The 230,686-nt window shown below is 36.2% G+C and carries 183 protein-coding genes, 2 tRNA genes, 4 pseudogenes and 2 riboswitches (2 of these 191 running past the window's edge); of the genes and pseudogenes, 116 read left to right on the top strand and 73 right to left on the bottom strand.

Translation table 11 applies throughout. The features are described from left to right. Both dsbC and recJ read left to right on the top strand, forming a co-directional pair. A protein-coding gene (gene dsbC / locus GQR59_RS13720) for a bifunctional protein-disulfide isomerase/oxidoreductase DsbC (protein WP_160063616.1) crosses the window boundary here: on the top strand, positions 1 to 210 show its 3' end. The gene continues 543 nt to the left of window position 1, outside the view; 210 of the gene's 753 nt are visible here — the last part of the coding sequence; its start codon lies off the left edge, out of view; the stop codon is at positions 208 to 210. 68 nt (positions 211 to 278) lie between these two features. Continuing rightward, positions 279 to 2,006: a single-stranded-DNA-specific exonuclease RecJ gene (gene recJ / locus GQR59_RS13715; RefSeq protein ID WP_160063614.1), complete on the top strand. Its 1,728-nt coding sequence runs from the start codon at positions 279 to 281 to the stop codon at positions 2,004 to 2,006. A 155-nt stretch (positions 2,007 to 2,161) separates the two neighbouring features. On the opposite strand, the gene GQR59_RS13710 is transcribed toward recJ, so the two are convergent. From GQR59_RS13710 to GQR59_RS13700, 3 genes are all read right to left on the bottom strand, one after another. After that, a complete protein-coding gene (locus tag GQR59_RS13710; protein WP_160063613.1) occupies positions 2,162 to 2,353 on the bottom strand; it encodes a DUF3185 family protein in 192 nt (63 codons plus the stop codon). 148 nt (positions 2,354 to 2,501) lie between these two features. Beyond that, positions 2,502 to 2,966 (bottom strand): tRNA (uridine(34)/cytosine(34)/5-carboxymethylaminomethyluridine(34)-2'-O)-methyltransferase TrmL, encoded by a 465-nt coding sequence (gene trmL, locus GQR59_RS13705; protein ID WP_160063610.1) that lies wholly within the window; start codon positions 2,964 to 2,966, stop codon positions 2,502 to 2,504. Between the two features lie 455 nt (positions 2,967 to 3,421). Beyond that, positions 3,422 to 4,129, bottom strand: coding sequence for a response regulator (locus GQR59_RS13700; RefSeq protein WP_160063608.1), 708 nt, complete (start codon positions 4,127 to 4,129; stop codon positions 3,422 to 3,424). A 521-nt stretch (positions 4,130 to 4,650) separates the two neighbouring features. Here GQR59_RS13700 and GQR59_RS13695 point away from each other — a divergent pair. Together GQR59_RS13695 and cysE are read left to right on the top strand one after the other, a co-directional pair. Continuing rightward, a complete protein-coding gene (locus GQR59_RS13695) occupies positions 4,651 to 5,559 on the top strand; it encodes a cation diffusion facilitator family transporter (RefSeq protein ID WP_160063606.1) in 909 nt (302 codons plus the stop codon). A gap of 131 nt (positions 5,560 to 5,690) precedes the next feature. Then, positions 5,691 to 6,470, top strand: a complete 780-nt coding sequence (gene cysE, locus GQR59_RS13690; protein ID WP_160063604.1) for a serine O-acetyltransferase — start codon at positions 5,691 to 5,693, stop codon at positions 6,468 to 6,470. Positions 6,471 to 6,563: 93 nt separating this feature from the next. Here the strand turns inward: cysE and GQR59_RS13685 are convergent, their stop codons facing one another. Further along, positions 6,564 to 6,785: a DUF1653 domain-containing protein gene (locus GQR59_RS13685; protein WP_160063602.1), complete on the bottom strand. Its 222-nt coding sequence runs from the start codon at positions 6,783 to 6,785 to the stop codon at positions 6,564 to 6,566. Positions 6,786 to 6,959: 174 nt separating this feature from the next. On the opposite strand from GQR59_RS13685, the gene GQR59_RS13680 reads away from it, so the two are divergent. Continuing rightward, positions 6,960 to 7,193 carry a cell division protein ZapB gene (locus tag GQR59_RS13680; protein ID WP_160063600.1) on the top strand — a complete coding sequence of 78 codons (234 nt, stop codon included), beginning with the start codon at positions 6,960 to 6,962 and terminating at the stop codon, positions 7,191 to 7,193. Positions 7,194 to 7,477: 284 nt separating this feature from the next. Here the strand turns inward: GQR59_RS13680 and rraA are convergent, their stop codons facing one another. The 3 genes from rraA to pyrB form a co-directional block, all read right to left on the bottom strand. After that, on the bottom strand, positions 7,478 to 7,993 hold the full coding sequence (rraA, locus tag GQR59_RS13675; protein WP_160063598.1) for a ribonuclease E activity regulator RraA: 516 nt from the start codon (positions 7,991 to 7,993) through the stop codon (positions 7,478 to 7,480). Positions 7,994 to 8,100: 107 nt separating this feature from the next. After that, positions 8,101 to 8,556: an aspartate carbamoyltransferase regulatory subunit gene (gene pyrI, locus GQR59_RS13670; RefSeq protein ID WP_025563454.1), complete on the bottom strand. Its 456-nt coding sequence runs from the start codon at positions 8,554 to 8,556 to the stop codon at positions 8,101 to 8,103. A gap of 9 nt (positions 8,557 to 8,565) precedes the next feature. Beyond that, positions 8,566 to 9,501 carry an aspartate carbamoyltransferase gene (gene pyrB / locus GQR59_RS13665; protein WP_160063596.1) on the bottom strand — a complete coding sequence of 312 codons (936 nt, stop codon included), beginning with the start codon at positions 9,499 to 9,501 and terminating at the stop codon, positions 8,566 to 8,568. Positions 9,502 to 9,689: 188 nt separating this feature from the next. On the opposite strand from pyrB, the gene dacB reads away from it, so the two are divergent. Beyond that, positions 9,690 to 11,123 carry a D-alanyl-D-alanine carboxypeptidase/D-alanyl-D-alanine endopeptidase gene (gene dacB / locus GQR59_RS13660; RefSeq protein ID WP_236546767.1) on the top strand — a complete coding sequence of 478 codons (1,434 nt, stop codon included), beginning with the start codon at positions 9,690 to 9,692 and terminating at the stop codon, positions 11,121 to 11,123. Between the two features lie 77 nt (positions 11,124 to 11,200). Here dacB and GQR59_RS13655 read toward each other — a convergent pair whose 3' ends face one another. From GQR59_RS13655 to srmB, 3 genes are all read right to left on the bottom strand, one after another. Next, the gene (locus tag GQR59_RS13655) at positions 11,201 to 11,512 is read right to left on the bottom strand and encodes a hypothetical protein (protein WP_160063592.1); all 312 of its coding nucleotides are present in this window, start codon (positions 11,510 to 11,512) and stop codon (positions 11,201 to 11,203) included. Between the two features lie 220 nt (positions 11,513 to 11,732). Beyond that, entirely contained in the window at positions 11,733 to 13,289 is a 1,557-nt protein-coding gene (locus GQR59_RS13650; RefSeq protein WP_160063590.1) for a hypothetical protein, read from the bottom strand. Between the two features lie 172 nt (positions 13,290 to 13,461). Continuing rightward, positions 13,462 to 14,823, bottom strand: coding sequence for an ATP-dependent RNA helicase SrmB (gene srmB, locus GQR59_RS13645; RefSeq protein ID WP_160063588.1), 1,362 nt, complete (start codon positions 14,821 to 14,823; stop codon positions 13,462 to 13,464). 600 nt (positions 14,824 to 15,423) lie between these two features. Between srmB and cobT the strand changes: the two genes are divergently transcribed. The 9 genes from cobT to chrA all read left to right on the top strand — a co-directional run bounded on the left by cobT (position 15,424) and on the right by chrA (position 28,968). Next, the gene (gene cobT / locus GQR59_RS13640; RefSeq protein WP_236546766.1) at positions 15,424 to 16,476 is read left to right on the top strand and encodes a nicotinate-nucleotide--dimethylbenzimidazole phosphoribosyltransferase; all 1,053 of its coding nucleotides are present in this window, start codon (positions 15,424 to 15,426) and stop codon (positions 16,474 to 16,476) included. Positions 16,477 to 16,600: 124 nt separating this feature from the next. Beyond that, positions 16,601 to 17,431 carry an adenosylcobinamide-GDP ribazoletransferase gene (locus GQR59_RS13635; protein WP_160063586.1) on the top strand — a complete coding sequence of 277 codons (831 nt, stop codon included), beginning with the start codon at positions 16,601 to 16,603 and terminating at the stop codon, positions 17,429 to 17,431. Between the two features lie 55 nt (positions 17,432 to 17,486). Continuing rightward, on the top strand, positions 17,487 to 18,236 hold the full coding sequence (locus tag GQR59_RS13630; protein ID WP_160063584.1) for a histidine phosphatase family protein: 750 nt from the start codon (positions 17,487 to 17,489) through the stop codon (positions 18,234 to 18,236). Positions 18,237 to 18,814: 578 nt separating this feature from the next. Continuing rightward, complete coding sequence (gene nhaD, locus GQR59_RS13625; protein WP_160063582.1) at positions 18,815 to 20,260, top strand: sodium:proton antiporter NhaD; 1,446 nt, start codon at positions 18,815 to 18,817, stop codon at positions 20,258 to 20,260. Positions 20,261 to 21,235: 975 nt separating this feature from the next. Beyond that, entirely contained in the window at positions 21,236 to 21,649 is a 414-nt protein-coding gene (locus GQR59_RS13620) for a pilin (protein ID WP_160063580.1), read from the top strand. 6 nt (positions 21,650 to 21,655) lie between these two features. Further along, positions 21,656 to 23,341 (top strand): type IV-A pilus assembly ATPase PilB, encoded by a 1,686-nt coding sequence (gene pilB / locus GQR59_RS13615; RefSeq protein ID WP_160063578.1) that lies wholly within the window; start codon positions 21,656 to 21,658, stop codon positions 23,339 to 23,341. Positions 23,342 to 23,626: 285 nt separating this feature from the next. Beyond that, positions 23,627 to 24,853 carry a type II secretion system F family protein gene (locus tag GQR59_RS13610; protein WP_160063576.1) on the top strand — a complete coding sequence of 409 codons (1,227 nt, stop codon included), beginning with the start codon at positions 23,627 to 23,629 and terminating at the stop codon, positions 24,851 to 24,853. Between the two features lie 357 nt (positions 24,854 to 25,210). Then, positions 25,211 to 26,356, top strand: a complete 1,146-nt coding sequence (locus GQR59_RS13605; protein ID WP_160063574.1) for a hypothetical protein — start codon at positions 25,211 to 25,213, stop codon at positions 26,354 to 26,356. Between the two features lie 1,421 nt (positions 26,357 to 27,777). Further along, positions 27,778 to 28,968 carry a chromate efflux transporter gene (chrA, locus tag GQR59_RS13600; protein ID WP_160063572.1) on the top strand — a complete coding sequence of 397 codons (1,191 nt, stop codon included), beginning with the start codon at positions 27,778 to 27,780 and terminating at the stop codon, positions 28,966 to 28,968. A gap of 1,041 nt (positions 28,969 to 30,009) precedes the next feature. On the opposite strand, the gene GQR59_RS13595 is transcribed toward chrA, so the two are convergent. After that, the gene (locus GQR59_RS13595; protein ID WP_025565324.1) at positions 30,010 to 31,602 is read right to left on the bottom strand and encodes an ABC-F family ATPase; all 1,593 of its coding nucleotides are present in this window, start codon (positions 31,600 to 31,602) and stop codon (positions 30,010 to 30,012) included. A gap of 211 nt (positions 31,603 to 31,813) precedes the next feature. Here GQR59_RS13595 and GQR59_RS13590 point away from each other — a divergent pair, with 211 nt between their 5' ends. The 3 genes and pseudogenes from GQR59_RS13590 to GQR59_RS13580 all read left to right on the top strand — a co-directional run. Beyond that, positions 31,814 to 33,100, top strand: coding sequence for a DEAD/DEAH box helicase (locus GQR59_RS13590; protein WP_160063570.1), 1,287 nt, complete (start codon positions 31,814 to 31,816; stop codon positions 33,098 to 33,100). Between the two features lie 1,850 nt (positions 33,101 to 34,950). Continuing rightward, positions 34,951 to 35,208, top strand: coding sequence for a hypothetical protein (locus tag GQR59_RS13585; protein WP_160063568.1), 258 nt, complete (start codon positions 34,951 to 34,953; stop codon positions 35,206 to 35,208). 80 nt (positions 35,209 to 35,288) lie between these two features. Next, a pseudogene (locus GQR59_RS13580) lies at positions 35,289 to 35,768 on the top strand (DNA-3-methyladenine glycosylase I); the annotation flags it as partial. 42 nt (positions 35,769 to 35,810) lie between these two features. On the opposite strand, the gene GQR59_RS13575 reads toward GQR59_RS13580, so the two are convergent. Further along, entirely contained in the window at positions 35,811 to 36,725 is a 915-nt protein-coding gene (locus GQR59_RS13575; RefSeq protein ID WP_160063566.1) for a LysR family transcriptional regulator, read from the bottom strand. Positions 36,726 to 36,868: 143 nt separating this feature from the next. Here GQR59_RS13575 and GQR59_RS13570 point away from each other — a divergent pair, with 143 nt between their 5' ends. Together GQR59_RS13570 and GQR59_RS13565 are read left to right on the top strand one after the other, a co-directional pair. Continuing rightward, a complete protein-coding gene (locus GQR59_RS13570) occupies positions 36,869 to 37,597 on the top strand; it encodes an SDR family oxidoreductase (protein WP_160063564.1) in 729 nt (242 codons plus the stop codon). Positions 37,598 to 37,797: 200 nt separating this feature from the next. Then, a complete protein-coding gene (locus GQR59_RS13565; RefSeq protein WP_160063562.1) occupies positions 37,798 to 38,289 on the top strand; it encodes an NYN domain-containing protein in 492 nt (163 codons plus the stop codon). Between the two features lie 80 nt (positions 38,290 to 38,369). Here the strand turns inward: GQR59_RS13565 and GQR59_RS13560 are convergent, their stop codons facing one another. The 3 genes from GQR59_RS13560 to GQR59_RS13550 all read right to left on the bottom strand — a co-directional run bounded on the left by GQR59_RS13560 (position 38,370) and on the right by GQR59_RS13550 (position 41,321). Then, positions 38,370 to 39,410, bottom strand: a complete 1,041-nt coding sequence (locus GQR59_RS13560; RefSeq protein ID WP_160063560.1) for a TRAP transporter substrate-binding protein — start codon at positions 39,408 to 39,410, stop codon at positions 38,370 to 38,372. Positions 39,411 to 39,495: 85 nt separating this feature from the next. Next, on the bottom strand, positions 39,496 to 40,815 hold the full coding sequence (locus GQR59_RS13555) for a TRAP transporter large permease (protein ID WP_160063558.1): 1,320 nt from the start codon (positions 40,813 to 40,815) through the stop codon (positions 39,496 to 39,498). After that, positions 40,812 to 41,321, bottom strand: coding sequence for a TRAP transporter small permease subunit (locus tag GQR59_RS13550; protein ID WP_160063556.1), 510 nt, complete (start codon positions 41,319 to 41,321; stop codon positions 40,812 to 40,814). Before GQR59_RS13550 ends, GQR59_RS13555 begins: the two co-directional genes overlap by 4 nt. Positions 41,322 to 41,506: 185 nt before the next feature. Here GQR59_RS13550 and GQR59_RS13545 point away from each other — a divergent pair, with 185 nt between their 5' ends. From GQR59_RS13545 to GQR59_RS13490, 12 genes are all read left to right on the top strand, one after another. Then, positions 41,507 to 42,466: a helix-turn-helix domain-containing protein gene (locus GQR59_RS13545; RefSeq protein ID WP_201288111.1), complete on the top strand. Its 960-nt coding sequence runs from the start codon at positions 41,507 to 41,509 to the stop codon at positions 42,464 to 42,466. Between the two features lie 733 nt (positions 42,467 to 43,199). Further along, positions 43,200 to 43,769: a DNA-3-methyladenine glycosylase I gene (locus GQR59_RS13540; protein WP_160063554.1), complete on the top strand. Its 570-nt coding sequence runs from the start codon at positions 43,200 to 43,202 to the stop codon at positions 43,767 to 43,769. Between the two features lie 118 nt (positions 43,770 to 43,887). Continuing rightward, positions 43,888 to 44,364 carry an NYN domain-containing protein gene (locus tag GQR59_RS13535; protein ID WP_160063552.1) on the top strand — a complete coding sequence of 159 codons (477 nt, stop codon included), beginning with the start codon at positions 43,888 to 43,890 and terminating at the stop codon, positions 44,362 to 44,364. 395 nt (positions 44,365 to 44,759) lie between these two features. Next, positions 44,760 to 45,107 (top strand): NirD/YgiW/YdeI family stress tolerance protein, encoded by a 348-nt coding sequence (locus tag GQR59_RS13530; protein WP_160063550.1) that lies wholly within the window; start codon positions 44,760 to 44,762, stop codon positions 45,105 to 45,107. Between the two features lie 816 nt (positions 45,108 to 45,923). After that, positions 45,924 to 47,132, top strand: coding sequence for an urea ABC transporter substrate-binding protein (locus GQR59_RS13525; protein ID WP_160063548.1), 1,209 nt, complete (start codon positions 45,924 to 45,926; stop codon positions 47,130 to 47,132). A 233-nt stretch (positions 47,133 to 47,365) separates the two neighbouring features. Continuing rightward, the gene (locus GQR59_RS13520) at positions 47,366 to 48,235 is read left to right on the top strand and encodes a branched-chain amino acid ABC transporter permease (protein WP_025563239.1); all 870 of its coding nucleotides are present in this window, start codon (positions 47,366 to 47,368) and stop codon (positions 48,233 to 48,235) included. Positions 48,236 to 48,243: 8 nt separating this feature from the next. Next, positions 48,244 to 50,058 carry an ABC transporter permease subunit gene (locus tag GQR59_RS13515; RefSeq protein ID WP_160063546.1) on the top strand — a complete coding sequence of 605 codons (1,815 nt, stop codon included), beginning with the start codon at positions 48,244 to 48,246 and terminating at the stop codon, positions 50,056 to 50,058. Next, on the top strand, positions 50,051 to 50,749 hold the full coding sequence (locus GQR59_RS13510) for an ABC transporter ATP-binding protein (protein WP_025563241.1): 699 nt from the start codon (positions 50,051 to 50,053) through the stop codon (positions 50,747 to 50,749). Before GQR59_RS13515 ends, GQR59_RS13510 begins: the two co-directional genes overlap by 8 nt. A 2-nt stretch (positions 50,750 to 50,751) precedes the next feature. Then, positions 50,752 to 50,913 (top strand): hypothetical protein, encoded by a 162-nt coding sequence (locus GQR59_RS13505; protein ID WP_160063544.1) that lies wholly within the window; start codon positions 50,752 to 50,754, stop codon positions 50,911 to 50,913. Next, positions 50,900 to 52,264, top strand: a complete 1,365-nt coding sequence (locus GQR59_RS13500) for an amidase (RefSeq protein ID WP_160063542.1) — start codon at positions 50,900 to 50,902, stop codon at positions 52,262 to 52,264. Before GQR59_RS13505 ends, GQR59_RS13500 begins: the two co-directional genes overlap by 14 nt. 201 nt (positions 52,265 to 52,465) lie before the next feature. Beyond that, a complete protein-coding gene (locus GQR59_RS13495; RefSeq protein ID WP_160063540.1) occupies positions 52,466 to 53,617 on the top strand; it encodes a transporter substrate-binding domain-containing protein in 1,152 nt (383 codons plus the stop codon). Positions 53,618 to 53,642: 25 nt separating this feature from the next. Further along, on the top strand, positions 53,643 to 54,248 hold the full coding sequence (locus GQR59_RS13490) for an ANTAR domain-containing response regulator (RefSeq protein ID WP_160063538.1): 606 nt from the start codon (positions 53,643 to 53,645) through the stop codon (positions 54,246 to 54,248). A gap of 129 nt (positions 54,249 to 54,377) precedes the next feature. Here GQR59_RS13490 and hemB read toward each other — a convergent pair whose 3' ends face one another. The 8 genes from hemB to ubiE form a co-directional block, all read right to left on the bottom strand. Next, positions 54,378 to 55,388 (bottom strand): porphobilinogen synthase, encoded by a 1,011-nt coding sequence (hemB, locus tag GQR59_RS13485; RefSeq protein WP_160063536.1) that lies wholly within the window; start codon positions 55,386 to 55,388, stop codon positions 54,378 to 54,380. Positions 55,389 to 55,508: 120 nt separating this feature from the next. Beyond that, entirely contained in the window at positions 55,509 to 56,294 is a 786-nt protein-coding gene (locus GQR59_RS13480) for a TatD family hydrolase (RefSeq protein WP_160063534.1), read from the bottom strand. Beyond that, positions 56,294 to 57,091, bottom strand: a complete 798-nt coding sequence (tatC, locus tag GQR59_RS13475; RefSeq protein WP_160063532.1) for a twin-arginine translocase subunit TatC — start codon at positions 57,089 to 57,091, stop codon at positions 56,294 to 56,296. Before tatC ends, GQR59_RS13480 begins: the two co-directional genes overlap by 1 nt. Before the next feature lie 3 nt (positions 57,092 to 57,094). Next, on the bottom strand, positions 57,095 to 57,556 hold the full coding sequence (tatB, locus tag GQR59_RS13470; RefSeq protein WP_160063530.1) for a Sec-independent protein translocase protein TatB: 462 nt from the start codon (positions 57,554 to 57,556) through the stop codon (positions 57,095 to 57,097). Positions 57,557 to 57,699: 143 nt separating this feature from the next. Next, positions 57,700 to 57,927: a twin-arginine translocase TatA/TatE family subunit gene (tatA, locus tag GQR59_RS13465; RefSeq protein WP_160063528.1), complete on the bottom strand. Its 228-nt coding sequence runs from the start codon at positions 57,925 to 57,927 to the stop codon at positions 57,700 to 57,702. 133 nt (positions 57,928 to 58,060) lie between these two features. Then, positions 58,061 to 59,701, bottom strand: a complete 1,641-nt coding sequence (gene ubiB, locus GQR59_RS13460; protein ID WP_201288110.1) for a ubiquinone biosynthesis regulatory protein kinase UbiB — start codon at positions 59,699 to 59,701, stop codon at positions 58,061 to 58,063. Further along, complete coding sequence (locus GQR59_RS13455) at positions 59,702 to 60,358, bottom strand: ubiquinone biosynthesis accessory factor UbiJ (RefSeq protein ID WP_160063526.1); 657 nt, start codon at positions 60,356 to 60,358, stop codon at positions 59,702 to 59,704. A gap of 47 nt (positions 60,359 to 60,405) precedes the next feature. Next, entirely contained in the window at positions 60,406 to 61,161 is a 756-nt protein-coding gene (ubiE, locus tag GQR59_RS13450) for a bifunctional demethylmenaquinone methyltransferase/2-methoxy-6-polyprenyl-1,4-benzoquinol methylase UbiE (protein WP_160063524.1), read from the bottom strand. 677 nt (positions 61,162 to 61,838) lie between these two features. Here ubiE and pgi point away from each other — a divergent pair. Together pgi and GQR59_RS13440 are read left to right on the top strand one after the other, a co-directional pair. Beyond that, positions 61,839 to 63,491 carry a glucose-6-phosphate isomerase gene (gene pgi, locus GQR59_RS13445; protein WP_160063522.1) on the top strand — a complete coding sequence of 551 codons (1,653 nt, stop codon included), beginning with the start codon at positions 61,839 to 61,841 and terminating at the stop codon, positions 63,489 to 63,491. 192 nt (positions 63,492 to 63,683) lie between these two features. Next, positions 63,684 to 64,688 (top strand): NAD-dependent epimerase, encoded by a 1,005-nt coding sequence (locus GQR59_RS13440; protein WP_160063520.1) that lies wholly within the window; start codon positions 63,684 to 63,686, stop codon positions 64,686 to 64,688. Between the two features lie 138 nt (positions 64,689 to 64,826). On the opposite strand, the gene GQR59_RS13435 is transcribed toward GQR59_RS13440, so the two are convergent. Continuing rightward, the gene (locus GQR59_RS13435; protein WP_160063518.1) at positions 64,827 to 65,876 is read right to left on the bottom strand and encodes a glycosyltransferase family 9 protein; all 1,050 of its coding nucleotides are present in this window, start codon (positions 65,874 to 65,876) and stop codon (positions 64,827 to 64,829) included. A 103-nt stretch (positions 65,877 to 65,979) separates the two neighbouring features. Between GQR59_RS13435 and GQR59_RS13430 the strand changes: the two genes are divergently transcribed. Further along, positions 65,980 to 66,684, top strand: a complete 705-nt coding sequence (locus tag GQR59_RS13430) for a 3-deoxy-D-manno-octulosonic acid kinase (protein ID WP_160063516.1) — start codon at positions 65,980 to 65,982, stop codon at positions 66,682 to 66,684. A 162-nt stretch (positions 66,685 to 66,846) separates the two neighbouring features. On the opposite strand, the gene waaA is transcribed toward GQR59_RS13430, so the two are convergent. Beyond that, positions 66,847 to 68,106 (bottom strand): lipid IV(A) 3-deoxy-D-manno-octulosonic acid transferase, encoded by a 1,260-nt coding sequence (waaA, locus tag GQR59_RS13425; RefSeq protein WP_160063514.1) that lies wholly within the window; start codon positions 68,104 to 68,106, stop codon positions 66,847 to 66,849. An 89-nt stretch (positions 68,107 to 68,195) separates the two neighbouring features. Here waaA and GQR59_RS13420 point away from each other — a divergent pair, with 89 nt between their 5' ends. Both GQR59_RS13420 and GQR59_RS13415 read left to right on the top strand, forming a co-directional pair. Beyond that, on the top strand, positions 68,196 to 69,236 hold the full coding sequence (locus tag GQR59_RS13420) for a CDP-glycerol glycerophosphotransferase family protein (RefSeq protein ID WP_160063512.1): 1,041 nt from the start codon (positions 68,196 to 68,198) through the stop codon (positions 69,234 to 69,236). Positions 69,237 to 69,385: 149 nt separating this feature from the next. Beyond that, the gene (locus GQR59_RS13415) at positions 69,386 to 70,153 is read left to right on the top strand and encodes a glycosyltransferase family 2 protein (protein ID WP_160063510.1); all 768 of its coding nucleotides are present in this window, start codon (positions 69,386 to 69,388) and stop codon (positions 70,151 to 70,153) included. Between the two features lie 162 nt (positions 70,154 to 70,315). On the opposite strand, the gene GQR59_RS13410 is transcribed toward GQR59_RS13415, so the two are convergent. From GQR59_RS13410 to GQR59_RS13390, 5 genes and pseudogenes are all read right to left on the bottom strand, one after another. Next, complete coding sequence (locus GQR59_RS13410; RefSeq protein ID WP_236546765.1) at positions 70,316 to 71,179, bottom strand: capsular polysaccharide synthesis protein; 864 nt, start codon at positions 71,177 to 71,179, stop codon at positions 70,316 to 70,318. Between the two features lie 146 nt (positions 71,180 to 71,325). Next, positions 71,326 to 72,402 carry a glycosyltransferase family 4 protein gene (locus GQR59_RS13405; RefSeq protein ID WP_160063506.1) on the bottom strand — a complete coding sequence of 359 codons (1,077 nt, stop codon included), beginning with the start codon at positions 72,400 to 72,402 and terminating at the stop codon, positions 71,326 to 71,328. A gap of 337 nt (positions 72,403 to 72,739) precedes the next feature. Continuing rightward, positions 72,740 to 73,489 (bottom strand): glycosyltransferase family 25 protein, encoded by a 750-nt coding sequence (locus tag GQR59_RS13400; RefSeq protein WP_160063504.1) that lies wholly within the window; start codon positions 73,487 to 73,489, stop codon positions 72,740 to 72,742. A 22-nt stretch (positions 73,490 to 73,511) separates the two neighbouring features. Continuing rightward, a pseudogene (locus GQR59_RS13395) lies at positions 73,512 to 73,926 on the bottom strand (transposase); the annotation flags it as partial. 511 nt (positions 73,927 to 74,437) lie between these two features. After that, on the bottom strand, positions 74,438 to 75,361 hold the full coding sequence (locus tag GQR59_RS13390; protein WP_160063502.1) for a hypothetical protein: 924 nt from the start codon (positions 75,359 to 75,361) through the stop codon (positions 74,438 to 74,440). A 252-nt stretch (positions 75,362 to 75,613) separates the two neighbouring features. Here GQR59_RS13390 and glpE point away from each other — a divergent pair, with 252 nt between their 5' ends. The 4 genes from glpE (at position 75,614) to GQR59_RS13370 (ending at position 79,521) form a co-directional block, all read left to right on the top strand. Next, positions 75,614 to 75,925, top strand: a complete 312-nt coding sequence (gene glpE / locus GQR59_RS13385; protein WP_160063500.1) for a thiosulfate sulfurtransferase GlpE — start codon at positions 75,614 to 75,616, stop codon at positions 75,923 to 75,925. A 99-nt stretch (positions 75,926 to 76,024) separates the two neighbouring features. Continuing rightward, positions 76,025 to 76,375 carry a DUF6572 domain-containing protein gene (locus GQR59_RS13380; RefSeq protein WP_160063498.1) on the top strand — a complete coding sequence of 117 codons (351 nt, stop codon included), beginning with the start codon at positions 76,025 to 76,027 and terminating at the stop codon, positions 76,373 to 76,375. Positions 76,376 to 76,683: 308 nt separating this feature from the next. Next, a complete protein-coding gene (gene tkt, locus GQR59_RS13375; RefSeq protein ID WP_160063496.1) occupies positions 76,684 to 78,672 on the top strand; it encodes a transketolase in 1,989 nt (662 codons plus the stop codon). Positions 78,673 to 78,810: 138 nt separating this feature from the next. Further along, on the top strand, positions 78,811 to 79,521 hold the full coding sequence (locus GQR59_RS13370; RefSeq protein WP_160063494.1) for an ion transporter: 711 nt from the start codon (positions 78,811 to 78,813) through the stop codon (positions 79,519 to 79,521). Positions 79,522 to 79,676: 155 nt separating this feature from the next. On the opposite strand, the gene ilvD is transcribed toward GQR59_RS13370, so the two are convergent. From ilvD to GQR59_RS13350, 4 genes are all read right to left on the bottom strand, one after another. Continuing rightward, on the bottom strand, positions 79,677 to 81,515 hold the full coding sequence (ilvD, locus tag GQR59_RS13365; RefSeq protein WP_160063492.1) for a dihydroxy-acid dehydratase: 1,839 nt from the start codon (positions 81,513 to 81,515) through the stop codon (positions 79,677 to 79,679). 101 nt (positions 81,516 to 81,616) lie between these two features. Next, positions 81,617 to 81,874: an acetolactate synthase 2 small subunit gene (gene ilvM / locus GQR59_RS13360; RefSeq protein WP_160063490.1), complete on the bottom strand. Its 258-nt coding sequence runs from the start codon at positions 81,872 to 81,874 to the stop codon at positions 81,617 to 81,619. After that, positions 81,871 to 83,517, bottom strand: a complete 1,647-nt coding sequence (ilvG, locus tag GQR59_RS13355) for an acetolactate synthase 2 catalytic subunit (protein ID WP_160063488.1) — start codon at positions 83,515 to 83,517, stop codon at positions 81,871 to 81,873. The genes ilvM and ilvG overlap by 4 nt, the downstream gene beginning before the upstream one ends. Positions 83,518 to 84,931: 1,414 nt before the next feature. After that, complete coding sequence (locus GQR59_RS13350; RefSeq protein WP_160063486.1) at positions 84,932 to 85,402, bottom strand: hypothetical protein; 471 nt, start codon at positions 85,400 to 85,402, stop codon at positions 84,932 to 84,934. A 468-nt stretch (positions 85,403 to 85,870) separates the two neighbouring features. Here GQR59_RS13350 and GQR59_RS13345 point away from each other — a divergent pair, with 468 nt between their 5' ends. After that, positions 85,871 to 87,385, top strand: a complete 1,515-nt coding sequence (locus GQR59_RS13345; protein ID WP_160063484.1) for a YifB family Mg chelatase-like AAA ATPase — start codon at positions 85,871 to 85,873, stop codon at positions 87,383 to 87,385. A 97-nt stretch (positions 87,386 to 87,482) separates the two neighbouring features. On the opposite strand, the gene GQR59_RS13340 is transcribed toward GQR59_RS13345, so the two are convergent. The 4 genes from GQR59_RS13340 to pepA all read right to left on the bottom strand — a co-directional run bounded on the left by GQR59_RS13340 (position 87,483) and on the right by pepA (position 93,960). Continuing rightward, positions 87,483 to 88,376 carry a transporter substrate-binding domain-containing protein gene (locus GQR59_RS13340; protein WP_160063482.1) on the bottom strand — a complete coding sequence of 298 codons (894 nt, stop codon included), beginning with the start codon at positions 88,374 to 88,376 and terminating at the stop codon, positions 87,483 to 87,485. Positions 88,377 to 89,066: 690 nt separating this feature from the next. Further along, entirely contained in the window at positions 89,067 to 91,925 is a 2,859-nt protein-coding gene (locus GQR59_RS13335) for a valine--tRNA ligase (RefSeq protein ID WP_160065191.1), read from the bottom strand. Then, positions 91,925 to 92,413 (bottom strand): DNA polymerase III subunit chi, encoded by a 489-nt coding sequence (locus tag GQR59_RS13330; RefSeq protein ID WP_160063480.1) that lies wholly within the window; start codon positions 92,411 to 92,413, stop codon positions 91,925 to 91,927. Before GQR59_RS13330 ends, GQR59_RS13335 begins: the two co-directional genes overlap by 1 nt. A 32-nt stretch (positions 92,414 to 92,445) precedes the next feature. Next, complete coding sequence (gene pepA, locus GQR59_RS13325; protein WP_160063478.1) at positions 92,446 to 93,960, bottom strand: leucyl aminopeptidase; 1,515 nt, start codon at positions 93,958 to 93,960, stop codon at positions 92,446 to 92,448. A gap of 185 nt (positions 93,961 to 94,145) precedes the next feature. Here pepA and lptF point away from each other — a divergent pair, with 185 nt between their 5' ends. Both lptF and lptG read left to right on the top strand, forming a co-directional pair. Then, complete coding sequence (lptF, locus tag GQR59_RS13320) at positions 94,146 to 95,261, top strand: LPS export ABC transporter permease LptF (RefSeq protein WP_160063476.1); 1,116 nt, start codon at positions 94,146 to 94,148, stop codon at positions 95,259 to 95,261. Next, entirely contained in the window at positions 95,262 to 96,326 is a 1,065-nt protein-coding gene (gene lptG / locus GQR59_RS13315; RefSeq protein WP_160063474.1) for an LPS export ABC transporter permease LptG, read from the top strand. Between the two features lie 227 nt (positions 96,327 to 96,553). Here the strand turns inward: lptG and GQR59_RS13310 are convergent, their stop codons facing one another. Further along, positions 96,554 to 97,108, bottom strand: coding sequence for an RDD family protein (locus GQR59_RS13310; RefSeq protein WP_160063472.1), 555 nt, complete (start codon positions 97,106 to 97,108; stop codon positions 96,554 to 96,556). 182 nt (positions 97,109 to 97,290) lie between these two features. Between GQR59_RS13310 and GQR59_RS13305 the strand changes: the two genes are divergently transcribed. Together GQR59_RS13305 and GQR59_RS13300 are read left to right on the top strand one after the other, a co-directional pair. Then, positions 97,291 to 97,375, top strand: a tRNA-Leu gene (locus GQR59_RS13305). Between the two features lie 109 nt (positions 97,376 to 97,484). Next, positions 97,485 to 98,198, top strand: a complete 714-nt coding sequence (locus GQR59_RS13300; RefSeq protein WP_236546764.1) for a tyrosine-type recombinase/integrase — start codon at positions 97,485 to 97,487, stop codon at positions 98,196 to 98,198. A 12-nt stretch (positions 98,199 to 98,210) separates the two neighbouring features. Here GQR59_RS13300 and GQR59_RS13295 read toward each other — a convergent pair whose 3' ends face one another. After that, entirely contained in the window at positions 98,211 to 98,741 is a 531-nt protein-coding gene (locus GQR59_RS13295; RefSeq protein ID WP_160063470.1) for a hypothetical protein, read from the bottom strand. A 664-nt stretch (positions 98,742 to 99,405) separates the two neighbouring features. Here GQR59_RS13295 and GQR59_RS13290 point away from each other — a divergent pair. Both GQR59_RS13290 and GQR59_RS13285 read left to right on the top strand, forming a co-directional pair. Beyond that, a complete protein-coding gene (locus GQR59_RS13290) occupies positions 99,406 to 100,992 on the top strand; it encodes a YHYH protein (RefSeq protein ID WP_236546763.1) in 1,587 nt (528 codons plus the stop codon). 104 nt (positions 100,993 to 101,096) lie between these two features. Continuing rightward, complete coding sequence (locus tag GQR59_RS13285; RefSeq protein WP_160063468.1) at positions 101,097 to 101,612, top strand: hypothetical protein; 516 nt, start codon at positions 101,097 to 101,099, stop codon at positions 101,610 to 101,612. Positions 101,613 to 102,105: 493 nt separating this feature from the next. Here GQR59_RS13285 and GQR59_RS13280 read toward each other — a convergent pair whose 3' ends face one another. Continuing rightward, complete coding sequence (locus GQR59_RS13280; RefSeq protein WP_160063466.1) at positions 102,106 to 102,606, bottom strand: OmpA family protein; 501 nt, start codon at positions 102,604 to 102,606, stop codon at positions 102,106 to 102,108. Positions 102,607 to 102,728: 122 nt separating this feature from the next. Here GQR59_RS13280 and GQR59_RS13275 point away from each other — a divergent pair, with 122 nt between their 5' ends. Beyond that, complete coding sequence (locus GQR59_RS13275) at positions 102,729 to 104,216, top strand: peptidoglycan-binding domain-containing protein (protein WP_160063464.1); 1,488 nt, start codon at positions 102,729 to 102,731, stop codon at positions 104,214 to 104,216. Between the two features lie 637 nt (positions 104,217 to 104,853). Here GQR59_RS13275 and GQR59_RS13270 read toward each other — a convergent pair. After that, positions 104,854 to 106,350 (bottom strand): GGDEF domain-containing protein, encoded by a 1,497-nt coding sequence (locus GQR59_RS13270; RefSeq protein WP_160063462.1) that lies wholly within the window; start codon positions 106,348 to 106,350, stop codon positions 104,854 to 104,856. Between the two features lie 1,027 nt (positions 106,351 to 107,377). Between GQR59_RS13270 and GQR59_RS13265 the strand changes: the two genes are divergently transcribed. The 9 genes from GQR59_RS13265 (at position 107,378) to GQR59_RS13225 (ending at position 117,910) form a co-directional block, all read left to right on the top strand. Further along, entirely contained in the window at positions 107,378 to 108,061 is a 684-nt protein-coding gene (locus tag GQR59_RS13265) for a PEP-CTERM sorting domain-containing protein (RefSeq protein ID WP_160063460.1), read from the top strand. Positions 108,062 to 108,731: 670 nt separating this feature from the next. After that, positions 108,732 to 109,766, top strand: a complete 1,035-nt coding sequence (gene metN, locus GQR59_RS13260; RefSeq protein ID WP_160063458.1) for a methionine ABC transporter ATP-binding protein MetN — start codon at positions 108,732 to 108,734, stop codon at positions 109,764 to 109,766. Further along, positions 109,756 to 110,442, top strand: coding sequence for a methionine ABC transporter permease (locus GQR59_RS13255; RefSeq protein WP_160063456.1), 687 nt, complete (start codon positions 109,756 to 109,758; stop codon positions 110,440 to 110,442). The genes metN and GQR59_RS13255 overlap by 11 nt, the downstream gene beginning before the upstream one ends. A gap of 137 nt (positions 110,443 to 110,579) precedes the next feature. Next, positions 110,580 to 111,398, top strand: coding sequence for a MetQ/NlpA family lipoprotein (locus GQR59_RS13250; RefSeq protein ID WP_160063454.1), 819 nt, complete (start codon positions 110,580 to 110,582; stop codon positions 111,396 to 111,398). Between the two features lie 473 nt (positions 111,399 to 111,871). After that, positions 111,872 to 113,083, top strand: coding sequence for a hypothetical protein (locus tag GQR59_RS13245; RefSeq protein ID WP_160063452.1), 1,212 nt, complete (start codon positions 111,872 to 111,874; stop codon positions 113,081 to 113,083). Between the two features lie 130 nt (positions 113,084 to 113,213). Then, positions 113,214 to 113,684 carry a nuclear transport factor 2 family protein gene (locus GQR59_RS13240; protein WP_160063450.1) on the top strand — a complete coding sequence of 157 codons (471 nt, stop codon included), beginning with the start codon at positions 113,214 to 113,216 and terminating at the stop codon, positions 113,682 to 113,684. A gap of 472 nt (positions 113,685 to 114,156) precedes the next feature. Then, the gene (locus GQR59_RS13235; protein ID WP_160063448.1) at positions 114,157 to 114,993 is read left to right on the top strand and encodes a mechanosensitive ion channel family protein; all 837 of its coding nucleotides are present in this window, start codon (positions 114,157 to 114,159) and stop codon (positions 114,991 to 114,993) included. Between the two features lie 340 nt (positions 114,994 to 115,333). After that, positions 115,334 to 116,155, top strand: coding sequence for an AraC family transcriptional regulator (locus GQR59_RS13230; RefSeq protein WP_160063446.1), 822 nt, complete (start codon positions 115,334 to 115,336; stop codon positions 116,153 to 116,155). 579 nt (positions 116,156 to 116,734) lie between these two features. After that, positions 116,735 to 117,910, top strand: a complete 1,176-nt coding sequence (locus GQR59_RS13225) for a hypothetical protein (protein WP_160063444.1) — start codon at positions 116,735 to 116,737, stop codon at positions 117,908 to 117,910. Positions 117,911 to 118,285: 375 nt separating this feature from the next. Here the strand turns inward: GQR59_RS13225 and GQR59_RS13220 are convergent, their stop codons facing one another. From GQR59_RS13220 to GQR59_RS13200, 5 genes are all read right to left on the bottom strand, one after another. Beyond that, the gene (locus GQR59_RS13220) at positions 118,286 to 119,236 is read right to left on the bottom strand and encodes a 5'-nucleotidase (RefSeq protein ID WP_160063442.1); all 951 of its coding nucleotides are present in this window, start codon (positions 119,234 to 119,236) and stop codon (positions 118,286 to 118,288) included. Positions 119,237 to 119,616: 380 nt separating this feature from the next. Beyond that, positions 119,617 to 120,936, bottom strand: a complete 1,320-nt coding sequence (locus GQR59_RS13215; protein WP_160063440.1) for a hypothetical protein — start codon at positions 120,934 to 120,936, stop codon at positions 119,617 to 119,619. 297 nt (positions 120,937 to 121,233) lie between these two features. Then, the gene (locus GQR59_RS13210; protein WP_160063438.1) at positions 121,234 to 121,815 is read right to left on the bottom strand and encodes a sigma-70 family RNA polymerase sigma factor; all 582 of its coding nucleotides are present in this window, start codon (positions 121,813 to 121,815) and stop codon (positions 121,234 to 121,236) included. Positions 121,816 to 121,847: 32 nt separating this feature from the next. Further along, positions 121,848 to 124,265: a serine/threonine-protein kinase gene (locus tag GQR59_RS13205; RefSeq protein ID WP_160063436.1), complete on the bottom strand. Its 2,418-nt coding sequence runs from the start codon at positions 124,263 to 124,265 to the stop codon at positions 121,848 to 121,850. Positions 124,266 to 124,786: 521 nt separating this feature from the next. Next, complete coding sequence (locus GQR59_RS13200; protein WP_160063434.1) at positions 124,787 to 125,251, bottom strand: HAD family hydrolase; 465 nt, start codon at positions 125,249 to 125,251, stop codon at positions 124,787 to 124,789. 619 nt (positions 125,252 to 125,870) lie between these two features. After that, positions 125,871 to 126,019: riboswitch (cobalamin riboswitch) on the top strand. A gap of 192 nt (positions 126,020 to 126,211) precedes the next feature. On the opposite strand from GQR59_RS13200, the gene GQR59_RS13195 reads away from it, so the two are divergent. The 27 genes from GQR59_RS13195 (at position 126,212) to GQR59_RS13065 (ending at position 156,262) form a co-directional block, all read left to right on the top strand. Continuing rightward, positions 126,212 to 127,000 (top strand): DUF4198 domain-containing protein, encoded by a 789-nt coding sequence (locus tag GQR59_RS13195; RefSeq protein ID WP_201288109.1) that lies wholly within the window; start codon positions 126,212 to 126,214, stop codon positions 126,998 to 127,000. Positions 127,001 to 127,178: 178 nt separating this feature from the next. After that, a complete protein-coding gene (gene cbiM, locus GQR59_RS13190; RefSeq protein ID WP_160063432.1) occupies positions 127,179 to 127,787 on the top strand; it encodes a cobalt transporter CbiM in 609 nt (202 codons plus the stop codon). After that, positions 127,787 to 128,479 carry a cobalt ABC transporter permease gene (locus tag GQR59_RS13185; protein WP_160063430.1) on the top strand — a complete coding sequence of 231 codons (693 nt, stop codon included), beginning with the start codon at positions 127,787 to 127,789 and terminating at the stop codon, positions 128,477 to 128,479. The genes cbiM and GQR59_RS13185 overlap by 1 nt, the downstream gene beginning before the upstream one ends. Then, entirely contained in the window at positions 128,479 to 129,273 is a 795-nt protein-coding gene (gene cbiQ / locus GQR59_RS13180; RefSeq protein WP_160063428.1) for a cobalt ECF transporter T component CbiQ, read from the top strand. The genes GQR59_RS13185 and cbiQ overlap by 1 nt, the downstream gene beginning before the upstream one ends. Then, complete coding sequence (locus tag GQR59_RS13175; RefSeq protein ID WP_201288108.1) at positions 129,257 to 129,967, top strand: energy-coupling factor ABC transporter ATP-binding protein; 711 nt, start codon at positions 129,257 to 129,259, stop codon at positions 129,965 to 129,967. The genes cbiQ and GQR59_RS13175 overlap by 17 nt, the downstream gene beginning before the upstream one ends. Positions 129,968 to 129,989: 22 nt before the next feature. Beyond that, positions 129,990 to 131,843 carry an AAA family ATPase gene (locus tag GQR59_RS13170; RefSeq protein WP_201288107.1) on the top strand — a complete coding sequence of 618 codons (1,854 nt, stop codon included), beginning with the start codon at positions 129,990 to 129,992 and terminating at the stop codon, positions 131,841 to 131,843. Between the two features lie 101 nt (positions 131,844 to 131,944). Further along, entirely contained in the window at positions 131,945 to 133,426 is a 1,482-nt protein-coding gene (locus GQR59_RS13165) for a cobyrinate a,c-diamide synthase (protein ID WP_160063426.1), read from the top strand. Positions 133,427 to 133,435: 9 nt separating this feature from the next. Then, positions 133,436 to 134,620 (top strand): cobalt-precorrin-5B (C(1))-methyltransferase, encoded by a 1,185-nt coding sequence (locus tag GQR59_RS13160; RefSeq protein WP_160063424.1) that lies wholly within the window; start codon positions 133,436 to 133,438, stop codon positions 134,618 to 134,620. Continuing rightward, positions 134,617 to 135,420, top strand: a complete 804-nt coding sequence (locus GQR59_RS13155) for a precorrin-6A/cobalt-precorrin-6A reductase (protein ID WP_160063422.1) — start codon at positions 134,617 to 134,619, stop codon at positions 135,418 to 135,420. The genes GQR59_RS13160 and GQR59_RS13155 overlap by 4 nt, the downstream gene beginning before the upstream one ends. Then, positions 135,410 to 136,051 (top strand): precorrin-8X methylmutase, encoded by a 642-nt coding sequence (locus GQR59_RS13150; RefSeq protein WP_160063420.1) that lies wholly within the window; start codon positions 135,410 to 135,412, stop codon positions 136,049 to 136,051. Before GQR59_RS13155 ends, GQR59_RS13150 begins: the two co-directional genes overlap by 11 nt. Next, complete coding sequence (gene cbiE, locus GQR59_RS13145) at positions 136,051 to 137,472, top strand: precorrin-6y C5,15-methyltransferase (decarboxylating) subunit CbiE (RefSeq protein WP_160063418.1); 1,422 nt, start codon at positions 136,051 to 136,053, stop codon at positions 137,470 to 137,472. Before GQR59_RS13150 ends, cbiE begins: the two co-directional genes overlap by 1 nt. 3 nt (positions 137,473 to 137,475) lie before the next feature. Further along, positions 137,476 to 138,225: a precorrin-2 C(20)-methyltransferase gene (gene cobI, locus GQR59_RS13140; protein WP_160063416.1), complete on the top strand. Its 750-nt coding sequence runs from the start codon at positions 137,476 to 137,478 to the stop codon at positions 138,223 to 138,225. Then, positions 138,222 to 139,001 (top strand): cobalt-precorrin 5A hydrolase, encoded by a 780-nt coding sequence (locus GQR59_RS13135; RefSeq protein WP_160063414.1) that lies wholly within the window; start codon positions 138,222 to 138,224, stop codon positions 138,999 to 139,001. Before cobI ends, GQR59_RS13135 begins: the two co-directional genes overlap by 4 nt. Positions 139,002 to 139,128: 127 nt before the next feature. Next, the gene (gene cobJ / locus GQR59_RS13130; RefSeq protein WP_025565687.1) at positions 139,129 to 139,914 is read left to right on the top strand and encodes a precorrin-3B C(17)-methyltransferase; all 786 of its coding nucleotides are present in this window, start codon (positions 139,129 to 139,131) and stop codon (positions 139,912 to 139,914) included. A 50-nt stretch (positions 139,915 to 139,964) separates the two neighbouring features. Continuing rightward, on the top strand, positions 139,965 to 140,771 hold the full coding sequence (cobM, locus tag GQR59_RS13125; protein ID WP_160063412.1) for a precorrin-4 C(11)-methyltransferase: 807 nt from the start codon (positions 139,965 to 139,967) through the stop codon (positions 140,769 to 140,771). Beyond that, positions 140,755 to 141,852 (top strand): cobalamin biosynthesis protein CobW, encoded by a 1,098-nt coding sequence (gene cobW / locus GQR59_RS13120; protein ID WP_160063410.1) that lies wholly within the window; start codon positions 140,755 to 140,757, stop codon positions 141,850 to 141,852. Before cobM ends, cobW begins: the two co-directional genes overlap by 17 nt. Positions 141,853 to 141,858: 6 nt before the next feature. Further along, positions 141,859 to 145,689 carry a cobaltochelatase subunit CobN gene (gene cobN / locus GQR59_RS13115; RefSeq protein WP_160063408.1) on the top strand — a complete coding sequence of 1,277 codons (3,831 nt, stop codon included), beginning with the start codon at positions 141,859 to 141,861 and terminating at the stop codon, positions 145,687 to 145,689. A 59-nt stretch (positions 145,690 to 145,748) separates the two neighbouring features. Next, on the top strand, positions 145,749 to 146,402 hold the full coding sequence (gene bluB, locus GQR59_RS13110) for a 5,6-dimethylbenzimidazole synthase (protein ID WP_160063406.1): 654 nt from the start codon (positions 145,749 to 145,751) through the stop codon (positions 146,400 to 146,402). 202 nt (positions 146,403 to 146,604) lie between these two features. Then, positions 146,605 to 147,837, top strand: coding sequence for a sirohydrochlorin chelatase (locus GQR59_RS13105; RefSeq protein ID WP_160063404.1), 1,233 nt, complete (start codon positions 146,605 to 146,607; stop codon positions 147,835 to 147,837). A 219-nt stretch (positions 147,838 to 148,056) separates the two neighbouring features. Further along, positions 148,057 to 148,695: a histidine phosphatase family protein gene (locus GQR59_RS13100; protein WP_160063402.1), complete on the top strand. Its 639-nt coding sequence runs from the start codon at positions 148,057 to 148,059 to the stop codon at positions 148,693 to 148,695. Then, on the top strand, positions 148,692 to 149,615 hold the full coding sequence (locus GQR59_RS13095; protein ID WP_236546762.1) for a cobalamin biosynthesis protein CobD/CbiB: 924 nt from the start codon (positions 148,692 to 148,694) through the stop codon (positions 149,613 to 149,615). Before GQR59_RS13100 ends, GQR59_RS13095 begins: the two co-directional genes overlap by 4 nt. A 73-nt stretch (positions 149,616 to 149,688) precedes the next feature. Next, positions 149,689 to 150,765 (top strand): threonine-phosphate decarboxylase, encoded by a 1,077-nt coding sequence (locus GQR59_RS13090; RefSeq protein WP_160063400.1) that lies wholly within the window; start codon positions 149,689 to 149,691, stop codon positions 150,763 to 150,765. A 212-nt stretch (positions 150,766 to 150,977) separates the two neighbouring features. Then, positions 150,978 to 151,427 carry a DUF302 domain-containing protein gene (locus tag GQR59_RS13085; RefSeq protein WP_160063398.1) on the top strand — a complete coding sequence of 150 codons (450 nt, stop codon included), beginning with the start codon at positions 150,978 to 150,980 and terminating at the stop codon, positions 151,425 to 151,427. Between the two features lie 265 nt (positions 151,428 to 151,692). Beyond that, a complete protein-coding gene (locus GQR59_RS13080) occupies positions 151,693 to 152,454 on the top strand; it encodes a transporter substrate-binding domain-containing protein (RefSeq protein ID WP_160063396.1) in 762 nt (253 codons plus the stop codon). A 366-nt stretch (positions 152,455 to 152,820) separates the two neighbouring features. Continuing rightward, positions 152,821 to 153,000, top strand: a riboswitch (FMN riboswitch). A 294-nt stretch (positions 153,001 to 153,294) separates the two neighbouring features. Further along, a complete protein-coding gene (locus GQR59_RS13075) occupies positions 153,295 to 154,218 on the top strand; it encodes a DMT family transporter (RefSeq protein WP_160063394.1) in 924 nt (307 codons plus the stop codon). 463 nt (positions 154,219 to 154,681) lie between these two features. Continuing rightward, a complete protein-coding gene (locus tag GQR59_RS13070) occupies positions 154,682 to 155,641 on the top strand; it encodes a YHYH protein (RefSeq protein ID WP_160063392.1) in 960 nt (319 codons plus the stop codon). A gap of 96 nt (positions 155,642 to 155,737) precedes the next feature. Next, positions 155,738 to 156,262: a hypothetical protein gene (locus tag GQR59_RS13065; protein ID WP_160063390.1), complete on the top strand. Its 525-nt coding sequence runs from the start codon at positions 155,738 to 155,740 to the stop codon at positions 156,260 to 156,262. 244 nt (positions 156,263 to 156,506) lie between these two features. Here GQR59_RS13065 and GQR59_RS13060 read toward each other — a convergent pair whose 3' ends face one another. Then, positions 156,507 to 159,893, bottom strand: coding sequence for an EAL domain-containing protein (locus GQR59_RS13060; RefSeq protein WP_160063388.1), 3,387 nt, complete (start codon positions 159,891 to 159,893; stop codon positions 156,507 to 156,509). 457 nt (positions 159,894 to 160,350) lie between these two features. Here GQR59_RS13060 and GQR59_RS13055 point away from each other — a divergent pair, with 457 nt between their 5' ends. From GQR59_RS13055 to GQR59_RS13045, 3 genes are all read left to right on the top strand, one after another. Then, on the top strand, positions 160,351 to 160,734 hold the full coding sequence (locus tag GQR59_RS13055) for a VOC family protein (RefSeq protein WP_160063386.1): 384 nt from the start codon (positions 160,351 to 160,353) through the stop codon (positions 160,732 to 160,734). Between the two features lie 394 nt (positions 160,735 to 161,128). After that, a complete protein-coding gene (locus GQR59_RS13050) occupies positions 161,129 to 161,752 on the top strand; it encodes a YitT family protein (protein WP_160063384.1) in 624 nt (207 codons plus the stop codon). Positions 161,753 to 161,886: 134 nt separating this feature from the next. Beyond that, a complete protein-coding gene (locus tag GQR59_RS13045) occupies positions 161,887 to 162,771 on the top strand; it encodes an alpha/beta hydrolase (RefSeq protein ID WP_236546761.1) in 885 nt (294 codons plus the stop codon). 162 nt (positions 162,772 to 162,933) lie between these two features. Here the strand turns inward: GQR59_RS13045 and GQR59_RS13040 are convergent, their stop codons facing one another. The 3 genes from GQR59_RS13040 to dgcN form a co-directional block, all read right to left on the bottom strand. Then, positions 162,934 to 163,791 carry a D-amino-acid transaminase gene (locus GQR59_RS13040; protein ID WP_160065177.1) on the bottom strand — a complete coding sequence of 286 codons (858 nt, stop codon included), beginning with the start codon at positions 163,789 to 163,791 and terminating at the stop codon, positions 162,934 to 162,936. A 98-nt stretch (positions 163,792 to 163,889) separates the two neighbouring features. Further along, complete coding sequence (gene dgcA, locus GQR59_RS13035; RefSeq protein WP_160063382.1) at positions 163,890 to 164,867, bottom strand: N-acetyl-D-Glu racemase DgcA; 978 nt, start codon at positions 164,865 to 164,867, stop codon at positions 163,890 to 163,892. Positions 164,868 to 164,877: 10 nt separating this feature from the next. Next, on the bottom strand, positions 164,878 to 165,882 hold the full coding sequence (dgcN, locus tag GQR59_RS13030; RefSeq protein WP_160063380.1) for an N-acetyltransferase DgcN: 1,005 nt from the start codon (positions 165,880 to 165,882) through the stop codon (positions 164,878 to 164,880). Positions 165,883 to 166,934: 1,052 nt separating this feature from the next. Between dgcN and GQR59_RS13025 the strand changes: the two genes are divergently transcribed. Further along, the gene (locus GQR59_RS13025; protein ID WP_160063378.1) at positions 166,935 to 167,621 is read left to right on the top strand and encodes a DUF1826 domain-containing protein; all 687 of its coding nucleotides are present in this window, start codon (positions 166,935 to 166,937) and stop codon (positions 167,619 to 167,621) included. A 348-nt stretch (positions 167,622 to 167,969) separates the two neighbouring features. On the opposite strand, the gene GQR59_RS13020 is transcribed toward GQR59_RS13025, so the two are convergent. Continuing rightward, the gene (locus GQR59_RS13020) at positions 167,970 to 169,091 is read right to left on the bottom strand and encodes a hypothetical protein (protein ID WP_160063376.1); all 1,122 of its coding nucleotides are present in this window, start codon (positions 169,089 to 169,091) and stop codon (positions 167,970 to 167,972) included. Between the two features lie 578 nt (positions 169,092 to 169,669). Here GQR59_RS13020 and htpG point away from each other — a divergent pair. From htpG to GQR59_RS13000, 4 genes are all read left to right on the top strand, one after another. Beyond that, the gene (htpG, locus tag GQR59_RS13015; protein WP_025565901.1) at positions 169,670 to 171,574 is read left to right on the top strand and encodes a molecular chaperone HtpG; all 1,905 of its coding nucleotides are present in this window, start codon (positions 169,670 to 169,672) and stop codon (positions 171,572 to 171,574) included. 132 nt (positions 171,575 to 171,706) lie between these two features. Continuing rightward, positions 171,707 to 172,351: an adenylate kinase gene (adk, locus tag GQR59_RS13010; protein ID WP_160063374.1), complete on the top strand. Its 645-nt coding sequence runs from the start codon at positions 171,707 to 171,709 to the stop codon at positions 172,349 to 172,351. 335 nt (positions 172,352 to 172,686) lie between these two features. Further along, positions 172,687 to 173,268 (top strand): C40 family peptidase, encoded by a 582-nt coding sequence (locus GQR59_RS13005; RefSeq protein WP_201288105.1) that lies wholly within the window; start codon positions 172,687 to 172,689, stop codon positions 173,266 to 173,268. A 111-nt stretch (positions 173,269 to 173,379) separates the two neighbouring features. Continuing rightward, positions 173,380 to 174,267 carry a LysR family transcriptional regulator gene (locus GQR59_RS13000; RefSeq protein WP_160063372.1) on the top strand — a complete coding sequence of 296 codons (888 nt, stop codon included), beginning with the start codon at positions 173,380 to 173,382 and terminating at the stop codon, positions 174,265 to 174,267. Between the two features lie 45 nt (positions 174,268 to 174,312). On the opposite strand, the gene GQR59_RS12995 is transcribed toward GQR59_RS13000, so the two are convergent. After that, positions 174,313 to 175,203, bottom strand: a complete 891-nt coding sequence (locus GQR59_RS12995) for a DMT family transporter (protein ID WP_160063370.1) — start codon at positions 175,201 to 175,203, stop codon at positions 174,313 to 174,315. Positions 175,204 to 175,577: 374 nt separating this feature from the next. On the opposite strand from GQR59_RS12995, the gene GQR59_RS12990 reads away from it, so the two are divergent. After that, positions 175,578 to 175,790: a hypothetical protein gene (locus GQR59_RS12990; protein ID WP_160063368.1), complete on the top strand. Its 213-nt coding sequence runs from the start codon at positions 175,578 to 175,580 to the stop codon at positions 175,788 to 175,790. Here GQR59_RS12990 and GQR59_RS12985 read toward each other — a convergent pair. Together GQR59_RS12985 and GQR59_RS12980 are read right to left on the bottom strand one after the other, a co-directional pair. After that, positions 175,774 to 176,403, bottom strand: a complete 630-nt coding sequence (locus tag GQR59_RS12985; RefSeq protein WP_160063366.1) for a flavin reductase family protein — start codon at positions 176,401 to 176,403, stop codon at positions 175,774 to 175,776. The two genes, GQR59_RS12990 and GQR59_RS12985, sit on opposite strands and share 17 nt — an antisense overlap. Positions 176,404 to 176,825: 422 nt before the next feature. Beyond that, positions 176,826 to 177,953 (bottom strand): ribosomal protein uL16 3-hydroxylase, encoded by a 1,128-nt coding sequence (locus GQR59_RS12980; RefSeq protein ID WP_160063364.1) that lies wholly within the window; start codon positions 177,951 to 177,953, stop codon positions 176,826 to 176,828. A gap of 262 nt (positions 177,954 to 178,215) precedes the next feature. On the opposite strand from GQR59_RS12980, the gene GQR59_RS12975 reads away from it, so the two are divergent. Beyond that, entirely contained in the window at positions 178,216 to 179,136 is a 921-nt protein-coding gene (locus tag GQR59_RS12975) for a DMT family transporter (RefSeq protein ID WP_160063362.1), read from the top strand. Positions 179,137 to 179,297: 161 nt separating this feature from the next. Here GQR59_RS12975 and purB read toward each other — a convergent pair whose 3' ends face one another. The 3 genes from purB to mnmA all read right to left on the bottom strand — a co-directional run bounded on the left by purB (position 179,298) and on the right by mnmA (position 182,650). Beyond that, positions 179,298 to 180,668: an adenylosuccinate lyase gene (gene purB, locus GQR59_RS12970; RefSeq protein ID WP_160063360.1), complete on the bottom strand. Its 1,371-nt coding sequence runs from the start codon at positions 180,666 to 180,668 to the stop codon at positions 179,298 to 179,300. A gap of 107 nt (positions 180,669 to 180,775) precedes the next feature. Further along, complete coding sequence (hflD, locus tag GQR59_RS12965; RefSeq protein WP_160063358.1) at positions 180,776 to 181,405, bottom strand: high frequency lysogenization protein HflD; 630 nt, start codon at positions 181,403 to 181,405, stop codon at positions 180,776 to 180,778. A 141-nt stretch (positions 181,406 to 181,546) separates the two neighbouring features. After that, positions 181,547 to 182,650, bottom strand: a complete 1,104-nt coding sequence (gene mnmA, locus GQR59_RS12960) for a tRNA 2-thiouridine(34) synthase MnmA (RefSeq protein WP_160063356.1) — start codon at positions 182,648 to 182,650, stop codon at positions 181,547 to 181,549. Between the two features lie 328 nt (positions 182,651 to 182,978). On the opposite strand from mnmA, the gene GQR59_RS12955 reads away from it, so the two are divergent. Then, on the top strand, positions 182,979 to 184,892 hold the full coding sequence (locus GQR59_RS12955) for a methyl-accepting chemotaxis protein (protein WP_160063354.1): 1,914 nt from the start codon (positions 182,979 to 182,981) through the stop codon (positions 184,890 to 184,892). 231 nt (positions 184,893 to 185,123) lie between these two features. Here GQR59_RS12955 and GQR59_RS12950 read toward each other — a convergent pair whose 3' ends face one another. From GQR59_RS12950 to GQR59_RS12940, 3 genes are all read right to left on the bottom strand, one after another. After that, positions 185,124 to 187,241, bottom strand: coding sequence for a methyl-accepting chemotaxis protein (locus GQR59_RS12950; RefSeq protein ID WP_160063352.1), 2,118 nt, complete (start codon positions 187,239 to 187,241; stop codon positions 185,124 to 185,126). Between the two features lie 571 nt (positions 187,242 to 187,812). Next, entirely contained in the window at positions 187,813 to 188,109 is a 297-nt protein-coding gene (locus tag GQR59_RS12945) for a hypothetical protein (protein WP_160063350.1), read from the bottom strand. Between the two features lie 423 nt (positions 188,110 to 188,532). Next, positions 188,533 to 189,444 (bottom strand): LysR family transcriptional regulator, encoded by a 912-nt coding sequence (locus GQR59_RS12940; protein ID WP_160065173.1) that lies wholly within the window; start codon positions 189,442 to 189,444, stop codon positions 188,533 to 188,535. 239 nt (positions 189,445 to 189,683) lie between these two features. Here GQR59_RS12940 and GQR59_RS12935 point away from each other — a divergent pair, with 239 nt between their 5' ends. Then, positions 189,684 to 190,340 (top strand): NAD(P)H-dependent oxidoreductase, encoded by a 657-nt coding sequence (locus tag GQR59_RS12935; protein ID WP_160065171.1) that lies wholly within the window; start codon positions 189,684 to 189,686, stop codon positions 190,338 to 190,340. Between the two features lie 301 nt (positions 190,341 to 190,641). Here the strand turns inward: GQR59_RS12935 and GQR59_RS12930 are convergent, their stop codons facing one another. Beyond that, positions 190,642 to 190,950, bottom strand: coding sequence for an antibiotic biosynthesis monooxygenase family protein (locus GQR59_RS12930; protein ID WP_037049074.1), 309 nt, complete (start codon positions 190,948 to 190,950; stop codon positions 190,642 to 190,644). A 312-nt stretch (positions 190,951 to 191,262) separates the two neighbouring features. On the opposite strand from GQR59_RS12930, the gene GQR59_RS12925 reads away from it, so the two are divergent. The 3 genes from GQR59_RS12925 (at position 191,263) to GQR59_RS12915 (ending at position 196,546) form a co-directional block, all read left to right on the top strand. Then, positions 191,263 to 192,339 (top strand): efflux RND transporter periplasmic adaptor subunit, encoded by a 1,077-nt coding sequence (locus GQR59_RS12925; RefSeq protein ID WP_160063348.1) that lies wholly within the window; start codon positions 191,263 to 191,265, stop codon positions 192,337 to 192,339. Continuing rightward, positions 192,339 to 195,455 (top strand): multidrug efflux RND transporter permease subunit, encoded by a 3,117-nt coding sequence (locus GQR59_RS12920; protein WP_160063346.1) that lies wholly within the window; start codon positions 192,339 to 192,341, stop codon positions 195,453 to 195,455. Before GQR59_RS12925 ends, GQR59_RS12920 begins: the two co-directional genes overlap by 1 nt. A gap of 617 nt (positions 195,456 to 196,072) precedes the next feature. Further along, complete coding sequence (locus GQR59_RS12915) at positions 196,073 to 196,546, top strand: FKBP-type peptidyl-prolyl cis-trans isomerase (RefSeq protein ID WP_160063344.1); 474 nt, start codon at positions 196,073 to 196,075, stop codon at positions 196,544 to 196,546. Between the two features lie 208 nt (positions 196,547 to 196,754). Here GQR59_RS12915 and GQR59_RS12910 read toward each other — a convergent pair whose 3' ends face one another. The 3 genes from GQR59_RS12910 to GQR59_RS12900 form a co-directional block, all read right to left on the bottom strand. Further along, entirely contained in the window at positions 196,755 to 198,122 is a 1,368-nt protein-coding gene (locus GQR59_RS12910; protein ID WP_160063342.1) for an L-serine ammonia-lyase, read from the bottom strand. 171 nt (positions 198,123 to 198,293) lie between these two features. Continuing rightward, positions 198,294 to 198,950: a DUF1007 family protein gene (locus GQR59_RS12905; protein ID WP_160063340.1), complete on the bottom strand. Its 657-nt coding sequence runs from the start codon at positions 198,948 to 198,950 to the stop codon at positions 198,294 to 198,296. A gap of 155 nt (positions 198,951 to 199,105) precedes the next feature. Further along, entirely contained in the window at positions 199,106 to 199,489 is a 384-nt protein-coding gene (locus GQR59_RS12900) for a DUF2750 domain-containing protein (protein ID WP_160063338.1), read from the bottom strand. 491 nt (positions 199,490 to 199,980) lie between these two features. Between GQR59_RS12900 and GQR59_RS12895 the strand changes: the two genes are divergently transcribed. From GQR59_RS12895 to GQR59_RS12885, 3 genes are all read left to right on the top strand, one after another. Next, on the top strand, positions 199,981 to 201,627 hold the full coding sequence (locus GQR59_RS12895; protein ID WP_160063336.1) for a diguanylate cyclase: 1,647 nt from the start codon (positions 199,981 to 199,983) through the stop codon (positions 201,625 to 201,627). Positions 201,628 to 201,883: 256 nt separating this feature from the next. Further along, the gene (locus tag GQR59_RS12890; RefSeq protein ID WP_160063334.1) at positions 201,884 to 202,306 is read left to right on the top strand and encodes a hypothetical protein; all 423 of its coding nucleotides are present in this window, start codon (positions 201,884 to 201,886) and stop codon (positions 202,304 to 202,306) included. 736 nt (positions 202,307 to 203,042) lie between these two features. Continuing rightward, positions 203,043 to 204,371, top strand: a complete 1,329-nt coding sequence (locus GQR59_RS12885) for a DUF2254 domain-containing protein (protein ID WP_160063332.1) — start codon at positions 203,043 to 203,045, stop codon at positions 204,369 to 204,371. A 183-nt stretch (positions 204,372 to 204,554) separates the two neighbouring features. On the opposite strand, the gene GQR59_RS12880 is transcribed toward GQR59_RS12885, so the two are convergent. Beyond that, positions 204,555 to 205,496 (bottom strand): mechanosensitive ion channel family protein, encoded by a 942-nt coding sequence (locus GQR59_RS12880; protein WP_160063330.1) that lies wholly within the window; start codon positions 205,494 to 205,496, stop codon positions 204,555 to 204,557. Between the two features lie 618 nt (positions 205,497 to 206,114). On the opposite strand from GQR59_RS12880, the gene GQR59_RS12875 reads away from it, so the two are divergent. From GQR59_RS12875 to cyoE, 8 genes are all read left to right on the top strand, one after another. Next, complete coding sequence (locus tag GQR59_RS12875; protein ID WP_160063328.1) at positions 206,115 to 207,134, top strand: mechanosensitive ion channel family protein; 1,020 nt, start codon at positions 206,115 to 206,117, stop codon at positions 207,132 to 207,134. Positions 207,135 to 207,380: 246 nt separating this feature from the next. Continuing rightward, positions 207,381 to 208,634, top strand: a complete 1,254-nt coding sequence (locus tag GQR59_RS12870) for a sensor domain-containing diguanylate cyclase (RefSeq protein WP_160063326.1) — start codon at positions 207,381 to 207,383, stop codon at positions 208,632 to 208,634. A gap of 586 nt (positions 208,635 to 209,220) precedes the next feature. Then, entirely contained in the window at positions 209,221 to 209,625 is a 405-nt protein-coding gene (locus GQR59_RS12865; RefSeq protein ID WP_160063324.1) for a hypothetical protein, read from the top strand. Between the two features lie 625 nt (positions 209,626 to 210,250). Then, on the top strand, positions 210,251 to 211,183 hold the full coding sequence (gene cyoA / locus GQR59_RS12860; protein WP_160063322.1) for a ubiquinol oxidase subunit II: 933 nt from the start codon (positions 210,251 to 210,253) through the stop codon (positions 211,181 to 211,183). A gap of 2 nt (positions 211,184 to 211,185) precedes the next feature. Continuing rightward, on the top strand, positions 211,186 to 213,189 hold the full coding sequence (gene cyoB / locus GQR59_RS12855) for a cytochrome o ubiquinol oxidase subunit I (RefSeq protein ID WP_160063320.1): 2,004 nt from the start codon (positions 211,186 to 211,188) through the stop codon (positions 213,187 to 213,189). After that, complete coding sequence (gene cyoC, locus GQR59_RS12850) at positions 213,186 to 213,821, top strand: cytochrome o ubiquinol oxidase subunit III (RefSeq protein WP_160063318.1); 636 nt, start codon at positions 213,186 to 213,188, stop codon at positions 213,819 to 213,821. The genes cyoB and cyoC overlap by 4 nt, the downstream gene beginning before the upstream one ends. Continuing rightward, a complete protein-coding gene (gene cyoD / locus GQR59_RS12845) occupies positions 213,821 to 214,150 on the top strand; it encodes a cytochrome o ubiquinol oxidase subunit IV (protein ID WP_160063316.1) in 330 nt (109 codons plus the stop codon). The genes cyoC and cyoD overlap by 1 nt, the downstream gene beginning before the upstream one ends. A gap of 42 nt (positions 214,151 to 214,192) precedes the next feature. Further along, positions 214,193 to 215,077, top strand: coding sequence for a heme o synthase (gene cyoE / locus GQR59_RS12840; RefSeq protein ID WP_160063300.1), 885 nt, complete (start codon positions 214,193 to 214,195; stop codon positions 215,075 to 215,077). A gap of 695 nt (positions 215,078 to 215,772) precedes the next feature. On the opposite strand, the gene GQR59_RS12835 is transcribed toward cyoE, so the two are convergent. From GQR59_RS12835 to rpsU, 6 genes are all read right to left on the bottom strand, one after another. After that, positions 215,773 to 217,143 (bottom strand): MFS transporter, encoded by a 1,371-nt coding sequence (locus GQR59_RS12835; RefSeq protein ID WP_160063298.1) that lies wholly within the window; start codon positions 217,141 to 217,143, stop codon positions 215,773 to 215,775. Between the two features lie 466 nt (positions 217,144 to 217,609). Continuing rightward, positions 217,610 to 217,686: transfer RNA gene (locus GQR59_RS12830), tRNA-Ile, on the bottom strand. Positions 217,687 to 217,865: 179 nt separating this feature from the next. Next, positions 217,866 to 219,710, bottom strand: a complete 1,845-nt coding sequence (gene rpoD, locus GQR59_RS12825) for an RNA polymerase sigma factor RpoD (RefSeq protein ID WP_160063296.1) — start codon at positions 219,708 to 219,710, stop codon at positions 217,866 to 217,868. A 102-nt stretch (positions 219,711 to 219,812) separates the two neighbouring features. Beyond that, a complete protein-coding gene (dnaG, locus tag GQR59_RS12820) occupies positions 219,813 to 221,555 on the bottom strand; it encodes a DNA primase (RefSeq protein WP_160063294.1) in 1,743 nt (580 codons plus the stop codon). A gap of 267 nt (positions 221,556 to 221,822) precedes the next feature. After that, a complete protein-coding gene (locus GQR59_RS12815; RefSeq protein WP_160063292.1) occupies positions 221,823 to 222,266 on the bottom strand; it encodes a GatB/YqeY domain-containing protein in 444 nt (147 codons plus the stop codon). Between the two features lie 18 nt (positions 222,267 to 222,284). After that, positions 222,285 to 222,500 carry a 30S ribosomal protein S21 gene (gene rpsU / locus GQR59_RS12810; RefSeq protein ID WP_025563760.1) on the bottom strand — a complete coding sequence of 72 codons (216 nt, stop codon included), beginning with the start codon at positions 222,498 to 222,500 and terminating at the stop codon, positions 222,285 to 222,287. A 293-nt stretch (positions 222,501 to 222,793) separates the two neighbouring features. Between rpsU and tsaD the strand changes: the two genes are divergently transcribed. Continuing rightward, the gene (gene tsaD, locus GQR59_RS12805; RefSeq protein WP_160063290.1) at positions 222,794 to 223,819 is read left to right on the top strand and encodes a tRNA (adenosine(37)-N6)-threonylcarbamoyltransferase complex transferase subunit TsaD; all 1,026 of its coding nucleotides are present in this window, start codon (positions 222,794 to 222,796) and stop codon (positions 223,817 to 223,819) included. Between the two features lie 220 nt (positions 223,820 to 224,039). Here tsaD and queG read toward each other — a convergent pair whose 3' ends face one another. Continuing rightward, positions 224,040 to 225,230 (bottom strand): tRNA epoxyqueuosine(34) reductase QueG, encoded by a 1,191-nt coding sequence (gene queG, locus GQR59_RS12800; protein ID WP_160063288.1) that lies wholly within the window; start codon positions 225,228 to 225,230, stop codon positions 224,040 to 224,042. A 400-nt stretch (positions 225,231 to 225,630) separates the two neighbouring features. Here queG and tsaE point away from each other — a divergent pair, with 400 nt between their 5' ends. The 4 genes and pseudogenes from tsaE to mutL all read left to right on the top strand — a co-directional run. Beyond that, complete coding sequence (tsaE, locus tag GQR59_RS12795; RefSeq protein ID WP_160063286.1) at positions 225,631 to 226,089, top strand: tRNA (adenosine(37)-N6)-threonylcarbamoyltransferase complex ATPase subunit type 1 TsaE; 459 nt, start codon at positions 225,631 to 225,633, stop codon at positions 226,087 to 226,089. Positions 226,090 to 226,163: 74 nt separating this feature from the next. Next, a pseudogene (locus GQR59_RS19030) lies at positions 226,164 to 227,432 on the top strand (N-acetylmuramoyl-L-alanine amidase); the annotation flags it as partial. 1,371 nt (positions 227,433 to 228,803) lie between these two features. Beyond that, positions 228,804 to 228,944: pseudogene (locus tag GQR59_RS18715) on the top strand (LysM peptidoglycan-binding domain-containing protein); the annotation flags it as partial. An 18-nt stretch (positions 228,945 to 228,962) separates the two neighbouring features. Beyond that, positions 228,963 to 230,686 carry the 5' portion of a DNA mismatch repair endonuclease MutL gene (gene mutL / locus GQR59_RS12785; RefSeq protein WP_160063282.1) on the top strand. 229 nt of this gene lie beyond the right edge of the window, so only the first 1,724 of its 1,953 coding nucleotides appear in the window; the start codon lies at positions 228,963 to 228,965; the stop codon falls past the right edge of the window.

Raw genomic sequence — 230,686 nt, 5'->3', positions numbered from 1 at the left:
GCGGATGATCAAAAAGCAGCAATGGATGAAGCAAAAAAACGTCGTAGTATTAAACCAGTTACCTGTGACAATAATGTTATTGACCAATATAACTTAGGTGTTGCTTTAGGTATTACGGGAACACCAACGTTGTTCTTAGAAGACGGTAGAATGATGCCTGGTTACTTACCTGCTGATAATTTACTGCAAGCAATAGAACAAAAAAAATAGAGTAATACTTCAGCTATTGCTCCATTCATAATAAACTGCATTGATAATCCCTTATCGTGCAGTTTTTTATGTCTTCAGAAATAACAACACAAGTACAACAACGCCTTCAACATGATAGTAGTTTATTGTCATTATCTTGCTCTCCATTATTAACTCAACTCTATGCTAGTCGAGGCATTAAAGCTGATAGCGAATTAGATAACAGTACCAAAACATTGATTCATGCGAATCAATTAAAGGGAATGAGTGATGCTTGTGAATTGTTGTATCAAGCTTACCTAACTCGCCAAAAAATAATTATTATTGGTGATTTTGATGCAGATGGTGCAACGAGCACTGCATTAAGTGTCCTGTCTTTAAAAGCACTAGGCTTTCAAAATATAGATTATTTAATCCCGAATAGATTTGATTACGGTTACGGATTAAGTCCTGAAATTGTTGATCTTGCTGCACAACAAGGCGCAAATTTATTAATGACAGTGGATAATGGTATTTCCAGTATTAGCGGTGTTGCACATGCTAAAAAGTTGGGTATTTCAGTGTTGGTTACTGATCACCATTTACCAGGTGACGAAACCCCTATTGCCGATGCTATTGTTAATCCGAATCAAATTGGATGTGACTTCCCAAGTAAAAACTTAGCGGGTGTAGGCGTTGCATTTTATGTGATGTTATCTTTAAAATCGTTAATGCAAGAAAAGGGTTGTTTTACACACTTCCCTGCACCTAATTTAGCTGATTTTTTAGATATTGTTGCTTTGGGTACGGTAGCTGATGTCGTTAAATTAGATTCAAATAATCGAACACTAGTACATCAAGGACTCGCTCGTATTAGAGCGGGATTTTGTCGTCCTGGAATTAGTGCGTTGATTCAAGTTGCTAAACGTAATCAACAACAACTAGTGGCAACTGATTTAGGGTTTTCATTAGGACCAAGGTTAAACGCAGCAGGGCGTTTAGATGAAATGAGCCATGGTGTTGAATTACTATTATGCGAAGATCATCTGCGAGCAAATACATTAGCAACAGAGCTTGATGCGCTTAATTTATCTCGCAGAGAAATAGAACAAAGCATGCAGCAAGAGGCCATGGTGAGCTTACAAAAACTTTCTATAGACCAAGATAATTTACCATTGGCGTTATGTTTATTTGAAGCTGATTGGCATCAAGGTGTGATTGGTTTAGTCGCATCACGAATTAAAGAGAAATATTACCGCCCAACCTTTGCCTTTGCACGTGCGAATGATGGACAAATTAAAGGATCTGCTCGCTCGATCCCTGGTGTGCATATTCGTGATATGTTGGATCTAGTGGATAAAAAAATTCCTGGTGTCATTTTGAAGTTTGGTGGTCATGCAATGGCTGCAGGGTTAAGCCTGTTAGAAAAAGATTTTAATTTATTTAATGACACCTTAAACGCTATTTTAAAAGAACAGGTTGAAGAACATTTATTACAAAATGTTATTTTATCGGATGGACAATTAGCAGCAGACCAGTTTGATTTAAGTATTGCACAAGAATTACGTGATGCAGGGCCATGGGGACAAGGCTTTCCTGCACCTATTTTTGACGGTGTGTTTGAATTAAAACAACAGCGAATTGTGGGTCTGAAACATTTAAAAATGGTATTACAACAAGGTGATAAATTAATTGATGCCATTGCTTTTAACATTGATCCAGAAGCATGGCCGAACTTATCTGTTAAGGAAGTTTTTTGTGTTTATAGTTTAGATGTTAATGAGTTTAGAGGACAAAGAACCGTGCAGTTATTAGTGCAAATGTTAGAACCAAGATAAAAATAGTAAAGGAGAGCTATCGATAGCTCTCCTTTTTATTGTGGTATTTTTATGGCTGCATTTTTTATGGCAACATTTTTTATGACTACATTTTTTATGACGCATTGCTTTATTGCCGTTTAACGACATTTCAATTTTGGATTAGCTATGAGAGGTTAGGCTTTTGATTTTAGCTTTAACACTCCAACAAAAACGTTAATCGCACCCACTACCATGCCAACCCATGCTCGAAGTGGAGGAATAACGCTACTCGCTTCAATCTCTTGCGAACGGTAGACGTCATAACCCCATAAAAATAATATAATACCGAAAACGATCAGTACTAAACCCATCACTTTGTTATTCATTTAAACTCCAATCATTTTTAAATACAGGTTCAACACTTAAGTGTATAAACCGTTAATAGTATTATGATAACAATAAAATGAATTCTATTAATTAATCTTGTCGGTATAAGCGCATCCATATTAATAAATGAGAGTTATACCCGTTTATTTATACTGCACCCGGGAAATCTAGCTGACGCCAAGCTTCATAAACAAATACAGAAACAGCATTGGATAAGTTCATCGAGCGACTTTCGGCTCTCATAGGGATACGTAATTTTTGTTCTAATGGTAATGCATCTAATATTATTGCTGGTAAACCACGTGTTTCAGGACCAAATAGTAATACATCGCCATCTTGAAAGTTTGCATTATGGTGATAGGTGGTTGTTTTAGTTGTACAAGCTAGCAAACGCTTACCTTCAACGACTTTTAGAAAGCTATCAAAGTCTTTATGTATGAAAACATTGGTCATTTCACGATAATCTAACCCAGCACGTCTTACTTTTTTTTCATCTAAATCAAAACCAAGTGGTTCAATCAAATGCAATACACAGCCGGTATTCGCACATAGGCGGATGATATTACCCGTGTTAGGTGGGATTTCTGGTTCGTACAATGCAACTTCAATCATTTATAAACTCTACTTTTGTGGTTGATGTAATATCGCTAAAATCGACAAGGCGTTATTTTATACCAATCACAATAAATAGCTGAGCTATTTTGTCGATTAGAGCCATTCACCTATCAATGATAAATACCATCAGTTAATCATTCTTTAGGTGCTATATAGAGTTGTTTTTTAATAGCGATATCCGTTACCAATCAAGATGCATTATTAAGTCGTTAGCTTGAACTCCAAATCAAGACTCACCATGATGACAATAATCTGCCCTTATCGAAGGTTGCAACGCAGAGTTGGTTTTGAAGCTAACGAACTAGAAGACAAGCGATGAAATAAACACCTCCGTTGTTAGAAAGTGTCGATTTAACCCGTTAGATCTTCCTCTTTCTGTCTAGCATTTGTTCACTTCATCATTTGCTGAATTTATACTTTGAATGGTAAAGGGGTTATATAGCTCAGGTAAGTCAACCACTTTGCATTATTGGCTCTTGTTCATCTAACCAAATATATCCTCTACCTCGAATATTTTTAACTCGTAATTGGCCATCTAAACGAATTGGAATTTTACGTTTCAAATTACTTAAATGCATATCAATACTACGATCTGATGGTTGTAATTTTTTGCCTAAAATCTGTTCACTAAGATCTGATCTTGTTAATAGTTTCCCTGGGTACGTTAGAAATTTTTCTAATAATAATAACTCTGTAGAGGTTAATTCAATAGTAAAGCCTTGGCAGGTGATTTGTTGTTGAGTCGGGAACAATTCAATATCCATATGACTTACTTTATTGTCAGTATTACCTGTTTTATATTCTGTATAACGTAATACTGCTTGAATATGTTTGAGTAGTTCTTGCTCACTGAAAGGTTTTGATATGTAATCATCAGCGCCCATTTCTAAAGCAAGTTGTATATCTTTTTCATTACTTTTATTGGTCAGCATTAACACTGGCGTGTCATTTTTTTGCCGTAATAGCCTTAATACTTCAAACCCATTCATACGAGGCATTATTATATCTAATAGGATCAGATTATAATTTTTACTTAGTATTTTAGATAACCCCTGCTCACCATCGTAAGCAACTTCTATATTAAATCCCGCTGACGTTAGAAAATCAGCCAATAAGGATACTAATTCTTTATCATCATCAATTAAAAGTAGATTTTTCATCGTGTAAGCCTTTGTGAAATTGGCTGTTAAAAATGGCAATTTTTACTTAACATTTTATTTAAATTTATTTTATTTCAATGTTAAATCTTTTATTTCTATGCCTATATCGTCTTATTCAACTTAAATGTAGCCTTTATTTGTCAATTATACCCTATAAAGAGGTATTTTTCGTTATCGTATGTACTTATGTTTTAGATATTGTGAGTAATTGATTGATTGGTCGGATAAATATTCTGTATATATACTTGCTTGTATTAAATCGATTGAAAACTTGAATCTACGAAATAAAGAGAATAGGTTTTTACGATTAAATACTTTGAGCTTTGAAGTCTAAACTTTCGATAAATAAGTAAATAAGTAAATAAGTAGATAAGTAGATAAGTAGATAAGCAAGTGATGGACTAATTCATCCATATTTAAATAATATTTTTCAAATAAAAATTGACTGATATTTACTGGTTTTGTATCTGAAATGATAACGGGTATAATGATCGTCCAACAATTTTCAGAGCTATATCATTGTGAATCAATCAGCGCATCCCGAAGAATATGCTTATTTAGTTAAACGAGCTGGCCAAGCTGCCATTATTGCAGCCTCTTTATTAATTATTGTTAAATTAATTGCTTGGATCATGACTGGTTCATCAAGTATTCTCGCCGCTTTGACTGACTCATTAATGGATGTCACTACCTCTATTATTAATCTATTTGCAATAAAAATTGCCTTACAACCCGCAGACAAAGAACATCGCTTTGGGCATGGTAAAGCGGAAAGTTTAGCTGGATTGGCACAAGCTGCCTTTATTTCTGGCTCATCTGTTTTTCTAATGATCAATGGCATCTCTGCCGTGGTAAATAACAATCAAATTCACGCCAGTAGTTTAGGTGTTTCTGTTATGCTGCTTTCGTTAGTTGTCACTATCGCATTAGTTTTATTTCAACGTTATGTGGTGATTAAAACGAATAGTATGGCCATTAAAGCCGATGCTTTACATTATCGAACAGACATTATTCTTAATGGCGCAGTGTTGTTAGCTATTGTGTTAGCTGGGTATGGTTGGAACTGGGCTGATGGTGTATTTGCAATTGCAGTGAGTCTTTATATTTTACACGGAGCTTGGGAGATTGGAACTCAATCAATTGACGCTTTAATGGACAAACAGTTACCACAAGAAGAGCAAGAATTAATCCTTAAACTTGCTTATAAAGTTGAAGGTGTACGTGGTGTCCATGACTTAAGAACTCGTTATTCAAGTTATATTAAATTTATACAATTACACTTAGAGCTAGATGATGAGCAAAGTTTATTTGATGCACATGAAAAAGCGGATGAATTAGAGTTTGCTCTTGAGGCGGCATTTCCTGGAGCCGATATATTGATTCATTTAGATCCTATTTCAGTCGTACCTAAAAAAATTAAAAACAAATAACAGTATCTGAAACAAATAATCGCACCTAAAAATAAACAATCGCACCTAAAAATAAATCGGCTAACGAGATAGAAGTCTAGCGTTTAATAAAATGCCGATAGAATATAGATTTAATAGTTAAGGATAAAAGAATGGAATGTAAGGTAAAAGATCTCTGGGATAAAATTAGAGAAGAGGCTTGGGCTAGTTCTGCAGGTGAACCAATTTTAGCCAGTTTTTTCCATTCAACTATTTTAAATCATAAAGATTTATCATCAGCATTAAGTTATCAATTAGCTAATCGTTTAGATAGCCGCACTATGCCTGGTATTTTAGTTCGTGAAGTGATTGATGAAGCATTTGCAGACGATCCAAGTATCATAGAAAGTGCAATGGCAGATATTTTAGCCGTGCAAGACAGAGATCCTGCCGTTGAAGAATATTCTATTCCACTTTTATATTTGAAAGGTTTTCACGCCATTCAAATTCACCGTGTCGCACATTGGTTATGGAACAAAAATCGTTTAGCGCTAGCATTGTATTTACAAAACCGTAGCTCAGTTATTTTTGGCGTCGATGTTCATCCTGCTGCCACTATCGGCAAAGGTATAATGTTTGACCATGCAACGGGTGTTGTTGTCGGTGAAACTGCGGTGATTGAAGATAATGTCTCAATATTACAAGGCGTTACTTTAGGCGGAACGGGTAAAGATAGCGGCGATCGTCACCCAAAGATTCGTCAAGGTGTGATGATTGGAGCAGGTGCAAAAGTATTGGGTAATATTGAAATTGGTGTTGGAGCAAAAATAGGGGCTGGCAGTGTTGTTTTAGAAACGGTTCCTGCACATACTACCGTTGCAGGTGTTCCCGCTAAGATTGTTGGCAGGCCATCATGCGATATGCCATCTTTATCGATGGAACAGAACATTTGAAATTTTATGATCTAAAACGCTTTTTAGCCCTTTAGATCACAACCCCCTAGAGTAGTTAATATGCTAGGGGGAGATAATTTAAAAAATTATTTTTTATTCTAAGTCAACATAAGCAAAACGAGGTTGGCTTTTTCCTTCAATTTCTACCTGTTCCAAAAACATAGCAAGCGGTCTTACCCATAAAAGTCCTTCACCGTATAAAGGACGATAAATCACCATTTTTTCTTCTGTTTCACTATGAATGGCAATATCTTCGACTTGATAAAAGCTACCTTTGTAATGTTGGTACTTACCTATTTGTAGTTGTGTAGACATATTTTTCCTTTTAAATTATTTTAATTAATCGGAATCAGACTAACATAATGCGACTTTAAAGACGATTTACATCTTTTTTTCATAAAAATTAAAACAAAGGTTGAATAAGCATCGTGGAATGCTTATTCTCATTGCATTCCAGTTAACCATTTACTTTGTATTAAGGGTCTTCAAATGACATTTGAGCTATTAGAAAAATTAGAAAACAAAATTAACCAAGCTGTAGAGACTATTGCACTGTTGCAAATGGAAATTGAAGAGCTTAAAGAAGATAAAGCTAATTTATCAGGTAAAACTGAACAGTTACAATCTGATAACGATCGTTTAAACGAAGAGCATCAGCAATGGCAAGATCGTTTAAGTGCATTGGTCGGTAAAATCGAACAAGCTGAAGAAAACGCAGAGTAATTATTTGCGATTAGCATTTATTGTTTAGCGTTACGCTTATTTATAGCTAATTGAAAAACTGGTGTTTATTGGGGTAATAAGTAAATATTTAGTTGAGTGGTAAGGTTGAGTGACCAGTAAACTTAATTAAATAATGAAGCACTGAATAATAAATCGCTAGTTAACAAAAAGCCCAATTTAATTGGGCTTTTTAGTTTCTGTCATTTGCCAAACTAAAGTTTACTAAACTCGAGTTACAGCTAAATTTCAAGTTTAGATAAATTGGCGTTTACTAAAGGCTTGCTTTAAAAAACCTCTTCTTCTTCAGCATCTTCCTCATCAAGCACTAGCGGCTCAGGGGAAATAATAATGCCAGTACTATCAGCGTATAAAAAATCTTCAGGTAAGAAGGTAACACCTGCAAAATTAACTGCTGCGTTTATTTCACCTACTTCATCATCATCAGCACCGACAGGAATTGCTGTAATTGCTTGAATGCCAATATCGAGTTCTTCTAGCGCGTCTACTTCACGTACACAGCCATTAACTACAATACCTTCCCAGCAATTTTCTACTGCTAAGTCTGCGATATGTGCATTAATTAAAGCACGACGTAATGAACCACCGCCATCAATCAACAATACTTTACCTGCACCATTCTCTTCTAATGCTTTATAAATCAATCCTACCGACTCAAAACATTTAACAGTAACTACTTCCCCTGCAAAGGAGTTTCGCCCACCAAAGTTAGTTAATAGTGGTTCTACTACGTCAATTGTATCTGCGTAGATATCACATAAAACAGAAGTATTGTATTGCATATAAATGCTCACTTTTTAATGATGAAGTTAAATTTAGTATAAACGTAACAGACTCTAATTCAATCTTATTCTCTGATATTTGTTGAAACTAAGCTTAATTTTTAAACTTAGTCTAATTCGTCAAAAGTACCACGTTCAAAAGATTTCTCACAGTAATGACATTTTAATTTTAATGTGTTTTTCTGGTGGACATAAAAACGGGTTTGAACAGGTTCATTATGACTAATACAATTACTGTTAGGACAAGCCAATACACCAATAAATGAACTTGGTAATTGCACTTGAAACTTATTTACCACTTTGAAATCTTTAATTTGATTAATCGTTGCATTCGGCGCAAATAAAGCTAATTGGTTTGCTTGTTGATCATTAAAAAAAGTATTTTCAATTTTAATAAGATCTTTGCTTTCACCATTATGAGTGGCAAGGTTTAATCCGATGGTGATCTTTTCTTTCGTTTGAGTAAATTTAAAGAACTTTAATATTTTTACCCCTTGTTGTGCCGGGATATGGTCAATCACTGAACCTTGTTCAATCGCTTCTACTTGTAATTTCTTTTGCATGATAAAACCTTAAGCGTTTGCTTGAAAATGATTAGTTAATAACAAAGCGAGTAATGCTTGGCGAGCAAAAACACCATTTTGTGCTTGTTGGAAATAATAAGCATAAGGTGTTTCATCAACATCTATATTGATTTCATCAATACGTGGTAATGGGTGTAATACTTTTAAATTATCTCTTACATTATCAAGCATATCGGCATTTAGTAAAAAAGCTGATTTCATGTGCTGATATTCCGTTTCGTCAAAACGTTCTTTTTGAACTCTGGTCATATAAAGAATATCAAGGTCATCAACGACATCTTCAATACTGCTATGCAAAGAGAAGTTAATATTACGTTCTTTTAGTTCTTCAAGAATGTAATCAGGCATCGCTAATGCTTCAGGCGAAATAAAATAGAAATTACAATTAAATAAAGACAATGCTTGTGCTAAAGAGTGGACTGTACGTCCATATTTAAGGTCGCCTACAAAGGCAATATTTAAGTTATCTAATGTTGCTTGTGTTTCATAAATAGTAAACAAATCCAGTAATGTTTGGGTTGGATGTTGGTTTGAACCATCGCCACCATTGATCACTGGAATCGACGTAAATTCAGACGCTAAACGCGCTGCACCTTCTTGTGGGTGACGCATGAAAAATGCATCAGCATAAGAGGCGATAATTTTAACTGAGTCAGCTAACGTTTCACCTTTTTGCGCTAATGAGGTGTTGCCGCCGCTATCAAAACCAATAACACTGCCACCTAAACGTTGTACTGCAGTTTCAAAAGATAAACGAGTACGCGTTGATGCTTCAAAAAAACAGCTTGCAATGACTTTGTTTTTTAATAATTCAGGTTGCGGTGTTTGTTTTAAAGAGTGGGCTGTTTGTAAGATGAGTTCTAGATCAGAACGAGATAAATCAGCAATGGAGATAATGTTTTTTTGGTATAACGGATTATTCATTTTTTCACACTCATATTGTCAGGGCAGTTAAAAGTGAAGCAGATAATGGCAAAAATTATATCACTAACAATTGTTTTTGTTGTTATTAATGTATTAAATTTTCATCGCATGGAACCAACAGAAAGGTTATTCTCAAAATTGATTTCTTAGTTGAGTGATTTGTGATGTTAAAAACGTGTTTGTTTATTATGAGTAGTGTGGTTTGTTGTAATGCGATTGCGGAACAATGGCAGGATTTACAATCGTTATTGCCTAAAGGTACGCAGGTTTCTTATTTAGTGGTTGATGCTAAAACACAAAAAAAAGTAGCCGGTTTTCAAGAAGAAACATTAAGAACACCAGCCAGTGTTCAAAAGCTATTAACGGCGACGACGGCCAAATTATCATTAGGTAGTGACTTTACATATCAAACAGTCATTGAGGGCGATCAAAAGAAGCTAAAAGAGGGGATTTATAAAGGAGATTTGAGTTTACGTTTTATGGGTGACCCAACATTGACTCGTCAGCATATTAGAAAGCTGTTGCAAGATATAAAGCGTTTAGGGGTTAACAAAATAGAAGGGGACTTCTTACTGGATAACAGTTTCTTTAACGGCTATCAATGGAGTAACGGTCAAGCATGGAATGATTTAGGGGTTTGTTATACTTCTCCTTCTAATGCGATCATAGTTAACCGAAACTGTGTGCAAGGTAACTTAAGTTTAGACAGTGAAGATGCCGAAAAGGCAACGTTATTTATTCCTGCTTATGAGCCGGTCAATATTACAAGTGATGTTTCTGTTGTGACTAAAAAACAACGAGCAGAGCTGTTTTGTGATTTAGAAATTACACGTGATAGCCACAATAAATATCATTTATGGGGTTGTATGGTACCCCGTAAGCGTGCATTCCCTTTAGCGTTTGCAGTGAATGATCCTAATACTTACGCTCAAAAAATAATAGAAGCTGAACTAAAACAGGTTGGTATTAATTTAATTGGTTCTGTCGCGATAAAGGATAAAAATAAAGCGAATGAAGATATAAAGCCAATTGCACCCTCTATTCTAGCTTCTCACCAATCAGATACGCTTGATACTTTATTAAAAAGAATGATGAAGCGCTCAGATAACTTAATTGCAGACAGTTTATTTAAAACAATTGGCGCGCATTATTACCAACAGCCAGGTAACTTCCGTAATGGCGCTAAAGCAACGAAAGCCATATTAAAAAGCAATGGCGTTAATTTAGAAAATGCTTACATCGCTGATGGCTCGGGGTTATCTCGTCATAACTTAATGAGTACTGAGTTATTTATGTCGGTGATGCAGTTTGTTTATAAACAAGATAAAAAATTAGAGCTAATCGACACTTTTTCCGTTTCAGGAATTGATGGCACATTAAAATATCATCGAGGCGTCAATGCCCCAGAATTAAAGGGAAAAGTGGTTGCCAAAACAGGCTCACTGAAAGGTGTTGCAAACTTAGCGGGTATTGTTAAAAGTGAGGGTGGCGATAAACTATTTGTATTAATGGTGAATGGTTACAACCCTAGAAACAGTTCAAGTAATGCAAAGCTGCCTCGAGATAAAAAAGCGTCTATCTATTTATTTGAAAAAGCCTTTTTCAATAGAATTTATAAATAATCTAACTTTTATTATAAACCAATATTATCAATAACTGACCCTTTGCAGGTTTCAACCCGTTCTTTTGACCCAGTGGATCATGCTTCAGCTTGCAGGGGTTTATGTGTCGCTTTTTGATTATGAATTAAAGAACCTATAATCAAAGGTTTTGACTTGGCGGCGCATGCTTCAGCCTGTAGGCTTTTATGTGTTATTTTTTGATTATGAATTAAAGAACCAATAATCAAAGCTTTTGACCTCGGGCCGCATGCTTCAGCCTGCAGGGTTTTGTGTGTTGTTTTTTTGTTTTCAATTAAAGAATCAATAATCAGAGCCTTTGACCTCGGGGCGCATGCTTCAGCTTGCAGGGTCTTGTGTGTTGCTTTTTGATTGTGAATTAAAAGAATCAATAATCAGAGCCTTTGACCTCGGGGCGCATGCTTCAGCTTGCAGGGTCTTGTGTGTTGCTTTTTGATTGTGAATTAAAGAACCAATAATCAAAGTTTTCGACCTCGGGGCGCATGCTTCAGCTTGCAGGGGTTGGTGTGTTGCTTTTATGTGTTGATCGTTATTCGCATTTTAAAAAGGCTTTATCAATGTTGATAAAGCCTTTTGCTAAGAATCGAGCCGTTATTTAATTGAAAACCAAGTGGTTGGTCTGCCTTCGCTAAATAGTACAACGCCGCTTGAGTCTGTTGGGCGGTCAATACTTTTTGCAGCGCTGATTTTAAGTGGGTAACTTAAACCGTCAAAATCTAGCTGTAGCCAATTATTATCTTTAGCGACAAACAAATCCTGCCAAGAGAAGTGCTGAGTTTGAGCGACTAAAATAGGCGCTTGTATACGAGAGACACGGCTTGAGAATATTAATCCTTTATCTTTCGATTCAAATACCAGCATTTCACAGCCATTACTAGAGCACCAATCTAAAAGAACAATCGCTTCATCTTTACCATCACCATTTAAATCGAATCTAACTGAGTTGAAACGTGTATTTTTAGGATCGGTTCTATGTATTTTAAAGTAGTTACGCACAGCTTTTTGTACTTCTAAATCAATGCTGTTTGCTGGGTTAATAAATTGAGCAGTAAACTGACGTTTAATTTGAATCTCATCACCTTCCAACGAACTGTGTTTTGCATTCATTTTATCAAACGTTAATGTTTCATCTAGCTTAGTTAGCACATTATCTTTATTAACATCATTACTAGAAAGACTTAATCCATTACGTTTAAATATAATTTCCTGCTGTATTTTTTTACCGTCTTGCTTGGTAAACATCGCGACAACAGTGTTGGGAGTATTACTTTTCCAAAAGCCTGTTTTAACTATTTTTGTTGCTTGGTTACCTTGTTGGTATTCCAAGGTATGGTTGGCATTTAACGATAGGTTAATGTCTTGATCTGAACTTTGTTTAGATTGACTTAAATATTCACCTGTAAATGGCTGCTCACTGGTTAATTGTCCTAACTCGCCACAGCCACTGAATTTGCCATGAATGCTTTCTACAACGGTAAGGTATCCCCAATATTCTTTATTGTCAGATACATAACAGCTTCCCGGTTGCATCGTTAAAGATAATCTCTGCTCATCTGATTTAATTGCACTGATCACTTGTTGTTTTGTTGATTCAACTGTTGAGTTAGTCACTGTATATGATTGGTTGCTGGCTTTTGTGGCAAAAAATAATTTATTGTCATGGATGTTGATGCGCCAATAAGGATCATTACCTTTTGCTTTAAAGCTAAACGTATCGGTTGCTTTTGCACATTGTAATGACGTTTTGGTAGAGGCCATGTGATTGATACGATCAAGCTCTACCATAACTGAGCTTTTAGACTTTTTGCTTTTAGGGAAAACAATTTGCCCTGCAAACTCGATATAAACAGGTTCACCATTATCTTCATCAATTTTGTTATAAACATCATTTAATGCTGTTTCTGTTATCACTTGGTACTGTTGTGGATCATCACAGGATTGAAAGTAAGGTTTATTATTTTTATAGCTAAGTTGACCTCTAAAGTTCCCATCTAATATATTTGAAAAGTCTTTATGAATAATTTCAGGTGTAGGCGTTATGACAGTTTCTTTTACTTGAGTGGTAGAGGTTGAAGAGGTCGTTGAACTACATGCAGATAAAACAAGAATAAGTGGTGTTATCAGTAAAAAAGAGGAAGAAAAACGCATAATTGACCTTAGGCAGCTTCTGCTGATAAAAATAAATATGCTTAGTATAGCAGTGTGTTAGCGCTTGTGTGTAGTCCTCAAAAGTACTATTTGCGGTTACCAAGCAATCAACTTCTCACTTTAAATAGAAGTTAACTGCTTGAATGATAGCCAAAGAACTGAAATAGCCTTTTTATTCTGCTTTATCGGTATCAGGTTTATTTTTACCTGCCCAGCTAGGCTTTCCTTTTGCTTTGATAGTACGATGGCGTTGTTTACCCATCTCTAATTTTTTCTTTTGACGTTTTTCTTTTTGCAGGCGTTTCACTTCTTCTTCGCGTGCTTTACCTTTTTTGGTCATCGGTTTTTTAGTTTTACGCAAACTCACTTTTGCTTCTTTATTCTGTGGGCGTAAATCTTTGATCACTCGACGTTTTAATATTTGGTCTGTATAACGTTCAACCTTTGCCAAAATATCAATGTCATGTGCTTCGATAATAGAGATCGCAGTACCTTTTTTACCACCACGAGCAGTACGACCAATACGGTGAACATAAACATCTGCGCTACGTGGCATATCATAGTTAACAACATGCGTTATATCTGGGACATCGATACCGCGCGCGGCAACATCGGTAGCGATTAAAATATTGGTGGTGCCTTCTTTAAATTGACGTAGTGATAAATTACGTTTTTCTTGATCCATTTCTCCACGTAGGTAGTTACAACGGATATTTAGTTCGGCTAATTGAGCGACTAGTTGCGCAAGACGATCACGTGTTTTAACAAACACAATCATCTTATTTACTTGTTCTTCGTGTTCTGGTTCTTGTTCTAAAATCGCAGCAAGTAACTGTAACTTATGCTCAGGATTATCAGCTAGGTGGATATATTGTAAGATTTTACCACTTTCTCTGCGAGTGACTTCTGCATCTAACTTAACAGGATTCTTTAATACATCACGAGCAAATTCACGTAACCCTTTACCTTCTAGTGTTGCCGAAAATAAAGCGGTCATTTTACGCCAGCGAGCTTCACCAGCAATACGGTCCATCTCTGCAACAAAACCCATATCTAGCATGCGATCTGCTTCATCAAGTACTAAACATTCAACTTCACGACAGTCAAACGCTTCGGCGTCAATGTATTCCATTAAACGACCTGGAGTTGCAATGACGATATCTACTGAACCCATAATAATATCTTCTTGAGCTTCGTAAGAAATACCGCCGATGATATTACCTACTACTAGTTTTGTACCTTCAACTAATTGCTCTGCAACTTCGCTTATTTGCACTGCTAATTCGCGTGTTGGCGTTAATACTAAAATACGAGCAGAACCACCTTTACGGCGAGGGTAATCAATTAAACGTTGTACTGCAGGTAATAAAAATGCCAGTGTTTTACCTGTGCCTGTAGGCGCGCTTGCCATGATGTCTCGTTCATCCATTGCTGGTGGGATGACCATTTTTTGAATACTAGTTGGGCGTGTGTGACCCATCTTAGCAACGGCGTTTAATAAATGCTGATCCAGCTCAAGCGACTCAAATGACATGAAATTTTCCAATACAATAAAACAAAAAGCACATTATAGAGCAAAGATTGCCTTTAGGGTGAATTGTCTATCAATTAACGCATTTAATATTGAAACTAAAAGTCGCTTTGTAAAACCTAAAGCTTAAAAAACTCACCGTAATGCTAAATCATCTCATTTTTATTTTTAAATTCTTTTTTTAATTCGAGACGATGTTTGATAAAGGTTATAAATAACGGGGCGTGGAAAGAGTATTATTTACCCATAGAAGCACGAAAATAATGATGTGGTATCGCGTTGCTTATCTGTAACTAAGTATTTATGTAAAGGTTAAAGCTATTTATATGAAAGATGAAGGTTATTTATATAAAGGTTAAGGTTATTTATATAAAAATTAACGTTGTTTTTCAAAATGCGTATCATAAACGTGTATTCTATCTTTGCTTTGGCTAAATAGCTTAACTTCATTGATTAGCTACATTGGTTAGCTACATTGATTTAACCGCATTTTCTTTAAAAGTGAGTTAGACCATTAATGTTACCTATTTTATTGATACTTATTAATACTTACTAAGCATATAGCTAGCTTATAAATTTTTTGAATTATACAAAGGATATTCCGTGTTTAATATTACTGCTCCACTAGATAAAGTAACCTCACAATTTGTAAATACACTTCAAGACAAAATTGATCTTAAAACTAAACCTCAAGGTAGTTTAGGGTTATTGGAATCGATTGCATTTAAAGTGGGTTTATTACAACAAACATTAGAGCCAGTTTTTATTGAACCAAGCGTTATTATCTTTGCGGCTGATCATGGTGTCGCAGACCAAGGAGTAAGCTTATTTCCACAAGTCGTGACAGAGCAGATGGTCTTAAACTTTTTACAGGGTGGCGCCGCTATTAACTGTTTTTCAAAGCAGCATGGTATTAATTTAAAAATAGTTAATGCTGGTGTGAAAGCTAACTTTGACAACATTCAAAATGAACACTTTGTTAATTCTCCAATTGCATTAGGTACCGAAAATTTTGCTCAACAACCCGCGATGACTAAAGAGCAATGTTTAGCGGCTATTAATAAAGGTGCCGATATTGTAAAGCAACAGCATCTACTTGGTTGTAACGTTATAGGCTTCGGGGAAATGGGCATTGCCAATACCACTTCAGCAGCAGCGATTATGGCGGCAATATTAAATTTAACAGGACAAGTGTGTGCAGGAAAGGGAACAGGGATTGATCAACAAACGGTTTCATTAAAAGCGCAAGTAATTGACGATGCCATTGAAAAATACCAATTAGCAGAGGCAGATGCTTCAACTATATTACAAACCGTAGGGGGCTTTGAAATTGCGATGATGGTAGGCGCAATGTTAAAAGCCGCTGAATTGTCGATGTTGGTATTGGTAGATGGCTTTATTGCTTCTAGCGCTGCATTGGTTGCGAGCGAAATGCACGATGACTTTTTACAATACACGCAATTTTGTCACCAATCAGACGAACAAGCACATCAATTGTTATTAACCTCAATGAGTGCAACACCTATACTTAAATTGGGTATGCGCTTAGGCGAAGGTTCTGGCGTTGCGGTTGCTTATCCATTATTAGTGTCCGCATTAACTTTCTTAAATGAAATGGCTTCTTTTGCTGATGCGGGTGTTTCTGATAGTCAGTAGTTAGTTGCGTACCAGCAATATAATAAGTGATAGCAAAATTTGTAATAACCATAACCATAACCATAACCATAAACATAACCATAACCATAAACATGACAAGCATAGATAATAGAAAGAGAGTTGGATGCCAGAAAAGTTAAATAAACCGCTATATAAAAAACTCTATAAGCAATGGGTTCTATGTTGTTATGCGTTATCATTTTTTTCACGTTGCCCTGTGCCCCAATCTATTAATTTTAAAGCCTATCCATTTCATTTAGGAAATACTTACTTTCCATTTGTCGGTGCTTTGTACGCGCTTATTTGTTTTGCTGTTTATTGTGTAAGCATAAGTGTGTTTGACCATACGATTAGTATCATTTTTATGTTGCTAGCTGGGTTATTATTAACCGGCGCTTTTCATGAAGATGGTTTAGCGGACTGTTGTGATGGTTTTGGTGGTGGTTATAACAAAAAGCAATGCTTAAGCATTATGAAAGATAGTCAAATAGGCACCTATGGTGTGCTTGGTTTAATCATATTGTTTACGCTTAAAGTGACGACGCTCATTCAACTTAGCCAGCTTAATCAATTTTCTGAATTTGGTTTAGTTCATTTCTTTGGCGTTCTTTTTAGTGCTGCGGTCGTTAGTCGCTTTAGTGCTTTATGTTTGATCCAATATAGTGAATATGCAAGAGTCGATGAAACAAGCAAATCGACACAATCATCGCATCAATTACCTTTACCGTATTTATTAGGTGCTTTGTTGTTTAGTTTATTGTCATTACTTTGGATGCCAGTCATCTCCATATTGGTTATTGTTATCGTCACAACGATAAGTACCTTGTTATGTAGATCTTATTTCCATAAAAAAATTGAAGGGTATACCGGAGATTGCTTAGGTTTTTTACAACAACTAAATGAATTACTCATTTTATTAACTTGCTTAGCGTTGTTTGGAGCTAGCTTAGCTTAAATCTTAGCTTAAAGGTTTGAGGCTTTTTCTAATTGCAGTGGAAACGGAAATCAAAATGGATAATAAACCATTAACAACACATAAAATTTACTTAGTACGTCATGGTGATGTGAATGTCGCCGCTGATATTTGTTATGGTCAATTAGATTGCGCTGTTACTGAATCTTTTGATCATGATTTATTAAAATTAACAGATTACGTTAAAACTAACGTGATGAATAAATTAAAAGTTAAAGTTAATGAAACGCCATTAATTATTAGTAGCCCATTAACGCGTTGTTTAGCCTTGGCTGAAGGTTTGAAGTTAAATTTAGAGTTAGAACCTCAAACTGATAAAGAAGTGAAGGTAAGTGAGTACTCACAAAGGACGTATTCCAATCCAATGAATTTACAAATAAATGAAGGTTTTAAAGAAATTAACTTCGGTGATTGGGAAGGTTTAACGTGGCAAGATATTGGACAACAAGCAATACAAGACTGGAGTGATGATTTACTCGATTACACTTTTAAAAATGGGGAAAGTGCACGTGAGTTCGACCGTCGGGTGATTCAAGCTTGGGATAAATTACAGTCTAAGTTAAACGAAGTGAGTCAAGTTAATCAGTTAAGCCAAGGGTCGCATTCTAAATCCGTTATTATGATCTGTCATGCAGGTGTTATCCGTTCTATATTATCTGCCTTTTTACATATTCCATTACAACATTCTTTATCTTTGAAAATTGATAAAATGAGTGTTTCCTGTATTGACCTTGTTCCTGAGCAAGCTGAATTATCTCGCTGTGTAGGGATAAACCATTTACTGTAAACGGTTTACTGGAAATGAGTGTGATGAACTTGTATTCACTAACCTTTATTGTCTAATCTTGTTTATTAACCTCAACTCTGGTTAATGAAAGTGGAATTATATTTAAAATCAGAAGGTACTATTTTTTACTATGCAGTGCCGTTAGTTTTGCGTAGTTCAAGGCGAATTATTGAAGCAATAACGGGTTATTGAGAAATAATTTAACGCAGAAATCCGCGGAAATAGCGGTGTTGCATCGCTTTGCTTATCCAGAGCTGAGGTTTATTAGACTGTTTAACGATCTTATTTATTAGGGGGGATAAGTCTTGTCTATTAGTGTTGCCTATTAATACTGTCAATTAACGCTATCTGTTACTTCTCTCTATTACTTCTCTTTATTACTGTTATCGGTTACTTACAACAATTAACTTCACCCTTAAATGAACTACCACAAGCATGGCATTTTATGTCTTATTGCTTCAGCCTTCAAAGTTTTCACATTTAGCGCTTTTTTAACGGTACGTTGAAAGTGTCCATTTATGCTAGAATCGGGCGGATTTTTTTTGCTTCAATTTATTAGTTACTTTAAGGAAGATGTAATGTTTAAGCAGTCTAAAGTATTAAGTGTCATGCTGACCCTTTTTACACTTTTATTCTCTACTAGCGTATTGGCTAGTTCAGGGGAAACAATCGATTTAACCTCACATGGAATTGGTTACGCCGCTATTTTATTTTTCGCTTTTGCTTACTGTTTAGTGATGTTAGAAGATGTTATTCATCTTCGTAAATCAAAACCAGTATTAGTTGCAGCTGGTATTATTTGGGGAATGATCGGTTACTACTATTCTCAGCATGGTATGAGCCATGATGCAGAAGCTGCTTTCCGCCATAATTTATTAGAGTATGCAGAGCTATTCTTCTTCTTATTGGTAGCGATGACTTACATCAATGCCATGGAAGAGCGTCAATTGTTTGATGCATTACGCGCTTGGATGGTGAATAAAGGTTTCACCTTACGGTTGATTTTTTGGTTAACCGGCATATTAGCTTTCTTCATCTCTCCGATTGCCGACAACCTAACCACTGCCTTATTAATGTGTGCCATTGTCATGAAAGTAGGTGGGGAAAATAAAAAATTCATCGCCCTTGCTTGTATCAATATAGTGGTGGCTGCTAATGCTGGTGGTGCATTCAGCCCATTTGGCGACATCACAACATTAATGGTTTGGCAAAAAGGCATGGTTGAATTCACCACATTCTTCGCATTGTTAGTGCCTTCCGCGGTTAACTACTTAGTGCCTGCTATCATCATGAGCTTCTTTATCTCTAAAGATGTAGCAAAAGGTGATGGAGAAGTCGTCGCAATGAGACGCGGGGCAAAACGCATTGTTATCTTATTCTTAATTACTATCTTCTTTGCCGTTGCAGGTCATTCATTCTTAGGTATGCCGCCAGTGTTAGGCATGATGACAGGGCTAGGTATTCTACAATTCTTTGCATTCTTCTTACGTAAAACACAAAAGAATCACTATCAGTTTGCGATGGCGCATACAGTTGATAAAAAAGAGCATGAACGTCTACGTGGTTTAGGCGATGGTGCACCTTTTGATATCTTTAATAAAGTCGCAAAAGCTGAATGGGATACACTACTGTTTTTCTACGGCGTTGTATTGTGTGTCGGTGGTTTAGGCTTTATTGGTTATTTAGGCATGATTTCAGAAGCAATGTATAGCAACTGGGATGCCACTTACGCCAATATTACAGTCGGTGTGTTATCGGCGATTGTTGATAATATTCCGGTTATGTTTGCGGTGCTGAGCATGGAACCTGACATGGATACCGGGCAATGGTTGTTAGTCACCTTAACGGCTGGCGTCGGTGGTAGCATGTTGTCAATTGGTAGTGCCGCTGGTGTGGCATTAATGGGCCAAGCTCGTGGCATTTATACTTTTGGTGCTCATTTGAAATGGACTCCTGTGATTGCACTCGGTTATATCGCCAGTATTTATACACATCTTTGGTTTAATGCGGCGTATTTTAGCTAAGCATTTAGCTAAACAATTAGATAAATATCTAGCTAAATAAAATGCTGTTTGGTATGACAGCTTTATACAATAACCTGATGCAATAGGCTTATACAATGACCTTATACAATGACCTTATACAATACCTTATAGAGGAACCTCCACTTTGAAATGTTTAATTAAATATTCAAAGTGGAGGTACTGAAAAAATAGAATCTAAAAAATCTGTTTAGCATTTATAACGGTGATAGCTTTTAATAGAGGTTAATAGAGAGATCCTAAATAGAGAATCTAAATAGAGAGCCTAAAATATAGCCATTGAAGTATAGATTTTAAAATATAAAGCCTAAAATACAGCGTAGAGGAATTGTAGAAAAGAATTGAATCGTTAGATTTTTGTTGTTCATTACTTATACAGTGATTTTACGGCTATGTGACTATTTAATCTCGTTATATTGTTAACATAACATTTTTATTTTCATTGTGTTTTGATTTGTTTTTTTTGTTAATGTTAATTGTCAAAAATAGATTGCTTAGGTTACTATGCGCATTAAAGCTAAATATTTTTATGCTCTTATATGCAATTAGAGGTAATTAGGCTTTACTTCATGATTGGTTATTTGGTATAAATCATACGCTATATAATAAGGTAAAGGGATGACTTTACTGAGTTAACATGAAAGTCTAACGCTTTTATACAGGTTTAAAAGTATTTGAACGATAGTGAGTTATAGGTTAGTTTTTTTGGTTAAATATTGTTTTTTATAAAATTAAAGTTTGTTTTTCTAGATAAAAAAAACTACCTTTAACAGAGTAATAAATAATATTACTGGAATTAAACTTTCAAAATCAATTTATATAATAATAATTTTTGTGAGTATTTCCAAAAGATACGAATAGGGATTGTTTGTAAATATAAGTTAAAAACCAATTATTGTTTGTCATTACTGAGCTTACTAATAAGTGAAAATGTCAAACAAAGCTAAGGAAATAAATATGAAAAAGATTCAACAGGGTTTTACATTAATTGAACTATTAATCGTCATCGCGATTATTGGTATTCTTGCAGCGGTAGCATTGCCTGCTTATCAAAGTTATACAGCTAAAGCTAAATTTACTGAAGTTGTACAAGCTGTAACTGGCGCTAAAACTCAAGTTGAGTTATGTGCTATGGAGTTAGGTGATGTTGAATTTTGTGGTGATGGAAATGACGGCTCTACTTTCAAATTAGAAGCCATTACTGCATACGGTTTTGTACAAAGTGTGGCAACTGCTTCAGAAGGCGTCATTACTGCAACTGCTGTTTCAGGTGAAGGTTTGGGTAGTGCTACATATAAAGGTACACCGACACTAGAAAGTACAGGGCAGGTTACATGGAAATTTGAATGTAGTAATGATGATTTGTGTTAACTCTTAATGATACTTAATAATCTTAGCGGTTTGGCTTCTAGCCTTGCCGCTCATGGTTTACTTGATGAAAGCCAATTAAAAAAAATAATCTCATCAGCAACTTCAGAACAAAAAGCTTTAACTTCCTATCTGGTTGAAAATAATTTCATTGATAGTGTTGCCTTAGCTGAGTTCTGTGAAGCTGAATATGGTATTCCTCTATTAGATAATGAATCCTTAGATCTAACCGATATCCCTGAAAAATTCATTAACCAAAAACTAATAGAGAAACATCATGCCTTGCCTGTTTATGTCCAGCATAAAACCCTTTATATCGCTATGTCTGATCCCACCAATGTTGCCGCCTTAGAAGATTTTGGTTTTAGCTTTGGGATGCATACTGAAGCATTACTCATTGAAGAAACTCGACTTAATAAAGCAATAGACTTTATTTTAGAGGATGATGTTAGTGCACTTGGTGATATGGGCAATATCGATGATATTGAAGTTGATGAATCGGATTCTCGTTTAGATGAGTCACAAAATGCAGACGATGATACGCCGATTGTAAAATATATTAACAGCGTGTTGATTGATGCCGTCAAAAAAGGCGCCTCAGATTTACATTTTGAACCTTATGAAAAAAAATTCCGCATTCGCTTTCGTATTGACGGAATCTTAAAAGAAGTTGCCTCTCCTCCTGTTAATTTAGCCAACCGTTTTTCTGCACGTTTAAAGGTGATGTCTAAGTTAGACATTGCAGAACGTCGTTTACCGCAAGATGGTCGTATCAAGCTTAAAGTGTCTAATAAACGTAATATTGATTTACGTGTGAGTACGCTCCCGACCATGTGGGGCGAAAAAATTGTAATGCGTATTTTAGACAGCTCAGCCGCCGCATTAAATATAGATAAATTAGGTTATACGGACGAACAAAAAGAAAAGTATCTCGCTGCACTCGCTAAGCCTCAAGGAATGATTTTAATTACCGGTCCAACAGGCAGTGGTAAAACCGTGTCGTTGTATACTGGATTAAATATTTTAAATACCGTAGAGCGCAATATTTCTACAGCGGAAGACCCAGTTGAGATCAACTTAACCGGTGTTAACCAAGTACAAATCAATAATAAAGCCGGTTTAACCTTTGCTTCAGCGTTACGTTCATTCCTACGTCAAGATCCTGATATTGTAATGGTAGGCGAAATTCGTGACTTAGAAACCGCTGAAATTGGCATTAAAGCCGCACAAACAGGCCACTTAGTCTTATCAACCTTGCATACCAATTCTGCGGCAGAAACGCTAACGCGCTTATTAAATATGGGCGTGCCAGCTTTCAATATTGCATCCTCTGTGTCATTAATTATTGCACAGAGACTGGGAAGACGTTTATGTGAAGAGTGCAAAGCACCTTTGCACATTCCTGATTCAGAATTAGAAGCTATTGGCTTTACCAATGAGCAGTTATCTGAGAAAAGTAATTTATGTCAGCCTGTAGGCTGTGATAAGTGTACTGATGGTTATAAAGGACGTGTCGGTATTTATGAAGTGATGGAAATGTCTGATCAGCTCGGACGGATTATTTTAGATAATGGTAATGCCATGCAAATTTCAGATGCTGCAATAAATGAAGGTATGTATACCTTAAGGCAATCTGCGATTAAACAAGCGTTAAATGGCGTTACTAGCTTGCAAGAAGTGACACGAATTACTTAATATTCTTTATCAGCATTGTTTTTTTTATGTTTTAATTATGTTTTAAATTTAAGCTATATTAAATCTTAACTATCAGTCTTAGCTGTAAACTTTAACTATAGATTTTTAACTTAGACCTTTAACTTATAGGCCTTTAATCATAGACTTCTAAGCATAGACCTTGCTATAACACTTAACTAAAGATAACTTAATAAACAGAGCTTATCTAAATAATACTTGTATTCAGTATTCAGTATTCAGTATTCATAGTAGAAAGCCCATCTAACACTATCTAAAGAGAATTTCATGGCCATTAAACAATCTTCACCTGAATTACATACTTTTACTTGGCATGGTATTAACCGTAAAGGAGGTAAAGTCTCTGGAGAGTTACAAGGTGAAACGGTTAATGAGATAAAAGCAGAATTACGTAAACAAGGTGTGAGTGTTACGCGTACTAAAAAGAAACCAAAGTCGTTATTTTCATTTGGTGACAAAGTACAACCAATGGATATTGCCGTTGTTTCTCGTCAAATAGCGACCATGTTAAGTGCGGGTGTTGCCTTAGTACAAAGCCTTGAATTGATTGCTAAAAGCAATGAAAAACCCTCTCTTCGAAAATTAATGACCTCGATTGCTAATGAAGTTTCAACGGGAACACCGCTTTCTCAAACCCTACGTTCTTACCCAAGGCAATTTGATACCTTATATTGCGATTTAGTGGAGGCGGGTGAGCAATCAGGTGCCTTAGATACTATTTATGATCGCATCGCGACTTATAAAGAAAAATCAGAAGCGTTAAAGTCAAAAATTAAAAAAGCAATGTTTTACCCTGCTGCGGTTGTTACGGTGGCATTCTTTGTAACCTTGTTATTACTGTTATTTGTTATCCCGCAATTCCAAGATATATTCACAGGGTTTGGTGCTGAATTACCTGCATTTACCTTATTTGTTTTAGGTATTTCAGACATCGTTCAATCCTATTGGTATATGATCATTGGTGGAGCAATACTCGCCGTGTTTTTATTTAAAAGAGCACATCGTGGTAGTGAAAAAGTAAGAAATAATACCGATAAATTTATCCTCAAAATTCCTGTCATTAGCACTATTCTAGACAAAGCGGCTGTGGCTCGTTTTGCACGTACACTTTCTACCACCTCCTCTGCAGGTATTCCATTAGTTGATGCTTTAGTTTCTGCTGCTGGCGCATCGGGTAACTATGTTTATAGAAGTGCGGTGAACAATATGCGCACAGAAGTGATTAGTGGGATGCAAATTAATGTTGCCATGAAAACAACGGGTGCATTCCCTGATATGGTGTCACAAATGGTGATGATTGGTGAAGAGTCTGGTGATTTAGATGGTATGTTAAGTAAAGTCGCCGACATTTATGAAAGCCAAGTAGATGATGCCGTTGATGCATTAACCAGCTTATTAGAGCCGATGATCATGGTGGTATTAGGGATTGTTGTCGGTGGTTTAATTATTGCCATGTATTTACCTATATTCGAATTAGGTAGCGTTATTGGTTAATATGTACGATTTATATAAAGTAGCTTTTTATAAATAAGATAGGCCTTATGGTAGTCGGTTTATAAATAAAAGTTGGGAAGCGATAGTATGATTATGTTATCGCTTTTTTGTTGCTTAAGCTAAAAGTGAAAGATAAGACACTGCATACTTTTTTGTCATGGATTGGTTATTATACCAAAAGAATTAATAAGGTGATCATTCTTGCTGGTTAAAATCACCCCTAACTGCGTTGTGAGTTTTGAAGTGAGAACAACTATCTCCTACAACTCACGCCTTATTAGTGTTAATTTTTCCTGCGCAATCTCTGATCACTTATTTAATTCCATTGGTATTAATTATATATAAGGGGGCTAAGTTATGTTGGACGCTATTTATATTCCTGAGCATGAGTCTATTCCTACTCTTGATATTAAATCAAAATTACAGAAATCCCCCTCAATCATAAAGTCTGATGTTAAGGGCAATATATCCCCTAAGTTAAATACTACGACTAAAGAGCATCAGCAAATAACCTTCTCCATTTTTGAGTTTAAACATTTTACAGCCCAACAAATTGCATTGTATCGCCACTCATTATTTTGCCCTGAATGTTTACAAGTTGCTTATTTCAGAAGGGCTTCTAAAGATGGTAAGCAAGCTTGCTTTGGTTCTCGTCATCATCTTCCTAATTGCTCTGAATTAAGTAAAGTCACTAAGAAAGCTTCACTTGATTTGAGTAGTGATTTAAAGAATGATTTAAATGAAGATATTTCGGTAGCGATCGAGCCTAATGATGAATCACTTATTAATGGCCGCATTAAGCAATCAATAAAAGTTAAAGACAATAAAGCGGTTGAAGAGAGCCTTAAACAAAGTATTAAACAAAATGTTATTGAAATAGCTAATCCAATAGAGGATTCAGATAAAGGTTTTACTATTGATTTTGCAGCTGCTAATAAAAAAGTAGACGTTAAAAAGACTCATATTATAGAGAGTGATAAAAATACTGTTAACACAGATAAAGCAAAAAGTAACAAAGAGGTAATAGAGACTAAAGTCACGATTACCGCGAGTGAAGGCTCAAATAAGTCGATTAAACAAACTTTACCAAAGTTACTAAAGAGTTTATTAAATAACAGTTCTTTAGCCTCTTCTGATGTTTGGGTTCACACCAGTGAAAAACATAAATGGCGGGCGAAGAATTTATTTGTCAATTTTTCTGATGCTGAAGTTTTAGAAAACTTGTCCCCTAGAATGTATTGGGGAACCATTAGCAATGCCGATAAAGAGTTATTGTGGTTGAATGTGGCGGATGCTAAAAACGTCGCTATTCCTATCAAGCTTTTTCAACAGGCGTTTTTAGAGAAGTATTCAATTAACAAAAACACTGACTTAGTTGGTGCGAATATTATTTTATTCGCTAAGTGTTTAAGTAATAAAGAGCAATCGCGAAAGTTCTTACAATTATGGAGCAATGATCTACAGTATCTGCATCTCTCCTTACCTCCTCTCCTCTATAAGTAGTCTCTGATAACTAATAACTAATGAAAACGACCATGTTTTTATCTTTGTACTTTTAATTGGTCAAAAAATAGAAAACCATCATGTTTTGACCTTGGGGCGCTGGCTTCAGCCTGCAGGATTTGTGTGTTGTTTTTTATCTTTAGCTAGAAAGTCAATAATAAGAATATTTTGACCTCGGGGCGCTGGCTTTAGCCTGCAGGGTTTGTGTGTTTTGCTTTTATTTTGAACTAAAGAGTCAATAGCAAAAGACTGTTAACCTCGGGGCGCTGGCTTCAGCCTGCAGGATTTGTGTGTTTTGCTTTTATTTTGAACTAAAGAGTCAATAGCAAAAGACTGTTAACCTCGGGGCGCTGGCTTCAGCCTGCAGGATTTGTGTGTTGTTTTTAGTTTTAGCTAGAGAGCCAATAATAAGGAGGTTTTGACCTTGGGGCGCTGGCTTCAGCCTACAGGATTTGTGTGTTGTTTTTTAGTTTTAGCTAGAAAGCCAATAATAAGAAGGTTTTGACCTTAACACCAAAACCCCTGTAAGCTGAAAACAGGACTCGAAGAGCTTCTCCGCTCATAACACTAGGCTTCGCCTAATTCGCCATGCGCCCTCAAACCAAATAAAATCAAACCAAAAACAAACCAAAACAAAAAACAAAAAAATAATTAAACATTAATAATACTCGATCTTTTGACCTTGGGGCGCTGGCTTCAGCCTGCAGGATTTTGTGTGTTCTTTTTTAGTTTTAGCTAGAGAGCCAATAATAAGAAGGTTTTTGACCTTAACACCAAAACCCCTGCAAGCTGAAAACAAGACTCACAGAGCTCCTCCACTCATAATACTAGGCTTCGCCTAATTCGCCATGCGCCCCAAACCAAATAAAATCAAACCAAAACAAAAAACAAAAAACAAAAAAATAATTAAACATTAATAATACTCGATCTTTTGACCTCGGGCCGCTGGCTTTAGCCTGCAGAATTTGTGTGTCTTTCTTTTATTTTGAACTAGAGAGTCAATAATAAGAAGGTTACTGACCTTGGGGCGCTGGCTTCAGCCTGCAGAGTTTTATGTGCTGCTCTTCATTTTGGATTTACGAGTCAATAACATAAAAATTAACCTCGACACAAAAAAGATCTGCAAGCTAAAAACAGGACTCGCAGAGCTCCTCCGCTCATAACACTAGGCTTCGCCTAATTCGCCATGCGCCCCAAACCAAATAAAATATAAACCTTCTCGCTTTTTGTATCCTACGGACATTTGACACTTTGGGTTGTCATCGTACTGTCATAATTCTTCTGTAATTTTATCTATTTTATTCCGCTATTAATGTAGCTTTATATTTTGAGTCGTTTCTATTAATTAATGTGACTGGTATTAATATAGTTGAAGAAACGTTGTTGCTTAATCATTATTTTTGTTTAGGTTGAAATGTTCTATGTGGGAAATCTTCAAAACCTTCTTTATATTAGGCTGCATTAGTTTTGGCGGTCCAGCTGCACATATTGGTTACTTTAGAGAAACCTTTGTACAGCGTTTAGCGTGGTTAAGTGAACGACAATATGCTGAATACGTTGCATTAAGTCAATTTTTACCAGGACCGGGATCTAGTCAAGTAGGTTTTGCTATTGGTTATCATAGATTAGGGTTAAAAGGGGCTTTTAGCGCATTCTTAGGCTTTACCATACCGTCTATCGCTATCATGTTATTACTGGTGGTGAGTGCTGGTGAATTGGCGGGTAATGATATTTTTCAATCGGTAATACATGGACTTAAACTATTAGCTGTCGTGGTCGTTTTTGATGCTATTTTGGTAATGTATAAAAGTTTCTGCAAAGATACTCCTCGTATTCTTTTATGTTTAATAACAGCCTGTACATTACTTATTTCCCCAGGTGTTATCGAACAAATTTTAGTGCTGATTTTTGCTGCTATTATTGGTGTGTTTTTCTTAAAAGAAAATAAAGACGATACGACGAAAAAGAAAAAGCATTGTCTAATTTGTAATGTTTGTACGTTGATTAACTACCAGCCATTAATCTTATTTTTGTTGTTATTGTTTGTATTGCCTTTGTTGATGTTTTTCTATCCCGCAATGCCAGCTAGTATTTCTGTATTTTCTGATTTTTTTCAAGCAGGTAGTTTAGTGTTTGGAGGAGGGCATGTTGTATTACCGCTTTTACAGAATATTGTGGAAGGACAAGTTACCCCCGATCAGTTTTTAACGGGTTATGCGATTGCTCAAGCCGTGCCCGGTCCTATGTTTACTTTAGCAACTTATATTGGTTATTTTATTTTACCTAGCGAACCTATTGTAGGTGCATTGATCGCTACCGTTGCAGTATTTTTACCAGGTTTTTTGTTGTTATTAAGCTGCTTAAAGAATTGGCAAAGGCTTTCAAAAATACCAAGTTTGGCCGCTGCGATGAACGGTGTTAATGCTGCTGTGGTCGGGTTATTAATAAGTGCTCTTTACCAACCGGTGTTTGTTAGTGCTGTTTTTAATAGTATTGATATGGCGATAGTTTTAATCGGTGTTTACCTATTAAAACGTCAAAAATTACCGATTATGTGGCTTGTGATTTTATTTGCAGTTATTGGTGTTTTATTAAAGTTGATATGGGTATAGATCGCAAGTTAGTTTGAAATACTAAACCTCTTAATCTATATCATCGAACGATGAGGTTTTTGACCTTTGACCTTTGACCTTTGACTTTTGGACCTTGTGACGCTGGCTTCAGCCTGCAGGGTTTTGTGTGTTGTTTTTATTTTTAGCTAGAGAGTCAATAATTAGAAGGTTACTGACACAGGGGCGCTGGCTTTAGCCTGCAGGGTTTTGTGTGTTATTTTTATTCTAGATTAGATCATTAATAGCATATAAAATTTAACCTTAACACCAAAACACCAAAACCCCTGCAAGCTAAAAACAGGACTCGCAGAGCTCCTCCGCTCATAACACTAGGCTTCGCCCAATTCGCCATGCGCCCCCAAATCAAAATCAAAACAATTAAACATTAATAATGCTCGATCTTTTGACCTTGGGGCGCTGGCTTTAGCCTGCAGAATTTGTGTGTTGCTTTTATTTTAGATTAAAAACCAATAGCAAAAGGTTGATGAACCTTGGGGCGCTGGCTTCAGCCTGTAGGATTTTTGTGTAGTTCTTTGCTTTGGATTAGAAAATTAATAACATAACATAAAATTTAACCTTAACACCAAAACCCCTGCAAGCTGAAAACAGGACTCGCAGAGCTCCTCCGCTCATAACACTAGGCTTCGCCTAATTCGCCATGCGCCCAAAACCAAAACCAAAACCAAAACCAAAACAATTAAACATTCATAATGCTCGATCTTTTGACCTTGGGGCGCTGGCTTTAGCCTGCGGGATTTTGTGTATTGCTTTTATTTTTAGCTAGAAAGTCAATAATTAGAAGGTTACTGACCTTGGGGCGCTGGCTTTAGCCTGCAGGGTTTTGTGTGTTGGTTTTTATTCTAGATTAGATCATCAATAGCAAAAGGCGATGACATGTTGGGATGTTAGCTTTAGACCGAAGGGTTTTGTGTATTATTCTTTTGAAGGTAAGTGTTAAAAATAAAACATCGCTCTAATTTTTTAATTCATAGAGCGATGTTTTGGTCGGTTATTGAACCATTCGTTTATTCAGCGATTAGCTTATTCAGCAACGCCTTGAGATTTTAGGTACTCTTCATAAGTACCGTGGAAATCAACTACTTTATCTTTTTTGATTTCGATGATGCGTGTTGCTAGTGAAGATACAAATTCACGGTCATGACTGACGAATAATAACGTGCCTTCGTAGTTTTCTAAGGCTAAGTTTAATGACTCAATCGATTCCATATCCAAGTGATTAGTTGGTTCATCCATTAATAAAATGTTTGGTTTATTCATCATCAACTTACCAAATAACATACGTCCTTGCTCACCACCAGAGATGATTTTTACAGACTTAGTAATGTCATTTGCACCAAATAATAAACGCCCTAACGTACCACGAACGGCTTGTTCGTCATCACCTTCGTGCATCCATTGGCCCATCCAATCCATTAGGTTTTGATCTTTTTCAAAATCAGATGAATGATCCTGTGCGTAATACCCTAAATGTGCATTTTCAGACCATTTGTATTGACCAGAAGATAATTCAATTTCACCCATTAATGTACGTAATAATGTTGTTTTACCTACGCCATTTTGACCGATGATAGCGACACGTTCGCCCACTTCAACCATCAGGTTTAAGTCTTTGAATAATGTATTTTCAAAGCTTTTTGTCATATCAATTGTTTCTAGCGCGTTACGGAACAGTTTCTTCTCTTGCTTGAATACAATGTAAGGATTAACACGGCTAGATGCTTTAACTTCTGCTAGTTCAATCTTATCCATTTGTTTCGCACGTGATGTTGCTTGCTTAGCTTTTGATGCGTTTGCAGAGAAACGGCTTACAAAGTCTTGTAACTCAGATAGTTGTGCTTTTTTCTTCGCATTTTCAGATAATAAACGTTCACGAGTTTGTGTTGCCGCCGTCATGTATTCGTCGTAGTTACCAGGGAAAAGACGCAGTTCGCCATAATCGATATCTGCCATGTGCGAACAGACTGAATTTAAGAAATGACGGTCATGCGAAATGATGACCATAGTACATTGGCGTGCTTTTAATTCAGTTTCTAACCAACGAATAGTATCGATGTCCAAGTTATTGGTTGGCTCATCGAGTAACATGATATCTGGATTAGAGAAAAGTACTTGTGCTAGCAATACACGTAGTTTCCAACCTGGTGCAATGTCTGACATTGGGCCGTAATGTTGATCAAGTGGAATACCAACGCTCAGTAATATTTCCCCTGCACGTGAATCGGCAGTGTAACCATCCATTTCAGCGAATTGATTTTCCAAATCGCCAACGTGCATTCCTTCAGCTTCAGTCATTTCAGGTAATGAGTAAATACGATTACGCTCGTTCATGACTTCCCACATCTCTTTGTGGCCCATCAATACTGTATCGAGTACTGTGTGTTCTTCAAAAGCAAACTGGTCTTGGTGTAGTTTAGCAATACGTTCGTTAGGATCTCTGGTCACATTACCTGCACTAGGCTCCAGATCACCCGTTAAGATTTTCATGAAAGTTGACTTACCACAACCATTTGCACCGATTAAACCGTAACGGTTCCCAGTACCAAATTTAACAGAGATGTTTTCAAAAAGTGGTTTCGCACCAAATTGCATGGTGATGTTATTTGTACTTAACACGGCTTATTCCTAAATTGTTTGAGTATTGCTTTTTTAAAGATGGGTATTATACAGATACCGTGAGGTTAATCACCTTTGAATTGTATGAAATTCATGCATCATTTTTATCAAGCAAAGTTGTGTCGCAATAAAACTAACACATAGCTTGATCGCGAAGCTTAAGGTAAGCTACGCGTCTAATGGCAAGTGCCGTACTTTAATGAGATTTTATATGAGTTTTGATTCCCTAGGTTTACCCGCATCGTTAGTAGAAGCAGTGAAAAATGCTGGCTACGAAACGCCTTCCCCAATCCAAGAGCAAGCTATTCCTGCTGTATTAGCAGGTAAAGATGTCATGGCTGCTGCACAAACTGGCACCGGGAAAACTGCTGGGTTTACATTGCCATTATTAGCAATGCTAGAAAAAGGTGAACGCGCTAAGCCGAATCAAGTTCGTGCACTGATACTAACGCCAACACGTGAGCTAGCGGCTCAAGTTCAAGCAAGCGTACAAAAATATGGCCAAAACATGTCATTACGCAGCATGGTTGTATACGGCGGAGTGAAAATTAACCCGCAAATGCAAATGTTACGTGGCGGAATAGATATTTTGGTGGCAACGCCGGGTCGTTTATTAGACTTATATCAGCAAAATGCAGTGCGTTTTCAACAGTTAGAAGTGTTAATTTTAGATGAAGCTGACCGTATGTTAGATATGGGCTTCATTCACGATATTAAAAAGATCCTTAAAGCCTTACCGCCTAAACGCCAAAACTTATTATTCTCTGCTACTTTCTCTGATGAAATTCGTTCATTAGCAAAAGGCTTAGTTAATAATCCTGTTGAGATTTCAGTAAGCCCGCGTAATACAACGGTTGAGAAAATCGAGCAGGCGCTATATGAAGTCGATAAGACTAAAAAGACCGCTTTATTGAGCCAGTTAATTCTTGATAATAAATGGCGTCAAGTTTTAGTGTTTGTAAAAACTAAACACGGTGCAAATCGTCTGGTTAAAAACTTAGATGCACGTGGTATTCGTAGTGCAGCTATCCATGGTAATAAAAGCCAAGGTGCACGTACTAAAGCATTAGCGCAGTTTAAAGACAGCCAAATCCAAGTATTAGTGGCAACTGATATTGCTGCACGTGGTATTGATATCGACCAACTGCCTAACGTAGTTAACTTTGACTTGCCTAATGTAAGTGAAGACTACGTTCATCGTATCGGCCGTACTGGTCGTGCTGGTAATGAAGGTTTAGCGGTATCATTAGTTTGCCAAGAAGAATTCAAATTATTAAAAGATATTGAACGTCTTATTAAAAAGGTTATTCCACGCAAAATATTTGCAGGTTTCGAACCTGGTGAACCATTACAACCTTCTGTATTAGGTACACACGAGAAACAAGTTAAAAAACCAAAATCACCAAAAGTACCTCATAAAGACGGTGTTCGTTCTGGCGCAAGAACCGGAAGTGCTAAGAAACAAAACGGCCCAAGAAATAATTTTGTAGGCGGTTAGAAGGTTGGATTTTTAGTTACGCAAAAATTTAGCGTAATTTAAGCCCTTATTATTTTTTCAGTAGATGGTTGCTGGACTGATAATAGGGGCTTTTTTGTATCTGTTGTTTGAGTTTTTTAGCTTGGCTCATTTCCATTGTCTCTGTGGGAATGTATATTTTATTGTCTTGATTGAGCTTTAGCTCGTCTGCGCTCGTCGGATCATTTTGATTGTTAGTTGCAGTGTTTTCGCCCTGTCGGCGAGTTCATTTTCTTTATACGAACAAAGAAAACAGAACCAAAAGAAAATCGCCCCAATTCGTTTTTTGATCTGAATTAATAACAGCCTTCTAAACGCACCGCTCATACTCGACATCCATGTCTCGAAATGAGCTAGCAACGGCTTCCTGCCTTAGCTTGCTGAAGTCTGTAATTGATTCAGAAAAACTCTACGGGGAAGTTATCGCAGCCACATTGAGTATCGTTTTTTATTAACTTATTGATATTGTTGATTTCAATGAGTGGCTGTCCAATACATTTAACATTCGCTCAGGTGCAAGAACGGGAAGTGTTAAGAAACAAAACGGCCCAAGAAATAATTTTGTAGGCGGTTAGGCTACAGGTTGTTTTGGTTACGCAAAATGGTACGTATAAAGTGATGCGTAGCTAAGACATTAAAAGCTTAATAGAAGCCCTTATTATTTTTTCAGTAGATGGTTGCTGGACTGATAATAGGGGCTTTTTTGTATCTGTTGTTTGAGTTTTTTAGCTTGGCTCATTTCCATTGTCTCTGTGGGAATGTATATTTTATTGTCTTGATTGAGCTTTAGCTCGTCTGCACTCGTCGGATCATTTTGATTGTTAGTTGCAGTATTTTCGCCCTGTCGGCGAGTTCATTTTCTTTATACGAACAAAGAAAACAGAACCAAAAGAAAATCGCCCCAATTCGTTTTTTGATCTGAATAAATAACAGCCTTCTAAACGCACCGCTCATACTCGACATCCATGTCTCGAAATGAGCTAGCAACGGCTTCCTGCCTTAGCTTGCTGAAGTCTGTAATTGATTCAGAAAAACTCTACGGGGAAGTTATCGCAGCCACATTGAGTATCGTTTTTTATTAACTTATTGATATTGTTGATTTCAATGAGTGGCTGTCCAATACATTTAACAACCTTCTGTATTAGGTACACACGAGAAACAAGTTAAAAAACCAAAATCACCAAAAGTACCCCATAAAGATGGTGTTCGCTCAGGTGCAAGAACGGGAAGTGCTAAGAAACAAAACGGGCCAAGAAATAATTTTGTAGGCAGTTAGAAGGTTGGATTTTTAGTTACGCAAAAATTTAGCGTAATTTAAGCCCTTATTATTTTTCAGTAGATGATTACTGGAGTGATAATAAGGGTTTTTTTTGTATTTGCTGTTTGAGTTTCGGCTCGTTCCCATTGCCCTTGTAGGAATACATATTATTTGGTTCGGTTGAATTTTTGATTCATTATTCTAGCGAGTTTTTGAGTGTTAGCTCGTCTGCGCTCGTCGGGTCATTTTGATTATAGTATGCAGTATTTTCGCCCTGTCGGCGACTCTACTTTTTCTTGTCAGAAGAAACTTTTTACCCACAACAGGCAAAAAGACTGACACCGAATCACTTTCTGATCCAACCAATGTAGAACTTTCTTTAAAAAGTATGGGATATCCAATAGTTGAAGTTAGCTCTATCAATTAGTTACGATAAAGCTTAGGTCAATGTGGCTACATCAATTCCCACCGTTGAGTTTTCCCAAGCAATGGATTCATTTTAGTAAAACCAAACAGGATGTTTGGGTTAGTTGAGGCTAGTGCATGGATGCACGTCCGAAACGATACGTTTAAAATGAAGGAATTGATTGGGATTAAAAAGCGATTCGGTGTGCCTTTTTCTTTGGTTACTTTCATTTGGGCAAGCAAAAGAAAGTCACTCGCCGATAGGGCGAAACCCAAAGCTAATAAACATCAAAATGAGTCGACGAGCGAAGACGAGCTAAAACTCCCAAATAAAAAAAACAAACAAACTGCGACTAGCCAAACCTCAACCTTTTCATTACTGTATAAAAACAAATCCAACACATTCAAAGGCCATCATTGCAAATGAACCAAACAACAAAATGCCAGTGGGCTTTAAAAACCAAATTGGAAGAAGCCTACCACGATGCCGAATGAGGCGTTCCTGTTCATGATGATGCAAAACTCTTTGAAGCATTGTCTTTAGAACTGTGTCAGTCAGGGTTAAGCTGGCACACTATATTGAATAAACGTGAAGGTTATCGCGCTGCATTTAATCAGTTTGATTTAAAAACAGTGGCGGCATTTGATGAGGCTAAAATTGAAGAATTAGTTTTAGATGCAGGCATTGTTCGACACCGAGCAAAAATCTCAGCGATTATTAATAACGCTCAATGTATTTTGAATGTGCAAAAGGAATTCGGCAGTTTTTCTGATTACATCTGGCAGTTTACTGATAACAAAACTCTCGTCGGTCATTGGCAATCAAGAGAAGAAGTACCTGCGTCAACGGAATTATCAACGCGGATCAGTAAAGAGTTGAAGAAAAAAGGGTTTAAGTTTTTAGGTCCAACCACTGTCTATGCATTTATGCAATCTGTCGGGTTGTTAAACGACCATACAACGGATTGCTTTCACTTTAATGCCTAAGAGAGTGTGAAAGGCTCGATAAAACGTTAAAGAATCCAAGCGTTAAGATAAAGTCTTTTGTAAATGCTCAAACAAGGCTTCCCAAATGGTGGTGGAAGCGCGACTTCTGTAGTTTCTCCCTAGGCAAACAAGGTTGATTGGTAATGTATCTGGATGTTGCCAATCCGTTAAAATAGGCACTAATGACCCATTCTGTATATTGTCTTTGATTAATATCGCATCAATCATTATTACACCTAACCCAAGTCGAGCCATTTCAACTAACGCGTGTCCGTTATCCGTTGCAATATTGTTTTGCGCTCGGACTTTGATGATATCGCCATTGTCTTGTTTGAATGACCAATGATCTAGTGTAATGCTTTGATTCTTAAAAATAATGCATTGATGTTCGGTTAAATCATCAGGAGTGACAGGTGTGCCATGTTTTTTTAAATAGTCAGTGCTGGCGAACCAACCTAAACGTTTATCGCAGATTTTTCTCGCCATTAAAGAGGAATCAGGTAAGTGACCAATGCGAATAGCAATATCAATTTCTTGCGCTAATAAATCAACAGGATCATCATTAAAATAAAGCTCTAGTGAAATGGCTGGATATTCCTCACGTAATAAATGCATCAAAGGCAGGAGATATTTTTCTCCAATGAGCACGGTACAACTTATTTTAACCGTCCCTGATAGTGTAGATTCATGTTTTTCAATCACTCGCTGAGAGGACTCTACAACTTTACTTAATGATGCTGAGGCGGCTAATAAATCTCGCCCTGCATCGGTTAAACTTAGTTTGCGTGTACTTCTTTGAATAAGGCGTTGACCCACTTGTTCTTCAAGTTGTTGTATTTTTTTGCTGACTGAAGATCGAGGTAAATTGTATTTGGTTGCTACTGCTTGAAAGCTACCTAAACGCGCTACGTTATAAAATAAATACAAATGAGAAAGGTGATTGTGTAGTTTGTTCATCGCGTTTTCTTATTATTGATTGTTTCTAAAATGGAAACTTATAGTTAACCAATTGGTAGCTAATAAGGAACTATAAAAGAGGTTAAGCTTTGTGGCTATATAAAAGTACATAAAAGTAATCATAAAATAGTGGGAACAATAATATGCAAATTAAAACGATTTTAATTACAGGTGCGACCTCAGGTATTGGCTTAGCGTTGGCAAAACATAATGTCACATTAGGAAATAACGTGATTATTACGGGTAGAAACCAACAAAAGTTAGATGCAGTTGTTGCTGACCTTGGTGTTAAAGCGTATTTGGCTGACAGTGCCGATCTCGCTCAATTAGCAGCACTTGGGAAATCATTAAAAGATGACGGTATTACGTTGGATGGCGTTGTCTTAAACGCGGGTATTTTTCACCCAAGTCCATTTATGAATGCTACACCAGAGCATTTTGATGAAATGATCGCTGTTAATACTAAAGGGCCGTTCTTTACCTTGCAAGCATTACAACCTTGTTTAGCAAACCCTTCAAGCGTGGTGTTTGTTTCTTCTATTGTGGTACAAAAAGGTTTCCCTGGTGCTGCAGTTTATTCTGCAAGTAAAGCGGCATTTGAAGCCGTTATTCACGTATTAAACGTAGAGTTGGCTGATTTGGGTATTCGTGTTAATTCAGTTCGTCCGGGTATTACAGCAACAGAAATTCATTCAAAAGCAGGCATGAGTACAGAGCAGCAAACTGCCGTGTTTGAAAGTTTGAAAGCAACACCATTAGGGCGAGAGTTAAGAGCTGAAGATCATGTTGGTTCAATTCAATATCTGCTTGAAGATGCTTCAAAACCATTACGTAATGTGACGATTGAAGTTGATGGTGGGTATCTACTGTAATGGTAAGTATCTTGCCTTTATTGGCGAACAATAAATCTATTTTGTAAATCAAATAGTCAGTTTCTTTGATAAAGGAAATCCACTTAAAAATCAGGTATTTCATTCTGAATAATATGCGATGACAGGCACCTTAAAACATTGTATTAATCATATGAATTAATGTGATTGATATAATGTATTTTTAACTGCCAAGGCTACACATGAATAAAAAAATTGCAGTTTTTGCTGACGTTCAAAATATCTATTACACCACGCGTCAGGCTTATGGGAAACAGTTTAACTACCGTAAGTTATGGCAAAAAATAGCAGCTCAAGGTGATATTGTTTGTGCTTGTGCTTGTGCTTATGCTTACGCGATTGATCGTGGCGATAATCAACAACAGAAGTTTCAAGAAGTCTTAAAATACGTGGGATTTGATGTAAAACTAAAACCGTTTATTCAACGTAGTGATGGCACAGCAAAGGGCGATTGGGATGTGGGTATTACTATTGATGTGATGGAAGTTGCACCTTCAGTCGATACGATCATTTTACTAACGGGAGACGGTGATTTTGCGATTTTGTTGGATAAAGTAAAAGACGTTTATCAAGTTACTACAGAAGCTTACGGAGTACCTAAACTAACGGCTAAAGCCTTGATTGATAGTTGTACTGTGTTTAATCCTATCGATGGTGATTTATTATTGGGTTGAGTTTTCTTAAATGATCCAATCCAATTGTTATTATTAAAAAGAACAGCAGCAAGTTTTGCTGCTGTTCTTTAAACTGATATTTAGCTGTAACGGTAAGGTCGACCTGCTTTTTCCATATCCGCATTGTATTGCTTAAAGATCTCAACAATTTTTGCTTTTGTTGGAGATTCTTTTGCAATTTCATCCCAGAAAACACGAGCATCCGCTTCAACTTGTGCCCATTCTTCATCTGGAATCGTGGTTAATTTCATATCTGGACCGTTAACGCGTAATTGCGCTTCACCACCCCAGTACCACCATTGACGGTAGTAATGCGACGTTTCCATACATAATGCTAATAATTCTTTCAAATGTTCTGGAAGTTCGTTGTAGCGATCCATATTGGCAAAGAAGTGACCAATCCAAGCTCCAGAAATGTTATTGGTTAGGAAGTAATCTGTTACTTTAGACCAACCTACAGTGTAATCTTCGGTAATACCTGACCATGCAATACCATCTAGCTCACCAGTTTGAAGAGCTACTTCCACGTCTTCCCATGGAATAGAAACCGGCACGACACCATATTTAGCCATAAAACGACCTGCAGTAGGGAAGGTAAATACTCTTAATCCTTTCAAGTCTGCCAAGCTGTTAATTGGTTTTTTGGTTGCAAAATGACATGGATCCCATGCACCAGCAGAAATATGTTTGATGCCAAATTTTGCGTATTCTTCTTTCCAGATTTTATCTAAACCGTATTGGTTGAATAAAACAGGTACATCCAATGAATAACGGCTACCAAAAGGAAAGTAACCACCAAATGTTGTCACTTCTGTTGGAGAGGCCATAGAGTCATCATCAGACTGAACGGCATCAATGATCCCTTTTTGTAGCGCACGGAATAATTCGCCAGTTGGTACTAATTGATCTGCAAAATAAAGTTCAATTTGCATCTCTTCACCGGCAATACGGTTAAATGCTTCGATAGCAGGTTTAACAACATGCTCAGCAAGTGCTGGGCCTGCATAAGTTTGCATACGCCATTTTATCTTAGGGGAAGCTGCAAATGTTTTTGCTGGTGCCAACACGGTACCAGCTGTTAGTGCAGCTGCACCTGTTAAAAATTTACGTCTTGAGGTCATAAAATTTCTCCTGTTGATTCATAAATGACGAACTTTAGCCCGCCCAAAGTAAATATTGACTTAACTAAAAGTACTAATGGTGCTGTTATCCGTAAACATAATTTGGTAACCACAAAGCGAGCTGTGGGAAAGCCATGATAAGAATAAGTGCGAAAATCATAATGCCGACAAAAGGACCGATTGAGCTATAAATGTCACGTAGTGAAATCTCTGGTGGAGCCATTGCTCGCATTAAAAACAAGTTATAACCGAATGGTGGTGTCATGTACGCAATCTGACAGGTGATGGTATAGAGTATGCCGTACCAAATTAAGTCAAAGCCAAGGGCATGTACCAGTGGTACAAACAGCGGCGCAACAATAACCAGCATCGCTGTATCATCAAGGAAGGTTCCCATGATCAGAAAAGATAGCTGCATTAAAATAAGGATGGTCCATGGACTTAAACCTAACTGCTCAGTAAACAGATCTGCGATTGCTTTGACCGCTCCAAGGCCGTCGAAGATAGCACCAAAACCTAGCGCGGCGAGTATGATCCACATGAACATACAAGAGATACCCAATGTATTACGTATAGAATTTTCAAATACGACTTTGGTCATACGTTTTTTAAAAACGGCGGCCATAAAGGCTGCAATAGCACCAATTGCAGAGCTTTCTACTAAACTGGTCCAGCCGTTTACAAAAGGGACCATCATGACTGCAAAAATGCCAATAGGGAGCAATCCAGCTCTAAGTAAACCTAATTTTTCTGCTCTAGGGATATCGCGTTCTTCTTTGCTCAGTACAGGGCCCCAAGAAGGATTAATACGACAGCAAATGACAATGTAGAGTATAAATAGTGCAGCCATAATTAGGCCGGGAATAATTCCAGCTAGCCACAGCTGACCGACGGGTTGGCGTGCAATCATTGCGTATAAAACGAGTACAACAGAAGGAGGTACTAAAATGCCAAGAGAGGAACCCGCTTGGATAACACCCGTCACCATCTTTTTGTTATAACCACGTTTTAGTAATTCTGGTAATGCAATCGTCGCGCCGATAGCCATACCTGCTACAGAAAGCCCATTCATTGCTGAAACCAATACCATAAGACCTATCGTACCGATAGCAAGCCCACCTGGCATAGGTCCCATCCATATATGGAACATTTTATACAGGTCATCGGCTATTTTAGATTCAGAGAGAACATAACCCATAAAGATAAACATCGGTAAAGTAAGCATCGGATACCAATTCATTACTTTCATTGCAGCGGTAAAAGGAATTTCTGCACCACCTGTTCCCCACAACATAATTGCGGCAATTGATGCTACCGCGCCTATTGCTGCAAATACACGTTGGCCAGTTGCCATTAATAATGCCATTGAGGCAAACATCGCGATTGCGATCAGTTCATAACTCATTTAATTTCTACTCCGCGAATAATGGCTATATCTTTAAAAAATTCTGAAATGGACTGTAAGATCATCATGCCAAACCCTGTACACATAACGGCTTTAATTGGCCATATAAGTGGGCGCCAAGCTGTATTGGTGCGCTGTCCATATTTAAGTGAATAAAGCATGCTTTCCAAACCACCATAAAGCAGTACACACAGGAAAAAAATCAGAAAGAAGGCAGTAAATAAATCCATCCAAGCACGTTTTTTTATCGACCACTCTCCATAAAAAAGATCCATGCGAACATTCGCCTTTAGTTGGATCGCGTAAGCACCACCGAGGATGTAATAACCCGCCATAACAAACTGCGCAGACTCCAATGTCCAAAGAGATGGAAAGAAAAAAGTCTTAGAAATAGAAGACCATAAAAGTATGCCAACCATTACAAAGATGCCGTACATCGCAATGCGGCCAATAACATAATTAAATTTATCAACATATTTAATATAAAAAAGAATAAAACCAGGCATCTGGTGTCCTTATGCGAATTGGTTCAGTTTTTGCTGAATTAAAATCAGCAGCTATTTAATAAGCAGTAGCTATTTTCGTACCTAACCAGTATCAAAAATCGGCAAAGATGAAAATAGTATATTTAACAATAAGATAAGAAGCATAAGCACTATATTGGTTCATGTGATGAAACAAGGAGATGAAAATGGATGGATTAGCATTAAAAAGTAACGCACTAATGCTGAGCACAATTCACTCTAATGATGCAAATCATCAGGCTGCTAACCTAAAAAATTGGGATCAGGAGTTTGATCAAATTAGTCAGGGGCATTTTCTTGGGGTTATTAATGAACTGCACTTTCCTCATATTCATATATTTCGTGAAGATACCAGCCATAGCTTACGACAACAATGCAGGATAGAAAACGGCGGACTTTGGTTGGGATTTAGTAGTAATAATAAAAGTTGTCGCATTAATAATGAGCAAACCAGTTCGAATCAATTTTTGTGTCGACCAGGTGCTAAAGATTTTGAATTATTAACACCCGATGATTTCTCTATTTATGGTTTGGTGCTGAAGCGTAGTTTTTTTAGTGATCTTACAGATCAAACAAAGGAAGAACTTTATGACGACGGTAGCGATGGCCTTTGGTTGGATAAAGTATCGCCATATGAGTTACACAAATTCAGACAATATCTTTCTTTATTGTTACAGCCAAAAGGTAATAACTGGAGCACTAAGACCCATGAGTCTATTATTCAAGATGCGGTTCTGGAATTACTCAGTAAAGCACAACAAACACCTTTAGCCCACGTTACATCGCTTCAACGCCAACGTATCATGGTGAGAATTCAAGAATATCTGACAGAATCACGGCTTAAATCTCCTATCACTATGAATGAAATATGCTCTGCGGTACATGTTAGTCGTCGTACACTTCAATATACTTTTGCTCAATGTTATGGAATCTCTCCCAAGCAATATATCCAAATAACCCGACTTAACCAGACAAGACGCATATTACAAAGTAACGAAGAGTTTCAAACGATTTCTGAGGTTGCATTTAACTATGGATTTTTTCATCTAGGTCTGTTCTGCCAGAATTATAAACGCCTGTTTGGTGAGACTCCACGACAGACTCTACTTAACCTGAATTCTGGTTAATGAGCGCTTTATTGAAAATGATTGTATAAAAGATATTTAAACAGCCAGTGCTGACAGCCAGTGCTGAAATTTTTGTGATTATCGAGGCGAGTTAGGGAATTCAATTAGTTACGATAAAGTTTAGGTCAATGTGGCTACATTCATTCCCACCGTTGAGCTTTCCTAAACGATGGATTCATTTTAGTAACAACAAACAGGATGTTTGGGTTAGTTGAGGCTAGTACATGGAGCGATTTATACGATAGCATAGTTATAGAGCGGGCTAAGCTCTGCGTACCCTTTGCACTCTAAACGGTACGTTTAAAATGAAGGATTTAAAAGCGAGTCGTGCTAGCTTTCTTTGCCTGTTGTGGATGAAAAGTCTCTACTGGTCTAGAGAAAGTAAAGTCGCCGACAGGGCGAAACCACTGCAATTATACCAATGGAATTAAATAAGTGTTCAGAGATTGCGCAGGAAAAATTAACACTAATAAGGCGTGAGTTGTAGGAGATAGTTGTTCTCACTTCAAAACTGACAACGCAGTTAGGGGGGATTTTAACCAGCAAGAATGATCACCTTATTAATTCTTTTGGTATTAATAATCAAAATGATCCGACGAGCGCAGACGAGTTTAAAACTAATAATAACCTTTCAAGTAAAAAACAAACCAACTCAAAACTAACCAAATCTTTACCTTTTCATTACTGTATAAAAACAAATCCAACCCAACACATTCAAAGGCCATCATTGCAAATGAACCAAACAAAAAAATGCCAGTGGGCTTTAAAAACCAAATTGGAAGAAAATTACCATGATACCGAATGGGGCGTTCCTATTTATGATGATATAAAACTATTTGAAGCACTTTCTTTAGAACTATGTCAGTCGGGATTAAGTTGGCATACCATATTAAATAAACGTGAAGGTTATCGAGCTGCTTTTAATCAGTTTGATCTCAACACCGTGTCGGCATTTGATGATGCCAAGGTTGAAGCACTACTTTTGGATACTGGAATTGTTCGACACCGAGCCAAAATATCGGCGATTATTAATAATGCGCAATGTATCTTAAATGTACAGCAAGAGCACGGCAGTTTTTCTGACTATATCTGGCAATTTACTGACAACAAAACCCTCGTTGGTCATTGGAAATCAAGTGAAGAAGTACCTGCATCAACGGATTTATCTACCTTGATCAGTAAAGAGTTGAAGAAAAAAGGCTTTAAATTTTTAGGGCCAACAACCACTTACGCCTTTATGCAATCTGTTGGTTTAATTAATGACCATACAACGGACTGTTTTCGTTTTAAGATTTGTGAATAAATTTAAAATAGACGTTTTGTTAACAAGATGAAAAGTCAGTGTAGGAAAATGATACTCTATTTATACTTACCAGAGTTTAAACATTATTTCCCAACGTGGTACAAGGTGACTATTCCCCATGAAAAAAATTGCTATTTTTGCTGATATTCAAAACATCTATTACACCACTCGCCAAGCCTATGGAAAACAGTTTAATTATCGTAAGTTGTGGCAACAAATATCAGCTCAGGGTGAGATCGTTTGTGCCTATGCTTATGCGATTGATCGCGGTGATAACCAACAACAGAAATTCCAAGAAGTTTTAAAATACGTGGGATTTGATGTAAAACTTAAACCTTTTATTCAACGTAGCGATGGCACAGCAAAGGGCGATTGGGATGTTGGAATTACCATTGATGTGATGGAAGTTGCACCTTCTGTTGATACTATTATTTTACTAACAGGAGACGGTGATTTTGCTATTTTGTTGGATAAAGTGAAAGACGTTTATCAAGTGACGACAGAAGCTTATGGTGTACCTAAATTAACAGCAAAAGCATTAATAGATGCTTGTAGTGTATTTCACCCTATTGAAAGTGAGCTGTTATTGAATTGATATGTAGGCTGATACTATTACCTTTTTATGGACGACTAAGTTTTAATCTTTTATAAGCGACTAAATTAGTCTTGAACGATCATTAATATCGCTAGTCATAAATAGTGAGCGCTTTAATTATTATGGCACTTTATGTTCAAACTATTGTTTTATTATACCAATGGAATTAAATAAGTGATCAGAGATTGCGCAGGAAAAATTAACACTAATAAGGCGTGAGCTGTAGGAGATAGTTGTTCTCACTTCAAAACTCACAACGCAGTTAGGGGGAATTTTAACCAGCAAGAATGATCACCTTATTAATTCTTTTGGTATCAGTATTAGCTTAGTGGTTTATTAGTTAATAAAGTAAATAATTAAAGTCGACTTTCACTTTTTTAAAGAAGAGGGTATTTATGTTTAAAGGTTTAATCGTCGTTCTATTCACTAGTTTATTTTCTCTTAGCGCTTTTGCAGCATTCGTTGGTCCAGGCGCTACCTCAATACAAACGTTAACTGTTAAAGAAGCTATTGAACTCGCTGATGATAGTAAAGTTGCGCTACAAGGTAAGTTAATCAAACAAACGTCTTCAGAACATTATTTATTCAGAGATCAAACCGGTGAAGTGATGGTTGAAATAGAAGGTAAAGATTTCCGTCAGATTACCGTGACACCTGAAGATAAAATTCGTATTACCGGTGAAGTGGATAGTGATTGGTCTGAAACTAAGATTGATGTTGAGCATTTAGAGCTTCTAAAATAACGTTTAATAAGCTTAAAAGAAACATGCCGCTTTATTAAAGCGGCATGTTTAGTTATTCAAGGCACATTATTATATTTTTATTTTGGATTCGCTGTTATATCAATGATCGTTCAAAGTGCTTTGTTATCGTTAGCTTAGTCTCCAAATCAAGCGGCGACATGATAACAACATGCTCACAATGGCGAGCCCTTATCGAAGGTGGCAACGCAGAGTGGGTTTTCAGCTAACGACTGTTAGGACAAGCCGCGAAGTAAATATCTTCGTTATTAGAAAGTGTCGATTTAACCCGTTAGATCTTGCCCTTTCAGCATAGTCTCTGTTCTCTTCATCATTTGCTGAATGTTGCACCTTGAATGGTAACGGACATAGACTAAATCTGTAATCTACATATCGGACTCAAAAGTTAAGTTTAAAACATAAATTAACAGTAAGTGGCTCTTTTGTTTGTCAAACTTAGGATAATAAGCTGAGGGAGTGAGCAAAGCCGAACAATTATTTGCAATGATAGATATTAGCTCGCTTGTGTCATTTTAAAAATAAAAGGTTGCCTGAAAAAATTAGAAAAACTGTTTCATTTTATTATTAATCACCACGTCAATTAACAGAAATATGCTTAAAGATGAATATAAAGTGTTTTATTATGTTGATTAAAATATTTAAATAAGATAGGGTAATTACTCTTAATTTTTATTTTTATGTGAATTAAGCAAAGAATCAGCGGCGCAGCTGAATAAATACAAAGTTTTAAACTTTGATTTATTCAGCTGCGTTTTTTTTTGCCTTAAATTTATAATTTAGCTAAGGAAGGACTAAGTAATGAAAAATTATATTATCAAAAGTATGTTTGTATGTGGTGCAGTTTTTGGGGCTAGTTCTACATTTGCAGATGTTAATGTCGGTGCTATTTATGACGTAACAGGTAGTTTTAGTATATTTGGAGTAATGCAAAGCAACGCGGTGAAATTAGCGATTGATGATATTAATGCTAAGGGTGGTTTGCTTGGAGAGAAGCTTAATTTAATTACTTATGATACACAATCAGAGCTGAGTAAATATACACAATATGCGAATACCACTGTGCTTCGAGATAGACCTGCAGTTGTGTTTGGCGGTATGACAAGTTCATCTAGAGAAGCCATACGCCCCATTTTTAGAAAAGCTAATATTCCATATTTTTATAGTACTTTGTATGAAGGTGGTGCTTGTGACAAGCAAACATTTGTAACGGCTCCTTCAGCTTCTCAACAAATTAAACCATTGGTTGAATGGGCAATAAAAAAATATGGCCCGAAAATGTTTATCATGGCTCCTGATTACAATTATGGGACTATTTCTGCTCTTTGGTATCACGAATACGCAAAACAATTTAATGGTGAGGTTGTTGGAGAAGATTTTCTTGCACTTACCGTTACTGATTATACCCCTACTATTCAAAAAATTCAGCGAGCTAAACCTGATTTCGTTGTTGCTATTCCAGTCGGTCCAAATCAAGTGGGCTTTTTAGAGCAATTTACTTCAGCTGGTCTGAAAGACAGTATCCCCGTTGTATCGTCAAATTATAGTACAGCTAATGAACAAGTTTTACTCACGCCGAATGCAGGTAAAGGTATTGTCTCAAGTCATGTCTATTTTTCGAGTTTAGATAATCCTGAAAATAAAGCCTTTTTAAAGAAATGGGCTGAAGTTTACGGAAAGGGACAAACTATTTCACCTGAAGCCGTTACCGCTTGGAATGCCGTTCACCTTTGGGCTAACTCTGTTGAAAAAGCAGGGTCATTTAAATCAAAATCTGTATACACAGCGTTAGAAAGTGGTGAAATTAATTTTAAAGGTCCAAATGGCGATGTAAGTATGGAGCCTGGTTCTCATCATGTTAAGCAAAATACATACATAGCAATGGGAGATGACAACTATGGTTTTGAAGTTTTAGAAACTTTTAAAGCCGTTGCTCCGAGTTATGAAAATCAAAAATGTGACCTTATTGCGAATCCAAAATTAGTTAAACACTTTACACCAAAGGCTTAAATATTAACTGATCATGAAAATACGAATAAGCTTACAGCCATAGATTTTAAGTGAAATTATCATTTATACATAGTCAATTTATTTAATGGTACAAGGTATTAATTTTGATTTTAAAAGAGTTGAAAATATATCTTAGCAGCTACCTTTAAAGGAGTTAGGCACTAGTAGGCTTATTCTATTTTCTTTAATTATTAATGATCTTTTTAAGCAAATAATTATAAATAAGGAAATTTATGGAACTCGATTATTTGGCGACCATATTATTATCGTCATTATCAAGCGCATCTATTTTGTTAATCGCTGCGATGGGATTGGCTGTTGTTTTTGGGCTAATGGGGGTTATTAATCTTGCTCATAGTGAGTTCTTAATGATTGGTGCTTATGCCGCATTGACTGTTACTAAAGCAGGCGTCCCTTATATTTTATCTATCCCTATCGCCGTTATGATTACTATGTCTATTGGTGCCATCGTCGAGATGCTTATAGTACGTCGTTTATACGGTAGATTATTTGACACCATGCTAGCTACTTGGGGGCTTAGTATGTTTTTCATGCAGCTTGTTGTGGTGATTTTTGGTACGAGTACTGTAAGTGTTGCGACTATCCCTCAATTTAATGTGAGTATTGGTGAATACAGTTTAGATGGATATCGACTCCTGATGATCTTAGTTGCTGCTCTTATGTTTTTGTTTGTTTATCTGTTGATGACAAAAACAGTGTATGGCATGAAAGCACGTGCTTCTATTCAGCAACCTGAGATGGCACAAGCGATAGGTATTGATTCTAATCGCGTTAATACGCTTACTTTTTCTATTGGATGCGGACTTGCTGGTTTTGCTGGGGCAATTTTATTACCGCTGGTTCCTGCTACTCCAACAATGGGACTTGCTTTCGCAGTAAAATCATTTCTAGCTGTTGTTGTTGCCGGGCCTGTTGCGCTAACTGGAACCGTACTAACTACTTTAGGTTTAGGTGGCGGCTCTTCAATTACAGCCAGTTTCCTATCTTCAGTTATTGGTGAAGTTTTCTTTTTTCTTATCACTGCATTACTACTTTGGCTATATCCATGTGGAATATCAGCTAAATGGCGTAGAAAACTTTAGGAAATACTATGACTTTATCAGAAAAAATTTATCAATCAGCAGGTTTAACCTTACCTGCTATTGCTACGCTTGCCGCACTTTTCGCTGCTTTTTTAATTGATCCTTACCTCGCTTTTGTTTCTACGTCTTGGCTTATATTTGGTCTATTAGGAATGAGTCTTGATATTGTATGGGGAAGAGGAGGACTACTAAGTTTAGGTCAAACTGCATTTTATGGCATGGGGGGATATTTTGGCAGTATTGCTGCTATTAATTTCTCAGAGCTTACAGGGAATTCAATTATTTGGGCTTTGCCTATTGGTAGTCTTTTTGGTGCGTTATCAGCAATGTTGCTAGGTTATGTGATCTTTTATGCTCGTATGGGGGAGTTACAAAGTACTATTTTATCTTATACATTTACTTTATTGCTTTGGTCGGTAATACAAACTTTTAAAATCGATATCGGAAGTGCTTCTGTTCTCGGAGATAGTGGTTTATCTAATATTCCTGGCATTGTTATTGGCTTTGGAGCTGAAGCTGAATCATTGGGCCCAAATCAAGCGTTAATGACGGTTATCATTATTGTTGCAATACTCTATTTTTTAACTCGTCAATTAATGCATAGTCACTTTGGACGTATTATTGATTGTATTCGAATTGATAGCAGTAAAACCGAATTGCTTGGTTATGATGTTCGAAAATATCAACTACTTAATTTTATCTACGCAGGTGCAATAGCTGGACTTGCAGGTACTCTTTATGCGCTTTGGTCAAATTTTTTAAGTCCTTCTGTCTTCTCTATTCAAGAAGCTTTTCTTCCGCCTATTTATGTTTTAATTGGTGGTTTAGGGACGCTTGCTGGCCCTTTTGTTGGCGCATTAATGATAGGTATTATGTCCTTTGTGTTAGGGGGAGCTGCTGGTGGGCAAACGACCTTAATTTTAGGTGTTACGCTGATACTGCTTGTTCTATTTCTTAAAAATGGGATTTTAGGATCATTAGATTCCTTATGGCGAAAATTTTTACCTGACCCTAATGCTGCAGCTAGAAATACAAATTCGGTTAAAATTGATGTTGAAGTATTAAAACAGATTCTTATTGACGCTGAAAAACAAGCTGGCCCAGCAAAAAACTTCTCTACCATTCAACTGTTTAAAAAATTCGGTGGTGTCATACCTGTTAATAAAGTTGATCGTAACTTTATACCAGGCAAGCCATATTCATTGATTGGCGCGAATGGCGCAGGAAAAAGTTCTTTTTTAAAAACCTGTGTTGGAATATATCAGCCTGAAAGTGGCGTTGTTAATTTAGGCGACGACAACATTACTTCTTCACCTATTTTTGAACGTGTTAAAAAGGGAATGGGAGTTAAAAATCAAAAACCTCAAGTGTTTGGTGACCTTTCTGTCATAGATAATCTTTGGATTGCAGCCTACTCACGTACTCATGATCAACAGATAGCTTTAGATATTAGCCATAAAGTGCTTTGTATGTTGGGATTTGAAGAGCAGTTAGGTGTAAATGCATCAGCTCTTTCTCACGGTCAACAACAATGGCTCGATATTGGTATGGTGTTATGTTTAGCACCGCGCATCATTTTGTTAGATGAACCCGCTGCTGGTATGACGAAAGAAGAAACTCGTGAACTATCACTCCTTATTCGTACTCTTGCCTTACATACAACAGTAGTAGTCGTTGAGCATGATATGGATTTTGTAAGTACTTTGGAAGGGCATGTCACTATGTTACATCAAGGAGAAGTCTTTGCCGAAGGGAATATCGAGGAGTTACGTAAAGATGAACGCGTGCTTGATGTTTATTTAGGGAGACGCAAACATGTTTAAGATACTTAATGCGACTGGAGGATATGGTAAAACAACGATTATTCGTGATATTTCTTTAGAAGTTAAAGCTGGAGAAATTGTTGCTTTATTAGGAAGAAATGGTGTCGGTAAGTCTACTGTAATGCGTTATGCCGCTGGGTTGATACCTGCTATGGCGGGGCATGCTGAAATCGAAGGAATACCGATGCCTAATTCTCCTGCAAAGCGAGCAAAAATGGGGTTAGGGTATGTGCCTCAAGGGCGATTCGTATTTCCTCGAATGACTGTGATTGAAAATATTGCCGTCGCTGCTGCATCAAATGGTTATAACCCCAAAAATACCGTGGAAGAACTTATGGAAGATTTCCCTATTTTAGTTCCTAAAGCAAATGAACTTGCAGGTGGACTTTCTGGTGGTCAACAACAAGTTTTAGCACTTGCTCGGGCACTTGCTACTCGACCTAAAATTTTATTATTGGATGAGCCGACAGAAGGGGTACAACCTTCGATTATTGATGAAATGTCAGGTGTTTTAAAGCGTATCAATAAAGAAAATAACATCGCTATTCTTGTTGCAGAACAAGATTTAGATTTTTGTTTATCTATCGCTACACGGGCCTATGTAATGGACAAAGGAGAGGTTCATATGGAAATTGATCGAGACAGTTTACGTGCAAATAAAACTTTACAAAAAGAATTGTTAGGAGTTTAAAAATGAGTGATAAAGAAGTAAACGTGCCATTAACCGTTGAACAAAAACAAGAAGTTGTTGATATTCTAGAGCGAATTAGAGCTGGGTTAAATATTCCTCTCGACTCACAATTTGAAGAGCCTGCTCATATTTTTAACCCAGGAGTTTTCAATGCTAAAAAATAATAAAAACTTAACAGAGCAATGTGCGGATCTCGCTACTGGAAAGGAAACGTCGGTCTCATTAACCATGAAGGCACTTGATAAAGCTGAGGAATACTCCTATTTAAATGCATTTGTCGTTCTTGATAGAGAAAAGTCATTAGATCAAGCAGTGGCTTCAGACAAACGCCGAGCAAATGGAAATTGTCTTAGCCCAATTGATGGTGTTCCAATTGCAGTTAAAGATAATTATCTGACTAAAGACTATCCTACTACAGCATGTTCAGGCGCTTTGCCATTAGAACCAAGTGGGCAAGATGCGACTATCATTGCTAACTTGCGTGCAGCTGGTGTTGTTATCTTTGGTAAAACCAATATGGATGAATGGGCATTTAGTCCTACTAATGTTAATTCTAATATTGGCCCTGTGCTAAATCCCCATAATACAAATCATGTCACTGGTGGGAGTAGCGGTGGATCTGCTGCTGCTATTGCTTCTGGTATTGTTTCTGCAGGATTAGGAAGTGATACAGGTGGCTCTATTAGAATGCCTGCAGCTGCTTGTGGTATTTATGGTTTTAAACCTAGTTATGGGCGAGCATCCCGCCATGGTGTTTTACCATTAAGTTGGTCACTCGATGCTCCTGGCCCCTTAGCGAGTTCTTTAAAAGATATTGAGTTGTTATTACCCTATTTTTTAGGTGAAGATTCAAAAGATTTATCTACTGTTTCTTCGGCTAAATTTAAAGTAGTAGAGCATAACGAAGCAATCAATGTTATTCACTTAACTGGCGAAGGGTTAGAACGAAGTGATGAAATTGATACTGCTGTAAAGACAGCGCTTGAAGCTTCCTCTGTAGTAGTGAAAGAAGCTGGATTATCTCATGTTGATAATTACTATGAAGCTTGGGAAGCGATTATCTTTAGTGAAGCGGCATCTTATCATCAACCTTTATTGAAAAAAAATCCGGGAGGATTTTCACCAGGGCTGAGGGCTAAGTTAGAAGCAGGCTCGCAACTCTCTGCATTAGATGTATTACAAGCGCAAAGATTGCGTAGTCAATTAATGCATACCTTTGCAAATGAGTTAGGAGACTGGGATATTATTGTAACACCTACTTTACCGGTTACTGCACCCACTTTAAATGAGGAAGAACAAGAGTTTGGTGGAAAAAAAGTGCATGCTCATAAAAGTATGTTGTGGTTTTGTGTATTAGGTAATATGACTGGTTATCCTTGTGTGACAATTCCTATTGGCCTCTCTAAATCAGGGTTACCAATTGGGATGATGTTAATGGGTAAACCAAATGAAGATGAAAAACTGTTAGCGATTGCTATAAAACTTGAAAGTGCTTTAAAGAAAAATTCAGTATAAATTAAAGAAGCACTCAATCATTGCTATTGGTTTAGTATAAAGAACGTAAACAAGTTCGATAATGCCTTTAAAGAAAAGTATTTCCTAACCTTTTTAAAGGCATTTTCTTATAAATCAACAGCAATCATTATTGTTGATTTAATATACTGAAACCTAAACAGTTAATTACTATCTACAAATAATTAAAATAGAGCTACTTTTATGCAAGATACAGTAAAAAATACTGAGTATGAAAAAAGAACTATAAAAATTGGTGTTCTTTTCTCTCAGTCGGGACCTATGGCTATTTCTGAATCTTCTCACTTACGTGGAGTATTATTGGCGTGTGAAGAAGTTAATAATAATGGTGGGATCGCAGGTCAGAAATTAGAACCTATTATTTTAGATCCTGCAGGAGACGATTTACTGTATGCTAAAATGGCAACAGAATTGTTACTAAAACATCGAGTTAATATTATTTTTGGCTGCTGTTTATCTTCTAGTCGAAAAGCAGTACTTCCGATTATAGAGCGTTTTAATGGGATCCTCTTTTATCCTTCTGTTTATGAAGGGTTCGAGTATTCGCCTAATGTTATTTATGGAGGAGGAGTACCTAACCAATTAGTATTGCCGCTATTAAAATATATTTTTAATAACTACGGTAAAAATATTGCACTAATAGGTCTCGATTATTTATACCCAAGAGAAATTAACCGTGTGGTTACTGAGTTCTTAAATGCCAGTGGCGGTAAAGTAGTTGCTGAAAAATATTTAAACTTCTCTGCTGATGCTGCGGACCTTAGATTAAATTTGAATGATATTCTAAAAAATAAACCAGATGTTATTTTTTCTACGGTTGTTGGCTTAGATAGTATTAATTTATATAGTGTTTATGCAGAATTAGAGTTTGATGGTGTAAAACCTCCTCTTGCTTCTTTAACTGCAGTTGAATCTAGTATTCAAGCTTTAGAGCTAGATAAAAGGGAAGGACATATATCAGTCGCATCTTACTTTTCTTCATTAGAAACAGATGCTAATAAAGCTTTTATTAAAAAGTTTAAAGCGCGTTTTGGAGAAAAGACAAGTCCTTGTGTGTTTAGTGAAGTGGCTTACTCTCTTGTTAATGTTTTTGCTAATGCTTTATTATCTGCAAAGTATGACGACACTGAAAGTATTCTAGCCGCGCTTTCAGAAGCGTCAATTGAATCCCCTGGTGGCGATCTTTTTTTAGATTTAGATACGAACCACCTTACTTTAAGGCCTTATGTGGCAAAGTCGAATAGAGAAGGAAGTTATGATATTTTATGGGAATCACCATCAGTGATTAAAGCGGATCCTTATTTAATCGCTTATGACCGTTCTATTGAAGTTTAAATTATCATTGAGGTATAGGTAACTAATGAGTAGCTCTTCAGCTAAAGATTATCAATTAATTCGTCGTTTAAGACAAATGCGTGTTCTTGTGATACACCCAGATGATTCAGATAGAAAGATATTAATTGATCATATTAAGCGAATAGGTTGCAATATTGATTATGTTTGGCCAGCTCCAAAAGTGCTTGAACAAGATATAGATGTTGTTATTTTTTTAATTGATAATAAAAATAACAAAAACTCTATTTCTTGGATGGCCAATGATGAAAGTGTTGCACGCATTGGTGTTATTGCTTATGAAACACCTGAAATATTAGTTGAGCTGGATTATTTTCATGTGCATGGCGTTATTTCGAAACCTATTCGTATTTTTGGTTTATTAGCAGTATTAACGACAGCGATAAGTTTTTCTAAACATGAAAAAAGATTAAAAAAACGCATTAACTCCTTAGATGAAACGTTAAAAGGAAGGAGGAAGGTTGAACAAGCGGTAGCAATATTATCTGAATTGAAAAATATAACAGAGCAAGAGTCTTATAAATTTTTGAGAGAGCAATCAATGATAAAAAAATGTTCAATAGCCGATATTGCAGACTCAATAATCGATGACCATTCAACGTTGAATTTGTAATTATTTTTGATGTAAGTTTAAGTTTGCCTTGTTTAAGAAGAGCGATTTTAAAGCATTAATAAATAACAGAAGACATATCTTAAATATGGCTCCCATTATTTATTAATGTGAATTAATTTTATAAATTAACTACTTACTTTCTTCTTTCAGCCATTGAGCAACTTGCTTTGCAAAGTAGGTTAAAATGCCGTTTGCTCCTGCGCGTTTAAAGCATAATAAAGACTCTAAAACACATTCTCTTTCTTTTAACCAACCGTTATCAATGGCCGCTTTATGCATCGCGTACTCGCCACTCACTTGGTAAGCAAATGTTGGCACTTTCAATTCGCTTTTAACACGGCGTACAATATCTAAATACGGCATACCTGGTTTAACCATCACCATATCTGCACCTTCTTGTATATCTAATGCAACTTCATGAATCGCTTCATCGCTATTCGCGGGATCCATCTGATAAGTTGATTTGTTAGCACCTTTTAAGTTACCTGCACTGCCTACTGCATCACGGAAAGGGCCATAGTAGCTAGAAGCATACTTCGCGCTGTAAGCCATGATTTGTGTGTTAATAAAGCCTGCGTTTTCTAGTGCTTCACGGATAGCACCTATGCGACCATCCATCATGTCTGAAGGTGCAACAATATCGGCACCTGCTTGAGCATGAGAAAGCGCTTGTTTAACTAGAATTTCGGTAGTAATGTCATTAAGTACATAACCTTCACTATCAATAATACCGTCTTGACCATGTGTCGTGAAAGGGTCTAATGCAACATCAGTGATCACGCCTAATTCAGGACAGGTTTCTTTAATACACATGACTGCGCGCTGAGCTAAGCCATTTTCGTTATAAGCTTCTTCTGCCATTTCAGTTTTTATTTCACTTGGTGTCACTGGAAAGATAGCTACTGCAGGAATGCCTAAAGCTGCTAACTCTTTGACTTCAATTTCTAATAAATCTAATGATAAACGTTCAATTCCAGGCATCGAAGGGATCGCTTCACGGCGGTTAGTCCCTTCTACAACAAACATTGGATAAATTAGATCATTAACCGTTAATTGATTTTCTTGTACTAAACGGCGTGAGAAATCGTGTTTGCGTAAACGGCGTAAACGACGAGCAGGAAAAGATTGAGAAACGGCCATAATGCCTCCTATGTTGTTTTATTTTTAGTCTTTAATACTTAATTTAGTTAATGCTTTGGCTATATTAAACATAGAGCAGAGCAAGAATACAGAGCAGAGCTGAATATAAAGCAACAAACTTTATTGAGTTAAATTAAAAAAAGACTGTGTTGTTTTTTCGGTATTACTTAAAAATGTTGAAAGTGATTGCTGACGAGCATGTGCAATGGTTTGCGCAATATAAGGCAAATACTTCGGCTCATTGCGACTTGATTTTGGCTTAGGACGCATTGAACGAGGTAATAAGTAAGGGCTGTCTGTTTCAATCATTAAACGGTTATTGGGGATCATTTTTACTAATTCTAGTAAATGTGTTCCTCGGCGTTCATCGCATATCCAGCCCGTAATACCAATATGTAAATCTAAAGCTAAACAACGCTCTAATTCTTCTTGAGTGCCTGTAAAACAATGTAAGACCGCACTAGGTAGTTGTTTAATATAAGGCGTTAATAATTCAATAAAACGCTGGTTAGCATCGCGTTCATGCATAAAGACAGGTAACTGATATTCGACCGCTAATTCTAGTTGTTGTATAAATGCTTTTTCTTGTTCGGCAGGTGTTGAGAAGTTTCGATTGAAATCCAGACCACATTCACCGACCGCTTTTACTTCAGGTTGCATTAATAATTCACGTAATTGCACTACTGATTCAGCTGTCATTGAGCTTGCATCATGCGGGTGAATACCCGCTGTACTGTAGATGAAACTAGGATTTTCTTTGGCTAAAGCTAACGCTTGCTGACTTTCAACAATATTAGTGCCCGTCACCATTAACTTGGTGAGACCTGCTTGTTTGGCATTTTCAATGACGGATGCTAAGTCTTTATCAAAACGCTTATTGGTTAAGTTAACGCCAATATCAATCATTAGTTCTTTGGCTCTTTGTGGATGGTGTTTTCTTCTGGATCTAGCTCATCATCTGACGCTGGCTTTTTCACATAAAAGCGGGAAAATAATAAACCTAATTCAAATAAAATAAGCATTGGTACAGCTAATAAGGTTTGAGATATCACATCTGGAGGCGTTAATAACATACCAAAAATAAATGCGCCCACTACAATGTAAGGTCGTTTTGCTTTTAAAGATTCAGGTGTTGTTGCGCCCGTCCAACAGAGTAATAAAGTGGCAACGGGTATTTCAAACGCTAAACCAAAGGCAAAAAACAACTTCAATACAAAGTCTAAATAACTACTGATATCAGTCGCGATGGTAACGCCTTCAGGTGCTGTGCTGGTAAAAAATGAAAATACTAAGGGAAACACAACGTAATAAGAAAATACCATACCTAAATAAAACAGCAGAGCGCTGCTAATAACTAACGGAGCAACGAGTTTTTGTTCGTGTTTATATAAACCTGGCGCGATAAAAGCCCATACTTGATATAAGATCGCAGGTATTGCAATAAAAATAGAGAGTACGATGGTCAATTTAATTGGCGTGAAGAAGGGGGTTGCGACACCTGTGGCAATCATACTTGAGCCTTCAGGCAGCTGACTGGTTAACGGAATGGCAATATAGTGGTAAATATCATTTGAAAAATAAACCAAGCTAAGGAAAATAGCTAACACCACGACAACCACCTTAAGAATACGATCACGTAATTCTAAAAGGTGAGTAATTAATGGCAAACTATGTTGTGCCTGATCTGATGCTTGCTCACTCATTAATTATTTTTCCTGCTGAGGTATTGTTTTTGAAGGTGTTGGCTCTGAAAGCATTGCTTCTGAAATGATCGGTTCTGACTTTTCACTTTCTGTTAAGACTTGTGTGTCAGTTTCGGCTGCTTTTGCTTCTTTTTGAGATTTAGCTTGAGCATTCATTAAATCATCAACGTTGTTTTTATAAGGACGTGTTAATTGCTCAACATTCTCTTTCATTTCATCGATTGACGCTTTTAAATCAGGATCTATTTTATCTAAGCCTTGTTTGCTAGCTTTGATCATATTCTCATTCATTTCATGTAATTCAAGCTCTTGAGATATTTCATTTTTTACCGAGTTCGCCATACTTTTAGCAGTATTAACCCACTTTAAAACCGTACGAATAGCGATAGGCAAACGCTGAGGCCCTAGTACGACTAATCCTATTACGGAAATCAACATGATTTCCCAAAAGCCAATATCAAACATTAATTAATACACCTTGTTGCGGGTCATTGTTATAACCGCCTTTTTTAAGAATATATTTCTCATTAGAAGTTTATAAGCGCCTATAACTCATCATTATTTAAAGATAACTGTAAACATTACAGGCTACTTTTAAAATCAATGGTTTAGTCTTGTTTGCTTTTTTCAGCTTCAGCTTTTTGCTCTTCTTTGAAGGTAGCATCTGATTTTTTATCTAATTCAGGAGAAGACGTATCTTCTTCTTTAATTGCTTTTTTAAATCCTTTAATTGCACCGCCTAAATCACCACCAATGCCGCGTAGTTTTTTAGTGCCAAATAAAACAATAACAATCACTGCAATAATTACTAATTGCCAAATTCCGATACCGCCCATAATATATTTCCTATATGTAAAATAATGTTGTAAGTCATTGTGTGTATTGATTTAAGCATGCTTTGTAAAGAAAGCCTGCTTATGTGAATAATTGATTAATGTTAGTCGCATTTTTTATCAGCCACTAAAGATATTAAGATTTGTTACTAAACCGCCAAGCAATTATCCATGATATTACTGCTGGTATAGTTAAATACAAGTTAAAACTATCATCAGACTGTAGATAGAATAAAGCAGTAATAATACTCAGCGTAACCGCTAAAGAGGTTATCACTTGGTTTTTACTGTTTTTTTGCTGTTGATCATTAAAACGCTGCATTAACAATTGTTGCTGTTGTTGTACTTGTTTAGTTTGCGCTAGGTTGTGATAAACCAATTCTGGGATATCTGGTAATTTTTCTAACCAAAAGGGTGCTTTCACTTTTAGTTTGTTGAACAGTGATTGAGGGCTAACTTGCTCTCGCATCCAGTTTTCTAAAAATGGTTTTGCGGTGTCCCATAAATCTAACTGTGGGTATAATTGGCGCCCTAAACCTTCAATATAGAGTAAGGTTTTTTGTAATAAAACTAATTGAGGTTGCACTTGCATATTAAAGCGACGAGCCGTATTAAATAAATTTATTAATACGTGAGCAAATGAAATTTCTGATAATGGTTTTTCAAAAATAGGTTCACAAACCGCGCGTATAGCAAATTCAAATTCTTCTGCTGGCGTATCTGCTGGTACCCAACCTGAATCAATATGTAATTGTGCAACTTGTTTGTAATCACGGTTGAAAAAGGCCAAGAAATTTTCTGCTAAATAGCGTTTATCTTCGTTGGTTAATGTTCCTACAATACCACAGTCAATACCTATCCAAAGTGGATCTTCAGGGTGTTCGTAAGATACAAATACGTTACCTGGATGCATATCTGCATGAAAGAAACTATCACGAAATACTTGTGTGAAAAAGGCTTCTACACCGCGTTCTGCGAGTAATTTTAAATTGGTGTTTTGTGCTTTTAATGCCTCAATATCCGATACTGGAATACCATATATGCGTTCCATGACTAATGCATCTTTAGTGCAATAATCTGAATATATTTCAGGGACATATAATACTTTAGAGTTTAAAAAGTTGCGGCGTAATTGAATAGCATTAGCACCTTCACGCATCAAATCTAATTCATCGATAATAGTCTTTTCGTACTCTCTGATCACTTCAACAGGACGTAGACGTTTAGCGTCTTTTAAAAAACGCTGCATTAATGAAGCCATCCATTTCATTAATTGAATATCAGCGGCAATGGTTTTAGCAATACCAGGTCTTGTTACTTTAATGACGACTTCTCTGCCATCTTCTTTAAGTGTTGCGGTATGAACTTGTGCAATCGATGCTGAAGCAAGCGCAACCTCATCGAAGTTATCAAAAATCTCATTAATTGGTCGTTGAAATGACTTTTCTATTTGTTTAATCGCTAAATCACCAGAAAAGGCCGGTACATTATCTTGTAAGTGCGCTAATTGGTCTGCATAAATAGGATCTAATAAATCACGACGAGTAGATAGCATTTGCCCTAGTTTTATGTAGATAGGTCCTAAGGATTGCAAACTTAAGCGCAGGCGTTCAGGTAATCCCATTTCTTTATGTTGATTGCGTAACCAAAATAAACAAAGTCGTAAAACCCAATAACTTTTAGGTATTTGTGCTTTAGGGACTAACTCAATTAAACCATATTCAATAAACGTTTTATTTATCTGATATAGGCGCGCTAATTCTGTTATTTTTATCATTTATTTTCCAGCTAGTGAGTTAGTACCGAGTCGTTTATTCGACTTTGCTTCTAACTGTTCTAGCTTGTTGTTAAGGCTTAGTAATAATGTATCAGCTTGTGTTTCTAGTGTTTTCACTTGCTCGCAAAAATAAGCAACTTCTAAACCGCTAGGGGCTAGTTTAATCTCTTCTGTTACATATAAAGCTGTTTGTCTTTCAACTTTATTAAATTGACCCAAAGTACCTTGATGGATCTTTTTAGCGTGATAGCAAAGTTTATGTGCAATGACATCACCTACTTTATCAGATAGATGTTCTTCCCAATCGATATCCATATCCGTCAATAATTTTGCAAACTGCTGTACTAATTGAATATCGCCATCAACTTCTAGTTGCCCTGTTTTAATTAAATGCGTTAGTTGATGGTTATCTTGCAACTTATTTAAGGCACTAAAACTGACTCGAATATTACAATCAGCTTGGCCTTCAAATTTATTTAATACATCTACTTGTCGCTCTGAAATAACAAAATACAACGGGAAATTAAGTTCTTTTAAGCTTGCAGAGATGATAGTGCCATTAAGTTGTTTACGTTTTATGACAGCGCTACTATCTAATTGATGTAATTGATTTACACCTGTTTCTAATAAACCGCACAGTAAGTTAGTTAATGGCATGTTGACTCTCGTTATAGAAGTGACTAGTTAATATTTGCAATATCGGATTAGTATTTATAACCACGATGTAGAGCGACAATACCTGCACTTAAATTAAAGTACTCTGTTCCTTCAAAACCGACATTATTCATCATTTCTTTAAGCGTATCTTGGTCTGGATGCATACGAATACTTTCAGCTAGATATTGATAACTTTCACTGTCGTTCGCAATTAATTTACCTAATTTAGGCAGAATATTGAACGAGTAAAAATCATAGAATTTTTCAACTGGCGAGTAAACTGGTTTTGAGAATTCTAATACCAGTAAACGACCGCCAGGCTTCAGCACTCGGTAAATAGAAGCTAAGGCTTTATCTTTGTCCGTCACGTTACGTAAACCAAATGCAATCGTGATTAAATCAAAGTGATTGTCTGGGAACGGTAACTCTTCAGCATTAGCTTGAACGTAACTTACGTTTCCTTCAATACCCATATCACGTAATTTAGTACGGCCAACTTTCAGCATCGAATCATTAATGTCTGCTAAAACCACTTGGCCTTTTGCACCCACAATACGTGAAAACTTTGCGGTTAAATCGCCTGTTCCACCCGCTAAGTCTAAGACTTTTTGGCCTTGGCGAACACCTGAACAGTCGACGGTAAAGCGTTTCCAAATGCGGTGGATACCCATAGATAACACATCATTCATGATGTCATATTTAGCGGCAACGGAATGGAATACGTCGGCCACTAATTCAACTTTTTTATCTTCTTCAACGGTTTTGAAACCAAAGTGAGTCTTATTGTCTGGGGTTTCTTGCATGGTTATCTCTTTACCTTCCGGATAAAAATTATTGCTTGATTAGATATCATTGCATGATAGCAATTTTTCAACAATATTTGGATCTTTATTGTTTGTCTAATTTTGTGCTTTAAATCATTGATTTTATTTTTAATGTTACGCTTTATTACAAAGCTTTACTAAATTATTGGATATTATACTCGTTATCAATCAAGAGGCATTATGTAGCCGTTAACTCGGACATCAAGACAAAGCATAACATGATCACAATGGCTAACTGCTCTTTATCGAATGTTACAACGTGGTATTGGTTTTCGAGTTGGCGACGCTTAGGTTAAGTGGTGAAGCAATCACCTTCATTGTTATACATTGTTATATATTGTTATAAAATCTCGATTTAACCCGTTAGATCTTTACCTTTATGCCTAGAATCTGTGACCTCTCGACTGGCTGATTTTTACATCTTGAATGGTGACGGGTATATATTTGTTTAATAAATTAAAGCAGAGCACATTGATTATATCGTTAATTATTAACTGAGTTATTTAAGTCTCTTCATATAAAAGGTACATTAGTTGTTCTATCACATTGTTTTACCTTTTTTATCAATATTTAATGATCAGTGTGACTGTTGTTATAAATGAAAATACGTTATAACCATTCATAAAGCTTTAATATCATAAACTTGGGAACTTCTTATGTTGAAAAATATCCAACCGACACAAACTGCTGCTTGGTCAACGCTACAAAGCCTATTTGATGACCATGCTGATATGCAAATATCTGAATTATTTGCCGAAGATTCACAGCGTTTCGAGACCTTTTCTCGCCAATTTAACGAAGATTTTTTATTAGATTTCTCTAAGAACTTAATTACCGAAGAAATATTAGCTAGCTTGATTGATCTTGCTAAAGAAGTCGATTTAAGCGAAGCAATTAAAGCGCAATTTTCTGGTGAAAAAATTAATATTACAGAAGGGCGAGCGGTATTACATACTGCATTACGTAACCGCAGTAATACACCCGTGATAGTTGATGGCGAAGATGTGATGCCTAAAATCAACGAAGTATTGGCTCAAATGAAAACGTTTTGTGCAAAAGTACATTCCGGTGAATGGTTAGGTTACACAGGTAAGCGTATTACAGATGTAGTAAATATTGGTATTGGCGGTTCTGATTTAGGCCCATTCATGGTCACTGAAGCGTTGCGCCCTTATAAGGTAGAAGGGATTGAAACGCATTTTGTGTCTAATGTTGATGGTACTCATATTGTTGAAACGTTAACTAAAGTAGACCCTGAAACAACCTTATTTTTAATTGCCTCTAAAACATTCACAACACAAGAAACCATGACCAATGCGCACAGTGCACGAGATTGGTTTTTAAATTTTGCACAGGATGAAGCATTTGTTGCTAAACATTTTGCTGCGCTTTCGACTAATGCAGATGCAGTGACTGAGTTTGGTATTGATACGGCTAATATGTTTCAATTCTGGGATTGGGTCGGTGGACGTTACTCTATTTGGTCTGCGATCGGATTATCTATTGCATTAACCGTTGGTTTTGAAAACTATGAAGAGCTACTTGCTGGTGCACATGAGATGGATCAGCACTTTGCAACGACTGAATTTGAAAATAATATTCCGGTCTTATTAGCGGTTATCGGTATTTGGTATAACAATTTTTATGGTGCCGAGTCAGAAGCTATTTTACCTTATGATCAGTATATGCATCGTTTCCCTGCTTATTTTCAACAAGGCAATATGGAATCTAACGGTAAATGTACAGACCGTAATGGTGACCCTGTCGATTACCAAACGGGGCCAATTATTTGGGGTGAGCCAGGGACTAATGGGCAACATGCCTTCTATCAATTGATTCATCAAGGTACAAAACTAATCCCTTGTGACTTTATTGCACCCGCGGTTAGTCATAACCCAGCGGGCGATCACCATGCTAAATTGCTATCTAACTTTTTTGCTCAAACTGAAGCATTAGCTTTTGGTAAAACCAAGATGCAAGTCGAGTCTGAGTTTAAGGCGGCTGGTAAATCAGCAGAAGAAGTGGCTGATTTAGTACCTTACAAAGTATTTGAAGGTAACAAACCCACTAACTCAATTTTAGTTAAAAAAATCACGCCTAAAACATTAGGGCAACTGATCGCAATGTACGAACAAAAGATCTTTACGCAAGGCGTTATCTGGAACATCTTCACTTTTGATCAGTGGGGGGTTGAATTAGGTAAGCAATTAGCCGGACAAATATTACCTGAGCTAAGTAATAAAGATTGTGTAGAAAGCCACGACTGTTCAACGAACGGCTTGATCAATGCTTGGAAAGCGTGGAAGTAAGTTTTTTTAAGTAGCGTTTTAGATTTAAATTTTTATCATTATGTTTAACGGTTAACACATATTATTTAATATGTGTTAACCGTTTTTTTGTCTTTGTATTTTACTCATTGTAGATAAGTCATTACTATAGCGGCTTTATATGATTGAGTTTATGTCGTTAATACAATCATGTGTACATTTTTGGAGTTCAATATGAAATACCTTGTAACGGGTGCTGTTGGTTTTATCGGGAGCGTTGTCGTTGAACGTTTAACTGCCGCTGGTCATCAAGTGATTGGTATTGATAATATCAACGACTACTATGATGTTGCGTTAAAAGAAGCTCGTTTAAAGCGTATTAAAAATCCATTATTTCAATTTATTAAATTAGATTTGGCAGATCGTGAAGGCATTAAAAGTCTATTTGCAGATCAGCAGTTTGACCGCGTTATTCATCTTGGCGCACAAGCAGGTGTACGTTACTCGATTGAAAATCCATTGGCTTATGCTGATAGCAACTTAGTGGGTCATGTGAATATTTTGGAAGGGTGTCGTCAAAATAAAGTAGGTCACCTGATCTATGCTTCATCAAGCTCTGTGTATGGTTTAAACGCAAAAGTACCATTCTCAACCAATGATTCAGTAGATCATCCTATCTCTTTGTATGCTGCCACTAAGAAATCAAATGAATTGATGGCACATACGTACTCTCATCTTTACGATATTCCAACAACAGGCTTACGATTCTTTACCGTTTATGGTCCTTGGGGACGTCCAGATATGGCACCGTTCATCTTTACTAAAAAGATCTTAGAAGGTGAAACGATCGATATCAATAATAATGGTGATATGTGGCGTGACTTTACCTATATTGATGACATTGTAGAAGGTGTTATTCGAATTGCAGACGTTGAGCCTGTTAAAAATCCTGATTGGACAGTTGAAACGGGTAGCCCTGCAACGAGTTCTGCACCTTACGCTGTTTACAATATAGGGCACGGCTCACCAATCAGCTTAATGGATTTTGTACAAGCAATTGAAAGCGAGCTAGGCATAGAAGCGAAGAAAAACTTCCGTGGAATGCAAGCTGGCGATGTATATCAAACCTATGCCGATACTACTGACTTATTTAAAGTGATAGGTTACACACCTGCAGTCACAGTGAAGCAAGGTGTTGCTGAGTTTGTTAAATGGTATAAAGACTTTTACGCTAAGTAGTTTCTATGGTGATTTGGTTATTAATGATAAATCGAATCTAATGAATATAATTTTTATTAAGGCTAACTTTTGTTAGCCTTTTTACTTTCTGGCTTGTCTTTTTTAACACGTAAGCCTGCTACTAAAAATCTAAAATTATTAATGATCAGAGCCTGTTATGGCAGTAAATTGTTCAATGACCTGTTCAGTGGAGATGTCTTGCATAATATGCTCACCTTTTGCGCGTGCACTCCAAGGTAGTTCAGATAACGATTTTTTATGTTGCTCTTGTACATGCTGTTCATAAACACTAATCACATATTCAGCACTTAAATAGGGGCCTGTTCGTAATGGATTACTGTGTCCATACAAACCAATAACAGGCGTGTTTTGTGTTGTTGCGATATGAGCAGGGCCTGAATCAGGCGCTAGCACTAGCGAAGCTTGTCTTAACGTCGCTGTGAGTTGCTTTAACGAAGTTTGACCAATTAAATTGATCGCTTTGTGCTGCATTAATGTTTGTATATTTTCACCTAACAGTACTTCACGAGGCGCAGGGGAGCCACATAATACCACTTCAAAACCTTGTGTGATGGCATGATCTGCGACTGCAGCATAACGCTCTGTTAACCAGTTTCGTTCATCTTTACTTGCAGCAGGGCTGATAATAAATAATGGTTTATTATGTGGGCTTATTGTTTGAGCGAATTTAACGTCTGAAGATGAAAGTGGGATATCCCAAGTTGGTGATGTTTTTTCAATACCTAAGTAATAGGCGAATTCAAAGAAGCTATCTAAAACATGTTGTGAAGCAGTATCTGAAATTTTTTGGTTAGTGAATAACCATTGTGCTTCTTTCGCACGTTTAAAATTAAAGCCCACTTTATATTTAGCTTTAATACCTAGCGTTAGCGCACTTGCTCTCAACGCGAGTTGCATATGTAATAATGCATCAAAGCGGCGTCCTGATAGCTGCTTCCAAATAGCTTTCATGCCGGAGTAACCCGTTTTTTTATCAAAAATAATCACTTCAACATCAGGTAAATCATGCAATAACTGCGCTTCTATTTTTCCCATGATCCAGGTTATCTTGGTGCTTGGCCATTGCTTTTGAATTGCTTGTACCATAGCAACAGCATGGCATACATCGCCAATAGCTGATAAACGTAGAAGACATATCGATTTAGGTGCTGTTGAAAATAATGGCATAGTAGTATGATATTCCAAGTGATTTTATTCAGTATACAATATTAACGTTATTTTAGGTTTCAATATTTTTGGAGTCGCGAGTATTTATTAAAAGGTTAACAAGATGTTCAAAATTATTCAAAGCCAAGGTGCATATACTATTTACAATGAAAAGTTGATTGATGATGTATCTGAATGTTTTGATCCACAATATTGGCAGAATAAAGCGAAGGTTATCGGTAGCGCGCAAGGGCGTGGGACGACTTGGTTTGTTGAGCTTGATAGCATACAAGCCGCATTACGTCACTATTGTCGAGGTGGATTATTTGGAAAAATAATATCTGATAGCTATTTTTTTACTGGCTATCAAAAAGCGCGAAGTATCGCAGAGTTTCATTTATTAAATCATTTGCAAGGGCAAGGCGTTAATGTACCAACACCCATTGCCGCTAATGTTAAACGTTGTGGTTTATTGTATAAAGCTAATATTTTATCTGAAAAAATTCCTGCCGCGTCAGATCTAGTGGATCTGCTACAGCAAAGAGAATTAACGAAACATGAATATTTAAATATTGGTAAAGAAATTAAAAAACTGCATCAAGCACAGGTCAATCATACTGATCTGAATATTCATAATATTTTATTAGATAAAGATGGTCGGGTTTGGATTATTGATTTCGATAAATGTTATCAACAAGTTGGAGATAGTTGGAAGGAGAATAACCTACAACGTTTATTACGTTCTTTTCGTAAAGAGCTTAAAAAGAGATCTATTCATTGGTGTGAAGCTGATTGGCAATCTCTCGTAGTCAGTTATCAACAAGTGTGAAGTTTAAGAAACTTTCACACTTAACAATATTTAAGATTTTTTCATGTTTGGAAAGCGTTAATCTTGAGTAACTTAACATTACTAATTAACTTCAATATTTAACTATCAATATTCAACTATAAATATTTATGAGATCTTTACTTATTGTGTTTCATTAATTTTTTACAGTAAGTTTAAGGTTTTTTGTAGTGCACCTTTGCTCGTATTGACTATTTGTAAAGCGGCATCTCCAGCACTTTTTCGCAACGCTTTATCATCTATTAGCTGTTTGACAGCCTTAACGATTGCTTCACTATCATTACAGATAGTGCAGGCATTAACGGCTAATAATTGCTCTGTGATTAACTTAAAGTTGTAATAACTTGGGCCGGTTAAACAAGGTTTTGCTAGTGCAGCGGGTTCTAATAAGTTATGTCCGCCGACTTTCTCTCCAATTAAGCTTCCACCCATAAAACAGACATCAGCAGCTCCAATGAAGGTTAGCATTTCGCCCATTGTGTCACCAATAAAGACTTGTGTAGCAGTATCAATAGCTTGTTTAGTAGTAGTTCTGCGTTGTATTTTTAAGCCCTGCTGTTCACTTAGTTGTGCAACTTGATCAAAACGCTCTGGGTGCCTCGGTACAATGATTAATAATAGGTCATCTCTCTTTTCGAGGAGCTTTTTATGGGCACTTAATATAATGTCGTCTTCACCTTGATGGGTACTTGCGACAATCCATACTGGACGGTTTATACCTATGCTTTCTCTTAATTTATTTCCTGATTCAATAACAGCAGGCGATATATCAATATCAAACTTCAGAGATCCAGTCACTTGTACTTTTCGGGTTGCAATGCCAAGGGCAATGAAACGATCAGCATCTGCCTGTGTTTGGCATAATATTTGACTAATAGGGTTAGAAAGTAAGTTGAAGACGGCTTGAAATTTCTTGTAGCGAAGAAAGGAACGCTCTGACAATCTTGCATTAAGAATGGTGACTTCAATATGCTGCTGTGCTGCCATAGTTAATGTATTTGGCCATAGCTCTGTTTCCATAATAAATAATTTTTGTGGTTTTACGATGGTTATAAAACGATGAACCGTCCAAGAAAAATCAACAGGCATATAACGGTGTTGAACAAAGTCACCTATTTTTGTTGCTTGTTCTGCACCCGTGCTGGTGGTGGTAGTCACAACAATGGTATGTGTTGGGTAACGTTGGTGATAAGCCTTTATCAAAGGAGTCGCAGCAATCGTTTCGCCTACTGAAACAGTATGAAACCACACTACATGATCACTAGAATCAGTTAATCTTGGTGTAAACCCAAAATGTTCAAGCCAACGTTTCCCAAACTTAGGCTTATTAGGTTTTGATTTATAGAGAGAATAAAGAAAAAAAGGGGACACTAAAGTAAGTAGTAATGTATATAATATTCGCATGTGGTATCAGTTAGTTTGCTATCTAAGTATTTATATAGTTTACACTAATTTTATTTTTAGATAGAAATATACTTTTAAAAGGCTAGTTTATGCAAAATTCAAATATATCTGTTAAATATAAATTTTTGTTTTATGTCGAGCAAAATTATTCATTTGATATCTTGCGTCCCCTACAAGTAGAGGCTTTAAAGAAAGGACACGAAGTATGTTGGCTATTGATCGGGGAAGATGTTAATCCTTCTTTTCTTCATGCTGACGAAGTTCAAATTAAGACGCTTGATTTAGCTATTAAGTATCACCCTGATGCGGTTTTTGTTCCTGGCGATAGGGTACCTCGTTTTATTCCTGGACTTAAAGTTGAAGTATTCCATGGATTAAATGAGAGTAAACGAGGCAACGTTTATCCTGAAAGGGGGTTATTCGATTTGTATTGCACTGAAGGCCCTGAAAGAACTTCTTCATTGATTAAAGAGTCAATAAAAAAACGGTACTTTGATGTTGTTGAAACAGGTTGGATCAAATTAGACAGCCTTTTTAATTATCAATCATCAAAACGGTATGAATGCCCTCAAATACTGTTTTCATCTACTTTTAGCCCATCACTTTCATGCGCAGAAGTAGCATATGAAGAGATTCAACGACTAAGTAAAGATTCTAAATGGCAGTGGTTAGTAACGCTACATCCTAAAATGTCAGCTACCACGGTTAAAAAATATAAAGCATTAGAAAATGATAATCTAATCTTTATGGATAATAATAGAGTAATTGAATGCATGCACCGAGCAGATGTTATGGTTTGTGATAATTCTTCAATTTTTCAAGAGTTCTTATTGTTGAATAAACCTGTCGTAACAATAAATAATCGACAACCTTTAGCTTCTTTTATTAATATAAATGATCCTAAAAACTTAGAGTCAGCTATTTTAGATGCATTAAATGCTTCACCTGAACTATTACAATCCATTAGAGAGTATGGTCCTTCAGTTACTCCTTTTTTAGATGGGCTGTCATCTCTAAGGGTATTGAATGCTGTGGATCATATGTTAAAAAATAATTGGGTGGATAATAAACCGATGAATATTTTAAGAAATATTAAAATTCGTAAGCAGTTAAAGTATTGGAAGTTTTAAATAGAGCCTTAGGCGTTATTGAGCTTTAACACCTTAAAATATCGTAATTAAATTTAACTTATTTGGTGTTTATATATTGAATTATGCAACTCTGTTTTGTATGTATTATAAATATATCAGCTAAAAATGTTAGTTAAAAAGGAAAAACAATGAAGAAGCATACATTATCAGTAATTTTAATTACTAAAAATGAAGGAGATCGTGTAGAGCGTTGTTTAAAATCAGTATCAGAACTCGCTGATGAGATTATCGTTTTAGATAGTGGTTCAACCGACTCCACTGTTTCAATATGTGAAAGCTATACAAATCATGTGTTCGTGACTGATTGGCCTGGATTTGGAAAACAAAAGCAGCGCGCCTTAGATAAAGCAACATGTGAATGGGTCTTATCTATTGATGCAGATGAAGCGCTTGATACAAAAATGCAAAATGCACTTAAGAAATTATTATCACAAAGTGCGATAGAACAAGATGCATTCAAACTTCCCTGGGGAGTGACCATATATGGGAAAACATTAAAATATGGGCGTAGCGCTAGAGCTGTTTTACGTTTGTTTAAACGGGATGGCGCCTACTTTACACTAGATGAAGTACATGAAACTATTGTTCCATCAGGAAAAAAATACGGCGTATTAAATGGTTTGTTATTACATTATACACATAGAGACTATAAGCATGGTTTAGATAAAGCATGTGACTATGCTTGGTTAGGATCTCAAAAGTATTTTCGTAAAAATAAAAAGTCCAATGGCTTATTTGTCGCTCTGTTGAGAGCTACTTGGACTTTCTTTTTAATCTATGTAATACGTCGTGGATTTTTAGATGGTAGCATTGGTTTTATTATGGCGATGACTTATGCTCAAGTAAATTTTAATAAATATGTTGGATTGTGGCTTTTGGAGAATAATAAAACTTAAACTTTTGAACCTCTGTTATTAATAGAGGTTCATTACAACTATTGCTGACTTCTATTATTTTAAATGTTATGGAAATCGCTCAAAATTATAATAGACTCTCAATTTTTTAAAGAATAATACTCTTGTATATAATTTAAAAAATATTTTTCAGTTGATCTATTTCTAGTGATTTCTATCTGCTTGGGCTATCAATATTTTTTTACGTGTCTTATAGTTTTCTTTCTTTATATATTTTTCTCTATAAGTTTGCTTTGATACAACGCTGTTCATAAATGTATTTATATCATCATCTAGTTCTGCATAATCATAAGGGTATATTTCATTTGACCATAAACAAGCTATTTTTTTATTCTTAATTACTTCATTAAATAAATAGAAAACCCAAAAATATGGAGCGTACCCTCTTGATTCAAGATGATTTAATAGTAAATGCCCGCTACATTCTCTCCCTATTAGATTGTCTAGCTTGGTAAGTTTATATGTAGATTTTAACCCAATAACATCAAGAATATATTTTCTATTTCTTGTTAAGTAGTTAAGAGATTCTCTAAGTAAAAATCCTGCGATTTCATTATGTTTTTTACAAACTAAAAACCACGATACTAGTTGTCTATCAGATGCGGCTTTTTCCTTAAAAGAAAAAAACTCATTATCATTGATATTAAGCCAGTCAGATAATGGTTTTAAGCAAAATGTAGTTGCATCTACCCAAACTCCACCATAATTATAAAGCAGATATAATCTTAATAAATCGGATTTTCCTGCAGCTCCCAATTTAACCGAACAATGATTAAAAAAAGAATCCCAATTAGGTTTTACATAATGCGCGATATTACTACTATCAAGAAAAACAACATCATAATCAGGGTTTTCTCTTAACCAACTTGAATAAGATAATTGTACAACATCAGGTGCATCATATAACCCTGAATCCCAAAAAATCCAAATTGTTTTTGAAGATACCCCATCACAATTATGCTTGAAAAATTCATTAACCAAACTTGAATCTGGTTCTACTTTATTCAATTTAGGCCGTATCAATATTCGTCTAATTGACTTTAATAAATTATTCATAAAAATTAACCTAATTAAAATATTATATTATTACAGCACACTAATTTAAGAGATAGTATTTTGCTGTTTTGTTAAAACGGTAGTTATAATCATTAAAGTTAAACCAAAAGCTTTTCAAAGAAAGCTAAGTGCTCATCAACAGTGTTTTTTGAATTAAATTTTTCATTCAAGCGATGCTGTGCAGCTTCGCTCATCACTCGTATTTGGTTTTTATTTGAAATCAATTTATTCATTGCTTCACCAAAGGCCATAGCATTTCCAGCTTTAACCACGTAACCAGTCTCCCCATCGACAACTAGTTCAGGTGATCCTCCTGCTGTTGTTACAATAGATGTAGTTTTATTTGCCATTGCTTCAATGATGGTTCTTGGTAAACCTTCACCACTAATCGATGGTTGAACCTGAAAGTCTGCCATGGTCATTAAAGAAGGAATGTCTGTTCTATGCCCAATATAATGGATTCTATCTAACATTGGACTTGCTTTTATTTCATCAAAATGAGCTTCAAAACCACTGCCTGCTAAAATAAGGTGGAAATTTTTATTTTTTATGTAATGTGTAGCTCCGATTAATACCGAAATACCTTTACTTGGTCGAACGTGCGCTGCACAAACTGCAATGATGTCATTATTAGTTAAATTAAACTCTGCGCGTTGTGTCGGTTCTACCTGATACCAATCTAATCGATGACCCTTATAGATAGTAACTACATTATTTTTGTTTTTCCAAACTCGTTTTTTTACATCATTTGTTACTGCATTGGAAACGCAAATAATACCATCAACGCGGGGATGTAACTGGGTTAAATAAGCAGAGGGATCATGTCGATATAAACCACCTGTTGTTCCCCGGTAAGCAACTAACTTTACCTTTGTACCAATGCAGGCAAATGCTGCATTAGGGATGGTTTTTGAATTAAAAGCATAGCAAATATCAATGCTGTATTCTTTTAATACTTTTTTGATTTTTTTAATGTTTTTTATGCATATTTTCTTACTGGGGTAGCAATCAATAACATGGACGCCATTATCAATAAATCGTTGTGTATATTCAGAGTCCCCTTGGGTCATAACTGTCACGTTATGTCCCAGTTTAACAAATTCAATAAACATTTCTGCTTCAGGTCTAACACTGTTCCATGCGTGTTTGTAGGAACTGCAAATTAGTATATTCATTGATTTTTTGTCCTGTCAGATGAGACGCTCAGAGGTATAGCGGTTTCATGCATTGTAAGATAGATTAATAAAAAATATAAGGTCAATGGTTGTACATGATTAAAGGGACACCTGTTAACGATACAACTGAAAAAGTTGACACCATTATGCTTCCTAGCCATATATTTTCACTCTTTTTTTCATTGGTAATAAATAGGATGTGTATACCGTAGGAAAATAAGGATATTATCGCAGTAATGATAGCGAAAATAACCATTGCTTTTTTCCTGTTAGGATATAGAAACATTCCAGTACCCTCAAAAAAGGTAATGGGATTGACATTTTAACGAAATGCATTTTAATTTTTAGCATTGCTTTTATGTCTTTTTTTTATTCTGACATTTACAATCTTATATTGTAGTTCTTCATATACTCTTATTATTTCAATAATACTTTTTCGCCATAATGGTAGTTTCTTTTTATTTTTCCGGTTTGAACCTATTGTTGATTTGATTTTCGCTCTGCATACTAAATCGGGCTTAAAAGAGTAAGTTAAAATGCCATGTCGCCAAGGTTTCTCCATGTAGTTGTCGGCTGGTTCAATGAACTGTTGTGCATTTTCAACAAATTTCATAGCACCATAAGGGCTTATTAAATAACCTTGTGCACCACATGTTCTGTCGTGGTAATAGATTATTTCAGCGGATGCATTTATTTTTTTTATAGGGCTATATTTTTTTTTAAACATGGAAAAAAGTTTAATGAAGTGATGTTCATTAACTAGGTTCTCAAATAATGACTGATAACTTGAAATTGTTGCCATTAAATCACAGTTATCTTCTAAAATTAATATTGGTTCATTTAATTCAATACACTTTTCCCAAAGGCAAAAGTGACTTGCAAAGCACGCGATTTCATTATCTAGAAGGTGGTAGCCTAATCGGAGTAATGTTTTATTTGGCGCTCTTTTATTTGAATACTTAAAATCTTTCACTGACGCATCTATAGCATCAAAAAATTCAAATTCAATACCTTGTTCATCAAGTAATTCTTGTATTCTTGAACGTCGTTCTATCGAATGTTTTAGGCTAATTACAAATACTTTCATAATACTTTACTCTTCTTCATCTATTCTGGTCTTCTTCACTGATAATTTTAGACGGTCGTTCAAGCCAATCATAAAATGCACTGCGACTCACTTGCAGTACATTACAAAGTAGTTTTATGGGATATTTAGAGTGCACGCTCGAATATATCGAAACTTTACTTCATTTCTTTTACGAAGAAGGATTGGCCTTTTCTAGTATTTCTTTCTCCATTCGGAGGGGGTTAACTTCTTTTGTCGCGTTAATCACTCAGTCTGTTCATCAGAATTTACGGTTGAATTTGCAAGTTCTTCAACTTTTTCCTGTTGTAAAGTAGGCTAGTCGTGATACCCAGTGCTGATGTAATTTTTTGAACGGCATAGCCTTGTTGACTGAACAACGCTAATGCTTCTGATCTAAATTCTGTTGTGTAACTTTTGTACTGATGTTTTGCATTCATGTTCACATCGGTAGTGGATAGTATTATCCAGAATTAAAGTTTCAAGTTCAATTAGACCAGAATAATATGGTGAAATTTTTAGAATCTTATAATCAACCATTTTTTAGTTGTTTTGAATGTTCCAATACTAAATTAGATATGTAGGATACATTTGTGTTACCTATTAACCAATTATTTAATTTACAAACTTCGGTCATATTTTAGGGGGGGGCCGGAAGTATTTTTGAATCAACGTAAATAGTAGTGTCTGAAGCGCAAGAAATGTAATGTTGTGCTTTACACAATAGGTAATGAACACTGATGGATTCATGATTTTTATATTTAATTGCTTTAAATTAAGTTGGTTTATGTTAGCCATGTATTAGAAAAAACATGGAATACGTCTAAGCCAAACCTTGAAATTTTTTGTGTAATAAGCTCGCCTTATCACAACCAGTTACGATTAATATATTTTAATTGCATTATAAAAATTGGATAGCATGAATACAAATATTGACTTTTATATGTTGATTTAGTCAAGTATTTTGTTAAGCCAATTATTAATTAACAAAGGGTCTGTTAGTTTTTTTCTATCAAGTAATGGAAGTGGTTTTAGCTTAGATATATCTTCTTTACTGCTATTGATGAGCTTATTTAAATCATCACTCGATTTTATTTCCAGAACAATTTTCTCACTGAATATTGCTTCATAATATCGCTGTGTGAAACCATTGTGCTTTGAGCTTGAAATTTCTAATATAATTGAAGATTGTGAAAATCTATTTCTATACTCATCAATATCTATATTTTTATTTTTAATTAAACCATCTTCACATTGCTTACGTTTATGTATTAATAGCAAATCGTATGGGATATTTTCTTTGGAGCACCATTTTTTTATTTTGACTAACTTTTCATAGCGATAATCACTGTAAATGCCAATATAAAAAATTTTAAACTTATTTAAAGAGTTTTTATGGAGATCTGAAGGGATAAAGTTAGGTAAATATTCTCCGAATCCATTTTTTGAATCTTGGAAATCAAAAGTATAGGTATAATCAAAGCTTTTATATATTTTATAGATATGTGGATAACGAGATAATGGGTCCCATTGATATATTACTTTTCTATTAGCATTAATGTTTTTTATCGTGTTGTTGGATATTCCAAACCCTTTGACAACTAAAAGGCAGTCATATTTAATTTCAGATAGTTTTCTTATATTATTATTAATTTTTTTGAATAAAATGTCAGGGCTTATTAAATGGTGAATGCTAGTCGAAGAAAAGCGAGAAATAATTTTTTTAATTGGTTGAAAAAAAAAATTCAATTTTAAACAGTGTTCTTCATCATAAGTGAAAGCTGTAACATCGTAGCCCTGCGTATTGAGCTCTTCTATAATCAATTTTTCATAATTATAGAATTTAGGACAAACAAATAGAATTTTTTTTTGCATGATTTAAAGTGCTCATTGAAATTATTAAGTAGGAGTTATCAGATCTGATAAAAAATGAAAAGTCATTGAAATCTGTTGGTTAACGAATGTTACACTTAGAAAAAGAGTATAAAAACCAATGAATTTAAAATATTATACGCATCGTCCTAATTAATATCTATAACATTGAGTAATTAAGTAATTAAGTAATTAAGTAATTAAGTAATGATCTAATTGTTAATAAAGTAAAATTTTTAATAAAAGGAATTATATATGGCTAAATTCAAGTTAATAGAAATAGCTGAAACAAAGCAACGTTTAGACAATGAAGAAGCTGTTCTTGTGGACACGCGTGATGCTCAATCTTATGAAGCTGATCATGCTGAAGGTGCATTTAATTTAAATAATGACACTTTAAAAGAGTTTTTAGATAAAGTTGAGTTTGATACACCTGTTTTTGTGGTTTGTTACCATGGTAATAGTAGTAAAGGTGTCGCTCAATATTTGGCTGAACAAGGTTATGAGGATACCTACAGTGTTGAAGGTGGTATGGCTATGTGGCGTCAACTGTTTCCAATGACATAAAGGTTTCTATTCTTAGTAGTTAGTAGTATTAAATTAAAGTGCTATTTTTGAAAAAATAGTAAAAGTAGTGATCGAAAATTATAAAAGAAAAGGTTAGTGATGAGTGTAGTTGATACGGATAGCATTGATGCTATTGGAATGGAAACAGAAGCGAAACGCGTATTCTTGAGTATTATTGATTCATTAGTTTGGGATCATGACGATGTGCATTTATTTACACTGCAAGAAAAAATTAATACTTACCTATATTTTATTGAATCAGGTGAATTGGTTAAAGCATTACCAGATGCTGCGGGGTTTGATATCGCCATCGAGTTGATTCTAAAACATATGCCTACTGATCAAGCGATTACATTTTTTGATAAAACTACGCAAATTTTATTAGATAAAGGCATTATTTTTGTTTTTGGCCCTAACAAAAACACGGGGTATGCTGAACAACAAAGTTAAATCTGATTATTGTCTAAATAAGGAATGGACCCTGTAAATAACTCTGTGTTCATTCCTTATTGAACACTCTTTCTGTTATCTATTTCAATTTTGTGCTTCAACTTCTTACTTTCAACTTCCTACTCCAAGTCTCTATTTCAATGACCAAGTTACTCACTTTATCTTTGTGTAATCTATTTGGTCTTTATTTTCTTTAAATATGTGATCAAATTGTAACTTTACCATTGCCCAAACTCTGGGTATTTGGGATAATCCGCGCCACATATACCCGCAACTTCATTAATTCAAAATGTAATCAGGAGAAACAGATGCCTTCTCGTCAAGAGTTAGCTAACGCAATACGCGCCCTTAGTATGGATGCTGTCCAAAAAGCCAATTCAGGTCACCCAGGCGCACCAATGGGAATGGCTGATATTGCACAAGTATTATGGACAGATTTTTTAAAGCACAACCCAACCAATCCAAACTGGGCTGACCGTGACCGCTTTATTCTATCTAACGGCCATGGTTCAATGCTTATCTATTCTCTATTGCATTTAACGGGTTATGAACTTTCAATTGAAGATCTAAAAAACTTTCGTCAATTACATTCTAAAACACCAGGTCACCCTGAATACGGTTACGCACCGGGCATTGAAACAACAACGGGTCCATTAGGCCAAGGCATCACCAATGCTATCGGCATGGCGATTGCTGAACGCTCATTAGCGGCTTCTTTTAATAAAGAAGGTCATGAAATTGTTGATCATCATACCTACACTTTCTTAGGTGACGGTTGTTTGATGGAAGGTATTTCGCATGAAGCTTGTTCTTTAGCGGGTACTTTAGGTTTAGGTAAACTGATTGCATTCTGGGATGACAACGGCATTTCAATCGATGGTGAAGTAGAAGGTTGGTTCACTGACGATACACCTAAACGTTTTGAAGCTTACGGATGGCAAGTGATTTCTGTTGACGGGCATAACCCTGAAGAAATTAAAGCGGCGATTATTTCAGCAAAAGCTGAAACTAAGAAACCAACAATGATTTGTTGTAAAACAATCATAGGTTTTGGTTCTCCTGCTAAGCAAGGTACACACGATTGTCACGGTGCACCATTAGGTCACGATGAAATTGCTGCAACACGTAAAGCACTTGGCTGGAACCACGGTCCATTTGAAATTCCTGCTGATGTTTATGCTGGTTGGGATAACAAAGAGCAAGGTCAAGCAGCAGAGCAATCTTGGGATGAGAAGTTCGCAGCATACGCAGCGGCTTACCCTGAATTAGCAAGTGAGTACAAACGTCGTGTTAATAACGAATTACCTGCTGAGTGGGAAGCTAAGTCTTCTGCTTACATTGCTGACTTACAAGCAAACCAAGGTAATATCGCAACACGTAAAGCATCACAAAACTGTATCGAAGCTTTTGGTGCAATGTTGCCAGAGTTGTTAGGTGGTTCTGCTGATTTAGCACCATCTAACTTAACAATGTGGTCTGGTACTAAAGCTATTACTGCTGACGACGCTACTGGTAACTACTTACATTACGGTGTACGTGAGTTTGCAATGGCAGCGATCATTAACGGTATCGCATTACACAAAGGTTTTGTTCCTTACGGCGCAACGTTCTTAATGTTTATGGAATACGCGCGTAATGCATTACGTATGTCTGCTTTAATGAAGCAACGTTCTATTCAAGTGTTTACACATGATTCAATTGGTTTGGGTGAAGATGGTCCAACACATCAACCTGTTGAACAAATCGCTAGTTTACGTTTAACACCGAACATGAACACATGGCGTCCATGTGACAGTGTTGAATCTGCTGTTGCTTGGAAGTTTGCTATCGAATCAGTTGATGCACCTTCATCACTTATCTTCAGTCGTCAAAACCTGAAACCACAAGCACGTGATGCACAGCAATTAGCTGACGTTGCAAAAGGTGGTTATGTATTGCTTGATAGTGCTACACCTGCTGAAATCATCTTAATTGCGACAGGTTCAGAAGTTGAATTAGCAATGCAAGCTGCTGCTGAATTAACAACTTCAGGCAAAGCGGTACGTGTTGTTTCAATTCCTTGTACTGAGCAATTTGAACTTCAGTCAGCTGAATACAAAGAGTCTGTATTACCAGCAGCAGTGACTAAGCGTGTTGCTATTGAAGCTGGTATCGCAGATTACTGGTACAAGTATGTTGGCCTAAACGGTGCAGTGATCGGTATGACAACATTTGGTGAGTCTGCACCTGCAGATCAACTATTTGAAATGTTTGGTTTCACTGTTAAAAACGTAGTAGAAACAGCTAACGCACTATAATTAGCTAACTTTCTCTTTGTTTAAAAAACCGTGTTTAACTAGTTAATAGTTAAACACGGTTTTTTTATATCTAAAATATATAAATATTAAGAAAAGAGGTAAAGTTCGTATTAATATCTCCTAAATTAAGGTAATAAAATGCTATCAAAAAATAGAATAAGATTAATTTTAGAAGGAGATGATTCAACTTATGGCGTCGCCTTTATGTTATCAATTCAGCTGTTGATTGTATTATCCTTAGTGACATTTTCACTTGAGACTCTGCCAAACCTTTCAGCGTCGTATCGCGAAATTTTAAATTTAATAGAATTATTTACAGTAGTGGTATTTACAATTGAATATTTATTAAGGGTTATCACAGCAAAAAGAAAATTAAAGTTTGTTTTTAGTTTTTACGGCATAGTTGATTTATGTGCGATAGTCCCTTTCTATATCATTGGGCTAGATCTTCGCACTATACGTATTTTTAGGTTTTTACGTTTAATTCGGATACTAAAATTATTTAGGTATAATCAAGCCTTGAAGCGATTCAGAGATGCATTGTTATCAGTTAAAGAAGAACTCATTTTATTTGGTTTTATCGTGTTAATTTTATTATATTTGTCGGCTGTTGGGATTTATTATTTTGAGAATGCTGCACAACCTGAGTTATTCAAATCTATTTTTCATTGTTTATGGTGGGCAGTGACTACATTAACGACAGTCGGTTATGGTGATATGTATCCTATAACAGCTGGTGGAAAAATATTTACATTTGTTATTTTAACGATAGGTTTAGCTGTAATAGCTGTACCAACTGGGTTATTTGCTTCTGCATTGGCGCAAGATAGAGCAGTGAATGAGAAGTAAGTTAGAATATTAAAAATAGTTATTAGATGAGTACGATGAGTTTAATTTAAGGCTATGTAGCCATCTGGTTACGTATTATTCATATATAATAAGCTATAAAAAAATCCCGTTTGTAAATTTATTACAAACGGGATAATAGTATTAAAAAAAGTAGATTATTTAAGTTTGCTTAAATCACGCACAGCACCTTTGTCAGCTGATGTTGCCATCATTGCATATACTTTTAATGCAGCTGAAATAGGGCGGATACGGTTAACAGGTTTCCAGCCAATAGTATCTTGCTTAGCGCGACGCTCTGCTAGTACTTCTTCAGATACTTTTAGGTCCATTGCTCGTGTTGGAATATTGATATCGATGATGTCACCGTTTTCAATTAAACCAATCACACCGCCAGCTGCTGCTTCAGGTGAAACATGTCCAATTGATAGACCAGAAGTACCGCCTGAGAAACGACCATCAGTGATTAATGCACACTGTTTACCCAGTCCCATTGATTTAAGGTAAGACGTTGGGTAAAGCATTTCTTGCATACCTGGACCACCTTGTGGACCTTCGTAGCGAATAACAACCACGTCACCAGCAACCACTTTACCACCTAGAATTGCTTCAACAGCATCATCTTGGCTTTCGTATATTTTAGCAGGACCAGTAAACGTTAGGTTATCATCATCAACACCAGCCGTTTTAACTACCGCGCCATCAACCGCCATGTTACCAAATAATACTGCTAAACCACCTTCTGTGCTGAATGCGTTTTCTAGTGAACGAATACAACCATTTTTACGGTCATTATCCACAGTATCCCAACGACAAGATTGGCTGAAGGCTTTTACTGTACGGATACCTGCAGGGCCTGCACGATAGAAGTCGATGATCGCTTGGTCTTTAGTTTGCATTATATCGTAATGAGCAAGCTGCTCTTTCATGGTCGGGCTTAGGATAGTAGGGATTTCGCTATTTAATAAACCCGCTCTATCTAACTCGCCTAAGATAGCCATTACACCACCGGCGCGATGTACATCTTCCATGTGGTATTCAGGTGTAGAAGGAGCCACTTTACAAAGTTGCGGAATACGACGAGACATTTCATCCATTGCTTCAACAGTAAAGTCTAATTCAGCTTCTTGCGCACAAGCCAGTAGATGAAGAATAGTATTCGTTGAACCACCCATTGCAATATCTAGTGCCATTGCATTTTCAAAAGCAGGACGACCTGCGATAGAGCGTGGCAATACTGAATAGTCATCTTCTTGGTAATGACGTTTTGTGATTTCAACAATGCGGCGGCCAGCTTCAAGGAATAAATTTTCACGATCAGCATGTGTTGCTAACATTGAACCGTTACCCGGTAATGATAAACCTAATGCTTCTGTTAAACAGTTCATTGAATTTGCTGTAAACATACCAGAACAAGAACCACATGTTGGACATGCACTACGTTCTACTTTTTCAAGATCTTCGTCTGATACGTTTTTATCAGGCCCCATTACCATCGCATCAACTAAGTCTAGTTTGATGATTTGATCTGAAAGCTTAGTTTTACCTGCTTCCATTGGTCCGCCTGATACAAAGATAACAGGGATGTTTAAGCGTAATGCCGCCATTAACATTCCCGGTGTGATTTTGTCACAGTTAGAAATACAAACGATTGCATCTGCACAGTGAGCATTCACCATGTATTCAATTGAGTCTGCAATCAAATCACGTGAAGGTAAGCTATATAACATACCTGAGTGACCCATCGCGATACCATCGTCTATTGCGATTGTATTGAATTCTTTAGCAATACCGCCAGCTTTCTCAATTTCACGTGCTACTAATTGACCCATGTCTTTTAGGTGTACGTGACCCGGTACAAATTGTGTGAATGAGTTTGCAATTGCGATGATTGGCTTTCCGAAATCATCATCTTTTACGCCAGTTGCGCGCCATAATGCACGAGCACCTGCCATGTTACGACCATGTGTGGATGTTTTTGAACGATAAACTGGCATTCTTATTTCCTTAAACTGCTTGCGACCAAGTAACTTGGCCTTGATATTAATAATAGTTAGTTGCAGTAAAACAGATAATCCTTAAAGGGACAATCTACAATTTACGCACTTGCTTTAATGTTTTCTGGTTGTTGCAATAGGGTGAGCCCTATAACACCAACGACTTTGTCAATTTGCTTGGTTAAGAGACTGATATCTCTTTCACTACAAACCGTTAAATTAATTTGAGTTGATTGCAGTGCATCGTTCACTTCCGCATTAATGCTTTGGATTGTAAAACCTCGATGGCGGCAGACACGTAATAAGCGTTCTAAAAATTCTGGGCTATTTTTAGCTTGAATTGTTAATGCATTAATCATTCTACACTCTCCATCATTCTGTCATTAGGTGCGCCAGGTGGAACTAATGGCCACACATTTTCTTCTTCAGAGATTGACACATGTAATAAGTATGGCCCATCGCTATTTAATAAACGTTGTAATGCTTGGTCTATTTGCGATTTTGTCACAATGGTTTCACCAGGAATATCAAACGCGCTGGCTAATGTTACGAAATCTGGGTTATCAGTTAAAATTGTTTCGCTATAACGACCGTTAAAGAATAATTTCTGCCATTGTCGAACCATGCCTAAGCGTTGGTTATCAATAAGTAAAATTTTCACTGGTAATTTTCTACGTTTAATCGTGCCTAGTTCTTGTACGTTCATCATAAATGAACCATCACCAGAAACAGCGATCACGGTATCATTTGGACGAGCAACTTGTGCGCCAACCGCGGCGGGGACGCCAAAGCCCATTGTTCCTAAACCTGAACTTGAAATATGATTTTCAGGACGATCTACGAACATATGTTGTGCAACCCACATTTGATGTTGACCTACATCGCTGCATATTACTGTATCAGCAGGCATTTTTTCTGCTAATTGACGAAGTAATGCCGGTGCAAAAATAGGTTCACCAGGATGATCGTAACGACTTACGTGTTCAACTTTCATTTCTGCCACATGTTGTTGCCATGCGCTAATACTCGGTTTTACTGCAATAGCTGGCAGGACTTGTTTTAAATCATCAGTCATTGATAGGGTAACTTGACGTAACTTATCAATTTCTGCTGCATCAACATCTAAATGAATCACTTTTGCATTCGGTGCAAACTCATCTAGTTTACCTGTCACTCTGTCATCAAAACGCGCGCCAATGGCAATGAGTAGATCACATTCTTGAATGGCTAGATTAGAGGCTTTGCTACCGTGCATTCCTACCATGCCCATAAAATAAGTGGAATCATGTTTAATGCAACCAATCGCTTTAAGTGTACACACGCTTGGTATATCTGTTTTAGCAATAAAGTCTCGTAATTCACTGACTGCATTTGCCATTCCCACACCACCACCGACATAAATGAGTGGCTTTTGAGATTCGCTGATCATTGTTTTAGCTTGCTGGATAATTGCACTGTCCAGCATTTTTTCTGTTTTAATTAATTTAGCAAGTGCGTGTGTAACGCTAGGACCTACTTGAATATCTTTTGGTATGTCGATTAAGACAGGGCCGGGGCGACCCGTTGTTGCAATTTCAAAAGCTTGTTCGATTATAGCCCCTAATTCTTCGGCCGTTTGCACCATAAAACTGTGCTTGGTACAGGCTAATGATAAACCTAGCACATCAACTTCTTGGAATGCATCAGTACCAATTAAGTGTGTTGGTACTTGTCCTGTGATAGCAATAATAGGAATAGAATCTAGCAAAGCATCGGCTAAACCTGTGATGAGGTTAGTTGCCCCAGGGCCTGAAGTAGCAATACAAACACCAACTTTACCTGTTGAACGTGCATAACCGATTGCAGCCATTGCTGCACCTTGCTCATGACGACATAGTAGATGGTCAACACCACCATCATAAAGCGCATCGTAGAGAGGCATAATTGCCCCACCTGGATAACCAAACACTTGTGTTACGTTTTGTTCTTTTAAAGCCTGTACAACAAAATGTGCACCGTTCATGGGTTCTTCCTGAAATAATGATGGTCAATCAATCGTTTGTAAAAAGGGGCAAGACTGATTTTTAAAAGGGTGCTATTTATAGCAAAAAAGCGCTTATCAAACAACTTTTGTCACATTTTTAAGCAGATTGTTGAGCATATATTTACCAGTAAGTTGTTAAATATAAAATAAGCACTGATATCACCCTTTGGATTGCTTCGTTTTATTAAAATCAAAAGCGGATTTACCACGAAGGCAGGAAGGTAAGGTCAAAATTTTTATATAAGTAAAACACTAAATATTGTATTTTTTTAGAAAAATATTTTTGATATTTTGATTTTCCTTGGTGTTCTTCGTGAAGCGTAGCGCTTCGTGGTTAATGTTGTTTTTTAAAATCAAAAGCGAATTTACCACGAAGGCACGAAGGGGGGAGAAGGCAAGGTCAAAATTTTTATATAAGTAAAACACTAAATATTGTATTTTTTTAGAAAAATATTTTTGATATTTTTGATATTTTGATTTTCCTTGTTGTTCTTCGTGAAGCGCAGCGCTTCGTGATTAATGTTGTTTTTTAAAATCAAAAGCGGATTTACCACGAAGGCACGAAGGGGGGAGAAGGTAAGGTCAAAACCTTTATATAAGTAAAACATTAAATATTATATTTTTTATGTTTTGATTTTCCTTAGTGTTCTTCGTGAAGCGTAGCGCTTCGTGGTTAATGTTATTTTAAAACCAACAGCTAATTAACCACGAAGGCACGAAGGGGGAAGAAGGTAAGGTCAAAACCTTTATATAAGTAAAACATTAAATATTATATTTTTTATGTTTTGATTTTCCTTAGTGTTCTTCGTGAAGCGCAGCACTTCGTGGTTAATGTTGTTTTTTTAAATCAAAAGCGAATTTACCACGATGGCACGAAGGGTGAAGAAGGTAAGGTCAAAACCTTTATATAAATAAAACACTAAATATTGTATTTATTGTTAAAAAATATTTTTGATGTTTTTATTTTCCTTTATGTTCTTCGTGAAGCGCAGCGCTTCGTGGTTAATGTTATTTTAAAACCTACAGCTAATTTACCACGAAGGGTGAAGAAGATTAGGTCAAAACTTTTATTTAAGTAAGACACTAAATATTGTATTTTTTTAGAAAAATATTTTTGATGTTTTGATTTTCCTTGGTGTCCTTCGTGAAGCGCAGCGCTTCGTGGTGATTGTTGCTTTAAAACCAACAGTTAATTAACTACAAAGGGTGGAGAAAGTTAGGTCAAAAGCTGTAAATAAGTGAATCTTTTATTTTTGACTTTCCTTCATGTCTTCGGGGGATCATAGTGTTTTGTAGTGATAGATATTTAAAAATTAAGACTTATATGGCAAACATAAAAAAGGCTTCTAGCTGCTAGAAACCTTTTTAGAATTAATAACAAAATAACAGTAAATTATCTAAACGCTTTTGTTGGGGTTTCAGCTTTACTCTTTGTGTATTCTGCTACGGTTAATTGTTCAAATGCTAATGCTATCCAACTGCTCATTAGCATATCGTAATGCTGCTCAACACCACTACAACCTACAACGATATTGCCATATACAAAAGAACCGTAAAATAAAATATCATCATCTTGTAATGCTGAAGGGTGCTTAGTTTGAATATCAACATTAGCGCAACCATTACGCCAAGCTTGATATGCTTTTTTTCTCGCTAACTTATCAAATGGGATAGTCCATTCACTTGGGTTACCTAGTGATTGTTCAACTAAAATGGCGTTATCGAAGTCAGACTCCCATGGTTTTAGCGTAGGATCCATGATCACAATATGTAATTCTTTTCGGTTAGTACGTTCAAATAATTTAAGTATGGCTGGTGTAACTAAATCGATAGCATCTAATGCAATTTCTTTATTGCTTCTCATTCTAAAATTCCTCAATCGATGGTTCATTTGTTATTGTTTAAGTTGTCATACGATACTATTTAATATAAAAAAATACCGTGAAGAACCACCCACTTTAAATACCCTTTATTTCAAACCCAAATTGTCTAAATAACCTAAATGCTGGTTAATAAAGCGGAATTGCATTTAACATCATAAGGTTAGCTTTTTTACTAGTCAGTGCCATTAGTTTTGAGTGGTTCAAGGCGAATTATTGAAGCAATAACAGGTTATTGAGAGATAATTTGACGCAGAAATCCGCAGAAAAAACGGTGTTGTATCGCTTTGCTTGTCCTGAACTGAGGTTATCTAGGGTGACAGTTTTACATATCAATTCACGTAATAAACTTTATTGTTGTGCTATTTTTTGCTGAATAATTTTTGACTTCTATACTTGATTGAATACTCAGTTAATTAATTTTTTAACTAATGAATATCAAAGGGAGTTATATGGCATTAGCAAGATTAGTTTGTCGTTCTATTTCAGGAGTGGATGCACCTGAAGTTGAGGTTGAAGTACACCTTGGAACAGGGTTGCCGGGATTCTCTTTGGTAGGGTTGCCAGAAACATCGGTTAAAGAAGCTAAAGATAGGGTGCGTAGTGCTATTTTAAATAGTAACTTTAAGTTTCCGAGTAAAAGAATCACAGTCAATTTAGCACCTGCTAATTTACCTAAAGAAGGAGGCCGATTCGATTTAGCAATCGCTATTGGCATTCTTTTAGCTTCTGATCAAATAAAGTGTCCTGAAATATTAAATTTTGAGTGCTATGGAGAATTATCTTTATCTGGTGAATTGCGAAGTGTAGATGGCATTATTCCCTGTGCGTTGGCCGCCAAACAACAAAAACGACAAGTTATTGTCTGTACTGATAATGAACATGAATGTGCATTAACTGGTGCACAAGGTTTTGTCGCAAAACATTTGATTGATGTCTGCGCTTTTTTACAACAACAATTAACATTACCTTCAGCGGAGCAAAGTGAAGCACCGCCAGCTAAACATTCTCATCTTGATTTCAGTGATGTATTAGGGCAAGAGCAAGCTAAAAGAGTATTAGAAGTGGCTGCAACTGGTTCTCATAATTTATTGCTGATCGGCCCGCCTGGGACAGGAAAGAGTATGTTGGCAGAGCGGTTTATGACGTTATTGCCTAATTTGGAAGAGCAGCAAGCATTACAAACGGCAGCTGTATATTCAGTATGTGGCAAGCAACGTGATGATTGGTTTTCTCCTCCTTATCGAGCTCCGCATCATAGTGCCTCAGCAGTTGCATTAGTGGGCGGAGGTGGAAAACCTAAACCGGGCGAAATCTCCCTTTCTCATCATGGCGTTTTATTTCTCGATGAGTTGCCAGAATTTCCAAGGCAGGTGTTAGATAGTTTACGTCAGCCAATGGAAAATCATAATGTGACTATTTCTCGCGCTGCTAACCAAGTTACTTTTCCAGCTCATTTTCAGCTCATTGCTGCTATGAACCCAAGTCCTTGTGGTCATATTTCTGGTCAGTTAAGGCGTAGTACACCAGATCAAATTTTGCGTTATTTAAATCGTTTGTCTGGGCCTTTTTTAGATCGTTTTGCATTAGCGATTATGGTGCCTTTATTACCTAAAGGAATGTTGGCTGAGTCACAGCAAGGTAAACATAATTTAACAGAAAAAAGTGCTGATATTAAAGCAAGGGTTTTAGTGGCTCGTAATATTCAATTGAAACGCCAAGGTAAGTTAAATCATTATTTATCTAGCCAAGAGGTCAATATTTATTGTGTGTTAACCACTGAAGATGCTCTTTTTCTAGAGCAAGCGATTGAAAAAATGGGATTGTCTATTCGTGCTTGGCATAGCCTGTTGAAAGTGGCTCGAAGTATTGCTGATTTACAGCAACAAGCTGATATTACTAAAGGACACCTTTGTGAGGCATTAAACTATCGAGCGATGGACCGTTTGTTAAGTAGCTTCAATTAATAGATATTTATTAATGGTGTTCTGTTAATTGAAGTTACTTGATTATTTATAACGGTAACTTATTTATAACGATAACTTATTTATAACGATAACTTATTTATAATGATAACCAAGGAATAGCATTAATAGAATGCAGTGATTTATCAGGTAAAAAAGGATTTTCAAGATGAAAAACCTTACGCGTACCTAAATGTAATTTTTCAAGTTTATCTTTATAGTAGTCTTCTACCAACTTGGCTAATACGCCATTTTCCTTAAGTGTTGTTAAGCCTTTTGTTAGTCTTTCTGCTAAGTCAGGGCGACTTTCATTAACAAAAAAGAATAATGGAAGCGGATAATGAAAGAGTAAATTATTTTCGACTACAAAATTAGCATTTGCATGTTGTTCAAGTTCATCGCTAATTTCATTGACTCCCCGTAAAAAACAATCAAATCGTTGCTTTTCTAACTGTCTAAATAATAAAGAATACTTATAAGATGTTTGAACTTTTAATCCATTTTTTTCTAATATTTTAGTATCAGGCCAATCTTGTTGTTGCCCAATTTTAATATTTCTATCAATGAAGTCTTGTTTGCTTTTAATGTTAGAGAATTTATCTTGATCATTTTGTCTAATCAAACAAACTCGATAACCTAGCAACCCTTCAATCAATGGGATACGGACTGCAATCGCGCCTTTTTCTCTACTCGCACTACTTGCAAGGTGAGCGATATCTAACTTTCCTTTATATTTTTTAGATAGTTTAGAGACAGCCCTTCTTTGCTCCATTGGTATTGAAGAAATGATGTCATAATCACCATACTCTGCTTTTGTAATATCAAGTGCTTGTTTGAGCATGACCATAATTATTTTAGTTGGATTATCAACGGTATGCTGCCATACAATTATTTTTGATGGTAAAACAGATGAGCGGAGTTCTTCTTTTGCATAACTGAATACTGAAAAAGTGAGAGTAAATAGAGTGAGTATTAAAGTGCTTGATCGATGCATGTTCTTGTCATTAAAAATTTAAAGTAAAATCAGTGTAGGACAGTTTAGCGTATTGAGCGTTATACTTTTTTTGTTAATTTATGTATTAGTTTGAATATATACCCATTACCATTCAAGATGCAAAATTCAGCAAGCAGTGAAGTGAACTGATTCTAGACAGGTAGAGGAAGATCTAATGGGTTAAATCGATACTTTCGAACAACGAAGATGTTTATTTCACTGCTGCCTTCTGACTCGTTAGCTTGAAAACTAACTTTGCGTTGCAACCTTCGATAAGGACTCGTCATTGTCATTATGTTGTGCCTTGATTTGGAGTCCAAGCTAACGACTGAACAAAGTACCTTGAACGTTAACGGGTATCGCCTTTAATACAATAACTTTAATTTAACCTCAACTCTGGTTAATGAAAGTGGAATTATATTTAAAATCAGAAGGTACTATTTTTTGCTATGCAGTGCCGTTAGTTTTGCGTAGTTCAAGGCAAATTATTTAAGCAATGACGGGTTATTGAGAAATAATTTAACGCAGAAATCCGCGGACATAGCGGTGTGGTATCGCTTTGCTTATCCAGAGCGGAGGTTATTTAGTTAAAATGAAGTTTAAAATAAATAGAAAGCATAAAAAAAGGGACTTAAATTAAGTCCCTTTTTAGTTTTTACTTAGTTAATATCAAACTAATTAATCATTATATTAAAGCGCTTTGATTGTCTCAATTTGCTCATTTAGTTTGTCGCAAGTTGTTTGGTATTCAGCTTGTTTCGCTTTTTCTTTAGTAATAACTGCTTCTGGAGCATTACTCACAAAACGTTCGTTACTTAACTTGCCTGATACTTTATCTAGCTCTTTCGTTGCTTTTTCAAGCTGCTTCGCTAAACGTGCTAGCTCAGCTTCAACATCAATTAAACCTGCCATTGGAATCAACAACTCTAGGCCACCTACTAAAGCAGTAACAGACGCTGGTGTTTCTTGACCTTTAGCAACAAAAGTAACACTTTCTAGTTTTGCTAATGCCGCTAAAAACGCTTCGTTATCAGCAAAGCGACGTGTATCTTCACTGCTTGCATTTTTAACTAACACGTTTAGTGGTACTTTCGGGCTGATATCCATTTCACCACGAATGTTACGCACTGCATCAATCACTTGCTTAACCCATTCTAGGTCAGCCACGGCTTGTTCATCAACCTGCGCTGCATCATATTCAGGGTAAGCTTCAAGCATGATAGTGTCACCACCTTGACCTGTGATTGCTTTCACACGTTGCCAAATTTCTTCGGTCATAAACGGTAGCATTGGATGTGCAACACGTAATAATGTTTCTAATACGCTGATTAATGTATGGCGAGTACCACGTTGCTCGTCTTCATTGCCTTTGAATAAAACAGGTTTAGTTAACTCTAAGTACCAACCACAGAATTCATTCCAGATGAAATCGTAAAGAATATTTGCCGCGATATCAAAACGATAGGTGTCTAATGCTTGGCGGAACTCTTTGATCATATTTTGTAATTGACCTTGAATCCAACGATCGGCAAGGCTAAATTGCATTGCTTTGTTTTCACCAAAACCGAAATCTTGCTCTTCCGCATCCATTAATACATAACGACTTGCATTCCATAGTTTATTACAGAAGTTACGGTAACCTTCAAGACGATTCATATCCCAGTTGATATCACGACCTGTAGAGGCCATTGCCGCTAATGTGAAACGTAGTGCATCCGTACCATGTGCTTCAATACCGTTAGCAAAGGTTTTACGTGTGTCTTTTTCAATTTTCTTCGCAAGTTGTGGTTGCATCATGTTGCCAGTACGTTTCGTCACTAAGCTTTCAAGATCTAACCCATCGATCATATCTAAAGGATCTAATACGTTACCTTTAGATTTAGACATTTTATCGCCATTCTCATCACGGATAAGACCGGTGACATAAACGGTTTTAAACGGAACTTGCGGTGTACCATCTTCATTTTTCATAAAGTGCATGGTCATCATGATCATACGCGCAACCCAGAAGAAGATGATGTCAAAACCTGTTACTAATACATCAGTAGAGTGGAAGGTTTTAAGATCCATGGTTTGGTTTGGCCAGCCTAATGTAGAGAATGTCCAAAGACCAGAAGAGAACCACGTATCTAATACGTCATCATCTTGGTTTAAAACAACACTTTCATCTAAGTTATGTTCAGCACGAACCGCCGCTTCATCGTGTCCTACGTAAACTTTACCTGATTCGTCATACCAAGCTGGGATGCGATGTCCCCACCATAGTTGACGAGAAACACACCAATCATTTAAATCATTCATCCATGAGTTGTACATGTTCTCGTATTGCTGCGGTACAAATTTAATATCGCCATTAGCAACCGCTTCTGTTGCTGTTTTAGCTAAAGGTGCAACACGTACATACCATTGGTCTGTTAGCATTGGTTCAATCACAACACCACCACGGTCTCCGTAAGGCACTGTTAAATCATGGTCTTTAACTTCTTCTAATAAACCTAATGCATCTAATTGGCTGACCACTAGTTTACGTGCAGCTTCACGTGTTAAACCTTGGAATTGAGCTGGTAAATCAGTTGGGTAATCTTCGCTCTTTTCACCGTTGGTATTAAATACTTCAGCACTTTCACGAATACAGGCTTCAAAGGTTAATACGTTGATCATTGGTAATTTGTTGCGTTTACCGACTTCATAGTCATTAAAATCATGCGCAGGGGTGATTTTTACACAACCTGTGCCTTTTTCCATATCGGCATGATCGTCACCAATAATTGGGATTTCACGATTAACGAAAGGTAATAAAATGCTTTGACCAATGAGATCTTTATAACGTGGATCTTCAGGATTAACAGCAACACCTGTATCACCTAATACTGTTTCTGGTCGAGTGGTTGCTACTACTATGTAGTCTTTACCATCGGCTGTTTTAACGCCATTAGCTAACGGGTATCGGAAGTGCCACATAAACCCTTTAACATCTTTATTTTCTACTTCTAAATCTGAAATAGCTGTTTGTAATTTAGGATCCCAGTTAACCAGACGTTTACCACGGTAGATAAGGTCATCATTATACAAATCAACAAAGGTCTTTTTAACGGCTTCAGAAAGGCCATCATCCATGGTAAAGCGTTCACGATCCCAATCGACAGACGTACCTAGACGACGCATTTGACGAGAAATATTACCGCCAGATTCTGCCTTCCAGTCCCAGATTTTTTCGATAAAAGTTTCACGACCTAACTCTTTACGCGTTTGGCCTGTTTCTGCAAATAATTTACGTTCAACAACCATTTGTGTTGCGATACCTGCATGGTCTGTTCCCATTTGCCACAACGTGTTTTTACCTTGCATACGTTGATAACGGATTAACGTATCCATGATCGTATCTTGGAAAGCATGACCCATGTGTAAACTACCAGTGACATTTGGTGGTGGGATCATGATGCAGAAACTTTCTTTATCAGTATCGCCGTGTGGTTTGAAGTAACCTTTTTCTTCCCAGGTTTGGTAATTTTTTTGCTCAATCGCACTTGGGTTGTATATCTTTTCCATCATTTGTCTTCTGTCTGGTTAGTTAACTCTTGGGATGCTGTTTTAACATCTTGAGTAGAGAGGGTGTGGCCTAATTTTTTATAAGCACTGTAGCGCATTCGCGCATTAATTTTTAGTTGTTCTTGTGCTGGCACAAAATCAATAATTTGTTGGAAGTTTAAATTAAATTCCGGAATGTTTTGGCTGAGGTTAATTAATACAGCGCGTGGATGCTGTGGAGCAAGCCAACTGATCTCAACCGGAGACCCATAACGTGGGCCTTCTCCTACTAAATTATGCGGTACAAAGCTGTCACCATCAAATTGCCATAAATATTCATCAATGGTAAAAGCATCTTGTTGATTTTCAGTATAAATAAATACTTTTTTATTTTGTTGGTAATAATAAGACGCTAGTTGGCAAGCTTGCACAAAATATGTTGGCAAGCTTGCTTCAGCTGTTGAAACCAAAGTATCCTCAGAATGAATATAAAAGATAACTTGGCTCATTATTGATTCAACTTGTTGTTAATAGTTGACATTTAGACGTCTAGTTCCGCTATTTCTTGTTCGCTACGGTTAATCACAAATTGTGTTAACAACGGAACAGGGCGGCCAGTCGCACCTTTATTTGCGCCTGAGCGCCAAGCTGTGCCGGCAATATCCAAATGTGCCCAGTTATAAGCTTTAGTGAAGCGAGACAAGAAACAAGCCGCTGTAATTGAACCAGCAGGACGACCACCAATGTTTGCCATATCTGCAAATGGGCTGTCTAGTTGCTTTTGGAAGTCATCATCCATTGGTAACTGCCATGCTTTGTCACCAGTTTGGTTTGATGCACCTAAAATCTCATGAACCATGCCTTTATGCGGGCTCATTAGTGCACTGATGTTATGACCTAATGCCATAATACAAGCGCCTGTTAAGGTCGCAACATCGATAACACATTCTGGGTCAAAACGTTCTACATAAGTTAATGCATCACATAATACTAAGCGGCCTTCAGCGTCAGTGTTTAATACTTCAACAGTGAGGCCTGCCATCGTTGTTAGGATATCACCAGGACGGTATGCTTTGCTTGATGGCATATTTTCAGCGCCTGCAATGACACCAATCACGTTAATACCTAAGTCTAGCTGAGCAATGGCTTCTAATGCACCAAAGACTGATGCAGCGCCGCCCATGTCGTATTTCATTTCATCCATGCCAGCACCTGGTTTTAATGAAATACCACCTGAGTCGAAAGTTAACCCTTTACCCACTAATACAATTGGCTTTTGATCCGTTGGGCCACCTTGGTAATTGATAATCGACATGTAAGCTGGGTTAGCCGAACCTTGTGCTACTGCTAAGTAACTGTTCATGCCTAATGCTTTCATTTGTTCTGTATCAACCACTTCGGTTGTTATTTTATCAAAACGTTGATCAAGTTCTTGTGCTTGTTGGCTTAAATACAGCGGAGTACAAATATTGGGAGGCATATTTGCTAAGTCTTTACATAACTTCATACCTGCTGATACAGCTAATCCATGTTGTAATGCTAATTCAGCACGCGTTAATTCTTTGCGACTCGGTACGTTAAACGTTAATTTACGTAATGGACGTCGTGTATTGTCTTTATTGGTTTTAAACTGGTCGAAATTGTATAGGCTATCTTGTGTTGCTTCTATTGCTTGGCGAACTGCCCAGTAGGTATCTCGACCTTTAATATGCAATTCAGATAAGAAACAAACGGCTTCAAGTGCGCCTGTGTCATTTAATGTCGAAATGGTTTTTTCAATAATCTGTTTGTATTGTGTTTCAGTTAGCTCTCGCTCTTTACCGCAGCCAACCAACAATACTCTTTCGCTCAATACGTTAGGTACATGGTGTAAAAATAATACCTGTCCCACTTTACCTTCAATATCACCGCGACGTAATAATGCACTTAAATAACCTTCGCTGATTTCATCTAAAACTTCAGCTGCATGAGATAAACGTCGAGGTTCAAAGACACCAACAACAATACATGCGCTGCGCTGTTTTTCTGGGCTACCACTTTTTACGAGAAATTCCATATGTATCCTTAAAACGATTATATTGAGATTAACTGTGCTATTTTTGTAAAAATGCAGTTATCATTGGTTATTGTGGATCTTGAAACGTAATATAAACTTACTAAAATAGCAATTTTACCGCAATTGTTTGCTTAATCCACTATTTTACCGCTTTTGTAGCATCTTATTTTACATTGGAGATCAGCTTGATTATTCTTCGTTATTTAATGTTAGAAACATTTAAAAGCCAAGTTGGCATTCTCTTTGTTTTAGTTCTCATATTCGTTAGTCAAAAATTTATTAGCATTCTCGCTCTCGCCATTAATGGCGTGATACCTGCAAATTTAGTATTAACGGTTTTATATTTAAACATGCCCACCTTGGGAACGTTAATGTTACCTATTAGTTTCTACCTTGCGATATTATTTGCGCATGGTCGGCTACACAGTGAAAGTGAAATGGTGGCGTTAACATCTTGTGGTTACAGTCCTAATAAAGTATTGAAAGCAACATTGATGTTGTCATTGTTTACGTTTGTTTTTGCTAGCTTTAATAGCTTATATTTGGCACCTGCAGCTGAAGATGAAATGGTTTCAGTTATTGAAAAAGCAGAAGCCAACGCCGGAACGGCAACCTTAATCGAAGGACGTTTTCATAAAGCCTCTGGAAATGGTGGGGTGGTTTATGTTGAAAAGTATGAAAAAAATAAAACGCTCGTAAATGTTTTTGCGGCCCATTGGCCAAAAGAAGAGGGGATATCCCCTTCTGTGATCACCGCTAAAACCGGTAATGTCGCCAATAAAAAAGATGGTACCTGGTTAACCTTAAAAGATGGCCAACGTTACGCTGGTATTGTGGGTAAGCATGAATTTGAGAACTCACAGTTTTCTACCTACCAAGTACATATTGCTAATGAAGCTGTTGAAAGCAAAAAACGTAAAGTAGATGCTCTACCTACTTCTGCATTAATTGGTGCTACCGATACGCGTTCTCAGGCTGAACTGCAGTGGCGTATTGCTATTCCTGTTTCTATATTATTAATTACTTTTATGGCCGTTCCTATGGCTAAAGTTAACCCTCGTCAGGGGCGTTATGCAAAACTATTACCGGCTTTAGCGCTCTATTTAAGCTTCTTCTTATTATTAAGTGCTTCAAAGAGTTTGATTGAAGATGGTGCTATTCCCTATTTTGGTATCTGGGCGGTACAAATATTATTCTTTGCTATTGGTGTCGTATTGCACTTACAAACTATCGGAAAGTTTAATGTTAAGCCGAAAAAAGAAAAATCGAAAAAGGCTGAACCGGCTAAGGTGGATAAATAAATGGGTATTTTAGACCGATACATTGGCCGCACTATCTTTGCCGCAACATTTTTAAGCCTATTTGTATTGATTGGTTTGAGCAGCATTATTAAATTTGTAGAGCAAATGAAAAGTGTTGGAACAGGTGCTTATACTGTCTTTTCTGCTGCTTACTTTGTGCTATTAAAAATGCCTGTAGAAATCGCATTGTTCTTTCCTATGGCGGCTTTAATTGGCGCACTTATTGGATTGGGTTCATTGGCAAGTAGTAGTGAGTTAGTCGTCATGCAAGCTGCTGGTATGTCTAAGTTTCGTATTGCAAACTCAGTATTGAAAACGGCAATACCAATGGTTATTGCGGTGATGCTATTAGGGGAGTTTGTTGCACCTCAAACCGATAAAGAAGCTTACTTTATGCGAGACCAGTTAAGAAATGGCAGTGAAAAAGTTGAGAATAAATATGGGATTTGGGCAAAAGATGCTGATTCTTTTATCAGTATTGGACGAATGAATAGTAAAGCTGAACTTTACAACGTACAACTTTACTTTTTCACTAAAGACTTAACATTAGAATATGCAATGGTTGCCAATAAAGCGACTTACCAAGGGGGATCTTGGTTATTACAAGATGTCAGCAAAACCACTTTCTTTGAAGATAAAACAGCCGTTGAAAGCTTTCCTGAATTTACTTGGAAAACTGAATTAACACCGAAAAAATTTGAAGTTATTATTAGTGAACCAGATAAAATGTCAATGCGTGACATATATGGCTATATCACTTACTTAGAAAGTAATGATCAAGATGCAAATACGTATTGGTTGACGCTTTGGCGTAAAGCCGTATTGCCTTTTACTGTAGTCGTCATGATGTTGCTATCTGTTTCATTTATTTTCGGTGGGCTAAGAACTGTTCCAATGGGAACTCGTTTAATCTTTGGGATTGCGAGTGGTTTTGCATTCCATGTGTCTGGAGAGTTGTTTGGACCTGCAAGTTTAGTCTTTGGTTTACCCCCTATATTAGGGGCGGTATTACCAAGTATATTGGTATTGCTAATTGCGATGTACTTATTAAGAAAACAAACTTAGAAAAATAATGAGCAGCCAGTTGTTAGACGTTTATTAATGGTAAATATCTAGTAACTGACTGTTGCACATATAGTGAGGCGTTAAATTACGACTTCTATCGCTAAATAGATTTAGCAAGTAATGACTGCCTAGCAATGATTGTCTAGTAATGATTGTCTAGTAATGATTACCAAGTAAGTGCTTTCTACTTAGTAATCAACTAGTAAACACTGCCTAGTGAAAATGCTTTATTGCTTATCTTCATCCATAAATGCCATGCCTTTAAAACCTTTCCAATTACTTAATTCTTTTGTCATCACAATCACTTCACACTCTCCCCATAAGTCTTGAAAAGCATTGCGGTCTTTTAACAAGGCCATAATATTACCTAAGCCAAAAGCAGATGTTGATAACCTGATTAAAGCCTGAGTAAAACTGATATTACTACCATCGCTATTTTGCACTCGTAAACGCCATGCTTTCATGCCGATAGTTTGGCCTGCTTGACTCCAAAAATAAGTAAAAAAACCAATAATGACAAGGGATAAGTAAATTAAGAAAACTAAGCTTTGTCCTAAATAATCAGCAGTATCTTTATAAACACTTAAATCAATAGCACCGACTTTATTGGCAATGACAACCGCTATTAATGCTAATATCGTTGCCAGCATTAATACGGCACCAAGCGCAAATAAATCGTAGATATAGGCACCTAAACGTTTAAAAAATGATGCACGCTCACAACTTTGATATTGTTCTGCTAGGCTCAACTCTGCTGTTTTTGTATTGTTATGCTTGACCATGATAATCCCTTAAAAGTTTGAAAAAACAGTGTAACAAATGACTAATCGCTTGGCATTTTATTTATTTAAGTATGATTTTGATTCTTTACAGGCAAAGATCGATTGCTTTTTAATCGCTTACACTTTTTGTGATTGAAAATCCTTGTTTGTAGAAGAACCATAGGTATAATCCTTGTCACTCAGCCCGAGTGGTGAAATTGGTAGACGCGACGGATTCAAAATCCGTTTCCGAGAGGAGTGACGGTTCAAGTCCGTCCTCGGGCACCATTTTTTTCCTAGTCTAGTCAACTAGTTAAAGAAAAGTTACAAGTCAACATAGTTTTGTTTCCTGATATTCAGTTACGTTTTTGGCGTAATTTGGCGTAAAGGAAATATAATGGCAACTCTTCAAGTCCGTAAAGGCAAAAAAAATACAACTTATCGCGTAGAATTTATGCGAGAAGGTAAACGTATATCTAAATCATTCAAAATAAAAAAAGATGCTCAAAAATTTATGGCGTTACTGCTGGTGGATAATGATTTAGCCAATAGTTTAACTAACCATAGTTTAACCACTTTAAGTTTTTTTGACGCTGTCACACAATTCCTAGATCAAGATACTGGAAAAGACTCAAGTAAACACCAACGTTTAAAACATTGGATTTCTATATTTGGTGACAAGCCTGTCGGTAAAGTGACACGCCAACAAATTAAAGAAGAGTTAAAGGCTTTATCTAATGAGAAGGCTCCTGCAACATTAAATAGATATAAAGCAGCGATTGGCTCTTTGTATGCCTATTTGTCTGATGAATTTGATATAGATTACAATCCCGTAAAAGGCATTCGTCAATACACTGAAAATAATGCTAGAACTCGGTTTTTAAATGATGGTGAGCTATCAAGCTTATTTTCCACTGCTAAAATCTCAAAATGGGACCAATTATACCTGTTAATTTTAATGGCTATTACAACGGGTGCTAGACGTTCTGAAATGCTGACGTTGAAATGGAGTGATATTAATTTCAAAGCTAAAACAGCCCACCTACCTAATACTAAGAATGGTGACGGAGATACGAACTCAAATGAGACTTCTTTTAATAATAGGTTTTAAAAAGAGGGATAGTTATTCGCGAGTCTTATTCATTATTACCCCATTTTCATTAAATTCAATGACTGGTGGGGTATAGCTTTTTCCAAAATTATACCGAGCTTTTATACTTGCCTCTATTTCACCACCACAAGAATGCGTTATTCCCATTGGTTCAGGTGATATGTCAGACATAGATATCGAAAAATAATGATTCATATAAGAAGTAAAAGGTTTTAGTCTTTTTATATTATGGGAACCACATGAAAGGCATTTAGGTTTAAAATGTGAGGACTTGAAGTAATCTACCCTAGCTTGCATTACTTTCTCTTCTTCCATAATTATCTTTTGTTGTTCATGTACTTGTTTTTTCTTTTGTGTGGAAAAACGGTAAAAAATTGAATTTTTCAAAAGTTTAATATCATAGATTGCATCCTCTTGTTTGAGAGTAGTGTGTATCTTTGAATATGGAAAAATGCCTTGCTTGGTCGTTTCACATTGATTACACCAAATGTTTCTTATTTGCGGCTCTTTTTCCGCCTTTCCTACATATTCATAGGAAGCCAAACTTTCGCTACTAGTAAAGTCGCATTGAGAACATGAGTAAGAAACTGGTGAGTAAGAGATAATCCATTACCTTATGATTTAATTAAACTATTTAAATCATATTATGAAGCTTTATCGGTAACAAGTTCATTTAACTTTTTAACAGTAGAACGCTCTTATTTTTGGCGTAAATTTGGCGTAAACCACCTTAAACTTAAATAAACCGTAAACAACTTAAATCAATTAAAACAAATGGTTAGCTTCTCTGCATTGCTGTAAAAAATTGAATTATCAGGATTAAAAATCCGTTTCCGAGAGGAGTGACGGTTCAAGTCCGCCCTCGGGCACCATATTTGAAAATAAAGTCCCGATGCTTTTAAAGTCCCGGGACTTTATTGTTTGTAGAGTTTAACTCTCTGTCTTTGTTTTCTTAAACTTATTCTAATCCATGCTTTCATTACAAATGAAAAACACCCTAAACTCTTCGAATATAATCTCTCAATAGATTGAAATATAAAGTTTTTGCTCATCATCATTAGTTTTATATTTTTCATTTTAAAATGGAAGTGGGGTAAGACTTAGTTTTAATTAATATAATCTCATCTACATAATTGCCACACATTTAATCATTATTCTAGCTAAAGTTAATTATCTTATATGTCATGTTAATTTATTGGAGTTTTAAATGATGCAAAATTCACAGGTCTTTTTATTGGTTGGAGCATGCTCGTTTATACTAAGTGCTTGTGATGTTAGTCATCAAGGTTCGTTACTAAAATCGAATGAAAATAGTTTTGTATTAACTAGTTCTGTAATGAACGACGGAGGCCATTTACCGAATACATATACCTGTGACGGTGAAGGCATTAGTCCTCCTCTTAGTTGGTACGGTGCGCCACAAGGAACGAAGTATTATGCATTAATGATGTATCACAACGCACTAGATGGCGTGCATTCATATTGGAATATGTTCAATATTGATGCAAGTAACGTGCAAGTTGAAAGTGATCAAGTACTTGGTGAAATGGGCTCTAATAATTTAAATGATTTAAACGAATACAGTCCGCCTTGTTCTCAAGGGCCTGGGTATAAAAACTATACTTATACGATTTATGCTTTATCTGATGCGGTTACTTTAAATACTCAAAGTAAAATTGATCGGAATACGCTTTTATCTGCGATACAAAATATTACCTTAGGTTCTGCTGAAATGAACGTGAGTTATGCTCGTATAAATGAAAAAAATAACTTGAATAAAGATGTAGAACAGTTCTCTAGCAAAGAGGCATCTCCACAAAAACTACCCCTAAATAATTCTCAAACAAGCGTTTTAACATCTAATGTTAGTGCTATCAGATGTGACGTTATCAAAGATTCTATTAATGAAGCTGAGTTTGAAAAAGAAGTTTCTGTTACTTGTGACGATGATTATGCTTATGTCACTTCTTCTACTTATCCTGAGCATGAATTAATGAATGGCATTACGGGTACTAATGAACAAGTACCTGTACCTGCAGAAGGTTATGCGGCACCTGTAAAATTAAATCCTAAAAAAGCCAAAGACATTACTACCATTGATGCAGCAGTAGGCGTCGCTGTAAATGGTGTGCCTATATATGATTATTCAGCACAGGGAGAATTAGATGTAAGTGAATATGATGCAAAACACGATACTTTAGCCCTTGGTCAATTGGATAATTGTGGAGGACACTCAGGTCGTGGTGATGACTACCACTATCATGTTTCACCTACTTGTATGATCGATACGATGAAAAACCAAACAAGTAGTGCAATTATTGGTTGGGCATATGATGGTTATCCATTGTATGGCGATAAAAATCCGGATGGCAGCGATATTAAACAAGGTGAGTTAGATGTCTGTAATGGGCAAACTGATGAAATCTTTGGCTATCGTTATCAAACATCATCAACGGCACCTTACATTATTCAATGTTTAGTTGGGGAAGTTGATACCAGTAAATTACCAAGAGTTGCCCCTTTGAGTGGCGATACACAAAAAATAAGAGCGGATCTTAAGCCTCCGGCTGGTGGCGTTGAAAACCTAAAATATACTACATTGGAAGATGGCAGCCGAACGATGACTTATTCATATCAAGGGGAAGATTACTTTACGACTTATAGTCCATCAGTTAAGAGTGAACATTGTTACGACTTTAAACAAAAAACAATCAGTAATGGAGGGAAAGTTCAGGCGGGGACATTCTGTAGGGATTCTCAATTAAGTAACCATCAACCTGTTGTTATAAATTAAAATAACATATTCAAAAGTTCTTCTAATAATTATTAGAGGAATGATTATTTAATTTTCAAAATAACTACTGAATATTTACCTTTGTAATGATGTAAGGGATTAATATGTACCTATTAAAAGATTTTAAATTTGCTTGTTTAGTATTTTTACTCGTTTGCGGAATGACAGTGTTCAGTGCTCCAATCAAGGCGCATGTTTTAAATGAAACAAGTGCTCAAGTCATTTTAAGAGACGGACAAGTTGAAGTGAAAATTATTACCGATATGAACTATTTAGTCTCTAGATTACAAAATAATCAAGCTTGGTTAATGGGGGATATTGAGAAGGTAATGCCTGAAAACTTAAGTGAAAACGAGCAACAAAGTGTGATTAAAAAAACACTTAAGCAAGGCACTCATTTAATGCTCAACAATCAGATTATTAATTTTGAGAGAGTTAGTTTGACCAATGATAGCGACACACATAGTGTTGAAATTATTCTTCAAGCAAACCATCAATTTAAGGAAATTGTTAATATTTCTGTTTCATTCGATAAAAGTTTAGGCGTTGTACATGCTAGCTTTGTGAAACCTCGTTATCGTTTAGTTGGATTAGGCGAGCGTGCCGAGGTCTCTTTTTAAATACTAATGATGCCAATCACACTAATTAACTGATCTATTTTACTTGTTAAAATAGCCCTCTTCCTCGGTGTAAATTTCGTAACGGGAACCGTCATTTTCACCTTGAATTGAACTATTTTTCCTACACAAAATTTAGAATATATTACTTAATAACATATTACTTAATAACACATTACTTAATAACACATTACTTAATATAATCGGTATTAAATAGAGTTAAGCTTATAGCCATTAGTTGTTATCTTTTGAGTGTTTTTGATTGAGTATTAGCTTTTTTAATAAAAAAGAGAGGTAGTTATTTGATGTGAGCTGTCTGGCATTTATAGCAATAAATATTAGATAAGTAGTTTTAATTTATTTTCGGAAGTTATGACAGGAAAATTGTGATGACTGAGAGGGGTTGTAAAAAGTGTTATACAAAATATTTTTCGTAAAATGTATAACACTAGTGTTTATTAAGCTTTTAAAATCAAGGATTAAAAGCTTAACTTAATTATTGTTCTTTATATTTGATACTAGCAATTCGAGTTTTTTCTGATGATGTATATTCAGATAACTCAGCAGCGCTGTTAAATACTTCAGCGATTACTCGTCTATTTTTCTGAGCACCGATTTCAGTATTATTATCGTATAATGGTGAGCTTTCACCAAACCCGATAGCTTTAACCTGAGAAGGTTTAACGCCTAATTTAATTAATTCAGCTCTTACTTTAATTGCTCTATCAGAAGACAGTTTAGCATTGTAAGTTGCCGTAGCATATTTGCTTGTATGACCTTCGATTACTGCATAAAGATCAGTGTCTTTAATAAATTTTGCAAATTCAGTTATTTCTTTTCTCTCATCGGCTGTCATGTATACAGTAGAATCATTTTTGAATTCAACATTCAAATTTGGAACCATAATACAGTCGCCAGTGCTTTCTTCAGCGTATAAATTACCAGCTAAAGCTAGGCTAAGGATCGAAGATGTGAATAGTACTTTAAGTGTTTTCAAATTAAACTCCATTTATAATTTTATAACATAGATGAACTATATCACGAAGATGGAATTAAATAGCTAATTAAAAGTTATTTTTGTGATAAAATACTCTGTATATTCAACGAAAGGGAAAAACAATGAAAAATAACTTTAAAATGTCGGCTATCGCAGCAACGGTTCTGCTTACTGTAACAGGGTGTTCAGTAACAGATTCTTCAAATGAAGCTTTAACGATGAAAAATCAAGAGATTCAAAAACTAAATGAAGAGCTGCAAGCAAAAAACACTAAAATTGCATCACTAAGTTCAATGACTACTCCTGGAGCTACTGACCAATTTGCTGTTGGTAATTCTTTAATTCCACCTAATGCTAAAGCTGGCGAATGTTATGCAAAAGTATTAGTGCCTGCGGAATACAGAACAGATCCAGTTCAACGTTTATTAAAAGAAGCACAATCTCAAATTGTTGTTACTCCTGCTACTTATAAAGTAGTTGAGAAAAAAGTAACAATTAGAGAAGCAAGCTCTAAACTAGTTCCTGTTGCTGCTACATACAAGCCAGCTAGCGAACGTATTATGGTTGAGCCTGAAAAAACTGAATTAGTACCTGTTCCTGCAGTTTACAAAACAGTTACTGAAAGTGTTATGGTTGAGCCTGAAAAAACTGCGTTAGTTGCAGTTCCTGCGGTTTACAAAACTGTCACTGAAAGCATTATGGTTGAGCCTGAGAAAACAGCATTAGTAACAATGCCTGCTACTTACAAAACAACTAGTGAACGTATTATGGTTGAGCCTGAAAAGACTGAACTTGTTACCGTTCCAGCTACTTATAAAACTATTTCTAAGCAGGTACTAGTATCTCCTGCTCATACAGAATGGAAAAAAGGTCGCGGCGAAATTGAAAAAGTTGATAACTCAACTGGTGAGATTATGTGTCTAGTCGATGTGCCTGCTGTTTACAAAACGGTAACAACAACGGTATTAGATAAAGAAGCTTATACAAAAGAAGTTAAAACACCTGCTGTTTACAAAACTGTTAAAACAAGAGCATTAGATAATGCACCAACTTCAAAAGCGGTTATTACTCCTGCTGTTTACAAAACAGTGACTAAGCAAGAGCTTGTGTCTGCAGCTACAACAAAAGAAGTTAAAACACCTGCTATTTTCGAAACAATTACGAAAAAAGAATTAGTGACTGCTGCTACTACTAGAGAAGTTAAAATTCCTGCTGTATACAAAACGGTAACCAGCAACGTATTGGCAACAGCTGCTTCAACTCAAGAAGTTAAAATTCCAGCAATATGTAAAATGGTTAAAACTCGTGTTTTAGATATTCCTGCTAAAGAAACAAAAACAACTACTCCAGCTGTATATGAAACTTATGATACAACGGTAAAAACTGCTGAGTCATACTTAAAATGGCAGGAAATTCTGTGTGAAACTAACACAACAGAAGATGTTGTTTCTAAATTACAAAGAGAGCTAAAAAGTAGAGATTACAACATTACTAATATTGATGGTGTTTACGGTGCAGAAACTCGTGCTGCTGTAAATGCATACCAAAAAGATGAGAAGTTAAATCAAGGTGCTCTAACATTAAAAACGTTAGAAACACTAGGTTTATAATCACTGCTTTATCTTTTGATTAAATAACTATTCATACCTACTTCCATATCGGAAGTAGGTATTTAATTTTCTCCTTCCTAATACACTTCAAATTTACTAAATTACCTGCCGATAACTACATATATAAAAGCTGATTTACAAAGTTATTCTGTTTTTATTACTCATAATAAATTTAAATGGTCATTTCTTTAATTCTGATGTGGATAGATATCTCTCTATTTAGCAGTTTTAAGTCACTTTTTATTACTTTGGACTTTCCTAAATAGAAACCAGTATTAATCAATTTCAATTCTTCTAATTTAAATCCATCTGTAAAATAGAAATACTGATTGTATTGATAAATCTAAATGTGAACTTAAAGGTAGTGGGCTGTTTTAACCAGTAAAATAGATAAGCTATTTATTGTGATTGGTATTATTAGACTCATTTTATAGCGCTAGCAATCTTAAATATGAAATAAAAAATACGAGTGTATTCCGTAGAAAGTAGTTTATTAAAAAGAGAATGATTGACGTTTAATGATTGATCATGAATTTTTATTATATAGCTTAAATTTCGTATTAGCCCCTTTATTGAGCCCCCCATACTTATAGAGGGTTGTAATAGAAGTCTCTCTAACTTGTCGTTAAAAATGGCCTTAGATTGTTATATTGTCATTGTGTTTATACTTTTTATTATGCGATTCAAGCTGTTTAATAAAGCTTAGTAGATTCTTCAACATTGTATAATCATTATTCTTAATATTGATTTTTTGTAATGAATCTAACAGTTCGATATGGTCAATACGTTGTTTTTTACTTAAATTTGAATGTATTTTTTTACTGGCGGCGACTTCGTCTTTAAAATACGATGATACCATTTGAATTAATTGCGGGAAGCCACTCGCTATATCTATTTGTTTATCGAGTAATGAATAAAGTAGGTTATCTATCTCCTGTCGATCACTCGCTGTTTCAGTGATACCTATTTTCGCTAGATTATATTTGTAAGGACTTAAGTTTTCTGAGAAAACAATGCTGTAGTGCATACGTTTTTTAGCTTGATACATTGCTGCATCAGCGGCTTTAATTTCTGACTCTGCATCTTTTGCATCGGGCGTTAAGATATGAACACCGATGCTACAGTCAATTTGTAACTTAAACCCATCTATATCGATGTCTTCTTTCATTAAATTTTGTACTCGTTGTGCAAGTTTATAAGCACATTGATAAGCAGTGGTTTGGTTTTGACCTGTATTTTTAATTAGGATAGCAAATTCATCACCGCCTATTCTAGCAATGACTTCTTCATCTCGTAATGAGGCGTTTAATCTCGAACCAAACTCTACTAGTACTTTATCACCAATATTGTGCCCATATTTATCATTTACTGGCTTGAATCCATCTAAGTCAATATACAATAAGGCTCCGTAATGTTTACCGTGAGATAATGAAGGTAATAGTCGTTTAAACTTCTCATCAAACATTCTACGGTTAAATAAGCCAGTTAACGTATCTGTAGTTGATTCTGTTATTAATTTTTTTTGTGCTTCTTCTGCGAAACTTAATAAGAAAAAAATACCAGAAATAACTGAAAAAACAGGCCAGATAATTTGAGTCGGAGCCATTGTAATACTGAATGCTTCTGGTGACATTTCTAATAGAATAGACCGAGTAATGATCATTGCTATCATAATGAAATAGCTATATACAATGACCATATCAGAAGGATTTCTATCTGCTTTCTTTTTTAAAAATAGATAGCCGCATAAAGAAAATGCGATAGGTATAAATATACTTGAAGTGTGTAATAACCCACTTATGTTGTCATTTAAAATAAAGTAACTTTGCGCAATAATATTAGTTAAAAACAAACAGATAATTAACCGCCATGGGGTATCTACTTTGCAGCGTTTAAAGCTGAAAACAGTGATCCCCCATATAAACATGGAAGATAATATTGCAGATAATATTTTGATTGAAAGGGTTAATTCTAAAAAGTATAAAAACCAGCTTATAGCGAATACATAAAATGAACCCACTAAAAATTGTGTTGATTTAGTATTTTCTTCGGTGTTTTTAATGCGTGTTCCGGCAAATGCTAAAACAAGGTTAATTAATGCAATGGTCAGATAGTAGGTTTGATCGGAAGACATAAGCGTTTATCCAAATAAATTTGATAGCTCAATTGTTTGTTCGTTAATTAAACTATTAACGTGCATGTGTTTGAGTTTTAGTTAAGGCCCTATAAGTTAAAAAATTGTGCTCATACATTTATACTTTATCTATATCCTACTACTACATTTTGAGAAAGTTTACTTGCGTTCCATCTCTGTATGATACTAACTACAATAATTTATATTTGATTGATATTCAAACCGTTCGTAGATTTTTATTATTTAATTTTCTTTGTTGAGATGTAAAGCTAATTGTGGGGTACTAAAGAATGAATTAAAATCAACTAAGGCCATATTTTAAGCTGTTTAGGCCCAATGTGAGGGTATAGCTAGTTTGTCACATGATTTGTTTTTAATTATTAATAAAAGAATTTTTAATATGTTTTCTATTTTATAATCTGGTTTTATTTTTATATCTGTATGGCTATTAGTTGAGTCTTTTCATTAAGAATATTTGGTCTTTTTTGATATATTTCCTAGGTCGAACAGCATAAGTTAGAGAGAGGAGGTATTACTATTTGTTGTTCGAATTACATACATTTTTCGATATAAATTTACCCATCATAAGTTTTCCTCGTTTCTCAAATACGCTTTCCTCGTGTGCCGATATCTTTTATATAAATATCCAGAATGACTAAGCACTTTCCCATTGCAATAAACAGCTAATGACTTTTTTTGGGCTAATTATTTTTACTTTTAGTCGCGAATAATCGAACGGTTTATTTCTTTAATCGTTTAATATTTGTATTTTGGGTTTTATGTCAATTATTTTTAAAAATTTAAATACTACTTTAGGAGTGATTTTTTTCTGTTGTTTAGATGATCTTTAACTTAAAACTTAATTATTTGTAGGTAATTGATGAATTTTAAGTCAAATCATACTTTATGAGTATATTAAGTTGATATGACAATATATTCGCTTACAATATAACCAGTTATAAATGAGATTTCATGGAGATTCTTTCTAATAGTAGGAAAGAAAGTGAAGGTAATAAAGGATATACAAATGAGAAAAGTTTTTTCAAAATTAACGGCTGTTACAGTTTTGCTGTCTGCAAGTTGTGTTTTCAATGTAGCTAACGCTAGTTTAATCTTCTCTGAAGATTTTAGTGGTGGTAGCTCAGCATTACAAAATTCAACGGATGTAACTTGGGCTGATACAAGCGGCGGAGGTTTCGAAGTTTACACTTTTGCAAGTGCTGGACCTCGTGGAATGAGCGGTACTTATGATCATGATAACGATGCCTCAACTGCACAAGTAAATATTCCTGGTGCAATTGAAGTAAACGATGATATAGGTAATGAAACGTTGACAGCTTCGTTCACTTTAGATTCTGTTATTGAAGCTGGTCAAGAAGCAGTATTAAGCTTCTTTGCTGGTGCTCGTAATAATGCGATCGGTGCAACAGTTGAAATTTTAAACCTAACGCAAGATACTTCACTATCTGGTTTATTTGAACCTACTGCGACTACAATTGAATGGACTTTTAATAGTTTTTCTTTTGATTCTGCAGCAGCAAGTATTGGTGATGTTTTACAAATCACTTGGTTAGGCGGTGGTACTAGTTCTGCAACAGGTTTAGAAGTCGCTGATGTGAACTTTTCTGTTGTTGATGTCCCTGCACCTGCAACAACTGCAATTCTTGCACTTGGTTTAGCTGGTTTAGGTTTCCGTCGTTTCAAGAAGTAATGTGATTTGAGCTTAACGCTTTTTATCTAACTACTATTGCAAATGACTATTGAAGCACTATACAAATCGTATGGTGCTTTTTTTTGTGTTTTAGTTATTCACTTTATTATCTAACCCCAGTTCTGGATAAGCAAAGCGATATAAAACCGCTATTTCCGTGGCTTTCTGCGTTAAATTATTTCTTAATAACCCGTTATTGCTTGAATAATTCACCTTGAACTACGCAACACTAACGGCACTGCATACTAAAAAATAGTACCTTATGATTCTAAATGTAATTCTGCTTTCATTAACCAGACCTAAATTCGCATAATAAGTGCAATTTCTGAGAAAGGTGGTCAGCTGTTAAAATAGTTTTCTTTTAAAACTTCATTATCAAAGCTTTATACTTTTTCAAAGCTAAATACTTTATTTTTTATTTCTTTGCTTATTTTTTAGTTTTATCAAATTAAATAAGATAATCCTATTAACAAGAAATAATTTAAATCGTTTACTTCTTAATCTAATCTTTTTTCCTCTTAATACTTAAAATTAATATATCTTTATTTCAATATAATCATCAATTGCTTTAGACGTCTAGATGGCTTATTATGCACGAGTAATTACGATGGAGAACACTAATTTACTGTGGTGTTTGAAACGTAAGCAATATTTAATTTCAGGAAATCTGATGATAGAAATAAAAAATGTAAACAAAGTATTTTATCAGGGCGATAAAGTGATTAATGCACTTTCTGATATTAATCTGACTATAGCGCAAGGTAGTATTTTTGGCGTAATCGGCTCTTCTGGTGCAGGTAAAAGTACGTTGATACGCTGTGTTAACTTATTAGAGCGCCCGACGAGTGGAGAAGTCATTGTTGATGGTATCGACTTAACTCAATTATCTGAACAAGAGTTAACACAGACTCGTCGTAAAATTGGCATGATCTTTCAACACTTCAACTTATTATCTTCTCGTACTGTTTTTAATAATATTGCATTACCGTTAGAGCTTGCAGGTGAATCAAAAAGTAAGATAAAAAGCAAAGTAGAAGGGTTGTTAGCGTTAGTTGGGTTAGCTGATAAACGTGATGTGTACCCAGCAAATTTAAGTGGTGGTCAAAAGCAACGTGTCGCTATCGCTCGTGCTTTAGCTTCAGATCCTAAAGTGTTGTTATGTGATGAAGCAACTAGCGCGTTAGATCCTGCAACGACTATATCCATCCTAGAGCTATTACGTAAAATTAATAAAGAGTTAAATTTAACGATTTTATTGATCACGCATGAAATGGCCGTGGTAAAAGGTATTTGCCAAGAAGTGGCGATTATTGGTGATGGTAAATTAGTTGAGAATGGTTCTGTAGGTGGCATCTTTGCACATCCTAAAACAGATCTTGCACGTGAATTTATTCGTTCAACGTTAGATCTGTCTATTCCTGGTGATTATAAAGAACGTTTACAAGCAACACGTATTGAAAATAGTTTTCCATTGATACGCTTAGAGTTTACAGGTGCTTCTGTTGATGCGCCGGTAATAAGCCATGTTGCACGAGAATTCAATATTGATATCAGTATATTAAGTTCAAATATGGATTATGTAGGTGGGGTTAAATTTGGTCTTATGCTAGCGGAATTCATTGGTTCAGAAGCATGTGCAGATAAAGCAATCCAATACTTAAAAGAACAAAAAATTGAACTAGAGGTGCTAGGCTATGTCATTTAATGCAGTAACTATGTGGTGGGCGGAAAATACTCGCTTAATTGAGCTCTTAGTAGACTCTTTATGGGAAACATTAGTGATGGTGTTTACCTCTGGCTTTATTGGTTTTGCGGTGGGCATTCCTCTAGGAGTGTTGTTACACCTGAGTAAAAAGAATGGCTTATTAGAAAATACGTTTTTAAATAAAGTACTTGGAGTAGTGGTTAATATTGGCCGTTCAATTCCTTTCATTATTTTATTGGTGGCATTGATTCCAGTAACACGTTTTATTGTGGGATCATCAATTGGCACCGCAGCTGCCATTGTGCCATTAACTATTGGTGCAATTCCTTTTATTGCTCGCCTTGTAGAAGGGGCTTTATTGGAAGTGCCAAGTGGTTTAGTAGAAGCTGCACAAGCAATGGGTGCAAAACCAATTCAAATTATTAATAAGGTGCTATTACCAGAAGCCTTACCCGGCATTATTAACGCAGTAACGATTACTTTAGTTACCTTAGTTGGCTACTCTGCAATGGCTGGTACTGTTGGTGGTGGTGGGCTTGGTGATGTTGGTATTCGTTATGGTTATCAACGTTTCGACGCAACAGTAATGATGATAACAATCGTTATTTTGGTGATAATGGTACAAATGATTCAATCACTTGGTGATTACCTTGTTAAACGTGTCGATCATCGTTAAATTTTTAAGCTGTGATTCAGCCTTTAACGTCTCATTTCAGTCGTTAAATATTCTCAATTAAGAAAAATTAAGAAAAATTAAGTTTTAAAGTGTCATTTTAAAATGACATTTAATAATTACATTAAAAAGGAAAGTTTATGAGCTTCAATATCAAAAAAGTACTAGCCGTTTTAGGTCTTGCATCAACATTCGCATTAGTGGGTTGTTGTGAAAAAGAAGTTGCTGTCGTTGATAACACTAAAGTAACTATTGGCGTAATTGCTGGTGCTGAAGCACAAGTAGCTGAGATAGCGGCTAAAGTTGCAAAAGAAAAATATGGATTAGAGGTTTCATTAGTGACTTTTTCTGATTACATCACGCCCAATGCTGCATTAGACGAAGGTTCGATTGATGCAAATGCATTCCAACACAAGCCTTACTTAGATCAACAAATTACTGACCGTGGTTACAAGTTTGCAGTGGCAGGGAACACATTAGTTTACCCAATTGCTGGTTACTCAAGCAAAATAACATCATTAGACGAATTAAAAGATGGCGATCAAATTGCAGTACCGAGTGACCCAACTAACCTAGGTCGTTCTTTAATCTTATTAGAGAAGCAAGGTTTATTAACGCTTAAAGAAGGGGCTGGTTTACAAGCAACAGTATTAGATATTGTTAGCAGCGAGAAAAACTTAAAAATTATTGAGCTAGAAGCGGCACAATTACCTCGCTCATTAGAGGATGTAAGCCTTGCTATCATCAACACAACCTATGCAAGTTCTATCGACCTTTCTCCTGAGCATGATGGTTTGTTTGTTGAAAACAAAGAGTCTCCATACGTTAACTTAATTGTTGCTCGTGAAGATAATGTTAAGTCTGAAAACGTACAAAACTTTGTTAAAGCATACCAGTCTGATGAAGTGTACCAAGCTGCACTTGAAATATTTAAAGGTGGCGCTGTTAAAGGTTGGTAATCCATTCTTTATAGTTCAATGCTAAGTTAACTAAAAAGGTATTAAGCTGAGCTTGATACCTTTTTTTATATCTGTTGAAAAGTAATACCACTCTAAGTAATTAGCCAGTCATTTATGCTTGTTCAAATGAATCCTAGCTTCGTTGTTGATTTTGTAATGAGAATACTAGTTATACCAAAAGAATTAATAAGGTGATCATTCTTGCTGGTTAAAATCACCCCTAACTGCGTTGTGAGTTTTGAAGTGAGAACAACTATCTCCTACAACTCACGCCTTATTAGTATTAATTTTTCCTGCGCAATCTATGATCACTTATTTAATTCCATTGGTATTACTGCAATCAGCGCCTTGCTAATAAAGCATCGGTATAAATAGTGAGATGATTTTAGTATTATCTTTATCCATCTTTATCATATTAATCCATTCTATTTATTTTTTTCGAAATTAATAGCGTCTTTAAAGGAATTTACGAAATGAAAAGAATCATTCCTCTTATCTGTTTAACAGTGATTTCAATGTCGGCTCAAGCTGATTGGAAGGACTCTTTATCAACAGGTTGGAACTCAGTTAAAAATAGCAGTTCAGAACTTTATACTGATCTCACTGGAGAAGGTGACGTAGTAACGCAAGAATTATTAACCTTGTCAGCCGCTAGACAAAAGTCGATATCGTCATGGGACAAAATGGAAGATCGATTCTCTGATATTATTGAAGTGAAAGGAGAGAAGAACTTAGCCCCAGAAAGTGCTTTTTTTAAAAAGGATAAAGCAGGATATCAAGAAGATATCGATGCGTTGTTAGGTGATGTTTACAGTATTTTAAATGATGATATCGTACAAGATGCCAGTAATAGTATTGCACAAATTGACTCAACTATTTTAGAGCTTCAAGAAAAAGCTTCTCAACAAAAATCAAAGTCGGTCATTTTAATTGGTGAAGACAAGCAAGACGCAGTACAAAAGCAACAAGACTATGAAGATGATATTACTGCATACCAACAAAATCGTGAAAAGATGATTGAAGTAGTACAAAATCGCCTTAATAAGTTTGGTACAGAGCTTTCATTTGAACAAGTTGAAGCGTTATTAGTACGAGTAAATGCTAATGATATTCTAGCCATGACAACTATTTTCCCGGTGATTAGTGAAATCGCTTCTTCATTTGCTAAGATCACAGCGACTTCCGGCGAAGATCTTAATAACGCTAAAAAATATTACAGTATGTATGTGGTGTTGTTGGAGCTGCAACTTTATATTCAAGAACGCTATATTACTGATTTAAAATATAAATATATTCCACGTATTGATGAGTTGCAGAACAAGCAAAACAGTCTAATTAAAACAACTAAAAATGAGATACGTAAAGCATCTTCAAAACACAAGAAGTCTTACTCTTTAAATTTAAAGAGTCAGAATACAACCTTGCAAGCCATTAAATTATATAAAGTGAGTATGCAACAAGATTTAAGTAGTATGTCTAAGGCTCACAGCCTGTTAGTGGAAGATTATACTTTAGCTGTTAATACCTTAAATACTGTTACTATGTCTTCTCAAGTAAGTAACCTTATTACTGATAGCAGTGAGTTATTTGATAAAATAATGGCATTACAAGCACCTGAATTAGTGCCATTTAATAATCTTCAGATGCAAAAAGAATTCTCTGCTTTGACTCAGAAAATTAAATAAAGGTAAACGGATAACATTATTTATTGTTACTGGTTAATCTACCTTGTAAATAGGTAATATCTTGTTAATGTTTAATGATCCGCTTTACTGAACGTTCAATTAAAATATAAAACTATTAGGAAGCATACTGATGAAAACAGCACGCCCACCTTTACCACCCTTTAGTTCCGCTACTGCAACATTAAAAGTAAGATCCGCTGAAAATGGTTGGAATAATAAAAATCCTGAAGCCGTTTCTCTCGCTTATAGCCCAGATAGTGAATGGCGAAATCGTTCTAATTTCATTAATGGTCGAGCTGAGATCGTTGATTTCTTGACTAATAAGTGGCAAAACGAATTAGATTACAAGTTAGTGAAAGAGCTTTGGGCTTTTACTGAAAACCGCATCGCAGTGAGATTTGCTTATGAATACCGTAATGTTGAAAATCAATGGTTTCGTGCTTATGGTAATGAAAATTGGGAATTCGATGAGCTAGGGTTAATGCAAAAACGCTTTGCGTGTATTAATGATTTAGCTATCGATGAAAAAGATCGATTGTTTACGTGGGAAGGGAATAGTAGACCAGATGATTTTCCAAGCTTATCTGACTTAGGCTTGTAAACTTCGCTTTTTATTTAAGGTTTACAGCACTTTTTTTGTTAGCTAAGCCTTACTTAAACCGTCTTTATATTTTTAATCGAAGTCATTTTTTTTAAAAGTACTATTTGCTTAAAAGCACTTACCTACTTAAAAGCCAGTGAATAACTATATGCTTGTATTTATAACTTCCTTGAGTTTGGTTATTTTGAACTCTATTAATAAACTAAATCATAGAGCTTAATCATCGACCTTAATAATATTTTTAGGCTGCCACTTCTTAACATTTGTTAATGATAAGAATCAACTATTCATGTTTAACGCTAATATAAAACCTTCCTGCCAGTCTTTCTTGTTGAAAAATAATACAGTTCTTTAGAATAAAAGTGATCTTCCCCTGAGAAAGAGTGCATCTAAATAGGTACTTTATATTAGCCCTTATATAATACAAAATATGGTATGAGCCATAAATTTGATCATTATAAAAGGAAGTTAAATGAGTACTCTAGATGTCTCAACGACACAGATCGAAAAATTATCAACAAAAGCGTATGAATTGGGAATTGAATACGCACCTAAATTAGCGCTAGCAATAGTGACATTATTAATTGGTTTATGGGTCATTAGTATGATTTGTAAAGTGATTCGATTATCAATGGAACATTCCAAAGTAGACCCTACCTTAATTCCCTTCATGACTAGCTTGGCTTCATGGGTATTGAAAGTCTTACTATTTATTTCGGTGGCTTCAATGATAGGTATTGCAACAACGTCGTTTGTAGCAGTATTAGGTGCTGCAGGTTTAGCAATAGGTTTAGCACTGCAAGGCAGTTTGGCTAATTTTGCTGGTGGTGTGCTTATTATGGTATTTAAACCATATAAAGTAGGTGACTTAATAGAGTCTCAAGGGCATTTAGGTGTTGTTAAAGAGGTACAAATTTTTAATACTATTTTAATTGCTCCGCAATCCAAGCGCGTTATTATTCCTAACGGTGCAACATCTAATGATTCAATCACTAACTATACAGTTGAAGGAAAGATTCGTGTAGATTTGACCATTGGTGTTTCATATGATGCAGACATTGATCAAACCAAAGCAGTGTTAATGGATGTATTACTTGCAAACGATAAAGTAATGCAAACTCCAGCTCCTTTTGTCGGCGTATTAGAGATGGGTGATAGCTCTGTTAATTTCGCAGTTAGACCACATTGTGATCCCAAAGATTATTGGGATGTTTTCTTTAGTGTTAATGAAGAACTGAAGAAAGCGCTTGATAGAAATGCGATTAGCATTCCTTTCCCACAACGCGATGTGCATTTAATTCAGGCTTAAAAATATTATAAATATAAAAGTTATAATGATGGTGGCATGTTACTGGTAATGCTTTCATATATGATGTTTTGAGCTAATTATTGCTTTATAAAAAGGCGCTAATACCTAGGTATTAGCGCCTTTTTTATCATTTTTATTTTGGATAGTCTTTATCGAAAGTGACTGTTTTTTTATTACTTGGTTGTTATTATTTTTATTGAACAGCCTTTTAATAAAGCGGTCTAAAGTCAGAACTCATCCTTGACTTGGTTGATAATATAAGACTTTCAATATTTCAAAATGGATGACATAGTCCTTATCTTGAACCCAATCGTCCAAATTAGTCATAAAGAGAGCTCAGATGGATCAACTTTCAATAATTTTGAAACGATTTTCGATGAATACGGAAGTCTTTTTTAGTGGTAACTTATGCGGTATCAGTCATTTCGATAAACAACCGAATCAAGGTCATTTACACCTTTTACAGAGTGGCGAATTAACATTAATTGACGAGCAGGGCGTATCACAGGTATTTAATGAGCCTACCGTATTATTTGTACCTTTGCCACATACTCATCGTATTGTTGGTAGTGATGATAATCCGCCGAAATTGGTCTGCGCTAATGTGATGTACGATGAAACGACCTCTAACCCTATTGCCGAAGCCCTACCTAGCTTACTTTCTTTTAATTTCAATGATTGTCCAAAAATAAAGCAAACGTCATTATTACTCTTTGAAGAAGCTTTTAATGATCGATGCGGTCGAACGCCCATGATCAACTCCTTAACTGATATTTTTATCATTTATATTTTGAGACACGTTTTAAGTAACAACATCATGGAACATGGTTTATTGGCAGGATTGTCTCATCCCCAGTTATCTAAGGTGATATTGGCGATTCAAGATGCGCCAGAACAAGCTTGGAATTTAGAAGATATGGCGGAAATTACATTGATGTCACGTTCTAAGTTTTCAGAGTTGTTTAAACGCATTGTTGGACAAAGCCCTGGTGACTATGTGATTGATTGGCGTATTGTTGTTGCTAAAAGTCTATTAAAACAAAAAAAATCTGTTGCGTTAGTAGCGAATGCCGTTGGATATGAGAATGGCTCTGCCTTAGCAAGAATTTTCCGAAAAAAACTAGGTATTTCACCTAAAGAATGGTTGGAATTAAATAATTAATAGTGTTAATTATCTATACCCGTTACGGTTCAAAGTGTTTTATTCAGTCGCTAGTTTAGACTCCAAATCAAAGCGTGACATGATGACAATCTAGTTCTGAGCGAAGGTGGTAACGCAGAGTTGGTTTCAAGCTAATGACTCAGAGGGCAAGCGGTGAAGTGAATACCAGTGTTGTTCCAATGCATTGATTTAACCGGTTAGATCTTCCTTTTTCAGCCTAGTATCTGTTCACTTCACTGCTTGTTGAATGCTGCTCTTTGAATAATAACGGGTATCGATAAAAGTACTTAACGGAAAAATTAATTACTACTTATATGTTTGAGATCCTACATAGTAAATTGAATATGATAGTTATTTTTTATTAACAAGGCTTTACAGGGGCTTTTTAATATTCTACTTTGAATATAGGTCTACTTTGAGTATAGTTTTACTTTTATATAATGTAATATATTGTGAAATAAGTGTTGTAGTGTAGGCAACCTTTTTTATAGCGCGTTAAAGTTCATATGGACATTAATTTAGAATACTTCTGCTTAATTATTTAACCCTGTTAGGCAGCTCATTTATAATGGAGAAAAAGTGAGATACTGTAAGCTTACAATTGGTTTGTTATTTTCATTTGCAGCTAACCTATCTGCTTTAGAGTTGGTTACGCCGTCTGAAGAGTCTGCCATAGAGCAAATAAATCAAGAATATGACATTAATAGTCTATTGATATCCTCTAATAATAAACTAGGCCGCTATAACAAAAATGAATTTGAATATAGAGCGTTAGGTTTAGAGATTGAAAATAGTAAAAATAATTATCAGAAAAGCCTTAACGTGCTAAGTGAAAAAGTGGTTGCAAAAGATAATGTAGAACAATTCTTTAAAGACTTAGAAGCGCTTGTTTTAAAAATAGATGCTCTGGAAAAAGATTATGAAAATAAAGGTCTTGAGTTAAAAGAAGAACATAAATCTATTTTAAATGATGGCCAAAAACTGAAAGATACACGTATAAAAAGAAGTACTGAATTAGCTGCGTTAAAACAAAAAGTGGTAGGACGTTTAACGTCTGAACTAGCCGATCCAAAAAGTGTGAAAAATGTTTCACTAAGTGGCACTGCGGTTTGTACTAAATTTCAATCTATTAATGAATGTTTGAATGAAAATGAAAGTCAGATCATCAAAAACGCTAAGCAATCAGATGACTTTTTAAATGAACGGAGTGTTTTACTGTCATATAAAATAGTTGATGCGAGTCAAAATTTGGACGGTGAATTGTCTTATCGTGCTGCTATTTCATTTAAACCATCTTACAATTCTAAAATTGAATCTATTTTAAATGAAAAATTTGGGCTTAAATCTGCGGTCTTAACTTTAAAAAGTAATGTCAAAGTAGAGTGGTACATTGATGGTAATAAAGTCGGCAGTGGCAAAGAAATTACACATGAAGTCTCACTGGGGCGACATGGTATATTGGCTTCTTATAACTCTATTGGTCAATCAACTATTGAGATGATTGAAAGTAATGGTGAGTTTTTCTATACTTTTTCAGAAAAAACTAAAAAAAACCAAGCCAATAAAACAGTCTCGACACAAAATCAAATAGCTAAAACTAACTACCCTAATGTGTCAATCACAGCACCGCATAGTAAAACTAATAAACCTGTTATCAAATTGAAACCAAGTGATACTCCTGCAAGTAAAAAAGAGAAAGGTTATTTATATTACATCGGACTTGAGCCGAAAGATGAATTACAAGAAACTTTTTAATCGAGTTATATGATTGAAAGTAAGTGATTATTAAAAAGTAACGTCAATGTGATGTTACTTTTTTTTTATCAATTGGTAGCTAAATAATAAATGACTTACTTTCACTTTGAATCCATTGAAAGACCTCAACAGATATCTTTATCTAATGGAGGTGAGTATATAGAAACATATACACAAAGTAGTTATGATATCTGGAAATAGTCGTTTTTTTGTAGATGAGTATTAGTGCCAAAGTAAATTATAAAATGATCATTATATTTATAATAGATTAAGTTATTAAAACTTGGCCATTATTCTTAAATAGCTTCCACAAGTAGAAGTGTATTAATCACCTTTTTGATTACTGCTATGGCGATGACCAAGTTGTTTAATAACTTATTCCGTTGGTTCCACAATATTCTTAATACCAAAAGGAATGTGTACGGAAGGAGCAACTTTACTGGTTGAACTTAAATGTCCTGACTGGTCATCGAAAAAGATATGTGGCTTTAATACGCCTAATACCAATCCTTTATCAACACCGCCTAAGAAGAAAGCATCATTTGCCATGACTCCCCATTTTTTTAACGTGTTTAATGCACGCTCATGAGAGGGGGCATTTCTCGCCGTAACAATAGACACGCGTAATCTATTTTTATATTGAGTATCTATTTTCTTTTTATTTTCTTCTCGTAGTTGAATAGCTGATATTTTAACTAAAAATTCTTTTAATGGCCCTGGTGTATGGGGTTGCAATATATTCTTGGTTTCATGATTGTGAAATTGTTTTAAATCATTGGTGTTATGCATCACCGTTTCAGATTCGTCATCAGCTAGTACGCCATCAAAGTCAAAGGCAAGTCTTAAATCATCATCGTCTTCTTCATCAATAATGGTTGAACTTAAAACATGGCCAGCAGGGTAGCCACGTTTAATTGCTTCTCTCACATCTGATAAGTTGCCTGAAAGAAAAAGTGAAATGCTCAAGGCTGGGATATATTCATAAGGTGATTTACCTTGCATGAAAATCGCTCTAGAGATTTGTAAATGATGATGCTCTATCGACTTCATTACACGAAGCCCAGTATCAGGGTCATTGCGAGACAATAAGACCACTTCAACTAAAGGATCTTCACTTGGATCATCACTTAAATCATTTAACGAAAGTAATCGTTTAATAAAAGAGAAAGCAACGCCTTTGTTAAGTGGCTTTTTAATGTTTTTAGCTTGGTATTTTCTATACTCAGCTTCACCTTTGCTTTTAAATACTTGATCTGATTCTGTTAGGTCAAATACCGCACTCGAGGCAACACCAATGACTAAACGTTTTCCTAATTCATAGGACATATTTTTATCTCTTATATTATTGAATACGATGTTACTTTAATATTCTTCTTTGTTATTAATGCTAAATAATACTTTAAAATTAAATACTCGCTTATGAATATTGCTTTAATCAACATTATTCGATTGTAAAGTATGCTAAAAATATAAATGGCTTAATGACGTTTTTTATAAGAAGGATAATTTTGATATTAAGTGATATTGAAATAAAAATCTTCTGATAATTCTCTTATACTCTAAAATTATTAAAAAATTTTGTAATAGTAAGATCACATAAATATGGTGGCTTCACTAAAGGTAAAAAAGCCACTATAAAGTGGCTAAAATGGGTAAAGAGATCGTAATAAAAATGTAGTGTTATTTTATTGATTAATAGTTAAATACTATTTACTCAATAATAACCATTGGCTAATAATATTTGTTGCTAAGTTTTCATCTTTAACAGCGATTAAAGTTAAAAGACGATTATCATCTACACTCTTAATGAGTGTTATATTGTCATCTGCAAAGTATGGTGAAAGTATTAAGTCAGCTTCACCTTGAGTACTTAAATCAAGTGTTAATAATCCATTGTCTAAAGACCAGTTTATTTCTTGTGTTTGACCTTCTTCTAACATTATTGCTGTTGACTCTGAAAAGCTGATTTTAACGAGAGATGGGTCTGGTATTTTACTGTCTGCAGAGTCATCAAAAACAAAATAGAATGTTTCGCCAATTAGATCATCTTTAGTCCAAGTGCTTATTTCATCAGTCTGTTTGTACATTACACTTAAATCTTGTTCTGCTAAAGGGACAGCTAATGATAATTCATTACTGACATAAATAAATTGATCCGTTTCCTCGTCGGAATTAATTGATATAGTTAACTGATTTCCGTCTATTTTATAATTGAATATCTCACTGCCAAAGTAGATTACTCCATCAGAAAAAGTAACTTGATTTGTACCTTCTTCCTTAAAGTAACTAGTGTTAAGACTAAACTGAGTTAATTCGTTACCTTCTAGAAAGTCAGATAATGAGGATATTAAGGATTTGTGTGTCGTTTCACCTTCATCATTTATAAAAATATTGTATGAATCTAAATCTACGCCATTATTAATTAATTCAGATTCAATATAGTCATTGATTTCAGTTGCTTGTGACATCAATTCAGCAACATCATTTTCTTCTTGCTGCGTTGATAATTGGATTGCTAATGCGCGAGCTAATGCATGTACTTGTGCTTTTTGTGATGCGTTTGAAGCAACATAATCACCACTTAATAATACTTCATCAAGCCCTAAGTTATCAGCAATATCAGCTATTGATTGACTGGTGTCTAATACATCTATAGTCGTGTAAGGAGTAATTACATTTGGAGTCTCTGTGGAAATGTTCGCCATCATTTGATAAGTTTGGCCAATAAAGCCAACGCTATCTTTATCACTTGTTTGTCCTGCTGTTGCTGTTACAACAATTTTTCCTGCAGTAAAATTTTCAGGAATAACAATAATTCCGTCATTATCAGTTTGTCCAATATCGGTACAGTCTGTCGTATCTTGTTCAATAATACATACATCTGCGTTCACTAAATAACCATCGATTACACGGTATTCTGTCCCAGAGTTTGAATTCGCTGTATTATCATTACTATCAGATGAAGACCCGCCACATGCAGAAAGCAAACTAATAATACTAAGGGAAAGTAACGTTTTTTTCATCATTCTATTATTCCTTTATAGAGTTATACGCAAAACAGTTAATCAAAATTTTATTAACTGTTTTGCTGAAGATGAATAAAAATGTACGTTTAAATACCACTTAATAATAGGTACGGGAAAATCATAAAAAACCACAATTTATTATTTTATAAAAATAATAACATCGACATTTCTATTTTTTATACGATTAAAGTGAATCGTTTAGTAGTGGTTAGCAGTATAGAGGAGGTTTAGTACGTAAATACAGAGAAGCAGCATCTCGTGTTATTTTATATAAACGTTAGTTATAGCCAAGCCATTCTACATTTGTAACCTAATCCAAGCTTTTGCAAATCTTAAATCATTTTCTACAGTGCGTATCGATACACTTAATAACCTTGCAATTTCCTTGTTAGAGCGCTGTGCATAATACCTTAGCTCTACAGCTTCAGCTTGTCGTGGATATTGTTTTTCTAATGCATCAATATTTAACGATAAAGACGAAAGCTCATAAGACTCATCAATACATTTCGCTTGCTGTGAAATTGCTCTGGGCGACATTAAGCTTGTGCGTTCAGGATTTCTCGATTTTGTTTCAACTAATTTTCTATGATGATCAATAAATGTGTTTCTTACAGTCGCATTAAGATAACTATAAAACTCCCTGAGAGTTGTAATTGGCAATCTAGATTCAGCTTTATTCAAACGTTCATAAACATCGTGTGCTAAATCCGTTGCAGATTGCGAACACATAGCCGTGTTTGCATTTTCAGGCATGTTTTCACGATGCTTTAAAGCGAGTTCCTTTATTCGATGGTAAGTCATTCCCATTAGAATTTGCGTTGCAACAGCTTCTTTATTTTGCCAACCTTTTATCAATTTAATTAATTCACTTTCTTCCATGGCTTTACCTCATTAATAGTATTGAATCTTTTCTATAAAAGTGATGTCCACTTTTTTAATAAATGTTGAGCAAGTTTTTTATCTTTAATAAACAGAGATTGCAGGCCTGAAGTTTTATTCATAGTAATAATTATTTCTTCGTCAGTTGTCTGTTTTATAATTTGTAATGTTGCTTGATCATTATCTGAAAAATGTAATTCCAGCACTCCTTGCTGATTAAGTTCCCATGGTACAGTTATGGATTTTTCATTGATATTTAAGGTAGCAAATGACTCAGTAAAATTTATTTTCATTAATACTGGTTGAATTACTTCTTTTTGGTCAATGGCTTGGTCGTAAATATGATACCAAGGACCTGTTAGTAGCTCTTTTTTTGACCATTTTTGATTTTTTTTATTATTAATAAGATTTTCATAAGTGAGTATAATGAGATCTTTATTTTGTAGTGGTACAGTTAGTGCTAAAGTTGAAGAAACATAAATAGCTTCGTCGGTTTCAGAACCTTCACCAGATTCCATTGTGATCAGGCTACCACTCAATTTATATAAAGCATTAAAGTTTTTAGTTTTGATGGTTCCTTTAGAGAATAGAGCTGTATTTTCCCCTTCATGTTCAATATCGTTTTCGTGCGTTCCAGCCCAAAATATAGGCTTGTTTTCAAGAAACTGCTTGAGCTTTTCTTGTTTAACTAAGTAGGTTTTTTGAGGAAATAACTGCTCTATAACAGCTTCTCGGATCTTTGTTATATAGGATAATAATGATGAATTTTGTTGTTGAAAATAAAATGAACGCTGGAGTTGAGTTAACGTTTCTATTTCACCTTGAATAGCATAGGAGTAATTTATTGTTTGTTTTTGTTGGTTAGTGAGTTCTTGCCAGTAAGTACTTTTAATATCTTGAATTAATTTAGTATGTATATTAAAAGTCTTATTAATATTTTTGTTGTCACGCTCATAACCAATATTGATTAGTTGGTAATAAAAAAAGGCTTGTGCGGAGTTAATTGGTAACTTTGTACCAGGGATAAATTCAATGTTATTTTTAAGCGTTAATAAGTTATGGTTATTTAAATTTAAATTTAAATCTAGCTGATTACTTTTGACGAGTAAATTTATTAGTTTTTGCCCTGCATTAAAGGCGATATTGGTATTAATTAAACTATCAAATCGAGTAATTATTTTATTATAAAGCAATGCTGATTTTTCATTTTCTCCGCGACTTGCATAGTTATTCGCTAAACTGAGCTCAACCGCCGACTTTCTATCAAAATCCAAATCTAAGACTAATGAAAATTTCCCTAACATAATATCTGTTTGTTGTTTCTCCATTTCTAGATTCTGGTATTGAATAAATAAACTCGCCATCAAAAAAATTAAAATTGTTGTAAAAATACCCGCTAAAGAAACTGAAATAGGGTGACGTTTATAAACAAATTTTTTAAGTCTAAATATGTTATTAGGTTGATACGCAGTAACAACATGCCCAGTTAAAAATAGATTAATATCATGTTTCAGTTCGGATACAGACGCATAACGCTCAGTCGTTAAAGAGGCGGTAGCTTTATTTATAATGGCATTAATTTCTTTGTTGTACGCAGTATTGCTTGATATATGTTGTGTGATTAATACAGATAATATTTGGCCTAAAGCATAAACGTCACTATATACACTAGCAGGGGCTCCATTAATTAATTCAGGGCTAGAAAAACCTTTCGAAATACCATTTAACAGTTTTGAATTGTGTTCTTGAGAAGCTGTATTTGGGTTATTGATTACTTGGGAAATACCAAAATCAAGCACTTTGATCTGCTGATCTTGATTAATGATGATATTAGCTGGTTTTAAATCACCGTGTACCACTTGCATTTGATGTGCATAATTTACTGATGTACACAGGGTCGCAAAACTTGTTAGTTTTTCATTTAAGGAGAAACCTTTATTTTTAAAGTAATTCGATATCTCCTGACCATCCAAATATTCCATTACAATATAATGTAACCCGTCTTCAGTAATACCTGCATCGTACACTGAACAGATATTCGGATGGTTAAGCTTAGCCATAAAGTTAGCTTCATTAATTAGTTTATTACTATTAAAAAAAGGATACAGTGCTGAGGAAATAACTTTAATCGCAACGGTTTGTTCAAACCGCCCATCTATGCGCACTGCTTTAAAAACTGTCCCCATGCCACCTTGACCAAGGTGTTGAGTCAATTCATATACAGAAACAATATTACCTACTTTAACTAAATTTTGTGTTGAGAATGAATTAATTTCTTTTGCTATATGATCAGATAAAGTGAACTCATTTTGGTCTGCTGAAATTAATGCTAATACCTGTTTTAGTATTTTTTTATCATTACATTGGCTCTTTACAAAAGTCTCCCTGTGTCTTGGCGTTAATTGCATCGCATCATTATATAATTGATATACCATAATAATATTATTCATTTCCTTTGAATCAACTGTCTATCTTCATTGTAGACATTAAAAATTACAGCTGTGCTCGCTGAGTGTTCTATACCAAAATACTATATTTAAGTGGATGATTAATGAGATTCAAAAATGGTATTTAGCTTATTATTTTAATTCGATACATATTGAAGAATAAATTTAGTTTGTCGATAATATTTACACTTTATAACAGAGGAATACTTTAACAGGGAAAAAGCATTACTTCAATTTAACTTACTGAATAATATGAGTAATTAAGCTACATGTAAATGGAATAAATTATTGGTGTCTATTTATTATTTCACCTTAAACTTAGTAAAAAGTCTGATAGTTATTCGAATCATTAATATTATTAACTGTAGGAGTATTAATGATTAACACTCCAATAGAGTTGATGTAAATAATAGTATATATAGTCGTTATTATTTGAGTATCTGGTGACGTTTTTATTTTTATATCGATATTTAAAAGTTTTCTCTCTCTCAATTTTGGAGTGCAATATCTAAATTTATGTAAGTTTAAGTGAGCTCACTCAATCTTTTAATGGTACGTATATTATCAGGTGCTATTTGAACACTATTTGGTGTGAACCAGATAGGCGTGATACCGACAGATATTGCTGGTTTAATGTCTTTTACAAAAGAATCACCGACCATTGTTATATTGGATACAGGAATTGCCAACGTTGAAATAATAGCATTAAGAAATACTGCCGTTCCTTTCTCTAACCCTATATTCTCTTTGCAAAAATAACCTGATATATATTGGCTTAGTTCGACACGCTCAAAGGCTGATTTTATTTCCTGTTCAGTTGAATCTGCAGCGCCTGTCGCTATATAAATTTTCGCTTTTTTGGATAAAACCGCTAATGTTTCTTTTGCACCGGCGATCGCTTCCACTGTTTCCCATTCACACATTTTTCCTGTGTTTTGAGGGAAATCAACCATTAACGTATCACCCCAATCAAACAGATAGACATTCATTACAACCGTTCCTTTTAGTAAGTGATTAATGCTGAGTATTTAAAGTTACATCGTTAATGTAAACCAGTGAATATGATATGACCCCATAAAAGTAGACAGCTAATATAGGTGCTAGTATAGGTCATAACATTAAACGCCTTTTGTTAAACTTAAAAAAGCATAATAGTTATTACCAATATGAGCCCTACGATAACTTCTTGTTGGTGTTCGATCTTTTCTTACTTGGCAAATTCAGCTTTGAAATCAGGCGCCACGATCTTAATAAAGGTTATTGTTTTACTGCTTGTTGAATTTTGCACCTTGAATGTTAACGGAGATATCTGACACCGTTATATTAAGGTGTTCAATTTTAGTCATAATACTCCTTATCTTTATTGGCTATGATGGATGAAGGTTTTTACATTTAACTTTAATAGACAGTATCAAATTTAACCTTTTAATCAATGGCTTAAATAATGGTTAGTATTAAAAATATAGTTAGGTTAAAAAATATCCTTAGTACCTCTTATAAATAACCGTTTAGCTTGAGGTAAAGGATGTAAAAATAACCGCATAAAAGAGGCTTTATATTGACTGTTTAACCCGTAACACGCTATTGTTCAGCTTCCATTGGATATAGCATTAAAGCTATGCATTGGTGTCTTATAAAAAATAAGATATCAATGTTTGGGAACTTGGTTAAATGCCAAGGCTGCCCCCGCAACGGTAAAGCAAGTCGAATTGATTCTCTTGTTAAGCCCGGATACCAAACCATAGGATGATACTTGCTATTAAAGCGAGTACCGTGGTGTTGCGGAGGGCTTCACCGGCTGGTCTTCTTTTATTGATAATGAGTATGTAAATACTCTTAGATAAAAGTAACCATCTCCTCCACAACTTCGCCTGTTCATTACTCAGACGGAGATTTTCCTTTTGCTAAACGTAAAAAATATTAAGCCAACTTCATATTTAAAGTCATCTTTGATTAAACTACTTTTTGTTTCAAGTTGTATGCTGTCACTTTCTGCTAACGCACATTTTCAAATGCTTTATACCCCTAACTTATTGCATGAAAAAGGCGGCGCAATCACATTGAAAATGCCTTTCACTCATCCTGCCTCAAGTGGTCATGTGATGGCTGTTGATAAGCCTCAAGCTTTTTATATGATTAAAAAAGGCAAAAAGACTGACTTAATTGATACGATTTCTGATATTGAGTGGGAAAGCTCGGTTGATAAAGGCCATGCTTACCAAGCTGATGTTAAGTTGCGAGGATTAGGTGATTACGTGTTTATCGCACAACCATCTCCTTATTTCGAAGAAGAAGAAGATCTTTATATTCAGCAAATCACTAAAACGATTGTTAATGTTGGTAACCTACCAACAGATTGGAATACAGATTTTGGGTTAAGTGCTGAAATTGTGCCTTTGACTAAGCCTTATGCTATTTACGAAGGTGGTATTTTTAGTGCTGTGGTTAAATCAAGAGGCGAGCCAGTGCCCTTTGCTGCCATTGAAGTTGAATTCATGAACTATGTGCCTGATATGCAAAAAAATCACTTTGCTAAAGAACCTATCATGACGCCGCCTTCGGAAGTGTTTGTGACACAAACTATCTACGCTGATGCCAACGGTACTTTCCATTTTTCATTATTGAAAGCAGGTCAGTGGGGATTTGCTGCGTTAGGCATAGGTGAACAGAAAACTTACAAAGGAAAAGCGCTTTCACAAGATGCTGTTATTTGGGTACAAGCAACTAAACTGCCGTAGTTACTGCCGTAGTTAGTGTCGTTTTTTCAGCTGTTGTATTTGGCTTGATTACTATATCTATCAAGCCAAATTATTTTTTATGATAAAAAGTCTATTCTAGAATGGCTTTGTAAATTATTGAGCTGTTTAGTTTTTTGAAATATGTTGGAATGTTAACTAAATAGTAAAAAGGTAAATTATGCATATTGTTGATGGAGCATTATCCGCTCCTGTATTGATAACTGGAGCTGTGTTAACCGTTATTGGGGTTTTTATTGGCCTTAGAAAAATGGATTATGATCATTTACCATTAGTTGGTGTATTAGCGTCGGTATTTTTCATTGCTTCTTATATCCACTTACCATTAGGCTTTTCGAGTGTCCATTTAATTATGAATGGCTTATTAGGCATTTTATTGGGGTGGGTTGCCTTTCCTGCCTTGCTGGTTGCACTGTTATTGCAGGTTATCTTCTTTGGTTTTGGTGGTTTATTGGTACTCGGTGTGAATACACTGAATATTGCATTACCTGCTGTGATTATTTATTACCTTTGTTATAACGGTATTCGTCATGAAAGTGCAAAAGTTGCTGCAATTTGGGGCGCTATTGGTGGCGCTGGTGCAATCATTATCACCTCATTGATGGTAGCGTTTTCCTTAGCGTTATCTGGTGATTCCTTTGTATTAGCTGCGAAAGCCATATTACCTGCTCATATTCCCATTATGATCATCGAAGGGTTTGTTTCTTATGCGGCTGTTTATCTAATTCATACTGTTAAACCTGAATTTATTACTAAGGATACTCATTAATGAAAAAACGCATTGAATTAATGAAAGCAAATGCCTTAATGATGGGTATGGTGTTTATTTTATTATTTTTTTTTATGGGGTTTAGCTCAGCTGCTATCGCACATAACGTAGTCGGTGGCGTTTACGCTGAAGGGTTTACTATTGAAGGTGAAGCTGGATTTTCAAATGGATCTATGGCCAATGCAGGTACTGTCGTTAAAGTGTCGGATACCTCGGGAACACCTCTCGGTGAAGCGGTTACTGATGGTGAAGGTTACTTTGTTTTTACCGCTAAGAAACGCATTACCCATGTTTTTGAAATTAACATGGGGGCGGGTCATCTCTTAAAGATGCAGTTACCCGCAGAAGAACTACCAGATAGTTTGGATGATGAAATAGCCACAACGGCAAGCTCTAATGCTGCCGTTTCTACAAGCGGCATAACACAAACCTCTGATAGTAATGGGCAAGTTGTAAATACTAATCAAGCGATGAATAATCAAACTGTCATTCAAAAACAAATTCAAAACCAAATTACGCCGCTGATGTTAGAAAAAGCGATTGCTAAGCAGATAAAGCCCTTACGTAGAGAAATTAGTGCATTAAAAGAAAAATCAGGTCTACGCGATATTATCGGTGGTATTGGTTACATCTTTGGTTTATTAGGGCTAGTTGCTTTTTTAAGAGAACGTAAATTAAAGGCAAAAAAATAATGTCACAAGGTCTAGAACATAGCCTGACATCTTGGTCTGGTCAGGCGTTAAAACACCAAGCATCATGGATTGATGATATTGATGCACGTGTACGTGTTGTTTGTTCTGGACTCTTTGCATTAGTGGTTGTATCGAGTCAATATTTTGTACCTGCATTATTAGGTTTGTTATGTGCTTTTTTATTAGTTAAATCTAGCAAGCTTAATATTAAGCGTACTTTACGTCGTGTTGTGGCGATGGATTTGTTTATGCTGATGTTGATTTGTGTACTCCCCTTTACCACACCTGGCGATCCTATTTTTAGTGTGTTTGGGTTGACGGCGAGTTGGCAGGGCTTATTACATGCGCTATTGATAACGGTAAAAGCAAATGCCGTACTATTGGTATTATTTTCTTTAGTTGCGACCATGAGTGCCTCAACCTTAGGTCACGCACTTGCACATCTTAAAGTACCTGATAAATTGGTTCACTTGATGTTATTTATGGTGCGTTATTTAGATGTGATCAGCCAAGAATATAAAAAGATGCGTCGTGCAATGCAAGCACGTGCTTTTGTATTACACACCAATAGACATACTTGGAAAAGCATTGGTTATTTATTTGGTATGTTGCTCATTCGTTCTGTAGAGCGTGCTGAACGTATTTCAGATGCAATGAAATGCCGTGGTTTTTGCGGTCGTTATTATCTTAATGATGAGATGAAAATAGGACGAGTAGATATGGTTTTTAGTTTGGCTTTTTTATGTTTTTTAGTACTGTTAATAGGGCTCAATATTGATGACTTATTCAAATAAACCAATGGCTAAAGTCGATACTCCATTGATTGAAATTAACAACCTTAGCTATGCTTACCCAAGACGTGGCAGTGTATTAAAGGATGTTAACTTTGCTTTATACGAAAGCGAACGTGTGGTGATAAATGGTGATAATGGTGCTGGAAAAACAACCTTATTACATCTAATTGTTGGTTTAAAAAAAGCGAAGCAAGGTGACATCATTGGTTTTGGTGCAACTTGTAAAACAGAAAAAGAGTTTAATAAATTGCGCGCTAAAGCGGGGCTATTATTTCAAGATCCTGATGACCAGTTATTTTGTCCTACCGTGTTAGAAGATGTCATGTTTGGACCGTTAAATTTAGGCTTTACTAAGCAACAAGCTATTGATAAATCATTACAAACATTGAAAAACTTAGGGATGCAAGGCTTTGAATCGCGTATTACACATCAGCTTTCTGGTGGTGAAAAACGTATGATCACTTTAGCCAGTGTTTTGGTGATGGAACCAAAAGTGTTAATTTTAGACGAACCAACTAACGCGCTGGATGAAAAAGCAAAAACACGTTTAGTTAATGTGTTGCAAGCTTTACCACAAGCGATGATTATTATTTCTCACGATAAGTTGTTTTCAGATAAATTAGCAACAAGACAACTTAATCTTAAAGATGGTTTGTTAACTGAACAGTTAGCCGCAACGGTAGCAGTAGCTTAGGTTACTGTAATAGAAAATTATTATGAATAAATACGATGAGCAAAAATTCATGAATCAAGCGCAACAAGAAACTATTTTTCCTTTTAGTGCGGTACAAGGTCAACCCTTGTTTAAACTCGCGCTATTGCTTGCGACTGTTAATCCTTTAATTGGCGGCGTGTTGATTTCAGGTCCTCGTGGTAGTGCTAAATCGACATTAGCACGCGCAGTGGCGGATCTCTTGCCAGTAACAGAAGGTATGACACCTGAGTTTGTAACTTTGCCTTTGGGTGCTAGCGAAGAAATGCTAATTGGTACCTTGGATTTAGACCACGTATTAAAAGATAAACAAATTAAATTTTCGCCTGGTTTACTTAAAAAAGCACATACAGGCGTGTTATATGTCGACGAAGTTAATCTTCTCTCCGATCATCTTGTTGATCAGTTACTCGATGTTGCCAGTAGTGGTGTGAATATTGTTGAGCGAGACGGCGTTAGCCATCGGCATGATGCTCGTTTTACCTTAATTGGCACAATGAATCCTGATGAAGGTGAATTGCGTCCACAACTGAAAGATCGTTTTGGTTTAATGGTGGAATTGGATAATGTTTATAGTATCGAAGAACGCATTAGTATTGTTAAAACGCGTCAGTCTTTTGAGAAAGATAGAGTTACTTTTTGTGATAATTACCAAGCGAAGCAAATACTATTACAACAACAAATAAGTGATGCACAAGAGTTACTTCCTAGCGTGACATGTGATGATACTTGTTTGATTGAAATCGCAACGCGTTGTCAGCAAGCTAATGTTGATGGGTTACGTGCTGATATTATGATGCATCGAGCGAGCTTAACGCATGCAGCATGGTTCGGAAGGAAAGAAGTGACCTTTGCAGATATCGAGCAAGTTGCCCCGCTGGTTTTATTACATCGTCAACAAAGTCCAAGCTCGCCGCCTCCTTCAAGCTCATCTCAGGCTGGATCATCGCCAGATAAACCATCAGAAAAAAATAATAACGGTGGTTTTTCACGACCTCAAGCACCTCAACAAAATGAATCACAGTCAGAATTAAAACCAGAACCGAAGTCTGAACAGAAAAATACTGAACAAGCTGAACAGTCTTCTGATCAAGAAGGTAATGTTGGAGAATGGGGAGCAATGCCAGCCCAAGCAGGCGAAAAGCAAAAAACTAATGAAACTGTAAAAGTAGAGCTGCCAAATTTACAAAATAGTACTTTGAGTGATGCTTTAAATACGACTTTATTGAGTGAAGCCTTTAATAAAAATAATCAGGGTAACACCACAAAAGGTGAGAAAAAATCAACGTTGGAAAGTAATAAACCTGATTGGTTTAACACGCTAACCAATAGTTTAGGGCAGTGGCCTCCTGCAACATTTTCATTTAAAAAGGTCAATACTGGTAAGGAAAAATTACACCTGATTTTATTGGACACTTCTGCTTCTACATTAAGTGATAGTTTGTCATCAATCGCTAAATCAGTGGTGATGAATATTACTGACAAAGCCTACATTCAGCGTGATAAAATCAGTTTATTAGGTTTTGGAAATAATAATGTTGAAACGATTCTTAAAGCAGGACGCGCACCGAAAAAAGTGACTAGTTTATTGGATAATATCAGCGCACTCGGAGGCACTCCTTTACGATTGATTTTAGAAAAAGCAGGGCAAAGTATTAAACAACTTAGTCTACAATATCCAGGTGTCTCATTTTTTTGTTATTTAATCACTGATGGTCGTAGCCGTATTGATATCAACGATTTAAAATTGAATATACCCACATTGTTAATTGATATTGAAAACGCACAGATAAAACGTGGTCGTGGCCGTGTATTAGCAAATCAGTTAGATGCACAATATTTTGCGGTTTCACCTTGATCCTTGTTTTCTTAACAAAGTTGAAAGTGAAGCAAAGCTAAAATAGAATTAATTTAAAATAGACATATAACTGGTTAATGTAAATAGATAGTAGGAAAAAGATGACAGAGAAAGCAAGTTGCCCCGCATTATTTCTAGCCGCTCCGGCATCAGGGCAAGGCAAAACAACGATTACTTCGGCGATTGCTCGTTACTTTACTGAGCAAGGCAAAGTAGTACGTGTTTTTAAAACTGGACCTGATTATCTTGATCCGCAAATACTAGCGCAAGCATCACATGGACATGTTGAACAATTAGACATGTGGATGGCCGGTGAGAACTATTGCCAGCAAAAATTGTATGAAGCAGCACAAGAAGCCGACCTTATTTTAGTCGAAGGTGCGATGGGGTTGTTTGATGGTGAACCTTCAAGTGCCGACCTAGCTGCTCGTTTTAATATTCCTGTTGCGATAGTGATGGACGTAAAAGGTATGGCCCAAACTGCAGCCGCTGTTGCTATTGGCCTTGCTAATTTTCGTGATGATTATAGTTGCTATGGTTTAATCGCTAATAACTGCAGCAGTGAACGTCATGCTCAACTAATACGAGATGCGCTTGCTGAACAATTACCGTTATTAGCGTGTCTTAAAAAAGATGCCGATATTGCCTTGCCTGAGCGTCATTTGGGTTTAGTGCAAGCCAGTGAAGTCTTTGATGAATTAGAAGAAAAATTCACATTGGGTTGTGAATGGTTAACTGATGGTGTTAAACGTGCGGATGGCAACGACAGTACTGAAAACCTATTACTTACATTACCGCCAAGCGTTGATTTTTATGCCGGAAAAACTGAAAAAGTAGGCAAATTACTTGAAGGTAAAAAGATTGCTATTGCACGTGACCTTGCTTTTAGTTTTATCTACCAAGCTAATACGCGATTATTAGAAGAGATGGGCGCCACGCTGCATTATTTCTCTCCGTTAAAGGAGACGCAATTACCCCATGCTGATGCTTTATGGTTGCCCGGCGGATACCCTGAGTTATATGCACAACAACTTGCCGCGAATACACAATTACAAACACAAATTTCTGATTTTTATGATGCAGGTAAGCCGGTGCTCGCTGAGTGTGGAGGGTTTCTTTATTGTTTGAATGAGCTGGTGGATCTCGATAACAAACATCATAAAATGTGTGGTGTGTTAAATGGTCAAGGCAGTATGTCAGGTAAGCGTGGTTGTCAGGGCATGCAAAAAGCCATGTTACCAGAAGGTGAAATACACGGGCATGCACATCATCGATCTCGTGCGATCATGGAAGTTGATGCAATGGGCTATGGGCAACGTCAACGTCACCCTGCACCTGGTGAAGCTATCTATCGCGATAAGAAATTAACGGCGAGCTACTTACATCTATTTTTTCCGTCTAATCCAACCTTGATTGCCGATTTGTTTACCGGGAAATTACAAGCTGTAGATCAACAAAAGCTAACCGATTGGCAAAACTACGCGACTTCAGACGCTAATAAAAATGCTGAAAGTTCGGCTTCACCTATCAATGCTTCAAGCGCTGCTAATCAAAAGCAATCTGCTATGCAAGCACAACAGTAGGCGACGTTTATGTGGCCTGAATCGAGCGAAACAGAACAACCATTACGTAATGGTTTAACCACAGGAAGCTGTGCAACAGCTTGTTGTGTTGCTGCTGTGCGCTCGTTATTGGCAAACAAGCAACCCAATAGTGTTGAAATCACCTTACCACGTGGTGAAAAAGTCGATCTAGATATTATCAGTTACCAACCAATCGATAATGGTATTCGTACCAGCACTATTAAAGATGCTGGTGACGACCCTGATGCGACTCATGGTGCGACCTTATTTGTTGAATTACGTTTAACTGCTGAAAAAGGTATTAAGTTTAAAGCTGCGGAAGGTGTTGGTACTGTCACTCGAGATGGTTTGGTATTAGCAATTGGCGAACCCGCTATCAATCCTGTACCACGAAAAATGATGAGCGAACATCTTGAACATTATGCGCTAGCTTATCAATACGGTGGTGGTTTTGAAGTGTCAGTTGGTATTGAAAATGGTGAACAGATTTCACTGAATACCATGAATAGTCGTTTGGGTATTATTGGCGGTTTATCTATTTTAGGCACAACAGGTATTGTCCGTCCTTATTCTTGCGCTGCTTACATTGCTTCTATTCATCAAGGCATTGATGTTGCGCGCGCTAATAATTTCACTCATTTGGCCGCTTCGACGGGTGTTGCTAGTGAGCATGCGATTAAAGCATTTTATCAAATGGATGAAGTGAGCTTAATTGAAATGGGCGACTTTGTTGGTGCGATGTTGAAATATTTACGCCGTGAGAAAGTCGATGCTAAAACAGGTAACCAAATTAAAAAGCTCAGTATTAGTGCGGGCTTTGGTAAGTTAACTAAGCTTGCCAATGGACATTTAGACTTAAATAGCCGTCAATCGAGTATCGATTTTCAGCAGTTAGCTAATATTGCTAAATCCTTAGGGGCGTCGCAAACACTACAGCAGCAAATACTGGACGCTAATACAACTATTGAAGTGTTAAATAAAACCAAAGAAGCTGGATTAGATATTGCGAGTGTTGTGTGTGTTGAAGCATTAAAGTTTGCTAAAACTATTGTTCATGAATCCATTGAAGTAGAGGTCTGGGCCGTTGATAGAAAAGGCTTATTTGTAGCGAATAGTTACAATGATCGCTTTGATAAAAATGGACATCAGATTAAAATATCAGACGAACAATTAAATAGTGAAATAAAACAATGAAAGTCTTAGTCATCGGTGGCACAGCAGATGGTCGTAAACTGGCCACTCAATTATTTGAGTTAGGTTTTGATGTGGTTTATAGCATTGCTGGGATCGTGCGTAAAGCAACGGTACCAGGGCCTGTTATTAGCGGTGGTTTTACGCAATTTGGTGGCTTAGAAAAATACATAACCGACAAGAAAATAACTCACCTTGTTGACGCAACACATCCCTTTGCTGAGAAAATGAGTCATACCATTTCGCAAGTCACTGAGCGTTTATCTATCCCCGCAATACGTTTTCACCGTAAGCAGTGGCTTAAAACCGAAAATGATCATTGGATTGAAGTGTTAGCGTGGCCAGAATTAATTGAAAAAGTAGCTCAACATCAGTCTTTATTTATGACTGCTGGGCAAATCTCGCAAGATATTATCGAACAGCTCGCCAAACAAGCCAAGCATCTATTACTGCGAACAGCGATGCCAGCAAGAGCAATCTTACCAAGCAATGTCACTTGGCTAAAAGCGATTGGACCTTTCCTGTTAGAAGATGAAAAACAGTTACTTCAAGAATATAAAATAGACGCCATTATTAGTAAAAACAGTGGTGGTGAGGCTACTTACGCTAAAATACAAGCGGCTGCACAGGCAGGCATTCCCGTTTATCAATTTAAACGCCCACAGCTTGCACCATTACAATATGAATTTGATAATGCAGCTGACTGCATTGCCTTGTTACAAACATGCTTAGCATCGTCTAAATTATCTAAATCTGCTTTCGCGCCCTCTGGCGCATCAACTGAGTTTAAAAATGAAATTTGATTATATCCACGATCCGAGCTTGATCGAGAATGAAAGCTTTCGCCAAATTAGAACCTTAACAGACCTTGACCATCTATCAATAGAAGCCCAACAAGTGGTAATGCGTGTTGTACATAGCGTTGGTATTCCTGCGGTTGCGTCACAGGTTAGATTGAGTGAACGCGCTTGCCAATCAGGTATTGATGCGTTGAAAAAAGGGGCGGCAATTCTCTGTGATGTTGAGATGGTTAAACAAGGCATCACGAAACGAATGATTAAAACCGATCCTTTGTGTTTTTTAAATGCAGAAGGTGTACCTGAGCGTGCCAAACAAACAGGTGAAACTAGAACCATGGCTGCATTAACAGCTTGGTTACCTTATTTAGAAGGCAGTGTAGTGGTGATTGGTAATGCACCGACTGCCTTATTTCGTTTATTAGAAATGATTGATCAAGGGGCACCTAAACCTGCTTTGATTATTGGTATGCCCGTTGGTTTTGTCGGTGCCGCTGAATCGAAGCAAGCGTTATGGGATGTTCATCTAGAGTTAGGTATTGAATGTATTACTTTATTGGGGCGCGAAGGTGGCAGTGCTGTATCCAGTGCAAGCTGTAATGCCTTATTACGTTGTATCAAAGGAGAATTGTATTAATGAATATTATTAAAAAATTTATAGAAAAGCTTGGTTTTAAATTGGATAGCAGCGCTAAATTGTCGTCTAAGTCAGTGCGTGAAATTGCAGTGATTGGTTTAGGCGTAGCTGAAAATGCCATGCTCAGCGATCAAGCTTTATTGGCATTGCAATCGGCGGATCTGGTGATTGGATCTGAGCGTCAATTAAAAACATTAGAAAAGCACTTAGCGATTCAGCCTAAGATAGAAACCTTAGGTGAAGGTGAGCAACAACAAGTTGAACCTCAATCAATTAGCTTGCCGCCAAGAACTGAAATTATTCCAAAATTAAAAGAGTTAAAAGCGTTAATAGAAACAGAGAAAAAAGTTGTTGTTCTCGGTTCTGGCGATCCTCTTTACTACGGTATTGGTACTTGGATAAGCAAACACTTTAACGATGCAACTGTACGCTTTTTCCCTGCGGTTTCTAGTATTACTCAGGCATGTCATAGCCTATCCATTGCACAACAAGATGTGCATGTAGTGAGCTTACATGGTCGCCCATTGGCTAAATTAAAAGTAGCCTTGAAAGGACAGCAAACCTTATTACTGTTAACTGATAAAGACAGTTTACCGCATCATCTTGCGGCAGTTTGTGAAGAAACAGGATTTACTGAAGCTGAAATCATTGTTTGTGAACGTCTTGGTTACACTGAACAAAAAATATCTCGATTTACAGTACAAGCATTATTAGAGGCTGAATCTGAAGGGGAGCTGCAAACTTTTGATGCGTTACACGTTTCTTTTGTTATTTGTGGTGCAAACAAAGGTTATTTACCTGAATTTCCGGGCATTAAAGATGCTGATTTTGAAACGGGTGAGTTAGGTAGTAAAGGGATGATCAGCAAACGTGAAGTGCGTTTAGCTATTTTGTCACTATTACAACCAAGCAAAAGAGACATTATTTGGGATATCGGTGCAGGTTGTGGTGGTGTATCAGTTGAGATGGCTTATTGGCAACCTAAAGCCAAGATTTATGCCATTGAACATAATCAAGAGCGATTTGATTGTTTGCTATTAAATAAGCAAAAGTTCGGTGTTGTGAATAACCTGAAAAGTACTTTTGGACGTGCGCCAGAAGCACTGGTTGGCTTACCAACTCCTAATAAAATCTTTATTGGTGGCAGTGATGGCGAATTATCTGAATTACTAGAAACACTTTGGGGAAAACTACCTGAAGACGGTCAAATCGTTGTTTCTGCGGTGATGGAAAAAACCAAGTCTCAATTGCTAAGTTTTTATACAAAACGAAGTGTTGCTGAAGATAGTCAATTAGAAACATTACAAGTTGCCGTTAATAAAAGTAGAACTTTGGGTGGGCAACTTGCTTACAATCCTGCTTTGTCTGTTAGCTTATTTAGCTTTATCAAAAAGAACCACACAGAAATAGTAAAGGAATAGAAAATGAATGATCTTGCTTCAACAGTTCAAGGTGGCCTGTTTATTGGAGTGGGCGTTGGCCCCGGTGACCCTGAATTACTGACCTTAAAAGCATATCGTGCGATTCAACATGCTGATGTTATTTGTTATTTAGAAAATGAATCAGGACAATCGCAAGCACTTGATATCGCTGTTGAAGCATTGAAAAGTCCTATTAAAAAGCAACTACATTTAGGGGTTCGCTTTGCGATGTCTCGTGAACGTATTGCGGCTAATTTAGCTTACGACAAAGCAATAGGGCAAATTCAAGAACAATTAAAACAAGGGAAAGCCGTCGCTTTCTTATGTGAAGGTGATCCGTTGTTCTTTGGATCTTTTACTTATTTATTAGAGCGTTTAGACAACCAATACGCTTCACATGTTATTCCTGGTATTCCTGCTTTTGTGGCTGCGACCGCTGAGTTGCAAATACCATTAACGGTATTGAAGCAATCTTTCGCAGTGATCACTGGACGTCATAGTGATGAAAAAATTAAAACCGCTTTATTAGAACATGATGCCGTTGTGATCATGAAAGCAGGCATCGAAAGACCGCGTTTATTAGCGTTATTAAAAGAAACAAAACGTTTTGATGATGCTAACTATTTAGAATATATCAGCCGTGATAATCAACAAGTGATTACAGATTTGAATCAATTAGCCGATCAAGCTGGCCCGTATTTTTCATTGTTTGTCATTACCCGTAAAGAAGCGCGTCAGGAAGAGAAGGCGTGATTAGAATTATCTGTTTAACGGAAGTTGGATTACAACTAGCGAGGCGTTTACAACATCTTTTTACTGTTGATGATTCAACCGTGAAAAGTAGTGAAGTCTACTTCAAACCCGCCCCTTTTACAGAGTCAGTACAAGATTACTTTCAACAAGGTGATACGTTAATTTTCATTTGTGCTACAGGTATCGTGATGCGTGCTTTAGCGCCTGTTATTAAAGATAAGTATAAAGATCCTGCTGTATTAGTACTTGATGAGAATGGGCAGTTTGTTATCCCGTTATTATCAGGCCATGAAGGTGGAGCGAATGAACTTGCACGACAAGTTTCAAATCTGCTAGAAAATCAATTAGTGATTACTACTGCCAATCGTTATTTAAAACCTGTTTATGTGGTTGGTATGGGTTGTGAGCGACATTGTCCAGAGTCTGTTTTACAAGGTTTATTAGATGAGTGCTTAGCTAAAGCAGGTTTAACGATTAATGATGTTAGCGCGATTACCAGTATTGATATTAAAAGTGATGAATTGGGATTAATTGCATTAGCCAATACTATGAACAAACCCTATTTGACCTTTAATACTGAGCAACTTGGGTTAATGGAAGAGCGACTCTCTACTAAGTCTGATTATATTTTTAAAACTGTTGGTGTTTATGGCGTTGCAGAGTCGGCAGCTTTATACCAAGCACAACAGATGACCAATAACGGCAGTGAACTGCTATTAAATAAACATAAAAATAAACAAGCGACGTGTTCAATAGCACGATCGTATATGCAATAACATTTACTGTTAATGTTATGAAATGGGCTTAATCATTCAAGTTAATAGCCTAAGTTAAGAATCTGAGTTAAGAGCTTAAGTTAAGAATTTAAATTAAGAAATAAGTTAAAAGAAAATAGGGAAGAAAATGAGTAATAAAAAACAACTTTTTGTTGTCGGTATGGGACCGGGTGATGCTGATTTAGTGGCTCCTAAAGCATTAAAAGCAGTACAACAAAGTACCGATTTAGTGGCTTATGGACTCTATTTAGATCTTCTAGGTGAACCCTGTAATAATAAAGTGCACCACGATTTACCACTAGGTGAAGAGATTGGACGTGCAAGATTAGCATTAGATTTAGCAGCAAGTGGCAAAACTACCTCATTGATTTCAAGTGGCGATATTGGCATTTACGCGATGGCAACATTAGTCTTTGAATTGCTGGATAGACAGCTTCAAGGCCTTGAAGAACACCCTGAATGGTTAGAGGTTGAAATCGATGTTGTACCTGGTATCTCTGCGATGCAAGCAGGTGCAAGCCGTATTGGTGCAATGTTAGGTCATGACTTCTGTACAGTGAGTTTGTCAGACCTGTTAACGCCCTGGGAAACGATTAATAAACGCATTCACAGCGCAGGCGAAGGCGATTTTGTTATCTCTTTCTACAATCCTGTGTCTAAAAAACGTGACTGGCAGCTTAACCATGCCCGTGATGTGTTATTGAAATATCGTCCAGCATCAACACCGGTTTTATTAGGTCGTCAGTTGACCCGTGAAGATGAAAGTATCCGTATTATCCGTTTAGATGAGTTAGATGCAAAAGATGTGGATATGTTTACGTTAGTGAGCGTGGGTAATAGTGAGTCTCGTCATATCGTCAACGGTGATAAAAACTGGGTTTATACACCACGTGGTTACAAGAAAAAACTGTAAGTCATTAGTAACTAACTACTGACAACTAATTACTAAACAAAGGATTTTACATGAAAGTTTATTTTATTGGCGCAGGGCCAGGTGATCCTGAATTGATGACCATTAAAGGGGCGCGTTTGTTAAAGCAGTGTCCTGTAGTCTTGTATGCAGGATCATTGATTCCACGTCAAACGTTGCAAGATGTTGAAGACAGTGCAGAGTTGATTGTTGATACGGCTAAAATCAATCTTGATGAGATGGAAGCGTATTTTGTTGAAGCTGCAAAAGCAGGCAAGGATGTTGCGCGTTTGCAATGTGGTGATCCTGCATTATACGGCGCTATTGCTGAACAAATTCGCCGTTTAGAAAAACATGGAATTGACTATGAAGTCATTCCGGGTGTGAGTGCAACGGCCGCCTCTGCTGCATACTTAGGTAAAGAGTTAACGCTTTCAGGTGTATCACAAACGGTGATCATGACACGTTATGAAGGTAAAACACCTTTCCCAGAACGCGAACGTTTGCCGCAGCTTGCACAAAGTGGTGCGACTTTAGCGATTCATTTAGGTATCACTAAGATCCGTAAAATTGTTGCTGAGCTTATTCCACATTACGGTGAAGATTGTCCTGTGGCTGTTTGTTATCGCAGCTCATGGCCTGATCAAGATAAAGTCACGGGTACATTAGCTGATATCGCTGAAAAAGTAGAAGCGAAAGGGTTTAAATTAACGGCGCTTATTCTGGTTGGTCACGTATTGGATACGACCAATTTTGAAGATTCGTACCTGTATAAAAAAGATAAACCTAATATTTTCCGTCGCCGTAAAAACACACTTTCCATTGAAGAATTAGAGGTCAAAAATGACAGCAGCAAATAAGAACGTTTCATTAAATAAAATTCCAACGACGGTTGTAACAGGTTTTCTTGGTAGCGGTAAAACAACGTTATTAGCAAACTTGCTTAAGAAAGCAAAAGGCAAACGTATCGCCGTGATCATGAATGAATTTGGTGAATTAGATATCGATTCAGAATTGCTACGTAGTTGTCCTTTGGAGTGTGAAGATGAAGCCGCAGAATTAGTCGGTGGCGATGATGGCATCTACGAATTAGCGAATGGTTGTATCTGTTGTACGGTAGAAGAAGAGTTTTTACCTGTCATGAAAAAATTGGTTGAACGTCGTGACCAAATCGATCATATCTTAATTGAAACATCAGGTTTAGCGTTACCGAAGCCATTAGTACAAGCCTTTAATTGGCCGGGTATTAAAGAATATTGTACCGTAGATGCTGTTATTACATTAGTTGATGGTCCTGCAATTGCAGCGGGTCGATTTGCAGCCGATGAAGATAAAGTAAAAGAACAGCGTGCATTAGATGAAAGTTTAGATCATGACCCAAGTTTACAAGAATTATTAGACGATCAGCTTAACTCTGCTGATTTAGTCGTAGTGAGTAAAAGTGATTTATTAACCGAAGAAGAGCAAGCACGCGTTAAAGCCGTTATAGAAAAACGTGTACCAAGCTCAGTTAAAACCGCTTATATCAATAATGGTGATGTACCACTGGAAGTGTTAATCGGTATTAATGCGGGCACTGAAAAAACCATTGATAAAGTCCATAACCATCATGACCACCATCATGCTCACGGTGCACATCATGACCACGCACATGATCATTTTGATTCAATGGTGATCAGTTTAGGGACGATTGATGCTGACAAACTAAAAGTAAGTGTTGAAAAACTATTAAACGAATTTAACTTATTCCGTATTAAAGGTTTTGCTGCTGTTGAAAACAAACCTATGCGCCAAGTATTGCAAGCGGTTGGTAAACGTTTAGAAGTCCACTTCGACCGTTTATGGGAAGCCACTGAAACGCCAAAAACTGAATTAGTGTTGATCGGTAAAGGCTTAGACGAAGCTGCGGTTATTGCTATCTTAAAAAGCGCAGAGGTTTAATAAAAAATGCATCTATTAGCGGCACAACCAGGCGGATTTATTGAAGAAGAAGGCATTGTCGATTTAGCACAATCGCCAGCGCCTTTGGTCGTGTTTAGTGCTGCTGATAGTCAGTTAACGGCACTTTCTGCCGGATTTAAAAAGGTGACAGCTAAACAGGTGAATGCTGAATATTCGAAAAACCTGTCTTCGAATAGCTTGGCTGAAACGCGTTTAGTGAATTGGACTAACTTATTAAAACCTGCAGCTTTTGATCTTTATGAAGATAAAGTATTAGAGCAAGCGGAAGTGGTTGTTGTGTCGCTATTAGGTGGTAAAGCTTATTGGCAATATGGTGTTGAAGGATTAATTCGCTGGTCAAAAGCAAAATCCAATCGCACACTTATTTTAGTGCCCGGTGATGATAATGTTGACCCTGAGTTAATTGAATTATCAAATGTATCCGAAAAAATTCAACATCAAGTATGGCGATACTTACGTGCTGGTGGATTGGATAATAGTGCACAGCTTTTTGCTTATTTGAATCAGCTTTATTTTGCGTCAAATATTGATGTTAATGACCCTCATTTTTTACCTGTTGCGCAGTTTTATAATGAGCAACAAATCAGACGTAAATGGAAAAGTGAGCAAAGTGTCGTCGCACTGATTTTTTATCGTAGTCATTTACAATCAGCTAACTGCGAGATGTTTGATCAGTTTATTGAGTTGATGTCAGCGAATGGTTTAAACCCATTACCAATAGTGATTAGCTCGTTAAAAGATGAACAAGCCATGAGTGTGGTGAATCAACTTTTAAGTGAGCATTATTGTCGTTTGATTTTAAACAGCACTGGCTTTGCTGCGAATACCGTGAGCAGTCCCGGATTAAGCTCTCAACCGAATAGCTTTAAGCGCCTATTTGCCGTTGATATTCCTATTTTACAGCTGGTACTTTCAAGTAGTACGTTAGAGGATTGGACGGATTACAAACAAGGTTTACGAAGCCGTGATATTGCTATGCAGGTGGTCTTGCCTGAAATGGATGGCAAAGTATTAACACGTGCCATTAGCTTTAAAACCGAAGCTTTTTTTGACGAAAAAACACAAATTTCATTAGTGCAATATCAATTACACAGCGAGCGCGCTTTATTTGTGATTGAGTTGGCTAAAAAATATATTCAGCTTTCAATTACCGATAATAACAACAAACGTATTGCGTTGATCCTAGCTAACTATCCAACCAAAGATGGGCGTATAGGCAACGGCGTGGGATTAGACACGCCCAATTCCACAGTGAATATTTTAAATGCTTTAAAGGACGCGGATTATCCTATTGATAGCGTGCCTGAAAATGGTAACAAACTGATTGAAACCTTATTAGAATCAGTAACCAACAATCCCAATACGTTACATCATTTAGCCTGTTGGCAGAGTTTGTCGTTAAGTGATTACAAAAAAGCCTTTGCAGATTTACCGTTAGTGAGTCAGCAAGCCATTACAGAACGTTGGGGTAAACCCGAAGATGATATTAAATGTCGTGATGGACGTTTGATGATCTCAGGGATCCGCTTAGGTGAAACCTTTGTCGGCATTCAGCCTGCACGTGGCTTTAATATCGATTTGCTTGCTAACTATCATGATCCCGATTTAGTGCCGCCACATAATTATTTAGCATTCTACTTTTGGCTACGTTTTACTTATCAAGTCAACGCGGTTATCCATGTAGGTAAACACGGTAATTTAGAATGGTTGCCGGGCAAAGGACTGGCGCTTTCTAACGAATGTTGGCCTGATGCTGTATTAGGTCCAATGCCGCATTTTTATCCTTTTATTGTTAACGACCCCGGCGAAGGGGCGCAAGCCAAACGACGTACGCAAGCGGTGATAATTGACCATTTAATGCCGCCAATGACACGTGCTGAAACTTATGGCGAGTTGGCTGAGCTTGAAGGGTTAGTCGATGAATATTACCAAGCACAGGGTTTAGATGTGCGCCGTGAAGTGTGGTTACGTGAACAAATTTTAGAAAAAGTACAAAGCACTAATATTCTCGATGAATTAAATGAAGCGGCGCGTGAAGACGATAACCAAGTTTTGGAAGAATTAGATACGTACCTTTGTGATATTAAAGAAGCGCAAATTCGTCATGGTTTGCATATTCTTGGGCAACTGCCGGAACCACATAAAGTGGCGAATACGCTGATTGCTTTATTACGTTTACCCCGTGGAGAAGGCGTTATAAATCAAGGTGTTTTACACGCATTAGTGAGTGATTTTTCACTGATGGTGAATGAGCAACCTTTTGACCCTTTAGAAGCTACTCGCGAACAATGGAATGGTGAAAAACCAGATCTATTAATGAAAGTAAGTGAAACGCTATGGCGAACGCATGCGGATACGCGTGAGCGTTTAGAGTTGTTGGCGTTAGAATGGGTTGAGCACTTTTTGCTTAACAATAATGACCTTATTGAACTTAATCATTACCCAGCAACACAAGCGTTATTAACCTATGCAAAATCAACGATTCAGGCCGCGTTAAATCAAAGTGTTAAAAACGAATTAAGTGCAATCATTGACGGGTTAGATGGAAAATTTATTGAAGCAGGGCCAAGTGGCGCACCAACGCGAGGTCGATTAGATACACTACCAACAGGACGCAATTTCTATTCTGTTGATAATCGCGCAATTCCCTCGAAAGCAGCTTGGGTATTGGGTCAACAATCTGCGCAAGCGTTAATCCATCGACATTTACAAGAACATGGCGATTACCCTAAGCAACTCGGTTTATCGGTTTGGGGAACGGCAACTATGCGCACTGGCGGTGATGATATTGCTCAAGCATTTGCATTGATGGGCGTTAAACCTATTTGGGCGCAAGGCAGTAATCGAGTGGTGGATTTTGAAATTATTCCATTCCAATTATTGAATCGTCCAAGAGTTGATGTGACTTTAAGAGTCTCCGGCTTTTTCCGTGATGCTTTTGCTAACGTAATGGCATTGTTTGATGCGGCTGTGGTTGCCATTAGCGAACTCAATGAACCGGGCAGTGGTAATTTAATCCAACAAAATATTAAACAACGTGAAGCACAGTTAATTGCCGATGGTATGGCAATTGGTGAGGCTAAACGCGAAGCCAGTTATCGTGTATTTGGTTCTAAACCGGGTGCTTATGGCGCAGGATTACAAGGTTTAATCGATGAACGTTGTTGGGAAGATAAAAGCGATTTAGCTGAAGCTTACTTAAATTGGGGCGGTTATGCCTACGGCAATAGTGATAAAGATGGTGTGCAAGCAAAAGACGCCTTTTTGCATCAGCTGAGTAATATCGAAGTCGTAGTACAAAATCAAGATAATCGTGAACATGATTTATTAGATTCCGATGACTATTACCAATTTCAAGGTGGCATGAGTAACGCGGCACAAGTGTATTCAGGTAAAGCACCAACCATTTATCATAGTGACCATAGTAATCCAAGTAAGCCGGTGATTCGTACCTTAAAAGAAGAATTGAATCGCGTGATACGTTCGCGTGTTTTAAATCCTAAATGGATTGAAGGAATGCGCGAACATGGTTACAAAGGTGCCTTTGAAATGGGCGCAACGGTTGATTACCTTTTTGCTTATGATGCGACCACTGATTTGATTGCCGATTATCAATATGAGCAAGTGACTGATACGTTACTGTTTGATGATATTAATCAGCAATTTTTAAAAGATAATAATCCACAAATTATGGAAGAAATGGCTGAACGTTTAATGGAAGCGGCACAACGTGGTTTATGGCAAGCACCTGATGAATATCAACAAAAGCTACAAGATCTGCTGTTACAGTGTGATGAGATGCAAGAAGCTAAGTAAAGTCAGTTAGATATAAAGCAAAACAAAAAAGCACTTAATTAAAAACAAAGTAGTCAATAATGAAAAGTCAGCATAGCTATAGTCAAGTTGAGAAAGAAGCGGTTTATCGCGTTATTAAAGAACGTCGAGATATGCGCCACTTTAGTAATGAACCGCTCGAAAAAGGATTGTTAACACGTTTGCTAACGGTTGCTAATCAGGCGCCTAGCGTTGGTTTAATGCAGCCATGGCGATTTATTCGTATTACAGATAATGCATTAAAATCGTCGATAAAAGCGTTAGTGGAAATTGAACGTAACATAACAGCAGAACTTTTGAATCAACGTAAAAATGACTTTTTAAAATTAAAAGTAGAAGGTATTTCAGAGTGTGCTGAATTGATTGTTGTTGCCTTGCCTGAAGGGCGTGAGAAACATCTGTTTGGTCGTCGTACTATGCCCGATATGGATTTAGCGTCAGTGGCCTGTGCGATTCAAAATATGTGGTTAGCGGCACGCGCTGAAGGCATTGGCCTTGGTTGGGTTTCTTTATTTGATCCCATTCAATTGGCCAATTTATTAAATATGCCAGAAGACAGTCGACCGATTGCTATTTTATGTATCGGGCACGTTGAAAAGTTTTATGAAAAACCAATGTTGATTGAACAAAATTGGGCTCAGGCCGCTGACGTTGATACTTTTTTGTTTGAGAATAGCTGGCCAGAAAGTAAGTAGTTGTCGTTATTAAATGATTAGGTACGCAAATCTAGTGATGCGAATTTAGAAAAAATAAACAATTGTCGATTGCTGTTTTAGCTGTCATTGATACCATGGCGAAATAAATGCGTTCAAGCCGAATCAATTCCGTTTACAGCAAGTTAATAGCGCCAAATGAAGTGTAAATAAAAAACAATTAAAAGATATAAAGAGATTAAAAATGAATAATAAAGTAGTTAAGAAAGGCATTATGGTTTGTGGTCACGGTAGCCGTGATAAAGACGCTGAAATGGAATTCTCATTGGTTGCTGAAGGGTTAAAAAAACGTTTTCCTGATCTGCCTGTTGAATACGGATTCTTAGAGTATTCTGCGCCCAACATTCACATGGGTTTAAACAGTTTGATCAACCAAGGTGTTGAGCATATTTATGCGGTACCGGGTATGTTATTTGCTGCAACACATGCTAAAAATGATATTCCGTCTGTATTAACTACTTTTGAAGAACAAAATGAAGGTTTAGCAGTAAGTTACGGTAAAGAGTTGGGTTTACAAGATCCAATGATCAAGGCGTTTCAAGCACGTATTTATGAATCATTAGGGTTAGATGCTGATAACCCACCTGCTGAATTATACGATACGATGTTAGTGGTTGTTGGCCGTGGTACTTCTGATACTCAAGCCAATGCAGAAGCGGCTAAATTAACCCGTATTGTTAGTGAAAATATGGGCTTTGGTTGGGCTGATACAGTTTATTCTGGTGTGACTTATCCTTCTGTTGGTGTTGGCCTTGAAAAGCTGATTAAACTTGATTACAAACGTATTGTGGTTGCGCCTTATTTCCTATTTACAGGCCGTTTAATCAAACGTATTTCTGGTTACGTTGATAAAGTAGCAAAAGAAAATCCAAGTATTGAGTTTATTAATACCCCTTACTTACGTGACCATGAAAAAGTCATCGATGCATTTGAAGTACGTGTTCGTGACATCATGGATAATACACAAGCAAGTGAAGAAGATTTGATGGCGATTTTTAAACGTCGTTTAGCTGCTGGTGAAGTTGATGTACATCATCATCATGCAGAATATCAAGATCCAGCAAAAGAGCAGGCTCATTCGCACGATCATGATCATTCTCACAGCCTCGATCATGCACATTCTCATGATGAGCATTCACACGGTCACTCACATGACACTGAACACTCACACACCGAACACTCACATAGTGAACATTCACATGATCATTCTCATAGCCATGACCACGCTCATACGCATGTAGAGCCTCATAGTCACGGTGTGTATAAACATATTGCACATCCATTAGGGCCTAGAACCATGATTGGTGAAGGCGTCTGTTGTTGTTTCATGGGACAATTCCCACAATGGTTATTGGATGAAGAAAAAGAGCGCATTGATAATGGCGTTCAAGGTGAAGCATTAGCACACAAAAAATAGTTGTTATTGATATAGTCGCGTCTCATTTTTATACTATAAAGTAACTAATGGCAGGTTAGCATTAGTTACTTTATATTTTAAAAAACGTCTGATTTTTAAAACATGTCTTATTTTAAACAGACGTGTAGTTTTAAAATTTATTTTTGATTGCTATTAATGGGAATCAAATTTGATTAACGCTGTCCAATTACACCTTCTGATAAACATAAGAGCTGACATTTGAATAACAAAACTACTTTTTATCTTGCTCGTCATGGACAGACTGAATGGAACGTTGAGCGTCGTATTCAAGGGCAGCTTGATAGTTTTCTCACGTTAGAAGGTGAACAACAAGCTTCACAGTTAGCTGTTCAGTGTCGTGCGTTAAATATCACCCAGGTGTTAACTTCTTCATTAGGACGTGCCGTTCAAACGGCTAACATTTGTGCAGAACAGTTAAATATAACCGTTAAGTCTGTTCCTGGTTTTGAAGAGCGTCATTTTGGTATTTGGCAAGGTAAGTTAGTGAGCGAAGTGAATGGAGATGTTAATTATAATGAAATCACCTCACACATTACTGACTGTAAACCTGAACACGGTGAAAGTGCAAAAGAGTTATTAGCACGTTTTACAAAAGCATTAATTAACCAGTTACAAACGGCGAATAATGAAACTTTTTTAATTGTCAGTCACGGCGATATTTTGCGATCTTTTATGGCGAAATTTAATGAACCCTTATTATTGGAAGTATCATTATCTGAAGCATCATCATCTAAAACATCACCAAAAAAAGTATTAAGTACTGGTTATGATTATAAAAATGCGCAATTAATTGCCATGACTTATGATCAAGAAACAGGAACGTTCTCAAAATTATGATATTGCTGTTTACCTTGATAGCTGCGCTGGTGGTGGATCATTTCATTGGCGAGCCTACCCGTTTTCATCCTTTAATTATATTTGGTAACTTTGCCAACAAATTAGAAAAAAAATTCAATAAAGGTAACTATAAACAACAATTTATCGGTGGCCTTATCGCTTGGTGTTTATTAGTTTTACCATTGCCATTACTGTATGTTCTCTTGCTTTGGATTTTACCTATTTATCTGATTGTGTTAGTTAATATTTATATTGTTTACTGGGCAGTGGCATTAAATAGTTTGAATCTGCACGGCATGCAAATTTATAAACCATTAATCAATAATGACTTAGCACAAGCACAACATTATTGCTCTTATATCGTGAGCCGTGATACTAGCCAATTAGATGCTCAAGCAATCAGTCGAGCAACCACCGAATCTATGCTTGAAAATGGCCATGATGGTGTCACTGCAACGCTTATCTATTTTGTTATTGGCGGAGCGCCGCTAGTGATAATACATCGCTTGAGTAACACCTTAGATGCAATGTGGGGTTATCGAACTGATCAGTTTAACTATTTTGGAAAATGCAGTGCGCGAATGGATGATCTATTAGGATTTGTCAGTGCTAAAATCACCACATTATTATTTGTCGTGATTGGTTTATTTAATAGCACGGCTAAACAGGCGTTAACTAATGCATACCAACAAAGCCTTGAATATAAAAGCCACAACGGTGGATGGGTAATGGCATCTGGTGCAACGGTTCTTAAAGCGTGTTTAGGTGGTAGTGCCGTTTACTTTGGCAAGACGGTTGTCTCTCCACAATTAGGTGAGGGAGAGGTTGTGCAAAGTAAACATATTAAAGCGAGTTTACGGCTAGTGAAACAAGCTGTTATCTTGTGGATGTTAATTATTTTTGTCTGGTCATTTTTCTGATTTTTATAGTAAATAACTATTCAAAAACCTGCCATTTACGTATTCATTTTATCAATTAAAAAGGTAGTAAATCATGGCCATTTTACATGGAGGTCAACTCAGTCGTGTTGCAACACAATACCAAATTCCAGAAAATGAATGGTTAGATCTATCAACGGGTATTGCGCCATTCAGCTATGGTATTCCAGTCATTCCAGCTAAAGCTTGGCAAGATCTTCCGACTATATCGTCATCTCTCATTGAAGCGGCTAAACATTATTACCATGCTGATTTTTGTTGGCCTGTCGCGGGAAGCCAGCAGTTAATAGAAAAGCTCCCTGAACTATGGACTGAAAAGTTAAATGAAAAGCTAAATCAAAGGGAAAGTGAAAAGTACGATGTAAAAAATAATCGAGTGGAAAATGCTGAAATCAAACACGCTTATCTACCTAAGGTCGGTTATAAAGAACATCAACAAGCTTGGTCTAAAGCCGGTTATCAATTACACTTTTATCAACAATGCTTACCGGGCAATATCGAGAAAAATAGTATTGTTGTGGTGATTAACCCGAATAATCCGCTCACAGATACCTTTACCGTTTCACAACTTCTAAGCTTAAAAAAGCACTGCGAACAACAACAAGCGTTATTAATTATTGATGAAGCCTTTGCAGATATATTCGCTCCAGCATTTAGCTTTATTCCCCATATTATTAATCATCAACTCGCGCATAACGATGTGATCGTATTACGTTCATTTGGTAAGTTCTTTGGGTTAGCGGGCGTACGTATTGGCTTTGCCTGTAGTACTCAAGCATGGTGTGAAACGATTAAAAATAGTATTGGTCCTTGGTCTATTAATGGCCCTGCTTTATTTATTGCAGAGCAAGCGTTGCAAGATAAACAATGGCAAGTTGAGCAAAATAAACGTCTCGATCAACAAAGTCACATCATGCAACAGTTATTGAAAACATACCTTCCTAGTGCACGTGTTGAAGCTAATGCTTTATTCATTACAGTGTTTTTAATTAATGCACCGGTTGTATATGAGCAACTATGTCAGCAAGCTGTCTATGTACGGTTAACCGATGAAAACAATGCACTTCGTTTTGGCCTTACTGACAAGGTTAATACACAACGTTTATCCGACGCATTAGCAACGATTGTTTAATATTTATATTTAAACGTAAAGAGTCGTCTTAATCATCCTTTATGCAATAACCTATCTACTATCAAAATATGTGAGCGCTGTAAAATTGTTAATGTTTTTCATTGCTCAATATCTATAAAGTAAACTAGCCGCATTATAAATTTGATGGTACTTTAATTTATCTTTACCCTTAACGTCATACTTATTTAAAACTCACATAAAGAGAAATAATCATGAAAAAATTTATTACGTTACTATTTTTATCACTTTTTATCTCAAGTTATGCCAATGCCGCAGATGGATTAATCTCTGTTGAAAGTAAACATTCAGTAAAAGAAACAGCTGATAAATTTGCCTCAATTGTAGAAAGCAAAGGGTTAACTTTATTTGCACGTATTGATCATCAAGAGAATGCCGCCGGTGTGGATTTAACCTTAAGAGAAACTGAAGTTATTCTTTTTGGTAGTCCTAAAGTGGGAACACCACTGATGCAATGCGCACAAACAATGGCCATTGACCTACCTCAAAAAGTGCTCGTATGGAAAGATGCAGATAACAAAGTATGGCTTTCATATAACGACCCTGAATACCTAAAACAAAGACACAGTATTGAAGGTTGTGATCCGGTAATAAAAAAAGTGTCTAACGTATTAAGTGCGTTAACGGGTGCAGCTGCTAAATAAGCGCTACACAGTTTTTATTACAGTCTTAATCTCTTTTATAAGATTGACATGGAACGTTAGTGAATAAGCTAACGTTCTTTTATCTTTTTTAAACGGTTAAAGTTAAATATTGGATAGCTAAGTTCATGATTCTGATGCATTATTCTTGATGAGTTATCTCGTTTCGATTTAAATAGTAATTCACCAAGAGCAATTTCAATATTAATGCGAATCTCAATATTAATACCAATGTAACTAACAACTATCACCTAAAATAAGGACATTTATGAAACTATCTCATATCGCTTTGATTACCATTGCCTCTTTTAGCTTTAATGCTCAAGCAGATCTACTTGACGATATTCAAGAAAAAGGTGTCTTAACTGTCGGCACTACGGGCGACTACAAACCTTTTACCTATTTTGATGGTAGTGACTACTCTGGTTATGATGTTGACGTTGCAAAACATTTTGCAGAGCAACTAGGTGTGGAAGTTCGCTTTGTAAATACCACGTGGAAGCACTTAGTTTCAGACCTAAAAGATGGTAAATATGATATCGCAATGGGAGGGATTACACGTCGTATGTCCCGTCAATTAGCCGCAGAACAATCTCAAGGTTACATGACATTCGGTAAAGTATTTTTAGTGGCTAATGGTAAAGAGGCGCAATACGATACGTTACAAGAAGTGAATGTACCTAGTGTTAAAGTTGGTGTGAATATCGGTGGGACTAATGAGAAATTTGCAGAGCAGTTTTTAACTAAAGCGACTGTAATAAAGTATGAAAATAACTTGGATGTACCTAAAGCTGTTTCAGCAGGGACAGTTGATGTGATGGTAACTGAAACGCCAGAAGCACTGTATTACCAAACAATAGATAAAACGCTACAAGCGGTGAGAGAAGAAAATCCGTTTACTAAAAGCCAGTTTGGTTACTTAATGCCCACAGGTGAGCAACGTTTATTAAATACGGTGAACTTCATTATGGATGAAATGAAGCTAAAAGGTGTTGATGAAACGTTAATGAAGAAAAACTCTTTAATGTAAATGTTGAGGTTATCTTTAAAAATAGCCGATGAAATGGTGTTTTTACTTTTTTAATCTAAGCATTTTTTAAATGTACTTTTTAAGTATATGTTTAAGCCTAGCTAACTGAGCTAGGCTTTTTTATGACTAAGCTTTTTTTGTTTTTTTAGCTTTGAAGCATTGCTTTAACCCGCTATAGGTTATCGATGCAGAAATAATAAAGATCTAAGAAAATAGCGAATAAGCCTGTCTAATAAACATTGCCTATAAAGAATAAAGTGTGAACTCCATCATTTAGCTTGTTTTTTAAAAAAACCTTATTAATATAACAATCAGTTAAACGACTTTATTTATTGTTCATAACAATGAGTAAAGGTCCTTTAGCTAACTCGACTTCAGGGCGGGGTGTAATTCCCCACCGGTGGTATTTTTACAGAATATAATTTTCTAGTAAAAGAGCCCACGAGCGCCTAGCTTTATCAAGGTAACTTTTGATAAAGCTAGGGTCAGCAGATTTGGTGAGACGCCAAAGCCGACGGTTATAGTCCGGATGGAAGAAGATCGATAACAGATAGATTTATTATAGAGTGAAAACAGATCAGGCTAGGCGATGACTTATGCGCATGATTATTTCTGTCATTTGTCTTTGTTACTTTAGTCACAGGGTATTTCCCTGTGCTTATTAGCATGGTTTAAGTACCTAAAGTTATCCGTCATCACGCTATAAGTTTACGGCGATTTTTGTACTGTAAAATTTAAGTCTATTTGTTGGATTCTTGAGTGATTAGATTTGTTTGATCCTATTGAATCATGTTCTTTCCAAGCTCTGTCCTTCTCTCCTTTTTTGTTTTAGGAAATGTAATGACAGGTATTATCTTTATTTTTTTCGCGTGCCTACTTTGGGCCGCAGATACATTAATTCGCTACCCCTTACTTTTTGGTGGCTCCAGTGCGCAACAAATAGTGTTATTTGAACACATAATTGTATTTGTTGTATTGATTGGTATTTTTGTATTTAAGCGTCGTAAACCAAGCTTTTTAAGTCGTGGAACCTTACTACCATTTATTGTGATTGGTGTTTTTGGATCGGCTCTTGGAACATTGGCTTTTACCGAAGCTTTCTATCTCGCTAACCCAACCGTGGTTATTTTATTGCAAAAGCTACAGCCTTTAGTTGCTGTGACCTTAGCGTGTGTTTTATTAAAGGAACAAATCAATCCTCGCTTCTTTTTCTGGTTAGGTCTTGCTTTATTGGGAAGCTTATTACTTATTTGGCCAGATTTACAAATCCTCTCCGCTAGTTTTCAAGAAGGCAATATAGAACATAATAACAATGCATTATTAGGTTATGGCCTTGCTTTATTTGCCGTAGTTAGTTGGGGATGTGCCACAGTATTCGGTAAAAAACTCAGCACTAAAGGTTTAGATAGCGTGGACTTAATGGCTGGCCGTTTTAGTTTTGGTTTATTAGGGATGTTACCTTTTGCCTTTATGACACCAACCCTAATCACAACGGTAGAGATAAGTGTTTTACAAAAAATAGCGATACTCGCTTTGCTCTCTGGTGTATTAGGTATGTATTTTTACTACCAAGGCTTAAAGCGTATTCCTGCTCACTGGGCAACACTCGCTGAAATGTTTTTTCCGGTCGCCGCTATTTTTATTAACTGGTTATTTTTAAGTGTTGAAATGACACAAATTCAATTGGTGGGTGCCGTTACATTGATTGCAGCTAGTACGATGGTGCAACGAAAGCCAATGGAAAGGGCGGTTGAAACTGCTTAATAGTGACTGCTTAATTGTTAGATTGCCTACATTTAGGCTCTTTGAATAATAAAGAGCCAAATACCAATCACAATAAACGCTTATCTAGTTTACTTGTTAAAACAACCCACTTCCTCGTTGTAAATTTCGTAAAGGTAACAGCCATTAAAGCATTAACCTCTTTTGGTTAATTCTTCGATAAACGATTAACGAAGTTAATCTTCGAAAGGCTCAATTTACGCCTTGAATTGAACTGTTTTTCCAGCGAAATTTTAGATAATATATTTAAGGAAATCGATGTAATACGTTGCTTTAGCTACTTTTTATTCTCAATATTGACTACCATTTCCTTATTTAAATAATCCATTTTTAGCTTGTTACCTCAAGTATTTCAACTTACTTAAGTCGATTATTGTATTTTGCACGGTGTTTGCACAATTAATCGTTATTGTTGCTTAAATTTAATTAATTTGAGCTAGATACAATGCAAAATTATGGTGTTAATGCAGTAAAAATATTAAAAAAATTGTCCGTTGTTGCTATTACTTTTTCATTAGTCGCATGTGGTTCAGGTGTTGAGACAACAACAGAAACAACAACCGTAGAGTCTACTACAGAGTCAACCGATGGAGTGTTATGTGACTACTCATACAGCGAATATAACGATTCAGAGTCAGTACAGGCAACAAGTACTTCTAACTGGAGTTGCAGTAGTAATACTCGTGATTTAGTGGCTAATGGTATTCCTGACCATGATGTCGGAGAGTTTCCTAACGAAGATAATCCAAATACTATCTATGAACAATCAGTCAGTGAAAGCTTTACCTTAACACCTGTTGAAACAACAAGTTCGACTACTTTAGGTGGGCCGCGTGGCAATATAGGTGTGGCGTTAAATGGTATTAAAATTGATGCAGGCACAGCAGGGAGTTGTGATGACTCAGGAGACAGTTGTAGCTTAATTGATAACAGTGGTAATTGGAGTATTGAAGCATTAGGTCAAGATGCATTTGATTTTGGTACTGACAGTAATAATGCACACGTTCAGCCTGATGGAGCTTATCATTATCATGGTATGCCAGAAGGGTTTATTGCGCTTCAAGGTGGCGATAGCTCGATCATTACATTAATTGGTTGGGCTGCTGACGGCTTTCCTATTTACGCTCGGTACGGTTATTCCGATGCAGGTGATGCAACGTCAGACATTAAACTTATTACTGGTAGTTATCAATTAGTCAGTGACATTAGTGATAGTCGTCCATCGACTGATATCTATGCACTTGGTTCATTTTTGCAGGATTGGGAATATGTTGAAGGTTTCGGTGATCTTGATGAGTGTAATGGTCGTGTAGGTGTTACTCCGGAGTTTCCTGCTGGGATTTATCATTATTATGCAACAGATAGTTACCCATACTTTCAACGTTGTGTAAAAGGCCAGCTTTAACTTTGCTAATAAGCCTTAAAAAAGTATGAAAGATATATTGGATAAGCATCGTCTTAAAAGTAGTTTTAAACATCGTCTGAAAAAATGTGAGATAAAATGAAGTTTTTTAAAAATATACTAATAACTACAGCCAGTATTGGCCTGTTAATTACTCCGGTTATGGGCTCTGCTCATTTGATGGTGGCTGAAAATGGTACGCTAAACTTTGTTGATGATAATGTTTATATTGTTTTGTCATTACCTATTTCTGCCTTTAAGGGCGTTGATGATAACAAAGATGGACATGTTTCTTTGCATGAATTTAATGCACATAGAACAGAGATAAGTGCGAATGTGATGCATAACGTTTACTTATCAGACGTTAATAACAAGTTTAATATTGATGGTTTGTTACTTAATCCATCTACATCTCATCAAAATACTTCTGAGGTCGAGCACTTGACGATTATGGGACGTTACTCATTACCAACACTCACTACTAAAGTCAGTTTTAACGTCAAATTGTTTAGTGGAATTCAAAAGCTGCAACACTACGACATTACTGCGACTAATAAAAAACAAGCGCTTCACAATAAGTTTCAACTTAATCCAACGACCTCGTCTACTATTGTATTTAAATAGTTAAACTAAAAATAATCGCTTACTGAGGTTGATTTTAGCTTACGATTTTATCGTAAATTAATTATTTTATTGGGTTGCGCGTTTTTATGTTTTCATAAATATTCGTTACGAAAATTCACATTCCTGTTCAATTGTTATTTGTCATTAGGACGAAGTGTTAAACAACGATTAGGTGTTGTCATACTCCATAAGCGAAAATCTACTCGCCTTAAAATTAATTTAGAAAGGCTAACTAGACTAACAATTAATGCTTATTATTTTTGCTCCAATTTTCTAATAAAATAGGGATGTCTTGCGCTTTAACGGGTTTAGAAAATAGATAACCTTGTAACTCTTCACAATCTAAGTTCTTCAAAAAATCCCATTGTTCTTGTGTTTCTACACCTTCTGCAATTACTTTTAATTTAAGCCCTTTGGACATCATAAGAATTGCAGGAACAATGCTCGCGTTTTCTTCGTTATTAGCACAATCATGAATAAATGAACGGTCAATTTTTATAATATCTACGGGTATTTTATGCAGGCAACTTAAAGACGCATAGCCTGTTCCAAAATCATCAATGGCAATTGTAAAACCATAATCAGATAATTGTTGTAAAGTCGTTTGTGCTTTTTGATGATTATCAAAAACCGCATTTTCTGTGATTTCTAATGTAATGGTGCTTGGATCTATTTGTCTTTCTTCAAGTATATTAATGAATTCAGTTGCTAAGTTTTTATTTTGAAACTGTTTTGCTGAAACATTAATAGAGCATTTTAAATGAATGCCTGAACGGATCCATTTTTGTTGTTGTATACAGGCATTTTTAAAAACACGGAGTCCAATTTCTTCAATTAAACCAGCCTCTTCTGCTAAAGGGATAAATTCTTGTGGATTAAGGCCATGATACTTTTCTGCGGGTAAACGGAGCAATGCTTCGACACCACATATTTCACCAGTAGTACTTTTAACTTGTGGTTGGTATACAAGAAAAAAATCATTTTCACGCAGTGCTGTATGCAAGGTATGACGAATCTTTGCGGTTCGATTAAGTGAATCTTCTAACCCTTGTTGATAAAAAGAAAACTGGTTTTTACCACTGTGTTTTGACAGGTACATCGCCTTATCAGCTCTTTGTAATAAGATTTCTGATTGTTCTCCATGCTCTGGGAATACTGCAATACCAATACTGGCGCTAATAAAAGCAACTTGTTCTTTAATGGTCACTGGGACGGATAATGTTTTTACGATTTCTCTAGCAATGTCCGCTGCAAATTGGTCATGCTCGATATTCGGTAATATCAGAATAAACTCATCGCCAGCAAAACGGGCTAATATATCTTCACTTCGTAAACATTTTTTTAATCGCTTACTCACTTCTATTAATAATAAATCACCACCATCATGCCCTAATGAATCATTCACTAATTTAAACCCATCAAGATCGATAAATAGTAAAGCAAATTCAAGTTTCTGCTGTGTTGATGTTGAGATCATTCTGTTCAAATGTTCATTGAATAATACTCGATTAGGTAAGTTGGTAAGAGGGTCTTGGTATGCAAGCATTCTAATATGCGCTTGTTGTGCCTTAAGCTCTGAAATATCTTTATAAGCGCCACGGTAGCCAATGGTTTTCCCATATTTAATAATAGGGTTACCCGTGGCAAGCAGTACTTTTTCACTGCCATCTTTGTGTTGGTAACGTGTTTCAAGACCTGCTAGCTCATCTTGATTTTGCATCGATTTTATTAGTTTTTGTAGTTCGTCTGTAGCGTATTTAGCAATAAAATGTGTCATCGGCTGACCAATAATCTCTTCACGGGAATAGCCTAATACTTGTTCGACGCCATCTGAGCTGTATTTAAAATGTGCTTCTGTATCAATTTCCCACAACCAGTCTGAGGCACTATGAGCAATGTCACTAAACTTCTTCTCAGCTTCACTTAAGTGATTGACGTGAATCTGATTTTTTAAAGCAGAGGAGAACAGAGTGAGTAACCCTTCATATATAACACCTTTACGTACAGCAAGGTCTAATATACAAGTACCAATAAAATCTTTTTTAAAAGATAACGGCATAATAACTAAAGCAAATAATGGGTTATCGTTTTTAATATTGGGTGGAATTAATTCTGAAGCGGGATAGGGGATTTTAGATATCGCCAAGCGTTGCTTATCATGCATTGCAAATACACAATTCATTTGTGTTTTATCTTCACCTAAGTCTTCAAAAATACTGATATAACAATCATTAAAATGTAAGTCCTGCTGTAATTGCAGTGCTATTTCATCAAAATTGAGTTCTGAATTTAATTGAATGCCGATTTCCCTCATCGTACCAAGCTGTTGTTCTGTTTCAAAGCTACGATAGTGGCCTGCTTTTACATGGCATTGCTGTACTATTTTAAATAGATCACTCGCAATATTGATAGATTTACTTTTGTTTTCAACACGTTCAATTGACTGTATTAATCGATGGTGGATAACTTGCGTAAGTTGACCCCATAAGAATATTTGGTCTGTTTTTAACGTTGATTCTAATAGGTCACTAAAGTACCCAATTAACTGATAACTCTCTTTATCTTGTAAGTCCGTTAGTAGCATTGTTGATAATGTGGAAGCAATATCAGGGGGAGCATATTCTCGTTGATCTGATGGGAGGTGGTTAATGACTTGCGCTAACTCCATTTGAATATTTTCTATTGTTAGCATTTTTTCAGAATGCTCTGCATTAACTAAGTTAGATGATTGAGATAACCCCATATCAGCTTGATGACACCCACAAGATTGTCTTACGACTAATGATGTTGGCAGTACTGTATTGTCGGTGATGACCTTCCCATCAATAATATCAATTAGTTTTTTAGCTGCATACCATCCCAGATCATAGGTGGGTTCAATAATACTGGTTAGTGGTGGATCGGCAAAAAGGCTGTTCATATTGCCCATACTACCGGTCACAATAATATCTTCTGGTACTTTTATACCTTTCTTTTTTAACGATGAGATGATTGAAATAGCTTGGCTATCGGTACTGACTACAATTGCCTGAGGCCATTCTTGCTTGGGTTTTTCTAGTAGTTCATCAAGCCTTGGTATTGAGGCATTAGTGGACATATCACTGGTGATATACATGCCAGGGTCAAAATGTATTCCATACTGTTCTAATGTCGCTTCAAAAAGCTGTTTCTTACGTTGGCTAGAAAGATGATCGCCTGTTGGACCTGCAAAGGCAAAACGTTGAACATGATGTTGATTGATCAAATGTGTGACTAAATCTTCAATACCTTGCTGAGGACTATAACCAACATCGAGATAACCTGGGATAGAACTCGTCACCGTGATCACGGGGATATGAGAGAACTGTTCTAAAAATAGCAGTTGTTGTTCCAATGAAATAAAGCGACTCAGTGCGCCCATGGGAATAATTAAACCATCAATGGCATCTTTATCAATTAGCTCAAATATTCGGTCTCGAGACATATTAGTTTTAGCTGGCTTAGCAAATTCTGCCCCACTAAAACAGAGAGTATTATATTGTTGTTGCTGAGCGTAATCTTTAGCACCAAAAATAATACCTTCAGAAAAAGGGGTTGCCATCATATTGGTTAATATTGCGATAGTCGGAAAGTTATTCTTTAGAAGGCTCATATTCATTTAATCACCTTAAATAAATATCCACTTCCTTTCTGTTGATAGTTGTTAATACCCACCATAATAATCATATCTCTATCCTTGAGCTTTTGAATTTTTTAATGAGTGCGTTCTCTTCTTGTGAACGCTTGAACTGTTAGCGGAATAAAAGTATCGAGGTCATCTTTCAGCATGATTAATTCAAGTTAGTACGGTATTCACTAATCAAACAATTAACTAATCAATCTACTAAACAGCTTTTAAAGTGCTAAACATGGCTGGTTTTTAAAAAAGGTCAAAAGAATAAAACGACTTTGGTTTATATTAACACGAGACTCTGAAACGTGGTGCACATGACGATACAATTAATTCATTACGATTTTATATATATTGATTATTTAAATTTTACTAAACAATTCAGGATTAAGAGATTAAAGTATGAAGCGCATATTTGAATACTAACAGAGGATATATAATGTTTAGTCATGTAGTACTAGGTACAAATAACATTGAGCAATCAAAGAAATTCTATGATGCCACCATGGCAGTGTTAGGTTACCCAGAAGGCGTAATCGATGAAAAGGGGCGTTGTTTTTATTTCACTTCTGAAGGTGTCTTAGGGCTGACTTTACCTATTAATGGCGAACCAGCAACGGTTAGTAATGGCATGACAATCGGTTTTAAAGTTGCGAGTCCAGAAGTAGGCGATAAATGGCATGCAGTTGGTTTGGTTAATGGTGGAACTGCTTGTGAAGAGCCTCCTGGTATCCGAATTGGTCCCGCTAAAACATTGTACCTTGCATATTTACGCGACCCATCAGGTAATAAAATTTGTGTTGCACATATTTTACCTAGCTAAAATGAATGAGTATTAACTAGTTAAAATAATGGCCTCTGCCAGACTAAAGTGAATGGGAGTTATACCGATTACATTAAATATGTTATCTAAATTTTGCGCTGGAAAAACAATTCAATTCAAGGCGTAAATTGAGCCTTTCGAAGATTAACTTCGTTAATCGTCTATCGGAGAATTAACCAAAAGATGTTAATACTTTAATGGCCATTCCCTTTACGAAATTTACAACGAGGAAGTGGGCTGTTTTAACAAGTAAAATAGATAAGCTATTTATTGTGAGTGGTATTAGTATTGAGTCATTTTTGTACTCGTTCATTAATTCCCTTTTTAATGGGTTCACTGATTGTATCGTCGACCTAATAAATAACTGACAACTTAATAAAAGGATATTGTTTTTATGTCAGATTCTGCATTAAATAAAATAGAAATATTAACCCGCCATCGATGGTTTGAAGATGCAATGGCAATATTAATCGGCACCAGTTTAGTGTCTTTTGGTGTTGTTTTTTTAAAGCATGCGGGTCTTTTAACGGGTGGTACGGCTGGCTTATCACTTTTAATTCACTACAAGCTCGACATTCAATTTGGTTTGGTATTTTTTCTTATTAATTTACCCTTTTATTACTTCGCACTTCGTCGCATGGGCTGGATATTTACCCTCAAAACCTTCGTAGCGGTATTCCTTGTATCAACATTCTCATCGTTACACGGCAAGTTTATTGATATCCAATCGCTCAATGCAGTTTATGCAGCTATCTTTGGCGGCTTTCTGTTTGGTGTCGGGTTTATTATTTTATTTCGCCATAAAGCCAGTTTAGGCGGATTCAATATTTTAGCTTTATATCTACAAGACAAGTATTCGATTAAAGCAGGGTGGTTATTAATGGGAGCCGATTTGACCATTATGTTAATTTCATTATCTGTCGTATCGTTTTATCAGTTAGTGTTATCGATAGGATGTGGGGTGGTGTTGAATGTGATCATCGCATTAAATCACCGTAATGATCGCTATAACGTGTGATTTCATGATGTTATTTTTAGCTGCTTTCTTATTTTCGTTATGATGTTAATAATGAACTCAGTTCGATCTAAGTTATGATCTAAGTGACGTTATAACCGTAATAACCTATTTACCAATAAAAAGATGAGCGTCGATTGAAAAGAATATTAATAGTTATTGCACTCATTCCTGTTGCGGTTCTAGTTTTTGCATTCATAAAAGACAGCACCGTGACTGGGCTTAACATACTCAATACTGGTGTTTCATTATTGTCAAATATGAGCGTACAAAAAGACATCGTTTTTGATACTAACAAAGGCTTAAAGCTTGATATTTATAGCAACGCCGATTGGAAAGACAATACTAAGCGTCCTGTCATTATATTTTTTTACGGAGGCGGTTGGAGTTGGGGAGACAAAGCTTACTTTACCTTTGTGGCCGATAGCTTTGTGAAAAAAGGCTACGTTGTTGTGATCCCTAATTACACACTTTACCCGGCAGCAAAATATCCAACGTTTGTGAAAGATGGTGCGAAAGCGGTGGCATGGGTAAATGACAATGTGTCCGAGTTTGGTGGGGATGTTAAAAATATGTTCGTTACGGGACATTCTGCCGGTGCTTATATTGCAGCTATGGTCGCATTTAATGACCAATATTTAGCGGTGGAGAATAAATCAACATCAATTATAAAAGCCGTAGCAGGAATTGCTGGCCCGTATAATTTCACGCCTAAAGCGCAAGAGTATATTGATGTTTTTGGTGAAGAAAATTTCGATGATATGAAAATTCAACATCATGTCAACGGTAATGAACCACCCGCATTGCTTATTCACTCCGAAGGCGATACTACGGTAGGTCTCTTTAATCAAAAACTAATGGAAGAGGCTCTGACTGCAAACGGGGATACTGTTGAGACGTTAGTCTACGGGCAGGAAATAACACACATAAAAGTGTTAATGAAGTTACATCCGTGGTTTGCAAATGAAGTGAATGTTGCGTCTGATATCGATGCATTTTTTAAAGGTGTAAAAAACAAATAAAAAGGCAAATAGTGACTTCTATTTGCCTTTCATAATATTGATTTTTTGGTACAACAATTACTTAAGCGCTTTAAGCTTGCGCTTACTTACTTGTACTTACTTATTTGTGCTTAGTTAACTGTTTTTAGAGAATAACGTTTTTAATAAAACACTTAACTCATCTTATTCAGCTGTTTTTGTTGCTAATTCAATGTAAATCTCACGCAATTTCTTCGCTACATTACCTGGTTTACCATCACCGATAGTGTGACCATCAATTTCAATCACAGGCCATACAAAAGTGGTTGCTGAACTAACAAATGCTTCAGCCGCTTGATACGCTTCTTCAGCCGTAAATAAACGTTCTTCAATTTTGATACTTTCTTTTTCTGCAAGTTCAAGTAATGCCTTACGTGTAATACCGTGCAAAATGTCATTACTTAATGGACGTGTTACTAACACACCGTCTTGCGTCACAATATAAGCATTATTTGAACTGCCTTCAGTGATGTAACCATCTTCAACTAACCACGCGTCATCAACTTGTTTTTCGATGGCACCTTGTTTAGCCATACATGGAGCAAGTAGACCCACTGTTTTGATATCTCGGCGTTTCCAACGAATATCTTCAGTAGTAATCACTTTCATGCCTTTCGTTGCTTTTGGACTATTTAATAGCTCACGCGCTTGAGTGAATAACACTAATGTCGGCTTCACATTTTCAGGGTAACCAAAGTCACGATCGCCAGCAGAGCCACGGCTGATTTGTAAATAAATACCGCCTTCATTAAGCGTATTCTTTTTAATGAGCTCTTTTTGAATGTTGGTGATTTCTGCTAGTGTTACAGGTAATGCTATTTGTAATTCATTACATGAACGCTGTAAGCGAATCATGTGGCCTTCGTTGTCGACTAATTTACCATTAATCACCGCCGTTACTTCATAAACGGCATCGCCAAAAAGAAAACCACGATCGAAAATAGAAACCTTAGCTTCATCTTCTTTAAGATACTGACCATCTAGGTAGACAATACGTCCCATCATTTAATCCTCGTAATATAGCGATAATCTGATTCTCGCTATTTATAAAATAGATAACCTAAATTCATTAACTTAAAATTTGGGTTCTTGTTAATGAATTAACCCCAAAGCGCTGCTTGGTAAACATTCATTAGACTTTCATCAAATTGGATGCCTGATTGACGATCTTCAGCCAGTAATAATGGCCCATCAAGATCAACAATTTGAACATTTTGCGCAACGATAAAAGCAGGTGCCATTGCAAGCGATGTTGCAACCATGCAGCCAACCATAACCTGTAATCCTGCTTTCTCAGCTTCTTCTTTTAAAGCGATGGCTTCTGTTAAACCACCGGTTTTATCCAGCTTAATATTGATCATGTCGTAGCGACCAATAATATTTTTTAAGCTACTGCTATCATGGCAAGACTCATCGGCACAAAGTGTGATTGGTCGAGGTAAATGGGCTAGAGCCGCATCATCACTTGCCGGAAAAGGCTGTTCAATCATTTCAACATTTAATTTTACGAGCTCAGGCACCATCTCTAAATATTGTGCTTCATTCCAACCTTCATTTGCATCTACGATAATACGTGCATTAGGCGAACCTTCGCGAACAGCTGCAACACGTTCCACATCACCTTCACCTGCAAGTTTTAACTTGAGCAATGGTCTGTGTGCATTTTTTATTGCCGCTGCTTTCATTCGTTCTGGTGTGTCTAAAGATAATGTGAACGCAGTAATGACTGATTCAGGCTGTGCAACTTCAAGCTGTTGCCAAATACGTTGGCCTGATTGTTTGCAAGCTAAATCCCAGTAGGCGCAATCTAATGCATTACGTGCAGCGCCTGCGGGTAATAAGGATTGCATTTCTTGTCGGGTTAACCCGGCTACTATCTTGTCTTCTAAAGCCGCCAGTTCAGCGATCACTGACTCGATTGATTCATCATAGCGAGCATAGGGAACGCATTCTCCACGACCAGTATGTTCACCTTGTTGCAGTTCAACTACAACAACATTGGCATGGGTTCTACTACCTCGAGAAATAGTAAAAGATCCTTCAATAAGCCAGCTTTCGTCTAGTAGGTTAACCTTCATTATTCAGCCCTTAAATTTTTGCTAATGCTTCAACAATACGACTAACGCCTTCACGGAATGGGTCAACTGCTGGCAGGTTAAATTCTGCTTCAACTTTTGCTAAGTATTCTGCAGCTTCAGCTTCAGACAGTTGTGAAGTATTAACCGAAATACCAACAAACTTAACAGCTGGGTTAGTAATGCGCGCCATTGTTAAGTTAAGTTCCATACATGTTTTTAAGTCTGGAAGTGGGTAAGTTGGTAAGCCACGCATATGTTCACGTGTTGGCTCGTGACATAATACCAATGCATCAGCTTGTGAACCGTGGATAAGACCTGCTGTTACACCTGAGAATGAAGCATGGAATAATGAACCTTGACCTTCAATAACGTCCCAATGATCTGCATCGTTTGCAGGTGCAATAGTTTCAACAGCACCAGCAATAAAGTCAGCCACAACAGCATCAATACTGACACCTGAACCACTAATCAAAATACCTGTTTGGCCCGTTGCACGGAAACTTGTTTTCATACCTTGTGCTAGCATTTCTTTTTCAAGTGCTAACGCGGTGTACATTTTGCCCACTGAGCAGTCTGTACCTACTTGTAATACACGTTTACCAGAGCGTTTTAAGCCGCTTGCAACTGGGAATGTTTGTGTTGGGAAGCGAACATCAAATAAGTTACGACCTAAGCTATCAGCTAATTCTTTAAGTTCTTTAATATCAGTTAACTTGTTATGTAAGCCCGATGCTAAATCCATACCGGCTTCTAATGCTTCTTTTAAGATAGTTAACCAATTATCTGAAATAATGCCACCACGGTTAGCAACACCAATCACTAATGTTTTAACGCCCGCAGCTTTTGCTTGTGCAATATCCATGTCTGTTAAACCACAGTCTGCTTTACAATCTTCCATACGGAATTGACCAGCACAGTATTCTGGATGCCATTGTTTGATGCCTTGTGCAACTTTAGCTGCTAGAGGATCTTGTGCATCGCCTAAAAATAATAAGTAAGGTTTTTTAATTTCCATATTGATATTCCCATTGGTAGTAGAGTTTATTTTATTATTGCCTAACGGCTCAGTTGCACTGTTTTAATCATGCTTAGATTCAAATAATAATGCATCAAAATAATTAGACTAGCTAGTCTGATATAGCAGGTTATATGCCAACACACAGAATTTTAATTAATTTATCTAAAGCACTTCTCATCTTAGTAAATGTTATTTTGCTATCAATTACTCTAGCAGTTTTGCTTTAGTCTATAATGCTTATTTATGGTTGAATTGTAGTTTATTATTCTGTTGTTGTTTATTTTGAATATGATGGAGAGTTTTTTGTTTTGTTGTATTTTTTTCTCTATTTTTTACTAAAAATAAATAAACAGTTAAAAACGTCAATTTGGTTTTTTAATTAATTGTCATTTTTAATCTTAAATTTAAAAAACCTTTATATTTGCACCTTTGTGGCGTGTTTTTTATTTAGATTGTTCATTTTTGGTGCAGCTTGATTAACGTTCCTTATTAAAGTATTCAAAATAATGAATAAATTACTCGTCAAATAACTAAGCGTTATTTAATGTTTTATCTAGTTTTTTGTTGGTTATATTGTGCTGAAAAATAAGTGTTAAGTAATTTATTCCTCTGTTTGGGTGAGCCGTGGGGTTTTCTGTATTGGTTCTGTGTCGAGCTTATTGGTTTGAATGTTATTCGCTTTGATTTTCCTTGTGTGGGGAGACTCGCTTCTATCCAAGTAAAGTTATTCACCTATGACTGAACTCAAAGATTATTTCACTTTTCTTATTGTTTGAATCCAAGTTGCTTTATGGCCATATCCCAAATCATTAATCCATCTTCCTTAAACATACCCTCTATTGACAAAGTTTACTTTGCTCAGGATAATGCTTTTTATAAGGTTATGTTATAACATAACAATTTAATTGATATAATTAAATTGATTTAACTCTTTTTTATAAAAAGAGATAAACCAAGCCTCGATCACTGACTATTAAATTAAGTTGAAATGTTACATGGCAAAGTCCATTGGATAACATGACAAGATCCATTTCTGCATAGGAACAAGTATGAACGTGACAAACTCTGACTACACTCTCGATATTGATACCTGCTGTGAGCAAGTAACAAAAGTTCGACACTCCATTCAGGGCAATGAGCCTCACATTTTTACTGATATCTATCGAGCAGATGTGAATATGGCTATTTGGCAGCGTCCATTATCATCAACATTATCAGATTCTGTCAGTATTTTTTTAACAGAAAAACCAAGGTTTAAAGCGTCGATGACTGTCTCACCGCAAAGTGTACTAGAGAGCATTAGCGAATCGTTAGGGGCTGAAATGCACGAACTCAGTGAAAACATTGCTGAGCTGGTGGAGATGTTTTGTTGTTTGTTTGAACTTAAGCGTGTTGGATTGCGTTTAACCGTAGTTGATAGCGCGATGTGCCCCAAGTTTCATGTCGATAACGTACCTTGTCGTTTAATAACAACCTTTCAAGGTGTCGGCACAGAATGGTTACCTCACCAAGTGGCGGATAGAGAAAAACTAGGCAGGGGAAGTAACGGAAAATCCGATAGTGAATCTGGGATATATCAAAATAAAAATGATATACAACAACTTAATTGTGGTGATGTCGCTTTATTAAAAGGCGAACATTGGGAAGGAAATGAACAAGCAGGACTGGTACATCGATCTCCTGCGTTAACATCAGATGAACGACGTTTGATATTGACACTTGATTTTAGTTATTGATTCAGACAAATGAAGTAGGGAGTTTGATACATTTGTATTGAGCATTTTTTAGCTTTGGTTCGTCTACGCTCATCGTGGCACTTTAATATTTCTTAGTAGTATTTTCGCCCTGTCGGCGACATACTTTTTCTTACCAGAAGAATAAAGTAAGCAAAAAGACTGGCACCCAATTCGTTTTTTAATCTGAATAAATAACAGCCTTCTTTACGCATCGCTCATACTCGACATCCATGTCTCGAAATGAGCTAGCAACGGCATCCCTGCCTTAGCTTGCTAAAGGCAGTTATTGATTCAGAAAACGAGATGGGAGTTTGATGTAGCCACTTTAAGTAATGGTTATATATTTAACTATTCCAGAGTATTAATATCCATACTCTGGTGGTGTTTACTCAGCATTAGTTTTACTTTTAAAGAGAGTAAATTGTTTGAATCATGAACAGAGAAATTGTATTTATTATTGCTTGATGTATTAAATCTTTTTAAATAATAATCTACAAGTGGATCATTTTTCGTGCTGTAAACCCAAGAATAAAACTTTCCTAATTCATAGCTTAATTCTTTCACTAATTCTGATTTAGGAGATAAAATCTTGCTGTTTAATAAATCATTAATTAGCATATTTTGTAAATTATATTTAATTTCTGCAATTAAAGGTTTCAAAGACTCTTTATAATCTGATTCGATTTCTTTTAGTTGTATATCACAAACATTAGTTTCAAAAATAATAATTAGATCGTTAATTATCCCATTGTAATAATCATTATTAAGCCTAAGTTTAGATTCTTCTTTTAGTCCGTATAACATTTCAAGAGGTTCAGTTTTATCGTGAATAATCTTTGTACATAAGCTTTTTTTAAACTCTTTAAAAATTATATTTATTTCAGATGATATTACATCAAGGTAATTATATCGTTTGATTAGGAACTGAATTAATTCCTGTGAATTTAAATGCATAGTTAAATCTGATTCCCCAACTTTATTGCTATAAAGGTGGACTGTTAATTCACTATTAGACATGTGGCTATCAAAAGGCCAGCTTGCAAACCGTCTACTATCTGTATTTTTTAAGTTTACTGGGTGTGCTCCAAAGCATGCTCTAATTGATTTGAAATAGGTATTATCATCTTCGTTATCAAAAAGCCTATTTTTGAAGCATTCTCTATCATTTGGAAAAGGAAGTGTTTTGGGATTAATGAATACTCTGTGAAGTTGAAAGATAGATTCAGAAACAAGGTCAATAGATGATATTAATGAGAACATTTGCATTGCTCTAGTGTCAATATTATCACTTTTCTCTGGTTGGCTTTCTAGGTGTCTTACAGAAACAGTTAGCCAATCCATGCATGAACAAACTAAGTTAAATAAATTTTTACCATTTTTATTTTGGTACTTTTCAAAGATAAAATTTGAATTAGAGTTAATTAAATCCCTGAAGTTTGAAATTTTATTAGAGTCTATTGGAATTAACATTATTTACTCATAGCATTATTATTTATTGAAAATAATATCACAAAGCTTTGCACACTGGAGACTCAACACTCACCCTTTGCATTTTCTTAACATTAACTACTGTTTTCGTAAGTGCAAACAGGGCATTTCTGCTAGGCTCGCATCCGAACATGGATGTGTAGTCCAAGATGTTATGATTAAAAACGTTCGTTAATGTTAAGGTTAAAATATGAATGGAGGTAGCTTTCTTTTGATTCTTTTTTCTTTGGCCATTTAAATAATTTTTCTTATTCAGACTGCGAAACTGCGTTTTGATTCTTCAGTCGCTATTCGTCAACAGGGCTAAAATACTGTGAATAAAAATGAAACTGCTACGACGAGCGCAGGAGAACCAGGCCTCAAAGTAATTAGTGATTTCACGATTTAAGACAAGCCAATTTCAATGCTATTCATCAATCCTCAAAAACTGAACAAAAATGACAGTCATCACATCAACACTAAAAAAAATCACATTTCCTCTTGAAATCGCTTCAACTGTCTCCATCTATAAAGTATCTAAGTAAGACCAATAACCACTTGTTTAAGAGAGAAATAGAAATATGGAAAAGCAACAAAATCATACTTTCAGTGCTGATACAGGCAAACTGCTTAAATTAATGATCCACTCTTTATACTCAAATAAAGAAATTTTCCTACGTGAACTCGTTTCTAACGCTGCAGATGCTGCTGACAAACTACGTTTTAAAGCGCTGTCTGACGGAAGTTTATTCGAAAACGATGCAGACTTACGTGTACGTATTAGCTTTGATGAAGAAGCAAAAACAATCACTATTAGCGATAATGGTATTGGTATGACGCGTGATGAAGTCATTGAACATTTAGGTACCATTGCTAAATCTGGTACAAGTGACTTCTTCGAGCAATTATCTGGTGATCAAGTTAAAGACTCTCAGTTAATCGGTCAATTCGGTGTTGGTTTCTACTCGGCATTTATTGTTGCTGACAAAGTAACTGTTAATACACGTAAAGCGGGTGAAGATGCGTCTACTGGTACTTCTTGGGAATCTGCTGGTGAAGCTGACTATACGGTAGCTGATATTGAAAAAGCAGATCGTGGTACAGAAATCATCTTACATTTACGTGATGATGAAGCTGAGTTCTTAAACGATTACAAACTACGTAATGTTGTCTCTAAATACTCTGACCACATCAGTATTCCTGTACAAATGTTCAAAGATGCTGTGCCTGAGTCTGACGGTCCTGATGGCGAAAAAGTGCCTGCTGTTGAAGCAACATGGGAAACCGTTAATAAAGCAACTGCTTTATGGAACTGCGCTAAAAGCGAAGTGAATGACGACCAATACAAAGAGTTCTATAAGCACATCGCTAATGACTTTGAAGATCCACTAACATGGTCTCATAATAAAGTTGAAGGTGAGCAAGAATACACAAGCTTACTTTACATCCCTAAACGTGCGCCATACGATTTATGGAACCGTGAAAAAGCACATGGCCTAAAACTATACGTTCAACGTGTATTTATTATGGACGATGCTGAACAGTTCATGCCAACGTACTTACGTTTCGTGAAAGGTGTGTTGGATTCAAATGACTTACCGTTAAACGTATCACGTGAAATTCTACAAGATACACGTGTAACGACTAAGTTACGTAGTGCTTGCACTAAGCGTGCTCTTTCTATGCTAACGAAGTTTGCTAAGAAAAATGAAACTGAATACAACGCGTTCTGGAAAGAGTTTGGCCAAGTATTAAAAGAAGGCCCAGCTGAAGATGCAAGCAACAAAGAACAAATTGCTAAGCTATTCCGTTTTGCTTCAACTGAAGCGGATGTTGCAGATCAAACTGTTTCTTTAGATGCTTATATTTCACGCATGAACGAAGAACAAGATAAAATTTACTACATTACGGCTGATAGCTTTAATGCGGCTAAAAACAGCCCACACTTAGAGATCTTACGTAAGAAAGGTATCGAAGTGTTATTACTATCAGACCGTGTTGATGAGTGGTTATTAAGCCATTTACCAGAGTACGATGGTAAAGCGTTTATCAGCGTAACACAGGGTGATTTAGACCTAGGTAAACTAGACTCTGAAGAAGAGAAAAAAGAGCAAGAGAAACAAGAAACTGAATTTGCTAGCTTCATTGAACGTGTTAAAGCAGTACTAGGTGATAAAGTGAAAGATGTTCGTTTAACACAACGTCTAACGTCTACACCAACGTGTATTGTTGCGGATAACGATGACATGAGCACGCAAATGGCTAAATTGATGGCACAAATGGGACAACCTGTTCCAGATAGTAAGCCAATCTTTGAGCTGAACCCTGAACATTCGATGATTACTAAATTAGCTGATATGGCCGATGAAGAGTTATTCGCAGAGTGGACTGAGCTGTTATTACAACAAGCAGTACTTTCTGAAAAAGGTAGTTTAGATGACCCATCAGAATTTGTTGCTCGAATTAATAAGTTACTATTAGCTTAATTAATCGCTTAATATTTTAATAAATGTGTTGAAGGCCTGCTTATGCAGGCCTTTTTTGTTGATATTCTTGAGAAATTCCTCGCAACGGTGTAAATTTCGGTCTGGAATTTATTAATTATATAGGAAGCTATAATGCGCATTATTTTATTAGGTGCTCCAGGTGCTGGTAAAGGAACACAAGCCCAGTTCATGATGGACAAATATGGTATCCCACAAATCTCTACGGGTGACATGTTACGTGCCGCTGCAAAAGCAGGTACTGAACTTGGTTTAAAAGCAAAAGAATTAATGGATGCGGGCCAATTAGTCTCTGATGAATTGATTATTGGATTAGTAAAAGAACGTATTGCACAGGAAGATTGCGCAAAAGGTTTTTTACTAGATGGTTTCCCACGTACAATCCCACAAGCTGATGCAATGAAAGAAGCGGGTGTTATTGTTGATTTCGTACTTGAATTTGATGTGCCAGACGAAGAAATCGTTAAACGTATGGCTGGTCGTCGTGTTCATTCTGGTTCAGGCCGTACTTACCATATCGTTTACAATCCACCAAAAGTGGAAGGTAAAGATGATGTAACAGGTGATGAACTTTCTATTCGCCCTGATGATGAAGAAGCAACAGTGCGTAAGCGTTTAGATATTTACCATTCACAAACTGCACCGCTTATTGCTTATTACAAGAATGAAGCTGCGCAAGGCAATGGTGCTCATCATAAGTTTGATGGTACTCAAGCCGTTGACGTGATTAGCACTGAACTTGCTGAGATCTTAGGTTAAGTTTTTAATCTATAAAATATTTGTGAGGGGCGTAAGCCCCTTTTTTGTTTGTTGTTAGTCTTATTATTTTGTATCTGTTCGATCTATTAAGGTTGATAAACGCGATAAAGAAGTATCGATAAATGGCATTTCTTGATTACGTTTCTATACTCAACCTCACATTAACAAATTAGCAACGCTATTAATTACTACGGTAGCTAATAGAGGAGCTAATCGTTTAGTTGTAGAAAATAAAAACCTATTTATAAACAGTGATGGTCAATTAATCATTGTTTTTTGCGCAAATGACAATGATGCACAAATCGCATTATTTACAAACTTGGTAGAATAATTAGATGACAAGCGTAATCAAAAATTACTTTCGACATGGTAGCTTATTAGCTTTGGTTTTATTATTAGCCGCTTGTAGCTCATCTCCGCAGCAAGCTGAAATCAAAACAGTCACTAATGCAGGTAATAAAACACTGACTAAAAGTGAATCTAAAGAAGCCAAAGGTCATCATTCTGATAGCGCAAAAAGTTCAGATCAAGAGATGAGCCCTGAAGATTTGTTGTATGTGTTATTACGTAATGAATATACTCATTGGGTCGGGAGTCCTTATAAGTATGGCGGCAATACATTAAACGGAATTGATTGTTCTAGCTTAGTTCAACAAGTGTTTGAAAATAGTTTTAATATTGATTTGCCTCGCACCACTGAGTATCAGGTTAAAAAAGGTATCTCTATTAAAAAGAGTGAGTTGGAAGTCGGTGACTTGGTGTTCTTTAAAACCGGTCGCAGAACGCGTCATGTTGGTATCTATATGGGTGATGATGAGTTTTTCCATGTATCAACAAGCCAAGGTACTAAAATTTCTTCACTATCTAATGTGTATTGGAAAAAACATTACTGGCAATCTCGTCGAATCATTGATTAGCTAAATAGCTAAACAACTAAATAGCTAAACAACTAAATAGTTAAACAACTAAATAAACAGCTAGGCTTAATTTAAACCTAAAGGCGAGTGTATTGATGACGTTGGCTTGTAATGAAATCTAATTATTCCCTTGATGATCTGCGTAGCTTTTGCACTATTGTGAAACTCGGTAGCTTTAAAAAAGCTTCGGATAATCTTGCCATTCCTCTATCGACATTAAGTCGCCGCATACGTCAATTAGAAGACGATTTACAATTACGCTTATTGAATCGAGATGCACACCGTGTCACGCTAACGCATACGGGCAGCCAATATTATGACCGTTATTGTGCTTTGTTTGATGAGCTAAATGGCATAGAGCTAGACCTCAATGAAGAGAAAACTAAACCCAAAGGTAAAATTAGAATTACTGCCCCTATTTATTTAGGTAAACATTTTTTACGCGCTATCTTTTGTGACTTTTTATTAGCATATCCTGACATACAATTAGATTTACGCTTTTCAAACAGTTTGATTGATATTGAAAAAGAAGGGATAGATGTTGCCTTTAGAATGAGGAACCCAACGATTGATGATTGGGTTGTTCGGCAGCTTAAATTTACACGTAATGTGTTATGTAGCCATCCTAGCCAATCCTTCGTCGATATTACTCACCCTGAGCAATTAGAGGCGTTTCCTAAAATAACCAGTTTTCGTTTAGTGCCTTGGCAATTAGAAAATCAACGTACAGGTGAAAAATATAATTATCATCCTACTAACTTGGTTCGACTTGAAGTGGATGAAATTCAGATGATGACTTATGCCGTGAAAACAGGGCTAGGAATTAGCTATATCCCTGACTATATTGCCTTGCCGATGATTGAACGGGGAGAAGTGAAACAAATTCTTCCCGATTGGCAAAGTGAAGGTCAGGCATTTTCGATGCTGTACCGCGATAGAAAAAATATCCCATTACGCGTTAGGCTATTTATTGAATATGTATTAAAGCATCTTGCTTAAGATGCTTTATTTAATGGTTTTTCTTTAATGGCTTTTCTTTAATGGTTATTGGCTTAAACGTAAAATAAGAATACCCACCAATGCTGCCGTTAACCCTAAGATCTCTTGACGACTAAAGGACTCTTTTAGAAAAATGCGCGAGTAGAGTAAAATAATTAAGATATTCATCGCTGATATTGCTGACACTAATCCCGTAGTGCCAATGGCAAACGCAGATAATATCGCCATCATGCCTGCTACGTTAGTTAAACCGACGACCAGCCCACAACAAAACGTTTTTGTATCTGACCATGTTTTTATCTCAGAGTGGTGTGAACTTAGCTCGTTTATTTTATCGGTCATTGTTTTACGTGTTTTTAACCAACTTATTGCAAATAGCAGACTACCAAAACCAAACATTAAGGTTAGGGTACCAAACATATCCGCTTCTAAGCGAGTTGACTGCTTTCCTAAGATATCATTGAATGCAAAGCACAACGCAGCTAGTAAGCCCCATTGTGCGCCTTGTAAGTTACTAAAAGAGATATCGTTTGAATAACGAATAGTATAAAGACCCGCGAAAATAACAATGAAGCCTATTAATTGTTGAGTGGTTAGTGTTTCTTGCCAAAATAGAAAAGCCAATAACACTACAAACAGAGGCGGTAGTCCTGAAAGAATACTGATCAAAGATGCTTTACCGACAGAGAAACCTTTATGTAAGGCCGCATTTGCAACAAAAGATCCTAAGCCTAGCGTTAAGCCTACTGAAATATCCTGCCAGCCATACCATTGTTGGTCGAGTATAAACATCGCCATTGCACTGATAACGAACCCTACAAAAAATACACCGAATAACATTAAGTTACGGTTAATATTTTTTTGTGAGGTCCATTGATACATTATGCCCCTTGCACCAAAAAATACGGCGGCTAATAATGCATAGATGATCCACATGGCTGACTCCTTGAGTAATGTTTACTTTTGACGTTACTTGTCGTTTGTAAGTTGGCTGATAGATAGCCGAATAACTTGAACTTTAGCGTTAATTTATTATGTTAAGAGGTGTTTTTCTATTTTATTCTGTTCTATTAATTCAACATGTCCCTTTACTCTGCATCAAATATAGTCAGTAGTATATTGGGTTTTAAAATTTTATAAATGAGTATAAATAGCATGGTAAGTACCATTAATGGGATTTAGTTTGTGCCTACATTTCGTTTATTTAATGCTTGATGGTAATTGAGTTGTTAGGCATTCAATAATTGAATGCGTGTAGATATTATTTGAATTATGTATTGAGAATAAAGAGGAGAGGTTGTTATTTTTGAATGCGAGGCGGAAAAAAATTTGCTTTAACGGCCAAAGGTTATTGGCCATTTATAATGAGTGCGCATCTTTTGATACATAAAGCGACTTTAATATATAAAACAGCTTTAATATATAAAACAGCTTTAATAAATGAAACGGTTTTAAGGAAGAAAGCTGTGTTAATAAATCAAGTTATTTCAGTTGCTCTAGTATCAATTATTCAGGCCTTTTAAAACTAAAAGGGTCGGTAATTGCAGCGTATTCACCGCCGCCTAATCGCGCTAATGGCTTTAACTTATCCGCTGCAATGTTTATACGGTTTGGGTTTTCAGTATTTAAAACCTTATCGTTAATGTACAACTGTTTCACTTCAACAAAAATTAAACTCTGTGGTAAATCACCAATCTCTTTTACCTCATATAATTCACAACCATAGGCCACATCACATTGGCTTAAACGTGGTAATGAAAAGCCATCAAAGGCAGTGGTTGTTAACCCCGCTTCAGTTAACTCTGATTCTCCGTAGGCTAGTGTTGCGGCGGTTTTAGTGACTAATTCACCTTGAGTGTCTGATGCAATATGAATGACCATTTTTTTGTTTTTTAAAATATTGATGAGTGTGTCTTTATCGCCGCCATCTGGTTTTTTAGTTAGTGATATCATTAATATAGCTGGATCACTTGAGATGGCAGTGAAATATGAGAAGGGCGCTAAGTTGTAATTACTTTGTTGGTTATTACTCTTATCTGATTCTGTTAATACCCAAGCAATGGGACGTGGAACAATGGTTTGAGTCATCAAGTGATAGCGTTCTGATGAACTGTAATCTGAAAAGTTAATTTGCATAGTTTATTCCATAGCCTTAATGATTATTGACGATAACTATCATCGGTCGTTCTATAACTAGTGATAGTAATACTGATTTCAACCGAGTTAAGATCAGACTGTGACGTTATTAACTGAGTCTTATCGTGACATATTTTATTGGTTTTCTAAACAATTGAAATAGAAGCGACTAGTGATAGGCAAATAGGTAACCGTAAACATAAACATAAACATGCTTATGGTAAATAGAGAATGATAAACAGAAACAGATATGTAGATAAAGAAGATAGACATTGATGAAAAAGATGAATGTTGAAGGACTTGAAGGAGCGAACCTATTAACGAAGAGATATCACCGAATCTGATTAGTCTCGGTGATATCTCAATTATTCGCTATTTATAGCGGTATGTTAAAGCAATGATGAAAAATGCCATTCAAAGTGCTATTCCGCGTACCAGTAACCTAAGTTTACTAGTTGTGTGAATAAGTTAAGTGCATCAGGTTCGTCTTTAAATAACTCAAGTAATTCACTGGCTGCTTCATCTTGATCACACAGATATTGTGCAAGTTCCGTGAAGCCTGAGAAGTCGTAAACTTCGCCATTAATAAAGACTTGTTTAGGAGACTGTGCAAAATATACGGCACGTAATCCTCCTAAGCGTGTAAATTGTGCGCCATCTTCTAGGAATTCAATCACATCTTCATTTTCAAGCGGATGCTCAGGCATTGCAATATCTAAGTCATGTTTTGCTTCACTGATCATTCGTCCGAACCATGGGATTAAATGTTCTGGTGTTTTGCAGTTTTCTAACATTACTTGATGTAATTTAGCGAGCTCTGCTTCTTCAATACAACCTGGTTTTTCACGTACTTGCATTGGAATATCGGTGTAACGTAATGCATTTTCATTGTTATCAATGTTGTAATCAGTGAAGCTGCTTAATAGGTCATTTTGATCCGGTGCACGGAAACCTACACTGTAGTTAAGTGATGGTTCAATAGCATAACCTTCATGTGGGCAACCACTTGGAATATAAAGAATATCGCCTGGTTCCATTTCAACATCAATTGCTGCTTCAAAAGGAGCACAGTGCTTTAGCGCGCCATGTGCAGCGAACTCAGGCAATGCTTGTCGAGCACCAACACGCCAATGACGTTTTCCTTCACCTTGAATAATAAATACATCGTAGTTATCAATATGCGGGCCAACGCCACCTTTAGGTGTGGAGTAGCTGATCATCAGATCATCAATACGCCAGTTTGGTAAAAATCGAAATGGACGGACTAACTGTTGTGCATCTGGATGCCAATGGTCAACAGCTTGTACTAATAAGGTTGCGCCATCTTCTTCTAAGCGTTCGAAGGTTTTAAACGGGCCACATTCTGCCTGCCACTCTTCTTTTTCTAAATATACTAAGCGACTTTCCAAGTCTTCTTCCATCGCTAAACCCGCTAATTCATCAACAGCAATTGGATCTTGGAAGTCTACAAAGCCTTGTTTGATAAAGGTGGGTTTCTTTTGCCAGTAGGTATCTAAAAACTGGTTAATTTCAAAATTAAGTTCAAACATGGGGGAAAGCCTTTGAGTATAAAAATTATTTGGAGTGTAACAGGTCATTTATAAGCACGATAGTGATACAGCATGCAGCTTTGTATTATCTTTAAAGTGAATAATATTAAAAGCGTTGCTTTGTTTTTATTTGGTGAGTAACCTGATCTGCCGAGCTAAATAAATTAGCTTACTTATATTACTTTTTAAACAAATAGTTAAACAAACAGTTAAGTAAATAGCTCAGCCAAAGAGTTAAAGTAAATACAGACAAGGAACAGTAATGGAAAGGACGATCAAGTTTGATAAAGTCACCGGTTTATTAGCCGGGTTAACGGTAGTGATGATTTGGTCTGGTTGGATTATTATTTCCAAATGGGGCATTTCTCGTTCATTAACTGTTTGGGATGTTACTGGCATTCGATTTTTGACGGCAGGATCGATTGTGTTGATTTACGCCTTACTCAGTAAAACATCTATTAAAGCGTTGTTTACACCACGGATTATTCTTTGTAGTTTATGTTGTGGTTCGTTTTATGTGTGTGCGAGTTTGATTGGCTTATTAATGTCTGATGCAGCCAATACTGGCGTTATTATTAATGGGTCATTACCTATCATGTGTGCCGCCATTGTTTTTGTATGGAAAAAAGTGCGTTTAAACAATGCCCAATATGTCGGTGTCTTTCTTATTTTATTGGCTAATGTTTTATTGTTTACCAGTACCGGCGGGGCAACATTAAGTGCATTATTTTGGTTATTGATTGCGGCCTTTGCCATTGCTTTTTATTCGGTATCGATGAAAGTATGGGGGCTCAATTTAAAGACCGTCATGATTGCTGTACCGCTTATTAATGCTTTATTTTTTACGCCTATTTGGATCTTCTTACCGAGTCATATTAGCGTTGCACCTATCGATGAAATCCTGTTACAAGGCGTTTATCAGGGCATTGTTGTTAGCATCATTGCATTATTCTGCATGACTTATTCTATTAACAAATTAGGCGCGGTATCAGCTTCAACTATTATGGCATTGGTGCCGATTGTGTCGGTATTATTGGCAATGGTGTTTTTAGAACAATTAATGACGCTACAAATGTTAATTTCGATTATTGTCTGTTCGGTCGGTATTGCCTGTTATAGCGGCTTACAACCTTTCCTACTTTATCTTAAAAGAAAAGGCAGAAGTGAAGTGTTGAGAAAATGAGTATAACAATACGGGATAAATAAAAAGGTATAAAAACATATTCAGGACGGGACATTGTTAGGAATAAAAAAGGGAAAAACAAAAAAGGCAATCCTAAGATTGCCTTTTATAAGTGATTAGTTCCTAACTTTCATTAAGCACTCTCATCTCGCTTTACGCGATTATGCCATCTTATCTACTAGTTCAATTGCTTGACCGATATAAGATGCAGGTGTCATTGCTTTAAGCTCATTTTTCACGGCTTGAGGTAGCTCTAGAGTATCGATGAACTCAGACATACCTGGGCCATCTACACGTTTACCGCGCGTTAGCTCTTTTAGTTTCTCGTATGGTTTTTCGATAGCGTAACGGCGCATTACTGTTTGAATTGGCTCTGCCAATACTTCCCAGTTTGAATCTAAATCTTTCAACATGTTAGCTTCGTTTGCTTCAAGCTTGCTAATACCTTTTAAGCTTGCTTCGTAAGCGATAACAGAATAACCGATAGCAACACCTAAGTTACGTAATACAGTTGAGTCTGTTAAGTCACGCTGCCAGCGAGAAACAGGCAGTTTCGCTGCTAGGTGATCAAAGATAGCGTTAGCAAGACCTAAGTTACCCTCAGAGTTTTCAAAATCAATTGGGTTTACTTTATGTGGCATTGTTGAAGAGCCAATTTCGCCAGCAATCGTTTTTTGTTTGAAGTGACCAATACAGATGTAACCCCATACGTCACGGTCAAAGTCTAAAAGGATTGTGTTAAAACGTGCAATCGCATCAAATAGCTCTGCAATGTAATCATGCGGTTCAATTTGCGTTGTAAATGGATTAAATGTTACGCCTAAGCTTGTTACAAACTCTTCAGCAAAACCCTGCCAATTAACTTCTGGGTAAGCACTTAAGTGGGCATTGTAGTTACCAACAGCACCGTTTGTTTTACCAAGTTGCTCAGTTGCTTCGATTTGTTTAACTTGACGTTGTAAACGAGCAACAACGTTAGCAAACTCTTTACCTAGTGTAGTAGGTGAAGCTGGCTGGCCGTGTGTACGAGACATCATCGGCATTGCTTTGTATTCAATCGCTTTTGCTTTAATCGCATCAACAACACGATTACAGTAAGGCAGGATCACGTCTGTTTTAGCTGTACCTAGCATTAATGCATGAGATAGGTTGTTAATGTCTTCAGAAGTACAGGCAAAGTGAATGAATTCAGATACTGCGTGTAGTTCAGCTACGTCTGCTACTTTCTCTTTCAAGAAGTATTCAACCGCTTTTACATCGTGGTTTGTTGTTGCTTCAATATCTTTTACACGTTGTGCATCTGCTTCAGAGAAGTCTGTAACGATTGCATCAAGGTGTGCATTTGCTTCAGCAGAGAAAGCAGGAACTTCTGCGATACCATCTGTTTGTGCTAGTTTTTGTAACCAACGCACTTCAACTTGTACGCGGAATTTGATTAAACCAAATTCACTAAAGATGTCGCGTAAAATTGCAGTTTTGCTACCGTAACGGCCGTCAACTGGTGATACAGCTGTTAGTCCTGAAAGTTCCATTTGTTGCTCCTGAGATGTAGGTTGTTTAAATAGGTTCTTTTGCTTCCCTGTAGGAAACGGTCATTCGAATATTTACTTCGTAAACTCTTAACGGTGTTCGTAGTAAGTTATGTACGTAGCAAATTTTGTTTTGTTTGTTCAACGATGGCTTTACGCGAAAGTAATAATTGACGACGTTTGCCGCCAACTTGACGCCATAATACGGCAGCACGAACACCCGCTAATAATAATGCGCGAATTTTATGCTGTGTATGGTCTTGTTGCAAGTATGAAGGGTTACCGTTAACTTGAATTTTAGGGCCTAAATTACTAATAAGGTCTTTGTAGATAGAATCTAAATTGCTTAACACACTACTATCATCAATTTCAAAGTGTGCTAATTGACGATTAACTTGGTTAATACGTTCGCCTAATAGGTTTAATGAACCAGGGTTAGCTGATAACTTACGCTCTAATGCGATTAATCCCGCCACATATTTAGTGACTTGCATGTTACGGCTACCATCAACATTATCTAGTTGCGCTACAACCGTTTTATAACCTAATTTTAATGATTCATGACCACCAAAAATTTCCAATGGTGCAGCACTATCTGTGCGAACAATAGAACGTAAAGAGGCGTTAAAAGCAACTGCATCAGGGCAAATACCTTTGTTCGCTATTTTATCAACCAGATAGGCGGCTTGGCACATTGCAGCAAAAGCAATGCTACGAGATTCTAACGTTTGGAATGACATAATGGATACACTTCTAATTTGAATTAATGTTGTTCAGTTTGCTTAAATAGAAATAGGTTGTTTAAAATTTAACTTACAACCTATTGCTAAGCACCGTTGCTTCTTTATGCTGCTTTAGTGACTGCTATTTTTAGTCCAATATTATTTTTGTAAATGTTGGTCGATAATCGCGCCGCCTAAACAAACATCATCAATATAAAATACTGCTGATTGTCCAGGGGTTACTGCAGCTTGAGGCTGCTCAAAGATAACCTCTAATGTGTCGTCATCAATCGGATTGACGGTACATGGAATATCAGTTTGGCGGTAACGTGTTTTAACGGTACATTTAAAGCTTTCTTTTTTAGGCGTTCTATCCACCCAATCACATTTTTTAGCAATTAAACCATATGAAAATAAAGCGGGATGATCCGCACCTTGAGCGACTAATAAACGGTTATTTTCCATATCTTTACCGACAACGTACCATGGATTTTCATTTGAGTTTTGTAAACCACCGATGCCTAAGCCTTTGCGTTGACCTAGCGTGTGGTACATCAAACCTTGATGTTGACCAATCACTTCATTTTCAGGCGTAACAATATCACCTGGTTGTGCAGGTAGATATGTTTGTAAAAAATCAGTAAATTTACGTTCACCAATAAAACAAATTCCCGTGCTGTCTTTTTTATTGTGTGTGACTAAATCTTGTTCTTCAGCAATACGTCGTACTTCTGGTTTTTCTAGCTCACCAACAGGGAACAACGTTTTTGCTATTTGTTCACCACCGACTGCGTATAAAAAGTAACTTTGATCTTTATTGTTATCAATACCACGTAATAATTGTGCTTTGCCATCGACATCACGGCGACGACAGTAGTGGCCTGTTGCTATAAAATCGGCCCCTAAGTCTTCTGCTGCAAATTCTAAGAAGGCTTTAAATTTAATTTCTTTGTTACACATGATGTCTGGATTGGGAGTACGGCCAGCTTTGTATTCTTCTAGAAAATGTTCGAATACGTTATCCCAATACTCAGCTGCAAAGTTGATGGTATGTAGCTTAATACCTAATTTATCACAGACTGCTTGTGCATCTTGAAGATCCTGAGCGGCTGAACAATACTCATCGGTATCATCCTCTTCCCAGTTTTTCATGAATAAGCCTTCTACTTGATAGCCTTGCTGCTGTAATAAATAAGCAGATACTGAGGAATCAACACCACCGGAAATACCGACGATCACTTTAGTTTGGCTATTGTCTTTCATAAATTATTCTCCAACAAATTGAGCGCCAGATTTTAGCAGAATTTAGCTTCAATTAAACTAATAATGTGGACAAGAGGGGCGAATATATTTGTTGTGCTTAAATTATTTTTTAGTTTGAATTTTATTAAATTTTAAATAGCGAGCTAAATTCTTTGATCTACTTAAAAATAACCATAAAGTATTATTATATGATTTTGAGGCTAAGGTCATAGTTTTGATACTTATGAATAATAAGCCTGCTAATTTACAACCCTAAGTAGGTAGACTAAAGGCAGAAGAAGCACTGGCATTGCTTTTAAGTTATTAAAAAAGTACTAAAGGGATTTTTATGAGTAAGCTTGGATTTAAAAATATTTTAATTGTCGTGATCACTGGGTTACTTATTTTGGCGTTAGGGATCACTTGTTATATTTCAATTAATAAATTGGAAGAAACGACTAAAACCACGCTTATCGATAATATTATTAGTTCTTCTCAATATGAAGCGAACAATATTAAAAGTTTTATCGCATCATATTCATCACCTGTTACGCATTTAGCTGAATTATACGAAGCCAACCATTATCAAACCGATCATGAAAAATACATGATGATCACTAAAGCGGTTTCAGGCATAAGCAAAATCACATTAGGATTAGATGATGGGCGTTCTTATACTTCAAGAGAGTCAGAATCATTTCCTGGAGGTGTCGGTATTCCATCTAAATATGACCCTCGAACACGTTCTTGGTACCAATTAGGTAAGCAAAGTACAGATTTAAAATTAACGGATGTATTTGCTACAAAACAAGGTGCATTACTTTTACTAGCGGTTCATCCTATTAATGGTGGAGTCTTGGCTTCTGATGTTCGATTAACCTATCTACAAACATTAGTTGAAGGTGTGCATGTTGCTGAAGATGATATTGCTATTCTGGTTGACCACAAAGGAATGGTATTAGCATCAACAAGTGAAATAGCAAAAGCACAAGAGCAAGTGCAAAATATTGAAGAGTTGAGCGGTTTTTCTGCAAAAATGTTTAATCAGGAACGTATTATTGAAGATATTAAACTTGAAGGTAAACCTAGTGTAATGGTCTCTACTAGTGTCCAGCTGGAAGGTAGTGAACCTTGGTACTTAATGGTTGCAGTAAAAGATGAAGTTGCTTTTTCAGCTGTCTTTAATGCGACATGGGATCTGTTCTTTTGGGTTTCAATCATCGCTGTATTATTTATCGTTATATTAATTCTAGTGCTTAACCGCATTTATCAACCGGTGATTGCACTGAAAACATTAATTGGTAATTTATCTGATGGTAGCGGTGATTTAACTCAGAGGTTAGTCGTTAATTCTAAAGATGATCTTGGCCAGATTGCCATGAATGTTAATACCTTTATTGAAACATTACAGTTGATGATGTTAGACGTGAAACGTGTAAGTGGGCGTTTATCAGAAGGTGTTGAAGTATTGAAAAGTCACTCAGATAAAAGTGCAGATATATTATCTCAGCATCAACAAGAAACAGAGCAAGTCGTGACAGCGGTAGAGGAATTAAGTGTTACCGCTGAAATGGTAGCTATTAATGCGCAAGATACCGCCCAGTTTACTCATGAAGCAAATAACTCTGGTGAAACCTCTAAAGGGATTATTGCTAATGCACAAGTAAGCTTACAGCGCCTGTCTAAAGAAGTTGAAAATGCCACGATAAACGTCGCGAATATGAGTCAAGAAACGCAAGATATTAGTTCAATTTTAAGTGTGATTGGCGCAATTGCAGACCAAACTAACTTATTGGCATTAAATGCGGCTATTGAAGCTGCTCGTGCAGGTGAACAAGGGCGTGGGTTTGCTGTTGTTGCAGATGAAGTACGGGCATTAGCAGCACGCACGCAAACTAGTACAGGTGAAGTTGAAAATGCCTTGGCCAAATTGCAACATGAGTCTACTTCAGTTGTTAGTTCAATTGATAGTACCCGTGAAACCAGCCAACAAACGGTATCTGAGGCTGCTAGTGTTGCAGATAGTTTAGAGGTGATGAGTGGGTTTGTTTCGAAAATTAATGACTTAAGTAATCAGATTGCCTCGTCAGCACAGGAGCAAAATAGCGTGATTAGAGAGGTTAGCCAAAATATGGCTCGTATTCATAATATTGTTCAAGAACTGACAACAACAGGCGCTAATGTAAATGAAGAAACTCATCACATCCATGAGGTTAATAACCAGTTACACAGTATTGTTAAACGTTTCAAACTTGAAAAATAAATAGCCTATTTCAACGTTGAATAAAAGAGGGCTAAGCTTTTATTCAACGCTTTATGTGTAATACCAATCACAATAAATAGCTTATCTATTTTACTTGTTAAAACAGCCCAACTCCTCGTTGTAAATTTCGTAAAGGGAACAGCCATTTACGTCAATTTACGCCTTGAGTTGAACTGTTTTGTCTGCGCAAAATTTAGATAACATATTTAATGTAATCGGTATAAATTAGACCTAATGCTTAGAAACCTCGAAACGTTCAACTAATTTATTGAGTCGTAAAATAGCATTTTTGACCAATGTTGTTTGATGTATTAATTGTTGTGACGATTCTTCCATTTCTAATGTCGTATTTTGTGCCTCTTTTGTTGTTTTTCCATGTGATTCACTGTTACTAGCGATTTGATTCATCGTATTAAATACATCTTCTACCGCTATTTTAAGTTTGACGTTTCTGTCTCCTGAGTCTAAAACTAAAGTGTTTTTATCTACATTATTAACACCTTGTTGCATATACTTAACAGCCATTTCTGATTCACTGCCCAGTGTCGACATAATTTCGCCAATATGTTGTGCTGCTTGCGATGTTCTGGTTGCAAGGTTACGTACTTCATCAGCAACAACAGAGAAACCTCTTCCATGTTCACCTGCTCTTGCAGCTTCAATTGCTGCATTTAATGCCAATAAGTTAGTTTGTTCTGTGATGCCTGTAATTAAGGTAACAATTGTTTCAATTTCTTTCATTCTTCCATTAACATCATTAACGCTTTTAGCTGAAGATAAAACAATATCTTTGATCTGTTTAGTATTATTAATTGCTTGTTCATATTCTTGTTGTGTTTTACTCACGACATCTATCATTAGCTCATTCATCACTTGAGCTGAAATAGTTGCACTGGCTATTTCATCTTGTTGATTGGTAGATAATTGCAACATGGAGTCAATTGAGTGAGTCGTTGTTTTACTTGCTTTATCAACACTAATACAATGTTGTAGCATAGACTCACTAACCTCTTTTACCTCACCTGAAGCATGGATCATCTCCCCTAGCATATTATCTAGGCGATCGATAAAACTATTGATCCAGCGCCCCATTTCTCCAGACTCATCAGCGCTAAACTTTGTCGTATCAAAACGTTGATTAAGATTTGCATCACCCTCCGCCAACATTTGAATTACATTGACCATGTGCTTTAAACGTGCAGCTACAGGGGCTAATCCCAAGCGACAAAAACTAAAAATTGCAATAAATAAAGTAAAAGCGATTAATATGTTATTTTGCCATAGAGGCAGCATCATCCAAGTAGACAACATTGTCGCTACGAGAAAGGGCAAGCCAATTGCTAAAGAAAGTGTTTTACCTAGCGTATAAGTAATTGAACGATGACGATAAACCTCTTCTAAATCGGCTTCACACATCATTCCCCACACATCAGGTGACCCCTCTAATTGAAAAGTAATTCCTTTACCAACAACGGGGATATGTCGATAATCAGAGTAACCGGGATAATCAATATACAAATTTTCACCATGTTTAATTGTTTCTCTTATCCCTGGGTGTAATTGTTTGGTGGCAGGATCAGTAAAGCGAATTTCAAACTCTGTATGAGCCTTTATTTTAACGGTTCCCCAATTTGTGTGTACGCCCGATTTTAGATTTTCTCCATGAGAAAATGTATTGTCTTCAAAACGTGAACGAGATAGGGCGGTACCAGTTGCAATAGAAGGTGTTTGATTTGATTGAACCATAAAAATATAGTTATCACCGGATTCACAATAAACATGTCCAGCTTCACGTTGAATAATATCACTCATTACATCATTAGGTACTCGCCCACATAAACAAGCAATTGCAATATTATCGACAATAATGGGGTGGTAAAACATGAGGGTCACTGAATCATGGAAATTAGAACTTGATGGACCAACTTCTTTTGTCATTGGATCAATATAAGGGCCATGTAAAAACTTGGCTTGTAAACCTTTATTGAGGACATCGATGCTTATGTTATGTTGTATTACTCCTCGATAACTAGACCCTGCAATTTGACCATCTGCCATCACAACAAATAACTCTGAAAAGTCACTATTTCGACTTAGTAAATCATGTAGCGAGTTTGACCATTGTTGCTGAGACTTTGTACTCAGGTACAAAGTGGCATCATTAAGAAAGTTCCATTGCATAGTCACCCATGATTTGAGGCTATGTACTCTGGTTTCTGCTGTACTATTAAAAGTTTGTGCGATTATCTTTTTACGTGATTTATTTAACCAGCAAGCTTTACTTAATGCTATTTTACCTGTTTTACCAAATAGAGGTAACCAATGGCGCTCTTTAGTGGTTAAGTCCATTTACCATCCTTAATTATATAAAATATCAATGTAGATTTTAAAAATACCATTTTTTAACCATAAAGTGGTAGCTATTTGTCTGTTAGTGTGACAAATAATTTTGAATCATAGTTATGTTATAACTTGTTGAAATATAGGTTTTTAGTGTTTTTATATTTGTATATGCGACCAATTAAGGTGCATTATTCAGTTGTTAACTCGGACACTAAGACAATGCGTCACATCATGACAATGGTTAATTCTTATCAAATGTTACAACGCAGTATTGGTTGTCGAGTTGTCGATCAGCAAGGCAAGTCGTGAGGCAAGCACCTTCGTTGTTTTATAAAGGGTCGATTTAACCCGTTAGATCTTTGTGCCTAGAATCTGTTTATCTCACGACTGTTTGATTTTTGTATCTTGAATGGTGACGGGTATAAATGAGCCCATAATTGTTATTTCAAGGCGTACTTAGCTTGATATTTTTAAATATAAATTGAAAGTAAGTGACGCTGAGCTTACTTTAACCGGAGGAGGCTCTAAAAAAGACTCAACTGATTGAAGTTGTTTCATTAACTTTAATCAGTGATTTTTATTCTGTAGGGGTAGGGCCTAAACGAAGACGTGCTTCATCGGAATCAAAATACTCTTTTTCAACTAATAAGTGAGTTAATTGCTGTAATGAAACTTCTCCATTCGCTATTAAATTAAGGATACGTTGCTTGCAGTGATTAATGGTTGTTTCTTCATCTAAAGATAGGTATTCACGACAAAAATATAATGGTGGTAAACCAAATGCGAAGGCGGTTAATTGTGCGAGGTGCATTGCTGGTAGTGGGTGAATGATTTTTTCTAGTTGTATTGAAGTCTCGTTAACATCATCTGACATTTAATATTTGCTCACTTAAGGAAAACTATTACAAACTTTACCTTAAAAATCTTAGTAAGTCCTTGGTAGTCGGTAATAACGCGACCTGAGTTATTGAATTTTCTGTATTATTCAGTAAATATAAAAGTTTGTATAAGAAGTGAATAGTCACAGATACAATAAACAACTTATGTTGAAGTGATTGTTTGTAACGTTGTTTATTTGAAAGTGGTATAAGCGTCGTTTAGATAACTGTCGATAGGCGTTTTAAGCTGGTGGCTAGTATCTATTATTTGGCTCTGTTTGTATTACTGGAGACTGTATGGTTGAAGTTCGTATTGTTAACGTTAATGCCATAGGAAATAGTGTCGCCGAAAATAAGAACACGATTAAAATGTTATGCCGATCATCGTGTTTATAATAGATTCAAGCTAAACAGCTTAGTTAAGGGGGTGGATATCGTTTACTAAACTCACTGAATTTATGTTGTAAAAAATCAATGACCATACGTAACTGTTTCCTAGGGTAATCTGTTTGTAAATAAACTAACTGCAAGGGAATATCTTCAGTTAAGTAATCTGTTAATAGTACCTTCAAGCGTCCTTGCTCTACATCTTCCGCAATATCTATCCAACTTTTATAGGCAATACCATGTCCTGCGATCGCCCATTGTCTTAATAAAGCCCCATCATTGGTCGTTTTGATTGGAGAAATAGGTATTTGTATACGCTGATTATCTTTAATAAATGTCCATTGTTGAAGGTGTTTGCTACCTAAATTCCAACTTAATAATTTATGTTGTTGAAGTTCTGCAGGGCTATTAGGTTGACCGAACTCTTTAATATAAGTTGGGGAAGCCACTACATAACGAGGCGACGACGTTAAGTAACGACGTTTAAGGACGGAATCTGATAAATGACCATAGCGAAGAGCGAGCTGAATTTTTTGATCCATTAAATCACTCATATGATCGCTTAAATATAAGGTAAGCGTTAAGGAAGGGGCTGAGGCTAAAAATTCATCTATCCAAGCACTAACAATATTTCTGCCTAAATCTGAGGGCATGCTTAACCCTAAATCACCACTTAGTTGGTCGTTGTTATTGTTCAAGGTATTACTGGCTAGCTCTAATATATTGATCGCTTCTCGGCTACTTTCAATAAATAAATGGCCTTCCTCGGTCAATTGCATAGTACGTGTAGAGCGAATAAATAATTGGCAATTTAACCTTTGTTCAAGACGCTTTAATGCAGCACTTGCGGCGGCAGGTGTTAAATTAAGCTCACGACTGGCTGCTGATATATTTTGTAAATCGGCAATTCTGATGGCTAATTTGAGATCGTTTAAGTGATACATATTCAAAAATAATTATCAAGTTATTCAAATTTAAGTGTGATTATCAAATAAAAGAATCAAGTGTACAATGTGCTTATTGATTATTAGCGGTATAGAGGTGAATAATTACTTCCAAAAAAATAGTGTCGAAGTGGCTATAACGACAACTATATAACGATAATTATACCTTTTAATAACAACGATACTTTTAATGACAACTTATATTAATCACCCAATAAATGAGATTCGACAATATGGCAATACATGAGCAAATTATTAATGATTTAGAAACGCGTTACACGGCTAAAAAATATGATGCAACTAAAAAAGTATCTCAGCAAGATTTAGAGGTTTTGTACCAAGCATTGCGCCTTTCTCCTTCGTCAATAAACTCTCAACCTTGGAAGTTTATTGTTATTGAAAGTGATGCAGCAAAACAGAGAATGGTTGATTCTTTTGCTAATAAATTCCAGTTTAATCAGCATCATATTTTAGCTTGTTCACATATTATCTTATTTGCACATAACCCTGCTTACACTCGTGCTGACTATGAAAAAGTAGTCGACCAAGGCATTGTGGATAATCGCACTAAATTGGAAGATAAAGAAAAAGCATTTGGTAGTTATTCTTTTGCTGATATTAATACTGATGAGAAAGGGAATAATGAGAATTGGACTAAGTCTCAAGTTTACCTTGCATTAGGTAATGCTATGCATACATTAGCGCGCTTGAAAGTCGATTCAACACCAATGGAAGGCGTTGATAGTGAGTTAATTGGTGACATTTTTTACGATGAACTAGGTGATTATCAATGTCATGTTGCATTAGCGATTGGTTACCATCATCCGTCAGAAGATTATAATTTTTCTCTGCCTAAAACGCGTTTAACAATGGATAAAGTACTCAAGGTTATTTAATCTCCATTTCGGGTAAGCAAATCGATACAGCAGCGTTAATGCTTTATTCATTTTATTAAGAATTAGGCGCTGCACATTCACTTTCTTTAGTCGATTGTTGTTAGTCCAATAATGAGTTAAAGATATTGGTTTATCTTTAACTCATTTGAGTTTTTTCGTTTAGTCAACGCTAGTTGTTAGTTGCTGGTAAAGTTATAACAATAAACAACTATGACGACATCTTATTAAAAATTATGTTTAGCGCTGTTTTGTTAACGCTAAAGGTAAGCGGTATAAATGGGGACTAAATACGATGATGCGATTAGAGTTTACTGGATATTAAATGGTCTAATACAGGAACGAGAACCAAAGGCTCTGCGGCACTGATAATAGCAGTGAGCATTTTAGATCTTGCCCCTTCATGTTTGTCTTCCAACCCTTGTGCTTTTAGATAATGTTCTTCACTTATCCATTGGCTATAGGAAACCCATTGATTATCTTTTGTTTTATGTAATCGAGATCCTAGTGCGCCATATTTTTCAATATTACGTTGTACTAATTCAGTCCAACCCTCTTTAAATACTTTTTCATGTACTGGGTTTATTTCCCAGCGAAATAATACGACGACCATAAAGCTCTCCTTATAATACTTTATCTTAATTATTCTCGATAAAGTTGATCCTATTTATTGAAGGATTTAATTATAGGCATCGATGGCTATTTGTTGTTGTGAACTAATATGAGTATTTACAAAAAACTAGCTGGTTTTTATCCATTTCAATAGAAAAACTCTATTAATTATTTGTTTTGTTTCAAGTTTATTATTATTTCTCCATATTTTCTTCACAATCTTTTGTTCTTTTTACTTTATGATAGGAAATGATAGCTGGATGCTGTTGATTTTTTATTGTTTGTCTTACCCACTTATTTAGAAGAAAAAATAATGAATAAATTAAATACTGTTTTTATGTTAACTAGTTTATTGCTGAGTTCGTTTAGCCATTCTGTTTTTGCTGCTCCTGCTGTTTCCGTCAAAAGTGAGATAGTTGATACACATGAAGTCACTCAGTCTTTGTCTTTGATTGGTAAGTTACAGGCGAAACAATACGTCAGTATTGCATCTGAAGTGGCAGCGAAAGTGACAAAAATTGCAGTGGAGGCCAATCAAAAAGTCAAAAAAGGCCAACTATTGATTAGTTTAGATAATGCCGGTGCTAATGCATTATTGGCAGAAGCTAAAGCTTATTTAGCGAATGAACAAAGAACATTAAAAGATTACCAACGTCTTATTAAAAAACAAGCGATTACACAGACCGAGTTAGATGCTCAATTATCATCGGTAGCAATTGGTAAGGCGCGTTTATTAGCGGCTCAAGTGTTTGTGGATAATCATCGCATTGTTGCTCCTTTTGAAGGCACGATAGGGCTACTTGATTTTAGTGAAGGGAAGAATGTTTCAATTGGTGAAACCTTATTAACATTAGATAACCTATCACAAATGACTTTAGATCTTCCTGTACCTGAACGTTACTTATCTCAAATTGAAGTTGGGATGGATGTTTCAGCAACCACCCGTGCTTGGGGTGATAAAACCTTTACGGGTAAAGTTATGGCGATCGATTCTCGTATTAATCCTGATACATTAAACCTTCGAGTACGTTTGTTGTTTGACAATACAAGTCAGCAATTAAAACCAGGTATGTTGTTGTCTGCACGTCTTGATTTTAAAGCGGTTAATGAACCTATTATTGCAGTGCAATCTATAGAGTATTCAGGTACTAAACGTTTTGTTTATGTAGTAACGGTCGATAATAAAGTAGAACGGAGAGAAGTTGAATTAGGTGCTCGAATTAAAGACCAAGCTATCATCGAATCAGGTTTAAAAGTTGGTGAGCGTATCGTCGTACAAGGGTTAGTTAATATGCGTGATGGATTAACGGTTAACGACCTAAGTACCACTAAAGAAACTGCTGATACAACAGCAAAATTGAATAAACCTAAGAAAAAGGATAGCAAATAATGTGGTTATCCGATGTGTCTGTAAAACGGCCCGTAATGGCAATAGTATTAAGTCTATTGCTTTGTGTTTTTGGGATAGTTTCATTTGAAAAGCTCGCTGTACGAGAGATGCCCGATGTTGAAAGCCCTGTTGTCTCAATCACCACTCGTTATGAAGGGGCGAGTGCAACGATCATGGAAAGCCAAGTTACTTCTGTTATTGAAGACCAAGTAACCGGAATCAGTGGCATCGATGAAGTTGATTCTGTTACGCGTAATGGCATGTCTCGTATCACCGTTACCTTTGATATTGGCTGGGACTTAACAGAAGGTGTCAGTGACATACGTGATGCAGTGGCAAAAGCGGAAGGGGCGTTACCCGATGAGGCAGATGAACCTATTGTGTCTAAAGATGATGGTTCTGGTGAACCTTCCATGTATATCAATCTTAAATCTTCAACCATGGATAGGACGCAACTCACCGACTATGCAGAACGTGCTTTAACCGACAGATTTAGCTTAATAACGGGTGTTAGTTCAGTTAACGTTACTGGTGGTTTATACAAAGTAATGTACGTTAAGTTACAGCCCGATATGATGGCGGGACGTTCGGTGACGGTCAGTGACATTATTTCAGCATTAGAGTCTGAAAATGTTGAAAGTCCTGGTGGTGAAGTGCGAAATGATACGACGGTGATGTCAGTTCGAACGGCTCGTTTGTATGCCGAACCTCAAGACTTTGATTATTTAGTGGTCCGTACCGCTAATGACGGTACGCCAATCTATTTAAAAGATGTTGCTAAAGTTTATGTTGGTGCAGAAAATGAAAACTCTGCTTTTAAAAATAATGGTATTGTAAATCTAAGCTTAGGTATTATTACACAAACAGATGCTAACCCACTGGAGGTCGCCAAGTCAGTCCGTAAAGAAGTGGATAATATCCAACAGTTTTTACCTGATAATACTGATTTAGTTTTAAATTATGACTCTACGGTATTCATTGAGCGTTCTATTGATGAGGTTTATAGCACTTTAATGATAACGGGTGGTTTAGTTGTCTTGGTTTTGTATATTTTCATCGGCCAAGCTAGAGCGACTATTATTCCTGCTATTACTGTTCCTGTTTCATTAGTTTCTTCTTTTATTGCTGCTTATTATTTTGGTTTCTCAATTAATCTCATTACTTTAATGGCGCTTATTTTATCGATCGGTTTGGTGGTCGATGATGCGATTGTTGTTGTTGAGAATATTTTCCATCACTTGGAAAAAGGTGAAAAGCCATTAATGGCTGCCTATAAAGGGACTAGAGAAGTTGGCTTTGCCGTTATTGCCACAACCTTAGTATTAGTAATGGTCTTTTTACCTATCTCCTTTATGGACGGTATGGTGGGACTATTATTTACTGAGTTTTCTGTGTTATTGGCCATGTCTGTTATTTTCTCTTCATTTATCGCATTAACCTTAACGCCAGTACTTGCTAGTAAAATGCTGAAAGAGCATCAACAACAGAATCGTTTTAATCGTTGGGTTGATAAGCAGTTTAACCGTTTAGAGAATGTTTACCGCCGTGGTTTAAATTGTGCAATGAAATTGCGTTTAGCGGCGCCGTTAGTCATTCTTGGTTGTATTGCAGGTAGTTATTTCTTGATGCAACAAGTGCCTTCTCAACTTGCACCTAAAGAAGATAGAGGGGTGATTTTCGCTTTCGTAAAAGGCGCTGAAGGAACCAGCTTTAACCGTATGTCTGCGAATATGGATCTTGTACAAGAGCGTTTAATGCCTTTATTAGGACAGGGCGTTATTAAATCATTTAGTACTCAAGCGCCTGCTTTTGGTGGTAATGCTGGTGACCAAACAGGTTTTGTTATCATGGTATTGGAAGATTGGAATGATAGAACTGTTTCTGCTACTCAAGCGCTAGGACTGGTGAATAAAGCGTTAAAAAACTTACCTGACATCCGTGTTCGCCCTTTATTACCTGGATTCCGAGGTGGATCGAGCGACCAAGTTGAGTTTGTATTAGGCGGTTCAGATTACAAAGAGTTAGAAAAGTATGCTGAATTGTTAAGGCAACAGGCTGAAGCTGATGGCATGGTTGTTGGTGGTGACCTTGATTACTCGGAAAAAACACCTGAGCTGGTGGTGACCTTAGACAAAGAACGTGCTGCTGAGTTAGGCATTAGTTTGGATGATATTTCTGAAACATTAGAAGTGATGTTAGGCGGAAGTAGTGAAACGACTTATGTTGAACGTGGCGAAGAATATGATGTTTATTTACGAGGTGATGAAAATAGCTTTAATAATGTGAGCGACCTAAGTCAGATTTATATGCGCACAAGAGGCGGTGATCTGATTACTTTAGATACATTGGCAGATATTGAAGAGGTCGCATCAGCAAATAGGTTGTCGCATTACAATAAACAAAAATCGATTACTTTGGGCGGCAGTGCTGCGGAAGGTAAATCATTAGGTGAGGTATTAGATTATTTAGATGCTAAAGCCATTGAGTTATTTCCAAGTGATATCACTATTTCTTATACTGGCGAATCAAAAGAGTATAAAGAAAATCGGAGCAGTGTATTCATTGTATTTGGTTTAGCTTTACTGGTGGCTTATTTAGTATTAGCCGCGCAATTTGAAAGTTTCATCAATCCATTAGTGGTTATGCTTACTGTTCCTATGGGGGTATTAGGCGGCTTTATTGGCATGGTTGTGATGCAACAAGGGCTTAATATTTATAGTCAAATTGGTATGATCATGCTAATTGGTATGGTGACTAAGAACGGTATTTTGATTGTTGAATTTGCTAACCAATTACGTGACAAGGGCCATGCGTTAGAAGTGGCAATTATTGATGCTTCTGCACGTCGTTTACGCCCAATATTAATGACAGCGTTTACTACTTTAGCTGGGTCTATCCCATTAATTATGTCTAATGGTGCAGGTTCTGAAAGTCGTATTTCTGTGGGGACAGTGGTGTTTTTCGGAATGGCTTTTGCTACGGTGGTCACGTTATTTGTTATTCCTGCCATGTATCGATTGATATCAGGTGGAACCCATTCACCGGGTCATGTAGAAAAGCTACTTAATGAAGAGTTACGAGCAAGCGAAGAGAAAACAGCAACCTCTAGTGATTAAATATCTTCGTTGTTAGAAAGTGTCGATTTAACCCGTTAGATCTGACACTTTTTGCCTAACACTTGTTGACTTCACTGCTTACTGAATGTTGTACCTTGAATGATAGCGAATATAGATAAGTTTACTTTTAATACCGATTATATTAAATAAGAGATCTAAATTTTGCGCAGGAAAAATGACTTAGTTCAAGGCGAAAATTGAGCTAAATGGTTGTTCCCTTTACGAAATTTACAACGAAGAAATAAGTTATTTTAACAAGTAAAATAGATAACTTAATTAGTGTGATTGGTATAAAAGTGAGGTTATTGATATAGCCTCGCTTTTTTATTGCCTACCGTTTTAAGGGAATCTTGGTGATAAAGCGTTATTGTAAACCTGGTGTCCGCTTGCGGTGTCTTTAATACAACGTTTAATATAAAGTGCTGCTATTTATTTAAATGTCCTTTAGATATTTATTAGTCATCTATTTTAATATTAACAATCGAATTTAATATCTGCTTCATGGTTTGCATAACTGACATTATTATTAAACTATTCTTATACAACTCTTAAACTAAGCTCTAAAATTTAGTACAGTCGCACTTCATTTTATATTTGAATAACAATAGGTATTTATAATGGTCAAATTTATTTTAATAGCAGCAATTTTAATCGTCGCATTTTTTATTTTCCAATCTATGAATGCAGGTAAAAGTGCGCCGGAAAATATTGCAAAAGGCGACGTTTTTTTAGCTGAAAATGCAACGAAAGAGGGCGTAAAAACTACTGACTCAGGTATGCAATATGTGGTTTTAGAAAAAGGTGAAGGTACTGAGCACCCAACTGCAACAAGTAACGTACAAGTGCATTATCACGGTACATTAATAGATGGCACTGTATTTGATAGTTCAGTTGCTCGTGGTAAGCCAATCTCTTTTGGTTTGAACCAAGTTATTCCTGGTTGGACTGAGGGTGTTCAACTAATGGTAGAAGGGGATAAGTTTCGTTTCTACATTCCAAGTAAGCTAGCTTATGGTAATCGTAATGCAGGTAAAATAACGGCAGGTTCATTGTTGATTTTCGAAGTTGAGTTATTAAAAATCAATAAGTAAAGCAAGACTAATGCTGAGGTAAATACTTCAGATTAATTGGCTTTAAAATAGAAACCTCTATGCACCTTATTAGATGCTTAGAGGTTTTTTATTAGAGATCTATGAACTAGCTATGCATTAAAAATCACAAAAAATACTAGAAAATCCATTAAAGAAGGCTGTTAAAAACGTCTACAAAAAAACACCACAAAAACATTATAAATAAAGCTTACTCGCAAGGTGGCGCCATATGAATAATGGCCAAACCTCCCTGTGAAGTTTCTCGATATTTTTTGTTCATATCCTTTCCTGTTTGGTACATAGTCGCTATTACTTTATCTAATGAGATCAGTGATTTACTGTTTCGTTTCAAGGCCATTCTAGAGGCGTTGATTGCTTTCATTGCGCCCATTGCATTTCGCTCTATACAAGGGATTTGTACTAATCCACCAATAGGGTCACAGGTCATCCCGAGTGAATGCTCCATTGCTATTTCTGCGGCAATACATATTTGCTCATTACTACCACCACGAATAGCCGTTAAACCTGCAGCCGCCATCGATGAAGAAACGCCTATTTCCCCCTGACAACCAACTTCCGCACCTGAAATTGATGCATTCATTTTATACAACATACCAATGGCTGCAGATACCGCTAAAAAATCTTTTAATTGAGTATTATCTATTTCACGGATGTATTTGTTGTAATACATCAATACTGAGGGAATAACGCCTGCTGCACCATTAGTTGGCGAGGTGACAACCTGTCCTCCTGATGCATTCTCTTCGCTAATTGCAAATGCGTATAAGTTGACCCAATCTAAAATGCTCATTGGATCATTATCAATTCCTTCACTCGCTTTTAATGTTTTGAATAAAGCTGGTGCACGACGTGTAACTTGTAATCCGCCCTCTAAAATACCCTCTGTCTGTAAACCACGCTCCAAGCATAGATTTATTACTTTCCATATTTTAGTGGTTGTTTCATCAAGCTGTTGTTCAGTACAAAAACTTAATTCGTTTCTTAATACTAAACCACCAATACTTAAACCGTTTTGGTCTGCTTGATTTAATAAGGTTTCAGCTGAGTTAAATGGAAGCGGAACACTGTTTTTAGGTGTTTTAATTGGATTTAACAATTCTTCTGCAGTACTGATAAAACCGCCGCCAGTAGAGTAGTAGGTATGGGCATCTATTTCTTGTTCGTCTTGATAAGCAATTAAGCGCATGCCATTTTCATGTAGAGGTAAACTTTCTCTAAGAAATTCGATATCGATTTCTGGATCAAACGCGATAGCGTGTTGATTTAAAAAAGGCAGTGTTTTTGTTTCTGATATCGATTTTAATAATAAATTAGCCGTATTAGTTTTAACGGTATCGGGTTTAAACCCCATTAAGCCTAACATCAATGCTCGGTCTGTATGATGCCCTTTACCAGTTAATGATAAGGAACCGTATAATTGAATTTTTATCTTGGTAATACGGGTAATAGCCTCTTTATTAGCAGTCGCAAATAAATAAGCGGCTAACATTGGACCGCTAGTATGCGAGCTTGAAGGGCCAATGCCAATTTTATAAATATCGAAGATAGAAAGCATAATCGCTCCTAAACCTAGGGGAATAATACTTACCTATAAATTAGTTAAGTATTTAATCGTGTGTAAGAGACATTCATTTCACGTTAAAGCCTATCTAGTTGCCTGACTTGTAATAATTTAAGTTAGCTTGTTAATTTAGAAAGCGACTTTCCCTTACGGCTTACTGTTCGTTTATGGACAGTGTAGCTGATATTTTTGAGAGAACAGTTGCCCGATTGTATTATCGGGTGCTACGTCACTTGCTAAAGATAAAGTGTAAGCACGGAGCTCATCTGATGCTTTAGGTGCAACTAATTTACCGGCACATTTTGCGGTTAATTGTTCGGATAATTGAATATTACTTTTGTCTAACCAAGACATATCAACAAAATACGTTTCATCGTAGATATAGAGTTTGAATTTTTTATTGTTAAAGGCAATTGGGTTCGATAAGGGTAATTCAAAACTGAGTACTAGTTTATTGCCATCTTGGATCAGTTGTGGATGATTAGCTTCTTTATAACGAACAGGCTCATTTCCGTCATACAAGTATGTAAAATAATGTTCGTTATACATATTACCCACCACACTTTCTGCTAGCCTTTGTAGTGTTTGGTCAATTTTTTCAGGGCTAATATCCTCACCTTGTAACATGTAGGTTGATGTTTCAGCATCAAAAGTCCAAGTCATGTGTAAAGCGGTAATATGTGTTTCATTACTATCGATATAAGTATTGGTATCCACCCATGCATGAGGATGTGCAGATAGTGTAAGAGGAAACAGTAATGTAAAAATGAAACTTATTTTTGAAAACCAATTTGGTTGTAATAAAATAAATACTTTGTTCATATAAACTCTTATTTTTTATGGTTCGCTCTTTTAAGTTTTCTACATTTAAACTATAAAAATATTACAGTAGGTCGACTATTTTTTATTGGAACGTTTTATGGTGAATGGATATTGTAAATGTATGACGCGCCATACACTCACAATAATCTACCTGCTTACTTTTTAGCTTGTAGCTTTATTTCATGTTCAAATTCGTCCGGAAAGAAGATTAAACCATTAAGATCTTTATCTGGGAATACCACTATTGATAATTCATCGTCTTCTAGTCCTCGTGTCCAACGCTCAGACCATTTATCTAAGCTGATAGCCTCTGCTTTACAGTGCGACCATTCTTCAGTTGCCCACTCTTCAGCAAACTCTTTATTAGGCCATACAGGAACACAATCTTCATCTTCCGTATTCAACATGACACAGCCGTGTTCATCGATTAATAACCAAATCTGTTTCTGTTTATTAACTTCTTTACATAAATATTGAAAGCGTTGCTGTTGGTCAAACTTTAAAATTTCTTTAATACGTGATGGGGATAAGTCACTCATGTGCAGTCCTGTTCATTACAAATCTAATATTTGATTAGCTTAAAGTAAATATTCTGTTTTGCTAGGATATATTTAACTAGCTGCATTTTTAATTACAACTTGTATCACTTTTGATGCTAACCATTGGATTCTACATAAGATAACAATCATTTACTTTTGCCATTCTATTTAACGGAAAACGTATCGTATTAGAAGGCTAGTTATTCATTGTTGATAAGTGTTTTACTTACTAGAGTCCTGAATCGTTTAAAGTCAATATTATCGTATTTTTTGTTTCTAATATGTCGAATTTGATCTTTAAAACTTAATAATTAGTCTCTAATTTAATACCTATTAGTCTCTAATTTAATACCTAATAATAGTGGCTATTTTTGATTGAAACTTGATAATTATTTTTTTATTCAACTTTACAATGTATATTCAACTAATATTCTTTTTTATTCGACGTTTTTAGTTAGGTAAATTGCAAGTCGAAAATTTTTAGGGGCTTTATGTTTCAAAGTATTAAAGCAAAAGTAATTACTATTTTTTCTCTCGCGATGATTATCTTTACCTGCCTCCTTCTAACGATTGTTTTTATTAATGAGCGTGAACGAGTGCTAGATCTCGAATTGGAAAAATCGACTGACATCTCAAAAATGCATGCTAACTTACTCAGTCAAGAGTTTGCTCAGTATGTTGCTATGTTGCAAATGGTTAGCGATAACCCTCAATTAAAAACTAATGATAAACCCTTTATTATGCAGCAGCTACAAAGGCTGATGATGATAGGCAAAGGAAATTTCATTAATGCTATTTATGTTGATAAAAACTTTAATTTAACCGATGTGTTAGGACATGAAAATAAAGTAACTAATCCTTTGTTCGTGCATGGAGAGCAGTGGCGAGGAAAAGAGTATAATATTACAGTACTCATGCAGAGTCAGTTTGAAAAAAAACCTGTAATAATAGTGGCTGTTCCTATCCTAAATAATCAACAAGAGTGGATAGGTAGTATTGCCGTTGCTGTGCCTATATCGGCTTTAACTAAAAAATTGTCACCGATTAAACTCACAAAGCAGAGTTATGCTTGGCTGGTGGATTCAAACAATTTAATTGTTTCACACCCCTCTGAAAAGCTTGTATTGAAAAGCACACTTTCAACTGAAGAAAGTAAAAGTTATCCTGGTTTTTATAAAATAGTAAAACAAATTAATTTACAAGATCATGGTTATGGTCGTTATATGGATGCTGCCATTAATGAGTCTAAAATTGTGACATTTTCTAAAGTCGACTACTTACCAGGTTGGACACTATTTGTGACGACAAAAGAGTCTGAAATCTTTATCGCTATCTATCAAATCTTATATAACATATTAATTATTTCATCTATTTTAATGGCGGTATTTTTAATTTTTATTAGCCAACTATCTAATAGTGTAACAAGGCCCATTATTAAATTAACTAAAGAGATAAAAGTAGCGGTTAGCAGTAAAAATCATGACTTTGAAGGGGTTAATTCTAAAGATGAAATTGGCCAATTATCCAAAGCTTTCAAAGGTAGCTTTAAAAAAATTCGTTCACACACAGAACATTTAGAAAAAGTAGTGAATGAACGTACAGAAGAAATATCCACTAAGAACGCTTTGTTGAGTGAACAAAATGACAAATTGGAAGAACTTGTTTCTAAAGATCCTTTAACTCATCTTTACAATCGTCGAGCTTTCATGTCTTTACTTGATAAAGAGCTTGCTAGAGCGAAGAGACATGGTGCAACTATCACGCTAGCTATTCTAGATATTGACCATTTTAAGAAAGTAAACGATACCTTTGGCCATAACGAGGGTGACCAAGTTTTGTGTTGGTTTGCTAATGAACTCGTTAATAATATGCGTACAGAAGACCTCATATGCCGTTGGGGAGGCGAAGAATTTGTTATCTTATTATGGGAAGCAAGTGCTGATGGTGCGTTTAATAGGATGGATCAGATACGAGAAAAAATCTCAAAAATTCAGTTAGATACAGTTGGTCAAATCACTTTTAGTACTGGCATGGTAACCATGAAAGAAGGTGAGGAGTTTAAAGACTGGCTACACAGAGCTGACGATGCACTATATAAAGCCAAAGCAACGGGAAGAAATCGTATAGTAAAAAATTAAACTTATTAACCAACCTTATCAATGCAGTATAGAGTCACAAAAACTATGTATTTGATTACTCATTGATATTTAACCTACTTATTTGATAAACAGCCGAACTTTCTTGATTGCTACCTGTCTCACCAGCGGTATTTGAGTTAATTATCTTAAATCCTTAGTTATGAACCGTTCTTTGTTTATTAATATAGAACTTAATATGGATTAAGAATTTACAAATAATGACTCTTAACAATTCAATTAACCAACGGAAATAATCATGATCAAATTAAAATATTTAACAACTTCTATTATCGCTTTAACTGCTGTATTTGCTTTAGCTGCATGTGATGATAAGCCTGAAAGTACAACAAGTGAAAAGGTTAACGAAGTCGCTACTGATGTAAACAATGTAGTTAAAGAAGCCGGTGAAAAAGTCGATGAAGTTGTTCTTGAAGCTGGTCAAGCTGCAGACTCTGCTGGTAAAAAAATGACTGAGTTGGTTGACAGTGCTGACGCTGCTGCTGAAGAAAGTGGCGAAAAAATAACTGATATAGCAACAGATGCGGGTAATTCGGTAAATGATGCTGCTAACAGTGTATCTGATAAAGCAAGCGATATGGCAACAGATGCAGGTAATGCAATTGAAGATGCTTGTGAAAGTGCTAAAGAGGGTGTTGCAGCTCAGGACACTGACTGCTAATTAATATTATAACTATACTCGCACAGTCATAAAAATGATCGTATTTTTATGGCTGTACTTTATTAAATAACGATACAGTAATGTATAAAAATTAACGTATTGATATCCAATAACACTATCGCTTTCATTATCCAATTTGGGAGCGAAATGATCTATATACTAACGTTAATTTCGATAGTAAATACTTACTTTTTGTTCTCTGCTATAAATGGTCACTTCTTGGTTTTATCTTTAAAATATTAAATATATTCTTATCTGTTCTGAAAACCTATTTTTTCAATAATCAAATGTTATACCGATTACATTAAATAAGTGATCTAAATTTTGCGCAGGAAAAATGAGTTAGTTCAAGGCGAAAATTGAGTTAAATGGTTGTTCCCTTTACGAAATTTACAACGAAGAAATAAGTTATTTTAACAAGTAAAATAGATAACTTAATTAGTGTGATTGGTATTAATATCGACATTAATTTAATTTGACTTAAGTTAAGTAAATGGATTTTTTGATGATAATTCATTATTAAACTAAATCATTGATGTTAACAGTAACTAGGCTAATAAAACGGCTATTTGGGTTAAACTTGCCTTTATGACATTTTTACCTGAAGGGCATCGCATGACAATAAAAGCCTTATGTTAGCGTCATAATTGATAAACCTTAAATGTATATAAAAGTAGATTACTTTTATATACATATACTTATTATCATTTCAAAATAAACATAATTAGGTGAAAATTTGCAATTTAATTTCATGAAATATGCATTACTGATAGAAAAGGCTCGCTCTAGCTTTTGGTTTTTACCAGGTTTTATGGTGCTAATGTCTATATTGTTGGCTATTTTAACGGTCTGTATTGATGCTTTTTTTATTCCTAGTTTAGATATCTCTATTCCTATTATTTATAAAATGGATATAGAAGCGATTCGTTCTTTATTGGCAATGATTGCAGGAGCGATGATTACGGTTACTAGTATTGCCTTCTCTATTACGATTGTTGCTTTAACCTTGGCTTCTTCGCAATTTGGACCACGTTTACTGCGTAATTTTATGATGGATATAGGCACTCAATTTGTTCTCGGTGCTTTTATCTCAAATTTCTTATTTTGTATTCTCGTTTTTTGTGCGATTTCTTTTCAAGAACCTTATGCTTTTAAACCCGGATTAACGGTTATTATCGCTGTCGCTATGACCTGTATTAGTGTTGGTGTTTTAATTTACTTTATTCACCATGTGGCTAAATCTATTCAAGCTGATATTGTTATTGATGACGTCTATCGTGAATTACAGAGCGGCATTGAAAAGCTATTTCCAGCTATTCAAAATAGCGAACAAACAGTGGTGTCACCTAAGGTAACAGACAGTGATTTTAGAGTGCGAAGTAATCTACAAAACGTATTGTCAACATGTAGTGGTTACGTACAAACAATTGATATTGAAAAGTTATTAACGCGTGCTAATGAAAATGAAGTATTGATTGAGTGTCACTTTAAACCGGGTGATTTTGTTGTTGAAGACTCGGTTATAGCGACTATTCACTGTGATGCTTCAATCGATAAAAATATAATTAAAGACGTTTTAGACCTGATTACCCTTGGTGCCTGTCGAACACCAGTTCAAGATCCTGAGTTTGCAATTCATCAGTTAGTAGAAATAGCATTACGTGCGCTTTCACCGGGCATTAACGACCCGTATTCTGCCATTACCTGTATCGATAAACTTAACGCTACATTATGCGTATTAACTAAAAGAGCATTTCCAGAAAAGCAGCATTTTGATCAAGCTGGCATATTAAGAGTCATTAGCAAAGTGCCTACATTTAAATACATTGCTAAGGCTGCATTTGATCAAATAAGACAGCACGCAAATAATAATGTATCAGTGACTATTAGGTTACTTGTCTCTTTGCAGGAGTTGATGGTATTTGCAGGTAATGATGAACAAAAACACTTTGTTATTAGTCAAACTAAAATGATTAAAGAGCAACAATCTAAACAGTCTTTAGCTGAAGAGGATTTGCAAGAAATTAATACTAAAGTTGATGCCATTTTATCAACTGTTGATTAGGTGCTAAATAAAGAGAAGAGGGCATGTAACATAAATAACGATTAAAGTCTCTTCGAGAACAATGAATCTATTCTAGGACTAAGATGTAAAAACTTAGCCCTAGAGTAGTATCAGATAGGTAGTAACTGTTTATTATAAACTTAAAAAAGAGTCACTTACCTCTATCTTTTAGTTGTTTGATTGTTACTCATCAGGTCGTTTACTCTCTGCAACACTATCATTATTATGGTCCTCAGTAGCGTTCAACATGTTATTTAATTTTTCTCCTCCTTTTGCACCAAAGTCCAGTGTTCGAATAGGGAAAGGGATTAGAATATCTGCCTTTTCAAGGGATTTTTTCACACCTATAATGGCTTCATGTTTGGCTTGCATAAAACCTGTTTTACCAGGGTAATCTATCCAAAACCATAATAATAAATTAACGCTGCTATCTCCAAAGTCTGTTGCGTACACTGCAGTTTCTTGTTTTTTAATGACGAACTTGTACTGATTTATATGTTCAACAATGATCTTGGTTGCTTTGTCTGGATCGTCTGCATAAGAAATACCAAAAGGAACTTCTATGCGTCTTATTCCTTTTGTAGAGTAATTGGTTAATATATTTCTAAATAATATTTTATTTGGAATTATTTCTAATTGTCCTGAAAAAGTTTCAACTAACGTATTTCTTAAATTAATTGTTTTAACTTCACCAAATACTTTATCCGTTTCGATAATGTCACCAATTTGGAATGGCTTACGGATACCCATTGCGATGCCGGCAATGAGATTCTCTGTCATGTCTTGAAATGCAAAACCGATGGCTAAGCCAACGATACCAGCACCTGCCAATAAAAAGGTGACGGTACCACTTAACCCTAGGAAGTCTAATGCAATAAAAATACCAGCAACCAGTACACCTACTTTGAATATAGATGACAACAAATTCGCTATTTGAGGGGATACTTTAGTTCTACGTAAAAAATTATTCATTATCTTACCTGCGTAACGGGCAAGAATTGAAAAGAAGATTGCGATTAATATAGCCACAACAATATTAGGTAAAATTTTAATTGTTGCTTCAAGCCATGACTCTAATTTTTCGTAGATTAAACTCCAGAACTTTTCAACTTTTAATAATTCCATATAGTTTCCTAAGGATTGTGTTTTTTGCTTATGGCCCTCATTTTGAATTGAAGGATCTGCTTTTTAATGCTTTTAATGAGAAAAGGTTTTACTGGTATTTTAAATGTTAATTAATACAACAATAACTTTAGCAGAAAGCAAGTACATGGTGCCAATTACATTACTTGTCGTTTGTTGTGACTATCCTCGTTGCAGTTCAAAGTGCTTTGTTTTTCGCTAATTTGGATCCCAATCAAGGTGCAACATGATGATAATGGCTAGTCCTTATCGAAAGTTGCAACGCAGAATTAGTTTTCAAGCTAACCGCTCAAAGGGAAAACTGAGAAGCAAACGTCTTCGTTATTAGAATTAACCCATTAGATCTTTTTCTTTCAGGCTAGAATTTTTTCACTTCACTACTTGTTGAATTTTGCACCTTAAGTGGTAATTAGCTTAAGAATATAAGCTTAGTTTTATATTATTTATTGTGATTTAGGTGTGTTAAAGCTATTTATATTTAAATAAAAATCATGATGAAATTATTAAAATTATTATTTCATCAATGAGGTTATTTACATATAAAGGCTATTTAAGTAGTTTAAAAGATACCCTATTCAGCACAGTAATAATGAATGAACAATGATGAAAATTCAAATGGTCATAGATGATTTAGTTCAGTTTTCTCAAGTAGTATTAGATAAATTACCTTCAATATTTATTGGTTTAGTTATTTTTGTCACTTTTTTTTGGTTATCAAAACCTATTGCTAATTTGCTCACTAAACCATTAACTAAAACGACGAATAATCGATTAATACAATTAGTGATTCGTAGAACCATGAGCCTATTGATCGTTCTGTTAGGCCTATACATATTATTACGGCTTGTTGGACTGACACAATTTGCTGTTGCTTTATTAAGTGGTACTGGTGTATTAGGGTTAATTGTTGGCTTTGCGTTTAAAGATATTGCTGAAAATTTTCTATCAAGTTTATTATTAAGTATTCAACGTCCTTTTAAACTAGGCGATATTATTGAAGTAGCCGGATATTTAGGTGTGGTCAAGAAAATGACCTCTCGCGCAACTACGTTGGTTGATTTTAATGGCGATCATATCCAATTGCCTAACGCGACAATTTATAAAAATGCGATACGTAATCTTACTGCAAATCCAAACATAAGAGCCTCTTTTGATATTGGTATTGGTTACGATACTGATTTTGATTATGCTCAGTCTTTAGTTGAAAATATTATGAAGCAACATCCTGCGATATTGGAAGAACCTGCTCCTCAAGTATTGGTTAACTCATTGGGATCATCAACTTGTAATTTACGACTTTATTTTTGGATTAACAGTGAAATTAACAGTCAGTTAAAAATCTCATCGGTTTTGATGAAAAAAGTAGTTGAGGTTTTTCTGGAAGAAAAGGTTACGATGCCAGATGATGCGAGAGAGCGAATTATTTTGTCACAAAGTGTAGAAGAAAATAGACCTTCTAAACAACAGAAAGAACCGCTACCTAACAATGCTTCCGGTAAAACGACTAACAAATTCGAAGACTATAGCGATGATGATATTAGTAGTGACCATCAAGATATAAGAGAACAAGCTGCTAAAGCTCGAGACCCTGAAGAAGGAGAAAATATTTTAAGTAATTGAATTTTTGTATATTAATAATACAAGCACCTTATGGTAAAAATAACGATTATCATTTACTTGAGAATGTTCATGCTAATATTAAATCAATAAATATAAATAAAAAGACAGTTAAATGTGATATTTTCTATTTATTATGGACCAAGTTATTTTTTGTCAGCGCTTATGATAAAGCGATTGAGTATTAAAAGACGTAAAATGACACGTTAAAATATATTGAGCTTATGCTAATCATGGAGTAGGTACAGCATGACAGGTTTTTCTGAACAATTACTTATTGAGCCTCATTATGGTGTTGTAGTCCATCGTGACTTTGAGCCGCTTTATAGTGATGACAATTACGCACGTTTTTATGGTTATAAGAGTGCTCAAGACATTTTATCGCTTAGTAGCATATTAGAATTGATTTCTCCAGTAGAACATCTAAAAGCGGTAGAAGCATATAAAGATCTTATCTCTGGTAAGCAGAAGCCTGGTGTTCGTACTTATAAAAACATTGATAAAGAAAATAATGAATTAACAGTACTTGCCATTGATAATATTATTGATTGGCAAGGTGCTCCTGCAATGCAGGTTATTATTATTGACCTAAGTTATCAATTTGAGGTGCAGCGTAATTTGAGGTTAAGTGAAGAGCGTTATCGAGTTTTAGTAGATGGATCAATTCAAGGTATCCTTGTACATAATAATTTTAAACCGTTATTTTGTAACAATGCTTATGCGCAAATGTTTGGTTTTAAGAATGAACAAGCGTTGCTCGATAGTGAAACTATTCTTCCGCTAATTCCTTCTGAGTTCCATGAACAGGCTCACCGAGATAATAGATCATTACTTGCAGGAGATGAAAGTGTTATTAAGACTGAAAGTAAAGGAATATGTGTTGATGGTTCAACAGTATGGGTGAGTTTATTATCAAGAACAGTTATCTGGGATGGTGAACAAACCACGCAAATAACTGTAATCGATATTACAGAGCAACAGCTACTTCGCGAACGTCTAGAACACAGAGCTAATTATGATGTGTTAACTAACCTATTAACACGTCGAGCCTTTAATGAATTATTGGCAGAAGAATTTAATTATGCGCAGCAACATTCGAATGCTTTGTGTTGTGTATTAATAGATATCGACAATTTTAAAGAAATTAATGATAAAAATGGTCATCATAGCGGTGATAAAGTGCTCCAATCATTTGCTATTACTGCTAAAAAGAACCTCAGAGAAAGCGATTTTATTGGTCGTTGGGGAGGAGATGAGTTTGTACTTATTTTACCAAAAACTGACCTTGAACATGCAAAGTTGATTGCCGAACGTCTTTGTAAAGATTTAGCGACGTTAACCGTTATAACTGATGTTGGTCATTTAAAGTTTTCAGTTAGTATTGGTGTTTCTTCATTATCGAAACAAGTACATAACGTCGAAACCTTGTTGTCTGAAGCCGATAAAGCATTATATAAAGCAAAGCATCAAGGGAAAGGTGGGGTTGCTGTCGCTTCTCAGTAATACTTAAGTTTGTAAGTGATCTGTTTTATAAAGGTAAAGCATTTCCACAAGCAATTATCTTCTATAAAGGAATAGTCCCGCTCGTTACTATTTTTTGTTAGATGTTGGAGAGAAATTCTCTTCAACAATTCCTAATGAAAAATCTATCTATCAAATGTATCTCCTACTAGTCGTTGAATAAAACTCATAGTTTAAATATATTTCTTATTTATTAATCGTTAATTTGATCCATTGTGAGATTCAATAAGTATATAAATACATTGGTTTTATATTGAATTTTTTACTTAGGTACCTTATACAAAATAAGATATTTAGTTTTGAAGAATATAGCGCACTTCAGCTAAGAGTTTTAATGATGTAATAACAGGTTAGTCAGTCGTTCCATTTTAATTAAAACTAAATAACTTACTTGTTGAGGGCTTTTCTACTTGTTGCCTACAATGACTTTGTTATACTTGCCAAAATTTAGTGCTTACTAAAGCTTTTTTTGATTTGAATCACAATAGACGCTTTGAAAATGAAGTAGGGAATGTGGGCTCAAGTCGTTTGTTTTTAATAAACCTATATAACTACTAAGGTCAATGCTTTGAGTTTACAACGTTATTTGCAAATAAAAATACTATCTATGCTAAATAGATTGTATTTGAGTGCGCGATACCTTTGTGTTGAGCAAAAATTGTTGTCTATATTAACTATTATATTCGTTAATGCGATCATGATGTTTAGTGGTGTTATTGAATATATTACAGAGTTAAGCACTTTATTAATAGAAAGCACTTTAGCTGAGTCTTCTTTAGTTAATATATTCAGTTTTTTAGCTGATCCTGAGCTATCGGGCCAACTGCTTGTTGGTTTATCTTGGTTAATTTTTCTTTTCTTTTCAGCCCGTCGAACCGCTATCGTTTTACAAAAAGCGGCCTTTGCTCTAAGTGAAACACTTCAGTCCTTTATTGGACTTAATACTCATGGTTGTCGCGCACCACCTCAGTAAATAGTTGAACGCAAACAGTTGTTGATATTCTTTAATAAGTTTTGAGGTTTTTTGTCTCATTTTTAAATTATATAAAAACAGTATTTCGCGATTCAACCAACTCCCTTAATTTTCTCATTCTTATAATCGTTAGTTTTTCTATTGGTTCTAAAAATACTGAGAAATTATCTACTCTGTTGTTTTTAAATTACTTAAATCAGTTTTAAACAACTTCTTTCAACATTTAGGTTATACCAATTTAGTTAATTAAATTGTTTAACATGACATATGAAAAATGAGTAATACCAACTACATCAAATAAATGATCTAAATTTTGCGCAGAAAAAATGACTTAGTTTAAGGCGTAAGTTGAGGCCTTTCGAAGATTAACTTTGTTAATCGTCTATCGGAGAATTAATTAAAAGAGATTGATTCTTTAATGGCTGTTTCCTTTACGAAACTTACAACGAAGAAATAAGCTATTTTAACCAGTAAAATAGATCAGTTAATTAGTGTAATTGGTATAAATACAAGGTGTTTTTAATCCCAATAGTGAGCTATTAGGATTAAAAATAGCGTTGTTGTTCATTTCAACAAGTGATGCTTTCAAAGTAATTATGCTGATAGGTATTAGTAGGATAGTCCATTGTTAATTCGCAACCTTTGTAATATAGCGTTAGCTAGTACAGTGCTGGCATTGTCTGGCTGTTCAGGCGGAGTACTTGATCCAAAAGGTCAAATCGGTATTGATGAGAAGAACTTAATTATCATCGCTACCGTTCTTATGCTGCTTGTCGTTATCCCCGTTATTGTGATGACTTTATATTTCGCATGGAAATATAGAGATACACAAACTCATGAAATTTATGCTCCGAAATGGGCTCACTCAACTAAAATAGAAGCTTTTGTTTGGGCTATTCCAATTTTGATTGTCATTGTTTTAGGTGTCATTACTTGGGAGTCGACCCATAGTTTAGACCCTTATAAACCGATCGAAGGCAAAGGTAAGCATCTTACTGTTGAAGTCGTTTCATTAAACTGGAAGTGGTTATTTATTTATCCTGAGCAAGGTATTGCGACGGTAAATGAATTGGTGTTCCCCGCTAATGTGCCGGTTGAATACAAAATTACATCAGAAAGCACAATGAACTCATTCTTCATTCCGCAATTGGGTAGTCAAATTTACTCAATGGCAGGCATGGAAACTAAGTTGCATTTAATTGCTAATGAGCCAGGTACCTTTAAAGGCTTCTCTGCAAATTATAGTGGAGCGGGTTTCTCAGGCATGAAATTTAATGCAATTGCAACGCCTACCCAAGGTGATTTTGATAAATGGGTAAGTGATGTAAAAGCAAAGGGTAATAAACTGACTAAAGCTAATTATTACGAACTAGCTAAAGCAAGTGAAAATAACCCAGTAACCTATTACGGCGATGTTGATGAAGGTTTGTTCCACACCATTATCATGAAATATATGCCAGGTATGAAAGACATGAAAGGTATGAAGAAAATGACTGATATGCCTCATGACATGGCTGAACATTCAGCAACACCATCTATTAGCCAAGGCGAGGAATAAGTATGTCGTTTTTAGGTAAATTATCTTTAGATGCAATTCCGTACCATGAACCGATTCTCGTGTTCACAATGGCTGCCATTGCTATTGGCGGAATCGTTCTTTTTACTCTTATTACAAAATATAAAAAATGGGGCGTACTTTGGCGTGATTGGATCACTTCGGTGGATCATAAACGTTTAGGTATCATGTACATCTTCGTTGCTTTAGTCATGCTGTTCCGTGGTTTCAGTGATGCCATCATGATGCGAACTCAACTTGCGCTTGCAACAAGTGGTGCCCCAGGGATTTTACCTCCAGAGCATTACGACCAAATATTTACAGCGCATGGTGTTATTATGATCATCTTTATGGCTATGCCATTTATGATTGGTTTAATGAACATCATCTTGCCGCTGCAAATTGGTGCACGTGATGTTGCTTTCCCCTTCTTAAATAACTTAAGTTTTTGGTTAACAGCCAGCGGTGCGATTTTAATTAATATTTCACTTGTTTTTGGTGAGTTTGCTAAAACAGGTTGGGTAGCTTATCCGCCACTATCGGAGCTGACGTTTAGCCCTGGAGTCGGAGTTGATTATTATATTTGGGCTTTACAGATATCTGGGCTTGGTACGTTATTAACTGCGGTTAACTTTTTAGTGACTGTATTTAAAATGCGTGCGCCAGGTATGACTTTGATGAAAATGCCAATTTTCACTTGGACTTGTACATGGGCTAATATCTTAATTGCAGCATCATTCCCAATATTAACTGCCGTGTTAACAATGTTAACGCTTGACCGTTATTTAGGGTTTCACTTCTTTACCAATGATGGTGGCGGTAATGCCATGATGTACATCAACCTGTTCTGGGCTTGGGGTCATCCTGAGGTATATATTTTAGTATTACCTGCTTTTGGTATTTTCTCTGAAATTATTTCTACGTTCACTTCTAAGCGTTTATTCGGCTATACATCGATGATATACGCAAGTGGCGCGATCTCTATTTTAGGCTTTATTGTTTGGTTACATCACTTCTTTACGATGGGGTCTAGCGCTAACGTTAATGCCTTCTTTGGTGTGATGACCATGATTATCGCGGTACCAACAGGAGTGAAGCTTTTCAACTGGCTATTTACTATTTACCGTGGTCGTTTACAAATGACTGTTCCAGTAATGTGGACACTTGGGTTTATGGTTACTTTTACGGTCGGCGGTATGACAGGTGTGTTATTAGCGATTCCAGGTGCCGATTATGTATTACATAACAGCCTATTCTTAATTGCACATTTCCATAATACGATCATTGGTGGTGCAGTCTTTGGTTACCTTGCTGGCTTTGCATTTTGGTTCCCTAAAGCAATGGGCTTTAAACTCAACGTACGTTGGGGGAAAGCAGCTTTCTGGTTCTGGATTGTTGGGTTCTTTGTTGCATTTATGCCGCTTTACGTACTGGGTTTCCTAGGTATGACGCGTCGTTTAAACCACACTAATAACCCTGATTGGAATATCTGGTTATATATCGCTGCTGGCGGTGCAGTGCTCATTATGTTCGGTATTATTTGTCAAGTTGTTCAATTATATGTGAGCTTTAGAGATCGTGAAGCGCTTGATGATGAAACGGGCGACCCATGGAATGGCCATACACTTGAGTGGGCGACATCGTCACCTCCACAAGCTTATAACTTTGCAGTGATCCCTGAAGTACATGACATTGATGCGTGGACAGATATGAAAGAAAAGGGACAAGTTTACCAGACTAAAGCAAGCTATGAAGCTATTCATATGCCTAAAAATACGGCTGCTGGTGTCTTGATGGGCCTAACATTAACTATCTTCTGTTTTGCTATGATTTGGCATGTTTGGTGGTTAGCTATTGTTGGTTTAGTCGGTGCTATTGCAGTATTTATTAAACGTTGTTACAGCAATGATGTTGATTATTACGTGCAACCAGAAGAAGTGTTAGCAACAGAGAATGCCTTCAACTTAAGCGGTTCGGCTAAAAATAACAGTAAGGGGATAAAAGCATGAGTACGTTATCTATCAACGTAGAGGCTGAAAATACAGCACTAGCCTCACATGATGATCATGCACATGAGCATCATGATACTTCTGGCGATACTGTATTTGGTTTTTGGTTATATTTAATGACCGATTGTCTTTTATTTGCTTCGTTCTTTGCTACTTATGCTGTGTTATTTATGAATACAGTTGGCGGAGTATCAGGTAAAGATATTTTTGAACTTGATTTTGTTGCCGTTGAAACTGCTGCGTTATTGATCAGTAGTATTACTTTTGGTTTTGCGATGATTTGTGCACAAGGACAAAAGAAAGCACTCACTTTAATGTGGTTAGCAATCACTTTTTGTCTAGGTGCTACCTTTATCGGTATGGAAATCTATGAATTCACTCACCTTATTGAACATGGTAATGGCCCGCAAGGAAGTGCTTTTTTAAGCTCATTTTTTGCTTTAGTTGGTTTACATGGATTGCATGTAACTGCTGGTTTAATTTGGATGGCGATAATGATGATCGAAGTTGCACGCCGTGGTTTAGGTAAACCAACGGTAACGCGTTTAACGTGCTTAAGCCTATTTTGGCACTTCTTAGATATCGTTTGGATTTGTGTATTTACCGTTGTTTATTTAATGGGAGCAATGTAATGACTCATAATGAATCACATGATGACTTATCGCACGGTAGTGTAAAAACGTACCTAATTGGTTTTGTGTTAGCGGTTATTTTGACGGTCATCCCGTTTTATATGGTAATGACAGGTGACTTTTCAAAAGTAACCACGTTATGGACCATTATTACGTTAGCTATTGTGCAAATTTGGGTGCATTTAAAGTACTTCTTACACCTTAATTTCATCACTGAAGATGGTAGAGCGAGTACATTCTCTTTCTTATTCAGTGCCTTGATTATCGTCATGGTAGTGGGATTATCTGTTTGGATTATTTACGAATCTAACGCAATGATGATGTACTAATTTATTTAAAGTAACTGATAGTTTAGAAAAAAGAGGTTAAAGATGTTTCGTCGTTATTGGAGTGTGACTAAACCTGGCATTATCATGGGGAACTTTATCAGTGTGGCGGGTGGTTTTTTACTCGCGTCAAAAGGTGATATAGACCTGTGGTTAATGACGGCTACGTTAATTGGCTTATCGCTCGTTATTGCTTCGGGTTGTGCTATTAATAATGTGATTGATAGAGATATCGATATCAAGATGGCACGAACTCGTACGCGAGTCACTGTGACTGGCGAGATGTCTGGAATGGCCGCTTTATGTCACGGTATTGTTTTAGGGATAATGGGCTTTGGCTTATTAATTGCCTACACCACACAAGTTGCCGTACTTTTTGCTGCTTTTGGTTACTTTATTTATGTTGGTGTGTATAGCCTTTATATGAAACGTAATTCGGTTTATGGCACGTTTATCGGCAGCTTATCTGGTGCAGTACCGCCAGTCGTTGGTTACTGTGCTGTTACCGGTCAGTTTGATATGGGCGCATTGATACTATTAGTTATGTTTAGTTTATGGCAAATGCCGCATTCATACGCGATTGCTATTTTCCGTTTTAAAGATTACCAAGCGGCAAATATCCCTGTGCTACCAGTAGCGCAAGGAATTGACAAAGCTAAGCGTCATATCGTGTTATATATCGCGATATATACGTTAGTAGTGATGTTGTTACCGATCAATGGTTATACGGGAGCTGCTTTTATGGCCGTTGCTTGTACCACTAGTTTTTGGTGGTTGTTAATGGCATTGAGAGGTTATCGTCGTAATATTGATGTTAGTGGTTGGGCTCGCCAAGTGTTTGCTTTCTCTATTATTAATATTACCGCCTTGAGTATTGCCATGGCAGTTGATTATCAGAGTATAGCGCCGCATATGATTGGGTTTAACTAAACCAATTTTAGGCTCTTTTTATTACGAAGAGCAATACGACAATAGTATGAATAGAAAGGCCTAGGGTTAACACTCTAGGCCTTTTTTCTTTCTTAATGACTCGCCGCTTATTCATTACCTGAATCAAAATAGTGAGCAATTAGCACAACAGATAAGGGTTTAAAGTTATAAAGGTAAAGTTATACCAATCACACTAATTAACTGATCTATTTTACTTGTTAAAATAACTTATTTATTCGTTGTAAATTTCGTAAAGGAAACAGCCATTAATGAGTTAACATGTTTTAGTTAATTCATCGATAGACGATTAACGAAGCTAATCTTCGAAAGGCCTCAATTTACGCCTTAAACTAAGTCATTTTTCCTGCGCAAAATTTAGAACACTTATTTAATGTAATCGGTATTATAAAAGCAAACTGATGACGATATAAAATGAGTTAATAATAGACAGGAACATTCTAGTTACTATCTCTTAAGTGCTCTAAACTAATTTGGATTAATGCTTAAGATTCGAAATACTTCAGAATTAAATTCGTTTATTACTCAGAAGGCGTTTATTACACAGAGCTAGTTTTCGCTTAAGGTTAGCTTGTTATTTACTACCGTGGAATAGTATTTATATAAAGAAGTAAAAACGAGGTCGAATCGATGGCGTTAATAGGCTGTTATTAGTCGTTAACAGCCTATTAACTTGATTATTTAGGTTGGTTAAGTAGCGCTTTGATATCAGCAATATTAACGATTTTCTCATCAATTTTTAAATAAGCTATCGCTTCAGTGAATACAATTGTTGCTTCAATGACACCAGGCATATTAATCAATTGCTCAGCTACTTCACCTGCTTGCTTTTCATTTTCAACATTAATGGCAAAGCTAAAGTTTTTCGATTTCTTAAGCGGCTTCATACCCATTGTGACTAATAACCATATTGCGCTAATAACAGCCATGACTAAAAAGATAGCTTGCTCACCAAAACGACTTGCAATTAGACCACCTAAAACACCACCCGTAAACGCACCTAAAAACTGACTACTAGAGTAAATGCCCATAACACTACCTTTCACACCTGCAGGTGCAATACGAGATAGTATGGACGGCATAGTCGCTTCTAAATAGTTGAACGCAGTGAAGAACATAATCACTAATACCACTAAGCTGGTAAAGCTCATCGGTAAATACCATAAAAGGAAAAGAGCCAATGTCAGCAATAAAACAGAAGCCGACAACATCTGTTTCTCTTTCTGCTTTTTGATCGCATAGATCATGAATGGCACCATGAAAAAGAATGAGCCAATTAACGTAGGTAAATATAATTGCCAATGATCTTCAAGCATCAAACCACTAGCAACAAACTGCTTAGGCAAAGTAATAAAGCAGGCTGTCATCGCCATATGGAGAGTAAATACACCAAAATTGAGACGCGACAATTGAGGGTGACGAACTAACTTTTTAAGTTGCGCAGGTAAAGCAACACTGTCACCGCGGGGGGCTTTGTTAACAGAGTGGGGCACCATAAATTGAATCAATAGCATCGCTAAAATAGTCAGTACAGCGATAAACCAAAATAAACCACTCAAACCAAAAGCTTTCGCTACGATGGGGCCCATGATCATTGCTATGGTAAATGATAAACCAATAAACATACCGATGGTTGCCATTACTTTAGGACGCTGCTCTTCACGGCTCAAATCGGCTGCTAATGCTAATATTGCACTGGCTATTGCTCCCATACCTTGTAGAGCTCGGCCAAATACAACACCATAAATAGTGTCTGACATGGCGGCAACGATACTCCCTAACAAGAAGATTAATAAACCGATTAGAATGATTGGTTTACGACCGTACTTATCTGACAAAATACCCATCGGAATTTGTAGCATGGCTTGTGTTAAACCATAAGCACCAATCGCTAAACCAATCCACATTGGGCTATATCCTGCTAATTGCTCTCCATAAATAGCAAAAACAGGGAGGATCATAAATAGGCCAAGCATACGAAGACCAAAAACGGCAGCAAGCGAAAATGCCGCTCTTTTTTCAATACTATTTAAACCAGTAGCACTCATAAAATATATTAACTCTATCGTAGTGAAACCCTAGGCATAGAACTATGTCAGGAGGGAAAAGCATTTTATCACGCAACCACTGTCAATCAACCTCAAAGTCTTTGAGGTTAAGTAGTTTTGAAACTATATCGCGTTTTATATCTCAGGTTTTTATAGCTATACTTACGTTTAAAATATTATCTGTTTGCGATTATTTACTAATAGGTATTTATTATAGAAATTATGCAGATAGCTTTTAAGGTGGCTAGTAAAAACTTAAAGGTGAGGATATTAAATACAGAGGGGTTTTGTGTTTGATCGATTGCTTATTTATTAACGATTAAGTAAGCAAAAACTAATCAATGAGCATTAAACTTATTTTAATTAAAGCCTGTTTGTAATTCGAAAACCAAAATCGTTCTTAGTTCTGAATCTGAAGATATAAAAAAACCGTAATAAAAATTAATCTATTACGGTTTTTAAAATATGGTGGCCCTTCCCCGACTCGAACGGGGGACCTGACGATTATGAGTCGTATGCTCTAACCAACTGAGCTAAAGGGCCTTAATTTGTGGGCTGATTATATAAGCTACTTATTTATCTGTCTAGTTTATTCAGTTTGATTGCTTATTTAATCAGCGCTCTATGCGTTATTATTATTTAAATAAATGAATACGTATAAAAAATCCTACCGAAGTAGGATTTTAAATGATTATCAGGTTTTTTATAATTCGTAGGTCAAACTACTCGTCTAAGAAGCTACGAAGTTGTTCACTGCGACTTGGGTGACGAAGTTTACGTAGTGCTTTTGCTTCAATTTGACGAATACGTTCACGTGTTACATCAAACTGTTTACCCACTTCTTCTAACGTGTGGTCAGTATTCATATCGATACCAAAACGCATACGTAGTACTTTCGCTTCACGAGCAGTTAAACCTTCTAATACATCATTAGTTGCATTTTTTAGGCTTTCGCTTGTTGCGCTATCAACCGGTAATGCAATCGTTGTATCTTCAATGAAATCACCTAAGTGAGAATCTTCATCATCACCAATTGGTGTTTCCATTGAAATTGGCTCTTTAGCAATTTTTAATACCTTACGAATTTTATCTTCAGGCATCATCATGCGTTCAGCTAACTCTTCAGGCTGTGGCTCACGACCCATTTCTTGTAACATTTGACGAGAGATACGGTTAAGTTTATTAATCGTTTCAATCATGTGTACAGGAATACGGATTGTACGCGCTTGGTCAGCGATAGAACGAGTGATTGCTTGACGGATCCACCATGTAGCATATGTTGAGAATTTGTAACCACGACGGTATTCAAATTTATCAACGGCTTTCATTAGACCGATATTACCTTCTTGGATTAAATCTAAGAACTGTAAACCACGGTTGGTATATTTTTTAGCAATCGAGATAACTAGACGTAAGTTAGCTTCAACCATTTCTTTTTTAGCACGACGAGCTTTAGTTTCACCAATACTCATTGCACGAGATATTTCTTTTAAGTTAGTAATACTGAGTGTGCTTTCCACTTCGATTGCTAACATTTTACGAATGCAACGCTCTAAGTCTTCTTCAGACTCTTTAATGCCTACAACGAAAGCTTCGTTACCAGCTAATAGTTTTTCTAACCATGCGCTGTTTGTTTCGTTGCCTTTAAACATTTTAATAAAATCTGCTTTAGGCATTTTGCACTGCTCAACACAGATTTTTAGAATTAAACGTTCTTGAACACGTGCTGCATTCATATTACCGCGTATCAGTTTTACCATACGGTCAAACTGTTTAGGGATAAGTTTAAATTGTTGGAAGTATTCAGCTTGGTCAGCTATCGCAGTTAATGTATCTGCATGTTTACGACCATTTTTAGTAATTGATTTTTCAACAATGTTATTTAAACGACGTAGCTCAGCAAATTTTTCAGCGGCTTCTTCAGGACAAGGTCCTTTAGGGCCTTCTTCCTCTTCTTCGTCATCTTCTTTATCAGCATCGTCGTCTTCTAATTCTTTTTCTGATAATTCAGAACCGATATTAGTTGCACTAACTGCTTGAGTCATATCATCATTTGGATCAATGAAACCGCTGATTAAATCAGTTAATTTCATTTCTTCAGCTTCGTAGCTATCGTAGTTATCTAATAAGTTACGGATAGTTGCTGGGTATTCAGAAACTGAATTTTGTACTTCTTTGATGCCTTCTTCGATACGTTTAGCGATAACAATCTCGCCTTCACGTGTCAGTAGTTCTACTGTACCCATTTCACGCATGTACATACGTACTGGGTCAGTTGTACGACCAATTTCAGATTCTACAGTCGCTAGCACTTGTGCTGCGGCTTCTACTGCATCTTCATCAGGTTCGTCGTTATCTGTACCAGATAAAATAAGATCGTCTGCATCAGGAGCTGTTTCAACAACTCGGATACCCATGTCATTGATCATTTGAATGATATCTTCAATTTGCTCTGAATCCACGATATCTTGCGGAAGGTGATCATTCACTTCTGCGAAGGTTAAGAAGCCGTTCTCTTTACCTTTAATGATCAATTCTTTCAGTAGAGATTGAGGTGTTTGCGCCATAGGTACCATCCAAAAAGTAGTCGTAAAATGTGGTGTAAATGGGAAAAAATATAAGCGCTCGAGTATACGCTTAAATTGAATTTTATGCTAATCCCATTAATCTTATTTTTGTTCTATGAAAAGTTGTGCTAGTTGCACTCTTTCCTCTTTTGTTAAAATCTCGCCCTGTCTGGACTTTTGTTTCAAAAATTCAATACGTTGGGTGAAGTATTTTGATAAAAAAGTATCTAATATATCAAAGAAAAACTCTTCATATTTATCTTCTTTTATTTGATTATCCCAAGTTGCTAAGGTAATTAATTGTTTTTCTTCGGGATAACCTCGCCAATGCTCTATTAACGTTCCTGTATTTATATGGGGGGCATTTCTACACATTTCAAGTAGTGTATTCAAAAGATTTATCCCAGGTATTTGTATCTCTTTAAATTCAGGTATTTCAGGTAGTTGATAAGCCATTTTTGGTTGTTGTAGTAATAGTGAAATTGCTAGACGCATTGGCGTTATTTTTTGTGATGCTTGCTTTTTTTCAACGGTTTTTGCTGCGGGTAATAATTTTTTTAACCCTTCTTTTTCAATGCCTAATAAGCTTATTAAACGAGTTTCCATCATTTGTCTGAACACTGAATCAGGCAATTTAGTTAATAATGGAATCGCTAGTTGTGCTAATTTCGATTTACTATCGGCACTGCGCATATCAACTTGTGATAATAAATGTTGATATAAAAAATCAGATAAAGGCATTGCTTGATCGATAAGTTTTTCAAAAAATGCTTTGCCTTCTTTTTGAACTAAACTATCAGGATCTTCTCCGTCTGGTAAGAACATAAAGCGTAATGTTCGACCATCTTGAATAGAGGGCAGGGCATTTTCAAGAGCACGCCATGCGGCTGTTCGTCCTGCATTATCACCATCGAAACAGCAAACAACTTCACTGGTTTGTCTAAATAATAATTGAATATGATCTGGTGTGGTTGCGGTGCCTAAAGAAGCAACGGCGTAGTTAATATCAAACTGGCCTAATGCAACGACATCCATATAACCTTCAACGACTAGGATACGTTGAACATCTTTCTCGTATTGTTTGACTTGATATAAACCATAAAGTTCTTTGCCTTTATGGAATATAGGTGTTTCAGGTGAGTTTAAGTATTTTGGCGTTGTATCATCAAAAACGCGTCCACCAAAACCAATCACTCGACCACGCCTGTCATGAATTGGAAACATTAAGCGGTCACGGAAACGATCGTAGCTACCGCCGCTATCTTTACTGATCAGCATACCAGCATCAACCAATTGCTGTTCAGTTTGTTTGTTTATTGCAAATTTTTTGCGGACTTCATCCCAACCATCAGGGGCGTAACCAATTTGAAAGTATTTAGCTGTTTGACCTGATAAGCCTCGACTTTTTAGATAACTGATTACTTTTTCACTATTACTATGAGTGCGTAGCTGCTGCTGATAAAAGCGAGTGATATCACCCATTAATTGATAAAGATCTTTTCTGTCGACGTAAGTGGCTGTTGATTGTGCTTGCCCTGAATCTTCTCGAGGTATGTCAATGGATAATGATTCTGCTAGTACTTCAACCGCATCAACAAATTCAATGCCATCATATTCCATTAAAAAGGATAAAACGTTACCGCTTACACCGCAATTGAAGCAATGATAAAACTGTTGATCTGGACTTACTGAGAAAGTTGAATCGTTATTACCATTATGGAAAGGACAGCGCGCACGGTAGCTTTTACCTTTTTTCTTCAATTTAAGGCGGCTGTCAATTACGTCAACGATATCAGTGCGTGAGATTAGATCGTCAATGAAATTTTTAGGAATACGGCCAGCCATTTTTGAGTCCTGTAGGTAGAAAAGTCAGTAGTATACTCGTTACTATTATAACGATACAAGATAACTAAACTGAATATATTATAGAGAGAGCTTTACTGTTATTGGTTCAATCAATATTGATATTTATTTGAAACGGGTAATGCTAGGAATAATAATTAATAAACCTTAAAGGTATCAGCTTTACTGTAAAAATTTTACCTATTAAAACAAAAAAGCCCCAGACTTAAGTTAAGCTGGGGCTTTTTTAATCAGAGACGAGGAGTATGTCTACTTTAAGTTTGCTCTTACAAGCAAACTCACTTGAGCCATATCTGCTCTTCCCTGAATGTCTTTTTGGAGTAACCCCATCACTTTACTCATATCTTGCATGCCTTGTGCACCAGAAGATGCTATTGCTTGCTTAATAAGTGTTTCAACTTCTTCCGAAGTGAGTGCTTGAGGCAAAAACTCTTCTAAGATAGCAAGTTCTGTTTTTTCAATATCAGCAAGATCATGTCGCTCAGCTTTTTCAAACTGACTAATTGAATCTTTACGTTGTTTTACCGACTTAACTAAAACTGCTGTAACAGCGTCGTTATCCAGTTCAACTTGATCATCTAATTCAATTTGCTTCACAGCGGCTATTAATGAGCGGATAGTCAATAAACGAACTTTATCCTTTGCGCGCATTGCAAGCTTTTGCTCTTCTTGTAATCTTGTTTTTAAAGACATCGAGAACCTTTAACTATTCTAGTATAGACGAACGCGACGAGCGTTATCACGAGAAAGTTTTTTCAAGTGACGTTTAACAGCTGCTGCTTTAGCACGTTTGCGAACTGTAGTAGGTTTTTCGAAGAATTCACGTTTACGTGTTTCTGCTAAGATACCTGCTTTTTCACAAGAACGTTTAAAACGACGTAGTGCTACGTCAAATGGTTCGTTTTCACGAAGTTTAATTACTGGCATATGCCTATTACCTTTATGGTTACGGTCGTAAATTGACCAGTGCATTTAAATTGGTGCGAGATTTTAATCCTATTTGGGGGATAATGTAAAGAAATTCCGCATTAATTTTAATTAAAAAAGTATAAAGATCCTAATGATCTTCAGATCTGCATTTTATAATGAAGATCGTTAAAAAAAGCAATCTTTACTGTGCTTTTCCGCTAGAATGCGTTTAATTTTCTATTTAGTTTTTTATTTTGCTTAGTTAATGTCTATTAAGTTAACTAAATATTACTGCTATGAGGTTGTTTATTATGCGAATTTTGGGCATTGAAACATCATGTGATGAAACGGGTATTGCCGTTTATGATGATCAACAAGGTTTATTATCTCACCAATTATATAGTCAAGTTAAGTTACATGCTGATTATGGTGGTGTGGTGCCTGAATTAGCATCGCGTGATCATGTTCGTAAAACAATTCCACTTATTAAAGAAGCACTTGAACTTGCTAACTGTACTAAAGATGACATTGATGCGATTGCTTATACTGCTGGGCCTGGTTTAGTTGGGGCTTTGTTAGTGGGGTCTTGTATTGGTCGTAGTTTAGCTTTTGCATGGGATAAACCTGCTATTGCAGTACATCACATGGAAGGGCATTTACTCGCGCCTATGTTAGAAGAAAACAAACCAGACTTTCCATTTGTTGCATTATTGGTGTCAGGTGGTCATACCTTATTAGTGCAAGTTGATGATATCGGTGAATATACGTTATTAGGTGAAAGTATCGATGATGCTGCTGGAGAAGCTTTTGATAAAACGGCTAAATTATTAGGGTTAGATTATCCTGGTGGCCCGCGTTTAGCAAAAATGGCTGAACAAGGTGTTGCTGGTCGCTTTAAGTTTCCACGTCCGATGACTGATAGACCTGGTCTAGACTTTAGCTTTAGTGGTTTAAAAACGTCTGCTGCTGTTACGATTGCACGTGAAGGTAAAGATGCTCAAACACAAGCTGACATTGCTTATGCTTTTCAAGAAGCGGTTATTGATACGATTGCAATAAAATGTAAGCGTGCTTTAAAACAGACTGGCTTGAAACGTTTAGTGGTTGCTGGCGGTGTTAGTGCCAATACGGCTTTACGTGAACAACTTGCTGCTACGATGAAAAAATTAGGTGGTGAAGTGTTTTATCCTCGCAGTGAATTTTGTACCGATAATGGTGCAATGATTGCTTATGCTGGGATGCAACGTCTTAAAGCAGGGCACACGCAAGGGTTAGAAATAAAAGCTAAACCACGTTGGCCTTTACAAGATTTAGAAAGTGTCAATGCTTCGCTATAGATAACTTATATTTAGACAGTCTATTTTTAGATAGCTTATATTTAGAAAACCTATATTTAGAAAGTAGTGTTTAAGCTAGTTAGCTAGCTTAAACACTACTTATGATTATCGCTGATAACCTCAAATACTCGTTTTTTCGTCTTAGTAACAAATTAAATCAAACTAAATCAATCAAACTGACTAACCTTCCCAATTAAGTATCTACACTAATTATCTAAACTTAGGCATCTCTTGGTAAGCCTTTTTTAACGGCATTAATTAATCGATTATTTAATCTATCTATATTCATTGGCAGTTTTTGCTGTTGCTCTGATAGCGCCCATTCAATGTGCTCATTGACCATCTCATCATCACTTGTTGCTAGTTTATCTTGTAAAGTTGTGATTGTTTCAATACTGCTCGGTGCATTGCCTAAGGCTATTGCTATATTTCTTAACCAACGTTGATGGCCTATTCTTCGAATGGGAGATCCTTCTGTATTCTTTAAAAAAGTCTCTTCAGACCAACCGAATAAGCTCACTAAGGATTGGTTTTGTAAAAAATCTTTCGCTTGGTAGTCAGATTCTTCAGTGGTTTCTGCAAAACGATTCCAAGGGCAAATTAATTGGCAATCATCACAACCATAAATACGATTACCAATCGCTTTACGAAATTCATTAGGAATAGCGCCTTGTAATTCAATAGTCAGGTATGAAATACAGCGTCTTCCATCCACAACATAAGGTGCAACAATCGCTTGAGTTGGGCAAATCTTGATACAAGCAACGCATTGTCCACATTGGTTAGATTGTGGTTTGTCGACAGGTAATGCTAAATCAACTAATAACTCACCAATAAAAAACCAAGATCCAGACTCTTTATCAAGTAATAACGAATGTTTCCCAACCCAGCCTAATCCTGCTTTTTCTGCTAATGGACGTTCTAATACTGGTGCGCTATCAACAAAAGGTCGAAAACCTAATGCTTTTACTTCACTTTGAATTTTATCGCCTAATTGTTTTAGCTTTTTACGTAGTACTTTATGGTAGTCGCGGCCCAGTGCATAACGACTAATGTAAGCGAGATCTTTATCTTCTAGGTTTGATGCAAATTGGGCATCATCGGGTAAATAATCCATACGAGCTGAAATAACACGTACTGTTCCTGGCAATAGTTCTTCAGGACGAGCACGTTTCATTCCGTGTTTTGCCATGTAATCCATTTCGCCGTGGTAATCGTTATCTAACCATGTTTGTAAATTAGCTTCTTGATCTTTAAGGTCGATATCAGTAATACCCACTTTTTGAAAACCTAACGCTTTTCCCCATTTTTTTATATTATCTGCAAGTTCAGAAAGCGCTGTTTCAGATAAAGTAACTTGGGGAATTGAGTCTGTTGGCGATGTATTTTCAATGTGTTGATTATTTTTCATTATTTGTTTTAAATTATTCACTTTAAATTAAAAATAAGGGCTCGTTATTTAAGCATCTTTTATTAGCGTAAGTTTATCATACTCGTTATATTTTTTGAGAGGCTAAAAGTACTGTTTTTTAGCGGGTGACTTAGTTTATGATAGAACTGTTTTAAAGCGAACTTACCTAGGGGTAGTGAGGTCTATATGCTTTCTGATACTATTGAAAATAATGACTTAATACTGTTTATCTATTGATATGCTTGTTTTGCGAGATATTATAGTTACTTAAGAAGATATTATAGTTACTTAAGAATATATTATAGTTACTTAATAAAATATTCTCACTATCTAACAAGATATTATTAAATGGCACTATTTACCTAAATTGGTTACTTATATTGGAAGTTAATAAAACTCAATGTCGAATATATTAAAAGAAAAATTAGAGAATGCAGAGCAAACAGTTCTGTTTGGTCAACGCTTAAGTCAAGCCTGTGAGCTTGCAACTTGTATTTATTTACACGGCGATTTAGGTGCAGGGAAAACGACATTGACGCGAGGGTTTATTCAAGGTTTAGGCCATGTGGGCAATGTAAAAAGCCCAACTTATACTTTAGTTGAACCCTATGAGTTAGCTGATTGGCAAGTGTACCACTTTGATTTATATCGTTTATCAGATCCTGAAGAATTAGAATTTATGGGGATCCGTGATTATTTTGGTGAAACGAGCCATTCTTTAGTTGAATGGCCAGAACGTGGTGTAGGTTTTTTACCTAACGCGGATATTGATTTAACGCTTGTTTATGTTGGCGAACAACGAGAAATTACCTTACAAGCAAATACCGAAAATGGTTTAAGAGTATTAAATAACTTATGATGATAAAGCAAACTTTCACGATATTATTAAAGCGATTATCCCATGCTAGAGTGCTTTTTTTGTGCAGCTTACTGATGATTCAAAGTATCAGTTTAAGCGTTTCTGCCGCACAAACTGAATTAAAAGGCGTTCGTACATGGCCTTCTCCAGATAATACTCGTGTTGTGTTTGATCTCAGCAATAAACCTCAATATCAGACCCATTACCTTACTAACCCTGATCGTTTAGTGATAGATCTTACTGGAACAATCAATAAAGCTAATTTAAAAACGATTAAAAACAAAGGTAAATTAATAAGTAATATAAGAGAAAGTAAAACGTCTAAAGCAAACACATTTCGGTTAGTTATTGATTTAAAAGAAGTCAGTAAAGCTAAGATATTCAGCTTACCACCTGCAAAACCTTATGGTCACCGCCTAGTGATCGATTTACCAACGATTGCAACAAAGGTACCTAACCAAATTTCTGCGACGCCTAATGGCCGTAATATTATTGTTGCTATCGATGCTGGTCATGGTGGTGATGATCCAGGCGCTTTAGGTAAATACAGTTATGAAAAAAAAGTAACATTAGAAATTGCCAAACGTTTAAAGAATGTTATTGATGCTCAAAGAGGCATGCAGGCTTTTTTAATTAGAACCGGTGATTACTTTGTTAATTTGAATAAACGTTCTGAGATTGCTCGTAAAGGTAAAGCTGATTTCTTAGTGTCTATTCATGCTGATGGGTTTACCTCAAGTCGACCTAAAGGAGCATCTGTTTGGGTATTGTCTAACCGAAGAGCGACTACTGAGTTAGGACGCTGGATGGAAAGGAATGAAGCGCAATCAGAGCTATTAGGTGGGGCTGGCGATTTAATTCAAGACTCGGATAGTGTGCCATTCTTAAATAAAATGTTATTAGACATGTCCATGGGTAACACCATGGGCGTTGGTTTTAACATCGGTAGTTTAGTAACAAATGAACTGTCTAAAGTTACAACGATGCATAAGAAAGAACCTGTGCATGCCAGTTTAGCTGTATTGAAATCTCCAGACATTCCATCAATTTTAGTGGAGGCTGGCTTTATTACCAATCGCACTGAAGAGCGTTTATTAAATCAAGCTGAATTTCAAAACAAAATTGCTAATGCCGTTTTCAAAGGTATCTACACACATTTTAGTGAGAAACCTCCACAAGGCAGTTTATTTGCACAGAAAAAACGTGCTATTAAACATACCGTTCGAAGCGGCGAATCGCTTTCAGTCCTATCAAGACGTTATAGTGTTAGTAGTGCTAAGCTGAAAGATTTTAATCATTTAAAATCGAGCTCTTTGCGTATTGGGCAAGTATTAAGTATTCCTGAGAATTATCATGTTATTGAGGAGAAGCCTGAAGCAAGTTCACAGCAGGCTGCTACAACAATTCAACAAGCAACGACACATACTGTAAAACGTGGTGAATCATTATCTATTATTGCGAATAAATATAATCAATCGATCGCGGGTTTAGTTGCTCATAATAAATTACAAAAAACGTCTCTACTTGTTGGTCAAAAAATTAAGATCCCTGGTAATAATGAAGTCTCTTCACTAGTACAACAGGCTGTTCAAAAAGAACAAACGCATATTGTAAAACCTGGTGAAGCATTGTCTTTAATTGCACGACAATATAATCAAAGTACAGCTGATTTAGTGGCCTATAACAACTTAAAAAAGACTAGTTTATACGTTGGTCAAAAAATTAAAATACCGGGTAGAGTTACCCAATCTACTACTATTTCATCTGAACCAAAGGTAGTTGAAAAAGTTGTTCAAAAACCAATCGTGCATACAGTAAAGTCCGGTGAAGCATTGTCTTTGATTGCAAGACAATATAATCAAAGTACAGCTGATTTAGTGGCCTATAACAACTTAAAAAAGACTAGTTTATACGTTGGTCAAAAAATTAAAATACCGGGTGGAGTTGCTCAATCTACTCCTATTTTATCTGAACCGAAGGTAGTTGAAAGAGTCGTTCAAAAACCAATCGTGCATACGGTAAAACGAGGAGAAGCGTTATCTTTGATTGCTCGAGAGTATAATCAAAGTACTGCTGACTTAGTGGCTTATAACAACTTAAAAAAGACCACTTTATACGTTGGTCAAAAGATTAACATTCCGGGAGGAAAAGTTCAGTCTTCGGTATCTCCTAAAGTTGTTAAAAAAGTAGTTAAAAAACCGATAGTACATACAGTGAAATCTGGAGAAGCGTTATCTTTGATTGCTCGAGAGTATAATCAAAGCACAGCGGATTTGATTGCCTATAATAAGTTGAAAAAGACGTCTTTATACGTTGGTCAAAAGATTAAAATACCTGGCGAAAGCAGTGTAAATGTTAGTACAGTTAAAAAGGCAGTTAAAGCACCTGAACCTACTCACCATAAAGTTAAAAGTGGCGAGTCTCTGTCTGTTATTGCCAAACGATATGGTCGTACTGCTAAACAGTTTCAAGCGTATAACAACCTGAGCTCTTCGCGCTTACTTGTGGGGCAGACATTAAAAATCCCAAGTTCAAATTATATTGTGCCAACTCGTCCTGCCTCACATACAGTGAGTAGCGGACAATCGTTATCTGTGATCGCTAATAAGTACAACATAACAACACAACAACTTAAACAGTTTAATAACTTGCGATCTAACTCGTTAAAAGTGGGACAAAAGTTAAAAATACCGTCGACAAACTTTGTAAGAAAGAAACATAAAGTGCGAAGTGGTGAATCTTTGTCTGTGATCGCTAAACGTTATGGCACCACAACAAGCGCTATTATATCGACGAATAAGTTGCGTTCAAAATCATTGGCTATTGGTCAAGTGTTAACCATTCCTGTTAGTTAGTTTTACGAGTTTATTATCATGCCTATTCAGATATTACCTGCACGATTAGCTAATCAAATAGCGGCTGGTGAAGTGGTTGAAAGACCTGCTTCAGTGGTTAAAGAATTAGTTGAAAATAGTTTAGATGCGGGCGCAACTCGTATTGATATTGAGATTGAGCAGGGCGGTGCTAAATGCATACGCATTAAGGATAATGGTAACGGTGTCGATAAAGAGCAATTAACACTTGCTTTAAGTCGTCATGCGACGAGTAAAATAAGTCATCTTGATGATCTCGAAGCGATTGTAAGCTTAGGCTTTAGAGGAGAAGCATTAGCCAGTGTTAGCTCTGTTTCTCGTTTAACTTTTACTTCAAAACCTGTCGGCCAAGAGCAAGCATGGCAAGCTATTGCTGAAGGGCGTGATATGCAAGTAAGCATTCAACCTGCAGCTCATCCTCAAGGAACGACGGTTGAAGTATTGGATTTGTTTTTTAATACACCAGCACGCCGCCGTTTTTTAAAAACAGAGAAAACTGAATTTCAGCATATTGATGAATTAATTAAACGTATTGCATTGAGTCGTTTCGATATTGCAATCACCTTAAAGCATAATAATAAAGTCATCAGACAGTATCGTGCTGCGCCAGAACAAGCTCAACAAGAAAAGAGAATTGCGGCAATCTGTAGTGAACAGTTTATGCAGCATGCTGTATTTTTTGAAACAGCGGATCAAGCATTAAAGATTTCAGGTTGGGTATCTGATCGATTATCCCCTAGGCCGTTAGCTGATGTTCAATATTGTTATATTAATGGCCGAATGATTCGCGATAAATTAGTTAATCATGCGATTAGGCAGGTTTATGCGCATTTCTTACCGCAAGGCATGTTTCCTGGTTATATCATTTATATTGAATGTGATGCTAAAGAGGTCGATGTAAACGTACATCCTGCTAAGCATGAAGTTAGGTTTCACCAAGCTCGATGGGTGCATGATTTTATCAGCAGCACACTAAATGCAACGCTAAGTGATAGTTCTCTATTAGGGCATGAGTTAGAAGAAAATAATACACAAAGTACGGATAATCAACGTGTTTCAGAACATGCTTATCAGCCGCCAACTAATCTCAATTATGAGTCTCAAGATTCAAGCCATCATGATAACGATAGCAATATTAGTGGTAATAACACTGATAATTATGGAGGCTCGCAAGAAAGGAATAGAGGAAATAATTATGGGCAGAGTAATTACTCAGCGCCCGCTGCTCGCCCTCAGTTAGATCATCAGCAAGTTGGTGCTTATTGTGATTTTGTCGCTGAAGCATACCAGCAAAATATTGCTCCTTCAGTACAATCCTTTGGAAGTAAAAGTAGTCAACATAAAGCTGCTAATGTGATTAGTATTATTGATGCTGAGCACCTATTAATGCAACCTATCTATCCGGCTTGGTGCAAGCTTTCTAACAATGGTTTGTTATTAGTGTCATTAACTTTAGCTAACAAAGCGTTAGTTTCTGAACATTTGTATACAGCATGGCAAGATGGAGAAGTAATTTCACAGCCTTTACTGTTGCCTGTTCGTTTTAAATTAGAGTCTGATATGTTAGATATCGCACAGCAGACGACTACAATATTAAATCGACTAGGCTTCACTTATAAGTTTCAATCTCAATTTGTGATTGTTAGCCAAGTCCCTGCCGCTTTTAGGCATGCACCAATTGCAACTATTCTACCTAAAGTATTTGAATACCTTGGTATTAAGTC

The sequence above is a fragment of the Psychromonas sp. L1A2 genome, assembly GCF_009828855.1.
Lineage (GTDB): Bacteria > Pseudomonadota > Gammaproteobacteria > Enterobacterales > Psychromonadaceae > Psychromonas.
This window is presented reverse-complemented; position numbering and strand designations above follow the sequence as displayed.

Excerpts from the sequence above, each read along its gene's own strand:
- GQR59_RS13175 (WP_201288108.1), top strand. The coding sequence starts at position 129,257 with ATGACTTATTCAAATAAACCAATGGCTAAAGTCGATACTCCATTGATT.
- GQR59_RS13170 (WP_201288107.1), top strand. The coding sequence starts at position 129,990 with ATGAATAAATACGATGAGCAAAAATTCATGAATCAAGCGCAACAAGAA.
- nhaD (WP_160063582.1), top strand. The coding sequence starts at position 18,815 with ATGTTTAAGCAGTCTAAAGTATTAAGTGTCATGCTGACCCTTTTTACA.
- rraA (WP_160063598.1), bottom strand. The coding sequence starts at position 7,993 with ATGCAATACAATACTTCTGTTTTATGTGATATCTACGCAGATACAATT.
- GQR59_RS12880 (WP_160063330.1), bottom strand. The coding sequence starts at position 205,496 with ATGGAATTATTAAAAGTTGAAAAGTTCTGGAGTTTAATCTACGAAAAA.
- GQR59_RS13330 (WP_160063480.1), bottom strand. The coding sequence starts at position 92,413 with ATGAGCCAAGTTATCTTTTATATTCATTCTGAGGATACTTTGGTTTCA.
- GQR59_RS13265 (WP_160063460.1), top strand. The coding sequence starts at position 107,378 with ATGAGAAAAGTTTTTTCAAAATTAACGGCTGTTACAGTTTTGCTGTCT.
- cobI (WP_160063416.1), top strand. The coding sequence starts at position 137,476 with ATGAATGATCTTGCTTCAACAGTTCAAGGTGGCCTGTTTATTGGAGTG.
- GQR59_RS13205 (WP_160063436.1), bottom strand. The coding sequence starts at position 124,265 with ATGAATAATATTATTATGGTATATCAATTATATAATGATGCGATGCAA.
- bluB (WP_160063406.1), top strand. The coding sequence starts at position 145,749 with ATGAAAAGTCAGCATAGCTATAGTCAAGTTGAGAAAGAAGCGGTTTAT.
- GQR59_RS13525 (WP_160063548.1), top strand. The coding sequence starts at position 45,924 with ATGAAAAATTATATTATCAAAAGTATGTTTGTATGTGGTGCAGTTTTT.
- GQR59_RS13000 (WP_160063372.1), top strand. The coding sequence starts at position 173,380 with ATGAAATCTAATTATTCCCTTGATGATCTGCGTAGCTTTTGCACTATT.
- metN (WP_160063458.1), top strand. The coding sequence starts at position 108,732 with ATGATAGAAATAAAAAATGTAAACAAAGTATTTTATCAGGGCGATAAA.
- srmB (WP_160063588.1), bottom strand. The coding sequence starts at position 14,823 with ATGTCATTTGAGTCGCTTGAGCTGGATCAGCATTTATTAAACGCCGTT.
- GQR59_RS13285 (WP_160063468.1), top strand. The coding sequence starts at position 101,097 with ATGTACCTATTAAAAGATTTTAAATTTGCTTGTTTAGTATTTTTACTC.
- pgi (WP_160063522.1), top strand. The coding sequence starts at position 61,839 with ATGTTGAAAAATATCCAACCGACACAAACTGCTGCTTGGTCAACGCTA.
- GQR59_RS13440 (WP_160063520.1), top strand. The coding sequence starts at position 63,684 with ATGAAATACCTTGTAACGGGTGCTGTTGGTTTTATCGGGAGCGTTGTC.
- purB (WP_160063360.1), bottom strand. The coding sequence starts at position 180,668 with ATGGAACTTTCAGGACTAACAGCTGTATCACCAGTTGACGGCCGTTAC.
- lptG (WP_160063474.1), top strand. The coding sequence starts at position 95,262 with ATGGGTATTTTAGACCGATACATTGGCCGCACTATCTTTGCCGCAACA.
- GQR59_RS13415 (WP_160063510.1), top strand. The coding sequence starts at position 69,386 with ATGAAGAAGCATACATTATCAGTAATTTTAATTACTAAAAATGAAGGA.
- adk (WP_160063374.1), top strand. The coding sequence starts at position 171,707 with ATGCGCATTATTTTATTAGGTGCTCCAGGTGCTGGTAAAGGAACACAA.
- GQR59_RS13500 (WP_160063542.1), top strand. The coding sequence starts at position 50,900 with ATGCTAAAAAATAATAAAAACTTAACAGAGCAATGTGCGGATCTCGCT.
- GQR59_RS12835 (WP_160063298.1), bottom strand. The coding sequence starts at position 217,143 with ATGAGTGCTACTGGTTTAAATAGTATTGAAAAAAGAGCGGCATTTTCG.
- GQR59_RS12870 (WP_160063326.1), top strand. The coding sequence starts at position 207,381 with ATGACAGGTTTTTCTGAACAATTACTTATTGAGCCTCATTATGGTGTT.
- GQR59_RS12955 (WP_160063354.1), top strand. The coding sequence starts at position 182,979 with ATGAGTAAGCTTGGATTTAAAAATATTTTAATTGTCGTGATCACTGGG.
- GQR59_RS13680 (WP_160063600.1), top strand. The coding sequence starts at position 6,960 with ATGACATTTGAGCTATTAGAAAAATTAGAAAACAAAATTAACCAAGCT.
- GQR59_RS13550 (WP_160063556.1), bottom strand. The coding sequence starts at position 41,321 with ATGCCTGGTTTTATTCTTTTTTATATTAAATATGTTGATAAATTTAAT.
- GQR59_RS13345 (WP_160063484.1), top strand. The coding sequence starts at position 85,871 with ATGGCATTAGCAAGATTAGTTTGTCGTTCTATTTCAGGAGTGGATGCA.
- GQR59_RS12985 (WP_160063366.1), bottom strand. The coding sequence starts at position 176,403 with ATGCAAATTAACTTTTCAGATTACAGTTCATCAGAACGCTATCACTTG.
- ubiE (WP_160063524.1), bottom strand. The coding sequence starts at position 61,161 with ATGCAAGAAACCCCAGACAATAAGACTCACTTTGGTTTCAAAACCGTT.
- GQR59_RS13065 (WP_160063390.1), top strand. The coding sequence starts at position 155,738 with ATGAAGTTTTTTAAAAATATACTAATAACTACAGCCAGTATTGGCCTG.
- GQR59_RS13070 (WP_160063392.1), top strand. The coding sequence starts at position 154,682 with ATGCAAAATTATGGTGTTAATGCAGTAAAAATATTAAAAAAATTGTCC.
- GQR59_RS13405 (WP_160063506.1), bottom strand. The coding sequence starts at position 72,402 with ATGAATATACTAATTTGCAGTTCCTACAAACACGCATGGAACAGTGTT.
- GQR59_RS13090 (WP_160063400.1), top strand. The coding sequence starts at position 149,689 with ATGGCCATTTTACATGGAGGTCAACTCAGTCGTGTTGCAACACAATAC.
- rpsU (WP_025563760.1), bottom strand. The coding sequence starts at position 222,500 with ATGCCAGTAATTAAACTTCGTGAAAACGAACCATTTGACGTAGCACTA.
- tatC (WP_160063532.1), bottom strand. The coding sequence starts at position 57,091 with ATGAGTGAGCAAGCATCAGATCAGGCACAACATAGTTTGCCATTAATT.
- tatB (WP_160063530.1), bottom strand. The coding sequence starts at position 57,556 with ATGTTTGATATTGGCTTTTGGGAAATCATGTTGATTTCCGTAATAGGA.
- GQR59_RS13340 (WP_160063482.1), bottom strand. The coding sequence starts at position 88,376 with ATGCATCGATCAAGCACTTTAATACTCACTCTATTTACTCTCACTTTT.
- GQR59_RS13480 (WP_160063534.1), bottom strand. The coding sequence starts at position 56,294 with ATGATTGATATTGGCGTTAACTTAACCAATAAGCGTTTTGATAAAGAC.
- GQR59_RS13455 (WP_160063526.1), bottom strand. The coding sequence starts at position 60,358 with ATGCCATTAACTAACTTACTGTGCGGTTTATTAGAAACAGGTGTAAAT.
- GQR59_RS13215 (WP_160063440.1), bottom strand. The coding sequence starts at position 120,936 with ATGATGAAAAAAACGTTACTTTCCCTTAGTATTATTAGTTTGCTTTCT.
- GQR59_RS13510 (WP_025563241.1), top strand. The coding sequence starts at position 50,051 with ATGTTTAAGATACTTAATGCGACTGGAGGATATGGTAAAACAACGATT.
- ubiB (WP_201288110.1), bottom strand. The coding sequence starts at position 59,701 with ATGATAAAAATAACAGAATTAGCGCGCCTATATCAGATAAATAAAACG.
- GQR59_RS13620 (WP_160063580.1), top strand. The coding sequence starts at position 21,236 with ATGAAAAAGATTCAACAGGGTTTTACATTAATTGAACTATTAATCGTC.
- GQR59_RS12910 (WP_160063342.1), bottom strand. The coding sequence starts at position 198,122 with ATGCTTTCTATCTTCGATATTTATAAAATTGGCATTGGCCCTTCAAGC.
- GQR59_RS13060 (WP_160063388.1), bottom strand. The coding sequence starts at position 159,893 with ATGAGCCTTCTAAAGAATAACTTTCCGACTATCGCAATATTAACCAAT.
- GQR59_RS13400 (WP_160063504.1), bottom strand. The coding sequence starts at position 73,489 with ATGAAAGTATTTGTAATTAGCCTAAAACATTCGATAGAACGACGTTCA.
- rpoD (WP_160063296.1), bottom strand. The coding sequence starts at position 219,710 with ATGGCGCAAACACCTCAATCTCTACTGAAAGAATTGATCATTAAAGGT.
- GQR59_RS13245 (WP_160063452.1), top strand. The coding sequence starts at position 111,872 with ATGAAAAGAATCATTCCTCTTATCTGTTTAACAGTGATTTCAATGTCG.
- GQR59_RS12920 (WP_160063346.1), top strand. The coding sequence starts at position 192,339 with ATGTGGTTATCCGATGTGTCTGTAAAACGGCCCGTAATGGCAATAGTA.
- GQR59_RS13050 (WP_160063384.1), top strand. The coding sequence starts at position 161,129 with ATGTCAGATTCTGCATTAAATAAAATAGAAATATTAACCCGCCATCGA.
- cbiQ (WP_160063428.1), top strand. The coding sequence starts at position 128,479 with ATGTCACAAGGTCTAGAACATAGCCTGACATCTTGGTCTGGTCAGGCG.
- GQR59_RS13630 (WP_160063584.1), top strand. The coding sequence starts at position 17,487 with ATGGATAATAAACCATTAACAACACATAAAATTTACTTAGTACGTCAT.
- GQR59_RS13560 (WP_160063560.1), bottom strand. The coding sequence starts at position 39,410 with ATGACCTCAAGACGTAAATTTTTAACAGGTGCAGCTGCACTAACAGCT.
- cbiE (WP_160063418.1), top strand. The coding sequence starts at position 136,051 with ATGAATATTATTAAAAAATTTATAGAAAAGCTTGGTTTTAAATTGGAT.
- pepA (WP_160063478.1), bottom strand. The coding sequence starts at position 93,960 with ATGGAATTTCTCGTAAAAAGTGGTAGCCCAGAAAAACAGCGCAGCGCA.
- GQR59_RS13005 (WP_201288105.1), top strand. The coding sequence starts at position 172,687 with ATGACAAGCGTAATCAAAAATTACTTTCGACATGGTAGCTTATTAGCT.
- cbiM (WP_160063432.1), top strand. The coding sequence starts at position 127,179 with ATGCATATTGTTGATGGAGCATTATCCGCTCCTGTATTGATAACTGGA.
- GQR59_RS13530 (WP_160063550.1), top strand. The coding sequence starts at position 44,760 with ATGTTTAAAGGTTTAATCGTCGTTCTATTCACTAGTTTATTTTCTCTT.
- GQR59_RS12975 (WP_160063362.1), top strand. The coding sequence starts at position 178,216 with ATGGAAAGGACGATCAAGTTTGATAAAGTCACCGGTTTATTAGCCGGG.
- GQR59_RS13710 (WP_160063613.1), bottom strand. The coding sequence starts at position 2,353 with ATGAATAACAAAGTGATGGGTTTAGTACTGATCGTTTTCGGTATTATA.
- GQR59_RS13590 (WP_160063570.1), top strand. The coding sequence starts at position 31,814 with ATGAGTTTTGATTCCCTAGGTTTACCCGCATCGTTAGTAGAAGCAGTG.
- GQR59_RS13235 (WP_160063448.1), top strand. The coding sequence starts at position 114,157 with ATGAGTACTCTAGATGTCTCAACGACACAGATCGAAAAATTATCAACA.
- GQR59_RS13380 (WP_160063498.1), top strand. The coding sequence starts at position 76,025 with ATGAGTGTAGTTGATACGGATAGCATTGATGCTATTGGAATGGAAACA.
- hflD (WP_160063358.1), bottom strand. The coding sequence starts at position 181,405 with ATGTCATTCCAAACGTTAGAATCTCGTAGCATTGCTTTTGCTGCAATG.
- pilB (WP_160063578.1), top strand. The coding sequence starts at position 21,656 with ATGATACTTAATAATCTTAGCGGTTTGGCTTCTAGCCTTGCCGCTCAT.
- trmL (WP_160063610.1), bottom strand. The coding sequence starts at position 2,966 with ATGATTGAAGTTGCATTGTACGAACCAGAAATCCCACCTAACACGGGT.
- ilvM (WP_160063490.1), bottom strand. The coding sequence starts at position 81,874 with ATGATTAATGCATTAACAATTCAAGCTAAAAATAGCCCAGAATTTTTA.
- GQR59_RS13435 (WP_160063518.1), bottom strand. The coding sequence starts at position 65,876 with ATGCCATTATTTTCAACAGCACCTAAATCGATATGTCTTCTACGTTTA.
- dnaG (WP_160063294.1), bottom strand. The coding sequence starts at position 221,555 with ATGGCTGGCCGTATTCCTAAAAATTTCATTGACGATCTAATCTCACGC.
- GQR59_RS12905 (WP_160063340.1), bottom strand. The coding sequence starts at position 198,950 with ATGAACAAAGTATTTATTTTATTACAACCAAATTGGTTTTCAAAAATA.
- GQR59_RS13570 (WP_160063564.1), top strand. The coding sequence starts at position 36,869 with ATGCAAATTAAAACGATTTTAATTACAGGTGCGACCTCAGGTATTGGC.
- GQR59_RS13055 (WP_160063386.1), top strand. The coding sequence starts at position 160,351 with ATGTTTAGTCATGTAGTACTAGGTACAAATAACATTGAGCAATCAAAG.
- GQR59_RS13490 (WP_160063538.1), top strand. The coding sequence starts at position 53,643 with ATGAGTAGCTCTTCAGCTAAAGATTATCAATTAATTCGTCGTTTAAGA.
- GQR59_RS12980 (WP_160063364.1), bottom strand. The coding sequence starts at position 177,953 with ATGTTTGAACTTAATTTTGAAATTAACCAGTTTTTAGATACCTACTGG.
- GQR59_RS13080 (WP_160063396.1), top strand. The coding sequence starts at position 151,693 with ATGAAACTATCTCATATCGCTTTGATTACCATTGCCTCTTTTAGCTTT.
- GQR59_RS13495 (WP_160063540.1), top strand. The coding sequence starts at position 52,466 with ATGCAAGATACAGTAAAAAATACTGAGTATGAAAAAAGAACTATAAAA.
- cobJ (WP_025565687.1), top strand. The coding sequence starts at position 139,129 with ATGAGTAATAAAAAACAACTTTTTGTTGTCGGTATGGGACCGGGTGAT.
- dacB (WP_236546767.1), top strand. The coding sequence starts at position 9,690 with ATGAGTAGTGTGGTTTGTTGTAATGCGATTGCGGAACAATGGCAGGAT.
- chrA (WP_160063572.1), top strand. The coding sequence starts at position 27,778 with ATGTGGGAAATCTTCAAAACCTTCTTTATATTAGGCTGCATTAGTTTT.
- GQR59_RS13505 (WP_160063544.1), top strand. The coding sequence starts at position 50,752 with ATGAGTGATAAAGAAGTAAACGTGCCATTAACCGTTGAACAAAAACAA.
- GQR59_RS12890 (WP_160063334.1), top strand. The coding sequence starts at position 201,884 with ATGATCAAATTAAAATATTTAACAACTTCTATTATCGCTTTAACTGCT.
- waaA (WP_160063514.1), bottom strand. The coding sequence starts at position 68,106 with ATGCGAATATTATATACATTACTACTTACTTTAGTGTCCCCTTTTTTT.
- tsaD (WP_160063290.1), top strand. The coding sequence starts at position 222,794 with ATGCGAATTTTGGGCATTGAAACATCATGTGATGAAACGGGTATTGCC.
- cobN (WP_160063408.1), top strand. The coding sequence starts at position 141,859 with ATGCATCTATTAGCGGCACAACCAGGCGGATTTATTGAAGAAGAAGGC.
- dgcN (WP_160063380.1), bottom strand. The coding sequence starts at position 165,882 with ATGGAAATTAAAAAACCTTACTTATTATTTTTAGGCGATGCACAAGAT.
- GQR59_RS13250 (WP_160063454.1), top strand. The coding sequence starts at position 110,580 with ATGAGCTTCAATATCAAAAAAGTACTAGCCGTTTTAGGTCTTGCATCA.
- tsaE (WP_160063286.1), top strand. The coding sequence starts at position 225,631 with ATGTCGAATATATTAAAAGAAAAATTAGAGAATGCAGAGCAAACAGTT.
- GQR59_RS13150 (WP_160063420.1), top strand. The coding sequence starts at position 135,410 with ATGAAATTTGATTATATCCACGATCCGAGCTTGATCGAGAATGAAAGC.
- GQR59_RS12895 (WP_160063336.1), top strand. The coding sequence starts at position 199,981 with ATGTTTCAAAGTATTAAAGCAAAAGTAATTACTATTTTTTCTCTCGCG.
- cobW (WP_160063410.1), top strand. The coding sequence starts at position 140,755 with ATGACAGCAGCAAATAAGAACGTTTCATTAAATAAAATTCCAACGACG.
- GQR59_RS13335 (WP_160065191.1), bottom strand. The coding sequence starts at position 91,925 with ATGGAAAAGATATACAACCCAAGTGCGATTGAGCAAAAAAATTACCAA.
- GQR59_RS13430 (WP_160063516.1), top strand. The coding sequence starts at position 65,980 with ATGTTCAAAATTATTCAAAGCCAAGGTGCATATACTATTTACAATGAA.
- pyrB (WP_160063596.1), bottom strand. The coding sequence starts at position 9,501 with ATGAATAATCCGTTATACCAAAAAAACATTATCTCCATTGCTGATTTA.
- GQR59_RS12815 (WP_160063292.1), bottom strand. The coding sequence starts at position 222,266 with ATGTCTTTAAAAACAAGATTACAAGAAGAGCAAAAGCTTGCAATGCGC.
- GQR59_RS13700 (WP_160063608.1), bottom strand. The coding sequence starts at position 4,129 with ATGAAAAATCTACTTTTAATTGATGATGATAAAGAATTAGTATCCTTA.
- GQR59_RS13650 (WP_160063590.1), bottom strand. The coding sequence starts at position 13,289 with ATGCGTTTTTCTTCCTCTTTTTTACTGATAACACCACTTATTCTTGTT.
- GQR59_RS13160 (WP_160063424.1), top strand. The coding sequence starts at position 133,436 with ATGTGGCCTGAATCGAGCGAAACAGAACAACCATTACGTAATGGTTTA.
- GQR59_RS13540 (WP_160063554.1), top strand. The coding sequence starts at position 43,200 with ATGAACCAAACAAAAAAATGCCAGTGGGCTTTAAAAACCAAATTGGAA.
- GQR59_RS13095 (WP_236546762.1), top strand. The coding sequence starts at position 148,692 with ATGATATTGCTGTTTACCTTGATAGCTGCGCTGGTGGTGGATCATTTC.
- dgcA (WP_160063382.1), bottom strand. The coding sequence starts at position 164,867 with ATGAAGGTTAACCTACTAGACGAAAGCTGGCTTATTGAAGGATCTTTT.
- cyoD (WP_160063316.1), top strand. The coding sequence starts at position 213,821 with ATGACTCATAATGAATCACATGATGACTTATCGCACGGTAGTGTAAAA.
- GQR59_RS13555 (WP_160063558.1), bottom strand. The coding sequence starts at position 40,815 with ATGAGTTATGAACTGATCGCAATCGCGATGTTTGCCTCAATGGCATTA.
- queG (WP_160063288.1), bottom strand. The coding sequence starts at position 225,230 with ATGAAAAATAATCAACACATTGAAAATACATCGCCAACAGACTCAATT.
- GQR59_RS12990 (WP_160063368.1), top strand. The coding sequence starts at position 175,578 with ATGCGAGGCGGAAAAAAATTTGCTTTAACGGCCAAAGGTTATTGGCCA.
- tkt (WP_160063496.1), top strand. The coding sequence starts at position 76,684 with ATGCCTTCTCGTCAAGAGTTAGCTAACGCAATACGCGCCCTTAGTATG.
- tatA (WP_160063528.1), bottom strand. The coding sequence starts at position 57,927 with ATGGGCGGTATCGGAATTTGGCAATTAGTAATTATTGCAGTGATTGTT.
- cyoB (WP_160063320.1), top strand. The coding sequence starts at position 211,186 with ATGTCGTTTTTAGGTAAATTATCTTTAGATGCAATTCCGTACCATGAA.
- GQR59_RS12875 (WP_160063328.1), top strand. The coding sequence starts at position 206,115 with ATGATGAAAATTCAAATGGTCATAGATGATTTAGTTCAGTTTTCTCAA.
- cyoE (WP_160063300.1), top strand. The coding sequence starts at position 214,193 with ATGTTTCGTCGTTATTGGAGTGTGACTAAACCTGGCATTATCATGGGG.
- GQR59_RS13300 (WP_236546764.1), top strand. The coding sequence starts at position 97,485 with ATGGCAACTCTTCAAGTCCGTAAAGGCAAAAAAAATACAACTTATCGC.
- GQR59_RS13585 (WP_160063568.1), top strand. The coding sequence starts at position 34,951 with ATGAAGGAATTGATTGGGATTAAAAAGCGATTCGGTGTGCCTTTTTCT.
- GQR59_RS12995 (WP_160063370.1), bottom strand. The coding sequence starts at position 175,203 with ATGTGGATCATCTATGCATTATTAGCCGCCGTATTTTTTGGTGCAAGG.
- GQR59_RS13370 (WP_160063494.1), top strand. The coding sequence starts at position 78,811 with ATGCTATCAAAAAATAGAATAAGATTAATTTTAGAAGGAGATGATTCA.
- mnmA (WP_160063356.1), bottom strand. The coding sequence starts at position 182,650 with ATGAAAGACAATAGCCAAACTAAAGTGATCGTCGGTATTTCCGGTGGT.
- GQR59_RS13635 (WP_160063586.1), top strand. The coding sequence starts at position 16,601 with ATGCCAGAAAAGTTAAATAAACCGCTATATAAAAAACTCTATAAGCAA.
- recJ (WP_160063614.1), top strand. The coding sequence starts at position 279 with ATGTCTTCAGAAATAACAACACAAGTACAACAACGCCTTCAACATGAT.
- pyrI (WP_025563454.1), bottom strand. The coding sequence starts at position 8,556 with ATGCAAAAGAAATTACAAGTAGAAGCGATTGAACAAGGTTCAGTGATT.
- GQR59_RS13275 (WP_160063464.1), top strand. The coding sequence starts at position 102,729 with ATGAAAAATAACTTTAAAATGTCGGCTATCGCAGCAACGGTTCTGCTT.
- GQR59_RS13040 (WP_160065177.1), bottom strand. The coding sequence starts at position 163,791 with ATGGGACGTATTGTCTACCTAGATGGTCAGTATCTTAAAGAAGATGAA.
- GQR59_RS13535 (WP_160063552.1), top strand. The coding sequence starts at position 43,888 with ATGAAAAAAATTGCTATTTTTGCTGATATTCAAAACATCTATTACACC.
- GQR59_RS13240 (WP_160063450.1), top strand. The coding sequence starts at position 113,214 with ATGAAAACAGCACGCCCACCTTTACCACCCTTTAGTTCCGCTACTGCA.
- GQR59_RS13515 (WP_160063546.1), top strand. The coding sequence starts at position 48,244 with ATGACTTTATCAGAAAAAATTTATCAATCAGCAGGTTTAACCTTACCT.
- GQR59_RS13025 (WP_160063378.1), top strand. The coding sequence starts at position 166,935 with ATGAACGTGACAAACTCTGACTACACTCTCGATATTGATACCTGCTGT.
- GQR59_RS13420 (WP_160063512.1), top strand. The coding sequence starts at position 68,196 with ATGCAAAATTCAAATATATCTGTTAAATATAAATTTTTGTTTTATGTC.
- GQR59_RS13610 (WP_160063576.1), top strand. The coding sequence starts at position 23,627 with ATGGCCATTAAACAATCTTCACCTGAATTACATACTTTTACTTGGCAT.
- GQR59_RS13230 (WP_160063446.1), top strand. The coding sequence starts at position 115,334 with ATGGATCAACTTTCAATAATTTTGAAACGATTTTCGATGAATACGGAA.
- GQR59_RS12940 (WP_160065173.1), bottom strand. The coding sequence starts at position 189,444 with ATGTATCACTTAAACGATCTCAAATTAGCCATCAGAATTGCCGATTTA.
- GQR59_RS13270 (WP_160063462.1), bottom strand. The coding sequence starts at position 106,350 with ATGTCTTCCGATCAAACCTACTATCTGACCATTGCATTAATTAACCTT.
- GQR59_RS13310 (WP_160063472.1), bottom strand. The coding sequence starts at position 97,108 with ATGGTCAAGCATAACAATACAAAAACAGCAGAGTTGAGCCTAGCAGAA.
- GQR59_RS12945 (WP_160063350.1), bottom strand. The coding sequence starts at position 188,109 with ATGTCAGATGATGTTAACGAGACTTCAATACAACTAGAAAAAATCATT.
- cysE (WP_160063604.1), top strand. The coding sequence starts at position 5,691 with ATGGAATGTAAGGTAAAAGATCTCTGGGATAAAATTAGAGAAGAGGCT.
- GQR59_RS13085 (WP_160063398.1), top strand. The coding sequence starts at position 150,978 with ATGAAAAAATTTATTACGTTACTATTTTTATCACTTTTTATCTCAAGT.
- GQR59_RS13685 (WP_160063602.1), bottom strand. The coding sequence starts at position 6,785 with ATGTCTACACAACTACAAATAGGTAAGTACCAACATTACAAAGGTAGC.
- GQR59_RS13105 (WP_160063404.1), top strand. The coding sequence starts at position 146,605 with ATGAATAATAAAGTAGTTAAGAAAGGCATTATGGTTTGTGGTCACGGT.
- GQR59_RS13255 (WP_160063456.1), top strand. The coding sequence starts at position 109,756 with ATGTCATTTAATGCAGTAACTATGTGGTGGGCGGAAAATACTCGCTTA.
- htpG (WP_025565901.1), top strand. The coding sequence starts at position 169,670 with ATGGAAAAGCAACAAAATCATACTTTCAGTGCTGATACAGGCAAACTG.
- GQR59_RS13200 (WP_160063434.1), bottom strand. The coding sequence starts at position 125,251 with ATGAATGTCTATCTGTTTGATTGGGGTGATACGTTAATGGTTGATTTC.
- GQR59_RS13545 (WP_201288111.1), top strand. The coding sequence starts at position 41,507 with ATGGATGGATTAGCATTAAAAAGTAACGCACTAATGCTGAGCACAATT.
- ilvD (WP_160063492.1), bottom strand. The coding sequence starts at position 81,515 with ATGCCAGTTTATCGTTCAAAAACATCCACACATGGTCGTAACATGGCA.
- GQR59_RS13185 (WP_160063430.1), top strand. The coding sequence starts at position 127,787 with ATGAAAAAACGCATTGAATTAATGAAAGCAAATGCCTTAATGATGGGT.
- GQR59_RS13520 (WP_025563239.1), top strand. The coding sequence starts at position 47,366 with ATGGAACTCGATTATTTGGCGACCATATTATTATCGTCATTATCAAGC.
- cobM (WP_160063412.1), top strand. The coding sequence starts at position 139,965 with ATGAAAGTTTATTTTATTGGCGCAGGGCCAGGTGATCCTGAATTGATG.
- GQR59_RS13605 (WP_160063574.1), top strand. The coding sequence starts at position 25,211 with ATGTTGGACGCTATTTATATTCCTGAGCATGAGTCTATTCCTACTCTT.
- GQR59_RS13155 (WP_160063422.1), top strand. The coding sequence starts at position 134,617 with ATGAAAGTCTTAGTCATCGGTGGCACAGCAGATGGTCGTAAACTGGCC.
- cyoC (WP_160063318.1), top strand. The coding sequence starts at position 213,186 with ATGAGTACGTTATCTATCAACGTAGAGGCTGAAAATACAGCACTAGCC.
- GQR59_RS12900 (WP_160063338.1), bottom strand. The coding sequence starts at position 199,489 with ATGAGTGACTTATCCCCATCACGTATTAAAGAAATTTTAAAGTTTGAC.
- GQR59_RS13390 (WP_160063502.1), bottom strand. The coding sequence starts at position 75,361 with ATGCAAAAAAAAATTCTATTTGTTTGTCCTAAATTCTATAATTATGAA.
- GQR59_RS13165 (WP_160063426.1), top strand. The coding sequence starts at position 131,945 with ATGACAGAGAAAGCAAGTTGCCCCGCATTATTTCTAGCCGCTCCGGCA.
- ilvG (WP_160063488.1), bottom strand. The coding sequence starts at position 83,517 with ATGAACGGTGCACATTTTGTTGTACAGGCTTTAAAAGAACAAAACGTA.
- GQR59_RS13350 (WP_160063486.1), bottom strand. The coding sequence starts at position 85,402 with ATGAGAAGCAATAAAGAAATTGCATTAGATGCTATCGATTTAGTTACA.
- GQR59_RS12915 (WP_160063344.1), top strand. The coding sequence starts at position 196,073 with ATGGTCAAATTTATTTTAATAGCAGCAATTTTAATCGTCGCATTTTTT.
- GQR59_RS13220 (WP_160063442.1), bottom strand. The coding sequence starts at position 119,236 with ATGTCCTATGAATTAGGAAAACGTTTAGTCATTGGTGTTGCCTCGAGT.
- GQR59_RS13020 (WP_160063376.1), bottom strand. The coding sequence starts at position 169,091 with ATGTTAATTCCAATAGACTCTAATAAAATTTCAAACTTCAGGGATTTA.
- GQR59_RS13290 (WP_236546763.1), top strand. The coding sequence starts at position 99,406 with ATGATGCAAAATTCACAGGTCTTTTTATTGGTTGGAGCATGCTCGTTT.
- GQR59_RS12950 (WP_160063352.1), bottom strand. The coding sequence starts at position 187,241 with ATGGACTTAACCACTAAAGAGCGCCATTGGTTACCTCTATTTGGTAAA.
- GQR59_RS13210 (WP_160063438.1), bottom strand. The coding sequence starts at position 121,815 with ATGGAAGAAAGTGAATTAATTAAATTGATAAAAGGTTGGCAAAATAAA.
- GQR59_RS12930 (WP_037049074.1), bottom strand. The coding sequence starts at position 190,950 with ATGGTCGTCGTATTATTTCGCTGGGAAATAAACCCAGTACATGAAAAA.
- GQR59_RS13075 (WP_160063394.1), top strand. The coding sequence starts at position 153,295 with ATGACAGGTATTATCTTTATTTTTTTCGCGTGCCTACTTTGGGCCGCA.
- hemB (WP_160063536.1), bottom strand. The coding sequence starts at position 55,388 with ATGGCCGTTTCTCAATCTTTTCCTGCTCGTCGTTTACGCCGTTTACGC.
- GQR59_RS13565 (WP_160063562.1), top strand. The coding sequence starts at position 37,798 with ATGAATAAAAAAATTGCAGTTTTTGCTGACGTTCAAAATATCTATTAC.
- GQR59_RS13575 (WP_160063566.1), bottom strand. The coding sequence starts at position 36,725 with ATGAACAAACTACACAATCACCTTTCTCATTTGTATTTATTTTATAAC.
- GQR59_RS12925 (WP_160063348.1), top strand. The coding sequence starts at position 191,263 with ATGAATAAATTAAATACTGTTTTTATGTTAACTAGTTTATTGCTGAGT.
- glpE (WP_160063500.1), top strand. The coding sequence starts at position 75,614 with ATGGCTAAATTCAAGTTAATAGAAATAGCTGAAACAAAGCAACGTTTA.